The 215,545-nt window shown below is 71.7% G+C and carries 195 protein-coding genes, 3 tRNA genes, 5 pseudogenes and 1 riboswitch; of the genes and pseudogenes, 116 read left to right on the top strand and 87 right to left on the bottom strand.

Going from position 1 to position 215,545, the window contains the following annotated elements; genetic code table 11:
* Window positions 1-129 precede the first annotated feature (129 nt).
* A complete protein-coding gene (locus tag ACH4OA_RS28515; protein WP_397940257.1) occupies window positions 130-651 on the bottom strand; it encodes an NUDIX hydrolase in 522 nt (173 codons plus the stop codon).
* Window positions 648-2,141 carry a zinc-dependent metalloprotease gene (locus tag ACH4OA_RS28510; protein WP_397948554.1) on the bottom strand — a complete coding sequence of 498 codons (1,494 nt, stop codon included), beginning with the start codon at window positions 2,139-2,141 and terminating at the stop codon, window positions 648-650. Before ACH4OA_RS28510 ends, ACH4OA_RS28515 begins: the two co-directional genes overlap by 4 nt.
* A gap of 192 nt (window positions 2,142-2,333) precedes the next feature.
* Here ACH4OA_RS28510 and ACH4OA_RS28505 point away from each other — a divergent pair, with 192 nt between their 5' ends.
* The 4 genes from ACH4OA_RS28505 (at window position 2,334) to ACH4OA_RS28490 (ending at window position 5,494) form a co-directional block, all read left to right on the top strand.
* Window positions 2,334-3,461, top strand: coding sequence for an SDR family oxidoreductase (locus ACH4OA_RS28505; protein ID WP_397971868.1), 1,128 nt, complete (start codon window positions 2,334-2,336; stop codon window positions 3,459-3,461).
* Window positions 3,462-3,568: 107 nt separating this feature from the next.
* Window positions 3,569-4,030 carry a molybdenum cofactor biosynthesis protein MoaE gene (locus ACH4OA_RS28500; RefSeq protein ID WP_365875317.1) on the top strand — a complete coding sequence of 154 codons (462 nt, stop codon included), beginning with the start codon at window positions 3,569-3,571 and terminating at the stop codon, window positions 4,028-4,030.
* A gap of 142 nt (window positions 4,031-4,172) precedes the next feature.
* Window positions 4,173-4,346: a hypothetical protein gene (locus tag ACH4OA_RS28495; protein ID WP_365875319.1), complete on the top strand. Its 174-nt coding sequence runs from the start codon at window positions 4,173-4,175 to the stop codon at window positions 4,344-4,346.
* 50 nt (window positions 4,347-4,396) lie between these two features.
* On the top strand, window positions 4,397-5,494 hold the full coding sequence (locus ACH4OA_RS28490) for a PDZ domain-containing protein (protein ID WP_397971866.1): 1,098 nt from the start codon (window positions 4,397-4,399) through the stop codon (window positions 5,492-5,494).
* A 138-nt stretch (window positions 5,495-5,632) separates the two neighbouring features.
* Here ACH4OA_RS28490 and ACH4OA_RS28485 read toward each other — a convergent pair whose 3' ends face one another.
* The gene (locus tag ACH4OA_RS28485; protein ID WP_365875323.1) at window positions 5,633-6,175 is read right to left on the bottom strand and encodes a PPA1309 family protein; all 543 of its coding nucleotides are present in this window, start codon (window positions 6,173-6,175) and stop codon (window positions 5,633-5,635) included.
* A gap of 164 nt (window positions 6,176-6,339) precedes the next feature.
* Between ACH4OA_RS28485 and ACH4OA_RS28480 the strand changes: the two genes are divergently transcribed.
* The 4 genes from ACH4OA_RS28480 (at window position 6,340) to ACH4OA_RS28465 (ending at window position 12,767) form a co-directional block, all read left to right on the top strand.
* Entirely contained in the window at window positions 6,340-9,231 is a 2,892-nt protein-coding gene (locus tag ACH4OA_RS28480) for a UPF0182 family protein (protein ID WP_397971887.1), read from the top strand.
* 41 nt (window positions 9,232-9,272) lie between these two features.
* Window positions 9,273-9,346: transfer RNA gene (locus ACH4OA_RS28475), tRNA-Met, on the top strand.
* Window positions 9,347-9,559: 213 nt separating this feature from the next.
* Entirely contained in the window at window positions 9,560-11,371 is a 1,812-nt protein-coding gene (locus ACH4OA_RS28470) for a sel1 repeat family protein (RefSeq protein WP_397971864.1), read from the top strand.
* Between the two features lie 1,322 nt (window positions 11,372-12,693).
* Window positions 12,694-12,767: transfer RNA gene (locus ACH4OA_RS28465), tRNA-Met, on the top strand.
* A 141-nt stretch (window positions 12,768-12,908) separates the two neighbouring features.
* Here ACH4OA_RS28465 and ACH4OA_RS28460 read toward each other — a convergent pair.
* Window positions 12,909-13,325 carry a Fur family transcriptional regulator gene (locus ACH4OA_RS28460; RefSeq protein WP_365875327.1) on the bottom strand — a complete coding sequence of 139 codons (417 nt, stop codon included), beginning with the start codon at window positions 13,323-13,325 and terminating at the stop codon, window positions 12,909-12,911.
* Window positions 13,326-13,468: 143 nt separating this feature from the next.
* Here ACH4OA_RS28460 and ACH4OA_RS28455 point away from each other — a divergent pair, with 143 nt between their 5' ends.
* Window positions 13,469-14,923 (top strand): catalase, encoded by a 1,455-nt coding sequence (locus tag ACH4OA_RS28455; protein WP_397940249.1) that lies wholly within the window; start codon window positions 13,469-13,471, stop codon window positions 14,921-14,923.
* Between the two features lie 66 nt (window positions 14,924-14,989).
* Here ACH4OA_RS28455 and ACH4OA_RS28450 read toward each other — a convergent pair whose 3' ends face one another.
* Together ACH4OA_RS28450 and hisN are read right to left on the bottom strand one after the other, a co-directional pair.
* Window positions 14,990-15,385 (bottom strand): cyclic nucleotide-binding/CBS domain-containing protein, encoded by a 396-nt coding sequence (locus ACH4OA_RS28450; protein WP_397971862.1) that lies wholly within the window; start codon window positions 15,383-15,385, stop codon window positions 14,990-14,992.
* A 143-nt stretch (window positions 15,386-15,528) separates the two neighbouring features.
* Entirely contained in the window at window positions 15,529-16,329 is an 801-nt protein-coding gene (hisN, locus tag ACH4OA_RS28445; protein WP_397971860.1) for a histidinol-phosphatase, read from the bottom strand.
* Window positions 16,330-16,556: 227 nt separating this feature from the next.
* Here hisN and ACH4OA_RS28440 point away from each other — a divergent pair, with 227 nt between their 5' ends.
* Complete coding sequence (locus ACH4OA_RS28440) at window positions 16,557-17,186, top strand: TetR/AcrR family transcriptional regulator (protein ID WP_397948546.1); 630 nt, start codon at window positions 16,557-16,559, stop codon at window positions 17,184-17,186.
* On the opposite strand, the gene ACH4OA_RS28435 is transcribed toward ACH4OA_RS28440, so the two are convergent.
* The 4 genes from ACH4OA_RS28435 to ACH4OA_RS28420 all read right to left on the bottom strand — a co-directional run bounded on the left by ACH4OA_RS28435 (window position 17,183) and on the right by ACH4OA_RS28420 (window position 20,682).
* On the bottom strand, window positions 17,183-17,506 hold the full coding sequence (locus ACH4OA_RS28435) for a multidrug efflux SMR transporter (RefSeq protein WP_365875337.1): 324 nt from the start codon (window positions 17,504-17,506) through the stop codon (window positions 17,183-17,185). The genes ACH4OA_RS28440 and ACH4OA_RS28435 overlap by 4 nt on opposite strands.
* An 85-nt stretch (window positions 17,507-17,591) precedes the next feature.
* Window positions 17,592-18,602: a ribosome small subunit-dependent GTPase A gene (gene rsgA / locus ACH4OA_RS28430; RefSeq protein WP_397940241.1), complete on the bottom strand. Its 1,011-nt coding sequence runs from the start codon at window positions 18,600-18,602 to the stop codon at window positions 17,592-17,594.
* 12 nt (window positions 18,603-18,614) lie between these two features.
* Window positions 18,615-19,931, bottom strand: coding sequence for a 3-phosphoshikimate 1-carboxyvinyltransferase (gene aroA / locus ACH4OA_RS28425; RefSeq protein WP_365876393.1), 1,317 nt, complete (start codon window positions 19,929-19,931; stop codon window positions 18,615-18,617).
* 28 nt (window positions 19,932-19,959) lie between these two features.
* Entirely contained in the window at window positions 19,960-20,682 is a 723-nt protein-coding gene (locus tag ACH4OA_RS28420; protein WP_365876395.1) for a M50 family metallopeptidase, read from the bottom strand.
* Between the two features lie 49 nt (window positions 20,683-20,731).
* On the opposite strand from ACH4OA_RS28420, the gene ACH4OA_RS28415 reads away from it, so the two are divergent.
* The 8 genes from ACH4OA_RS28415 to def all read left to right on the top strand — a co-directional run bounded on the left by ACH4OA_RS28415 (window position 20,732) and on the right by def (window position 27,932).
* Complete coding sequence (locus ACH4OA_RS28415) at window positions 20,732-21,547, top strand: SOS response-associated peptidase (protein WP_397940238.1); 816 nt, start codon at window positions 20,732-20,734, stop codon at window positions 21,545-21,547.
* A gap of 1 nt (window position 21,548) precedes the next feature.
* On the top strand, window positions 21,549-22,178 hold the full coding sequence (locus tag ACH4OA_RS28410; protein WP_397971856.1) for an alpha/beta family hydrolase: 630 nt from the start codon (window positions 21,549-21,551) through the stop codon (window positions 22,176-22,178).
* 255 nt (window positions 22,179-22,433) lie between these two features.
* Window positions 22,434-23,129: a sigma-70 family RNA polymerase sigma factor gene (locus tag ACH4OA_RS28405; RefSeq protein ID WP_365876401.1), complete on the top strand. Its 696-nt coding sequence runs from the start codon at window positions 22,434-22,436 to the stop codon at window positions 23,127-23,129.
* Complete coding sequence (gene rsrA, locus ACH4OA_RS28400; RefSeq protein ID WP_397940234.1) at window positions 23,126-23,437, top strand: mycothiol system anti-sigma-R factor; 312 nt, start codon at window positions 23,126-23,128, stop codon at window positions 23,435-23,437. Before ACH4OA_RS28405 ends, rsrA begins: the two co-directional genes overlap by 4 nt.
* Window positions 23,438-23,548: 111 nt before the next feature.
* Complete coding sequence (locus ACH4OA_RS28395) at window positions 23,549-24,862, top strand: HD-GYP domain-containing protein (protein WP_397971854.1); 1,314 nt, start codon at window positions 23,549-23,551, stop codon at window positions 24,860-24,862.
* Window positions 24,859-26,139, top strand: a complete 1,281-nt coding sequence (locus ACH4OA_RS28390) for an HD-GYP domain-containing protein (RefSeq protein ID WP_397971851.1) — start codon at window positions 24,859-24,861, stop codon at window positions 26,137-26,139. The genes ACH4OA_RS28395 and ACH4OA_RS28390 overlap by 4 nt, the downstream gene beginning before the upstream one ends.
* Before the next feature lie 99 nt (window positions 26,140-26,238).
* Window positions 26,239-27,219, top strand: coding sequence for a tetratricopeptide repeat protein (locus ACH4OA_RS28385; protein WP_397940228.1), 981 nt, complete (start codon window positions 26,239-26,241; stop codon window positions 27,217-27,219).
* 62 nt (window positions 27,220-27,281) lie between these two features.
* Entirely contained in the window at window positions 27,282-27,932 is a 651-nt protein-coding gene (def, locus tag ACH4OA_RS28380; protein WP_397971849.1) for a peptide deformylase, read from the top strand.
* Window positions 27,933-28,023: 91 nt separating this feature from the next.
* Here the strand turns inward: def and ACH4OA_RS28375 are convergent, their stop codons facing one another.
* The 8 genes from ACH4OA_RS28375 to ACH4OA_RS28340 form a co-directional block, all read right to left on the bottom strand.
* Window positions 28,024-28,986: a helix-turn-helix domain-containing protein gene (locus ACH4OA_RS28375; protein WP_365942129.1), complete on the bottom strand. Its 963-nt coding sequence runs from the start codon at window positions 28,984-28,986 to the stop codon at window positions 28,024-28,026.
* Window positions 28,987-29,234: 248 nt separating this feature from the next.
* Complete coding sequence (locus ACH4OA_RS28370) at window positions 29,235-30,245, bottom strand: ribonucleotide-diphosphate reductase subunit beta (RefSeq protein WP_365873074.1); 1,011 nt, start codon at window positions 30,243-30,245, stop codon at window positions 29,235-29,237.
* Window positions 30,245-32,614 (bottom strand): ribonucleoside-diphosphate reductase subunit alpha, encoded by a 2,370-nt coding sequence (locus ACH4OA_RS28365; protein ID WP_397971845.1) that lies wholly within the window; start codon window positions 32,612-32,614, stop codon window positions 30,245-30,247. The genes ACH4OA_RS28370 and ACH4OA_RS28365 overlap by 1 nt, the downstream gene beginning before the upstream one ends.
* Window positions 32,615-32,760: 146 nt before the next feature.
* Window positions 32,761-32,875, bottom strand: a riboswitch (cobalamin riboswitch).
* Between the two features lie 256 nt (window positions 32,876-33,131).
* On the bottom strand, window positions 33,132-34,760 hold the full coding sequence (gene mctP / locus ACH4OA_RS28360; RefSeq protein ID WP_365883511.1) for a monocarboxylate uptake permease MctP: 1,629 nt from the start codon (window positions 34,758-34,760) through the stop codon (window positions 33,132-33,134).
* Window positions 34,757-35,020, bottom strand: a complete 264-nt coding sequence (locus tag ACH4OA_RS28355) for a DUF3311 domain-containing protein (protein WP_365883512.1) — start codon at window positions 35,018-35,020, stop codon at window positions 34,757-34,759. The genes mctP and ACH4OA_RS28355 overlap by 4 nt, the downstream gene beginning before the upstream one ends.
* Window positions 35,021-35,153: 133 nt before the next feature.
* A complete protein-coding gene (locus ACH4OA_RS28350) occupies window positions 35,154-35,915 on the bottom strand; it encodes a GntR family transcriptional regulator (protein WP_397940224.1) in 762 nt (253 codons plus the stop codon).
* A gap of 354 nt (window positions 35,916-36,269) precedes the next feature.
* Window positions 36,270-37,055, bottom strand: a complete 786-nt coding sequence (nagB, locus tag ACH4OA_RS28345) for a glucosamine-6-phosphate deaminase (RefSeq protein ID WP_397940223.1) — start codon at window positions 37,053-37,055, stop codon at window positions 36,270-36,272.
* 109 nt (window positions 37,056-37,164) lie between these two features.
* Entirely contained in the window at window positions 37,165-37,917 is a 753-nt protein-coding gene (locus ACH4OA_RS28340; protein WP_397971842.1) for an SDR family oxidoreductase, read from the bottom strand.
* Between the two features lie 93 nt (window positions 37,918-38,010).
* Here ACH4OA_RS28340 and ACH4OA_RS28335 point away from each other — a divergent pair, with 93 nt between their 5' ends.
* Together ACH4OA_RS28335 and ACH4OA_RS28330 are read left to right on the top strand one after the other, a co-directional pair.
* Window positions 38,011-38,640, top strand: coding sequence for a TetR/AcrR family transcriptional regulator (locus ACH4OA_RS28335; RefSeq protein WP_397940219.1), 630 nt, complete (start codon window positions 38,011-38,013; stop codon window positions 38,638-38,640).
* 337 nt (window positions 38,641-38,977) lie between these two features.
* A complete protein-coding gene (locus ACH4OA_RS28330) occupies window positions 38,978-40,453 on the top strand; it encodes a PAS domain-containing sensor histidine kinase (protein ID WP_365942108.1) in 1,476 nt (491 codons plus the stop codon).
* A gap of 255 nt (window positions 40,454-40,708) precedes the next feature.
* Here the strand turns inward: ACH4OA_RS28330 and ACH4OA_RS28325 are convergent, their stop codons facing one another.
* A complete protein-coding gene (locus ACH4OA_RS28325) occupies window positions 40,709-40,966 on the bottom strand; it encodes a WhiB family transcriptional regulator (RefSeq protein WP_003992873.1) in 258 nt (85 codons plus the stop codon).
* A gap of 321 nt (window positions 40,967-41,287) precedes the next feature.
* Window positions 41,288-42,256 (bottom strand): diacylglycerol kinase family protein, encoded by a 969-nt coding sequence (locus ACH4OA_RS28320; protein WP_365881077.1) that lies wholly within the window; start codon window positions 42,254-42,256, stop codon window positions 41,288-41,290.
* Between the two features lie 134 nt (window positions 42,257-42,390).
* Here ACH4OA_RS28320 and ACH4OA_RS28315 point away from each other — a divergent pair, with 134 nt between their 5' ends.
* Window positions 42,391-42,840, top strand: coding sequence for a hypothetical protein (locus ACH4OA_RS28315; RefSeq protein WP_365881075.1), 450 nt, complete (start codon window positions 42,391-42,393; stop codon window positions 42,838-42,840).
* Between the two features lie 44 nt (window positions 42,841-42,884).
* On the opposite strand, the gene ACH4OA_RS28310 is transcribed toward ACH4OA_RS28315, so the two are convergent.
* From ACH4OA_RS28310 to ACH4OA_RS28300, 3 genes are all read right to left on the bottom strand, one after another.
* Complete coding sequence (locus ACH4OA_RS28310) at window positions 42,885-43,994, bottom strand: RNA polymerase sigma factor SigF (protein ID WP_365881073.1); 1,110 nt, start codon at window positions 43,992-43,994, stop codon at window positions 42,885-42,887.
* A 17-nt stretch (window positions 43,995-44,011) separates the two neighbouring features.
* A complete protein-coding gene (locus ACH4OA_RS28305) occupies window positions 44,012-44,428 on the bottom strand; it encodes an anti-sigma regulatory factor (RefSeq protein WP_189820337.1) in 417 nt (138 codons plus the stop codon).
* 422 nt (window positions 44,429-44,850) lie between these two features.
* The gene (locus ACH4OA_RS28300) at window positions 44,851-45,111 is read right to left on the bottom strand and encodes a UBP-type zinc finger domain-containing protein (RefSeq protein ID WP_397940214.1); all 261 of its coding nucleotides are present in this window, start codon (window positions 45,109-45,111) and stop codon (window positions 44,851-44,853) included.
* A 62-nt stretch (window positions 45,112-45,173) separates the two neighbouring features.
* Between ACH4OA_RS28300 and ACH4OA_RS28295 the strand changes: the two genes are divergently transcribed.
* Entirely contained in the window at window positions 45,174-46,757 is a 1,584-nt protein-coding gene (locus ACH4OA_RS28295; RefSeq protein ID WP_397971839.1) for a Na+/H+ antiporter, read from the top strand.
* Here the strand turns inward: ACH4OA_RS28295 and ACH4OA_RS28290 are convergent.
* Window positions 46,754-47,725: a 1-aminocyclopropane-1-carboxylate deaminase/D-cysteine desulfhydrase gene (locus ACH4OA_RS28290; RefSeq protein WP_397971836.1), complete on the bottom strand. Its 972-nt coding sequence runs from the start codon at window positions 47,723-47,725 to the stop codon at window positions 46,754-46,756. The two genes, ACH4OA_RS28295 and ACH4OA_RS28290, sit on opposite strands and share 4 nt — an antisense overlap.
* Window positions 47,726-47,769: 44 nt before the next feature.
* Window positions 47,770-48,372 (bottom strand): N-acetylmuramoyl-L-alanine amidase, encoded by a 603-nt coding sequence (locus ACH4OA_RS28285; RefSeq protein WP_397971834.1) that lies wholly within the window; start codon window positions 48,370-48,372, stop codon window positions 47,770-47,772.
* A gap of 297 nt (window positions 48,373-48,669) precedes the next feature.
* Here ACH4OA_RS28285 and ACH4OA_RS28280 point away from each other — a divergent pair, with 297 nt between their 5' ends.
* The 4 genes from ACH4OA_RS28280 (at window position 48,670) to ACH4OA_RS28265 (ending at window position 52,152) form a co-directional block, all read left to right on the top strand.
* Window positions 48,670-50,076 (top strand): family 2B encapsulin nanocompartment shell protein, encoded by a 1,407-nt coding sequence (locus ACH4OA_RS28280; protein ID WP_397940209.1) that lies wholly within the window; start codon window positions 48,670-48,672, stop codon window positions 50,074-50,076.
* Window positions 50,077-50,188: 112 nt separating this feature from the next.
* On the top strand, window positions 50,189-51,328 hold the full coding sequence (locus ACH4OA_RS28275; RefSeq protein WP_397940207.1) for a family 2 encapsulin nanocompartment cargo protein polyprenyl transferase: 1,140 nt from the start codon (window positions 50,189-50,191) through the stop codon (window positions 51,326-51,328).
* A 188-nt stretch (window positions 51,329-51,516) separates the two neighbouring features.
* On the top strand, window positions 51,517-51,768 hold the full coding sequence (locus ACH4OA_RS28270) for a hypothetical protein (protein ID WP_397971831.1): 252 nt from the start codon (window positions 51,517-51,519) through the stop codon (window positions 51,766-51,768).
* A 51-nt stretch (window positions 51,769-51,819) separates the two neighbouring features.
* On the top strand, window positions 51,820-52,152 hold the full coding sequence (locus tag ACH4OA_RS28265; RefSeq protein ID WP_397940205.1) for a DUF952 domain-containing protein: 333 nt from the start codon (window positions 51,820-51,822) through the stop codon (window positions 52,150-52,152).
* A 57-nt stretch (window positions 52,153-52,209) separates the two neighbouring features.
* On the opposite strand, the gene ACH4OA_RS28260 is transcribed toward ACH4OA_RS28265, so the two are convergent.
* The 3 genes from ACH4OA_RS28260 to sodN all read right to left on the bottom strand — a co-directional run bounded on the left by ACH4OA_RS28260 (window position 52,210) and on the right by sodN (window position 53,620).
* On the bottom strand, window positions 52,210-52,626 hold the full coding sequence (locus tag ACH4OA_RS28260; protein WP_397940203.1) for a VOC family protein: 417 nt from the start codon (window positions 52,624-52,626) through the stop codon (window positions 52,210-52,212).
* A gap of 34 nt (window positions 52,627-52,660) precedes the next feature.
* Complete coding sequence (locus ACH4OA_RS28255; RefSeq protein ID WP_365879311.1) at window positions 52,661-53,014, bottom strand: helix-turn-helix transcriptional regulator; 354 nt, start codon at window positions 53,012-53,014, stop codon at window positions 52,661-52,663.
* Between the two features lie 210 nt (window positions 53,015-53,224).
* The gene (gene sodN, locus ACH4OA_RS28250) at window positions 53,225-53,620 is read right to left on the bottom strand and encodes a superoxide dismutase, Ni (RefSeq protein WP_365879286.1); all 396 of its coding nucleotides are present in this window, start codon (window positions 53,618-53,620) and stop codon (window positions 53,225-53,227) included.
* Window positions 53,621-53,765: 145 nt separating this feature from the next.
* Between sodN and sodX the strand changes: the two genes are divergently transcribed.
* Window positions 53,766-54,200, top strand: coding sequence for a nickel-type superoxide dismutase maturation protease (gene sodX / locus ACH4OA_RS28245; protein ID WP_365879288.1), 435 nt, complete (start codon window positions 53,766-53,768; stop codon window positions 54,198-54,200).
* Here sodX and ACH4OA_RS28240 read toward each other — a convergent pair.
* Window positions 54,104-54,733, bottom strand: coding sequence for a CGNR zinc finger domain-containing protein (locus ACH4OA_RS28240; protein WP_397948537.1), 630 nt, complete (start codon window positions 54,731-54,733; stop codon window positions 54,104-54,106). The two genes, sodX and ACH4OA_RS28240, sit on opposite strands and share 97 nt — an antisense overlap.
* A 101-nt stretch (window positions 54,734-54,834) precedes the next feature.
* Here ACH4OA_RS28240 and ACH4OA_RS28235 point away from each other — a divergent pair, with 101 nt between their 5' ends.
* The gene (locus ACH4OA_RS28235) at window positions 54,835-55,593 is read left to right on the top strand and encodes a class I SAM-dependent methyltransferase (protein ID WP_397940200.1); all 759 of its coding nucleotides are present in this window, start codon (window positions 54,835-54,837) and stop codon (window positions 55,591-55,593) included.
* A gap of 160 nt (window positions 55,594-55,753) precedes the next feature.
* Here ACH4OA_RS28235 and ACH4OA_RS28230 read toward each other — a convergent pair whose 3' ends face one another.
* From ACH4OA_RS28230 to ACH4OA_RS28220, 3 genes are read right to left on the bottom strand one after another with little or no spacing between them, the layout of a single operon-like run.
* On the bottom strand, window positions 55,754-56,560 hold the full coding sequence (locus ACH4OA_RS28230; protein ID WP_397971829.1) for an amino acid ABC transporter ATP-binding protein: 807 nt from the start codon (window positions 56,558-56,560) through the stop codon (window positions 55,754-55,756).
* Window positions 56,557-57,495 (bottom strand): amino acid ABC transporter permease, encoded by a 939-nt coding sequence (locus ACH4OA_RS28225; protein ID WP_397971827.1) that lies wholly within the window; start codon window positions 57,493-57,495, stop codon window positions 56,557-56,559. The genes ACH4OA_RS28230 and ACH4OA_RS28225 overlap by 4 nt, the downstream gene beginning before the upstream one ends.
* A 38-nt stretch (window positions 57,496-57,533) precedes the next feature.
* Entirely contained in the window at window positions 57,534-58,493 is a 960-nt protein-coding gene (locus ACH4OA_RS28220; RefSeq protein WP_397940194.1) for an ABC transporter substrate-binding protein, read from the bottom strand.
* Between the two features lie 546 nt (window positions 58,494-59,039).
* Between ACH4OA_RS28220 and ACH4OA_RS28215 the strand changes: the two genes are divergently transcribed.
* The 4 genes from ACH4OA_RS28215 (at window position 59,040) to ACH4OA_RS28200 (ending at window position 62,334) form a co-directional block, all read left to right on the top strand.
* Complete coding sequence (locus ACH4OA_RS28215) at window positions 59,040-60,263, top strand: NADP-dependent malic enzyme (RefSeq protein WP_365879298.1); 1,224 nt, start codon at window positions 59,040-59,042, stop codon at window positions 60,261-60,263.
* A gap of 219 nt (window positions 60,264-60,482) precedes the next feature.
* Window positions 60,483-61,448 carry a zinc-binding dehydrogenase gene (locus ACH4OA_RS28210; RefSeq protein WP_397940192.1) on the top strand — a complete coding sequence of 322 codons (966 nt, stop codon included), beginning with the start codon at window positions 60,483-60,485 and terminating at the stop codon, window positions 61,446-61,448.
* A gap of 113 nt (window positions 61,449-61,561) precedes the next feature.
* On the top strand, window positions 61,562-61,771 hold the full coding sequence (locus ACH4OA_RS28205; protein ID WP_365879302.1) for a sigma factor-like helix-turn-helix DNA-binding protein: 210 nt from the start codon (window positions 61,562-61,564) through the stop codon (window positions 61,769-61,771).
* Entirely contained in the window at window positions 61,771-62,334 is a 564-nt protein-coding gene (locus tag ACH4OA_RS28200; RefSeq protein ID WP_397971824.1) for a Clp protease N-terminal domain-containing protein, read from the top strand. The genes ACH4OA_RS28205 and ACH4OA_RS28200 overlap by 1 nt, the downstream gene beginning before the upstream one ends.
* 99 nt (window positions 62,335-62,433) lie before the next feature.
* Here the strand turns inward: ACH4OA_RS28200 and ACH4OA_RS28195 are convergent, their stop codons facing one another.
* Together ACH4OA_RS28195 and ACH4OA_RS28190 are read right to left on the bottom strand one after the other, a co-directional pair.
* On the bottom strand, window positions 62,434-63,507 hold the full coding sequence (locus tag ACH4OA_RS28195) for a PadR family transcriptional regulator (RefSeq protein WP_397971821.1): 1,074 nt from the start codon (window positions 63,505-63,507) through the stop codon (window positions 62,434-62,436).
* Between the two features lies 1 nt (window position 63,508).
* Window positions 63,509-64,411, bottom strand: coding sequence for a DUF4097 family beta strand repeat-containing protein (locus ACH4OA_RS28190; protein WP_397940186.1), 903 nt, complete (start codon window positions 64,409-64,411; stop codon window positions 63,509-63,511).
* Window positions 64,412-64,685: 274 nt separating this feature from the next.
* On the opposite strand from ACH4OA_RS28190, the gene ACH4OA_RS28185 reads away from it, so the two are divergent.
* Window positions 64,686-64,865 carry a DUF6104 family protein gene (locus ACH4OA_RS28185; RefSeq protein WP_010476542.1) on the top strand — a complete coding sequence of 60 codons (180 nt, stop codon included), beginning with the start codon at window positions 64,686-64,688 and terminating at the stop codon, window positions 64,863-64,865.
* Between the two features lie 297 nt (window positions 64,866-65,162).
* Here ACH4OA_RS28185 and ACH4OA_RS28180 read toward each other — a convergent pair.
* From ACH4OA_RS28180 to ACH4OA_RS28160, 5 genes and pseudogenes are all read right to left on the bottom strand, one after another.
* Window positions 65,163-65,510: pseudogene (locus ACH4OA_RS28180) on the bottom strand (CU044_2847 family protein); the annotation flags it as partial.
* A gap of 753 nt (window positions 65,511-66,263) precedes the next feature.
* The gene (locus tag ACH4OA_RS28175) at window positions 66,264-70,088 is read right to left on the bottom strand and encodes a multifunctional oxoglutarate decarboxylase/oxoglutarate dehydrogenase thiamine pyrophosphate-binding subunit/dihydrolipoyllysine-residue succinyltransferase subunit (RefSeq protein WP_397971818.1); all 3,825 of its coding nucleotides are present in this window, start codon (window positions 70,086-70,088) and stop codon (window positions 66,264-66,266) included.
* A gap of 301 nt (window positions 70,089-70,389) precedes the next feature.
* Window positions 70,390-71,514 (bottom strand): ATP-binding protein, encoded by a 1,125-nt coding sequence (locus ACH4OA_RS28170; protein ID WP_365878027.1) that lies wholly within the window; start codon window positions 71,512-71,514, stop codon window positions 70,390-70,392.
* The gene (locus ACH4OA_RS28165) at window positions 71,511-72,251 is read right to left on the bottom strand and encodes a response regulator transcription factor (RefSeq protein WP_171152889.1); all 741 of its coding nucleotides are present in this window, start codon (window positions 72,249-72,251) and stop codon (window positions 71,511-71,513) included. The genes ACH4OA_RS28170 and ACH4OA_RS28165 overlap by 4 nt, the downstream gene beginning before the upstream one ends.
* 112 nt (window positions 72,252-72,363) lie before the next feature.
* Complete coding sequence (locus ACH4OA_RS28160; protein WP_397948531.1) at window positions 72,364-73,041, bottom strand: spermidine synthase; 678 nt, start codon at window positions 73,039-73,041, stop codon at window positions 72,364-72,366.
* A 171-nt stretch (window positions 73,042-73,212) separates the two neighbouring features.
* Here ACH4OA_RS28160 and lon point away from each other — a divergent pair, with 171 nt between their 5' ends.
* The gene (gene lon / locus ACH4OA_RS28155; protein ID WP_397971814.1) at window positions 73,213-75,642 is read left to right on the top strand and encodes an endopeptidase La; all 2,430 of its coding nucleotides are present in this window, start codon (window positions 73,213-73,215) and stop codon (window positions 75,640-75,642) included.
* A gap of 116 nt (window positions 75,643-75,758) precedes the next feature.
* Here the strand turns inward: lon and ACH4OA_RS28150 are convergent, their stop codons facing one another.
* Window positions 75,759-76,625 carry a lysozyme gene (locus ACH4OA_RS28150; protein ID WP_397940178.1) on the bottom strand — a complete coding sequence of 289 codons (867 nt, stop codon included), beginning with the start codon at window positions 76,623-76,625 and terminating at the stop codon, window positions 75,759-75,761.
* A 238-nt stretch (window positions 76,626-76,863) separates the two neighbouring features.
* Here ACH4OA_RS28150 and ACH4OA_RS28145 point away from each other — a divergent pair, with 238 nt between their 5' ends.
* Complete coding sequence (locus ACH4OA_RS28145; protein ID WP_365878037.1) at window positions 76,864-77,355, top strand: MarR family transcriptional regulator; 492 nt, start codon at window positions 76,864-76,866, stop codon at window positions 77,353-77,355.
* A 73-nt stretch (window positions 77,356-77,428) separates the two neighbouring features.
* Here ACH4OA_RS28145 and ACH4OA_RS28140 read toward each other — a convergent pair whose 3' ends face one another.
* On the bottom strand, window positions 77,429-78,217 hold the full coding sequence (locus tag ACH4OA_RS28140) for a protein phosphatase 2C domain-containing protein (protein ID WP_397948528.1): 789 nt from the start codon (window positions 78,215-78,217) through the stop codon (window positions 77,429-77,431).
* A gap of 384 nt (window positions 78,218-78,601) precedes the next feature.
* On the opposite strand from ACH4OA_RS28140, the gene ACH4OA_RS28135 reads away from it, so the two are divergent.
* The 5 genes from ACH4OA_RS28135 to ACH4OA_RS28115 are packed head-to-tail and all read left to right on the top strand — an operon-like array spanning window position 78,602 to window position 84,227.
* Entirely contained in the window at window positions 78,602-81,400 is a 2,799-nt protein-coding gene (locus ACH4OA_RS28135; protein ID WP_397971811.1) for a nitrate- and nitrite sensing domain-containing protein, read from the top strand.
* Window positions 81,397-81,894, top strand: coding sequence for a roadblock/LC7 domain-containing protein (locus ACH4OA_RS28130; RefSeq protein WP_365878043.1), 498 nt, complete (start codon window positions 81,397-81,399; stop codon window positions 81,892-81,894). Before ACH4OA_RS28135 ends, ACH4OA_RS28130 begins: the two co-directional genes overlap by 4 nt.
* Window positions 81,891-82,316: a DUF742 domain-containing protein gene (locus tag ACH4OA_RS28125; RefSeq protein WP_365878045.1), complete on the top strand. Its 426-nt coding sequence runs from the start codon at window positions 81,891-81,893 to the stop codon at window positions 82,314-82,316. Before ACH4OA_RS28130 ends, ACH4OA_RS28125 begins: the two co-directional genes overlap by 4 nt.
* Window positions 82,297-82,950 carry an ATP/GTP-binding protein gene (locus ACH4OA_RS28120; RefSeq protein ID WP_365878047.1) on the top strand — a complete coding sequence of 218 codons (654 nt, stop codon included), beginning with the start codon at window positions 82,297-82,299 and terminating at the stop codon, window positions 82,948-82,950. The genes ACH4OA_RS28125 and ACH4OA_RS28120 overlap by 20 nt, the downstream gene beginning before the upstream one ends.
* Window positions 82,951-82,973: 23 nt before the next feature.
* Entirely contained in the window at window positions 82,974-84,227 is a 1,254-nt protein-coding gene (locus ACH4OA_RS28115; RefSeq protein ID WP_397940171.1) for a styrene monooxygenase/indole monooxygenase family protein, read from the top strand.
* Here the strand turns inward: ACH4OA_RS28115 and ACH4OA_RS28110 are convergent.
* The 4 genes from ACH4OA_RS28110 to ACH4OA_RS28095 form a co-directional block, all read right to left on the bottom strand.
* A complete protein-coding gene (locus tag ACH4OA_RS28110; protein WP_397971808.1) occupies window positions 84,200-85,270 on the bottom strand; it encodes a C40 family peptidase in 1,071 nt (356 codons plus the stop codon). The genes ACH4OA_RS28115 and ACH4OA_RS28110 overlap by 28 nt on opposite strands.
* A 131-nt stretch (window positions 85,271-85,401) precedes the next feature.
* A complete protein-coding gene (locus ACH4OA_RS28105) occupies window positions 85,402-85,704 on the bottom strand; it encodes a hypothetical protein (protein WP_397940168.1) in 303 nt (100 codons plus the stop codon).
* A gap of 4 nt (window positions 85,705-85,708) precedes the next feature.
* Window positions 85,709-86,365, bottom strand: a complete 657-nt coding sequence (locus ACH4OA_RS28100) for a TetR/AcrR family transcriptional regulator (protein WP_397940166.1) — start codon at window positions 86,363-86,365, stop codon at window positions 85,709-85,711.
* 83 nt (window positions 86,366-86,448) lie between these two features.
* Window positions 86,449-87,387: a diiron oxygenase gene (locus ACH4OA_RS28095; protein ID WP_397971806.1), complete on the bottom strand. Its 939-nt coding sequence runs from the start codon at window positions 87,385-87,387 to the stop codon at window positions 86,449-86,451.
* A gap of 171 nt (window positions 87,388-87,558) precedes the next feature.
* On the opposite strand from ACH4OA_RS28095, the gene ACH4OA_RS28090 reads away from it, so the two are divergent.
* Window positions 87,559-88,434 (top strand): hypothetical protein, encoded by an 876-nt coding sequence (locus ACH4OA_RS28090; RefSeq protein ID WP_397971883.1) that lies wholly within the window; start codon window positions 87,559-87,561, stop codon window positions 88,432-88,434.
* A 58-nt stretch (window positions 88,435-88,492) separates the two neighbouring features.
* On the opposite strand, the gene ACH4OA_RS28085 is transcribed toward ACH4OA_RS28090, so the two are convergent.
* The 5 genes from ACH4OA_RS28085 to ACH4OA_RS28065 all read right to left on the bottom strand — a co-directional run bounded on the left by ACH4OA_RS28085 (window position 88,493) and on the right by ACH4OA_RS28065 (window position 94,307).
* Window positions 88,493-89,950, bottom strand: a complete 1,458-nt coding sequence (locus ACH4OA_RS28085; RefSeq protein ID WP_397971881.1) for a peptidoglycan D,D-transpeptidase FtsI family protein — start codon at window positions 89,948-89,950, stop codon at window positions 88,493-88,495.
* 20 nt (window positions 89,951-89,970) lie between these two features.
* Entirely contained in the window at window positions 89,971-91,332 is a 1,362-nt protein-coding gene (locus ACH4OA_RS28080) for an FtsW/RodA/SpoVE family cell cycle protein (protein ID WP_365879530.1), read from the bottom strand.
* Window positions 91,333-91,581: 249 nt separating this feature from the next.
* Window positions 91,582-92,841: an ATP-binding protein gene (locus tag ACH4OA_RS28075; RefSeq protein ID WP_397940164.1), complete on the bottom strand. Its 1,260-nt coding sequence runs from the start codon at window positions 92,839-92,841 to the stop codon at window positions 91,582-91,584.
* The gene (locus tag ACH4OA_RS28070) at window positions 92,838-93,617 is read right to left on the bottom strand and encodes a hypothetical protein (RefSeq protein ID WP_397971803.1); all 780 of its coding nucleotides are present in this window, start codon (window positions 93,615-93,617) and stop codon (window positions 92,838-92,840) included. The genes ACH4OA_RS28075 and ACH4OA_RS28070 overlap by 4 nt, the downstream gene beginning before the upstream one ends.
* A gap of 183 nt (window positions 93,618-93,800) precedes the next feature.
* Window positions 93,801-94,307: a dual specificity protein phosphatase family protein gene (locus tag ACH4OA_RS28065; RefSeq protein WP_365879524.1), complete on the bottom strand. Its 507-nt coding sequence runs from the start codon at window positions 94,305-94,307 to the stop codon at window positions 93,801-93,803.
* A 97-nt stretch (window positions 94,308-94,404) separates the two neighbouring features.
* On the opposite strand from ACH4OA_RS28065, the gene ACH4OA_RS28060 reads away from it, so the two are divergent.
* Complete coding sequence (locus tag ACH4OA_RS28060; RefSeq protein ID WP_397940161.1) at window positions 94,405-95,202, top strand: nuclease-related domain-containing protein; 798 nt, start codon at window positions 94,405-94,407, stop codon at window positions 95,200-95,202.
* Window positions 95,203-95,385: 183 nt separating this feature from the next.
* On the opposite strand, the gene ligD is transcribed toward ACH4OA_RS28060, so the two are convergent.
* Window positions 95,386-96,273, bottom strand: coding sequence for a non-homologous end-joining DNA ligase (ligD, locus tag ACH4OA_RS28055; RefSeq protein ID WP_397971801.1), 888 nt, complete (start codon window positions 96,271-96,273; stop codon window positions 95,386-95,388).
* Between the two features lie 44 nt (window positions 96,274-96,317).
* Between ligD and ACH4OA_RS28050 the strand changes: the two genes are divergently transcribed.
* A complete protein-coding gene (locus ACH4OA_RS28050; protein ID WP_397940158.1) occupies window positions 96,318-97,361 on the top strand; it encodes a Ku protein in 1,044 nt (347 codons plus the stop codon).
* A gap of 146 nt (window positions 97,362-97,507) precedes the next feature.
* Here ACH4OA_RS28050 and ACH4OA_RS28045 read toward each other — a convergent pair whose 3' ends face one another.
* Complete coding sequence (locus ACH4OA_RS28045) at window positions 97,508-98,884, bottom strand: MFS transporter (protein WP_397940157.1); 1,377 nt, start codon at window positions 98,882-98,884, stop codon at window positions 97,508-97,510.
* 187 nt (window positions 98,885-99,071) lie between these two features.
* On the opposite strand from ACH4OA_RS28045, the gene ACH4OA_RS28040 reads away from it, so the two are divergent.
* From ACH4OA_RS28040 to ACH4OA_RS28030, 3 genes are all read left to right on the top strand, one after another.
* Window positions 99,072-99,431 (top strand): ArsR/SmtB family transcription factor, encoded by a 360-nt coding sequence (locus ACH4OA_RS28040; protein ID WP_397940359.1) that lies wholly within the window; start codon window positions 99,072-99,074, stop codon window positions 99,429-99,431.
* A 140-nt stretch (window positions 99,432-99,571) separates the two neighbouring features.
* Window positions 99,572-100,924: an MFS transporter gene (locus ACH4OA_RS28035; RefSeq protein WP_397971798.1), complete on the top strand. Its 1,353-nt coding sequence runs from the start codon at window positions 99,572-99,574 to the stop codon at window positions 100,922-100,924.
* A 197-nt stretch (window positions 100,925-101,121) separates the two neighbouring features.
* A complete protein-coding gene (locus tag ACH4OA_RS28030; RefSeq protein ID WP_397971795.1) occupies window positions 101,122-101,979 on the top strand; it encodes an MBL fold metallo-hydrolase in 858 nt (285 codons plus the stop codon).
* A gap of 309 nt (window positions 101,980-102,288) precedes the next feature.
* Here ACH4OA_RS28030 and ACH4OA_RS28025 read toward each other — a convergent pair whose 3' ends face one another.
* On the bottom strand, window positions 102,289-102,954 hold the full coding sequence (locus ACH4OA_RS28025; protein WP_397971793.1) for a hypothetical protein: 666 nt from the start codon (window positions 102,952-102,954) through the stop codon (window positions 102,289-102,291).
* Window positions 102,955-103,334: 380 nt separating this feature from the next.
* On the opposite strand from ACH4OA_RS28025, the gene ACH4OA_RS28020 reads away from it, so the two are divergent.
* The 3 genes from ACH4OA_RS28020 to ACH4OA_RS28010 are packed head-to-tail and all read left to right on the top strand — an operon-like array spanning window position 103,335 to window position 106,313.
* The gene (locus ACH4OA_RS28020) at window positions 103,335-103,982 is read left to right on the top strand and encodes a hypothetical protein (protein WP_397971790.1); all 648 of its coding nucleotides are present in this window, start codon (window positions 103,335-103,337) and stop codon (window positions 103,980-103,982) included.
* Window positions 103,983-103,994: 12 nt separating this feature from the next.
* Window positions 103,995-104,963 (top strand): McrB family protein, encoded by a 969-nt coding sequence (locus tag ACH4OA_RS28015; RefSeq protein ID WP_397971788.1) that lies wholly within the window; start codon window positions 103,995-103,997, stop codon window positions 104,961-104,963.
* A 21-nt stretch (window positions 104,964-104,984) separates the two neighbouring features.
* Window positions 104,985-106,313 carry an McrC family protein gene (locus tag ACH4OA_RS28010; RefSeq protein ID WP_397971785.1) on the top strand — a complete coding sequence of 443 codons (1,329 nt, stop codon included), beginning with the start codon at window positions 104,985-104,987 and terminating at the stop codon, window positions 106,311-106,313.
* A gap of 3 nt (window positions 106,314-106,316) precedes the next feature.
* On the opposite strand, the gene ACH4OA_RS28005 is transcribed toward ACH4OA_RS28010, so the two are convergent.
* Window positions 106,317-107,618 carry a DNA-methyltransferase gene (locus ACH4OA_RS28005; RefSeq protein ID WP_397971782.1) on the bottom strand — a complete coding sequence of 434 codons (1,302 nt, stop codon included), beginning with the start codon at window positions 107,616-107,618 and terminating at the stop codon, window positions 106,317-106,319.
* Between the two features lie 1,391 nt (window positions 107,619-109,009).
* Between ACH4OA_RS28005 and ACH4OA_RS28000 the strand changes: the two genes are divergently transcribed.
* From ACH4OA_RS28000 to ACH4OA_RS27935, 14 genes are all read left to right on the top strand, one after another.
* Window positions 109,010-109,858 (top strand): helix-turn-helix domain-containing protein, encoded by an 849-nt coding sequence (locus ACH4OA_RS28000; protein WP_397971780.1) that lies wholly within the window; start codon window positions 109,010-109,012, stop codon window positions 109,856-109,858.
* Between the two features lie 95 nt (window positions 109,859-109,953).
* Window positions 109,954-110,343 carry an ATP-binding protein gene (locus ACH4OA_RS27995; protein ID WP_397971777.1) on the top strand — a complete coding sequence of 130 codons (390 nt, stop codon included), beginning with the start codon at window positions 109,954-109,956 and terminating at the stop codon, window positions 110,341-110,343.
* A gap of 175 nt (window positions 110,344-110,518) precedes the next feature.
* Complete coding sequence (locus ACH4OA_RS27990) at window positions 110,519-111,370, top strand: sigma factor-like helix-turn-helix DNA-binding protein (protein WP_397971775.1); 852 nt, start codon at window positions 110,519-110,521, stop codon at window positions 111,368-111,370.
* Window positions 111,367-112,188, top strand: coding sequence for an integrase (locus tag ACH4OA_RS27985; RefSeq protein ID WP_397971773.1), 822 nt, complete (start codon window positions 111,367-111,369; stop codon window positions 112,186-112,188). Before ACH4OA_RS27990 ends, ACH4OA_RS27985 begins: the two co-directional genes overlap by 4 nt.
* Window positions 112,189-112,368: 180 nt before the next feature.
* Window positions 112,369-112,716, top strand: a complete 348-nt coding sequence (locus tag ACH4OA_RS27980; protein ID WP_397971770.1) for a hypothetical protein — start codon at window positions 112,369-112,371, stop codon at window positions 112,714-112,716.
* A gap of 5 nt (window positions 112,717-112,721) precedes the next feature.
* Window positions 112,722-114,077, top strand: coding sequence for an FtsK/SpoIIIE domain-containing protein (locus ACH4OA_RS27975; protein ID WP_397971768.1), 1,356 nt, complete (start codon window positions 112,722-112,724; stop codon window positions 114,075-114,077).
* Window positions 114,078-114,159: 82 nt separating this feature from the next.
* Complete coding sequence (locus ACH4OA_RS27970; protein WP_397971766.1) at window positions 114,160-114,852, top strand: DUF2637 domain-containing protein; 693 nt, start codon at window positions 114,160-114,162, stop codon at window positions 114,850-114,852.
* 13 nt (window positions 114,853-114,865) lie between these two features.
* A complete protein-coding gene (locus ACH4OA_RS27965; protein WP_030734401.1) occupies window positions 114,866-115,045 on the top strand; it encodes a mobile element transfer protein in 180 nt (59 codons plus the stop codon).
* Window positions 115,046-115,059: 14 nt separating this feature from the next.
* Window positions 115,060-115,215, top strand: a complete 156-nt coding sequence (locus ACH4OA_RS27960; RefSeq protein ID WP_365946786.1) for a hypothetical protein — start codon at window positions 115,060-115,062, stop codon at window positions 115,213-115,215.
* A 19-nt stretch (window positions 115,216-115,234) separates the two neighbouring features.
* Window positions 115,235-115,534: a SpdD-like protein gene (locus tag ACH4OA_RS27955; RefSeq protein WP_397971763.1), complete on the top strand. Its 300-nt coding sequence runs from the start codon at window positions 115,235-115,237 to the stop codon at window positions 115,532-115,534.
* 90 nt (window positions 115,535-115,624) lie between these two features.
* Window positions 115,625-116,998: a replication initiator gene (locus tag ACH4OA_RS27950; RefSeq protein ID WP_397971760.1), complete on the top strand. Its 1,374-nt coding sequence runs from the start codon at window positions 115,625-115,627 to the stop codon at window positions 116,996-116,998.
* Window positions 116,998-117,168 (top strand): AlpA family transcriptional regulator, encoded by a 171-nt coding sequence (locus tag ACH4OA_RS27945; protein WP_030939262.1) that lies wholly within the window; start codon window positions 116,998-117,000, stop codon window positions 117,166-117,168. Before ACH4OA_RS27950 ends, ACH4OA_RS27945 begins: the two co-directional genes overlap by 1 nt.
* Complete coding sequence (locus ACH4OA_RS27940; RefSeq protein WP_397971757.1) at window positions 117,165-118,538, top strand: tyrosine-type recombinase/integrase; 1,374 nt, start codon at window positions 117,165-117,167, stop codon at window positions 118,536-118,538. Before ACH4OA_RS27945 ends, ACH4OA_RS27940 begins: the two co-directional genes overlap by 4 nt.
* A 28-nt stretch (window positions 118,539-118,566) precedes the next feature.
* The gene (locus tag ACH4OA_RS27935; protein ID WP_397971754.1) at window positions 118,567-118,914 is read left to right on the top strand and encodes a hypothetical protein; all 348 of its coding nucleotides are present in this window, start codon (window positions 118,567-118,569) and stop codon (window positions 118,912-118,914) included.
* Between the two features lie 211 nt (window positions 118,915-119,125).
* On the opposite strand, the gene ACH4OA_RS27930 is transcribed toward ACH4OA_RS27935, so the two are convergent.
* Window positions 119,126-119,197, bottom strand: a tRNA-Arg gene (locus ACH4OA_RS27930).
* 116 nt (window positions 119,198-119,313) lie between these two features.
* On the opposite strand from ACH4OA_RS27930, the pseudogene ACH4OA_RS27925 reads away from it, so the two are divergent.
* The 25 genes and pseudogenes from ACH4OA_RS27925 to ACH4OA_RS27805 all read left to right on the top strand — a co-directional run.
* Window positions 119,314-119,838 (top strand): annotated as a pseudogene (locus ACH4OA_RS27925) (response regulator); the annotation flags it as partial.
* A 546-nt stretch (window positions 119,839-120,384) separates the two neighbouring features.
* Window positions 120,385-121,482, top strand: a complete 1,098-nt coding sequence (gene nrtL, locus ACH4OA_RS27920; protein WP_397971752.1) for an ArgS-related anticodon-binding protein NrtL — start codon at window positions 120,385-120,387, stop codon at window positions 121,480-121,482.
* Between the two features lie 53 nt (window positions 121,483-121,535).
* Window positions 121,536-122,927, top strand: coding sequence for a diaminopimelate decarboxylase (gene lysA / locus ACH4OA_RS27915; RefSeq protein ID WP_397971749.1), 1,392 nt, complete (start codon window positions 121,536-121,538; stop codon window positions 122,925-122,927).
* A gap of 155 nt (window positions 122,928-123,082) precedes the next feature.
* Complete coding sequence (locus tag ACH4OA_RS27910) at window positions 123,083-124,372, top strand: homoserine dehydrogenase (protein WP_397943621.1); 1,290 nt, start codon at window positions 123,083-123,085, stop codon at window positions 124,370-124,372.
* A 6-nt stretch (window positions 124,373-124,378) separates the two neighbouring features.
* Window positions 124,379-125,437 (top strand): threonine synthase, encoded by a 1,059-nt coding sequence (gene thrC, locus ACH4OA_RS27905; RefSeq protein ID WP_397943541.1) that lies wholly within the window; start codon window positions 124,379-124,381, stop codon window positions 125,435-125,437.
* Window positions 125,438-125,709: 272 nt separating this feature from the next.
* Window positions 125,710-126,627 (top strand): homoserine kinase, encoded by a 918-nt coding sequence (thrB, locus tag ACH4OA_RS27900; protein WP_365880335.1) that lies wholly within the window; start codon window positions 125,710-125,712, stop codon window positions 126,625-126,627.
* 421 nt (window positions 126,628-127,048) lie between these two features.
* A complete protein-coding gene (rho, locus tag ACH4OA_RS27895; RefSeq protein ID WP_397971747.1) occupies window positions 127,049-129,067 on the top strand; it encodes a transcription termination factor Rho in 2,019 nt (672 codons plus the stop codon).
* A gap of 345 nt (window positions 129,068-129,412) precedes the next feature.
* Window positions 129,413-130,543 carry an LCP family protein gene (locus ACH4OA_RS27890; protein ID WP_397943545.1) on the top strand — a complete coding sequence of 377 codons (1,131 nt, stop codon included), beginning with the start codon at window positions 129,413-129,415 and terminating at the stop codon, window positions 130,541-130,543.
* Between the two features lie 227 nt (window positions 130,544-130,770).
* Complete coding sequence (gene rpmE, locus ACH4OA_RS27885; protein WP_316748526.1) at window positions 130,771-130,995, top strand: 50S ribosomal protein L31; 225 nt, start codon at window positions 130,771-130,773, stop codon at window positions 130,993-130,995.
* Window positions 130,996-131,104: 109 nt separating this feature from the next.
* A complete protein-coding gene (gene prfA, locus ACH4OA_RS27880) occupies window positions 131,105-132,172 on the top strand; it encodes a peptide chain release factor 1 (protein ID WP_397943548.1) in 1,068 nt (355 codons plus the stop codon).
* A gap of 34 nt (window positions 132,173-132,206) precedes the next feature.
* Window positions 132,207-133,052: a peptide chain release factor N(5)-glutamine methyltransferase gene (gene prmC / locus ACH4OA_RS27875; protein WP_397943550.1), complete on the top strand. Its 846-nt coding sequence runs from the start codon at window positions 132,207-132,209 to the stop codon at window positions 133,050-133,052.
* 52 nt (window positions 133,053-133,104) lie between these two features.
* Window positions 133,105-133,752, top strand: a complete 648-nt coding sequence (locus tag ACH4OA_RS27870) for an L-threonylcarbamoyladenylate synthase (protein WP_365880325.1) — start codon at window positions 133,105-133,107, stop codon at window positions 133,750-133,752.
* Window positions 133,749-134,426: a protein-tyrosine-phosphatase gene (locus tag ACH4OA_RS27865; protein ID WP_397943552.1), complete on the top strand. Its 678-nt coding sequence runs from the start codon at window positions 133,749-133,751 to the stop codon at window positions 134,424-134,426. The genes ACH4OA_RS27870 and ACH4OA_RS27865 overlap by 4 nt, the downstream gene beginning before the upstream one ends.
* 89 nt (window positions 134,427-134,515) lie before the next feature.
* Window positions 134,516-135,754, top strand: a complete 1,239-nt coding sequence (gene glyA, locus ACH4OA_RS27860) for a serine hydroxymethyltransferase (RefSeq protein WP_397971743.1) — start codon at window positions 134,516-134,518, stop codon at window positions 135,752-135,754.
* Window positions 135,755-135,882: 128 nt separating this feature from the next.
* Window positions 135,883-137,280: an MraY family glycosyltransferase gene (locus ACH4OA_RS27855; RefSeq protein WP_397943556.1), complete on the top strand. Its 1,398-nt coding sequence runs from the start codon at window positions 135,883-135,885 to the stop codon at window positions 137,278-137,280.
* 301 nt (window positions 137,281-137,581) lie between these two features.
* On the top strand, window positions 137,582-138,022 hold the full coding sequence (locus ACH4OA_RS27850; protein WP_365872076.1) for a hypothetical protein: 441 nt from the start codon (window positions 137,582-137,584) through the stop codon (window positions 138,020-138,022).
* A gap of 210 nt (window positions 138,023-138,232) precedes the next feature.
* Window positions 138,233-139,069, top strand: a complete 837-nt coding sequence (gene atpB, locus ACH4OA_RS27845; RefSeq protein WP_397943558.1) for a F0F1 ATP synthase subunit A — start codon at window positions 138,233-138,235, stop codon at window positions 139,067-139,069.
* A 73-nt stretch (window positions 139,070-139,142) separates the two neighbouring features.
* Entirely contained in the window at window positions 139,143-139,391 is a 249-nt protein-coding gene (locus ACH4OA_RS27840) for an ATP synthase subunit C (RefSeq protein WP_018544514.1), read from the top strand.
* Window positions 139,392-139,428: 37 nt separating this feature from the next.
* Window positions 139,429-139,974 carry a F0F1 ATP synthase subunit B gene (locus tag ACH4OA_RS27835; protein ID WP_365872080.1) on the top strand — a complete coding sequence of 182 codons (546 nt, stop codon included), beginning with the start codon at window positions 139,429-139,431 and terminating at the stop codon, window positions 139,972-139,974.
* Window positions 139,971-140,786 (top strand): F0F1 ATP synthase subunit delta, encoded by an 816-nt coding sequence (locus tag ACH4OA_RS27830; protein ID WP_365872082.1) that lies wholly within the window; start codon window positions 139,971-139,973, stop codon window positions 140,784-140,786. The genes ACH4OA_RS27835 and ACH4OA_RS27830 overlap by 4 nt, the downstream gene beginning before the upstream one ends.
* 142 nt (window positions 140,787-140,928) lie before the next feature.
* Window positions 140,929-142,521 (top strand): F0F1 ATP synthase subunit alpha, encoded by a 1,593-nt coding sequence (gene atpA, locus ACH4OA_RS27825; RefSeq protein WP_365872084.1) that lies wholly within the window; start codon window positions 140,929-140,931, stop codon window positions 142,519-142,521.
* A 21-nt stretch (window positions 142,522-142,542) separates the two neighbouring features.
* Window positions 142,543-143,460, top strand: coding sequence for a F0F1 ATP synthase subunit gamma (locus ACH4OA_RS27820; RefSeq protein ID WP_397971740.1), 918 nt, complete (start codon window positions 142,543-142,545; stop codon window positions 143,458-143,460).
* Window positions 143,460-144,896, top strand: coding sequence for a F0F1 ATP synthase subunit beta (atpD, locus tag ACH4OA_RS27815; RefSeq protein ID WP_365872088.1), 1,437 nt, complete (start codon window positions 143,460-143,462; stop codon window positions 144,894-144,896). Before ACH4OA_RS27820 ends, atpD begins: the two co-directional genes overlap by 1 nt.
* Window positions 144,897-145,006: 110 nt before the next feature.
* Complete coding sequence (locus tag ACH4OA_RS27810; protein ID WP_365872090.1) at window positions 145,007-145,381, top strand: F0F1 ATP synthase subunit epsilon; 375 nt, start codon at window positions 145,007-145,009, stop codon at window positions 145,379-145,381.
* A gap of 154 nt (window positions 145,382-145,535) precedes the next feature.
* The gene (locus tag ACH4OA_RS27805) at window positions 145,536-145,982 is read left to right on the top strand and encodes a DUF2550 domain-containing protein (RefSeq protein WP_365872091.1); all 447 of its coding nucleotides are present in this window, start codon (window positions 145,536-145,538) and stop codon (window positions 145,980-145,982) included.
* A gap of 76 nt (window positions 145,983-146,058) precedes the next feature.
* Here the strand turns inward: ACH4OA_RS27805 and ACH4OA_RS27800 are convergent, their stop codons facing one another.
* The 3 genes from ACH4OA_RS27800 to ACH4OA_RS27790 form a co-directional block, all read right to left on the bottom strand.
* Window positions 146,059-147,879 (bottom strand): glycosyl hydrolase family 18 protein, encoded by a 1,821-nt coding sequence (locus tag ACH4OA_RS27800; RefSeq protein WP_397943564.1) that lies wholly within the window; start codon window positions 147,877-147,879, stop codon window positions 146,059-146,061.
* A gap of 127 nt (window positions 147,880-148,006) precedes the next feature.
* Window positions 148,007-148,645: a response regulator gene (locus ACH4OA_RS27795; RefSeq protein ID WP_397971738.1), complete on the bottom strand. Its 639-nt coding sequence runs from the start codon at window positions 148,643-148,645 to the stop codon at window positions 148,007-148,009.
* Entirely contained in the window at window positions 148,642-149,814 is a 1,173-nt protein-coding gene (locus ACH4OA_RS27790; RefSeq protein ID WP_397971735.1) for a sensor histidine kinase, read from the bottom strand. The genes ACH4OA_RS27795 and ACH4OA_RS27790 overlap by 4 nt, the downstream gene beginning before the upstream one ends.
* A gap of 152 nt (window positions 149,815-149,966) precedes the next feature.
* On the opposite strand from ACH4OA_RS27790, the gene ACH4OA_RS27785 reads away from it, so the two are divergent.
* Both ACH4OA_RS27785 and ACH4OA_RS27780 read left to right on the top strand, forming a co-directional pair.
* Entirely contained in the window at window positions 149,967-150,563 is a 597-nt protein-coding gene (locus tag ACH4OA_RS27785) for a hypothetical protein (protein WP_365872099.1), read from the top strand.
* A complete protein-coding gene (locus tag ACH4OA_RS27780) occupies window positions 150,560-151,063 on the top strand; it encodes a DinB family protein (protein ID WP_397971733.1) in 504 nt (167 codons plus the stop codon). Before ACH4OA_RS27785 ends, ACH4OA_RS27780 begins: the two co-directional genes overlap by 4 nt.
* Window positions 151,064-151,132: 69 nt before the next feature.
* Here the strand turns inward: ACH4OA_RS27780 and ACH4OA_RS27775 are convergent, their stop codons facing one another.
* The 3 genes from ACH4OA_RS27775 to ACH4OA_RS27765 are packed head-to-tail and all read right to left on the bottom strand — an operon-like array spanning window position 151,133 to window position 153,274.
* Window positions 151,133-151,705, bottom strand: a complete 573-nt coding sequence (locus ACH4OA_RS27775) for a cob(I)yrinic acid a,c-diamide adenosyltransferase (protein ID WP_365872103.1) — start codon at window positions 151,703-151,705, stop codon at window positions 151,133-151,135.
* 13 nt (window positions 151,706-151,718) lie between these two features.
* The gene (locus ACH4OA_RS27770; RefSeq protein WP_397948922.1) at window positions 151,719-152,468 is read right to left on the bottom strand and encodes an ABC transporter permease; all 750 of its coding nucleotides are present in this window, start codon (window positions 152,466-152,468) and stop codon (window positions 151,719-151,721) included.
* A 20-nt stretch (window positions 152,469-152,488) separates the two neighbouring features.
* Entirely contained in the window at window positions 152,489-153,274 is a 786-nt protein-coding gene (locus ACH4OA_RS27765; RefSeq protein ID WP_397943572.1) for an ABC transporter ATP-binding protein, read from the bottom strand.
* Between the two features lie 78 nt (window positions 153,275-153,352).
* On the opposite strand from ACH4OA_RS27765, the gene ACH4OA_RS27760 reads away from it, so the two are divergent.
* The 4 genes from ACH4OA_RS27760 (at window position 153,353) to ACH4OA_RS27745 (ending at window position 158,338) form a co-directional block, all read left to right on the top strand.
* A complete protein-coding gene (locus tag ACH4OA_RS27760; RefSeq protein WP_397943574.1) occupies window positions 153,353-153,994 on the top strand; it encodes a TetR/AcrR family transcriptional regulator in 642 nt (213 codons plus the stop codon).
* 124 nt (window positions 153,995-154,118) lie between these two features.
* Window positions 154,119-154,967, top strand: coding sequence for a 3-hydroxyacyl-CoA dehydrogenase family protein (locus ACH4OA_RS27755; protein WP_365872111.1), 849 nt, complete (start codon window positions 154,119-154,121; stop codon window positions 154,965-154,967).
* 158 nt (window positions 154,968-155,125) lie between these two features.
* A complete protein-coding gene (locus ACH4OA_RS27750; RefSeq protein WP_014675024.1) occupies window positions 155,126-155,449 on the top strand; it encodes an STAS domain-containing protein in 324 nt (107 codons plus the stop codon).
* A 267-nt stretch (window positions 155,450-155,716) separates the two neighbouring features.
* A complete protein-coding gene (locus tag ACH4OA_RS27745; RefSeq protein WP_397971730.1) occupies window positions 155,717-158,338 on the top strand; it encodes an ATP-binding protein in 2,622 nt (873 codons plus the stop codon).
* A gap of 67 nt (window positions 158,339-158,405) precedes the next feature.
* On the opposite strand, the gene nucS is transcribed toward ACH4OA_RS27745, so the two are convergent.
* Window positions 158,406-159,077, bottom strand: a complete 672-nt coding sequence (gene nucS, locus ACH4OA_RS27740) for an endonuclease NucS (protein WP_397943580.1) — start codon at window positions 159,075-159,077, stop codon at window positions 158,406-158,408.
* Window positions 159,078-159,352: 275 nt separating this feature from the next.
* Between nucS and ACH4OA_RS27735 the strand changes: the two genes are divergently transcribed.
* On the top strand, window positions 159,353-159,745 hold the full coding sequence (locus tag ACH4OA_RS27735) for an SCO5389 family protein (protein WP_020942287.1): 393 nt from the start codon (window positions 159,353-159,355) through the stop codon (window positions 159,743-159,745).
* Between the two features lie 109 nt (window positions 159,746-159,854).
* Here the strand turns inward: ACH4OA_RS27735 and ACH4OA_RS27730 are convergent, their stop codons facing one another.
* A complete protein-coding gene (locus ACH4OA_RS27730; RefSeq protein WP_397971729.1) occupies window positions 159,855-160,883 on the bottom strand; it encodes an LLM class flavin-dependent oxidoreductase in 1,029 nt (342 codons plus the stop codon).
* A gap of 222 nt (window positions 160,884-161,105) precedes the next feature.
* Between ACH4OA_RS27730 and ACH4OA_RS27725 the strand changes: the two genes are divergently transcribed.
* A complete protein-coding gene (locus ACH4OA_RS27725; RefSeq protein WP_365872120.1) occupies window positions 161,106-161,438 on the top strand; it encodes an ATP/GTP-binding protein in 333 nt (110 codons plus the stop codon).
* A gap of 9 nt (window positions 161,439-161,447) precedes the next feature.
* On the opposite strand, the gene ACH4OA_RS27720 is transcribed toward ACH4OA_RS27725, so the two are convergent.
* The 7 genes from ACH4OA_RS27720 to mce all read right to left on the bottom strand — a co-directional run bounded on the left by ACH4OA_RS27720 (window position 161,448) and on the right by mce (window position 171,447).
* Window positions 161,448-162,332 (bottom strand): ABC transporter permease, encoded by an 885-nt coding sequence (locus ACH4OA_RS27720; protein ID WP_365872122.1) that lies wholly within the window; start codon window positions 162,330-162,332, stop codon window positions 161,448-161,450.
* Complete coding sequence (locus ACH4OA_RS27715; protein ID WP_397971727.1) at window positions 162,329-163,735, bottom strand: ATP-binding cassette domain-containing protein; 1,407 nt, start codon at window positions 163,733-163,735, stop codon at window positions 162,329-162,331. Before ACH4OA_RS27715 ends, ACH4OA_RS27720 begins: the two co-directional genes overlap by 4 nt.
* Before the next feature lie 131 nt (window positions 163,736-163,866).
* Window positions 163,867-164,640, bottom strand: a complete 774-nt coding sequence (locus ACH4OA_RS27710) for an ABC transporter permease subunit (RefSeq protein WP_397971724.1) — start codon at window positions 164,638-164,640, stop codon at window positions 163,867-163,869.
* A 2-nt stretch (window positions 164,641-164,642) separates the two neighbouring features.
* Window positions 164,643-165,596, bottom strand: a complete 954-nt coding sequence (locus tag ACH4OA_RS27705) for an ATP-binding cassette domain-containing protein (RefSeq protein WP_397943589.1) — start codon at window positions 165,594-165,596, stop codon at window positions 164,643-164,645.
* Window positions 165,597-165,675: 79 nt separating this feature from the next.
* On the bottom strand, window positions 165,676-166,611 hold the full coding sequence (locus tag ACH4OA_RS27700; RefSeq protein WP_365872130.1) for a cellulose-binding protein: 936 nt from the start codon (window positions 166,609-166,611) through the stop codon (window positions 165,676-165,678).
* A gap of 188 nt (window positions 166,612-166,799) precedes the next feature.
* Window positions 166,800-170,801, bottom strand: coding sequence for a polarized growth protein Scy (gene scy, locus ACH4OA_RS27695; RefSeq protein WP_397971721.1), 4,002 nt, complete (start codon window positions 170,799-170,801; stop codon window positions 166,800-166,802).
* 205 nt (window positions 170,802-171,006) lie between these two features.
* Window positions 171,007-171,447, bottom strand: a complete 441-nt coding sequence (gene mce / locus ACH4OA_RS27690) for a methylmalonyl-CoA epimerase (protein WP_365872134.1) — start codon at window positions 171,445-171,447, stop codon at window positions 171,007-171,009.
* A gap of 150 nt (window positions 171,448-171,597) precedes the next feature.
* Here mce and ACH4OA_RS27685 point away from each other — a divergent pair, with 150 nt between their 5' ends.
* Window positions 171,598-172,797: an acetyl-CoA C-acetyltransferase gene (locus ACH4OA_RS27685; protein WP_397943596.1), complete on the top strand. Its 1,200-nt coding sequence runs from the start codon at window positions 171,598-171,600 to the stop codon at window positions 172,795-172,797.
* Window positions 172,798-172,861: 64 nt separating this feature from the next.
* Window positions 172,862-173,818, top strand: coding sequence for a methylmalonyl Co-A mutase-associated GTPase MeaB (gene meaB / locus ACH4OA_RS27680; protein WP_397971718.1), 957 nt, complete (start codon window positions 172,862-172,864; stop codon window positions 173,816-173,818).
* 1,144 nt (window positions 173,819-174,962) lie between these two features.
* On the opposite strand, the gene ACH4OA_RS27675 is transcribed toward meaB, so the two are convergent.
* From ACH4OA_RS27675 to ACH4OA_RS27660, 4 genes are all read right to left on the bottom strand, one after another.
* Window positions 174,963-175,439: a MarR family transcriptional regulator gene (locus ACH4OA_RS27675; RefSeq protein WP_365872140.1), complete on the bottom strand. Its 477-nt coding sequence runs from the start codon at window positions 175,437-175,439 to the stop codon at window positions 174,963-174,965.
* A 92-nt stretch (window positions 175,440-175,531) separates the two neighbouring features.
* The gene (locus ACH4OA_RS27670; RefSeq protein ID WP_397971715.1) at window positions 175,532-176,341 is read right to left on the bottom strand and encodes an AIM24 family protein; all 810 of its coding nucleotides are present in this window, start codon (window positions 176,339-176,341) and stop codon (window positions 175,532-175,534) included.
* A complete protein-coding gene (locus ACH4OA_RS27665) occupies window positions 176,338-176,988 on the bottom strand; it encodes an AIM24 family protein (RefSeq protein WP_397971713.1) in 651 nt (216 codons plus the stop codon). Before ACH4OA_RS27665 ends, ACH4OA_RS27670 begins: the two co-directional genes overlap by 4 nt.
* Before the next feature lies 1 nt (window position 176,989).
* The gene (locus ACH4OA_RS27660; protein ID WP_397971877.1) at window positions 176,990-177,622 is read right to left on the bottom strand and encodes an AIM24 family protein; all 633 of its coding nucleotides are present in this window, start codon (window positions 177,620-177,622) and stop codon (window positions 176,990-176,992) included.
* 260 nt (window positions 177,623-177,882) lie between these two features.
* Here ACH4OA_RS27660 and ACH4OA_RS27655 point away from each other — a divergent pair, with 260 nt between their 5' ends.
* From ACH4OA_RS27655 to ACH4OA_RS27620, 8 genes are all read left to right on the top strand, one after another.
* Complete coding sequence (locus ACH4OA_RS27655) at window positions 177,883-178,227, top strand: DUF3817 domain-containing protein (RefSeq protein WP_365872146.1); 345 nt, start codon at window positions 177,883-177,885, stop codon at window positions 178,225-178,227.
* Window positions 178,224-178,517 (top strand): MTH1187 family thiamine-binding protein, encoded by a 294-nt coding sequence (locus tag ACH4OA_RS27650; RefSeq protein WP_397943601.1) that lies wholly within the window; start codon window positions 178,224-178,226, stop codon window positions 178,515-178,517. Before ACH4OA_RS27655 ends, ACH4OA_RS27650 begins: the two co-directional genes overlap by 4 nt.
* A 143-nt stretch (window positions 178,518-178,660) precedes the next feature.
* Window positions 178,661-179,413: a hypothetical protein gene (locus tag ACH4OA_RS27645; protein WP_397948930.1), complete on the top strand. Its 753-nt coding sequence runs from the start codon at window positions 178,661-178,663 to the stop codon at window positions 179,411-179,413.
* Window positions 179,410-180,090 carry a DUF4166 domain-containing protein gene (locus ACH4OA_RS27640; RefSeq protein WP_365872152.1) on the top strand — a complete coding sequence of 227 codons (681 nt, stop codon included), beginning with the start codon at window positions 179,410-179,412 and terminating at the stop codon, window positions 180,088-180,090. The genes ACH4OA_RS27645 and ACH4OA_RS27640 overlap by 4 nt, the downstream gene beginning before the upstream one ends.
* Window positions 180,087-180,734, top strand: coding sequence for a TetR/AcrR family transcriptional regulator (locus tag ACH4OA_RS27635; RefSeq protein ID WP_365872154.1), 648 nt, complete (start codon window positions 180,087-180,089; stop codon window positions 180,732-180,734). The genes ACH4OA_RS27640 and ACH4OA_RS27635 overlap by 4 nt, the downstream gene beginning before the upstream one ends.
* Before the next feature lie 116 nt (window positions 180,735-180,850).
* Window positions 180,851-181,360, top strand: a complete 510-nt coding sequence (locus ACH4OA_RS27630) for a MarR family transcriptional regulator (RefSeq protein WP_365872156.1) — start codon at window positions 180,851-180,853, stop codon at window positions 181,358-181,360.
* A gap of 43 nt (window positions 181,361-181,403) precedes the next feature.
* Complete coding sequence (locus ACH4OA_RS27625; RefSeq protein WP_365872158.1) at window positions 181,404-181,742, top strand: DUF3817 domain-containing protein; 339 nt, start codon at window positions 181,404-181,406, stop codon at window positions 181,740-181,742.
* A 74-nt stretch (window positions 181,743-181,816) separates the two neighbouring features.
* Complete coding sequence (locus ACH4OA_RS27620; RefSeq protein ID WP_397943606.1) at window positions 181,817-183,517, top strand: methylmalonyl-CoA mutase; 1,701 nt, start codon at window positions 181,817-181,819, stop codon at window positions 183,515-183,517.
* An 89-nt stretch (window positions 183,518-183,606) separates the two neighbouring features.
* Here ACH4OA_RS27620 and ACH4OA_RS27615 read toward each other — a convergent pair whose 3' ends face one another.
* Window positions 183,607-184,233 carry a TetR/AcrR family transcriptional regulator gene (locus ACH4OA_RS27615; protein WP_397943608.1) on the bottom strand — a complete coding sequence of 209 codons (627 nt, stop codon included), beginning with the start codon at window positions 184,231-184,233 and terminating at the stop codon, window positions 183,607-183,609.
* A 210-nt stretch (window positions 184,234-184,443) separates the two neighbouring features.
* Here ACH4OA_RS27615 and ACH4OA_RS27610 point away from each other — a divergent pair, with 210 nt between their 5' ends.
* The 4 genes from ACH4OA_RS27610 to ACH4OA_RS27595 all read left to right on the top strand — a co-directional run bounded on the left by ACH4OA_RS27610 (window position 184,444) and on the right by ACH4OA_RS27595 (window position 188,936).
* A complete protein-coding gene (locus ACH4OA_RS27610; protein WP_397971710.1) occupies window positions 184,444-185,418 on the top strand; it encodes a tetratricopeptide repeat protein in 975 nt (324 codons plus the stop codon).
* Between the two features lie 624 nt (window positions 185,419-186,042).
* On the top strand, window positions 186,043-186,681 hold the full coding sequence (locus ACH4OA_RS27605) for a DUF6230 family protein (RefSeq protein WP_365878944.1): 639 nt from the start codon (window positions 186,043-186,045) through the stop codon (window positions 186,679-186,681).
* Between the two features lie 118 nt (window positions 186,682-186,799).
* Window positions 186,800-187,387, top strand: a complete 588-nt coding sequence (locus tag ACH4OA_RS27600; protein ID WP_365878942.1) for a DUF6114 domain-containing protein — start codon at window positions 186,800-186,802, stop codon at window positions 187,385-187,387.
* A 94-nt stretch (window positions 187,388-187,481) separates the two neighbouring features.
* Window positions 187,482-188,936, top strand: a complete 1,455-nt coding sequence (locus ACH4OA_RS27595; protein ID WP_397971708.1) for a hypothetical protein — start codon at window positions 187,482-187,484, stop codon at window positions 188,934-188,936.
* Window positions 188,937-189,030: 94 nt separating this feature from the next.
* On the opposite strand, the gene pyk is transcribed toward ACH4OA_RS27595, so the two are convergent.
* From pyk to pta, 3 genes are all read right to left on the bottom strand, one after another.
* Complete coding sequence (gene pyk, locus ACH4OA_RS27590) at window positions 189,031-190,452, bottom strand: pyruvate kinase (RefSeq protein WP_365878938.1); 1,422 nt, start codon at window positions 190,450-190,452, stop codon at window positions 189,031-189,033.
* An 84-nt stretch (window positions 190,453-190,536) separates the two neighbouring features.
* On the bottom strand, window positions 190,537-191,748 hold the full coding sequence (locus ACH4OA_RS27585; RefSeq protein ID WP_365878936.1) for an acetate kinase: 1,212 nt from the start codon (window positions 191,746-191,748) through the stop codon (window positions 190,537-190,539).
* The gene (gene pta / locus ACH4OA_RS27580; protein ID WP_397971705.1) at window positions 191,745-193,835 is read right to left on the bottom strand and encodes a phosphate acetyltransferase; all 2,091 of its coding nucleotides are present in this window, start codon (window positions 193,833-193,835) and stop codon (window positions 191,745-191,747) included. The genes ACH4OA_RS27585 and pta overlap by 4 nt, the downstream gene beginning before the upstream one ends.
* A gap of 193 nt (window positions 193,836-194,028) precedes the next feature.
* Between pta and ACH4OA_RS27575 the strand changes: the two genes are divergently transcribed.
* Window positions 194,029-195,054, top strand: a complete 1,026-nt coding sequence (locus ACH4OA_RS27575; RefSeq protein WP_397943619.1) for an ATP-dependent 6-phosphofructokinase — start codon at window positions 194,029-194,031, stop codon at window positions 195,052-195,054.
* Window positions 195,055-195,406: 352 nt separating this feature from the next.
* Here ACH4OA_RS27575 and ACH4OA_RS27570 read toward each other — a convergent pair.
* Window positions 195,407-196,462 (bottom strand): annotated as a pseudogene (locus ACH4OA_RS27570) (hypothetical protein); the annotation flags it as partial.
* Here ACH4OA_RS27570 and ACH4OA_RS27565 point away from each other — a divergent pair.
* A pseudogene (locus tag ACH4OA_RS27565) lies at window positions 196,449-198,377 on the top strand (polymorphic toxin-type HINT domain-containing protein); the annotation flags it as partial. The pseudogenes ACH4OA_RS27570 and ACH4OA_RS27565 overlap by 14 nt on opposite strands.
* Window positions 198,378-199,349: 972 nt before the next feature.
* Here ACH4OA_RS27565 and ACH4OA_RS27560 read toward each other — a convergent pair.
* Window positions 199,350-200,072: a helix-turn-helix domain-containing protein gene (locus tag ACH4OA_RS27560; protein ID WP_397971702.1), complete on the bottom strand. Its 723-nt coding sequence runs from the start codon at window positions 200,070-200,072 to the stop codon at window positions 199,350-199,352.
* A gap of 79 nt (window positions 200,073-200,151) precedes the next feature.
* Here ACH4OA_RS27560 and ACH4OA_RS27555 point away from each other — a divergent pair, with 79 nt between their 5' ends.
* Window positions 200,152-200,337: a hypothetical protein gene (locus tag ACH4OA_RS27555; RefSeq protein WP_397948939.1), complete on the top strand. Its 186-nt coding sequence runs from the start codon at window positions 200,152-200,154 to the stop codon at window positions 200,335-200,337.
* Here ACH4OA_RS27555 and ACH4OA_RS27550 read toward each other — a convergent pair.
* On the bottom strand, window positions 200,321-201,013 hold the full coding sequence (locus tag ACH4OA_RS27550) for a response regulator (RefSeq protein ID WP_397944526.1): 693 nt from the start codon (window positions 201,011-201,013) through the stop codon (window positions 200,321-200,323). The genes ACH4OA_RS27555 and ACH4OA_RS27550 overlap by 17 nt on opposite strands.
* Complete coding sequence (locus tag ACH4OA_RS27545; RefSeq protein ID WP_397944524.1) at window positions 201,010-202,638, bottom strand: ATP-binding protein; 1,629 nt, start codon at window positions 202,636-202,638, stop codon at window positions 201,010-201,012. The genes ACH4OA_RS27550 and ACH4OA_RS27545 overlap by 4 nt, the downstream gene beginning before the upstream one ends.
* 154 nt (window positions 202,639-202,792) lie before the next feature.
* Between ACH4OA_RS27545 and ACH4OA_RS27540 the strand changes: the two genes are divergently transcribed.
* Window positions 202,793-204,172 (top strand): cation:dicarboxylate symporter family transporter, encoded by a 1,380-nt coding sequence (locus ACH4OA_RS27540; protein WP_397971700.1) that lies wholly within the window; start codon window positions 202,793-202,795, stop codon window positions 204,170-204,172.
* A 269-nt stretch (window positions 204,173-204,441) separates the two neighbouring features.
* Here the strand turns inward: ACH4OA_RS27540 and ACH4OA_RS27535 are convergent, their stop codons facing one another.
* A complete protein-coding gene (locus ACH4OA_RS27535; RefSeq protein ID WP_397971697.1) occupies window positions 204,442-205,056 on the bottom strand; it encodes a TetR/AcrR family transcriptional regulator in 615 nt (204 codons plus the stop codon).
* 127 nt (window positions 205,057-205,183) lie between these two features.
* On the opposite strand from ACH4OA_RS27535, the gene ACH4OA_RS27530 reads away from it, so the two are divergent.
* On the top strand, window positions 205,184-206,866 hold the full coding sequence (locus ACH4OA_RS27530; RefSeq protein ID WP_397971695.1) for an MFS transporter: 1,683 nt from the start codon (window positions 205,184-205,186) through the stop codon (window positions 206,864-206,866).
* A 127-nt stretch (window positions 206,867-206,993) separates the two neighbouring features.
* Window positions 206,994-209,297, top strand: coding sequence for a HelD family protein (locus tag ACH4OA_RS27525; protein WP_397971692.1), 2,304 nt, complete (start codon window positions 206,994-206,996; stop codon window positions 209,295-209,297).
* On the opposite strand, the gene glgB is transcribed toward ACH4OA_RS27525, so the two are convergent.
* The 4 genes and pseudogenes from glgB to ACH4OA_RS27505 form a co-directional block, all read right to left on the bottom strand.
* Window positions 209,272-211,497 carry a 1,4-alpha-glucan branching enzyme gene (gene glgB / locus ACH4OA_RS27520; RefSeq protein WP_397971871.1) on the bottom strand — a complete coding sequence of 742 codons (2,226 nt, stop codon included), beginning with the start codon at window positions 211,495-211,497 and terminating at the stop codon, window positions 209,272-209,274. The two genes, ACH4OA_RS27525 and glgB, sit on opposite strands and share 26 nt — an antisense overlap.
* A gap of 170 nt (window positions 211,498-211,667) precedes the next feature.
* Complete coding sequence (locus ACH4OA_RS27515) at window positions 211,668-213,053, bottom strand: maltokinase (protein ID WP_397971689.1); 1,386 nt, start codon at window positions 213,051-213,053, stop codon at window positions 211,668-211,670.
* Between the two features lie 91 nt (window positions 213,054-213,144).
* A complete protein-coding gene (gene treS, locus ACH4OA_RS27510) occupies window positions 213,145-214,845 on the bottom strand; it encodes a maltose alpha-D-glucosyltransferase (protein WP_397944512.1) in 1,701 nt (566 codons plus the stop codon).
* Window positions 214,842-215,545 (bottom strand): annotated as a pseudogene (locus ACH4OA_RS27505) (alpha-1,4-glucan--maltose-1-phosphate maltosyltransferase); the annotation flags it as partial. The pseudogene ACH4OA_RS27505 and the gene treS, both read right to left, overlap by 4 nt.

Here is a 215,545-nt window from a genome sequence, read left to right as displayed (position 1 = left end):
TTGCCATGGCTCCGCCATGGCGCCCTCCTCCGCCTTGCGATGCACGGCACCAGACCCCGCTCCCTGATCCGGCCTGATCCAAACGAAAGACCCTACCCGTCCGGGCCGGCGTCGCGCCGCACGCGCCGTTCACAGCCTGGCGCGCGTGGCCTCCACCAGCCGTACGACGGACTCGTCGGCCACGCCGGCCACCTCCTCGTAGGCGAACCAGCGCAGGTCGAGGGATTCGTCGCTGATCTCGTGCACCGCGCCGGGCGGGGCCAGGACCGCGTACTGCACGTCGAAGTGCCAGGTGCAGGGCGCCGGGATCGGATGCCGGTCCAGCCGCACCGGGCCGCCGGGCAGCGGTGCCAGCCCGGCGACACCGGACTCCTCCGTCGCCTCGCGCAGGGCCGCCGCCTGGAGCGTGGGATCACCCGGCTCGCAGTGGCCGCCCATCTGGAGCCACATCCGCAGCTTCCGGTGCAGGGTGAGCAGCACCCGGCCGCCCGCGGGGTCGACGACCAGGGCACTGGCCGTGAGATGGCCCGCGCCGCACGCCTTCCACAGGCCGTCCGGATGCGCCGCGAGGTGGTCCAGGTACTCCTGGCGCAGCCCGCTCTGGCCCTCGTACCCCTTCAGCACGAGGACCGCGTCGTCGTACAGGCTCACTCGGCGTCGTCGCCCTTGCCCTCGTCGCCCTTGCCCTCGTCGCCCTTGCCCTCGCCGGCCCCGGTGTCCTTCGCGTCGGCGGCCCCGGTGTCCTTCTTGTGCAGGTCCGGCTTGCCGGCGGCCTCGCCGAGCATCTTGTCCAGCTCCGAGAAGTCGAGCTGCTCGCGGTGCACGAAGCCGTCCGGGTCGTCCAGGTCGGTCGCGGTCGGCAGCATGTCCGGGTGGGCCCACAGGCCGTCCCGGCCGTCCACCCCGCGCGCGTCCGTGAGCGAGGCCCACAGCCGGGAGGCGTCGCGCAGCCGGCGCGGGCGCAGCTCCAGACCGATCAGCGTGGCGAACGTCTGCTCCGCCGGGCCACCGGTCGCGCGGCGGCGGCGCAGCGTCTCGCGCAGCGCGTCGGCGGAGCCCAGGCGCGGCTTCGCGGCGGCGTGCACCACCGCGTCCACCCAGCCCTCCACGAGCGCCAGGGCGGTCTCCAGCCGGGCCAGGGCCGCCTTCTGCTGGGGCGTGTCCTCGGGCTGGAACATGCCCTGCTGGAGCGCGTCCTGCAACTGCTCGGGGTTCTGCGGATCGAACTGGCCGACCACGTCCTCCAGCTTGGCCGTGTCGACCTTGATGCCGCGCGCGTAGCCGTCGACCGCGCCGAACAGGTGCGAGCGCAGCCACGGCACGTGCGCGAACAGCCGCTGGTGGGCGGCCTCGCGCAGGGCCAGGTAGAGCCGCACCTCCTCCTGCGGCACGCTCAGGTCCTTGCCGAACGCCGCCACGTTCGCCGGGAGCAGGGCGGCCTTGCCGGCCGGGCCCAGCGGCAGGCCGACGTCGGTCGAGCCGACGACCTCGCCCGCGAGCACGCCCACGGCCTGCCCGATCTGCGTGCCGAACATGGCGCCGCCCATCGAGCGCATCATGCCGATCAGCGGGCCCGCCATGGCCTGCATCTCCTCCGGCAGGACGTCGCCCATGGCCGCGCCGACCCGCTCGGCGACCGGGTCGACCAGCTCCTGCCAGGCGGGCAGGGTCGCCTCCACCCACTCCGCGCGCGACCAGGCCACCGCCGAGGCGGAACCCGACGGCAGCGACGTCGCGTCGTCCAGCCACAGGTCGGCGAGGCGGACGGCCTCCTCCACCGCCCGGCGCTCGGCCGGACCGACGCTGGCGTCCTTGGTGCCGTCCGCGGTGCCCTGGGCGACCGTCTGGCGGGCGATCTGCTTGGCCATGTCCCAGTTCACCGGGCCGCCCTCGTACGAGAGCATCTGGCCGAGCTGCTGGAAGGCGGCGCCCAGGTCCGTGGGGTTCAGGGAGCCGAACATCGCGGCGAGCGGGTTGTCGGCGCCGGGGCCGCCAAAGCCGCCGGCTCCGGGCAGGTCGCCGAAACCGAACGGATTGGCCGGTCCCTGCCCACCACCGCTCTGCTGGTCCTTCTTCTTGCCCTCGTCGCCGTCTTCCGGCTCCTCCGGCGGAAGGCCGAAACCGAATGGGGTGTCACTCACGGGAATCCTCGGCTGGTAAGGCCACCGGTCTCACTCCGGCGGCGCGGCTGCCCGACAACACCACCCAGCGTAGACACCCGGACCCGATAGGGCCTCGGTGCTTCGCCTGCGGAAGGCCTGCGGCAGGATGGACGCACCTGGTACGTACGCGTCATATGCGCGCGTACTGAAGACAACCGCTGGAGACGCCCGGTGAGTTCCCCAGATCCACAGGTTCGCGCAGCGCGAAACCCCGCAACCTCTCCCGCCGCGCGCAAAGCCGCCGTGCGCGGGCCCGTCGTCGCGGTGACCGGCGCCGCCGGCGGGGTCGGCGCCCTGCTCACCGAGCGGCTCGCCGCCTGCGAGGAGATCAGACAGGTCGTCGCCATCGACGAGCGGCGCGGCGAGTGCGCCGAGGCGCGGTGGCACATCCTGGACGTGCGCGACCCGGCGATCGCGGACAAGCTGCGCGGCGCCGACGTCGTCGTCCACCTCGCGCTCGACCTCGATCTGGAGAGCGATCCGGCGGCGCGCACGGCGTACAACGTCCGGGGGACCCAGACCGTGCTGACCGCCGCCGCGGCGGCCGGCGTGCACCGGGTGGTGCTGTGCACCTCCGCCATGGTCTACGGCGCGCTGCCGGACAACGAGCTGCCCCTGTCGGAGGACGCCGAGCTGCGCGCCACCGCCGAGGCGACCGGTGTCGGCGACCTGCTGGAGATCGAACGGCTGGCCCGGCGCGCTCCGCGCGCGCATCCCGGGCTGAACGTGACCGTGGTACGGCCCGCCGTCCTGGTCGGCGGCACCGACACCGCCCTGACCCGGTATTTCGAGTCCCCCCGGCTGCTGGTCGTCGCCGGGTCGCGGCCCGCCTGGCAGTTCTGCCACGTCGAGGACCTGTGCAGCGCCCTGGAGTACGCCGTGCTGGAGAAGGCGGACGGGGAGCTGGCCGTCGGCTGTGACGGGTGGCTGGAGCAGGAGGAGGTCGAGGAGCTGAGCGGGATCCGCCGGATGGAGCTGCCGTCGGCGGTCGCCCTGGGCGCGGCGGCCCGGCTGCACCGGATCGGGCTCACCCCGTCCCCGGCCGGCGACCTGGCGTACACGATGTACCCCTGGGTGGTCAGCGGCAGCCGGCTGCACGAGGCCGGGTGGCGGCCGAAGTGGACCAACGAGGAGGTCCTGGCCCAGCTGCTGGAGGAGGTGGCCGGGCGGCGCACGGTGGCCGGGCGGCGGCTGGGCCGCAAGGACGCCACGGCGGCCGGCGCGGCCGGCGCGACGGTGGCCCTGCTGGGCGCGGCGGCCGTCGTGCGGCGGGCCCGCAAGGCCCGGCGGCGGGTGTGAGGCGCTGGCGGGCCGCGACGCGGCTGTAGGAGCCTCCAAAGCGGCACGCGCGCGTGCCTGGCGAACGTCGTATTCCGCGCCCACGGCCCGTGCGGCACGATGGTCCCATGGCACTCACGAACGACCACCCGGGCGAGCGGGCGGCTGACGATCCCATCAAGCTGATCGGCATCCGGGAGACCCCGCTCTCGGTGGACGAGGTGTTCCGGGCGGTCGGGGACGACGCGGCCGGCGGTGTCGCGCTGTTCGTCGGGACGGTGCGCGACCACGACGGGGGCGCCGACGTGGCCGCCCTCGGCTACTCCTGCCACCCCAGCGCCGAGGCCGAGATGCGGCGGATCGCCGAGAAGGTCGTCGCCGGCCACCCGGTGCGGGCGCTGGCCGCCGTCCACCGGGTGGGCGATCTGCGGGTCGGGGACCTCGCGGTGGTCGTCGCCGTGGCCTGCCCGCACCGCGCGGAGGCCTTCGACGCCTGCCGCCGGCTGATCGACGACCTCAAGCACGAGGTGCCCATCTGGAAGCACCAGACGTTCTCGGACGGCACCGAGGAGTGGGTCGGAGCCTGCTGAGCCCGGCCGTCCGGCCGGGTGCGCGTCAGGCTCACCGGCCTCTCCGGTTGCGTAACCGGCACCCTCGCGTGAGCGTTGTCCGAGCGGATGGTTAATCTGCTGATCAGTCCGTTGCGGACGCTCATGGCTATGGGAGGTCGGCATGGGGGTGCTCGTCTGGCTGTTGATCCCGCTGGTGGCCGCGGTCGGCGGCGGTCTGTGGGGCAGCTGGGCCAACCGGACGCGCAAGGTCCGCGGTGACGGTCCCGAGCTGGACGGATACGCCCGGTTCCGCGCGGCCATGGAGAAGTCCGGGCCGGGTGCGCGCGGCGCGTGACAGGGGTGCCCTGACCGTGCGCTGACAGTGGCGTCACGTACTGTCGGGGCATGCCACGCCGCACCGCGACGATGCTCGCCTCGACCCTGATGCTGATCGCGCTCCTGTGCGCGGGAGTGCTCATCCCCGTGCCGTACGCGGAGATGTCCCCCGGCCCGACCGTGAACACGCTCGGCGAGCACGACGGCGAGCCGGTGCTCCAGGTGTCCGGGCACAAGACCTATCCGGCCGACGGCCATCTGAACATGACCACCGTCCGGGTCACCAGCGCGGACTACCGGATGAACCTGGTCGAGGCCGTCTACGGCTGGCTGGCGCACGACAGCAGGATCGTGCCGCACGACACGCTCTACCCGGACGGCAAGACGGAGCAGCAGTCCACCCAGGAGAACGCCGAGGAGTTCAGCCAGTCCCAGGAGAGCGCCAAGGTCGCCGCCCTGAAGGAGCTGGGCATCCCGGTGAAGTCCTGGGTGATCGTCTCCACGGTCGTCAAGGACTCCCCGGCCGAGGGCCGGCTGCACGCCGGTGACGTGATCAAGGCCGTGGACGGCACGGCGGTCAAGCAGCCGTCCGACGTCGCCCGGCTGGTGACCAAGCACAAGCCCGGCCAGGACGTCGTCTTCACGGTCGTCCCCGCCAAGGAGCAGGCCGCCGCGCAGAAGGCCCACAAGACGGCGACCCGCACCCGGGACATCGCGATCACGACCGCGGCCTCGGACGACGGCGGGCCCAAGCGGGCCATCGTCGGCATCTCCGCCGGCACCGACCACACGTACCCGTTCACCATCGACATCAAGCTGGCCGACGTCGGCGGCCCCAGCGCCGGCCTGATGTTCGCCCTCGGCATCTACGACAAGCTCACCCCGGGCAGCCTCACCGGCGGCAGATTCGTCGCCGGCACCGGCACCATCGACGACAACGGCACGGTCGGCCCCATCGGCGGCGTCGAGATGAAGACCGTCGGCGCCCGCAGCCGGGGCGCCCGGTACTTCCTGACCCCCGCCGACAACTGCCGGGCAGCCGCCAAGGACACCCCGGACGGGCTCACCCTGGTCCGGGTCAAGACCATGGACGACGCGCTGCACGCGCTCGAGGACATCCGCGCCGGCGACACCGCCGGCCTGCCGAAGTGCACCGCCAAGGGCTGAGCGGACCGGCGTACGGCCGGGGGCGCTCCCTGGACGGCAGGGGCGCCCCCATCGGTCGTACCGGCACGCCCCGGCGGCGTACCGCGGCGGACGGGCGGTCGCCGCGGCGGTCCGCCGGGCGCGGCGCGGCGGGCCGGATCAGTCCGCGAACGTCGCCGCCAGCGCGTCCGACAGGCCCGGCACCAGATCGGGACCGGTCAGGACCTCCGTCGGGGAGTCCTTCTCGCGCAGCCGCAGCGCCGACTCGCGGCCGCCGTCGCGCAGCACGGCCACCGTCATCCGGACCTCCTGGCGCTCGGGGTGCCGGGCCACCCACTCGGCCAGCCTGGTCTCGTCCAGGCCGGAGGGCACCTGGGCCTCGGCGGACGGCGGCAGCATCAGCCGCTCGACGGTGAGCGCGCAGCCGGTGACGGCGTCGGGCCAGGCGATGGTGGCGAGGAACTCGTCCAGCGGCTTGCCGGAGGGGACCTCGTCCTGCTCGATCGGGGTGAGACCGACGGTCTCGGACTCGTCCCCGAGGCCCAGCTGAGCCGCGAGCGAAGGTTCCTGAGCCCGCAGCCGTGCGGTGTCTACGAGGGCGAAAAGGCGAGCGGGCTGGTCCCAGCCGAGGCCGGAGACGTACTCGTCGATCTCGAGTACGGCCCGGGTGAGCGGGCTCGCTGCCATGGGAGTGTTGGACATGGTCACAATCCTGCCTCGTTCCCGGCCGGAATCGGGAACCGAGTAAACCGTGAGTAAGTTGCATAAGTGTGGGCCCACGAACACGGGGGGCCACGGAGGGCCCGCGAACCCGGGGGCCTGACGGATCGACAGCGAACTTCGAGGGGCGCACCTTGGCTTTCCAGATGCCGGACCGCGGCGGAGGCCCGACGGGGCCACGGATCAGGGCGGGCCGACCGTCCCGGAGGGTCCGGGCCCTGCTCGTCACCCTGGGCGTCCTCGCCGTCCTCGGCATGCTCTTCACCATGTTCGCGGGCTTCTGGACGGACTGGCTCTGGTACCGGTCGGTGCACTACTCGTCCGTGTTCACCACCACCCTGTCGACCAAGATCGGCCTCTTCTTCGTCTTCGGTCTGCTGATGGCGGCCGCGGTCGGCCTCAACATCTGGCTCGCGCACCGGCTGCGGCCCCCGCTCAGCGCCATGTCCATGGAGCAGCAGAGCCTGGACCGCTACCGCATGGGCATCGCGCCGTACAAGAAGTGGCTGCTGCTCGCGGTCACCTCGCTGGTCGGGCTGATCGCGGGCGCCTCGGCCGCGGGCCAGTGGCGGACCTGGCTGATGTGGGTGAACGGCGTGCCCTTCCACCAGAAGGACCCGCAGTTCCACCTCGACGTCTCCTTCTTCGCCTTCGACCTGCCCTGGTACCGGTTCCTGCTCGGCTTCGGCTTCGCCACCGCCGTCCTGTGCCTGATCGCCGCCGCGCTCACCCACTACCTGTACGGCGGCCTGCGCGTCACCAGCCCCGGCGCGCGCGCCACCGCCGCCGCGACCGGGCACCTGTCGGTGCTGCTCGGCATCTTCGTGGCGCTGAAGGCGGTCGCCTACTGGCTCGACCGCTACGGCCTCGCGGTCAAGTCCAGCGACTTCAAGGCGACCGACAACTGGACCGGCATGCGCTATGTCGACGCCACCGCCTATCTGCCGGCCAAGACCATCCTGTTCTGCATCGCCGTCATCTGCGCGCTGCTGTTCTTCGCCACGCTGTGGCGGCGCACCTGGCAGCTGCCCGTCATCGGGTTCGGCCTGATGGTGCTCTCGGCGATCCTCATCGGCGGCCTGTACCCGGCCATCGTGCAGAAGTTCCAGGTCCAGCCGAACGAGCAGGCCAAGGAGGCGCCGTACGTCCAGAAGAACCTGAAGGCCACGCGTGAGGCGTACGGCATCGACGACACCAAGGTCTCCGGGTACGAGGGCACGTCCACGACGTCCGAGAAGAGCACGCTGCGCGGTGACGCGGACGACGCGGCGAGCATCCGGATCCTGGACCCGAACATCGTCTCGCCGACCTTCCAGCAGCGCCAGGAGATGAAGGACTACTACGCCTTCCCGACCAACCTGGACGTCGACCGGTACCCCGGCCAGGACGGCAAGGAACAGGACACGGTCATCGGGCTGCGCGAGCTGAACCTGGCCGGCATCCCCAAGAACAACTGGATCAACGACCACTTCCGCTACACGCACGGCTTCGGCGTGGTCGCCGCCAAGGGCACCGAGGCGGAGGACGGCGAGCCGGTCTTCACCGAGTACGACCTGCCGTCCAAGGGCGACCTCGGCACGTACGAACAGCGCGTCTACTACGGCGAGAAGACCACCACCTACTCCATCGTCGGCGGTCCCCAGAAGGAGATCGACTACTCCGACAACGGCGGTGAGAAGCCGACCAGTTACCGGGGCGGCAGCGGGGTCAACCTCGACAACCCGGTCAACCGGGCCGCGTACGCGCTGACGTTCAACGAGCCGCAGATCCTCTACTCGGGCGCGATCGGCAAGGGTTCGCGGATCCTGTACAACCGCACACCCAAGGAGCGGGTCGAGGCGGTCGCCCCCTGGCTGACCATCGACGGCGACACCTACCCGGCGGTCGTGAACCACCGCATCCAGTGGATCGTCGACGCCTACACGACCACCAACAGCTATCCGTACTCCTCCCGTACGACCCTCGGCGACACGACCGCCGACTCGCTGACCGCGACGAACAACTCGCGTGCGGTGGTGGCCCAGCAGAACCAGGTCAACTACATCCGCAACTCGGTGAAGGCGACGGTCGACGCGTACACCGGCGAGGTCAGGCTCTACCAGTGGGACACCCGGGACCCGGTGCTGAAGACCTGGATGAAGGCGTTCCCGGACACGGTGCGGCCGAGGAGCGCGATCTCCCCGGACCTGATGAAGCATCTGCGCTACCCGCAGGACCTGTTCAAGGTGCAGCGCGAACTGCTCACCCGCTACCACGTGACGGACGCCGACACCTTCCTCACCGGCAGCGAGGTCTGGCAGGTGCCGAACGACCCGACCAACAAGTCCGGGGACGCGGTGCCGCCGTACTACCTGAGCATGCGGATGCCGGACCAGGCGAAGCAGGCGTTCTCGCTGTCGACGACGTTCACGCCGAGCGGCCGGGACAACCTCAGCGCCTTCATGACCGTCGACGCGGAGGCCGGCACCGACGACTACGGCAAGATCAGGATCCTGAAACTGCCGACCGGCACGACCGTCGACGGACCCAAACAGGTCCAGAGCAAGTTCAACTCCGAACAGGACATCGCCGCCGCGATCAAACTCCTCAAGGGCGGCGACTCCGACATCGAGTACGGCAACCTGCTGACCGTGCCGCTGGACGGCGGACTGCTCTACGTGGAACCCGTCTACGTACGCGGCGGCAGCCTCAAATACCCGCTGTTGCGCAAAGTGCTGGTCACCTATGAGGGTGATACCGCATTCGAGAACACCCTCGGCGAGGCGCTCGACAAGGTCTTCCGGGCCAGGAGTTCGGACACCTCGCCGCCGGACACCGGCAGCGGCAACCCCTCCGGCAAGACCGACCCGGCGGTCCAACGGGCCCTCCAGGACGCCCAGAAGGCCTTCGACGCGGGACGGCAGGCCCTGAAGGACGGCCCGGACTGGGACGCGTACGCCAAGGCGCAGAAGGATCTCCAGGAGGCGCTGCGGCAGGCCGAGAAGGCCCAGGCCAAGGCCGGTAAAAGCGCTGGTGGGAGCGGTGGCAAGGGGAGCTGACCGAACCGCCCCCGCGCCGTGGTACGGTTGACCTGCAACGGCGCGGGGTGGAGCAGCTCGGTAGCTCGCTGGGCTCATAACCCAGAGGTCGCAGGTTCAAATCCTGTCCCCGCTACTGAAGTCGAAGGCCCGGATCCAATACGGATCCGGGCCTTCGTGGTGTGCGTGGTGTGGAACTCGCGTGCCGGAAGGGGGGTCGGCCGCGCCGTCGTGGGTAGACGGGTGGTGTGTGCTTGACTTGTCTCTCTGTGGGCATGTCGACAAAACGCTGAAGTGACCTCACGGGCTGCGGTATACCGGGTGTACCCAGGTTGCAGGTGGTGCGACGATGGACGTTATGGGGGACAAGGCAACTCTGTTCGAGTCAGGGCGATTTGTGCAGCCTGCCGGTACGGAGCCGGCCCGCGACGAGCTGGCGGACCTGGGGGAGGCCGCCGAGGAGACGCGCCTCGCGCTCGCCGCGCAGAACGGCGACGCGGAAGCGGCGAGCGTCCTCGGAGCCATGCTGCTGCGCCGCGGCGACCTCGACGGAGCCGAACCCCAGCTGCGGACCGCCACCGCGGCCGGTGACCGCGCCGCCGCCAACAACCTGGGAGTCCTGCTGCACCAGCGCGGGTACGCCGAGGAGGCGGCCGGCTGGTGGCGGATCGCCGCCGTGGCCGGCTCCGCCGCCGCCGCGCACGCGCTCGGCCGCTACCACCGCGAGCGCGGGGACGAGCCGGCCGCCGAGTACTGGCTGCGCCAGTCCGCCGAGCAGGGCCATGTCCTCGGCGCCTACGCGCTCGCCGACCTGCTGGAGCACCGCGGGGACGCCGGCGCCCGACACTGGCTGCGGGCCGCCGCCGAACGCGGGCACCGCGAGGCCGCCTACCGGCTCGCGCGCGCACTCGACCGCGCCGCGGACCACGGGGACGAGGCCGGCGCCGACGCCGGTGTCACGGAGGCCGAGCAGTGGTACCGCCAGGCCGCCGCGCGCGGTCACCGGCGGGCCGCGCTGCAACTCGGGGCGATCCTGGAGCGGCGCGGGGAGCTGAAGGAGGCCGGGCGCTGGTACCTGACCTCCGCCAAGGACGGCGAACCGCGGGCCGCCTGCGCGCTCGGCTTCCTGCTGCGCGACGCCGGCGACACCGAGAGCGCGGCCGTGTGGTGGCTGCGCGCCGCCCAGGAGGGCGACGGCAACGCGGCCAACGCGCTGGGCGCGCTGCACGCCGAGCGCGGCGAGACCCAGACCGCCGAGCGCTGGTACCGGGCCGCGCTGACCGCGGGCGACGACAACGGCGCCTACAACCTCGCGCTGCTCTGCGCCGAACAGGGCCGCACCGCGCAGGCCGAGCAGTGGTACCGCCAGGCCGCCTACGCCGGGCACCGGGAGGCCGCCAACGCGCTGGCCATCCTGCTGCTCCAGGGCGGCGACGCGACCGGGGCCGAGCCGTGGTTCTCCAAGGCCGCCGAGGCCGGCAGCGTGGACGCCGCGTTCAACCTCGGCATCCTCTACGCCGGACGCGGCGAGGAGGTGATGGCGCTGCGCTGGTACGAGCGGGCGGCCGCCGCCGGGCACGCCGAGGCCGCGCTCCAGGTCGGGATCGCCCGGCTGCGCGAGGGCGACGAGCGGGAGGCCGAACGGCATCTGCGCTGCGCCGCGGGCGGCGGCAGCGCGGAAGGCGCATACCGGCTGGCCACCCTGCTCGACGCGCGCCGCCCGCCGGAGCCGGCGCACGAGCTGGGCGAGATCGTGCACGAGAAGACCGAGTGCGAGGAGTGGTACGAGCGGGCCGCGAGCCAGGGGCACCGGCGGGCGCAGGTCCGGGTGGGGATGCTCGCCGCCGCCCGCGGTGACGTGGTCGAGGCGGCGCGCTGGTACCGCAAGGCGGCCGAGGCCGGGTCGCGCAACGGCGCCTTCAACCTGGGGCTGCTGCTCGCCCGCGAGGGCAGCGAACCGGAGGCGGCGGTGTGGTGGACCCGCGCCGCGGACGCCGGGCACGGCCGGGCGGCACTGCGGCTGGCCCTGGTCTACGCGCGTCGCGGCGAGCTGGCGGAGGGACAGCGGTGGGCCGACCGGGCGGTGGCCCTGGGCCCGGCGGAGGTAGCCGAACGAGCAGGCCGCCTCCGGGACGCACTACGCCAGGAACTGTCGGCGTAACCCGACGGCCCGGCGGCCCCGCCGCGCTGCCGCGGCCAGCGCCCCGCGCGGCCGTCCCGTCGCCGCGGCCCGGCCGGTGCCCGGCTCCGGTCGGAGGTCGTCGGCTCGCCGTCCCGGCCGGGTGGGTATGACCTCGGCGCCTTGGGGGCTCGCTCGCCTTGCCCGGGTCGTCCTCGCCCCCGGTCCGCCCACTGCCCCGGCGCCCCGCTGCCGCGCCGGTGCGGCCGGCGGCTCACCCCCGGCTGTGCCGTCGCCTCGGTCCGGCCGGTGCCCGGTTCCGGTCGGAGGTCGCCGGCTCGCCACCCCGGTCGGGTGGGTGTGGCCTCCGCGTCTTGGTGAGCCCGCTTGCCGTATCGGGGTCGTCCCCGCCCCGGGGCGTCCACCGTCCCGGCGCCCGGCCGCGCGTGGGTGCGATCGGCGACTCGCCCCGGCCGTCCCGTCGCCTCGGCCCGGCCGGTGCTCGGTTCCGGGGCTCGCCGTCCGAGGCGGGCGGGTGTGGTGTCTGCGTCCTGGCGGGTCCGCTCGCCTTGTGTGGGCCGTCCCCGCCTTGGGTCGTTCCCGTCCCGGGCCGTCCACCGCCCCGGCGCCCCGTCGCCGCGCCGGTGCGGCCGGCGACTCGTCCCGACCGCCCTGCCGTCTCGACCCGGCCGGTGCCCGGCTCCGGGCCGGGGGCGCCCGCTCGCCGTCCCGGTCGGGCGGGCGTGGCGCCCGCGTCCCGCCGCGCCGGTGCGGCCGGCGACCCGCCCCGGCCGTCCCGTCACCTCGGCCCGGCCGGTGCCCGGCTCCGAGGGGGCGCCTGCTCGTCGTCCCAGTCGGGTGGGTGTGGCCCGGACATCCTGTCGGGTCGGCTTACCTTGTCCGGGCTGTTCCCGCTCCCGGTCCGCCCACCGCCCCACCGCCCCGGTGTCCCGCCGCGCCGGTGCGGCCGGCGACTCGCCCTGGCCGTCCCGTCGCCTCCGCCCGGCCGGGTGGGCGTGGCGCCCGCGCCTCGCCGGGTAGGTGTGACCCCCGCGTCCTGGCGGGTCCGCTCGCCTTGTCCGGGCCGTCCCCGTGCCGGGCCGGTCCCCGTCCCCGTGCCGGGCCGGTCCCCGTCCCCGTGCCGGGCCGGTCCCCGTCCCCGTGCCGGGCCGGTCCCCGTCCCGGCGCCCCGCTCGGAGGCGTTTACCGCCCCCCGGGCCCCGCTCGGGAGCGTCTACCGGCCCCCCGGGCCCCGCTCGGAGGCGTGCACCGCCTCCCCCGGCGCCCCCATAGTGACCCCCGCCACTTCGGCTTTCAGGGATTTGCTTCGCCGGGCTCCACTCGCGTAGAGTCATATTCATCGACGCGGGGTGGAGCAGCTCGGTAGCTCGCTGGGCTCATAACCCAGAGGTCGCAGGTTCAAATCCTGTCCCCGCTACTGAAGGCCGAGGGCCGGAGTCCAGAAATGGGTTCCGGCCCTCGGTGTTTTCCTGCGCACACGGCCGGCCCGCGCGCACGGCACCCCCGGGCGTACGCGAAGAGCCCCGGTGGACACCGGGGCTCCAGCGAGACGGGGAGGCTAGGCGCTCGCGCAGTCCGGGCACAGGCCCCGGTACGTCATCTCCACCTCGGACACCGTGAAGCCGAAGCGTTCGGTGTCGGGGAGGTCGGCGAGGGGATTGCCGGACGGGTGGACGTCGCGGATCGCGCCGCAGCGGGCGCACACCAGATGGTGGTGCGGCCGGTGCGCGTTCGGGTCGTACCGCTTGGCGCGCTTGTCCGTCGTGACTTCCAGCACCTCGCCGAGCGTGACCAGCTCACCCAGCGTGTTGTAGACGGTCGCCCGGGAGATCTCGGGCAGCCTCGCGACGGCCCGCGCGTGCACCTCGTCGGCGGTCAGATGAACGTGTTCGCCGTTCAGGACCTCGGCCACCACGCGCCGCTGCGCGGTCATCCGCCATCCGCGTCCACGCAGCCGTTCCAGAAGGTCGCTCATAGCTACCAGCCTAACAGCAAACCGGACCAGGTCGGGAATAGGTGTGACTTTGGATCACTGCTTGACTTAGACAAAGTCCATTGTAGGATCGAACCTGGCTTTGGCCGCAGGACAGGACTAGTCAGTTGACGCAGGAGGCGCACGTGACGCAGGGACCGCTCACCACGGAGGCCGGGGCGCCGGTCGCCGACAACCAGAACAGCGAAACGGCGGGCGTCGGCGGACCGGTCCTCCTCCAGGACCAGCTGCTGCTGGAGAAGCTGGCCCACTTCAACCGGGAGCGCATCCCGGAGCGGGTGGTGCACGCCCGGGGCGCCGGCGCGTACGGCACGTTCACGGTGACCGCGGACGTCACGCCGTACACCCGTGCCGCGTTCCTCTCCGAGGCCGGCAAGGAGACCGAGGTCTTCCTGCGGTTCTCCACCGTGGCCGGCAACCTCGGCGCGGCGGATGCCGTCCGCGACCCGCGCGGGTTCGCGCTGAAGTTCTACACCGAGGAGGGCAACTACGACCTCGTCGGCAACAACACCCCGGTCTTCTTCATCCGGGACGCGATCAAGTTCCCGGACTTCATCCACACCCAGAAGCGCGACCCGTACACCGGCAGCCAGGAAGCCGACAACGTGTGGGACTTCTGGTCGCTGTCGCCGGAGTCGACCCACCAGGTGACCTGGCTCTTCGGCGACCGGGGCATCCCGGCGTCGTACCGGCACATGGACGGTTTCGGCTCGCACACCTACCAGTGGAGCAACGAGGCCGGCGAGGTCTTCTGGGTCAAGTACCACTTCAAGACCGACCAGGGGATCAAGACCCTCACCGCCGAGGACGCCGAGGTCCTGGCGGGCAAGGACCCCGACTCGCACCAGCGCGACCTGCGCGAGGCGATCGAGCGCGGCGAGTTCCCGAGTTGGACCGTGGGCGTGCAGATCATGCCGGCGGCGGACGCGGCGACCTACCGCTTCAACCCGTTCGACCTGACCAAGGTGTGGCCGCACGCCGACTACCCGGTCATCGAGATCGGCAAGCTGGAGCTGAACCGCAACCCGCGGAACGTCTTCGCCGAGGTCGAGCAGTCGATCTTCTCCCCGGCGCACTTCGTGCCCGGCATCGGCCCCTCGCCCGACAAGATGCTGCAGGGCCGGCTCTTCGCCTACGGCGACGCGCACCGCTACCGCGTCGGCATCAACGCCGACCACCTGCCGGTGAACCGGCCGCACGCCACCGAGGCGCGCACCCACTCCCGGGACGGCTACCTCTACGACGGCCGGCACGGCGGTGCGAAGAACTACGAGCCGAACAGCTTCGGCGGGCCGCAGCAGACCGGCCGTCCGCTGTGGCAGCCCTTCGACGGCTTCCTCGCGGGCACGGGCAGCCACCCGACGCCGGTGCACGCCGAGGACAACGACTTCGTGCAGGCGGGCAACCTCTACCGGCTGATGACCCCGGAGGAGCAGGAGCGCCTGGTCGCCAACCTGGCGGGCGCCCTCTCGAAGGTGTCGCGCGCGGACATCGTCGAGCGTGCGATCGGCAACTTCGCGAACGCCGACGCGGACTTCGGCAAGCGGCTGGAGATCGCGGTGCGGACGCTGCGCGGCTGAGCCGGCCGTCCTCGCGGCTGGGCGGGCCGGACCCACGGTGCTCCGGGTCCGGCCCGCTTCGCGTGTTCAGGGCACCGGGACGGGCGCGCGGGCCGCGGTCCAGCGGCGGACGATGTCGCGGACCGAGACGATCCCGGTCACCTCGCCGTGGTCGAGCACGATCAGGTGCCGGAAGCCGCCGCGCGCCATGGCGCCGGCCGCCTCCTCCAGCGTCCAGGTCGGCGCGGCGAAGACCACGTCGGTCGTGGTGTGGGCGTGGATGCGCTCCGCGTCCGGGTTCTGGCCCAGGCCGACGGAGTCGAGGATGTCGCGTTCGGTGAGGATGCCGATGCCGCCGGCGTCCGGGTCGAACACCACGGCGGCGCCGACCCGGCGGGCGGACATCAGGCTGGCAGCCTGGCGGAGGGTGTGCGCGGGGCCGAGGGTGAGGATCACCGTGGTCATGGCGTCACGGACGAGCATGAAGGGGCCACCTCCTAGGAATCCCGGAGAAGTCCGGGATTCACAAATTCACAAGTGGGGGTGCGCCCAGAGTGCCAGGCGGAGCACGGGCCAACAAGAGGGCGCGCGAAGCGGGTGGGGAGCGCGCCGGCCGCCCCGGTGGCTCAGTCGCGCGACCCGAGGTGTCCCAGCAGCTCGTCGTGGAGCAGGCCGTTGGAGGCCGCCGCGTTGCCGCCGTACGGGCCCGGACGCCCGTCGAGGCCGGTGAAGGTGCCGCCCGCCTCCGTGACGATGATCGCGTTGGCGGCCATGTCCCACAGGGACAGCTCCGGCTCGGCACAGAGGTCCACGGAGCCCTCCGCGACCATCATGTACGGCCAGAAGTCGCCGTACGCGCGCGTGCGCCACACCTTGCGGCCCAGGTCCAGGAAGCTGTCCAGCCGGCCCCGCTCCTCCCAGCCGGTGACCGAGGAGTAGGCGAAGGAGGCGTCCGCGAGCCTGCCGACGCGGGAGACGTGCAGGGGGGTGCCGGAGGCGAGGTCGCGGCCGGTGAAGGCGCCGTGGCCCTTCGCGGCCCACCAGCGGCGGCCGAGGGCGGGCGCGGAGACGACGCCGACGACCGGCTCGTAGCCGCCCTCCGACTCCTCGGTCAGGGCGATGAGGGTGGCCCAGACCGGGACGCCGCGGACGTAGTTCTTGGTGCCGTCGATCGGGTCGATCACCCAGCGGCGGGGCCCGGTGCCCTCGACGCCGAACTCCTCGCCGAGGACGGAGTCCCCGGGCCGGTCGCGCTGGAGCCGGCCGCGGATGAGTTCTTCCGCCGCCTTGTCCGCTTCGCTCACCGGGGTCATGTCCGGCTTGGTCTCCACTTTGAGGTCGAGGGCCTGGAAGCGGGCCGTGGTGGCGGCGTCGGCCGCGTCCGCGAGGACGTGGGCGAGGCGGAGGTCGTCGAGGTAGTCGGCCATACGGGGCACGCTACCGGCCGGGCCGGTACAGATCCACAGGGGGCGCGTCCGCGTGTGCGCCCCGCGCGGACGTACCGCAAACCGCGTGATCAGCCGCGGCACGGCGGCGGACGGGCCGGCGTTCCCCGTACTCCGCCGCACTTCCCCACGCTCCCCGCGAACCCTTGACAGTGCACACAAGCCCGTCAAATCTGGGCGCAGAGTCACTGTGGTCCAGGGAGGCGAGGATGCCCGCTGCCCGGGAACTGCTGTTGGACGCCGCCTGGGCGGCGCTGGCGCGCCGGCCGTGGTCCGCGGTGCGGATGGTCGACGTGGCCGCGTCGGCGGGAGTGTCCCGGCAGACCCTGTACAACGAGTTCGGCGGCAAGGACGGCCTGGCCCGGGCGCTGGTCCGGCGGGCGGCCGACGGCTACCTCGCGGGTGTCGAGCGGGCGCTGACCGGTCCCGCGGAGCCCTCCGACCGGCTGACCGCCACCGCCGAGTGGACGGCCGCCGCCGCCCGGGACGACGCGCTGGTCCGGGCCCTGCTCACCGGCTGCTGGCACGAGTGGCTGCCGGCCCCGCCGTTCACCGCCGCGCCCGTCGGCTCCCCGGTGCCGGCGCAGCGCCGCGCGGACTCCGCGCTGCCGGCGCCCCCCGACTTCGTACGCATCGTCCGGGACCGCGCGGCGACCGCGCTCACCGGACCCGGAGCCGCCCCGGCCGACACCGCCCGGCTGCTGCGCGCCTGCGAGCTGGTGGTCCGTCTCGCCCTGTCCTGCGTCGCGGCCCCGCCCGCGGAGGGCGGCATCGCGGACCTGGTACGGGCGGTGCTCCCGCGCGACCTGGTCCGGCCTGATCCGCACGCGAGACCCTAGTGCGTCGACCCCGACAACTGGAGCCCGATCACGCCCACGATGACCAGGCTGATGGAGACGATCTTCAGGGTGGAGACCAGGTCGCCGAGGAAGACCATGCCGTAGATCGCGGTGCCCGCCGCGCCGATCCCGGTCCACACGGCGTAGGCGGGACCGACGTCCAGCTTCCGCAGGGACAGGGTCAGCAGGCCGAAGCTGCCCAGCGCGAACGACGCGAACGCGATCGTCGGCCACAGCCGCGTGAAACCGTGCGACAGCTTCAGGCACACGGCGAAGCCGGTCTCCAGCACTCCGGCCACGATGACCAGCAGCCACGCCATGTGCGGTCCTCCCGTTGGATCCGGATCCCCGGCTCGGTGCGATTATGCACTTACCGAGCCGGCTGCCCGGCAAACACCGCCAGACTCAGTCGCCTTCCGTGCGCTCCCGCGTGGCCAGCAGCCGGCGCAGGGAGTACAGCCGCGCCGGGTCCGCGTGCCCGTCCGCCACCCACGCGTCCAGCGCGCAGTCCGGCTCGTCGTGACTGCACGCGCGCGGGCAGTCGGCCGTGCCCGGTTCGAGGTCCGGGAAGGCGTGGATCACCCGGGACGGGTCCACGTGGTGCAGGCCGAAGGAGCGTACGCCCGGGGTGTCGACGACCCAGCCGGCACCGTCCGGCAGCGGCAGCGCGAGCGCCGAGGTCGTGGTGTGCCGGCCGCGGCCCGTCACCGCGTTGACATGGCCCGTCGAACGCCGCCGGTCCGTCGGCACCAGCGCGTTGACCAGGGTCGTCTTGCCCACGCCGGAGTGCCCGACGAACGCGGTGACCCTGCCGTCCAGCTGCTCGCGCACCCGGGCCACCGCGCTGCCGTTCTCCAGCTCCTCCCGGCTGGTGACGACGTACGGGATGTCCAGGTCGCCGTACAGCTCCAGCAGCTTGTCCGGCGGGGCCAGGTCCGACTTGGTGAGCACCAGCAGCGGGGACAGTCCGCCGTCGTAGGCCGCGACCAGGCAGCGGTCGATCAGCCGGGGGCGGGGCTCCGGGTCGGCCAGGGCGGTCACCACGGCCAGCTGGTCGGCGTTGGCGACGACCACCCGCTCGTACGGATCGTCGTCGTCCGCCGTGCGGCGCAGCACCGAGGTGCGCTCCGCGATGCGGACGATCCGCGCCAGGGTGTCCTTCTGCCCGGACAGATCGCCGACCAGGGCCACCCGGTCGCCCACCACGGCCGCCTTGCGGCCCAGCTCCCGGGCCTTCATCGCCATGACCACCCGGTCGTCCACCAGGCAGGTCAGCCGGCCCCGGTCGACGGTGAGGACCATGCCCTCGGCGGCGTCCTCGTGCTTGGGCCGGATGTGTGTGCGCGGCCGGTTGCCCTTGCGGTTGGGGCGGCTGCGGATGTCGTCCTCGTCGGTGTGCTTGCCGTAGCGGCGCATGGCGTACGTTCCCTACTGCCCGAGCATCCCGGTCCACAGCTCGGGGAAGTCCGGCAGGGTCTTCGCCGTCGTCGCCACGTTCTCGATCCGCACGCCCTCCACGGCCAGGCCGATGATCGCGCCGGCGGTCGCCATGCGGTGGTCCTCGTAGGTGTGGAACACCCCGCCGTGCAGCGGGCGCGGGCGGATGTGCAGGCCGTCGGCCGTCTCCGTGACGTCACCGCCCAGCTCGTTGATCTCCTTGGTGAGCGCGGCCAGCCGGTCCGTCTCGTGCAGCCGCAGATGGGCCACGCCCCGCAGGGTGGACGGCGAGTCGGCGAGCGCGGCCACCGCGGCGATGCCCGGGGTCAGCTCGCCCACGTCGGCGAGGTCCACGTCGATGCCGTGGACCGATCCGGAACCGGTGAACACCAGTCCGGCGTCGGTGAGTTCGCAGGAGCCGCCCATCTCGGTGAAGATCTCCCGCAGCCGGTCGCCCGGCTGGGTGGTGCGGTCCGGCCAGTCCGGGACTAGTACCTTGCCGCCGGTGACCAGGGCCGCCGCCAGGAACGGCTGCGCGTTGGACAGGTCCGGCTCGATCGTCAGGTCCCGGCCGAGCAGCGCGCCCGGCGTCACCCGCCACACGTTCGGCTCGCCGCCCGCCTCCGGGGTGTCCACCTGGGCACCGACCGCGCGCAGCATGTCCACCGTCATCCGGATGTGCGGCAGCGAGGGCAGGGTGGCGCCGGTGTGCCGCACCTCGACGCCCTGGTTGAAGCGCGGGCCGGACAGCAGCAGCGCCGACACGAACTGCGAGGACGAGGAGGCGTCGACCGAGACCGGGCCGCCGTCCAGGGCGCCGCCGCCGTGCACGGTCAGCGGCAGCGCGCCCCGGCCGTCGTCGTCGATCCGGGCGCCCAGCGTGCGCAGCGCGTCGATCACCGCGCCGAGGGGACGCTCGTACGACCGCGGGTCCCCGTCGAACCGGATCGGACCGTCGGCCAGCGCGGCCACCGGCGGCAGGAACCGCATCACCGTGCCCGCGTTGCCGACGTCGACCGTGGCCGGGCCGCGCAGCCCGGTGGGCAGCACCCGCCAGGCCTCGCCGGTGCCGTCGGGCCCGACGCCCTCTTCGATCTCCACGCCCATGGCCCGCAGGGCGGCCGCCATCAGCAGGGTGTCCCGGGAGCGCAGCGGGCGGCGCAGCCAGCCTGGCTCGGAGGCCAGGGCGGCGAGGACCAGGGCGCGGTTGGTGACCGACTTGGACCCCGGCACGTGGACCGTCGCGTCGACGGCTCCGCTCGCGTGGGGGGCGGGCCAGAGGGCGGTGGAGGCGGTGTTCGGGGCCATGGGGCCACTTTATAAGGAGGGCCCGGGGTCAACCTTCCAGCAGCCAGCGTCCGCCGCCGATCAGCGAGCACAGGGACACCGCGTGGAACAGGAACAGCCACAGGCCCGCCGGTACGTGCGTCAGCCGCGACAACTGGTCCGCGTCCGAGTCCCCGGCCCCGCCCCGCGCCCGCTTGGCCTGGAGTTCGAAGCCCGGCCGGACCCCGCCGGCCAGCAGGAACCACACCACCGCGTACGCGAAGGCCGCCTGCACCCGCGGCTCCGCCAGCCAGGAGACCAGCAGGAACGCCCCGCCCGCGAGGACCACGGTCAGCACGCCGTAGGCGTTGCGGATCATCACCAGCATCGCCGCCAGCAGCGCCGTCGCCGCCCACAGCAGCAGGGTGATCCGGCCGGTGGCGAGCAGCGCGGCGCCGCCGAGGCCGAGCAGCGAGGGCGCGGTGTAGCCGGCCGCCGCCGTGAGGATCATGCCGAGCCCGTACGGCTTGCCCCGGCTGACCGTGAGCCCGCTGGTGTCCGAGTGCAGCCGGATGCCGGTGAGCCGCCGGCCGGTGAGCAGCGCGACCAGGCCGTGCCCGCCCTCGTGCGCGATGGTGACCGCGTTGCGCGCTATCCGCCACACCGGGTGCGGGACGACCACCGCCAGCGCGACGGCCAGGGTGCCCAGCACCACCCACAGGCCGGGGTCGGGCTGGGTTCCGGTGAGCCGGTCCCAGAGACCGGGCAGCGCGGGGGCGGCGAGGCTGTCCATGGTGCGAAGGGCTCCCTGTCCTGGTGCGGAATCTGGCAGTGTGGCACGTATGTGCGGACGGTATGCATCGAGTCGTGCGCCCGAGGATCTCGCGAGCATCTTCGAGGCCGAGAAGTGGGAACCCGAGGAGAGCCTCGGACCGGACTACAACGTGGCGCCGACCAAAGAGGTCTACGCCGTCCTGGACCGTCCCCTGAAAGACGCGGAATCCCCGCGTCCGGTTCGCCAGCTGCGCACCCTGAAGTGGGGCCTGGTGCCCTCCTGGGCCAAGACGCCCGAGGGCGGCGCCCGGATGATCAACGCCCGCGCGGAGACCGTGCACGAGAAGCCCGCCTACCGGCGCGCCTTCGCCACCCGCCGCTGCATCCTGCCCGCCGACGGCTACTACGAGTGGGTCACCGGTTCGCAGGAGCGCGAGCTGGAGGTCGAGGGCAGGAAGAAGCGGCCGCGCAAGCAGCCGTACTTCGTGCTGCCCGCCGACGGCTCGGTGTTCGCGATGGCCGGGCTGTACGAGTTCTGGCGCGACCGCACCCTGCCCGACGACCACCCCCGGGCCTGGTGGGTCACCTGCTCGGTGATCACCACCGAGGCCGAGCGGACCCCGCTGGCCGTCGCCCCCGCCGAGGGCCCGGGCTCCCTCGCCGACATCCACCCCCGGATGCCGCTCATGCTCACCCCCGACCGCTGGGACGCCTGGCTCGACCCCGCCCGCACCGACCCCGGCGAGCTGCGCGACCTGCTCGCGCCGCCGCCGGCCGGCCTGATGCGCGCCTACCCGGTCTCCACCGCCGTCAGCAACGTCCGCAACAACGGACCGGAACTGCTGAAGGAGCTGGAGGCACCGGAAGAGGGCACACTCTTCTGACGTGAGGACACAGATCGTCGACACGGCCGCCGGAGACGCCCGGATCACCTGGCACGAGGCGGGGCGGGCGCGGCTGGTGCTGGCCCTGGGCCACGGCGCCGGCGGCGGCGTCGAGGCGCGCGACCTGAAGGCGCTCGCCGCCATGCTGCCCGCGCACGGCGTGACCGTCGCCCTCGTCGAGCAGCCCTGGCGGGTCGCCGGCAAGAAGGTCGCGCCCGCTCCGAAGACACTGGACACCGGGTGGCGCGGTGTGTGGCCCGCGCTCGCCGGGCCCGGCCTGCCGGTGATCTCCGGCGGCCGCAGCGCGGGCGCCCGGGTCGCCTGCCGTACCGCCGCCGAGCTGGACGCGCACGCCGTGCTCGCGCTGAGCTTCCCGCTGCACCCGCCGGGCCGGCCGGAGAAGTCCCGCGCCGGGGAGCTGCTGGGCGCGGGCGTGTCCACGCTGGTCGTGCAGGGCGGGAACGACCCCTTCGGGAGACCGGCGGAGTTCCCGCCGGACGGCTTCCGGCTGCTCGAGGTGCCGTACGGCGATCACGGCTTCGCCGTGCCCCGGCGCGCCGAGCTGTCCCAGGAGGCGGCTCTGGAGATCATCACCGGGGGCGTACGGGAGTGGGTCGAGTCACTGGGGTGACCCGGGAATGCAGTGCGGCGGGGCGCTGTTGACGCCCTTAGAAGTGCCGACGGCCTCGGCATCGACGTCGTGGGAGAGGAAGTCCGCCGCATGGGTTCGACCATCTGCCCGAGCCGCCGCAGCATCAGTGACCTGGAGTGGTCGGTGCTGCACGCGGCCAAGACCGCTCCTATTCGAGCGGCGGCAGGCACGGGTCGTGTTCTATCCTCCGAAACGAGTGGGATCGGTTCCGGTCCTGCCCGAAATCTTGAGGAGGTGGGTCCGGTCACTGGGACCGACGCAGGGACCGACAACGGCCAGGCGGAGCCGCCCGAGGGCCAGGGCATCGGCGTGGGCGCGTCCGACGAGACGACCACGGAGCGCAGCGCGCGCTTCGAACGGGACGCGCTGGAATTCCTCGACCAGATGTACTCGGCCGCGCTGCGCATGACGCGCAACCCGGCCGACGCCGAGGACCTGGTGCAGGAGACGTACGCCAAGGCGTACGCGTCCTTCCACCAGTTCCGCGAGGGCACCAACCTCAAGGCGTGGCTGTACCGGATTCTCACCAACACGTTCATCAACTCGTACCGCAAGAAGCAGCGCGAACCCCAGCGCAGCGCGGCCGAGGAGATCGAGGACTGGCAGCTCGCGCGCGCCGAGTCGCACATGTCGACGGGTCTGCGCTCCGCCGAGTCGCAGGCGCTGGACCACCTGCCCGACTCGGACGTGAAGGCAGCGCTCCAGGCGATCCCCGAGGAATTCCGCATCGCCGTCTATCTCGCGGACGTCGAGGGCTTTGCCTACAAGGAGATCGCGGACATCATGGGGACACCCATCGGCACGGTGATGTCCCGGCTGCACCGGGGCCGCCGTCAGCTGCGCGGCATGCTGGAGGACTACGCACGCGAGCGCGGGCTGGTCCCGGCGGGTGCGGGAGAGTCGAACGAAGCGAAAGGCTCGGGCTCATGAGCTGCGGAGAGCCGCACGAGACGGACTGCAGTGAGGTCCTCGACCACCTGTACGAGTTCCTCGACAGCGAGGTGCCGGCCGTCGACCGCGACAAGTTCCAGCACCACTTCGAGGAATGCTCGCCGTGCCTGGAGAAGTACGGCCTGGAGCAGGCCGTGAAGAAGCTGGTGAAGCGGTGCTGCGGACACGATGACGTCCCCGCCGACCTGCGGGCCAAGGTCATGGGACGGATCGATCTGATCCGCTCCGGGCACGCCGTCCCGGACCACGACGTGACCGCGGCCCCGGCCGCTCCCCAGGAGTCCTGACACGCCGGGGCGTATCACCCGAACGTGCTAATGCTCAGGTCATAGGTCCCCCACCCGCCGCATCCCGGCCTAGGCTCCGAGCCTGGACGGGCACGGTCGGGAAGGGGCGGGATGGACAGGCTGCCGGCAAGGGCGCGCGGCTTTGTCGCCGCTGTCGCCCTGCTGAGCGTGCCGGCGGTGCTGGGCCCGCCGCGTCCGCCGGGCGGGCACCTCCCCTGGGCCGCGCTCGGTCTGCTCGCCGCGCTGTACGCGGCCTGCGAGCACGCCGTCCACCGCCGTCTCGGCGGCACCTTCTACCCCGTCCTGCTCGCCGGAGCGTTCCTGCTGCCCCCGGCGGCCGCCGCGCTCGTCCCGCTGCCCGCCGCCCTGCTCGCCCCGGTCCCGCACCGGCCGGCCCTGCCGCGCCGGGTCTGGCGGGCCGCGCGGCCCGCGCTCGCCGTGTGGGCCGCCGCCCGGGTGCACGGGGCGCTCGGCGGCCCGGAAGCCGTCGCCCGCGCCGACTTCCCCTACGCCCTGCTGCCCGCCGGCGCCGCCGTCCTCGCCTTCTGCCTGGTGCTCACCGCGCTCGACCGCGGTCTGCGCGCGGCGGCCGGACCGGTGCCGCCGCGGCGCTCCTGGCACCGCCTGCCGGCCCGCTCCCTCGCCCCGGTCGCCGTGCACGGACTGGCCGGCCTGATGATGGCCGTGCTCTGGCGCAGCCCCTACGGCCCGGTCTCCGCGCTGCTCGTGCTGCTGCCGATGTGCGTGTCCTGGTGGGTGTTCGCGCAGTACCACCGCGAACGCGCGGCCCACCAGGCCACCATCCGCGCCCTGGTCCAGGCCGTCGACATCAAGGACGGCTACACCCGCGGCCACAGCGAGCGCGTCGGACACGCCTCCGTGCTGATCGCCCGCGAACTCGGCCTGGACGACGCGCGCGTGGAGGTGCTGCGTTTCGCGGGCATCCTGCACGACGTCGGCAAGCTGGGCGTGCCCACCCGCCTGCTGCGCAAGGACGGGCCGCTCACCCCGGAGGAACGCCGGATCATCGAGCTGCATCCGGAGTACGGCCACGAGATGGTCCGCGGGATCTCCTTCCTCGGCGAGGCCCGCGCGGCCATCCTCCACCACCACGAACGGCTCGACGGCACCGGCTACCCGTACGGCCTGGCCGGCGACCGCATCCCCGAGTGCGCCCGGATCGTCGCCGTCGCGGACGCCTTCGACGCCATGACCTCCACCCGCTGCTACCGCCGGGCCCGCCCGGTCGAGGCCGCCGTCGCCGAGCTGGAGCGCTGCGCCGGGGCCCACTTCGACCCGCGCGTGGTCGGCGCGCTCGTCCGCGCCCTGGACCGGTCCGGCTGGCACCCGGCGGTCACCGCCGACGAACCGGCCCACGGCACCGCGCCCGCCGGGCACGGCCCGCACACGGGAGCGCGCCGGTGACCGTCCTGCGGCTGATCCACACCGCCGCCGCCCTGGTCGCGGCCGTTTCCCTCGCCGCCACCCTGGGGACCGGACTGGCCGACCGCGGCGACGCGCTCGCCTTCGGGGTGTTCACCGCCGTGGGCGAGCTGGCCCGGTGGAGCGACGCCGAGGGACGCCAGGCCGCGCCCCTCGGCGCCGCCGGCTCCCTGTCGTACGCCCTGCTGGGCGCCGTCGCCGGGCGGCCCAGCCAGCACGGCGCCGCCCAGGTGGTCACCGTCGCCCTCGTCGCCGCGCTGCTCGGCGCCGTCCCGCACATCTGGTCCGGCCGCGGCCCCACCGCCGACCACCTGGCCCGCCGCGTCCTCACCGTCGGCTTCGCCGCGGTCTGCTTCCAACCCCTGTACAACCAGGGCGTCTTCACCGGCTGGAGTGGTCCCGCCTACACCCTGCTGCTGTTCGTCCTGCTCGCCCTCACCTCCCTGTGCGGCACCGTCCTGGCCGCCGCGCTGGCCCACTGCCGCACCGGCTGGCCGTTCGGTCCGCTGCTGCGCGAGGAGGTGCGCGGGCTGCTCGGCATCGGCTCCGCCGTCGTCGCGACCGGCGCGGTGACGGCGCTCGCGGTCGCTGTCGCCGGGCTGTGGGCGCTGCCCGTGTTCTGCCTGCCGCTGCTGCTGGTCCAGCTCTCCGCGGGCCGGCACGCGGCCGTGCGCGCCACCTGCCGGCAGACCATCGCCTCCCTGGCCCGCGCCACCGAGATCGCCGGCTGCACCCCCGCCGGGCACGCCCGGCGGGTCGCCGCGCTCAGCCTCGCCGTCGGCCGGGACCTCGGGCTGACCGGACCGCAGCTGACCGTCCTGGAGTACGCGGCCCTGATGCACGACATCGGGCAGCTCAGCCTGGTCGACCCGGTCCCGGCCGGTGCCACCGCCGCCCTGCCCGCCGCCGAGCAGCGGCGCATCGCCCTGCTCGGCGGCGCCGTCGTCCGGCAGACCGGCGTCGACCCGGCCGTCGCCGTCGTCGTCGAGCGGCAGGCCGACCCCTGCCCGGAACAGCCGCTCGCCGCCCGCGTCGTCCGGGCCGTGAACGCCTACGAGGAGAAGAGCCGGGGCGCCGGCTGCGAGGGAGCCCTGCGCGCGCTGGAGGAGCTGCGGCTCGGCACCGCCGGGGACTACGCTCCGGAGGTCGTGGAAGCGCTCGCCCGGGTGCTGTCCCGGCCCCAGGCGGCCCGGGAGCGCCCACCGGTGCGAGGAACCGGGCTGTCTGACCCCGGGCCCGGCTGGGTAACCCATGGGTAATGAGCGCCTTTCCCGCCGTACGTGGTTGGATGCGAGGGAGAGGGTGTCCGGGGGCACAAGCCAGCCCACAGCGGGAAATGGAACTGGCAGGCGGGAATCGTGAGGATCTTCGGCAAGGGACGGCACCGGCCCTCCGCCTCCTGGCGGCAGGCCACCGACCGCGCGTTCACGCTCATCGGCGACGGCCGGTACGAGGACGCGGGCGAACTGCTGACCCGCGCCGCCGATCTGGAACCCTGGCTGTCGGAGTCCTGGTTCAACCTCGCCCTGCTGCACAAGTTCCGGCACGACTGGGAGCAGGCCCGCGCCGCCGGGCTGCGCGCGGTCGCCCTGCTCGACCGGGAGACCGGCGCACCGGACTGGTGGAACGTCGGCATCGCCGCGACCGCCCTCCAGGACTGGCCGCTGGCCCGCCGCGCCTGGCAGGCGTACGGACTGAAGGTGCCCGGCGGCGCGGCGGCCGCCGCCGAGCCGCTCGGCATGGAGCTGGGCAGCGCGGCCGTGCGGCTCTCCCCGGAAGGCGAGGCCGAGGTCGTCTGGGGCCGCCGGCTGGACCCGGCCCGGCTGGAGGTCCTGTCCATCCCGCTGCCCTCGTCCGGGCGGCGCTGGGGCGAGGTCGTGCTGCACGACGGCGTCCCGCACGGCGAGCGCACCACCTCCGCCGGGCACTCCTACCCGGTCTTCGACGAGATCGAGCTGTGGGCGCCGTCCCCCGTGCCCACCTGGGTGGTCCTGCTGGAGGCGGCCACCGAGGCGGACCGGGACGCGCTGGAACAGCTGGCCGCCGACGCCGGGTTCGCCGCGGAGGACTGGTCGTCCTCGGTGCGGCTGCTGTGCCGCACGTGCAGCGAGTCCCGGATGCCCTCCGACGAGGGCGACGGTGTGCACCTGGACCCGCACGACCACAGCGAGCCCGGACACCCCGGGCCGCTGGGGCACCGCACGGACGGGCAGCTGTGGGTGCCCGAGCGGGAGTGCGGGGTCGCCGCGCCGGCGTCGCTGGTGCGCGGTCTGCTGGACGGCTGGGTCGCCGACAGCCCGGACTCGCGGGACTGGCGGGATCTCGAAGAGGTGTGCTGAGCCCCACGTACCCTGTATCAGCAACATCTCCCCCTGTTCTTTGAGGAAGGCGTACGTCGGTCATGGCGCAGCAGGACACCGATCAGCAGCACGCGGGCGTGCTCCCCGTCGACGACGAGGGCTACGTCGTCGACACGGAGGACTGCGAGGAGCGCGAGGGGGCCTGGCGCGGGCGCGGCACCTCGCGGCCGATCACGGTCGTCGGCAACCCGGTGCTGCACAAGGAGTGCCGGGACGTCACCGAGTTCGGCGAGGAGCTCCAGCAGCTCGTCGCCGACATGTTCGCCAGCCAGCGCACCGCCGAGGGCGTGGGCCTGGCCGCCAACCAGATCGGTGTCGACCTGAAGGTCTTCGTCTACGACTGCCAGGACGACGAGGGCGTCCGGCACGTCGGCGTGGTGTGCAACCCCAAGCTGGTCGACCTGCCCGCCGACCGGCGCCGGCTCGACGACAGCAACGAGGGCTGCCTGTCCGTGCCCACGGCCTACGCGTCGCTCGCCCGCCCCGACTACGCCGAGGTGACCGGCCAGGACGAGCGGGGCAACCCGGTCAAGGTCCGGGGCACCGGCTACTTCGCGCGCTGCCTCCAGCACGAGACCGACCACCTCTACGGCTACCTGTACATCGACCGGCTCTCGAAGCGGGACCGCAAGGACGCGCTGCGGCAGATGGCCGAGAACGAACCGCGCTACCCCGTGGTCGCCAACGACTGACTGGCACCGCGCACTTGGGCGCCCGGCCGGGAACCTCCCCGGCCGGGCGCCTTCGCGTTTCGGCACCGGCCCCGGCCGGTCCGGCGCGCGCTCAGGCGGCCTGCGGGCCCCGGAACGCGCGCCGGTAGGCGTTCGGGGTGGTGCCCAGCGCCCGCAGGAACTGGTGACGCAGCGCCGCGGCCGTACCGAAGCCGGTGCGCCAGGCGATCGCGTCCATGGTCTCGTCCGTGCCCTCCAGCAGCCGCTGGGCGAGCAGCACCCGCTGGCGCAGGAGCCAGCGGTAGGGAGTGGTGCCCGTCTCCTGCCGGAAGCGCCGGGCGAAGGTGCGCGGCGCCATGTGGGCGCGGGCGGCGAGCTGTTCGACGGTGACCTCCTGGTCGAGATGGGCCTCCATCCAGGCCAGCACCTCGCCGACCGTGTCGCACGGCGCCTGCGGCAGGGGCCGCTCGATGAACTGCGCCTGCCCGCCGTCGCGGTGCGGCGGCACCACCATCCGGCGGGCGATCTTGTTGGCCACCTCCGGGCCCTGCTCCTTGCGCACGAGGTGCAGACAGGCGTCGATCCCGGCGGCGGTGCCGGCCGAGGTGATGACGGGGTCCTCGTCCACGTAGAGCACGTCCGGCTCGACCGTGAGCCGGGGGTAGCGCCGGGTGAGCTGCTCGGCGTGGTGCCAGTGCACCGCGCACCGCCGCTCGTCCAGCAGTCCCGCCGCGGCCAGCACGAACACCCCGGAGCAGACGCTGAGCACCCGGGTGCCCCGGTCCACCGCCCGCCGCAGCGCCGCCAGCAGCTCCTCCGGAAAGGCGCGCACCGCATAGGCCTCACCGGCCGGTACGGCGATCAGGTCGGCCTCCTCCAGCCGCTCCAGGCCGTGCGGCACGGACATGGTGAACCCGCCCTGGGCGCCCAGGGCGGGTCCCTCCGCCGAGACCACGGCGAAGTCGTACACCGGCAGCCCGTCGTCGCTGCGGTCGATGCCGAACACCTCGCACACGACACCCAGCTCGAAGGGGTGCACACCGTCGAGCAGGACGGCGGCCACGTTCCTCAGCATGCCCCCAGTGTGCCGCAGCGCTGGCAGGAATTCGAGGGTCTACGGCCGTACTGCCACTCCCGGTAAGGAGTGACCGGAGCGACAGTGGTGTCCATGAACGGAAACCAGATCGAAGGCCTCATCGGAATGAGCCTCACCCTCGGCATCCTGGTCCTGCTGATCCTCCCGTCCCTGTTCGGCGCGGTGCGCGACCGGCGCATCGACCGGCAGATCCGGGAGGCCCGACAGGCACGGGAGGGGAGGCGGGATCAGAAGTCCTCGTCCAGGTCGACGGTGCCCTCCACCGCGACCTGGTACGCCGACGGACGGCGCTCGAAGAAGTTCGTCAGTTCCTGAACGCCTTGCAGCTCCATGAAGGAGAACGGGTTCTCGGAGCCGTAGACCGGCGCGAAGCCGAGGCGGGTGAGGCGCTGGTCGGCGACGCACTCCAGGTACTGGCGCATGGACTCGGTGTTCATACCGGGCAGGCCGTCGCCGCACAGGTCGCGGGCGAACTGCAGCTCGGCGGTGACGGCCTCCCGCAGCATGTCGGTGACCTGCTGCTGGAGCCGGTCGTCGAAGAGGTCCGGCTCCTCCTTGCGGACGGTGTCGACCACGTCGAAGGCGAAGCTCATGTGCATCGTCTCGTCGCGGAAGACCCAGTTGGTGCCGGTGGCCAGGCCGTGCAGGAGACCGCGGCTGCGGAACCAGTAGACGTAGGCGAAGGCGCCGTAGAAGAAGAGCCCCTCGATGCAGGCGGCGAAGCAGATCAGGTTGAGCAGGAAACGGCGGCGCTCGGCCTTGGTCTCCAGCCGGTCGATCTTCTCCACCTCGTCGATCCACCGGAAGCAGAACTCGGCCTTCTCGCGGATGGAGGGGATGTTCTCGACCGCGGCGAAGGCGGCGGCGCGGTCCTCCGGATCGGGCAGGTAGGTGTCCAGGAGCGTCAGGTAGAACTGGACGTGGACGGCTTCCTCGAAGAGCTGCCGGGACAGGTAGAGGCGGGCTTCGGGGGAGTTGATGTGCTTGTAGAGCGTGAGCACGAGGTTGTTGGCGACGATGGAGTCGCCGGTCGCGAAGAAGGCGACGAGCCGGCCGATGAGGTGCTGCTCCTCGGCGGTGAGCCTGGCCAGGTCGGTGACGTCGGAGTGGAGGTCGACCTCCTCGACGGTCCAGGTGTTCTTGATGGCGTCCCGGTAGCGCTCGTAGAAGTCCGGGTAGCGCATCGGGCGCAGCGTCAGCTCGAAGCCGGGGTCGAGCAGGTGGGTGTTACGGGACATTACTGGCAGGCCTCGCAGGACTCGGGGTTTTCCAGGGAGCAGGCGACCGCATCGGTATCCGGGGCGGCCTGCGCGGGGACGGCGGGCTGCGCCTGGGCGGCGCGGGCGATGCGCGTCGCGGGACGCGAGCGCAGGTAGTACGTCGTCTTGAGCCCGGACTTCCAGGCGTACGCGTACATCGAGGAGAGCTTGCCGATGGTCGGCGTCTCCAGGAACAGGTTCAGCGACTGTGCCTGGTCCAGGAACGGGGTGCGGGCGGCGGCCATGTCGATCAGGCCGCGCTGCGGGATCTCCCAGGCCGTGCGGTACAGCGCCCGGACGTCCTCGGGGATCCAGCGGAAGTCCTGCACGGAGCCGTTGGCCTCGCGCAGCGCCTCGCGGGTGCGGGCGTCCCACACGCCCAGTTCCTTCAGGTCCCGCACCAGGTAGGAGTTGACCTGGAGGAACTCACCGGACAGGGTCTCGCGCTTGAACAGGTTGGAGACCTGCGGCTCGATGCACTCGTACACCCCCGCGATGGACGCGATGGTGGCGGTCGGCGCGATCGCCAGGAGCAGCGCGTTGCGCAGGCCGGTCCGCGCGATCCGGGCGCGCAGCGCCTCCCAGCGCTCGGGCCAGGCGAACTCGACCCCGTAGTGGTCGGGGTGCAGGACGCCCCGGGCCGTACGGGTCTTCTCCCAGGCGGGCAGCGGGCCGTTGCGCTCGGCGAGGCCGGCGGACGCCTCGTAGGCCGCGAGCATGATCCGCTCGGCGATCCGGGTGGAGAGCTGCCTGGCCTCCGCGGAGTCGAAGGGCAGCCGCAGCTGGAAGAAGACGTCCTGGAGACCCATCGCGCCGAGGCCCACCGGCCGCCACCTGGCGTTGGAGCGGCCCGCCTGCTCGGTCGGGTAGAAGTTGATGTCGACCACGCGGTCCAGGAAGGTCACGGCCGTGCGGACGGTGTCGTCCAGCCGCTCCCAGTCGATGTCCCCGTCGCGCACGAAGGCGCCCAGGTTCACCGACCCCAGGTTGCAGACGGCGGTCTCGCCGTCGTCGGTGACCTCCAGGATCTCCGTGCACAGGTTGGAGGAGTGGACGACGTGGCCGGGCTCGGCGGTCTGGTTGGCGGTGCGGTTGGCGGCGTCCTTGAAGGTCATCCAGCCGTTGCCGGTCTGCGCCAGGGTCCGCATCATCCGGCCGTACAGCTCCCGCGCCGGCAGCGTCTTCCTGGCCAGGCCGGCGGCCTCGGCCCGGCGGTAGGCGGCGTCGAACTCCTCGCCCCACAGATCCACCAGCTCGGGCACGTCCGCCGGGGAGAACAGCGACCAGGACGCGTCGGCGGCGACCCGGCGCATGAACTCGTCCGGCACCCAGTGGGCCAGATTGAGGTTGTGCGTACGGCGGGCGTCCTCACCGGTGTTGTCCCGCAGCTCCAGGAACTCCTCGAGGTCGGAGTGCCAGGTCTCCAGGTAGACCGCCGCCGCGCCCTTGCGCCGGCCGCCCTGGTTCACCGCGGCGACCGAGGCGTCCAGGGTCTTCAGGAACGGCACGATGCCGTTGGAGTGCCCGTTCGTGCCCCGGATCAGCGAACCGCGCGAGCGGACGCGGGAGTACGACAGGCCGATGCCGCCGGCGTGCTTCGACAGCCGGGCCACCTGGTGGTAGCGGTCGTAGATGGAGTCCAGCTCGTCCAGCGGGGAGTCCAGCAGATAGCAGGACGACATCTGGGGGTGGCGGGTGCCGGAGTTGAACAGGGTGGGGGAGGAGGGCAGGTAGTCCAGGCGGCTCATCAGCCGGTAGAGCGAGGCGACCTCGTCCATGGAGCGGACCGTGTCGTCCTCGGCCAGACCGCTCGCCACCCGCAGCATGAAGTGCTGGGGCGTCTCGATCACCTTGCGGGTGATCGGGTGGCGCAGCAGGTAGCGGCTGTGCAGGGTGCGCAGGCCGAAGTAGCCGAAGCGGTCGTCGGCGCCGTCCGCCACGGCGTCACCGGCCAGCGCGTCCAGCCGCCCGGCGTGCAGCCGGACGAAGTCCGCCGTGCGGTCGGCGATCAGGCCCTCGCGGTGCCCGACCGCGACGGACTCGGTGAAGGACGTCACCCCCTGCGAGGCGGCCTCGTCCCGGATCGCCAGCGTCAGCAGCCGGGCGGCCAGCCGGGAGTAGGCGGGGTCCTCGGCGATCAGGCCGGCGGCGGCCTCCGTCGCCAGCTCGCGCAGCTCCGCCTCGTCGGCCCGCGCGGACCGGCCGCGCAGCGCGGCGGCGGCGACCCGGCCGGGGTCGGCGTCGGGCAGATCGGCGGTCAGCTCGGTCAGGGTCCGCAGCAGAGCGGCACCGGGACCGTCGGTCTCCGGTGCGCTGACCGGAGCCGGGTCGGCTGGCGCGATGGTCACGTGGGGATCTCCCTCGCTCGGCACGGGGCCAGGCGGAGGGCAGGAGACGACCACGAGCACGCACGGCGCGCCGCGTCCCCCGGCCCACTCCACGAGGCCCGGACGTCGGAACACACCCGGGCCGGACGGCCGGGTGGGCTGACGGCAGGCGCTCGGACTCGACAGGCGCGCGGACGCGCCGGCACACCGTTGCGGGACAGTTCCGGATTCGCACCGGATTCCCCTGCGGCGACAGCGAGGACGAGCATACATCTAGTGCCGGGCTGTCCTCGCACCCCCAGATGTTGTGTCGCCGTGCCCGAGGATCCTCCGGACACGGGCGCCGGTGCCCCGCGCCCGCCCGGCCCGGGTGCCCGCCGGCGCCCGGCCCCGGGCCGCGCGGCCGGCCGCGGGCGCCCCGGTCCCGGCCGCTCCGCCGAGTCCGCCGCAGGGTACGGCGACGGGCCGCCGGAAGCCTCGCTTCCGGCGGCCCGTCGCGGGTGCTACCCGGTGCCGTCCGCGCCCTTCAGGGCCTGTCTCAGTGACTGGCCCCTGCCGTCGCGGGCGGCAGCTCCACCTGGACACCGGGGTCGCCGGAGTCCGCCGTGTAGTCCTCCGGCCTGGTCTCGTCGATGCCCTCGGGGGCCTTCACGGCCTTCAGGACGACCGTCAGGACCACGGTGACCAGGACGTTCAGCGCGAACGCCGTCATGCCGATGTAGCCGATCTCGCCGATGCCGGGGATCTCCTTGGCGTTGCCGCCGAAGTGCTTCTGCGTCGGCGAGGCGATGCCGTACGCGGCGACCGTGCCGTACACCATGCCGACCGCCCAGCCGGCCAGCAGCGCCCAGCGGTGGAACCAGCGGGTGAACAGGCCGCCGACCAGGGCCGGGAACGTCTGCAGGATCCAGATGCCGCCCAGGAGCTGGAAGTTGATGGCGACGGTCTTGTCCATGGTGAGGACGAAGATCAGGGCGCCGACCTTCACCAGCAGCGAGACCAGCTTGGAGACCTTGGTCTCCTGCGCCGGTGTCGCGTCCGGCTTGATGAAGTCCTTGTAGATGTTGCGGGTGAAGAGGTTGGCCGCCGCGATGGACATGATCGCCGCCGGGACCAGCGCGCCGATACCGATCGCCGCGAACGCCACGCCCGTGAACCAGTCCGGGAACATGTCCTCGAACAGCTGCGGGATGGCCAACTGCCCGTTGTCGACCTTCACTCCGGCCGCGATCGCCATGAAGCCCAGCAGGGCCAGCAGGCCGAGCATCAGGGAGTACAGCGGCAGGATCGTGGTGTTGCGGCGGATCACCTCACGGCTCTTGGACGACAGGGTCGCGGTGATCGAGTGCGGGTACATGAACAGCGCGAGCGCGGAGCCGAGGGCCAGCGTGGCATACGTCCACTGGCCCGCCTCGGCCGGCGCGAGCGCCCCGCGCGGTTTGTGGGTGACCGGGTTGACCTGGCTGAACGCGTGCCCGGCCTTGGCGAAGATGTCGTCGAACCCGCCCAGCTTGATGGGGATGTAGATGATCGCCACCGCGATGACGAGGTAGATCAGCCCGTCCTTGACGAACGCGATCAGCGCGGGCGCGCGCAGACCGGAGGAGTAGGTGTAGGCCGCCAGCACACCGAAGGCGATGAGCAGCGGCAGGTCCTTCACGAACCAGTTGGTGTCCTCGCCGCCGCCGACGCCCATCACGTCCAGCACCGCCTGGATGCCGACGAGCTGGAGCGCGATGTACGGCATCGTCGCCAGGATGCCGGTCACCGCCACCGCCAGCGACAGCCCCTTCGAGCCGAACCGGCCGCGCACGAAGTCGGAGGTGGTGACGTATCCGTGGCGGTGCGAGACCGACCACAGGCGGGGCAGGAAGGTGAAGATCAGCGGGTACACCAGGATCGTGTACGGCACCGCGAAGAAGCCCGACGCGCCCGCCGCGTAGATCGCCGCCGGTACGGCGACGAAGGTGTACGCCGTGTACAGGTCGCCGCCGAGCAGGAACCAGGTGATCCAGGTGCCGAAGGACCGTCCGCCCAGGCCCCATTCGTCCAGGGAGTGCTCGTTCTCGGCCCGGCGCCAGCGCGCGGCCAGGAAGCCCAGGACCGTGACGGCCAGGAAGAAGAAGATGAAGACGCCGAGCGCGACGCCGTTGACGCCGTCCTTCACCGTCCGGCACCGCCCCTCGTGGTCGCGCGGGCCTGCTGGTCACGCTGCCAGAGCTTGTACGCCAGCATGGTCAGCGCGGTGGAGATCAGCACCCAGAGCATCTGGTACCAGTAGAAGAACGGCACCCCGATGAACGTGGGGTCCACCTTGGCGTAGGAGCCGACCCACAGCATCGCCACGAAGGGCGCCACGAGACACACGGCGATGATCACCCTGACCGGTGTCACCACCGGTGGTCTCACTTCAGGTGTTTCGGACATCCACGGCTCCGTCCCCTCGCTGATCACCTGTGCAATGAGCAGGCAATCTAGGTGACGGAATCGGGACGGCGGAAGCCCTCGTCCGCATATCGGTATACCGATTCAGCGAACGCATCCGGACGTTATCGTGCCGTTACTCCACCGGCCGCTTCAGCCGGGCCACGAACTTGTACCGGTCCCCGCGGTACACCGACCGCACCCACTCCACCGGCTTGCCCTCGAGGTCCAGCGAGTGACGGGACAGCATCAGCATCGGCAGGCCCACGTCGGTGCCGAGCAGCCCGGCCTCGCGCGGTGTGGCCAGGGAGGTCTCGATGGTCTCCTCGGCCTCGGCGAGGTGGACGCCGTAGACCTCGGCGAGCGCGGTGTACAGCGAGGTGTACTTCACCAGCGAGCGCCTGAGGGCCGGGAAACGCTTGGCCGACAGATGGGTGGTCTCGATCGCCATCGGCTCGGCGTTGGCCATGCGCAGCCGCTCGATGCGCAGCACCCGGCCGCCCGCGGTGATGTCGAGCAGCTCGGCGAGCCGGTCGTCGGCGGTGACGTACCCGATGTCCAGCAGCTGCGAGGTCGGCTCCAGGCCCTGCGCCCGCATGTCCTCGGTGTAGGAGGTGAGCTGCAGCGCCTGGGAGACCTTGGGCTTGGCCACGAAGGTGCCCTTGCCCTGGATGCGTTCGAGCCGGCCCTCCACGACCAGCTCCTGCAGGGCCTGGCGGACCGTGGTGCGGGACGTGTCGAACTCGGCCGCCAGCGTGCGCTCCGGCGGGACCGGCGTGCCCGGCACCTGCGTCTCGGTCATGTCGAGCAGATGCTTCTTCAAGCGGTAGTACTTGGGCACGCGCGCGGTACGGGTGGTGCCGGTCTCGTTTTCCGCACTGCTGACGTCGGTGCTCATGCTCCGCCTTCCCGGCTCCCAATGCCGACAGCGGCCGACATCCCATCGGCCACGGCTCACATCGTGGCACGGGTTGCCGCGTCAGCACTCCACCCGCACGCTCGGTGATCCCCTCTATATACCGTCGCACCAGCTCTTGGTCTAGTCCATCGGGGCGGACGGGGCAGACGCGGACGGCGGGTGCGGGGGAGGGGAGGAGGAGTAGAGGGGGAAGGAGGGCTGGGGGCCCGGGATGGCCCGGGAGGGCAGCGAGGGCCGGGAGGGGAGCGTGGGCCGCGCTCCCCGGTTCCGCCCCCGCCGGCCTCGGCCCCGCGGCGGCTCCGGACTGATCCGGCATGATCCAAGCGAGGGTTCCTAGATCCCCTGCCACTCCGGCTTGTTGGCGTAGGTGTGCCGGAAGTAGTCGGCCAGCTTCAGCTTGGACGCCGCGGCCTCGTCGACGACCACCGTGGCGTGGGGGTGGAGCTGGAGCGCGGAGGCCGGGCAGACCGCGGCGACCGGGCCCTCGACGGTCGCGGCGACCGCGTCCGCCTTGCCCTCGCCGGTCGCCAGCAGCACCAGATGCCGGGCCTCCAGGATCGTGCCGATGCCCTGGGTGATGACGTGGTGCGGGACCTGCTCGATGTCGCCCTCGAAGAAGCGGGCGTTGTCGACGCGGGTCTGCTCGGTCAGCGTCTTGATCCGGGTGCGCGAGGCGAGCGAGGAGCAGGGCTCGTTGAACCCGATGTGCCCGTCGGTCCCGATGCCGAGCAGTTGCAGGTCGACCCCGCCGGCCTCGGCGAGCGCGCGGTCGTACGCCTCGCACGCCGCCTGGACGTCCTCGGCCGTGCCGTCCGGACCCATGAACGCGTCCATCCCGATGCCGAGCGGTTCCAGCACCTCACGGCGCAGCACCGAACGGTAGGACTCGGGATGGTCCGCGGGGAGCCCCACGTACTCGTCGAGCTGGGCGATCCGCGCGTGCGAGGGGTCCGCGGCGCCGGCGCGCACCTTCGCGGCCAGCGCCTCGTAGACGGGCAGCGGGGTGGAGCCGGTGGCCACGCCGAGCAGGGCGCCGGGCTTGCGTCGCAGCAGCTGGGCCATGGCCTCGGCGATCAGCTCGCCACCCGCCGCGGCGTCCGGAACGATGACAACTTCCACGCTGGGCCTGCCGTTCTTCAGTGGGCTCGTGCGTCTATGTGGTTTAGACCAATCTAACAGAATCGGCGATCGAGAGCCCGGGAAGAACAGGGGAAGGCGGGGGAAACTCTCAGGTGAGGGAACCTCCCGTCGCGTCCAGCCAGTGGCCGGTCACCCAGCGGCCGTCCGCCGAGGCCAGGAAGGCCACCGCGTCGGCCACGTCGGCCGGTGTCCCCACCCGCCCGAGCGCCGATATCGCGGCGGCCTGGGCCTGGCCGTCCTGCGTGCCGTGCAGGAACTCGGCGGTGTTGTCGGTGTCGATGATCCCGGGCGCCACCGAGTTCACCGTGATCCCGCGGGGGCCCAGCACCTTGGACAGGTCCCGGGAGAAGACGTCCAGGGCGGCTTTCGTCATCGCGTAGGCCACCTTGTCCGGCATCACCGCGGTGCGGGCGAGCCCCGAGGAGATGTTGATGATCCGGCCGCCGTCGCGCAGGCGTCCCAGCCCGTGCCGGACGAGGAAGAACGGCGCCTTCACGTTCACCGCGAAGACCCGGTCGTACTCCTCCTCGCCGATCTCCTCGACGGGCGCCGCGGTGCCGATGCCCGCGTTGTTCACCAGGATGTCCAGCCCGTCCGCGTGCCGGTCGAACTCCGCCCACAGCCGCTCGGCGTCCCCGGGCGTCCCCAGCTCCACCCCGATCGCGAACGCGGAACCCCCCGCCTCCTCGATCGCCGCCACCGTCTCCTTGGCCGCCTGCTCCCGGGTGCCGTAGTGCACCACCACCCGGGCCCCGTCGCGTCCCAGGCGCTCGGCGATACCTCGTCCGATGCCCCGGCTCGCCCCTGTGACCAGCGCGGTCTTCCCCGTAAGCGCACCCATGGCCGCCCCTCCAGAATTGTCTAGCGGTCGTTACAAAAAAACCGTACACCACCCCGCCGTCATTTTTCTAGGGCCCGCTATAAAATGGTCCCCATGGCGACGGGGCAGGACACTCAGACCAAGGCCGGCACCGGCCGCACGCGGGGCCGGCCGCGCTCCTTCGACCGCGCCACGGCGCTGGAGAAGGCACTGCTGGCGTTCTGGCAGAACGGATACGAGGCCACCTCGGTCTCCGACCTCACCCGCGTCATGGGCATCGGCGCACCCAGCCTGTACGCGGCCTTCGGCGACAAGCGGTCCCTCTTCGACGAGGTCGTCCGGCTCTACGGCAGCACGCACGGCGCGCTCACCGAGCGCGCCCTCGACGAGGAGCCCACCGCCCGCGCGGGCGTCTCGCGCATGCTCCGTGAGGCCGCCGCCGTGTACACCGACCCGGCCCACCCGCACGGCTGCATGATCGTCCACGCGGCCACCAACTGCACCAACCCCGAGGTCGAGGCGCTGCTGCGGGAGCTGCGCAACGCCAACATCGCCCGCATCGAGTCCCGGATCCGGGCGGACGTCGCGGCCGGGCTGCTGCCGGCGGACACCGACGCGAGCGCCCTCGCCCGGCACGCCGGCGCCATGATCCAGGGCATGTCCCAGCAGGCCCGGGACGGCGCACGCCGGGAGGAACTGGAAGCGCTCGCGGAAATTGCCCTGGCCGTCTGGCCCCACGACTGACCCGGGCGGGCTAGGCTTCTGTGGCATCGCGTGCCGTCGCCCCCTGGGCAGGGGGGCGCCTTCCACGCCCTGGACGCGCCATGGACACGCGATCTGGTCTAGTCCACAATCGACCAGCGACAAGCCTCCGTCTTCCCCGCACAGGAAGGCGGACCGAGGATCCGGTGCTCTCTGCCCTGACTGCCCCGGCTCCTCGACCTTCGGCCGACCGGGACCGCACACCCCACGGCCGTTGATGCTCCGGGCTGCGGTGCCGGGAGGGTTGAGGGTCCCTTCCAGGCGCCGCGGCCCGCGGGTGTTCTCCGGCCACCGCGAGGCCCCGGGTACGCTCGCAGACGTGCCCTCCATGAACGAACTCGTACGCCAGCACACCGCCCTCGACGACTCCGATCTCGAGTGGCTTCACCTGCTGGTCTCGGAGTGGCAGCTGCTCTCCGACCTCTCCTTCGCCGACCTGGTGCTGTGGGTCCCCACCCGGGACGGCACCCGGTACGTCTCGGTCGCCCAGATGCGCCCCAACACCGGCCCGACCTCGTACCAGGACGACATGGTCGGCCATCTGGTCCCGCGCGGCCGGCGGCCCATGCTGGACGCGGCGCTGGACGAGGGCCGGATCGTGCGCGAGGGCGACCCGGAGTGGCGCGAGGAGGTCCCCGTACGGGTCGAGTCCATCCCCGTACGGCGTGAGGGCCGCGTCCTCGGCGTGATCGCCCGGAACACCAACCTGCTCACCGTGCGCACCCCGAGCCGCCTGGAACTGACCTACCTCCAGAGCGCCTCCGACCTCGCGCAGATGATCGCGGCCGGCTCCTTCCCGTTCCCCGGCCAGCAGGTCGACATGGACGCCTCGCCGCGCGTGGGCGACGGCCTGATCCGGCTGGACGCGGACGGACTCGTCCAGTACGCCTCCCCGAACGCCCTGTCCGCCTACCACCGGCTCGGCCTCGCCGCCGACCTGGTCGGCCACCACCTCGGACAGACCACCGCCGAACTCGCCCCGACGCGCGGCCCGGTGGACGAGGCGCTGGCCAAGGTCGCGAGCGGCTGGGCGCCGCGCGAGTTCGAGATCGAGGCCCATGACGGCGCCATCCAGTTCCGGGCCATCCCGCTCAAGCCCAAGGGGACCCGCATCGGTTCGCTGGTGCTGCTCCGGGACGTCACCGAACTGCGGCGGCGCGAGCGCGAGTTGATCACCAAGGACGCCACCATCCGGGAGATCCACCACCGGGTGAAGAACAACCTCCAGACGGTGGCCGCCCTGCTGCGGCTCCAGGCCCGGCGCATCGACTCCGAACGCGGCCGGGAGGCCCTGGAGGAGGCGGTCCGCCGGGTCGGCTCGATCGCCATCGTGCACGAGACGCTGTCTCAGAACCTGGACGAGCGGGTGGAGTTCGACGACATCGCCGACCGGGTGCTCGCCATGGTGGCCGAGATCTCGCCGGGCAAGGTGACCGGCCGGCGCACCGGACGGTTCGGCATACTCGACGCCGAGGTCGCCACCCCGCTCTCCATGGTCCTCACCGAGGTCCTGCAGAACGCGCTGGAGCACGGCTACCGGCAGGGCGACACCGGCACGGTCGAGGTCTCCGCGGTGCGCGGGGGCACCACCAAGGAGGCCCGGCTGCTGGTCACCGTCCAGGACGACGGCGTCGGACTGCCCGAGGGCTTCGACCCGCACCGCTCGGGCAACCTCGGTCTGCAGATCGTACGCACGCTGGTGGAAGGCGAGTTGGGCGGTTCGTTCGACATGGTGCCGGCGTCCGGACGGGGCACCCGGGTGATCCTCGACATCCCGGTGCGGGCGCAGAAGTAAACGCCTTTTCCGGTGGGCGCCATTCGGCAGCCCCGCTTTCCGGCGTCCCCGCCTCCAGCAAAAAGCCCCGGACCGTGAGGTACGGGGCTGTCGCTCGTTGCTGCTTTGCTTGTATCGCGATGGGGGTCCCCCCGGCTCGAGCGAAGCCGAGAGTTGGGGGAGCATCGGGGGAACTGCGCGCTGCGGCTCGGGGGCGGGAGATGCGTACGTGCTGTGCGCGCCGCCAAGCTCAGGCTGTCAGCAGGGGTGGGTAGGTCAGGCGGAGGCCTGACGAGCCCGGTTGCGGGCGGCGCGGCGCTTCATGGCGCGGCGCTCGTCCTCGCTGAGACCACCCCAGACGCCGGAGTCCTGGCCGGACTCAAGCGCCCACTGCAGACACTGCTCGATCACCGGGCAGCGACGGCAGACGGCCTTGGCTTCCTCGATCTGCAGCAGCGCAGGACCGGTGTTGCCGATGGGGAAGAAGAGCTCGGGGTCTTCCTCGCGGCAAACGGCGTTGTGACGCCAGTCCATGGCTGCTACCTCTCCTTGGTATTACGTGCAAGTTGCTTGTGAATGTGAACGCTTTCACGAATCCCCCAACAAGTGAAGGGCCGACCGCCGAGTCTTCACCCGGCGTGGTCCTGTGTTTGAAGAGGGGTTCCGGTGATCAGTGGAGGCCGATGTTGCGGGCCGTCCCGATCGCCACGTAGAGACTCGCAAACCTCAGCGGCGGATACAACCCCTTCAGGAAAGTTTTTTTTGATTCCTCGGTGTCGACTAGGTCACAGCCGTACTTCCATGGGGTGGACCCTGGCCTAAACGTTCGAGTGAAAGGACTTTCGCCCGTTCCGCTCACACAATCACACGCAGTGCACGGCGTACGCCTGTGAACGTCACGCTGGTACGCAGCCCCAGGTGGTCACCGTCCATCTGAAGGGGCAGAGGCGCCTTCGAATGCAAGGTGAACTCATCCATGTCGTGCAGTGATACGGCGTGCTTGCCGTGTGGTCCGCGCTCGGGGGACGAAGTGAGCAACTGGGTGCCATACCGGGCAACCGCGGCCGTCGACAGGCGGCTGAGCCCCAGCACGTCGATGCCCGTGTCGAACGAGGCCTTAGGTGACGTGTACATAGGGCGATTGCCGAGATACGTCCACGGGGAGGTGTTCGAGACTATGGCGACGACGAGATCCTCGACCGGGTCCGCGCCGGGCCGTTCGAGTGTGATCGTGCCGTGCCGGCGGTTCGGCTCGCCCAGGAACTGCCGGACGACCTGACGGACGTAGAGCGCGTGCGTCGACTTCTTCCCGCGCTCGCGCTGCTGCTCGACCCGGCCCACCACCCCCGCGTCGAAGCCGAGCCCCGCGTTGAAGGTGAACCAGCGGGCCGGCACCGCCTCGTCCTCGGTGCCCGGCGGGCCCGAGGTCAGCCCGAGTCCGACGACCCGCTCGGTGCCGTCGCGCAGCGCGTCCAGCAGGGCGCCGGTGGCCTCCACGGGATCGTTGGGCAGGCCCAGGGCGCGGGCGAAGACGTTGGTGGACCCGCCGGGTACGACGGCCAGGCCGGGAAGGTGCTCGGGGGCCGGGCCGGCGTGCAGCAGGCCGTTGACGACCTCGTTGACCGTGCCGTCGCCGCCGAGCGCCACCACCAGGTCGATGTCGTCGCTCTCCGCCGCCTGCCGGCCGAGGTCGCGCGCGTGGCCGCGGTACTCGGTGGTGACCGCGTCCAGTTTCATCTCGCTCGCCAGGGCGTGGATCAGCACGTCACGTCTGCGTGCGCTTGTGGTGGTAGCCGCCGGATTGACCACGAGAAGTGCACGCATGCATGGCAGCGTACCTACTGGGGGGTATCGGGCCCAGACCGAGGTAGGGATCCGGTAAGAGGCGGGGGCGTGAGTCTGGACACTCGGGCGCGGGACGCGGCGGCGCGCTCCGGGGGCGGGGCTACCCTGCTGGGGTGAGCAGCGAGCAGAACCCCGCCCCGGACACCACCGCCGCCGACACCGCCGGACCGCGGCCGCGCCGGCTGACGTACGCGGCGATCCTGGCCGGGCTGGAGGGCGTCGCCCTGGCGGCCGGCGGCCTGTGGGTGCTCGTCCTCGGATTCACCGGCGACCCGGACGACCGGCAGCAGGCCGTGACCCTCGGGATCACGCTGGTCGTCCTCGCGCTGCTGCCGCTGCTCGCCGCGCGCGGACTGCTGCTGCGGCGCGGCTGGAGCCGGGGGCCCGCGGTGATCACCCAGCTGATGGCCCTTCCGGTGGCCTACAACCTGCTCCACGCCGACGGCGTGGCCATCCCGGTCGGCATCGTGCTCGCGGTGGTCGCCGTGGCGGCGCTGGTGTTCCTCGTCAACGGCGAGACGACCAGGGCCCTCGGCATCAAGAGCCCGGGCCGGACCGACTAGAGGCGACGGGCCCGGGTGCACCGGGCCGGTGGGCGGCTCGCGCCTCACTCCTCCACGAGGAGCTTCTCCCGCAGCTGGGCCAGGGTGCGGGCCAGCAGCCGGGAGACGTGCATCTGCGAGATGCCGACCTCCTGCGCGATCTGCGACTGGGTCATGTTCCCGAAGAAGCGCAGCAGCAGGATCCGCTTCTCGCGCGGCGGCAGATCCTCCAGCAGGGGCTTGAGGGACTCCCGGTACTCCACGCCCTCCAGCGCCTCGTCCTCGGCGCCCAGGGTGTCGGCGACCGCCGGCGACTCGTCGTCCGTGTCGGGGACGTCCAGGGACAGGGTGGAGTACGCGTTCGCGGACTCCAGGCCCTCCAGGACCTCCTCCTCGGAGATGGCCAGCTTCTCGGCCAGCTCGTGCACCGTCGGCGAGCGGCCGTGCAGCTGGGACAGCTCGGCCGTCGCGGTGGTCAGCGCCAGCCGCAGCTCCTGGAGCCGGCGCGGCACGCGGACCGCCCAGCCCTTGTCGCGGAAGTGCCGCTTGATCTCGCCGACGACGGTCGGGGTGGCGTATGTGGAGAACTCCACCCCGCGCTCGGGGTCGAACCGGTCGACGGACTTGATCAGACCGATCGTGGCGACCTGGGTGAGGTCGTCCAGCGGCTCGCCGCGGTTGCGGAACCGGCGCGCCAGGTGCTCGACGAGCGGCAGGTGCATGCGGACGAGCTGGTTGCGCAGTTCCGCGTACTCCGGGCTGCCGTCCGGCAGCGCGCGCAGCCGGACGAACATCGCCCGCGCCCCGCTGCGGTCGTGGGCGTCGTGGTGTACGGCCCGGACAATCTCCTTGTCCGGCGTGTCGTCCCCGGCGTCTCGCTCGTGCTCGCTCATCGTCCCGCCCGTAGCCCTTCCCCGAGCCCTGGCCCCCGCGCGGACGGAGCCGGCGCCGTCGCGTGTCCCGGGCGGGGCGCCCTCTCCGGCGCCCTCACCACCGGTCCGCGCGGAGCCGTCCTCCGGGTGCGGCCTCGCCTGCTCGGGGATGCCGTCGATGCCGTCCGCCATGCGCCGGGAACCGTCCCGGGGCCCCGCCCCGGAGGTCTCGGCATCGGCCGGCCAGGAGGCACCCCCGTCCCCGGCCGGCAGCTCCCGCGTGCCGCGCTCTTCGTCCCGCACCGGCCCGTCCCCGTTCCTCACGCCGGCCCGGGGCCGGCGCCACGCTGTTTGTAGAGACTGATCGACACCGTCTTGTCCTCGTCCACGGCGGACGAGACCTTGCCCGCGAGGGCCGACAGCACGGTCCAGGCGAAGGTGTCCCGCGAGGGGGCGTGGCCGTCCGTGGTCGGCGCCGACACCGTGACTTCCAGCGAGTCGTCGACGAGCCGGAAGACACAGCTGAGGACCGATCCGGGCACGGCCTGCTGGAGGAGGATCGCGCAGGCCTCGTCGACCGCGATGCGCAGGTCCTCGATCTCGTCCAGGGTGAAGTCCAAGCGGGCCGCCAGACCGGCCGTGGCCGTCCGCAGCACCGACAGGTAGGCACCCGCAGCCGGCAGCCGGACTTCCACGAAGTCCTGGTTCGCCACGGGCTCGCCTGCGATCTGGGACACCCTCACCTCCATGGTGGTACAAGCTATACAGGGCCGAGGGTCGCCCCCCGGGGTAACGCGTACGTGGTTCAAGCGGTGACGCTATCGCGCTCCGAACGTTCTCGTCCCCGGGCCCCAACCCCTTGGCGTCACTCACAGTAAAGCTGTGGATACGCTCCGTGTCTAGAGGGTCTGCGGGCCCAAATGGGAAGAGCGCGCGCCGGATTGACGTACCCAGACGTCAGACGCTCGAACCGCCGTGCGGCAGCCGCCGCATGCAGTGTCACACGAGAACGCGGTCAAAGGGGACGCCCCCGCGTGAACGGGCACGTCAGACGAGCGGGAGGATGGCGGACGGCGCGTGCGCACCCGACGGGCGCGGTGCGTGCCGGACGCGCGGTCCCGCGGCGGACGGGCCGGCGCGCGCCGGGCGGGGGCGCACGTCAGACGAGTACGTGGTCGACGAAGCACCACCGCCAGTCCTCGCCGGGCTCGAAGGTCCGCATCACCGGGTGACCGGTCCGTGCGTGGTGCTCGGTCGCGTGCCGCCCCGGCGAGGAGTCGCAGCAGCCGACATGGCCGCAGGTGAGGCAGAGCCGCAACTGCACCGGGTGGGTGCCGTCCCGCAGGCACTCCGGACAGGTGTCGTCGAGCGGCTCCGGGTCCGGGTGCGGCAGCGCGTCGGCGTGCGTGCACTGTTTCATGATTGCCAGATTACGACGGGTGTGCGGGTGACCGCGCGGACAAACGAGGGTGGGCGAGGAGCATGGACGTGATGCCCCTGCTGTTGCTGGTGGCGGGCAGTGCGGCGGTGGCCGGGGCGGCCCGGCGCACACCGGCGCCGGCGCCCCTGCTGCTGGTCGCCGTGGGACTCGCGGTCTCGTACATCCCCGGGGTGCCGTCGTACACCCTCGATCCGCACGTCGTCCTGCCGCTGCTGCTGCCTCCGCTGCTGTACACCTCGGCGAGCGACAGTTCCTACCTCGACCTGCGGGCGCAGTTCCGGCCGGTGGCGCTGCTGTCGGTGGGGTACGTGCTCTTCGCGACCCTCGTGGTCGGCCTGGCCGCCTATCTGATCGTCCCCGGGCTGCCGCTGCCCGCCGCGCTGGTGCTGGGCGCGGTGGTGGCACCGCCGGACGCGGTGGCCGCCACGGCGGTCGCGCGCCGGGTCGGCCTGCCCTCCCGGATCACGACCATCCTCCAGGGCGAGTCCCTGCTGAACGACGCCACGGCGATCACCGCCTACAAGGTGGCGCTCGGCGCCGCCGTCGGCGCGGGCGCCACCTGGGGCGGCGGTATCGGGGAGTTCGCGCTCGCCGCGATCGGCGGTGTCGGGATCGGTCTCGTGCTCATGGCGCCCCTGCACTGGCTGCGCACCCACCTGAGCGAGCCCCTGCTGCAGAACACGCTCTCGCTGCTGATCCCGTTCGTCGCCTACGGAGTCGCCGAACAGGCCCACGCCTCTGGTGTCCTCGCCGTCGTGGTCGTCGCCCTCTATCTGGGCCACCGCGCGTGGGAGGTCGATTTCGCCACCCGGCTCCAGGAGGAGGCGGTGTGGAAGATGGTCGCGTTCGTGCTGGAGTCCGCGGTGTTCGCGCTGATCGGCCTCCAGTTGCCGATCGTCCTGCGGCGGCTCGGCGAGTACGAGGGCGTCTCCGCCGCCTGGTATGCGGTCGCCGTCTTCCTGGTCGTCGTGGTGGCCCGGTTCGTCTGGGTCTATCCGGCCACCTTCCTGCCCCGGCTGCTGTCGGCGCGCATCCGCCGGCGCGAGGAGAACCCGACCTGGCGCGGCGCGATGGTCACCTCGTGGGCCGGTATGCGCGGTGTCGTGTCCCTGGCCATCGCGTTCGCCATCCCGTCGACCATGGCGGACGGTCCGCGCAACCTGATTCTCTTCCTGACCTTCACCACCGTCATCGGCACCCTCGTCCTCCAGGGCGTGACGCTGCCGCCGCTGATCCGGCTGCTGAAGTTCCCCGGCCGCGACCGGCAGGCCGAGACGCTGGCCGAGGCGAACGCCCAGGCGCAGGCGTCGCGGGCCGCCGACGCCCGGCTCGACGCGCTGCTGTCGGACGAGCGCAACGACCTGCCGCCGCCGCTCGTCGACCGGCTGCGCACGGTCCTGGAGCGCCGCCGCAACGCCGTCTGGGAGCGGCTCGGCCAGGTCAACCCGGTCACCGGCGAGTCCGTCGACGACACCTACCGCAGGCTGTCCCGCGAGATGATCAGCGCCGAACGCGAGGTCTTCGTCAGGCTCCGCGACCACCGCCACATCGACGACGAGATGCTGCGCGCCCTGCTCAGGCGCTTGGACCTGGAGGAGGCGGCGGCCTTCAGGGAGACCGCCTAGCGTTCCGGGGGTGCCGGGGCCGACGCCGGCGACCCCGGGCCGGCCACCGAGGGCCCGGAGCCCGGCGCGCCGGGCTCCGGGAACGGCCGCCCGGTGACGACGGCGGCGATCGTGGTCCCGCGCGCGAAGGCGCCCTCTTCGGCGAGGGCGAGCAGTCCGTACAGCAACTTGGCGACATAGAGACGCTCCACGGGCAGACCGTGCCGCTGCTCGAAGTCCTGTGCGAACGCGTCGAGGACGGGTGTCGTCCGGGCGTAACCGCCGAAGTGGAAGCGGTCGTCCAGGGACCAGATGCCGGTGCGGGCGCCGAAGGCACGTTCCTGCAAAGCCTGTACCTCGGCTTCCAGGAAGCCGCCCTTCAGGACCGGTATGCCCAGCGCGCGCCCGCCGGGCGCCAGCCCCGCGGCGAGTCCGGCGAGCGTGCCGCCGGTGCCGCAGGCGACCGCGGCGACCTCGGCGTGCCCGCGCAGTTCCGCGCCCAGGGCACGGCAGCCGCGCACCGCCTCCGCGTTGCTGCCGCCCTCGGGGACGGCGTACGCGTCCTCGGCGCCGGCCGCGCGCAGGATCGCGGCCAGGACCTCCGGCTCGGCCTTGCGGCGGTACGTCGATCTGTCGACGAAGTGCAGCCGCATGCCGTCGGCCGCGCACCGGGCCAGGGACGGGTTGAGCGGGCGGCCGGCCAGCTCCTGGCCGCGGACCACGCCCGTGGTCGGCAGGCCCAGCAGCCGGCCCGCGGCGGCGGTGGCCCGGAGGTGGTTGGAGTAGGCGCCGCCGAAGGTGACCAGGGGCCGGCCGCCGGCCGCCGCGAGGTTCGGCACCAGCTTGCGCCACTTGTTGCCGATCAGCTCCGGGTGGACGAGGTCGTCCCGCTTGAGCAGCAGCCGGAGCCCGCGGCGCTCGAACCGGGCGTCCCGCGTCTCCTGAAGGGGCGAGGGAAGGGCGGGGCCGAGCGGGTCCGGGCTGGTCACGGCTTCATTGTCGCCTGTGCTGCGCCGCCGCTGTCACCCGCGGCTCACCGCGGCCGGTCCTTCAGCCGGTCCCGCACCCGCTCCCGCAGCGACCGCATCGTCAGCCCCCGCGGGTCCACCTTCCCCGGCTGCCACTCCAGGTGGCCGATGACCGACCGTTCCGTCCAGCCGTGGCGGCGGCACAGCGCCGCCGCGGCCCGTACGACCGCCTCCACCTGCTCGTCCGGCCACGGATCCGCGCCGTCGCCGAGGTTCTCGCACTCGAAGCCGTAGAAGTGCCGGTTGCCGTCGGTGCTCGCCTCGTTGTCCGGCGGCAGCCCCTTCTCGGCGATCACCGCGCGCAGCACCTCGTCGTCGCCGAGCCCGGCGTGGTTCGCGCGGCCGTAGCCGACCAGGTGGACCGAGCCGTCCTTGGTGATCACGCCATGGCACAGCGGGCCCGGCAGATCGGGGTGGCCGGCGCGGCACAGCTCCACCGTGCGGGCGCTGCCCCGGGTCACCGTGTGGTGGATCATCACCCCGTGCACGGGGCCCCAGGGACCCTGGTGATCGCGGTTGTGGTCCTGCCAGTCACCGACCTCGACGACCGTGACGCCCTCCGCCCGGAGCGCGTCCAGGAAGTCGTCCGCCGACATGGGTGGGGCCATGCCCGACTCCTTCGTGCCGTGCCCGCCCGGCCTTCGGTCGTGGCCGGGCGTCCTGCCTGCTTCTACCGAAACCGGACGTCACGGAACACCTCGTTCGTACGGTGTGCGAGCCGATCCGGACAGCGGGCGCCCGCCGCGCGGCACTGGACGAGATCCCTCGTTGTGCCCAGTAATCCGATGATCCATTCCCGCTCTTTCGGGTAATGGCGCCACCACGCTCCGTGCTGGGACGCTCGGACGTGAGACCGGTGCGCCGTGCGCGTGGGCACCGGGCATTACATGGGAGGGCGTTTCTCTATGTCGGTAGGCGATGAGGTCCGCACGGAGCAGGGCAGGCCGCAGCAATCCCTCGGGACGGCCGCCGCGCGGAATCTGGCCACCACCACGAAGTCCGTGCCGCAGATGCAGGAGATCAGCTCCCGCTGGCTGCTGCGCACGCTTCCCTGGGTGGACGTCCAAGGCGGCACCTACCGGGTGAACAGGCGGCTGACGTACGCCGTCGGGGACGGACGCATCACCTTCGTGAAGACCGGCAACCAGGTGGAGGTCATCCCGAACGAACTGGGTGAACTGCCGGCCCTGCGGTCGTACGGGGACGAGGAGGTGCTGACGGAGCTGGCCCGGCGCTGCCGTCAGCGCCAGTTCGCCCCCGGCGAGGTGATCGCCGACTTCGGCAACCCGACGCAGGAGGTCTATCTCCTCGCCCACGGCCGGGTCGAGAAGATCGGCACGGGTCCCTACGGCGACGACGCCGTCCTCGGTGTCCTCGCGGACGGCGCCTACTTCGGCGACCAGGCGCTGCTCGACCCGGAGGCGATCTGGGAGCACACCGTCCGCGCGGACACCGCGACCACGGTGCTGGTGCTCAGCCGACAGGACTTCGAGCAGGTGGCGGAGCGCTCCGAGACACTGCGGGCGCATCTCGAAGGGCTCCGCGCGATCCCCCAGCAGCGGACCAACAAGTACGGCGAGAAGGAGGTCGAGCTGGCGGCCGGCCATTCCGGTGAGCCGGACATCCCGCACACCTTCGTGGACTACGAATCACGGCCCCGCGAGTACGAACTGAGCATCGCCCAGACCGTGCTGCGCATCCACTCGCGCGTGGCCGACCTCTACAACCAGCCGATGAACCAGACCGAGCAGCAGCTGCGGCTCACCGTCGAGGCGCTGAAGGAGCGCCAGGAGCATGAGCTGGTCAACAACCCGGAGTTCGGCCTGCTCAGCAACTGCGAGTACGACCAGCGGATCCAGCCGCACGAGGGCGCGCCGACCCCGGACGACCTGGACGAACTGCTCAGCCGCCGCCGGGGCACCAAGCTGCTCCTCGCCCACCCGCGCGCCATCTCCGCGATCGGCCGCGAGCTGAACAAGCGGGGGCTGGTCCCGGAGACCATCGACATCGCCGGGAACCGCATCCCCACCTGGCGCGGGGTGCCGATCTACCCGTGCAACAAGATCCCGATCACCGAGGCCCGTACGACCTCGATCATCGCCATGCGTACCGGCGAGTCCGAGCAGGGCGTCATCGGCCTGCGGCAGTCCGGCCTCCCGGACGAGATCGAACCGAGCCTGTCGGTCCGGTTCATGGGCATCAACGAACAGGCGATCATCAAGTACCTGGTGACGGCGTACTACTCGGCGGCCGTTCTCGTGCCCGACGCGCTCGGCGTACTGGAGAACGTCGAGATCGGCCGGTGGAGGTGACGTCCCCGCACACCGCGCCCGTGCCCCCGGCCGCCGAAAGGCGCGGGCCCCCGGGGCGCGGGTCCCGCCGGGGCGGCGACGCCGGCCCGTGCGGACCAGCCGAGGGGGAGACATGAACGAGTCCATGACGACGACCGACGAGCGTTCCCCCGGCGTGCCGCCCGACCCGGCGGGGGAGGACCGGGGGATGACCGGGAGCACCGCCGGCCCGCCCGACGGGCAGGAGGCGGCGGCGCAACTGGAACGCACCCGGGCTCTGGTCGACCCGGAGCTGCGCGCCGCCGTGGAGTCGCTGCCCGCCTCCATGCGCCGGATCGGGCTCTACCACTTCGGCTGGCAGCACGCCGACGGCACACCGGCGGCGGGCAACGCGGGCAAGGCGATCAGACCGGCACTCGTGCTGGCGGCCGCCGCGGCCCTGGGCGGCCCGGCGGCCCGGGCGGCGGCCGTCCGCGCGGCGGCGGCGGTCGAACTGGTCCACAACTTCACGCTGTTGCACGACGACGTGATGGACCGGGACACCACCCGCCGGCACCGGCCGACGGCCTGGACCGTGTTCGGGGACACCGACGCGATCCTGGGCGGGGACGCCCTCCAGGCGCTGGCCCTGCGGCTGCTCGCCGAGGACCCGCACCCCGCCTCCGCTCGCGCCGCGGCCCGGCTCACCACCTGCGTCATGGAGCTGTGCGAGGGCCAGCACGCCGACAGCGAGCTGGAGCAGCGCGCACCGGACGCGGTGACGCTGGACGAGGTGCTGGCCATGGCCGAGGCCAAGACGGGCGCGCTGCTGGGCTGTGCCTGCGCACTCGGCGCGCTGTACGCGGGAGCCGACGAGGCGGATGTCGCCGCGCTGGACGGCTTCGGCCGCCAGGCGGGGCTCGCCTTCCAGTTGATCGACGACGTCATCGGCATATGGGGAGACCCACGGCGCACCGGCAAACCGGTCGGCGCGGATCTCGCCGCCCGCAAGAAGTCCCTGCCGGTGGTGGCGGCGCTCACCTCCGGTGCGCCGGGCGCGGCCGACCTCGCCGTGATGTACGCGAGGCCGTATCCCAGGGAGGGGGGCGAGGACGGGGAGATCGCGCGTACGGCACTGGCGGTGGAGCGGGCCGGCGGCCGGGACTGGGCGCAGGCCGAAGCCGCCGACCGGATGGCCCGGGCCGTGCAGGAACTGACCCGCGCGATCCCCGACCCGGAGGCGGCGGGCGGTCTGCTGGCGCTCGCCGAGTTCGTCACCCGGCGCAGCAGCTGAGGCCGCCGGACCGGCGGCCGGAGAGAACCCGGAGCCCTCGGACGCGTGCCGGCCTCGCACGCTCCACCGGGGGTTCCGGTCAGGCGGGCCCCGCACTTCGCCACGGTGTGCGGGGCCGCCGTCCGCCGCCGGGACCGGTGCCGGCCCGACGGGAAGCGCCGCGGCCCCGGCCGCTCTACCCTGAGGGCATGGGCAGCGAGGAATCCGTCTGTCCCGTCTGCGGACAGCCCGTCGGGACGGTCGTCAAGCGGCACAAGACGCTGGGCGCCTGGGTACCGGTCTGGGGCCCCGGCCCCTGCCACAACCCCGGCTGCGCGGCCCGCGCCGACACGGACCCGGCCCGGCCCGCCGCGGGCGAGCGGCACACCGGACCCGGGCCCTCCGGTGCAGGCTCCTCCGGTCCAAGTCCCTCGGGTCCCGGCCCGTCCGCCGACGCGTAGAACGGCACGGTCCGGGCACCGGGGCCGCCCGGCACGCCGTAGCGTGGGCGCATGCCGAAACTGCCGTACATCCTGCACATCACCGAGCGTGCCCTGTGGGAGGCGGCACGGGAGCGGGGCGCCTATGAGTGGTCCACCCGGGGCCGCACCCTCCAGGAGGAGGGCTTCATCCACTTCTCCACCCGGGAGCAGCTCCCGCGGATCGCCGAGTTCCTCTACGGCGGCTACGACGGCCCGGACGAGCTGGTCGTCCTGGTGGTGGACCCGGCCCGGGTCGGGGCGCCGGTGCGGTACGAGGCGGCGGAGCCGGGCGGGGAGGAGTTCCCGCACGTGTACGGTCCCGTGCCGGCCGAGGCCGTGGTGGACGTGGAACCCTGGGGCTGAGCCGGCGGGGCCGGGAGCGGGCGGTTCCCGGCCAGACGGCTGTCCGCCCGGCGGCTGTCAGCCCGAGGGGCGTTCGAGGAAGCGGAGCTGGTTGCCCGCCGGGTCCCGGAAGGCGCAGTCCCGCACGCCGTACGGCTGGTCCGTCGGCTCCTGGAGGACGTCGGCGCCGGACTCCCGTACCCGCTCGTACAGCGCGTCGCAGTCGGGGGTGGTGAAGATGACCCCGCGCAGCAGGCCCTTGGCGAGGAGTTCGTTGAGCGCCTGCTTGTCGGCGGGGGAGGCGTCCGGGCTCGCGTCCGGCGGCTCCAGGACGATCTCCACGTCCGGCTGGAGCGGGGAGCCCACGGTCACCCAGCGCATCCCCTCGAACCCCACGTCGTTGCGGATCTCCATGCCGAGCACATCGCGGTAGAAGGCGATGGCCTTGTCATGGTCGTCCACCGCGAGGAAGCACTGAGCGAGTTTCACATCCATGGCCACACCCTAGAGCGGGCCGGCACACCGTGCCTCAGTACGGACGGCGGCGCGGCCGGGTCAGCCTGCGGGCCACACAGGACGGGATCACCGCGCTCTCCTGGTGGTCGCGGGCGCGATAGGCGCTCGGCGTCTCGCCGACCAGCTCGGTGAAGCGGGAGCTGAAGGAGCCGAGGGAGGTGCAGCCGACAGCGAGGCACACCTCGGTCACGGTGAGGTCGCCCCGGCGCAGCAGCGTCTTGGCGCGCTCGATCCGGCGGGTCATGAGATAGCTGTACGGCGTCTCGCCGAACGCCTTGCGGAAGCTGCGCTGGAAGTGGCCCGGGGACATCAGGGCATCCCGGGCCAGCTCGGTCATGTCGAGCGGCTCGGCGTACTCCCGGTCCATCCGGTCCCGCACCCGCCGCAGCCGTCTCAGATCCTCCAGAGCGGTCACCCACCCAGCTTGGCACAACCCCGGCCAAGCCCCGCGGCCCGCCGCCGAGTTCGGTGAGCACACGGCGCGGTCGAAAAAAACCGCGCCCGGTCCGCACCCCCGCCGAAGAAGACGGCGGGACGCGGACCGGGCGCGGCCGGGGAACCAGGGAGGACCCGGGGGTCAGGCCTGCTTGGTCTCCCAGAAGATCTTGGAGATCTGCTCGATGTAGTCCAGGGCCTTCTGGCCCGTCGCCGGGTCGGTCGACGCCTTGGCGGCCGAGAGGGCCTTCAGGGCGTCGTTGACCAGCTGGTGCAGCTCCGGGTACTTCTCGAAGTGCGGGGCCTTGAAGTAGTCGCTCCACAGGACGGAGACGTGGTGCTTCGCCAGCTCCGCGCGCTGCTCCTTGATGACGGTGGCGCGAGCCTGGAAGTGCGGGTCGGCGTTGCCGGCCATCTTCTCCTGGACGGCCTTCACCGACTCCGCCTCGATGCGGGCCTGGGCCGGGTCGTACACGCCGCAGGGCAGGTCGCAGTGGGCGCTGACCTTGACCTTGGGGGCAAACAGGCGGGAAAGCATGGAGCATTCCTTCCTCGTGATCGTCTTCTCAGGTGCGACATTACTCCCTGAGGAACGCGATTTCTCGGCTGCCCCCTAGGGCTTAGGACAAAAGTCCAGGGTGAGACTGAGACTGGTGGAGGAACGGACCGGGGAGGTGCCGGGGATGCCGGAACTGTCGCAGGACAGCGAACGGGGCAGGGCCGTGGCGCCCTTCGGACTGGCCGAGGTGACCGGCCCGTCCATGGTGCCCACGCTGCGTCACGGTGACCAGTTGCTGGTGCGGTACGGGGGCGAGGTCAGGGCCGGTGACGTGGTGGTCCTGCGCCACCCCTTCCAGCAGGACCTGCTGGTGGTCAAGCGGGCCGTGGAGCGGCGCGACGGCGGCTGGTGGGTGCTCGGGGACAACCCCTACGCGGGCGGCGACAGCACGGACTACGGGGTCGTGCCCGAGGAACTGATCCTGGGCAAGGCGTGGTTCCGCTTCCGGCCGGCCCGGGCGGATCAGCGCTCGCCGCTGGCGCTGCTGCGCTGGGCGTTCTCGGCGGCCCGCCCGCTGCTGCCCGGCCGGTCGGCCTCCAGACGCTTGCGGGCCCGGTAGGCGGCCACGTTGGCGCGGGTGGCGCAGCGGTCCGAGCAGTAGCGTCGGGAGCGGTTGGTGGAGGTGTCCAGGTAGGCGTTGCGGCACGGCGGCGCCTGGCACAGGCCGAGCCGGTCGACGCCGTACTCGGTGAGGTGGAAGGCGAGGCCCATCGCCGCGATCGCCGCGTAGCCGGCGGTGGCGTTGGAGGGGTGGTCGGCCAGGTGCATGTGCCACAGCGGCCGGCCGTCGTCGTCGCGGAAGTCGTGCCCGGAGATCTGCGGGCTGACCGGGAACTCCAGCAGCAGCGAGTTGAGCAGGTCCACGGCCAGGGTCTCGTCGCCCTGGTCGGCGGACTCGAAGACCGCGCGCAGCCGCGCCCGGACCGAGCGGAAGCGGGTGACGTCGGCGTCGGTGGCGCGGCGGGCGGCCGACGCGTTGACGCCGAAGAGGTCGCGGACGGCCTCCACCGTGGTCAGGGTGTCCTTGCCCCGGGCCGGTTCCTCGCTGTTGACGAGACGTACGGCGTAATCCGAGTAATAGGCCAGTTCCACTTGTAGTCCTTACGCGGGCGTCTTAGGGTCGTGTCTGCGGTCGGGTAACAGCCGGTCGTGCGTCCAGGGTATTACGTATGTGTGCGGAGACGAGGGCTCTCATGACCGTCAGTACCGGAACCGACTGGCTCGCCTGGCAGGAGAGCTGGGACCGGCAGCAGGAGTGGTACATGCCCGACCGCGAGGAGCGGTTCCGGATCATGCTGGACATGGTGGAGGCGTTCACCGGGCCCCGGCCGCGCGTCCTCGACCTCGCCTGCGGCACCGGCACCATCACCGCCCGGCTCCTCGCCCGCTTCCCGGACGCCACCAGCACCGGCGTCGACCTGGACCCCGCCCTGCTCACCATCGCCCGCGGCACCTTCGCGGACGACGACCGCGTCACCTTCGTCGAGGCCGACCTGACGGACCCCGGCTGGCCGGACCGGCTGCCGTACGACACCTACGACGCGGTTCTCACGGCCACGGCCCTCCACTGGCTGCGCAAGGACGCGCTCGGCACGCTGTACGGCCGGCTCGCCGGGCTCGTGCGCGACGGAGGCGTCTTCCTGAACGCCGACCACATGATCGACGACTCCACGCCCCGGATCAACGCGGCCGAGCAGGCCCAGCGGCGCGCCCGCAGGGAGCAGGCCAGGCGCGACGGCGCGCTGGACTGGGAGCAGTGGTGGGCGCTGGCGGCCCAGGACCCGGTCCTCGCCGCACCCACGGCACGCCGCTTCGAGATCTACGGCGCCCACGCCGACGGCGAGACGCCGTCCGCGTCCTGGCACGCCCAGGCGTTGCGGGCGCACGGCTTCGGCGAGGCCCGGCCGGTGTGGTGCTCGCCCTCCGACACCCTGCTGCTCGCGCTCAAGTAGGCCCGGACAGGCGGGAGGGGCGGTACGGGAATCCCGTTACCGCCCCTCCCCGTGTCGCCGGGCGACCGGCCCGCCGTAGCGCCTCGCGCCGCGGACAAGGCCCCTTACCGCGCCTCGAACTGCACCTCGGGCAGGCCTTTACCGCACTGCGGACAGGGCCTCACAGCACCTTCGACAGGAACGACTGCGTCCGCTCGTGCCGCGGGTTCGTCAGGACGTCCCGCGGCCGGCCGGACTCGACCACCACGCCGTCGTCCATGAAGACCAGGCTGTCGCCCACCTCCCGGGCGAAGCCCATCTCGTGGGTGACGACGACCATGGTCATGCCGGACTCGGCGAGGTCCCGCATGACGTCCAGGACGTCACCGACCAGCTCCGGGTCCAGGGCCGAGGTCGGCTCGTCGAACAGCATCAGCTTCGGGTCCATCGCCAGGGCCCGGGCGATGGCCACGCGCTGCTGCTGGCCGCCGGAGAGCTGCGACGGGTAGTGCCCGGCGCGCTCGGCCAGGCCGACCCGCTCCAGCAGTTGCATGGCGCGTTCCCTGGCCTCGTTCCGGTTGGCGCCCTTCACCTGCACCGGCGCCTCCATGACGTTCTCCACGGCCGTCATGTGCGGGAACAGGTTGAAGCGCTGGAAGACCATGCCGATGTCACGGCGCTTCATGGCGACCTCGCGGTCGCGCAGCTCGTACAGCTTGTCGCCCTGCTGGCGGTAGCCGACCAGCTCGCCGTCGACGTACAGCCGCCCGGCGTTGATCTTCTCCAGATGGTTGATGCAGCGCAGGAAGGTCGACTTGCCGGAACCGGAGGGCCCGATGAGGCAGAACACCTCGCCCGGCTTCACCTCCAGGTCGATGCCCTTCAGCACCTCGACATGGCCGAAGGACTTGTGCACCCCCTGTGCCCTGACCATCGGGACGGTGTCCTGGGGCGGGGTGTCCTGCGGCTTGCTCAGCTTCTCGGTCATGCGCCCACCGCTCCCTTCGGGCGGCCCAGCGACAGCATGTTGGCCTTCACTTTCTGCCACGGCGTGGGCGGCAGCTGGCGGCTGGAGCCGCGGGCGTAGTACCGCTCGACGTAGTACTGGCCCACGCTCAGTACCGAGGTCATCAGCAGGTACCAGGCGGCGGCGAGGAAGTACATCTCCACCGGGGCACCGGAGTTCTGGCCGATGTCCTGGGCGTAGCGGAACAGTTCGGGATACTGGACGGCCGCGACGAGCGAGGTCGTCTTCAGCATGTTGATCACTTCGTTGCCCGTCGGCGGCACGATCACGCGCATCGCCTGCGGGATGACCACCCGGCGCAGGGTCTTGCTGTGGCTCATGCCGAGCGCGTGGGCCGCCTCGGTCTGCCCCTCGTCCACCGCGAGCAGGCCGGCCCGGCAGATCTCGGCCATGTAGGCCGCCTCGTTCAGACCCAGGCCGAGCAACGCCGTCAGCAGCGGCGTCATGAAGTTCGACCAGTAGTCCTTGTAGATCGGCATCAGGTTGATGTACTCGAAGACCAGGCCCAGGTTGAACCAGAGGAACAGCTGGACCAGGACCGGGGTGCCGCGGAAGAACCAGATGTAGAACCAGGCGATGGAGGAGGTCACCGGGTTCTTCGACAGCCGCATCACCGCCAGGACGATGCCACCGACGATGCCGATCAGCATCGACAGGACCGTCAGCAGGAGGGTCTTGCCGACACCGGTCATGATCCGGTCGTCGAAGAAGTACTCGGGAACCGCGTGCCAGTTGATCTTGCCCTGGCCGAACGCGTAGACGATCGCGACGAGCAGCGCGATCGCGATCACGGCGGAAACGTACCGTCCGTAGTGCCGGACCGGGACGGCCTTGACGGCCTCGGCGCCGGCCGCCGGCGTGCCGCCCGGGCGCGCCGTCTTCTCTATGTCAGTCACGGGTAGTGCCTCTCAGTGGCCGCTGTCGTCGATCGCGGTCACTTGCCGCCGTTGATCACGGACTCCTTGACGGCGCCGTCCTGCGCGCCCCACTTGTCGAGGATCTTCTGGTACTCGCCGTTCTTGATCAGCGCGTTCATCGCGGCCTGGAGGGCGTCGCGCAGCTGGGTGTCCTTCTTGGCGACGGCGATGCCGTACGGAGCGGCGTCCACCTGGTCGCCGACGATCTGGAAGTCCTTGCCGCCGCCGGAGGTCTTCACGCCGTACGCGGCGACCGTGAAGTCGGCCGACAGGGCGTCCGCGCCGCCCGAGCGCAGCCGGGTCTGGGCCTGCTCGTTGTCGTCGAAGGGCTCGATGGTGATCTTCTTGCCGCCACGACACTCCTTGGACTTCGCCTTGGCCAGGTCCTCGGAGGTGGTGCCGCGCTGCACGGCCAGCTTCTTGCCGCACAGGTCCGCCCAGTCGTTGATCCCCTGGGTGTCGCCCTTGCGGGTGTAGATCGAGACACCGGCGGTCAGGTAGTCGACGAAGTCGACACCCTCGCCGACCTTCTTGCCCGTCTCCGGGTCGACGCCCTCCTGACGGTTCCTGGTGTCCGTCATCGCCGACATCGCGATGTCGTAGCGGTCCGAGCGCAGACCGGTGACCAGGGTGTCGAAGGTGCCGTTCTGGAACTCGAACGTCACCCCGAGCTGCTTGCCCAGGGCCACCGCCAGGTCGGGGTCCATGCCGACGATCTTGCCGGACGAGTCCTTGAACTCCATCGGCGCGTACGCCGCGTCCGTCCCGACCCTGAGCTTGCCCTTGCTCCGGATCTCCTGCGGGAGCTTGTCGGCGAGCGGGGCGCTGCTGGTGGACGCGCTGCCGGAGTCCTTGTTCTTGTCCTTCGTCTGGTCACCGCAGCCGGTGAGCAGCAGGGTGCCTGCGACCGCGATCGCACCGACCGCGGCCAGACGTGAGCGCGCGGCGGTGGTACGACGGGTGGAGCTTGCGGTCATCGTGGTTCCTCCGGCGGATGGGAAGAGTTGCCGATGGGTCGACGGAAACACACACCTTCGGGTGTCGCGACCTCGTGGGTTTACGGCATCTTGCCATTCGGACTAGGCCATTCAGAGGACCCGCTATGTCAAAATCGGATAACGGGTGACCCCCGAACCGCCTCAGGTCGGTACATCCTTGGTCCATACCCGCCGAACCTTCTACGGGAATCCGGCCCTCCGACCGGAGAATCTTCGGCGTGTCTCACCATGTGGGCAGTCGGGTCCGGGTGATTTCCCGCCATTCCGGCCCGTCGGCCGCGTGTCACTTTCGAGTCGCCTTCCGGTTCCCGGATGTGACCTTGGACCTATTGGACTCGTCGCGGGTGCCGCCGGTCCGGTAAGAAGGTTCTTTACACCCCTCATCCGGGGCTCAGGGCGCGTGTGCGGCGCGCCCGTCGCGTACGGCCTCGCACGTATCAGCAATCGGGCCGTACGCGGTGCCCGCCCACCCCTCACCAGGAGTGGTCGACCCTCAAACCATGCATACCTAAGGGGTAAGACAAAGTGGCAGCGGAGATCGTCAATCCTCGCAGCGACGCCGGTACGGACCAGGACGGCGGGGCCGAGCCCCTCGATTCCTTCGATCCGGCGTTCGCGCTGCACCGCGGCGGCAAGATGGCCGTGCGGGCCACCGTGCCGGTCCGCGACAAGGACGACCTTTCCCTCGCGTACACGCCCGGAGTCGCGCGCGTGTGCACCGCGATCGCGGAACAGCCAGAGTTGGTCAACGACTACACATGGAAGGCCGGCGTGGTCGCCGTCGTGACCGACGGTACGGCCGTGCTCGGACTCGGGGACATCGGTCCCCAGGCCTCCCTCCCCGTGATGGAGGGCAAGGCGATCCTGTTCAAGCAGTTCGGCGGCGTGGACGCGGTCCCGATCGCCCTCGACTGCACCGATGTGGACGACATCATCGAGACCGTCGTCCGGCTGGCTCCCTCGTTCGGTGGAGTCAACCTGGAGGACATCTCGGCGCCCCGGTGCTTCGAGATCGAGCGCCGGCTCCAGGAGCGCCTGGACATCCCGGTCTTCCACGACGACCAGCACGGTACGGCCGTCGTGACGCTCGCGGCGCTGCGCAACGCGGCGCGGCTGAGCGGGCGCGAGATCGGGCAGCTGCGGGCCGTCATCTCGGGCGCCGGCGCGGCCGGTGTCGCCATCGCCAGGATGCTGGTCGAGGCCGGCATCGGGGACGTGGCGGTGGCGGACCGCAAGGGTGTCGTGTCGGCCGACCGGGACGACCTGACCCCGGTCAAGCGCGAGCTGGCCGGGTTCACCAACAAGGCCGGCCTCACCGGCTCGCTGGAGGACGCCCTCGCGGGCGCGGACGTCTTCATCGGCGTCTCCGGCGGTACGGTCCCGGAGGCCGCCGTGGCCTCCATGGCCGAGGGCGCCTTCGTGTTCGCGATGGCCAACCCGAACCCCGAGGTGCACCCGGACGTCGCGCACAAGTACGCGGCGGTCGTCGCCACCGGGCGCTCGGACTTCCCGAACCAGATCAACAACGTGCTGGCCTTCCCCGGGATCTTCGCGGGCGCGCTCCAGGTGCGGGCCACGCGGATCACGGAGGGCATGAAGATCGCCGCCGCCGAGGCGCTGGCCTCGGTGGTCGGTGACGACCTCGCCGCCGACTACGTGATCCCGTCGCCGTTCGACGAGCGGGTCGCCCCGGCCGTCACCGCGGCGGTCGCGGCCGCCGCGCGCGCGGAGGGCGTCGCCCGCCGCTGACGCGACACCCCACGGCCCCGCCCGCCTGGGCGGGGCCGTTTTTTCGCCCCGCTCACCCGGTCGGCCGGGTGAGCGCGAGGTTTCCCCGGGCGGTCGCCGCCGGGCCGCGCCACGCGGTCGCCGCCGGGGCTGCGCCGCACGGACGCTGGTGCGCAAGAGGGCATGTGTCACAGAGCGCCGTGGTTCCGCCGGGGGCAGCGCGCCCCTATCGTCGGCTCCATGTTCGCTGTCTACGCCGCCAGAATCGACCGCGACCAGCCGCTCTCCGGCCTCGAGTCGGGAGAGCGTCCGGCTCCCGAGGCCCGTCCCGGCTGGAGCACCGTCACCGTGCGGGCCGCCTCCCTCAACCACCACGACCTCTGGTCTCTGCGGGGTGTCGGCCTCCCGGAGGACCGGCTGCCGATGATCCTCGGCTGCGATGCCGCCGGGATCGACGCCGACGGCAACGAGGTCGTCCTGCACTCCGTCATCGGCCAGACCGGCCACGGGGTCGGCCCCGACGAGCCGCGCTCCATCCTCACCGAGCGCTACCAGGGCACCTTCGCCGAACAGGTCGCCGTGCCGGCCTGGAACATCCTGCCCAAGCCGAAGCAACTCTCCTTCGCGGAGGCCGCCTGCCTGCCGACCGCCTGGCTGACGGCCTACCGGATGCTGTTCACCAACGCCGGGGTACGGCCCGGTGACTCCGTCCTCGTGCAGGGCGCGGGCGGCGGTGTCGCCACGGCCGCGATCGTCCTCGGCAAGGCGGCCGGGCTGCGGGTCTTCGCCACCAGCCGGGAGGAGGCGAAGCGGAAGCGGGCCTTGGAGCTGGGTGCCGTGGAGGCGGTGGAGCCGGGCGCCCGGCTGCCGCAGCGGGTGGACGCCGTCATCGAGACCGTGGGCGCGGCCACCTGGTCCCACTCGGTGAAGTCGCTGCGGCCCGGCGGCACGCTCGTCATCTCCGGGGCCACCAGCGGGGACCGGCCCTCGCACGCCGAGCTGACCCGGATCTTCTTCCTCGAACTGAAGGTGGTCGGCTCCACGATGGGCACCAAGGACGAGCTGGAGGATCTGCTCTCCTTCTGTGCCGCGACCGGTGTACGGCCCGTCATCGACGAGGAACTGCCGCTGGACCGGGCCCGCGAGGGCTTCGAACGGCTGGCGTCCGGGGAGCAGTTCGGGAAGATCGTGCTCACCAACTCCTGAGGTCGTGGAGGCCGTTGGTTCGGAAGGCGGGTCCGGATGCCGGGCCCGCCTTTTGCGCGGGGCGGACGTCAACCTTGGTTGACGGATGAGGAGTGTCAACCTAGATTGACGCTATGAGTGAGGCAACCGATCTCGCCGAGCGTGCCGGCGACCGTGATCCACGGATCGGACTGCGGGCCGTGGCCGCGCTGCGCAGGCTGCTGGAGCAGTTGGAGGCGGTCCAGGTGCGCAGCGCGCGCCTTCAGGGCTGGTCGTGGCAGGAGATCGCCGCGGAGCTGGGTGTCAGCAGGCAAGCCGTGCACAAGAAGTACGGGAGGCGTTGATGTTCGAGCGGTTCACCAAGGACGCGCGGGCGGTGGTCGCGGGGGCGGTCGAGCAGGCGCGCGAGGGAGGGGCGCGGACGGTGGATGCCGGGCATCTGCTGCTGGCGCTGCTCGACCGTGCGGGCGGCCCGGCCTCCTCCGCGCTGTCCGCCCTCGGGCTCGCGGAGTCACGGGAGCCGGTGCGGCGGGCCCTGGCCGAGGCACGGCGGCGGGCCGGACTGACCCGGGCTGACGCGGACGCGCTCGCCGGGCTCGGGATCGATGTGGGGGAGATCGTGGCGCGGGTGGAGGAGGTGCACGGGGCCGGAGCGCTGTCCGGGGACCGGGCGGTACCGACCGGCCGCCGGCCCGCCTTCGGCCGGGAGGCCAAGAAGGTGCTGGAGCGGGCGCTGCGGGTGGCCCACGGCCGGCGTGAGCGGTTCATCGGGGACCAGCACCTGCTGCTGGCGCTGACGGTGCTGCCGGGGGTGGCGGGTGAGGTGCTGGCCGATCACGGGGTGACGTTCGAGGCGGTGTCGAGGGTGTGCTTGCCCGACTGCCCGTCCCGGCCGGCCGGCGGGTGACCGAAGCGGGGCGCTCGCTCCGGGCCCCGTGCCGCCCACCCCGTTCGCCGGTCTCGGTGAGCGGGCGGGTGGGCGGGCGGCGCGGGGTCCCGGGGCGGGTCAGGTGGTCGGGGTGTGCAGGAGGGCCGCGATGCGGGCCGCCGTCGCGGAGAGGTGGTGGCGGGCCTCGCGGAGCTGGGCCGGGGTGACGCCGTGGTCGCGGGCCGTGTCGCGGATGTCGTCACGGAAGCGGTCCAGGAGGCGGTCCAGGTCGCGGGCCGGGTCACCGGTGGGGTCCTCGTGGGCCCAGGCCGGTTCGTACACGGCGGGGAAGTCATCCGTGGTGACGGTGATGTGCGGCTCCGGGGACGGTGAGGGTCCGGCCTCGTCCCCGGCGGTGCGGGTGGCGCCCCGGTCCTTGCCGAAGTCCCTCCCGAACCCCTTCCCGAAGTCCCTGCCGAACTCGCCGAACTCCTTCGCCAGTTCGGACAGGCCCTCACGGACTCCGGTCGGCCAGTCGCCCCGGGTGAAGTGGTCCTGGACCCGGTCCTGGACGCGGCGGGCGATGCGCTGCACCTCCTCCTGTGCCTGGGCCCGCGCCCGTGCCTGGGCCTCCTGTGCCTGGCGGCGGGCCCGCTCGGCCTCCTCGCGGGCCCGGCGGCTCTCGTCCTTCGCGCGCCGCGCCTGCTCCTTCCACTCCTGCTTGACCCGGCGCATCTCCTCCTTCGCGGCCTGCCACGCCTCCGTGTCGGCCGGCTCGCCGTACTCCCCGTAAGGGGAACCGCTGCCGGAGGCCCGGGTGTCCCGGCGGGCCTCGGACGCCGCGGCGCGCATCTCGCGGCGCAGGTCGCCGGCCGCGCCGCGCACATCGGCCCGTATCTCGGCGGCCAGCTCCGCGACCGACTCGCGGATCTCCAGCTCCAGGTCGGCCAGTTCACCGCTGCGGCCGGCCAGCTCGGCGCGGCCCGCGTCCGTGATGGCGTACACCTTGCGGCCGCCCTCCGTGGTGTGCCGGACCAGGCCCTCCGCCTCCAGCTTGGCCAGGCGCGGGTAGACCGTGCCCGCCGAGGGGGCGTAGAGACCCTGGAAGCGTTCTTCCAGGAGCCTGATCACCTCATAGCCGTGGCGAGGGGCCTCGTCCAGCAGCTTCAGCAGGTACAGGCGGAGACGGCCGTGGGCGAAGACGGGAGGCATGTCAGAGCACCTTCTTGTCGGTCGTGTCACCGGCCGGGGCGGAAGCGGTGTCGGGGGTCTGCGCCGGGCCGGGGTCCCGGGCGGCGGGGTCCTCGTCGTCCCGGTGCGGGCGGCGCAGCAGGGCGATCGAACCGGAGACCGTGGTGGCCCGCAGTCTGCCCGTGCCCGCGCCCAGGCGGCCGGTGACCTTGTGCATGCCCCACTGGCCGCGCACCCGCAGTCCCTCGAAGGCGTTCGAGATCGTGCCGCTCGCGGTGTTCGCCTCCACCTCGGCGTCCGCCGGGTGCGGCAGACGGATCGCGATCTCACCGGAGACGCTGGTGAGGCCGACGTCCGTGGGGCCGTCGGGGTCCAGGTCGACGATCATGGAGCCGCTGACGGTGTCGGCCCGCACGGAGGGGCCGGAGCCTTCCACCACGGTGAGGTCGCCCGAGACCGAGTGGAACTTCAGGTCCCCGGTGACCGCCTGCGCCTCCACGCTCCCCGAGACGGTGTCCGCGCGGACCGGGCCCGAGACGCCGACCAGAGTGGAGTCCCCGGTCACGCCCTTGATCACGGCGGGGCCGCGGATGCCCGAGACGACCGCCCCGGCGCCGACCACGCCGACCTCCACGCGGGTGTCCGCAGGGACGGCCAGGGAGACGACGGCGCTGCGGCGCCAGCCCTTGTGGTCGAGCCACTTGAGCAGGCCTCTCCAGGGAAGGTCCTCATAGGCCACGGTGAGGGTGTCGCCGCTCCGGGTGACCACCAGGGGCGGGCCTTCCAGCTCCGAGACCTCCAGGCGGGCGGCGGGCTCGTCGGTGCCGACGACGTTCACCGTGCCGTTCACGATGCGGACCCGCACGTCGCGCACGGGGGCGTCGAAGGTCAGCTTCTGGGGTTCGCTGACGGACCACTCGGACATGGGACCCCCTTGGACGGGCATGGGTACGGCGACACGTCATATCGCGTTCTCTATCCAACACGATATATCGCGGGATTCGGAAGTCAAGACACCCGTTCGAGGGGGGCGGGCGACGCTGGCGGCACCGGGCCGCGCCCCTCCGTGCCCCCTCCGTCTCCGCCTGCGCCTGGCCGCTGGAGGACTGCGCCCGCCCGCGGCTAGGTGCGTGCGGCCGGGGCGCTTAGGGTGGTGGGGAGAGTTGCCGGCTGGATGTTTGCGCAGGAGACGTGCCCTTATGTACTTCACCGACCGCGGTATCGAGGAGTTGGAGAAGCGGCGTGGCCAGGAAGAGGTCACCTTCGAGTGGCTCGCCGAGCAGCTGCGCACGTTCGTGGACCTGAACCCCGACTTCGAGGTGCCCGTGGAGCGGCTGGCCACCTGGCTCGCACGGCTCGACGACGAGGACGACGAGTAGCGGCGAGGACGACGCGTAGCCCGGGGCGTAGCGCGTCCGGCCGGCCGGACCAACCGGGCCGGACCAACCGGGCCGGGCCCCCGGGCCGGACCTCCCGGGCCGGCCGAACCAGCCGGGCGGTGGGACCGTCCCAGTGCGGGCGAGCAGCCGCTTGCGGTCCCAGGGGCGATCGTCGGCCGTATCGTTCCCCGGCCTTGTCTTCCCCTCCCCCTGCCCTTCCCCGCGCGTTACCGCCCCGCCCGGCGCCGCGGGATCCGCGCCGTCCGCCGTCGCGGCCGGTTCGGTCCAGGTCAGGGACACGGCGAGGGAGGAACGGCCGCCGCCTTCCGCGATGGCGCTCACGATCTTGCCGGACTGCGCCGTCAGTTCGATGCCGAAGCTGACGGAGACCTCGACGGGTGCCGGTGTGTCCAGACCGGCGCGCAGGGAGCGCACGACACCGCCGACCGTGCCGGCCAGTCCCTCCGCCATGTCGATGACCCGGCCACCGAGTCCGGTGTCCCAGCAGCCGTCCCCGTCCAGCGCCTCCTCGTCGGCTTCGCTGATGGAGGGGAAAGGCTCGTACCGCCGCGGTCCCCGGCCCCGGGCGCCGTATGAGCGCCTTCGAGGAGCTGGTGCGCCCCTCTCTCGCGCGCATCGGCGCACCTGGTGACGGGTGTGCAACGGAACGTGACGCGCACTGGGGTTCGGGGTTCTTCATCGCCCCGGGCTGGCTGTTGACCTGCGCCCATGCCGTGGGCAAGGGGGGAGCCGTGATGTGCCGCGGGGAGACCGCGTTCAGCGTGGCCTGGCAGGAGCGCACCGCCGCCGGCGCCTGGGAGCCGCGCACCGGCACCGGGACGGCCGCCGTGGTCGTGCCCCGGCCCGGCGGCACGGGCCCGGCCCCGGCCACGCCCCCTCCCGCGGCGCCGGACCGGGCCTCCGGCCCCGGCCACGGTCCCCCCGCGGCGTCGGACCGGGCTGGCGGTCCCGGCACCGCCGACCCCGGCACCAGGCCGGGCGTCCGGCCCCGACCCCGGCCCTCCGCGGCGCCGATCCGGGCCAGCGGCCCCCGCACCGCCGCCGGCGCCTGGGAGCCGCGCACCGGCACCGGGACGGCCGCCGTGGTCGTGCCCCGGCCCGGCGGCACGGGCCCGGCCTCGGCCACCCTCTCCGCGGCGCCGGGCCGGACCTCCGGCCTCGGCCACGCCCCCCCACGGCGCCGGTGCGGGCCGGCGACCCCGGCACGGCCGTCCGCGGCGCCGGTCCGGGCCGGCGCCCCCGACCCCGGCCCTCCGCGGTGCCGATCAGCGCCGGCGGCCCCGACCCTGGCCGTCCGCGGCCGCCGCACCCGGCCCGGACACACAGAAGGGCCCGGTGCCGAGCGGGAACTCGGTACCGGGCCCTCAGGTGGGACGGCTAGGCGTCGAAGACCTCACGCACCAGCTGCTCCTGCTCCGCCTGGTGGCGCTTGGCGGAGCCGACCGCCGGGGACGAGCCGTGCGGGCGCGAGATGCGCCGCAGCCGCTCGCCGGCCGGGATGTCGGCGCCGACCGCCAGGTCCAGGTGGTCGATCAGGTTGAGCGCGATGAACGGCCAGGCACCCTGGTTCGCCGGCTCCTCCTGCGCCCACAGGTACTTCTCGGCGTTCGGGTACTTGTTGACCTCCGCCTGCAGCTCGTCGCCCGGCAGCGGGTACAGCCGCTCGATGCGGATGATCGCCGTGTCCGTGACACCGCGCTTGACCCGCTCCGCCTCCAGGTCGTAGTAGACCTTGCCGGCGCAGAAGACGACCTTGCGGACCGCGGCCGGGTCCACCGTGCTGTCGCCGATGACCGGGCGGAACCCGCCGGTCGTGAACTCCTCCGCCTTCGACGCCGCCGCCTTCAGACGCAGCATCGACTTCGGGGTGAAGACGACCAGCGGCTTGTGGTGCGGGTTGTGCACCTGCCAGCGCAGGAGGTGGAAGTAGTTCGACGGCGAGGTCGGCATGGCCACCGTCATGTTGTTCTGCGCGCAGAGCTGGAGGAACCGCTCGGGGCGCGCGGAGGAGTGGTCCGGGCCCTGGCCCTCGTAGCCGTGCGGCAGGAGCAGCACGACACCGCTCGTCTGGCCCCACTTCTGCTCGGCCGAGGAGATGAACTCGTCGACGACCGTCTGGGCGCCGTTGACGAAGTCGCCGAACTGCGCCTCCCACATCACCAGCGCGTCCGGGCGGGCCAGCGAGTAGCCGTACTCGAAGCCCATCGCCGCGTACTCCGACAGCAGCGAGTTGTAGACGTTCAGCCGCGCCTGGTCCTCGGCGAGGTACTGCAGCGGGGTGTACTCCTCGCCGGTCTCCCGGTCGATCAGCACCGCGTGGCGCTGGCCGAACGTGCCGCGCTGGGAGTCCTGGCCGGCCAGCCGGACCGGGGTGCCCTCCAGCAGCAGGGAGCCGATGGCGAGGGTCTCGCCCATGCCCCAGTCGATCGTGCCGTCCTCGACCATCGCCGCGCGCCGCTGGAGCTGCGGCTGGAGGCGCGGGTGGACGGTGATGTTGTCCGGGACGTTGACCTGGGACTCGGCGATCCGCTTGACGACCTCGGCGGAGACCGCGGTCGGGACCGCGACCGGGAAGCCGTCCTGCGGCGCCTGGACGTCGCCGGCGGCCGGCTGCGAGGTGGCCTCGCGGACCTCCGTGAAGACCTTCTCCAGCTGGCCCTGGTAGTCCTGGAGGGCCTGCTCGGCCTCTTCCAGGGTGATGTCGCCGCGACCGATCAGCGACTCGGTGTACAGCTTGCGCACCGAGCGCTTCTTGTCGATCAGGTCGTACATCAGCGGCTGGGTGAAGGCCGGGTTGTCCGACTCGTTGTGACCGCGGCGGCGGTAGCAGATGAGGTCGATCACCACGTCCTTGTTGAACGCCTGGCGGAACTCGAAGGCGAGCCGCGCCACGCGGACGACGGCCTCGGGGTCGTCGCCGTTGACGTGGAAGATCGGGGCCTCGATCATGCGGGCCACGTCCGTGGCGTACATGGAGGAACGCGAGGACTCGGGGGCCGCGGTGAAGCCGACCTGGTTGTTGATGACGATGTGGACCGTGCCGCCGGTGCGGTAGCCGCGCAGCTGCGACATGTTCAGGGTCTCGGCCACCACGCCCTGGCCCGCGAAGGCCGCGTCGCCGTGGATCGCCACCGGCAGGACCGTGAAGTCCGTGCCGCCCTTGTTGATGATGTCCTGCTTGGCGCGGGCGACGCCCTCCAGGACCGGGTCGACGGCCTCCAGGTGGGAGGGGTTGGCGACCAGCGAGACCTTGATCTGCTCGCCGTCCAGGCCGGTGAAGGTGCCGTCGGCGCCCAGGTGGTACTTCACGTCGCCGGAGCCGTGCATCGACTTCGGGTCGAGGTTGCCCTCGAACTCGCGGAAGATCTGCGCGTACGACTTGCCGACGATGTTGGCCAGCACGTTCAGCCGGCCGCGGTGGGCCATGCCGATGACGACCTCGTCCAGCCGGGACTCGGCGGCGGAGTCGATCACCGCGTCGAGCAGCGGGATGACGGACTCGCCGCCCTCCAGGGAGAAGCGCTTCTGGCCGACGTACTTGGTCTGCAGGAAGGTCTCGAAGGCCTCCGCCGCGTTCAGCCGGCGCAGGATCCGCAGCTGCTCCTCGCGCTCCATCCTGGAGTGCGGGCGCTCCACGCGGTCCTGGATCCACTTGCGCTGCTTGGGGTCCTGGATGTGCATGAACTCGATGCCGGTGGTGCGGCAGTACGAGTCGCGGAGCACGCCGAGGATGTCGCGCAGCTTCATCATCGACTTGCCGGCGAAGCCGCCGACGGCGAACTCGCGCTCCAGGTCCCACAGGGTGAGGCCGTGCTCGACGATGTCCAGGTCGGGGTGCTTGCGCTGCTTGTACTCCAGCGGGTCGGTGTCGGCCATGACGTGGCCGCGGACCCGGTAGGAGTGGATCAGCTCGAAGACGCGGGCGGCCTTGGTGACGTCGTCGTCGTGGCTGGCGTCGATGTCCTTGAGCCAGCGGACCGGCTCGTAGGGGATGCGCAGCGCCTCGAAGATGTCGTCGTAGAAGCCGTTCTCGCCGAGCAGCAGGTTCGCGACGTTGCGCAGGAACTCGCCGGAGGCGGCGCCCTGGATCACCCGGTGGTCGTAGGTCGACGTGAGCGTCATGACCTTGGAGATGCCGAGCTTGTTCAGGGTGTCCTGGCTGGTGCCCTGGAACTCCGCCGGGTAGTCCATGGCGCCGACGCCCATGATCACGGACTGGCCGGGCATCAGCCGCGGCACGGAGTGCACGGTGCCGAGGCCGCCGGGGTTGGTCAGGGAGACCGTGACGCCGGAGAAGTCGTCCATCGTCAGCTTGCCCTCGCGGGCGCGGCGGACGATGTCCTCGTAGGCCTGCCAGAACTCGAAGAAGTTCAGCGTCTCGGCCTTCTTGATGGCGGCCACGACGAGCTGGCGGTCACCGTTGGGCTTGACCAGGTCGATGGCCAGGCCGAGGTTGACGTGCGCCGGCTTGATCAGGGTCGGCTTGCCGTCCTTGACGCCGAACGCCCAGTTCATCGCGGGCATGGCCTTGACGGCCTGCACCATCGCGTACCCGATGAGGTGCGTGAAGGAGATCTTCCCGCCGCGGGCGCGCTTGAGGTGGTTGTTGATGACGATGCGGTTGTCGAACAGCAGCTTCACCGGGACGGCGCGGACCGAGGTGGCGGTCGGCATCTCCAGCGAGGCGTCCATGTTCTTCGCCACGGCGGCGGCCGGGCCGCGCAGCGTGACCAGCTCGGGGCCCTCGGGCGCTTCCTTCGCGTCCTTCGCGGGAGCGGGCCGGGCGGCGGCCTTCGGCTGAGCGGGCGCCTGTGCGGGTTGCGCCGGCTTGGCCGGGGCGGCCTGCGCCGCGGGAGCGGGGGCCGCGGGGGCCGGTGCCTGCGCGGGGGCCGGGGCGGCGGCCTGGGCCGGGGCGGCCTGCGCGGCCGTGCGGGAGGTGGTCTCCGCGGCCCCCGTGGCCGCGGTGCCCGCCGGGGCCGGGGTGGCAGGAGCCCCCGGCTTGTAGTCGGCGAAGAAGTCCCACCAGGCTCGGTCCACCGAGTTCGGGTCCTGGAGGTACTGCTGATAGATCTCGTCGACGAGCCATTCGTTCGCACCGAACGCGGCGGCGGGGTTCTTCCCGGCTCGGTCGTCGGTGGTGGGGGTACCGCCCGGCCGGAGGCCGGGGGCGCTCGATGAGTTACTGGGGGACTGTGGCGACACGGCGGCAACCGCCCTCTTCCGCTTCACAAGGTGATGGACAGCGGGAATAAAGGCTACGCCTCCCTGGCGGGGAAGGTCAGGTCGAGCAAGGTCATCGTCGTGTAAGTCACATCGGAAATCTTGTTTCGGGGCTTGATATGGCGGGAAACAAGCGTGGTTCGGCAGGTGAGAGGGTGCGCCGGCACGGGCCCGGCGCACTGTCGTTCGACGTGTGCCCGGGCCTGCCCTGATCACACGTGTCCAGCTGCGCCGAGCGGCGGCGGCCCGTCGTGGATCTTGAGCTTCCGGTGCGGACTGTACGTCAACCCGGCAGGGAAGTCAGTCCCGGGAGAGTGACGATGATCCGGCAGCCCCGCTCGGATTCGGCCACACCGATCCGGCCGCCGTGCAGATCGACCGCCCACCGGGCGATGGCCAGCCCCAGGCCCGTGCCGCCGTCGCTGCCCGGGCCGTGCGGCCGGGTGACGGCACCCCGGTTGAACCGCTCGAACACCCGGTGCCACTCGGACCGGGGGATGCCCGGGCCCTCGTCGAGGACCTCCAGCACCAGCGACTCCGGCTGCGGCCCGCGCCGCGCCTTCACGGTCACCCGGCCGTGCGCGGGACTGTGCTTGACCGCGTTGTCTATCAGGTTCGCGACGACCTGGTGGATGCGCTCGGGGTCCGCGTGCGCGGTCAGCTCCGGCGGCGATACGTCGAGGTGCAGATGGACGTCCTTGCGGGTGTGGCTGCCCGAGCCGGAGGCGATGCCCGCGCGCGCCGAGGCGACCATGTTGGCCTCCTTCAGCACGCCCGACAGGTACGGCCACACCTCGAACCGCCGGGTCTTCAGCGGGACGACGCCGTTGTCCAGCCGGGACAGGTCGAGCAGGGTCTCCACCAGCCGGCCGAGCCGCTCGGTCTGCTTCAGGGCCGTCCGCATGGTCTCCGGATCGGCCTCGGTGACCCCGTCGACGATGTTCTCCAGCACCGCGCGCAACCCGGCGATCGGGGTGCGCAGCTCGTGCGAGACGTTCGCCACCAGCTCCTTGCGCTGGTTGTCCTGGGCCTCCAGCTCGTCGGCCATGACGTTGATCGTCTGGGCCAGGTCGCCGAGTTCGTCCCGGCGGTGCTCCTTCACCCGGCGCGTGTAGTCGCCGTGCGAGATGGAGCGGGCCACCGCGTTCATCTCGTCCAGCGGCATGGTGAGCGAGTGCGCCACGAACTGCGTGATGAGCAGCGTGGCGATCATCGAGAAGACCGTGATGAAGCGCAGCTCCGTCTTGGTGTGCACCGCGACGATGGACAGCCCGGTGGTGATCAGCACCGCGATGACGACCAGCACGCCCAGCTTGGTCTTGATCGAGAACGGGCGAACGCCGCCCCAGGATTCCTCGCCGAGGGTCCCGGGGCTCCTCCGTGCGGCCTGGCGCCCGCCGCCGCTCACGGGGTCGGTGTCTCCAGGGCGTAGCCCACACCGTGCACGGTGCGGATCCGCTCGGCGCCGATCTTCCGGCGCAGCGCCTTGATATGGCTGTCGACCGTGCGGGTGCCGGAGGCGTCCGCCCAGTCCCACACCTCGGCGAGCAGCTGCTCCCGGGAGAGCACCGCGCGCGGGGTGTTCGCCAGGCACACCAGCAGGTCGAACTCGGTGGGCGTCAGATGGACGTCCTCGGACTTCACCCGCACCCGGCGCTGGGCGTGGTCGATCTCCAGTTCGCCCAGGCGCAGGATGCCGGACCGGGGCGTGGTCGCGGCCAGCGCGGCCCGCTCCACCCGGCGCAGCAGCACGTGCACACGGGCCGCCAGCTCCCGCATGGAGAACGGCTTGGTCATGTAGTCGTCGGCGCCCACGCCCAGCCCGACCAGCATGTCCGTCTCGTCGTCCCGCGCGGTGAGCATCAGCACCGGCACCGGCCGCTGGGCCTGCACCCGCCGGCACACCTCGAGGCCGTCGAAGCCGGGCAGCATGATGTCGAGGATCAGCAGATCCGGCTGCCAGGCCTCGGCCGTGTCGACGGCGGCCGGACCGTCCCCCGCCGTTTGCACCAGGAATCCCTCGGCACGGAGCCGGGCCGCGATGGCGTCGACGATCGTGGGATCGTCCTCGACGACCAGCACCCGGCGCTGTGCGCCGGGGGTGGTCGTCGCCGCGCCGCTCTGGGAGGTGTGTGTCTGCTCCATCGCCCGCCCCTGTTGTTGCTTTCCGGAATCCGTGGGGTGATCCCATGTCTGCGTTTGACGCTTGAATGATCCGCGTCAGGGCAGCACATTACGGGGACTCACCGCGCTGTCGCTATCCAGGCCGGACGGCGAGGTGGACGGCGTCGGGAACGCCCCGGGCAACCGGCACCTCTTCGGTACGCACCTGCTGGAACCCGGCATTCCGCAAGGTTCCTTCAAATTCCGGAGAGGGCTCGGCCGACCACACCGCGAGCACCCCGCCGGGTCTCAACACCCGTGCGCAGGCGGCGAGTCCGGCCGGCGAGTACAGGCCGTCGTTGTCCTCCGTGACGGTCCAGCCGGGGCCGTTGTCGATGTCGAGGCACAGCGCGTCGAACGTGTCGGATGTCTCATTGACGTACGCCACGAGATCGGCTCGTACGATCCGGGTGCGCGGGTCGGCGAGCGCGGCGGCGGACAGCGCGGACAGCGGGCCCTCCCGGTGCCAGTCGATGACGGCGGGCTCGCGCTCCACCACGGTGATCCGGCCCCAGCCGGGATCGGCCGCGGCGTGTGCGAGCGAGAAGCCCACGCCCAGCCCGCCGATCAGCACCTCCGGCGCCGGCCGGCCGTCCAGCGCGGTGCGCGCGGCGTCCACCAGCAGGCGTTCCGAGCGGCCGTCGGAGGTGTCCATCAGGAAGCAGCCGTTGGCGATGATCTGCAGCAGCGCGCCGTGCCGGCGCAGCACCACCTCGCCGTACGGGCCGTCGCGCCGGTCCAGGACCACGGGAGTGTCGTACACGGCAGTCATGGCCCCCATCCTGCTCGAACAGGGCCGGACGTTCACGGGAATTGCGCGGGACGTCCACGGACGAGTGGCGGCCGGCAAGTGATCGCTCAGAGCGAACACCGCTTCGGGAACATTGGGAGCCGCCAGAACATTGAGTCGGCATAGCTCAAGTTGACTGCCTAAGGGGAGATCATGGCTGCTGAGTCACCGGCGTTCACGCTGACCCTGCCCGTGCTGCCGCTCGACGACGAGGTCGTACTGCCCGGCATGGTGGTGCCACTGGACCTGAGCGACGCCGAGGTGCGGGCCGCGGTGGAGGCCGCGCAGGCCGCCGCCCGTTCCGAACCCGGCAAGCCCAGGGTCCTGCTGGTGCCGCGGATCGACGGCACCTACGCCAAGACAGGTGTCCTCGGCACGGTGGAGCAGGTCGGACGGCTGGCCGACGGTGACCCCGGGGCCCTGGTCCGCGGCCGCAGCCGGGTCCGTATCGGCGCCGGCACCACCGGACCGGGCGCCGCGCTCTGGGTCGAGGGCGCGAGCGTCGGGGAGAGCGTGCCGGAGCCGCTGCCGGGCCACGTCGCCGAACTGGTCAAGGAGTACAAGGCGCTCGCCACCACCTGGCTGAAGAAGCGCGGCGCCTGGCAGGTCGTGGACCGCGTCCAGGCCATCGACGACGTGTCCGCGCTGGCCGACAACTCCGGCTACTCGCCGTTCCTGACCACCGACCAGAAGGTCGAACTGCTGGAGATCGCCGACCCGGTGGCCCGGCTCCGGCTGGCCACCCAGCAGCTGCGCGACCACCTCGCCGAGCAGGAGGTGGCCGAGACCATCGCCAAGGACGTCCAGGAGGGCGTCGACAAGCAGCAGCGCGAGTTCCTGCTGCGCCGTCAGCTCGAGGCCGTCCGCAAGGAGCTGCGCGAGCTGAACGGCGAGAACTCCAAGGATTCGGCCGAGGAGAGCGACGACTACCGCGCCCGCGTGGAGGCCGCCGACCTGCCGGAGAAGGTCCGCGAGGCCGCGCTGAAGGAGGTCGACAAGCTGGAGCGCGCCTCCGACCAGTCGCCCGAGGGCTCCTGGATCCGGACCTGGCTGGACACCGTCCTGGAGATGCCGTGGAACGAGCGGACCGAGGACGCGTACGACATCCAGGGCGCCAAGGCGGTGCTGGACGCCGAGCACGCGGGCCTGGAGGACGTCAAGGAGCGCATCACCGAGTACCTGGCCGTGCGCAAGCGGCGCGCGGACCGCGGCCTGGGCGTCATCGGCGGGCGGCGCGGCGGTGCCGTGCTCGCCCTGGTCGGCCCGCCCGGCGTCGGCAAGACCAGCCTCGGCGAGAGCGTCGCCCACGCGATGGGCCGCAAGTTCGTCCGGGTCGCCCTCGGCGGCGTCCGCGACGAGGCCGAGATCCGCGGCCACCGCCGTACGTACGTCGGCGCGCTGCCCGGCCGGATCGTGCGGGCCGTCAAGGAGGCCGGCTCGATGAACCCGGTGGTCCTGCTGGACGAGATCGACAAGGTGGGCTCCGACTTCCGGGGCGACCCGGCCGCCGCCCTGCTCGAAGTCCTCGACCCGGCGCAGAACCACACCTTCCGGGACCACTACCTGGAAGTCGAGCTGGACCTGTCCGACGTGGTCTTCCTCGCCACCGCCAACGTCCTGGAGGCCATCCCGGAGGCCCTCGCCGACCGGATGGAGATCGTCCGCCTGGACGGCTACACCGAGGACGAGAAGATCGTCATCGCCCGCGACCACCTGCTCCCGCGCCAGCTGGAGCGGGCCGGCCTGGACCGGGCCGAGGTCACGATCGACGACAGCGCGCTGCGCAAGCTGGCCGGCGAGTACACCCGCGAGGCGGGCGTGCGCACCCTGGAGCGGTCCCTCGCCCGGCTGCTGCGCAAGGTCGCCGCCCAGCACGAACTGGGCGAGCGGGAGCTGCCGTGCACGGTCACCGACGGCGAGCTGCGCGGGCTGATCGGCCGGCCGCACCACGTGCCCGAGTCCGCCCAGGACCCGGCCGAGCGCCGTACGGCCGTCCCCGGCGTGGCCACCGGGCTCGCGGTCACCGGCGCCGGCGGTGACGTGCTCTTCGTGGAGGCGTCCCTGGCCGACCCGGAGACCGGCGCGGCGGGCCTGACCCTCACCGGTCAGCTCGGGGACGTGATGAAGGAGTCCGCGCAGATCGCGCTGAGCTTCCTGCGCAGCCACGGCGCCGAGCTGGAGCTGCCGGTGGCGGGTCTGAAGGACCGGGGCGTGCACATCCACTTCCCGGCGGGCGCGGTGCCCAAGGACGGTCCGAGCGCGGGCGTCACGATGACCACGGCCCTCGCCTCGCTGCTCTCCGGCCGGCTGGTCCGCACCGATGTGGCCATGACCGGCGAGGTCTCGCTGACCGGGCGGGTGCTGCCGATCGGCGGCGTGAAGCAGAAGCTGCTCGCCGCCCACCGCGCCGGGGTGACCACCGTGATCATCCCCAAGCGCAACGAGCCCGACCTGGACGACGTCCCGGCCGAGGTGCTGGACACGCTGGAGGTGCATACCGTGGCCGATGTCCGCCAGGTCCTGGAGCTGGCTCTCGCGCCCGCCACGAGCGCCGCGGAGCCGGAGGTTCCCGTGGCGGCGTGACGGACGTCACGGGACGGCGGGGCCCGGGTTCCCTGAGGGAGACCCGGGCCCCCGTCGTGCGCCCGGAACGCCCCCGGCCGGCCGGCCGGGGGCATCGCGCGCGGCCGGGCGGTGCCTCAGCCGTTGGCGAGGGCCTGCACCCGGTCCAGGGCGCCGTTGAACTTGTCGTGGTCCCCGACCGTCGGCCCGGAGGAGGTGTACTGCCACATCGTGTAGTACGACCAGCCGGCCGGCAGCGTGCCCGGGTCGGCGGCGTAACGGGCGATCCACAGCGGGTTGTTCACCGCGAAGCCGCCGTAGTTGCCGGTGCACTGGGTCCACCAGCTCGTGGCCGTGTAGATCACGGGGTCCCGGCCGGTGCGGGCCTTGTAGGCGGCGAGGAAGTCGGCGATCCAGGCGACCATCTGGCTCGCGGTCTTGCCGTAACAGGCGGCGCCGTAGGGGTTCCACTCGATGTCGAGGGCGCCGGGCAGGGTCTTGCCGTCGCGGGACCAGCCGCCGCCGTGGTCCACGAAGTAGTTGGCCTGGGTGGCGCCGCTGGTGGTGTCCGGGGTGGCGAAGTGGTAGGAGCCGCGGATCATGCCCACGTTGTAGGCGCCGTTGTACTGCTGGGCGAAGTACGGGTTCGTGTAGTACGTGCCTTCCGTCGCCTTCGTGTAGGCCCAGCGGACCCCGCTGCCCCACAGGGTGGACCAGGCGACGTTGCCCTGGTAGCCGGAGACGTCCACGCCCTCGGTCTGGGTGGCGTCGCCCGTGCTGGGCGTGCCGTCCCGGCCGTCGTGGGCGAGGACGCCCATGCCCATGTAGGCGGAGCCGCGGGCGGGCGTGCTCGCGGCCTGCGCGGAGGCGAGCGGGAGCGTGAGGGACAGGCCCGCGGCCAGTGCCGTGACCACGACGGCGAGCCGGCGCGGGGAGCCGAGGGTGATGCGGCGGGAGAGGCGGGGGCGGGTGCGGCGGGCGGAACCGGGTCTGAGCACGGTCATGACGTGCCTCCGGGGAGGGGAGCGGGGAAGCGGGCGGGGTCGTGGGGGGCTGACCGCGTGCCACTGGCGTGGGCATGCCATTCGTCGCGTGATAAAGAAGCTACGCACGTAGATGACGGCGTGGAAGGGGGTCCGGACGACGCCGTTGGTCTACGCCTGCGAAATACTGGCGGAGCTGCGGTGATGGCGACGTGTGACAGAAACTTTCAGGACTGCGAAACCGATCAGGGGTGCTGACGTGCACGAGGACGCAAACGACGGCGCGCTGCGCGCCGCCGGCCAGGCGACGCCCAGTGGTGCAGACCAGGAATTCCTGTCGCTGGAGCGCGAGTTGACCGTACTGCTGCGGCGCGCCCGGGCCAGCCAGGCGGAGATGGCCCGGGAGGTCCACCCCGACCTGGAGTCCTCCGCGTACGGCCTGCTCATCCGGCTGGACGAACTGGGCGGCCAGCGGGCCACGGAACTCGCCGCCTACATCGGGGTCGGCAAGGCCACCATGTCCCGCCAGTTGCGCGCCCTGGAGGAGCTGGGCCTCGTCGCCCGCGAACCCGACCCGGCCGACGGCCGCGCCTGGCTCGTCACCCTCACCGAGGAGGGCAGCCGCCGCGTCGGCACCGTCCGCGAGGCCCGCCGCGCCCGCTACGTCCGCCAGCTCGCCCACTGGGACCGCCGCGAGGTCTCCGAACTGGCCCGGCTGCTGCACGAGCTGAACGGCGTCATGGCCAGATGACCGCCCCGCCGCCGGCTCCCCGCGCCCGTGCGGGCCCGGCCGGCCGCCCGGCCGCCGCACGCCCCGGGGCGCCTCACAGCTCCGCGTAGACCACCGTCGCGTCGTCGTGCGTCTTGCCCCGCCCCAGGAACGCCCGCCGCTCGCGGTCCGCCGCCTCCAGCTCCCGCACCCGCTCGACCAGCGACCGGGCGCCCTCCTTGGCGACCACCTCGAACAGGGCCGTCCAGTCGCCCGCGCCGAACGTCTCCGTCCAGCGGGCCGCGCCGTCCGTCAGCGCGGCCAGCGCCCGGACCGCGTGCCGGGGCAGCACCCCGGTGACCGCGCGCGCGTGGACCGCCGGATCGGCGGCGGCCGTGAAGAAGCCGCCCTCCTTGTTGCGCAGCCGCGTGTCGACCAGGGACTCCGTGGCCAGCGCGGCGGGCGGGAGCCGGGCGAGCCGGTCGTCCAGCACCGGGGTGACCCCGCCGTCGGGCCCGCACAGCAGCAGCGCGGCGTCGGACAGCACCAGGTACTCGACCTCCGCGGCGGACCAGCGGGCCAGGGCGACGGTTGCCTGAGGCGTCCGCGGGTGAGAAAGGTCACAGGTGTCCGCATGGGCGTCGGCGGTACGCCGGATCGCCCGCGCGAGAATCTCCGCCAGCGTCAGATCTCGGCAGGAAACGGTCAGTTCGGTCAGCGCACCGCCCAGCCGCGCCGTGAACCAGTGCACGGAATGCAGACAGCCCGTCCCGCCCCGGGGCGGGGTCACTCCGTCCAGGACGATCGCGCAACCTCCCTGTCCGCAGGCGGGTAGTCCGACACCGGCGAAGTCCTCGTTGGGGCGGCCCGGGGCGCCGGGTTCCGAAACAAGATCAGTGCGCATCCGGCCAGTCTGCACGAGCCCTTCACATGGCGCGCCAACGGCCGGCAAGGACCGGTGGAATTCCGCGACCTCGCAGGTCAGACGCCTGATTTGGGGGAGAATGGGGCAGTCCGGGAAGGCGTGGTGGCGAATACTGCCAAAGCCTGCCGCGCGCGTCCAACCGGCCCGCCGCGGGGGAGCCGGGCACACGCCAGAGGAACTTGCCCGCCAACTCCCCTCCGATGTTCACTCCTTCGGGTGGCGGGTCAGGTGATGCGCGACCACTGCCCACCGGCGCTGGGAGGGTCGGGAACCATACGAACCGGGTGTACGCACCACCTGGCACCGAGCTGACGGGGTGCCACCCGGACCCCTGGGTAGACGAGTTCAGGAATGCGAGCACCGGTGCAGAAAAAGCGGCCTCGGCGCACAGGCAGTCAGACGGCCCCCGCGGGGACCGTCCCCGAGACACCCATGGGCACCGGTCGCCCCCGCCATGTGCGCACCCGGCTGATCGTCGCCGTCGCCGTGGTGGCCGCCGCCGTGGCCGGGGCCGGCGCGCCCGCGCTGCTCGGCGCCTCCGGGGACGTCGGCGACTCCCAGGAACTGGTGACGCTCGCCGTCCGCACCCAGGACGCGCTGACGCTCGCCCACTCGCTGGCCGACGAACGCGACCAGGTCACCTCCTACGTCGCGGCCGGCCGCCCCAAGTCCAAGGCGCCCTCCGAGGACCGCAGCGCCCGCGTGGACCGGCAGGTCCAGGAGCTGCGCGCCGACACCGACACCCCGGCGGACCTGCGCACCGCCCTGGACCGCATCGGCGCCGTCCGCCGCGCCGCGCTCACCGGCAAGGACGACGCCCTCCAGACCCACCAGGCGTACACGGCGGCCATCACCGAGCTGCACCGGCTGGCCGAGCAACTGGCCGAGCGGACGCCGCCGCGGGCCGGTTCCGGCGCGCACGCCCTGGCCGAGCTGGACTCCGCCGTCCAGCAGTCCGCGGCCGCCCGCGGCCTGCTGCTGGCCGCGCTGAACGTCCCGGGCGGCACCCAGACGGTGACCGACCCCGTCACCGGCCTGCCCACCACGACCGCCACCGGCACCGACGAGGACCGCAAGCGGCGCGACGCGCTCACCGCCGCCGCCCAGCAGGCCCGGCTGCGCGCCGACGCGGCCCTCGCCGGCTTCCGGGACACCGCGCCCAAGGCGGCCGTCGACTCCTATGACTCCACCGTCACCGGCGCCGAGGTCAACTCGGCCGAGAAGTACCTGGCCGCGCTCACCGACGAGCCCACCCTCGCCGACAGCGAGCTGACGACCAGCGCCAAGAAGCTGGACGCGGCCCTGTCCGCCCGCGTCGACCTGATGCGCGGCGCCGAGTCCGCGCTCTACGACCACCGCACCAAGGACCTCGAGAAGCTGCGGGACGACGACGTCACCGCCCTGGAGGTCCGAGTCGCCGTCCTCGGCGTCCTGCTGCTGGTCGCGGTCGGTGTCGCCACCGCCATGGCCCGCACCCTGACCCGCCCGCTGTCCGTCCTGCGCCGCGGCTCGGCCCGCCTGGCCGGGGCCGAGGACCCCACGGCCCAGGAGCCGATCGCCTTCACGGGCCGCAACGACGAGTTCGCCCAGGTGGTCCGCTCGGTCAACGCCCTGCACGCGCACGCCGTCGCCCTGCACGAGCGGGTGGGCACCCTGGAGACCGACCGCAAGCACCTGGTGGGCCAGCGGCAGAAGATGGCCGACGCCCGCGAGGAGCTGCGCGCCGAACTCGCCGAGTCCGCCGCCCAGCTGGAGCGGCTGCGCACCAGCATCGGCTCCACCTTCGTCAACCTCGCCCTGCGCACCCTGACCCTGGTCGAGCGCCAGCTCGCGGTCATCGAGGGCCTGGAGGAGCGCGAGCAGGACCCCGAGCGGCTCGCCACCCTCTTCAAGCTGGACCACTTCGCCACGGTCATGCGCCGGCACAGCGAGAACCTGCTGGTCCTCGCCGGCACGGAGCACGTCCAGCAGCACCCCGGCCCGGTGCCGCTGGTCGACGTGGTCCGGGCCGCGGTCAGCGAGATCGAGCGCTACGAACGCGTCCGTATCGCGGCCCTGCCGCCGCACGCCCACGTGGCCGGCTTCGCCGCCGACGACCTCTCCCACCTGCTGGCCGAACTCATGGAGAACGCCACCGCGTTCTCCCCGCCCGAGCTGCCGGTGGAGGTCTCCGGCTGGCTGCTGGAGTCGGGCGAGGTCATGCTGTCGGTCCAGGACGAGGGCATCGGCATGGCGAAGGAGCGCCTGACCCGCCTCAACGCCCGCCTCGCCGCGTTCGACCCCGGGTCCGTCCACGACCACGAGGACGGCGACGGCGTCGGCCTCGGCCTGTACGTCGTGGCCCGCCTGGCCCACCGCCACGGCGTCCGCGTCCAGCTGCGCGAGCAGAAGCAGGGCGGCACCGCGGCGGTGGTGGTCCTGCCGGCGCAGCTCCTCACCGAGGCCCCGCCCGCCGCGCTCCCGCCGCAGGCCGCGGCCCTTGGCACCACGGGCACCCTCACCCTGCCCGGCGTCGACGCCGAGGCCAACTCCAACGTCCTGCACGCCCGCGCCAAGGACCCCCTGGTCACCCTGGCCGAACAGGCCGTACGCCAGGCGGAGTCCGCTGACGCGGCCCCGGCGGAGCGGCCCGCCCACGAGCAGGCGGCCCGGCCCGCCCGGGACACCGAGACCCGTCCGAAGGCCCCGGCGGAGACCTACGCCGAGACGACGATGGAACTGCTGCTCCCGGAGGCACCGCCGGAGCACCCGGCGGCCGCCGGCCAGGACACCCCCCGCGAGCCGGCCGCATCCGACGACGACAACCGCACGGAGGGCGGGCCGGGACACCCGGCCGCCGACGACGCGGCCGGGGCGCGGACACCCGCCGATGCACCGCCGGCCGCCGAACCCGCCGAGCCGGAGGAGCGGCTCACCAGCAAGGGTCTTCCCAAGCGCACACCCAAGATCACCGCCCCCACCGCCCCGCCCCGCCAGCGCGGCACCGGCGTCGACGCCGAGGCCCTGCGCCGCCGGCTCGGCGGCTTCCGCCGCGGTGCCGAGGCCGGCTACCGCGACGTGGAGGTGGAGATCGCCGAGAAGACGGCCGGCCACCGGCGGCCGGCCAGCTACGCACACGCCGAAGAAGCCACGGGGGGCACAGCCGAGGAGGCAAGCAGTTGACCGCGCCCACTACTTACGGACTGAGCAGTGAAGCCCGTAACCTGCACTGGCTGCTGACCAACCTGGTCGAGGAAGTACCCGGCATCCAGTCCGTCGCCGTGGTCTCCTCGGACGGACTGCTGCTGCTGTCGTCCGATCCGGCCCACGCGGAGCAGTCCCGCGCGGCCGGTCCGGCGAAGGGCCCGCGCGGCTCCTCCGCCGACCTCGCCACCATCGTCTCCGGCATCGGCAGCCTCACCGTGGGCGCCGCCAAGGTGCTGGACTACGGCGGGGTGAGGCACACGATGGTCGCGATGGACGAGGGCAGCCTGTTCGTGATGTCGATCAGCGACGGTTCGCTGCTCGGCGTGCACGGGTCCGCCGAGTGCGACATGAGCGTCGTGGCGTACCACATGGCCCTGTTCGTGGGCCGTGCCGGGCACGTCCTGACCCCGGAACTCCGCAGCGAGCTGCGGAAGTCCATGGAGACCGAGCCGGCCGGGGGCAGCCGATGAGCGGCACCCCGGACATGGCCGGCAAGCGCCACCTCCCGGTGCGCGGCGGGGACCGCAAACCCGCCCGCGTCCGCCCCTACTCGCTCACCGGCGGCCGTACCCGCTTCGGCCACGTCCTCCTGGTGGAGACGTTCGTGGCGGCGCTGGAGGCCCCCGAGGAGCGCAAGGAACTGACGAACGGCGGCCTCGCCACCCGGGTGATGCCGGAGATGCGGGCCATCGTCGAACTGTGCCGCCGTATGCGCACGGTGGCCGAGATCGCCGCGCTGCTGAAGATGCCGCTCGGCGTGGTCCGCGTACTCCTGAGCGATCTCGCGGACCAGGGAAAGATCCGTGTGTACGGCACCGGGACCGGTCACGGTACCGGCCGCCCGGACCGCGCGCTGCTGGAAAGGGTGCTGAGTGGACTCCGCCGTCTCTGACGCCGCCTCCGTCGGAGGCACGCCCCTCGTCGCCGGGTTCGCCGAGCCGGACGAGGACCTGAAGTCCTGGCAGACGGACCGGACCCGCGCTCCCATCGCGACCAAGATCGTGGTGGCCGGCGGCTTCGGCGTCGGCAAGACCACCCTGGTCACCTCCGTCTCGGAGATCACGCCCCTGCAGACCGAGGCGCTGATGACCGAGGCCAGCGAGGACACCGACGACCTGTCCGCGACCCCGGACAAGCTCACCACCACCGTGGCCATGGACTTCGGCCGCATCACGCTCGACGACGACCTGGTGCTCTATCTGTTCGGCACACCGGGCCAGCAGCGTTTCTGGTTCATGTGGGACGACCTGGTGCGCGGCGCGATCGGCGCCGTCGTCATGGCCGACACCCGCCGTCTGAAGGACTGTTTCCCGGCGCTGGACTACTTCGAGAGCTGCGGGCTGCCGTACGTCGTGGCGGTGAACCACTTCGACGGCAGCGAGCGGTTCGATCCGGCGGACGTGCGGGAGGCGCTGACGATACCCGTGCACGTCCCTGTCATGATCATGGACGCGCGGCGGCGGATCTCGGCCATCGAGACCCTCCTGGCGCTGGTCGGCCACGCGCTGACCGAAACCCCCGAGTAGTCCTGTTAGGAGCCCTCACCCGCATGCGGAAGATACTCGTCGTGGGAGCCGGCCAGTCCGGCCTCCAGCTCGCCCTCGGCCTCCAGTCGCACGGCTACGAGGTCACCCTGATGTCGAACCGGACCGCGGACGAGATCCGTACCGGCCGGGTGATGTCGACGCAGTGCATGTTCCACACCGCGCTCCAGCACGAGCGTGATCTCCAGCTGAACTTCTGGGAGTCCCAGGCCCCGAAGATCGAGGGACTCGGCGTCTCGGTCGCCGCACCGGGCTCGCACGACCCGGGTCCCACCCAGCGGGCGATCGACTGGGTGGGCCGGCTGGACGGGTACGCGCAGTCGGTCGACCAGCGGGTGAAGATGGCCGGCTGGATGGAGACCTTCGCGCAGCGCGGCGGCCAGCTCGTCATCCACGGCGCGGCCGTCGGCGACCTCGACTACTTCTCCCGCGCCTACGACCTGGTGCTGGTCGCGGCCGGCAAGGGCGAGCTGGTGTCCATGTTCGCCCGCGACCCCGAGCGCTCCCCGTACAGCGAGCCGCAGCGGGCGCTGGCGGTGGCCTACGTCCACGGTCTCGGCCCGCGCCCCGAGCACCCGGACTTCGACGCGGTCCGCTGCAATCTGGTCCCCGGTGTCGGCGAGCTGTTCGTCATGCCGACCCTGACCAACTCCGGCCGCGCCGACATCCTGTTCTGGGAGGGCATACCCGGCGGCCCGCTGGACGCCTTCCGCGGGGTCAAGGACCCGGCGGAGCACCTCTCCCTGACCCTGGAACTCATGGAGCGGTTCACGCCCTGGGAGTACGCGCGGGCCACGAAGGTGGAACTCACCGACGCCGGCGGCACGCTGGCCGGCCGCTACGCCCCGACCGTGCGCAACCCCGTGGGCCGGCTGCCCGGCGGCGGCCTGGTGCTGGGCGTGGCCGACGTGGTCGTCGCCAACGACCCGATCACCGGCCAGGGTTCCAACTCGGCGTCCAAGTGCGCGGCGGCGTATCTGGCGTCGATCCTGGAGCGGGGCGACCAGCCGTTCGACGAGGAGTGGATGCGGCAGACGTTCGACCGCTACTGGGCCACCGCGCAGCACGTCACCAAGTGGACGAACGCCATGCTGGCGCCGCCGCCGGAGCACGTGCTGAACCTGATCGGCGCGGCGGGACAGCTCCAGCCGGTGGCGGACCGCTTCGCCAACGGCTTCAACAACCCGGCTGACTTCGAGGACTTCTTCTTCGACCCGGACAAGGCGGCCGCCTACCTGGGCTCGCTCACCGGGGCCTGACCGCCGCCCCCGCCTGCGGGGCCGGGCCGTACGGCGCCGAGCACCGGGTAGGAGGCGAGTGGTGCGACCGTGACCTTCTCGCCCGGCCTCGGCGCCTGGACGACCTTGCCGTCCCCGACGTACAGGGCCACGTGCGTGGCCTCGGGGAAGTACACGACCAGGTCGCCGGGGCGCAGCCGGTTCAGCGGCACCTTCGGCAGCCGGCGCCACTGCTCCTGGCTGGTGCGCGGGATGGGCGTGCCGGCGTGGGACCACGCCTGTGAGGTGAGGCCCGAGCAGTCGTAGGCGTCGGGGCCCTGCGCGCCCCACCGGTACGGCTTGCCGAGCTGCGCCATGGCGTAGCCGACCGCGCGCCGCGCCCGCGGTCCGGCCGGCCGGTCGTCGGGCAGCGCGCCCGCGGTGGCCAGGCGCCGCTGGGCCGCGGCGACGCCCTGCTCCTCCAGCCGGGCCACGGCCGCGAGCTGCTCCGGGGTGAGGTGGGCCAGCAGACGTTCCACGCCGGCCAGCCGGTCCCGCACCTCGTCGCGCTGCCGCCGCTGCCGGCCGGCCAGGCCGAGCTGAGTGTCCAGGGCCTTGCGGGCCGCGCGGGCCAGCGCGTCCTTGCGCTTCTCCGCCTCGGTCAGCAGGACCACCGTACGGGCCCGTTCGCGGGCCAGTTCGCCGATGACGTGGCCCTCGTCCAGCGCGTGCTGCGGGTCGGGCGCGAACAGCAGGCGGACGTAGGGGCCGAGGCCGTCGCCGCTCTGGTACTGCTGGCGGGCCAGCCGGCCGGCGTCGGTCCGGTGGGCGCCTAGGGTGAGCCGGGCGCGGACCAGTTCGGCGTCCAGCCGGGCCACCTCGGCGCGCTGCCGCTCCAGCTTCTCCGTCGTGGCGTTGTAGGTCTCGGTGGCCTGCTCGGTCTGCCGGTACAGCCGCTGGAGGTCCGTCAGCAGCCGGGCGACGGACGGCTGCGGGTCCGGCGCGGCGGCGGCGGACACGGGTGCGAGGACGGCCTGGGCCGCCACCGCGGCCGTGCCGGCCAGACGCAGGAGCATTCCTGACACGTCATCACCTCCGGGCGGGCGGGGGCGGGCTCTCCGCCTTCCGTCGCACGGTGATAATCAGACGTGACGGTGATCATCCGATGTCCCGGCACACCCTGGGGGCCGAGCCTGGGCGGTCCGGCCCAACGCTGTCACCCGTCCGTGTCACCCGGCTTGCCCGACGGCGCCGGGCGGGGTCGGGACCAGGGCCACCGGAGCCCGCCGCCGGACCGGTCGTCCGGGTCGTAGCGGTACTTCCAGCCCTGGACCAGCCCCAGCCTCCTGCTGTGCCCGCGCGGCTCCCGCCGGTAGACGAGCACCGTGGGCGGGCCGCCGTCCGGGTCCGGGACGGGGATGCGGTACGTCTTCGGCGGGTGGCCGGTGGGGCCCAGCAGGACGGGCAGCACGCGCCCGTCCATGGGGCCGCCCTCGAAGGGGGTGTCCTGGCTCTTCACGGGTTCAGTCTCGGCCATCCCCGGCGAGCGCGCCGACGAGCGCGGCGGTCTGCGGATCGCGGCCCGCGGTGACCGTGAGGACGGCCACGAACTGCTCGACCAGCCAGTCGCGCAGCTCCCCGGCCGGCGGCTGCTTCTCCTCGTCCAGCCAGATCAGGGAGGCCGCCTCCACCGCGGTGATCCACATCCGGACGGTCATGCGCAGCCGGGGACCGGGCCCGGTGACGCCCAGGTGCCGGTAGATGTGCTCGGCGGCGGACCGGCGCACCCCGTCCACGAGGGCGGTGGTGCGCGAGGTCTCCACCACGCTGCCGCCCTGGAGCAGCGCGCTGAAGCCGGCGCCGTGCCCGTCGACGAAGGCCAGATAGCGGTCCAGGGCGCGGGACAGGCGGGGCAGCAGCGGGCCCTCGTGCGGCTCGTCGAAGCACTGGCGCAGCTCCTCGGCGGCCGACCCCAGCGCGGCCTCGTAGAGCTGCTGCTTGCCGCCGGGGAAGTACCGGTACACCAGCGGCCGCGACACCCCGGCCGTCTCCGCCACGTCGTCCAGCGACACGTCCTCGGGCGCGCGGTGCGCGAAGAGGGAGAGCGCGGCGTCGAGGAGCTGGCTGCGCCGCTCCTCGACGCTGAGCCGGCGGTACGCGGGAGTGGCCGACGGGGTCATGACGGCCAGCCTAATCGCCGCGGGCGCGCGGCGGCCCCGGTGCCCGCGCGGTTCCAGGCGCCCTGGCGGCGGGACCGCCGGACCTACGCCAGCAGGCCCGACGACCGCCACAGGCGGCGGCCCGCGCCCCGCAGGACGCCGATGTCGTCCAGGAAGTCGGTGAGCCGCTTGGCACCGGTCTGCATGATCTCCCGCCGGTGCGCGCTCGCCTTGACCTGCGCCATCGCCTCCCGCTTGTCCAGGCCCACGTTCGTGTAGACCTCGGGGTTCACGAAGGCGACCGAGAACACCCGGGCGAACTCGCCCGACGTGATCCGGGTGAACTCCTGCGACCACTTCGGCGCGGTCATCATCTGGCGGCGCAGCTCCTCACGGGCGTACCGGACGTGCCGCGCCTCCTCCACCACGTGGATCCGGGTGACGCCCCGGACCAGCGGCTGGATCCGCTCGTCCGGGAAGGTCAGCCGCTGCATCCAGTCCAGCACCTCCTCGCCGAGCAGCGTGGCGGTGAAGGAACCGGGCGTGGTGGAGATGGTCTTGAACAGACGGCCGAGGTTCTGGTGGGCGCGGCTCACCGGGTACCAGGGCGTGCCGCCGCGCGCGATCAGCCGCGCGAACATCTTGGAGTGCCGGCACTCGTCCTCGATCTCGGTGAGGGCGTAGCGCACGTGCGCGCTCGTCGCCGCCTTGTCGTAGATGTGCCGGACGAGCAGCTGCATCAGGATGAGCTCGAACCAGATGCCGAGCGAGGCCAGCGCCGCGGCCTCGTGCCGGGAGAGCAGGATGCGCTGCTCCTCGCTCATCCGCTGCCACATCGGGGTGCCGTACAGCGACACCAGCTCCGGCGGCCAGAACCACTTGCCCTCCTCGAAGGGCGCGTCCCAGTCCAGCTCCTTGTCCGGGTCGAAGGAGTGCTTGGCGGAAGAGACGAGCAGCCGTTCGGCCACTTCTTCCCGGTCCTTGAGCAGGCCGAGCGCGTCGCGCAGGCCGTCCAGCGCGTCCGCTTCCGTCAGGGTCGTCATGGCTCCCTCACCTCGTTACCCGGGGGTAGTAGTCCTGCCTCTTATGAGACTGCCTGTCAGCAAGACCGTCAATCCCTTGCGCACGACTTGTTGGCCCGGCGTGTGCGCCGGTTCCGCGGGGGGCGCGGTGCCGGGCGGGCCGCCCGGGTGCAGTAGCGTTTCGGCGTGTCCATGCCTCCTCCGCAGCAGCCGCCGTACCCGGGGCCCTACGGCCAGCAGCCTGCGCAGGCCGCGCCCGGCCCGTACGGACCGCCGTACCCCCGGCAGGCGCCCTACCCGCAGCAGCAGCCGTACCCGGCCCCGCAGCCGTACCCGGCCCCGCAGCCGTACCAGGGCGGGCAGCCGTATCCGGCCCCGCAGCCCTATCCGCCGCAGACGCCGTATCCCGCCTGGGGCGGGCCGCCGATGGGGCCGCCGCCGAAGAAGCGCCGGACCGGACTGGTGCTCGGCATCGTGGGCGGTGTCGTCACGGCCCTCGTCGCCGGCTTCGTGGTGCTCGGCGCGGCGCTCGACAGCGGTTTCCCGGCGGCGGAGCACGAACTCGCCCTGCCGCACAGCCTGCTCGGCACCGAGTACACCCTCGCCGAGGACCTCTCCGGCACCAAGGGCAAGGAGGTCGAGGACGAGGCCGACGGCGCCTGGGGCGTCAAGGACGTCCACGCCGTCGTCGGCCGCTACAGCCCGCCCGGCGACGGCTCCCGGGCCGTGCTGCTCGTGTCCGGCATGTACGGCCGGTTCAAGAACACCGGCTCGATCCGCCGCAACATGCTCAAGGGCGCCGCCGAGGCCGAGGGTGTGACGGTGGAGCGCCCCGCGCGCGACGTCACCCCGTCCGGCGCCGACACCCCCGTGAGCTGCCAGGTGCTCAGCCAGAAGACCGCCGCGGCCACCCTGACCTACGGCGTCTGCGCCTGGGCGGACGGCAACACGGCGGCCGTCGTCGGCGAGGTCGACGGCTCCGTGCGCGACCCCGCCGACGTGGACCTGGCGGACGCCGCCCGGACCACCGTGCGGATCCGCTCGGAGATGCTCCGGCCCGCCGGCTGACCCGGGGCCTTCCGTGCGGAGCGTGCCGGGTTCGGCCCGGAACGACAGGCCCCGGCGCTCACCGGCCGAGCACGGCCCGCATCACCTCCCGCGCGATCGGCGCCGCGTTCCCGGCGCCGCTGATCTCGCCCCGGTCCGCCGACGCGTCCTCCACCACCACCGCGACCGCCACCCGCGGTTCCGGCGCGTCCTCGGTCCGCGCCCAGGACACGAACCAGGCGTACGGCACCCCGGTGTTGCCGACGCCGTGCTGGGCCGTGCCGGTCTTGCCGCCGACCAGCGCGCCCGGGATGGCCGCGTTGGTGCCGGTGCCCTCCCGGACCACCCCGGCCATCAGCTCCGCCAGCCGGGCCGCGGTGGCCGGCCGCATCACCTGCCGGCCCGGCCGGGCCCCGCCCCCGGCGAACGGCTCGCCGCCGTGCCGCGTGGTCCGCTCCACCAGGTACGGCGGCCGCAGCAGACCGCCGTTGGCGACCGCCGCCGTGACCATCGCCATCTGCAACGGCGTGGCCCGCGTGTTGTACTGCCCGATCGAGGACAGCGCGAGCTGCGCCCGGTCCACCCGGGTGTCGAAGGTGCTGGGCGCCACGGAGAAGGGGATGCGCAGGCTCGTGTCGTTGAACCCGAACGCCTGCGCCGTGGTCGCCATGTCCCGCACGCCCACGTCCACGCCCAGCTTGGCGAAGACCGTGTTGCAGGACCACTCGAAGGCGTCCCGCACCGAGGCGTCCGCGCAGCCGTCGCCCTCGTTGGTCAGCCGCGTGGCGGTGCCGGGCAGCCGGTAGGGGTCCGGGGAGTCGGTCCGCTCGTCCAGGTCCGTGACCAGGCCCGCGTCCAGCGCCGCCGCCGCGGTGACCACCTTGAACGTCGAGCCCGGCGGATAGGTCTGCCGCACCGCCCGGTTGAGCATCGGCTTCTCCGGATCGCTGTTGAGCCGGGCCCACGCCGACGCCACCGCCTCGTTGTTTCCGGACAGCTCCGCCGGGTCGTACGACGGGCTGGTCACCAGCGCCAGGACGCGGCCCGTGGCCGGCTCCACCGCGGCCACCGCGCCCTTGCGCCCGGCCAGCCCCCGGTACGCGGCCTCCTGCGCCCGCCGGTCCAGCGTCGTGACGACGTCACCGCCGGGGTTCAGGGCGCGTGTCACGTCGTTCCACAGCGGCAGCGGCGCGAGCATCGGATCGCTCCCGGACAGCACCGCGTCCTCGGTGTGCTCCAGCAGCGTGGTGCCGTAGGTCTGCGAGGAGAAACCGGTGACCGGCGCGTACAGCGGGCCGTCGGCGTAGGAGCGTTCGTAGCGCAGCTGCTCGCCGGTGTCCACCGACCCGGTGACCGGCCGGCCGCCCACCAGGATGTTCCCGCGCGGCTGCTGGTAACGGGCGATGGCGGCACGGCGGTTGGCCGGGTTGCCGGTGTACTCGCCGGACTGCACGACCTGCACCCGGGTGGCGTTGGCGAGCAGGGCCGCCAGCAGCAGGGCGCAGAACACGCAGGCGTGCCGGATGTACCGCCCCATCGGCCGCCCGCCGTACCCGGTCACGGGGCCTCCCGGCCGTCGTACTGGCTGCGCGCGGAGTCGCTCACCCGGACCAGCAGCGCCACGATCGCCCAGTTGGTGACCACCGAGGAGCCGCCCTGGGCGAGGAACGGCATCGCCATGCCGGTCAGCGGGATCAGCCCGGTGACCCCGCCCGCGATCACGAACACCTGCAACGCCACGATCGAGGCCAGCCCGACCGCGAGGAGCCGGCCGAACGGCTCGCGCAGCGCGAGGCCCGCCCGGTAGCCGCGCTCCACCAGCAGCGCGTACAGCAGCACGATCGCCGCCAGACCCGCGAGCCCCAGCTCCTCCCCGGCCGTCGCCAGGATGAAGTCCGACTTCGCGGCGAAACCGATCAGGATGGAGTGGCCGAGCCCGAGCCCGGTGCCGAGGATCCCGCCGGCGGCGAAGGCGAACAGCGACTGGGAGAGCTGGTTGGGGCCCCGCCCGGCCTCGATGGTGGCGAACGGGTGCAGCCAGTCCTCGATCCGCCCGCCCACATGCGGTTCGAGACGTCCGACTGCTACGGCGCCGAGCACGGCCAGCAGCAGCCCGACCGCGATCCAGCCGGTGCGCCCGGTGGCGACGTAGAGCAGCACCACGAACAGGCCGAAGAACAGCAGCGAGGTGCCGAGGTCCCGCTCCAGCACCAGGACGCCCACGCTCACCAGCCAGATCGTCAGGATCGGCCCCAGCACCCGCCCGGTCGGGAACTGCAGCCGCCACAGCCGGCGGCCGGTGTAGGCCAGCGCGCTGCGGTTGGCGGCCAGATAGGCGGCGAAGAACACCGCGAGCAGCACCTTCGCGAACTCCCCGGGCTGGATGGAGAACCCGGCGAGCCGGATCCAGATCCGGGCGCCGTTGACCGCCGGGAACAGGATCGGCGCCGCCAGCAGGACCAGGGCGGCCACCACGCACACGTACGCGTACCGCTGGAGCACCCGGTGGTCGCGCAGCACCAGCACGACCGCGATGAACAACCCCACCCCGAGCGTGGACCACACCAGTTGGGTCGGGGCCGCCTGGTCGCCCGGCGTCTCCAGGTCCAGCCGGTAGATCAGCACCAGCCCGAGCCCGTTGAGCAGCACCCCGATCGGCAGCGGCAGCGGATCGGCGTACGGCGCCCGGATGCGCACCGCGACATGCGCGAACAGGGCGAGCACACCGAGCCCGGCGCCGTAGCCGACGGCGCCGGGCGGGACGGTGCCGGCCCGGGCCAGCCCCACCGCGCAGTAGCCGTACACGGACAGCAGGACGGCGAGCACGAGCAAGGAGAGTTCGACGCCCCGGCGCCGGGGGAGGCGTGCGGCACGCGGCGGAGCGGGGGCCGCCGCCACGGTGGTTCCGGCCTTCGTCATGCCCGGAACCTACCGAAATGGGGCGCCTCGTGCGGGGAGCGCGGGGCCTTATCGCCCTACGGCTTCGGCCGCGGGGGCACGACCAGCCACGACGGCCCGCCTACGTGGCGCGTGGCTTCGCGGATTTGTCCCGCCGGTCGGTGGGTGCGCGTGGCGCCTGGGTTCCCGGATGGGCCCCGGCCGTCGGCGGGTGCGTGTGGCGCGTGGGTTCGTGGATCGGTCGCGCTCGTCGGTGGGTGTGCGCGGGGTCTAGGGTTCCGGGCCGGGCGGGGTCGCCGGCAGCCGCAATGTGGCGATCGCGCCCCCGTCCGCCGCGTTGGCGAACTCCAGCGCGGCGCCCAGCACCTCCGCCTGTCCCGCCGCGATGGTCAGTCCGAGCCCGTGCCCCGTCGCCCCGCCCTCCGTGCGGAACCGCTGCGGCCCGTGCGCGACCAGGTACTCCGGATACCCGCCGCCGTGGTCCCGCACCGTCACCACCGGCCCGTCCACGGCCAGCACCACCGGAGGCGCCCCGTGCCGGTGCGCGTTGGCCACCAGATTCCCCAGCACCCGCTCCAGCCGCCGCCGGTCCGTCTCCACCCGGGCGTCCCGCAGGACCCGCACCTCGGTGTCGGTGCCCGAGGCCCGTACCACCCGCGCGGCCAGCGCTCCCAGCTCCTCGGTGCCGACCTCCAGCCGCTCCCGCCCGGTGTCCAGCCGGGAGATCTCCAGCAGGTCCTCGGTGAGCGTGCGCAGCGCCGCCACCCGGTCCCGCACCAGCTCCGTCGGCCGCCCCGGCGGCAGCAGCTCGGCCGCCGCGTGCAGCCCGGTGAGCGGGGTGCGCAGCTCGTGCGCCACGTCCGCGGTGAACCGCTGCTCGCTCAGCAGCTTGCCCTGCAAGGAGGAGGCCATCGTGTCCAGCGCGCCGGCCACCGCGGCGACCTCGTCCTGCGGGCGGGACGGGTCCCTCGTCCGCGGGTCGTTCACCCGGGCGTCCAGATCGCCGGCGCTGATCCTGCGCGCCACCCGCGCCGTGCCGTGCAGCCGCCGGGTCACCCGGGTCACCGCGAACACGCCGACCAGCACGGTGGCCCCGATCGCGAGCACCGACGACCACAGGATCGACTGGTCGAGACCGGCGATGGTGCGGGCCTGCTGCGAGTAGTCGACCTCCACGGCCAGCGCCCGGTGCCCGGTCACCGGGCCCGCCGCCCACATGGTCGGCCGCCCCCGGTAGGTGGCGACCATCGTGCCGCGCTGCCCGGCCACCGCCAGCGCGCGCAGCGGCGCGGGCAGCCCCGCGGGGTCCACCCCGGCGCCCTGCCGGAGCGTGTCCCCGGCCTCGTACGCCCCGGTGGCGTCCGCCAGCCGGGACAGCGCCAGGTCACGGGCCTGGCCGACCGTCTGGTTGGTCACCGAGACATGGACGAGGACGCCGAGCAGCGCGGCCAGCGCACAGCACATCACCGTGATGAACGCGGCGGCCTTGACGGCGAGGGCCCCGGCCCAGGAAGGCAGCGCGAACCTCATCGCGCACCCGGGAGACCGGCGGACGACGAGGCGGAGGACGGGGGTGGGGCGGAGGGCGAGGCGGAGGGCCGGGCCGACGGGGACGGTGTCCTGCCGTGCCGGCCGTCGCCGACGTGCAGGTACTCGTCGCGGGAGAACACCATCGCGCGCTGGCCCGGGTCCCACACCCAGGTGGTGCGGTACTCGTAACCGGAGATGTCGGCGGGGGAGCGCTCGATCAGCGCCCGTCCGGCCAGTTCCACCCCGGTGATCGCGTCGTTGTCGGCCAGCACCTGCACCAGCCGGTGCCGCTCGACGGTGTAGACCCGTACCGCCGTCTGGTTGGTCGGGTACAGCCGGAAGCCGAGCGTCAGATCCGCCCGGCCGTCCCCGGTGAGGTCCCGGTAGTACGGCTTCAGCAGCGGACACCGGGCCCGGTCGCCGCCCGGCCGGCACTCCTTCATCCGGTCCACGGTGGCGTGGTACGCGCCCTTGGACCCGTACTCGTCGGGGCGCGCCGCCAGCTCCGCCGCCACCACGTCCACCGGATCCGCCCTCCGGATGTCGTCACCGGGCACCGTGACGCCCTTGACCGTGCGCCGGGTCGCCACGTCGTACGGATAGGCCGGGCTGGACGCCGGCCTAAGGTCCGGCCACAGCCGGACCGGGCCGACGGCGGTCGCGGTGGGCCCGGCGCCGTGCAGCGCGCCGGTGTCCCCGCAGGCCGTCGCCGTCACCGACAGCAGGGCGACGACGGCCAGGAGGAGAGCGGTGCGCGCGGGACGACGGTCTGGCATCCCTACATTCTGACGGACGTCTGCATTCTGACGGACGTCTACTTTGTACTGCTTCGGCGTGCTGCTCCGCGATGGCTCTTCGCTCCGGTGGTTCTTCGCGTCGCCGGCTCGTCGCGTCGCCGGGCCGTCGCGCCGGCTCGTCGCGTCGCCGGGCCGTCGCGTCGCCGCGTCGCGAGCCGGGGCTCACTCGGCGAGTTCCTCCAGCAGCCGCACGGTCGCCAGCCCCGTCCGCAGATAGTCCACGAACAGCTCGTTGTGCAGCGCCCACGCCGAACGGCGGGCCCGGATCAGCTGGATCGCCTGGTCGGCCGTGTCACCCCGCTGCACCAGGGCGTGCGCGATGACCAGCCCCGACCGGTTGTACCCGTGGTAGCAGCGCACGAGCACCCGGCGGCCGGCGTCCAGCGCCTCGTTCACCGCCCGCGCCAGCCGGATCACGCCCGCCAGCTGCGTCCCGTCCAGCGGTCCGTCCGGGATCGGCCACACGTGGTGCTCCACGCCCGGGTCCGGCCCGTACCCGGGCAGCCGCAGCATGCTCTGCACCACGTCGAACTCGTCACCGACGACGGCGATCTCCAGCCGTCCCGAACGGCTGCGGAACTCGTGGCCGCCCATCCACAGACCGGGCACGACCTCGTCCCACGGGCTCTCCGGAACCGGTACGTCGGGCTGCATTCCGAGGGTACGCAACGGCGCCTCCCCAACTCCCCCGCTCGGGACCGCCTCCACGGTAACCGGTCTTGCCCCGGGAGCACCCCGCCTGTTCCCATGGTCGAGGGGTGATGGCATGAGCGGACTGCGCGTGGTGCCGGCCTTCCGGCACGGCGGTGAGCGGCTGTACGTCTGCCGTGAGGACGGGAGCAGCGTCGCCTGGTACGACCGTGAGGCGGGCCGGGTCAGCCTGCTCGGCGAGGACCGCAGGGACGAGGTGCTGGACGCCCTGCGGCCCTTCCTCACCGGCTCCGTGACGGTGGGGCCGCCCCCGGTCCCGACCCCGGCCGAACTCGCCCGGCTGACCCTGCACCCGGACGACGACCTCGCCCCCAACCGCCCCGGCGAGGCCCTGCTCGTCGCCCTCGACCGCGCCCCCGCCCACCGGCTGCGCCCCGACCCGCGCCGGCACGCCCTGACCGCCGAGCAGACCGTGGGCCAGGCCCTGGACGGCCTCGACGGCGCCGGCTGGCACACCCTGCACTCCGTCCCGCTCCCCGGCGGCGACCGCATCCACCACCTGGTGATCGGCCCCGGCGGCCTGTTCGCCGTCCACGCCCTGTACGCCCGCAGGACCAGGGTCCTGGTGGCCGACCCGATGGTCACCCTGGGCCGCCGCGCGGCCGAGCCGCTGCTGCGCCGGCTGCGCTCCGCCGCCGACCGCGCCTCCTACGCCCTGACCGCCGAGGTCCGCCCGCTGCTCGCCCTGGTCGCCCCGGCCGAGGTCACCGTGACGTCCCGCCCGCGCACGCTGCGCATCCTGCGCCATCCGCAACTGGCGGACTTGGCCCGACTGGGCGGCGTACTCAAACCGGCGGACGTGGAGGCCCTGCACGGAATGGCCCGGGACCGGAGGACTTGGGGGAGGGTGTAGGGGGCCGGGGCCGGGGTCCGGTGGCTGGGGCCCGGGGGCCGGCGGCGGGACCTGATGGCTGGGGCCCGGCGACTGGGGCCCAGGGCCCGGTGGCGGGGCCTGATGGCTGGGGCCCTGGGTCCGGGGGTGGTGGCGGGCCTGATGGCCGGGGCCCGCCCGGACCGCCCCCGCCCCGCCCCGCCCTCACGGCAACCTCGTGGCCGACCTCCGGTCCAGCAGCGGTGCCAGCAGATCGCCGTGGTCGGTCAGACGCGGCGCCATGTCGCCGGCCTGGAACTCGAGCTGCGCCGGGCTGCGGCAGTCGGCGACCTCCTCCCAGGTCACCGGCGCGGAGACCAGCGGGGTGCGGCGGGCGCGCACGGTGTACGGCGCGGCCGTGGTCTTGCGGGCCGCGTTCTGGCTCCAGTCGACGAAGACCTTCCCCGGCCTGAGGCTCTTCGTCATCCGGTGCACCACCAGCCGGGGCATCGCCCGCTCGGCCTCCACCGCCAGCGCCTTCGCGTACTCGGACGCCTGTTCCGACGTACCTCCCCGCACCGCCGCCAGCAGGTGCAGCCCCTTCGACCCGGCGGTCTTCGGGTACGCCTCGATCCCGTCCACCGCGAGCCGCTCACGCAGCCACAGCGCGACCTCGCAGCAGTGCACGATGTGCGCGGGCGGCCCCGGGTCCAGGTCGAAGACCAGCCGGTCCGCCTCCTGCGGTGTCCGCACCAGCCACTGGTGGGTGTGGAACTCGGTGACCAGGTTCGCCGCCCACACCAGGCTCGGCAGGTCCTGCACCACCACCATCCGGGCCGGGCTGTCCGCCGACGACCGGGGCACCTCGGCGGTCGTGACCCACTCGGGCGTACCCGGCGGCACGTTCTTGGTGAAGAACAGCTGTCCTTCCGGACCGTCCGGGTAGCGCAGGAAGGACACCGCCCAGCCGCGCAGATGCGGCAGCAGGGCCGTGGCGGCGGTCGCGTAGTAGTGCAGCAGCTCCGCTTTGGTGAAGCCGGTCTCCGGATACAGCACCTTCTCCAGGTTGCTGAGCGCGACCCGGCGCCCCTCCACCTCTGTGATAGGCGTCATAAGATGACAATTCCAGATGAACCGGAAAAAGCGGCGACGGAAGGGTGCGGCACGTGCGATCGATTTGGAACGGCGCCATCTCCTTCGGCCTGGTCAGCATCCCGATCAAGCTGGTGAACGCCACGGAGAGCCACGCGATCTCCTTCCGCCAGATCCACACCGAGGACAACGGCCGCATCCGCTACCGCAAGGTGTGCGAACTGGAGGACCGCGAGGTCAGCCAGGCCGAGATCGGCAAGGGGTACGAGGACGCCGACGGCACGATCATCCCGATCACCGACGAGGACCTCTCCCACCTGCCCATCCCGACCACTCGCACCATCGACATCGTGGCCTTCGTGCCGGCCGACCGCATCGACCCCCTCCAGATGAGCGCGGCGTACTACCTCGCGGCCGGCGGGGCCCCCGCCGCCAAGCCGTACACCCTGCTGCGCGAGGCCCTCAAGCGCAGCAACCGGGTCGCCATCGCCAAGTACGCGCTGCGCGGCCGGGAGCGCCTCGGCATGCTGCGCGTGGTCGGCGACGCCATCGCGATGCACGGCCTGTTGTGGCCGGACGAGGTCCGCGCCCCGGAGGGTGTCGCGCCGGACACGGACGTCACCATCCGGGACAAGGAGCTGGACCTCGCGGACGCGCTGATGGACACGCTCGGCGAGGTCGACCTGGAGGACCTGCACGACGAGTACCGGGAGGCGCTGGAGGAGGTCGTCGCCGCCAAGGCCTCCGGCGAGGTCCCGCCGGAGTCGCCGGAGCCCGCCGCCGGCGGCAAGGTGCTGGACCTGATGGCGGCGCTGGAGAACAGCGTGCGGGCGGCGCGGGAGTCCCGCGGGACCTCCGGCGAGGAGGCCGAGGTCACCCATCTGCGCCAGGGCCGGAGCGCACCGAAGGAGACGGGCGCCAAGAAGTCGGCGAAGACCGCGGCCAAGAAGACGGCACCGGCGCGGAAGTCGACGTCCAAGACGGCGGAGAGGCCGACGGCCGCGGGCGAGAAGCCCCCGGCGAAGAGCACGGCGAAGAGTACGGCGAAGAGCACGGCCACGAAGAAGACCGCCGCGAAGAAGACGGCATCGCGCAAGAAGTCGGCCTGACCCCGGCCGGCCCCGGCCTCCCCTGAACCGGGTGCCGCCCGGTCCTGCCTGCCGTCAGTGGGGTGCCGCCCGGTCCTGCCCTCCGTCGCCCGAGGGCCGCCCGGTCCCGCCCGCCGGCCGTCGGTCTCGCCCCGTCCCGCCCGCCGTCACCCGAGGGCCGCCCGGCCGCGCCGCCCCAGCACCAGCGCGCCCCCGCCCACCGCCAGCACGGCCAGCGCCGTGCCGAACACCGTCGCCCCCGCCGTCAGTCCCACCGCGTCGCTCACGTACCCGGCGCCGACGGGAAGGAGCCCGGCGGGCAGATAGCCGCCCACGTTCAGCGCCGCGTTGGCCTCGGCCAGCCGTCCGCCCGGCACCGAGGAGTTCAGCAGCGACAGCCCGCCCAGCTGCCCCATGCCCTGCCCCGCCCCGGCCAGCAGCGCGGCCCCGGCCAGCACCGGCACCGACCCGGTGCGCACGGCGACGACGAGCGCGAGCATGCCGAGGGCGGTGGCACCGGCCCCGGCGGCCAGGACCGTACGCCGGCGCAGTCGCCGTACCGCGAACTGCACCGCCGTAGCCCCGAGGAACATCACGAACGCCAGCGCCCCGGCGACGATCCGGCTGCCCGTGCCGAGCAGCCCGGACAGCAGCGAGGGCCCGAGCGACAGCACGAAGGACGTCGCGGTGATCCCCGGCGCGAACACGGCGATCCCCAGGGCGAGCGGCCACCCGGCCCCACGCGGCACACCGGGCACCCGCACCCACCCATGCGCACGACTACCCGCACCACCACCGCCGCCCGTACCGCCACCATCGGCACGACCGCCCGCACCGCCACCGCCGTGACCGGCACGGCCATCCGCACGCGTACCGCGGCCCTCACTGCCGCCGCCGCCACGGCCACCGACTCCGCCACCCGCACCGCCCCCGATTCCCCGCCGTACCGGCATCCGCACCACCGCCACGACCGCCGTCCCCAGCAAGGCCGCCTCCACCGCGAACACGGTGACCGTGGGCCCGGGCAACGTCTGGGACAGGACGCCCGCGAGCAGCGGCCCCAGCCCCGCGCCGAACACCATCGCTGAGGAGGCGACCAGCGCCGCGAGCCGGCGCCGGGCGGGCCCGGCCACGTCCGTCACCGCGGCCATGCCCGCCGAGACCACCGCCCCGACCGCGACCCCGGTGCACAGCCGGGCGACGACCAGCGCGGCCACACCACCGGCGGTCGCGAAGACCAGGCAGGCCACGAGGGCGAGCCCCAGCGCGGGCAGCAGCACGGGCTTGCGGCCGAGCCGGTCGGAGGCGGCCCCGGACACCAGGAGAGAACCGAGCAGCCCCGCGATGTAGCAGGCGAACACCACGGTCAGCGTGCCCTTGCTGAACCCCATCTCGCGCTGCCACAGCACATACAGCGGTGTGGCCGCGTTGGACAGCACGAACACCGCCGTCACCGGCCAGGCGGCGAGCCAGATCCAGCGCACGGGCACGTCGCGGGCGTGGGCCGAGGCCGGCGACCGCAGGCCGGCCGTGGTCTCCGTCATGACACAGTCCTCCCCTGAGCGGCAGTACGACTGGAGTCGTACTTGTACGAGCGGAGTCGAACTTAGCATGCAGTACGATCGGAGTCGTACAAGGAGCGGGAGCCGCCGGAGAAGCGGCAGCCCGGGGGAAGGAGTCGCAGTGACCGGAGAACCGACCGGGCGCGGGACCGAGGAGAGCCGGCCCGCCGTGGCCGTCACCGAGCCGCCGGAGCCGCCCGGCCTGCCCGACCCGCTGCCCGAACCGGCCGTCTCCGACCTGCGGCTGGAGACCGTGCTGGGCGCGCTCAGCGACCCGCTCAGACTGCGGATCGTGCGCAAACTGCTGCTGGAGTCGGAGGACTTCGACCACACCTGCGGCTGGTTCGGCCTGGACCGCCCCAAGTCCTCGCTGACCCATCACTTCCGGGCCCTGCGCGAGGCGGGCGTCACCCGGCAGCGCCAGTACGGCCTGGAGCGCCGCAGCCACGTCCGGGTCGCCGACCTGAACGCCCGTTTCCCGGGCCTGCTGGACCTGGTGGCCGCGTGGACACCGCCGGACGGCACCTGAACCGGCGTACCGGCTGGGGTGCTGAGCGTGGGGTACCGGGGGCGGCCCTCGCTCGGGATGCGGAGGGCGCACCTGTCCCCGACCATGGAAGTCGTCGCGGGGGAGGGGCAGTCGGGGGCCGACCTCCTGGGAGTGTGACGATGACCGGTGACAGACCGTCCGCGGCGGCCTGGCGCAACCTGACGCTGGCCACCGCCGGCTTCACCCTCACCTTCTGGGCCTGGAACCTCGTCGCCCCGCTCGCCGCCGACTTCGACGACCGCCTGCACATGGGCGCCTCGGCCCAGTCCCTGCTGGTCGCGGTCCCGGTGCTGGTCGGCTCGCTCGGCCGGGTCCCGGTCGGCGCGCTCACCGACCGCTACGGCGCCCGGCTGATGTTCCCGCTGACCAGCGCCCTGACGATCATCCCGGTACTGCTCCTCATCCCGGCGAAGTCGTCGTACGCCGCCCTGCTCGTGGTGGGCTTCTTCCTCGGTCTCGGCGGGACGACGTTCGCGATCGGCGTGCCCCTGGTCAACTCCTGGTTCCCGCCCGCCCACCGGGGTGCCGCCCTCGGCGTGTTCGGGATGGGCATGGGCGGGGTGGCCCTGTCCGGCTTCTTCACCCCGCGCCTGTACCACCGGGGCGGGAACCTGCCCTTCCTGGTCATCGCGATCGCCCTCGCCGCGTACGCCGTCCTGGCCGCGTTCCTGATCAACGACCGCCCCGGCCGCCCGGTCCCGACGACCCGCCTGGCCACCCGTCTGACCCAGGCCGCCCGCCTCCGCGTCACCTGGGAACTCTCGGCCCTCTACGCGATCGGCTTCGGCGGCATCGTGGCGTTCGGCGTCTACCTGCCCACGTACCTGAAGACCTGGTACGGCCTGAGCCCCACCGACGCCGGCACCCGGGCGGCCGGCTTCGCCCTGGTCACGGTGGTCTTCCGCCCGCTCGGCGGCTGGCTCGCCGACCGCGTCCACCCCGCGGTCGTCACGGCGTGGGCGCTGGGCCTGGTCGCCCTGCTGGCGACCGTCCAGTCCTTCGACCCGGTCCTCGCCCCGACGGCCACGGTCTGCCTCCTGCTGATGGCGGCGGGCCTCGGCACGGCCAGCGGCTCGGTCTTCGCCCTGGTCTCCCGGGTCACCCCGCAGCCCCAGGTCGGCAGCGTCACCGGCATCGTCGGCGCGACGGGCGGCCTCGGCGGCTTCGTCCCGCCCCTGGTGATGGGCGCCGTCTACAGCGCCAAGTCCTCCTACTCCATCGGCTTCATGCTCCTGTCCGACCTGGCCCTGGCGGGCTGCGTCTACGCCTACGGCCGGATGCGCACGGCGGGCACGGAAACGGCTCAGGGCCCGGCCCCGCACACGGCTCAGGGCCCGGCCCCGCACACGGCTCAGGGCCCGGCCCCGCACACGGCTCCGGGTCCTCAGGGTCCGGCCCCACACCGCGGCACGCAGGCTCCGGGGAACCCGGCCGGTTCGACCACCTCGGCCCCCGACCACGGCAGCCGCTGACGCGCCCGGAGAGGTCGGAGCGGCCGGAGTGGCCCGGCGGCCGAGGGGTACCCAGCCGGGCAGAGGCCGCAGAGGCCCCCGCACCTGCACCCGGTGGCGGGAGAGCCCGACGAACGGGCGGGACGGGGCGAACCGGCGAACCGCAGCGCAGGGGGACGAGTGCCGCCGGCCCCGGACCGGACGGAAGGACGGATGCCATGCCCTCCACGGACGCGCTCCCCGAGGACGACACCCTCGACCTGCACTTCATCGGCAACGCCACCGTGCTAATGAGGTACGGCCCGCTGACCCTCCTCACCGACCCGAACTTCCTGCACCGCGGCGAGTACGCCCACCTCGGATACGGCCTGGTCAGCCGCCGCCTGACGGAACCCGCCGTGGACCCCCGGGACCTGCCCCGCATCGACAGCATCGTGCTGTCCCACCTGCACGGCGACCACTGGGACCGCAGGGCCCGCCGGTCCCTGGACCACACGATCCCGGTCCTGAGCACCCCGCACGCGGCACGCCGGCTGAGGGTGTTCCACGGATTCCGGCGGACGGCGGGACTGCGGACCTGGCGGGCGTTCACCCTCCAGCGGGGCGCGGCCCAGGCGACGGTCACCGCGCTGCCCGGCCGGCACGCCGGACAGCCGGTGCTGCGCGGACTGCTGCCGCCGGTGATGGGCAGCATGATCGAGTTCGGCCCGGTGGGCGGCCCGGCACGGCTGCGGCTCTACATCTCCGGCGACACCCTGCTCTACGACGGCCTGGACGAGATCGCCCACCGCTTCCCGGCCGCCGACCTGGCCGTCCTCCACCTGGGCGGCACCCGCCTCCCGGGCGGCTTCCTGGTCACCATGGACGGCACCCAGGGCGCCGAACTGGCCCGCCGCCTCGCCCCCCGCGCCATCCTCCCCGTGCACTACGAGGACTACACGGTGATGCGCTCCCCCTTGTCCGACTTCCTCACAGAGGCCCACCGCCTGGACCTGACCGAAAAAATAGTCCACTGCCCCCACGGCAGCCGAGCCCAACTGTCGGCGGAACGGGGGGCGGCACCGGTGGTCCACTGACAGACGGCACCGGTCGGCCCATAGCGAGGCTCGCGGCACGGCGGGCGCACCGCCGCACGGCCCGTCATACGAGAGCCGAGTATCCGGGGTCCATACCCCTGCGGGGGGCGTACGTCGTCCTCGGCCACGTAAGGCACCAGCCGGGCCTGTACGCGCACTGTGCCGGGGAAATCAGGACCGTGTCATCCGGGTGAGTGCACCACTCGCCCTGTTGGGTCCGCGACATGTTGCGCGTGTAGGGGTAGGCATCCCTCCCCGCCTCTGAGCCCCCTGGTACCGCTTCCAGGGACCTCATGGTTGCCCGGCGTCTCAGCCCGTCGGATAGCCGATCTCCGCAATGAGCTCCGAGAGGTCCCCCAGGGCGATGTCCGGGTTCAACGCGCGGACCACTTCTTGGGTCAGGGGTCGGGAGGAGAAGAGGTGTCGAACGGCCTCAAGGTCGACCGGGACCTCGTAGTAATCCTCGGCCCATCGCTGAAACGCTTCCGGGGAGCGGTCCACCAAGAGCTGGAAGAGGTATCCGGCACCGTCCGGATCCTCCGTCGCCGCATCGGGAAAGTCGATCGCTCCTGCCTTCCAGCGGTCGTCGGCTGTCTCCCGCCACATACAGGCAGTGGCGAGGGGCATCCCGTCCTCGTCCGAGAACGCCGGCTCCTCGACATACGGCCGGAAGACCTCAGGAACCGCGTCGAGCACTCCAGGCCATGGCCCGTCCTCCGTATAGGGGCTCATGGGCGATTCGTGATCGAATCCCCGCACGTAGGCGCCGGCGGTTGAGAAAACAATCGAGTACTCGTCACCCGATCCGCTCCGCATCGAGGCCATCGACTCGGTTTCGGACCAGTGGTCGTCGAAGGAGTGGCGGCGGCTCTCCCCCTCAGGGCTCAGGACTGCCTCCAGGACGGCCATGCGACGGCAGTGCTCACGGAGGACTGCTATCTCAGGCAGGTGTCGAGCAACGTCATGAACGGTCACCCAGCCATCCAAGCGCACACCTCTGACACGTCAGGCCCTTGGCCGGAGGGGTCTGTCACACGGAAGCGAAGGTCACGGACAGTACGACTCACCTGGGGCAACACGTCAAGATCCCACCCACACTCGTCCACAGACCTGGGCACACGGCAGCCCCGGCCCGCACATAGACGAAGACCCCAACCACAGCGCATCCACTGGCACCGGGGTCTTCGGGCACCTCATGCACGCCCCCGGCAGGACCCAAACCTGCGCATACGGCTCCGGAGGCCGCTGGCGTTCGCTCAGTTCGCCCTGCTCACGAGCAAGTCGCGGTCTGAGGGGCCCTAGTTCTGTCCACAAATAGTCCACAGAGGCTCGCCCTCCAGCCTAGAGTGATCGTCGTGACTGAGGAGCAACTGACCGTGGCTCACCCTTACGTGCTGAGCACGGACGTCGTGCGGTGGGCCATCGACACACTGACCAGCAGGCGCATCCATCCGTTTTTTGGTCCGTACCTGTACCTCCATGGCTTGACGCCAGACGAGGACGCACCGGTGGCTGTCGCGCCTTCCTGGAAGGAGTTTGGCCGCTACCTCAGTATGCCTGGAGGGGCAGACAATAGGCCGTACTATCGGCCTTTCTTTCAGGAGATAAGCAAGCCTGAACGGTACTGGATGAATTCAAACCTTGCCGGTAGCTGGGCCCCGAAATCTCTGCGGGATGTTCCCCTCACGGTGGTTGACGTCAACGCTGAAGAGAACACTTACAGGCTCAAGACGTCGAGCGGTGTTCTGGTGCTGCACAATCTCCTCTTCGACCAGCCCGTTCCTTTGCTGGCAGTAAGCGCGTTTATGTTGCGCAACTACGGATTCATGTCCGACGGGGCTCCTCCGGCCGAAATGGACGTCTGTCGTCTATTTCTCAAGCACTTCAATTTTCGACAAAGTGGATCCGGGGAACTGATTGGTGATGCTGCCGCAATATTTAGCATCGAGGATATCCGGACGCCGACGGCTGAATTCGTGACTACTTACAGCTCGGAATTCTGAGAGGAGCTACCTGTGCCTGTAACCATGACTTCTGAGCCGATTCGTATGCTTAACGCAAATGAGCTTGGCATCGGTGCATCTGCGGCGGCGTCCGGGCATGCCTCAAACCGGCCGGACGAGCCAAACGTGGCAATGAGTCATCCGCTAGTTGGACAGGCGCTGTGGCTCTTGGAGCGGTTCGGCGGCGTGATCTATTCTGGGCCCCCCGGAACCGGTAAGACATGGGCGGCCAACAAGGTCGCTGCAGCGATCACGGATGACAATCAATCCCGCGTAAGGTACGTTCAATTCCATCCCTCATATCAGTATGAAGACTTCATGCAAGGCTTCATCCCTAAGGAGCATGGAGGGGGTTTCAGGCCGCACAACGGCCACTTCGTTGAAATGTGCGAGGAGGCGGCGAAGGATCCAGATAATAAATACGTGATCGTTATTGATGAGCTCAGTCGCGGTGACGCCGCTCGCATCTTCGGTGAAGCGCTCACTTATGTCGAAAAGACGAAACGCGGATTGCCCTTTAAGTTGGCCTCCGGCAAAGATATGTGCGTGCCAAAGAATCTTCTGATTCTAGCCACCATGAATCCCCTCGATCGTGGTGTGGACGAGGTTGACGCGGCGTTCGGCAGGAGGTTTGCGCAAGTCGCAATGGATCCAAGCACGGAGGCACTTGAGGAGTTCATCGATATTGCTGGGCTTCCTGATCCGCTTGCTCGCAACCTGGTGCGCTTTTTCGAGTTCGTCAACCGCAAGGCACAAACCACCCCAGCCGCAGCGGTTGGCCACGTCTACTTCAGGCACGTCGAGGATGAACAATCGCTGCGAGCCGTGTGGGATTACCAGCTACGGTTCCTTTTGGAGAAGGCTTACAAGCTGTACCCTCAGGAATTCGACGAAATCAAGGGACGCTGGGAAAGTATTTTCCGTGCGAGTGAGGCTGTACCTAACCAAGCAGCCGGCCCACTTCCTGCCACTGCCGTATGAGTGAAATCGGAACCTGAGTAGATGTCCCAGGTAACTTCTCCGCGCATCATCTCGTGCGTCGAGCAGGGAAAGATCGATATACCCCTCAGCGACCTGATGGACGAATCGGGAACCTTGCTGCTGAATCCTGAGGTTCGCAATAAAGACTACTTTGGTGTGACTTTTCGGCGTGGGACCCTGGGACTACAAGCGAGGGGGTATATCGGCCTTATCCCATTGAATGATCGTCTAGCAATTTTTGTTGAGCCTCGTGTGCCAATCTCGAACCTAACACGCATGGCGGAAATATCGGGGGTAGATCGCCTCCCTCTCTCGGTGATCCGCACTTACGCCACTGGAGATGAGAAGGAAGAGGCACTTTTCGACCTATACGCTGCGGCCTTGATACAGCACGTGAAGGTTGTGGTCGAAGAGGGTCTTCATCGCCAGTACCGCCAAGTTTACGAGGAGACCAGCTTCCCGACAGGTCGCCTACTGATCAACGAGACTTCGCGCCTACAAGCCCGGGGTGTCGAGCACAGGGTACGGATCAGTCGCTTTGAAAGAACGATCGACAATGCCCTGAATCGATGCCTGAAATATGCGCTCTGGAGGATCTCCCAGCAAAGCCAAGACCTCCTGGGTGTCAAAGCGCGTAAGGTTCAACGCCAGGTGAACCTTCTTTATCAAGCCTTCGATGGCGTGGTCCTAGATCACGACCTGGACTTTCTGCGTGATGGAGCAGTAGAGGGACGTCACGCGCTGCCGCCCCACCGGGCCTACTATCGCGACGCTCTGGATGTTGCGCGGGCTGCCCTGATGCAGCGCAAAGTCTTCCTCGAAAAGTCGTCGTCTGGCGTCAGGCTGCCGTCAGTCGCAATGGATATGAACGATCTGTTCGAGAGGTACGTGCGCAGAGCCTTGGAGATACACGCGGCAGAGGCTGGTTGGCAGGAGGTAGTACTGGACGGGAATGGCGATGGCCGGCGTCCTCTATACACGCAGCATCGGGATGTAGGAGCCAACTTCCCCCTCCTCGATGCCGGCCCTCCTCCCGCGACCCCGGATGTCGTGATTCTCGGCGCAAATGGTGAGGATGTGGCTTGCGTCCTCGACATGAAGAATAAGCCCGTTGATCGACACTCCGATAGAGATGGAGTCAACCAGGTATTGGCGTATGCGCTGCGCTACGCAACGGACCGGGTTGTGCTAGTCCACCCCGCAAGAAATGCACAAACCTCAGGGATGCTAAAGGTGGGAGATGTTGGGGAAGTAAGTTTGTTTCAATACCGGTACAATCTTGACGCCGAAGCTCCAATCACTGAGGAGCAAAAATTCGGGGAGTCGCTGGCTGAGGTAATTCGCTCCTGAGTCCTACTCAGACTCAAGTGTCAAAGCTGGATTTAGGTCCACGCCGACTACGTTCCGGCCCAACCGATAGGCCGCATTTAGCGTAGTGCCGGTGCCCATGAAGGGATCCAATACCGTGCCGCGAATCCAGCTGTTATGACCGCAGTCGGTCCAGCCGACAGTGCGTTTCGGAGCAAAGGTGAATTCTCGGAAGTAGCCGCCGAGGGCTGCTTTCGCTTCCGCGGCGAGCTCGCGGACTTGTCTTGCGTTACGCCCAGTACCTGTCTGGACGTGCAGCGCTTTCCCTGCATCCGAAATGCCCGTCGCCTGGATAGCAGCGATATGCGCCGGCGTCAGGTTCTTCTCCCTGGCAAGTTCCATAGCTCGCCGCGCTTGCGGACGACGGGGGTCGAGATCCGCTGTACGCTCCACACGTCGCTCGCGAGGTCGTCCGCACTCTGAGCAGACTGCAAGGGGACAGGCCAGGCTCACGGCGCGCTGAACGATCTCGCTGGGAAAGGGTGCTAGGTGCCGAGCCATGTTTCGTTCGAGGTCGATGTCCCAGATGTCCCCCGGGTTTTCGACATCCCAATCCAGCTTGTTAAGCGGACTCTCGTCGTCCCAGAGCCAGTCATTCTGTTCAATCGGGATGTCGCGAAAATCCCAAATGTCACCAGGATTCGCCGTGCTGCCCGCGCGACCGTACTTACGTGCGTACTCGAACAGGTCGTAGTAATACGAGCGCTGGGGAGTGAGATGAATAATGTACTCGTGTCGGCTGGCAAGCCTGTTCTGTACAGGGTCCGGCATGCCTCGCGTCTTAGCCCAAATGATTCGGTTTCTGACGAGCCAGCCGGCGTCAGTAGCCGCTGCTTCGATCCGACCAGGGATGCCGGCGAGCGACTGATTCTTCCAGGTGTCGCCGACGTTAAGGAACACCGAGCCAGTTGGGCGCAGAACGCGCCGCCATTCTGTGAGGCAGTCCATCATTGCCGCGACGTATTCAGACGGCTTAGCTTCTTGGCCAATCTGACCGGCTACCTTGTAGTCACGCTTCTGCCAGTACGGCGGAGAGGTAACGACAAGATCGACCGTGTTGTCCTCCAGGGAGATTTTCCTGGCGTCGCCTGAAATTACGGTTCGCTGAGGCTTTCCGGGGACCTCCGGCGGAGGCACCGACTCAGATTCAGTACTAGCTGCAGGAGTTTCCGCTGCAGAACTACTCATCTCAAAGAGTGCCTCGCTGCTAGGAGTGCGACTGGCTCGGGGGAGGACGACCTTGGCCGTGGCTTGCTCTTCCGGGCTGGAGGTGTCCTGCGAGGCCATGTGGGCACCCTTCCTTCGTTACGCCTAGCGCTGACGGGAGAGGATACCAAGCTGCGACACTCGTGTTGGGTTCGGTGCTGCAGCCAGGACGTCGGATGCGCGAAGAAGATGCCAGGAGGCTGCCCACGGAATCGGTGACGTAGCTCACTCGAAAGCTCGCAAGTGCGCGTCTACCAGCTAGTTGTTGGAGCGGTGCGTTACCTGTAGTCGCGTGGTGTCGTGCCAGTGGGGTTTGGTAACGATGGGCGGCGCCCTTGGCCTGAGGCAGGCTTGAGCTCATCCCCGTCAAGCCGATCAAGGACGCGGAACCCTTCGCATGAGGCCGAGGTCCTGAGCATTGGAACCGCTCTCGTGCCGGCTCGCTCGCCGCGCTGGCGGTTCAGGAGCGCTGTTGAACCTCACGGCCTGGTTGCCGGCCCCCTATCCGACCGCAACCGTGTCTATTTGGGGCGGGGCCCGTACTGGCTATAATCCGGATGGTTGCTAGCTCCATCGGAGCACCCTTCCATCCAGACAGCCGGTTCGACGTGGCTTGGAAGCTGCCTTCCGCATTCATCCTCGATGTCTGGAGCCCAGCCTGCACAGGCCGCAATCCTTCGAGCAGTGTCGCTAGGATCTATGCCTAAGTCGCAGTTGGGATCGCTGTGAGGCGAGGTGTCGATGCCCTCGCCGATTGAGTACCCGCCCCAGTAGACATCCGTACTGGCTGGCGTCGTGCTGCACGCAGCGGTGAGAACAAGCGTGATCAAGGTTGTCGCAATGCCGTACGAAGAGCGGCTCATCATCCCCCCGGTTGATCGGTGGCCGAGTCTACTGAGCCAAAGGGCAGTGCGGGCGGCTCTCGCAATCTGCAGGGCTGGCTGGCCCTGTGTGCTGCAGCAGAGCACAGCAACCACCGTAGCCTTAGCTCCCTTCCCGTACGCCGTCGACCCACACACCGTGGAGCGGGCGCGGCCCATGGCGTCCAGGTGGAGCGCGCCACTGTACGAACGACCTGGACGCCATGGACCACGTCTGCTCGGTTCTGCCTGGGTCGATGGCGTACGGGAAGGGAGCACACCGCGCTCACCACTATGGACCCGCAGCCGGGAACGGCGCCCCCTCCCTCCCGGTGCCGGCCGATCCCCCCGCCGGAGGCATGGTTTTGACCGTGCCCGCTCCTGTATGGCACTCGACTCGTGGTCTTGGCTCGCTGCTATGCGCGCGGCGCGGGCGCCGGCCGGGCTGGAGCGGGGCGGAGACAGGAGCGCAGGCCCGGCTGGGGCCGGGCCGCGCGCGGTGAGCGGAGCGAGCCGCCTTGAACCAGTAGAGAAAGTTTGAATCACGCTCGGCTGGTGCTCGTGTGTCCGGTCGTACCGGTGCCTGCTGGCTCGTGGTGTAGAACCCTGGACATGGGGAGTGAGCGGCGGGAGCGGATGAAGGCGCTGGGTGCGCGTCTTCGTGTGCTTCGTGGAGAGTCGGGTCTGACGGGTGCCGTGCTGGCGCAACGGGCCGGCGTAGGTCAGCCGACCGTGTCCAAGATCGAGACTGGGCGCATGGTGCCGAGCCGGGACGTGCTCGACCGGCTCCTGGGCGCCCTCGGCCTTGATGAGTCGGTCTCTCGCGAGGCGCGGGAGCTGCTGGCGAGCGTCGTTGCCGCCGAGGACGACGAGCCGACCGCTGTTGACGTCGCCGAGGGCACGACCGTTGACGAAGAGGTGCGGTCCGCTCAGTCGGTGCGCTCGTTCCAGTGCGTCGTTCTGCCGGCGATGTTGCAGAGCGCGGAGTACGCCCGGCACGTCTTCGAAAGCGTCCCTCGCTCGACGCCCGAGGCTGTCGGTCGGGCCGTTGCTGCCCGTGTTGATCGGCAGAGCGTGTTGTACGAGCCGGGGCGGGAGTCGGTGTTCGTGCTCACCGAAGCCGTGTTGCGGACCTGGCCGGGGAGTCCGGCGTTGATGCTGGCGCAGTTCGACCGGTTGCTGGCGGTGGAGAGTCTGAGCACGGTACGGCTCGGGGTCATCCCCTGGCGCCGGCCGGTGCCCGTGCTGCCGCGGCACGGCTTCACCTTGTGCGACCAGCGGGCGGTCGTGATCGAGACCTTCGACAACGAGCGGGTGGCCACTGACGCTGCTGAAGTGGCCGCCTACGAGGAGATCTTCGAGCGCTTCGAGCGGGCTGCCGTCTTCGGCGATGAGGTGCGCGAGCTGCTGTTGCGGGTGATGAAGGAGTTCCGCGACCTGGGAGACTCCCTCACTCCTTAGAGGAATAATTCCTTAGGATGCCTGGATCGCCGTGCATCTCTGGGAATACTCTGCCGTCGGGCTGTCTAGCCCCCTAGACGAACGGAGAGGTTCCCATGCTCACCAAGTGGTGCCGCATCTTCCCCGGCCTGCCGGAAGAGGTGCCCCATGCTCGTCACTTCGTCGCCTCCCTGCTGGCGGAACGCGGTCCGGTGGAGGACTCCGTCCTGGTCGTGAGCGAGCTGGCGACCAACGCCCTGCGGCACACGCGGAGCGGCTTGGCCGGTGGCTGGTTCCTGGTGGTCGTCGGCCTCGGCGACGATCTCGTGCGGATCGAAGTGGTCGACCAGGGCGGCGAACGCGTGCCTCACCTGTGCCACGCCACCAGTCGTGAAGAGGGAGGCCGCGGGCTGCGGCTGATCGCGGCCTTCGCGAAGAACTGGGGTTACACGATCATGCCTGACGGGCGTTCCGTCTGGGCCGAGCTGGTGCGGGCGAGCGCGTGAGCGCGTCGCATCCGGTGGGTTCAGACGAGCGATGCGCCGGCGGTGGGGTGTGAGCCCGAAAGGCGTGCCCCGGAGGAGATCGCGCTTCTATGCGATCGGCGTGCGTACCGGGCGGCGGCTGCCTCCCATTCCGTCTAGGGCCCTAGACTCCTGGTTACTGCTAGGAGGTGAGGTCATGTCGGACGAGCTGCAACGGATCATGACGATTAATGATCCGTACCTGCTCCTGCGCGAGGTGACGACCCGCTTGGCGGATGCGCAGCAAGAGGTGACAGAGCTGGCCCGCCTCCGTCGCCGAGTGGTGCAGGACCTGCACGCGCAAGGGCTGTCGTACGCGCAGATCGCGGAGAAAGCCGGCCTGAGCCGCGGGCGGATTCACCAGATCCGGCACACCGGTCCGGCGCCGGAAGGGGCCTTCCTCGGCCGGGGTGCCGTCACCGTGGCCACTCCGCTGCGGCGCGACGACGAACGTGGTCGCACCGTCGTCGCCGTGGACGACGTCAGTTCCGGCAAGCGGCTCGAAGACCTGGCCCGGTCGTACGGGCTTGATGTCGCCTCGGAGCACGTGCCGGTGACCGGCGAGATCGACCTGAACCGGGACGGCCTGGTCGTGGTCTGCGGCCCCCGCATGTCCCAGGCGATGTGGGACACCTATGCCCAGGACCCGGTTCTGCGCTGGGAGCGTGCGGAAGACGGCCCCTGGACGGTCGTGGACCGGCAGACCGGTACCGTGCACCGCTCGGGACAGGACGGTGATCCGGCCCGGCCATACGACGTCGGCTACCTCGGCCGGCTGCCGCGCCCGGACGGGAACGGCTCGCTGCTCGCGATCGCCGGTATCCACACGCAAGGCTCCCTCGGTGTCGTGCAGCTCCTCGCCAACGACCTGAACGTGGTGTGGGGCCAGGTCGGTGACCGTCGGTTCTCCACCCTGGTGGGTGTCGAGTACGACCCCCAGACCAGCGAACCGCGGTCCGTGGAACTGCTCTGCCCCTTGTACCGGCACGACGAGGAGACGGCGGCGTGAGGGTCGACCTCGCCACGCTCCCCGCCGACCCGGAACGAGAGAACGAGGACTTCGCCGCCGCCGCTCCCGGCGCGGCCGTGCTCCTCGACGGCGCCGGCGTCGGCGGTGCCGAGACCGGGTGCACACACGGTGTCGCCTGGTTCTCCGGGACGCTGGGCGGCCTGCTGCTCCAAGCCATCTCCGCGTCACCCGCCCGGCCGCTCGCCGAGTGCCTGGCCGACTCGATCGACCGCGTCCGCTCGCTGCACGGCGACAGCTGTGACCTGACGTACCGGGCCAGTCCCACCAGTACGGTCGTCGCCGCACGGATCAACGGGGAAAGGCTGGAGTACCTGGTCCTCGGCGATTCCTCCTTGCTCCTGGCGGAGAAGGACGGTGGTACGACCGTCGTCACCGACCGGCGCCTGGACGAGGTCGGCAAGCGACTGCGCGGGCCGGTCGACGCGCTGCCCACCGGCTCGCCCGAGCACTCCGCCGCGCTCGCCGACTACCGGGAGGCTTTGACCGGTCTGCGCAACCGGCCGGGAGGCTTCTGGATCGCCGGCCCCGACCCGCGGGCGGCCGAACACGCATTGATCGGCACGGTGGCACTTGACTCGCTGTCCACCGTGACGCTTCTGAGCGACGGTGCGACTCGGCTTGTCGATCGCTTCCAGCTCGCCGACTGGGCGCAGTACTTGGACGTGCTCGCTTGCTCCGGTCCGGGCGAACTGATCCGCCGTGTCCGAGAGGCCGAGAAGAGCGACCCCGACGGCCGGCGCTGGCCGCGAGGTAAGGCGCACGACGACGCGACCGTCCTTCACTGGGCCGTTCGGTAGCCCTTTCGCGCGGTTTCGCGGCCACGCCGTATACCCCCCTAGACAGTTAATGGGGTGTCGGCTACCTTCACTGTCAACCCCCCTAGACAGTTGGGGGATGGCCCCGCTGCTGTCTAGGGGGCTACTCAAGCTGCTCGGCGCCGATCTCAGGGCGCCCGAAGACTCTGTGAGGTACTGACAGTGCGTGTGATCCCCGTAGACACCTCCGCCGCGACGCTGCTCGTCACCAAGCTCCCCGAAGTAAAGGTCAGGGACCGTCAGACCGGCGAGGTCGCCGTGGACCCGGTGACCAACCAGCGGCTCATGACGCTGGAGCTGGTGTTCATCGCGGCCGGCGGCTCGGACATGATCAGGGTGACCATTCCCGAAGAGGGGATCGGAGACGGCCTGGTCATGGGCGCGCCGGTCATCCTGTCGGGCCTGGTCGCCCGGCCGTGGGAGAGCGAGTTCGGCGGGCGTAGCCGCCACGGCATCGCCTACCGGGCCGACGCGGTTATGGTTAACGCCCCCGTCGCAGCGCGGGGTTGATCGCCATGACTGACGTCGCCCGGGTGCTGCTGCCGGTCCTGCTCGTCATGGTCGCGCTGCTGGTGGTCCGCCGGCGGATGCCGGTGGTGTTCTGGTGGCTGGTCGGGTATCCGGTCGTCGCGTTGCGGGTGCTGCTGTCGTACAGGGCGACGATGGACGCGTGCGGCCTGACGGTCCCGGCCTCCGCCGTCCGGGTCGCCACGGCCCGGGTGATCGGCCGGCAGGCGGCACCCGTCCCGCCCCGGCGGTCCTTCCCCCGGCCCAACGCATCCGGTCTCGTCATGCGGCTGCGCATGGCGACCGGGCAGGCACCCGAAGACTTCACAGCCTCGGCCGACCGACTGCGCCATGCCTGGGGAGCCCACGCCGTCCACGTACGCCCCACGAAACCAGGCTGGCTCGAACTGCGGCTCGTCGGCTGGGACGTACTCGCCGACGTACGGCCCGCCCGGCGTCAGGCTTCGGCCGAACCGCTCTGCCTGCCGCTGGCGCTGCGAGAGGACGGCGACTGGCACGTACGCGACTTCCGCATGGTGCCGCACGAACTGATCCTCGGCGCCACGCAGTCCGGAAAGTCTGTCTACCTGCGCAACTTGCTGTGCGGCCTGGCTCGGCAGCGGGTCGTCCTCGTCGGGATCGACTGCAAATGGGGTGTCGAACTGGCGCCCTTCGCACCCCGTTTGTCAGCGCTGGCCGACGACCCGGATCGGGCGAATGACCTCCTCGACGCGCTGCTGGAAGAGATGGAGGACCGGTTTCGGCTGATCGGGCTCAGTGGTGCCGATCCGGACGCTGTCCTCACCTCGGACGTGTGGGGGCTGCCGGATGCCGTGCGGCCAGTCCCGGTAGTGCTGGTCGTTGACGAGGTGGCGGAACTCTTCCTCGCCGCGAACAGGGATGACGAGAAGCGGCGAGACGCGATGGTCACCAAGCTCATCCGCCTCGCCCAGCTCGGCCGCGCGGCCGGTATCTACCTCGAAGTCTGCGGGCAGCGCTTCGGCTCGGAACTCGGAAAGGGCGCCACCATGCTGAGGGCCCAACTGACCGGCCGCGTCTGCCACCGCGTCAACGACGAAGCGTCGGCGAACATGGCCCTGGCCGACATCTCTCCCGAAGCAGCACTGGCCGCCACGTCCATTCCTGCCGACCGGCCCGGCGTCGCGGTCGTCGGCGACTCGTCCGGCGGATGGTCCCGCGTCCGCTCTCCTCTTCTCTCGCTCGAAGATGCGGCGGCCGTCTGCCGCGACACCTCGGCTCTGGTCCCTGAACTGCCCCGTCTCGACCGCTTCCGGCCCGCCATCGCCGTCGCACCGTCCTCCTCGACCGCTGCTACGCCCACCGCGCGCCCGGTAACCGAGTAGCCCCTCCCTCTACGGCCGGCGTGACCGCCTCACGCCATGTCCTTACCCCTCCCATGCCTGAAACAGGAAGGAACCGGAGCCGATGCGTGCCCACCTGGTCCGTGTGGACGCCGTCGTCGTCCAGGCCGTCATCGCGGGCGCACTGTCCTTCTCACACCTGCATGACCTCGCCGCAGCGGCCGGACAGGGCGGATGGAAGGCGTGGGCCTACCCCGTCAGCGTCGACCTGCTGCTGGTCGCCGCCTGGCGCCGGATGCGCCAGTCGCAGCGAACGGGGCAGGCGGCGGGTAGTCCCCGGCTGTGGTTTCTGGTGGCCCTTGCCGCCTCCCTCGGCGCCAACGTCGCCACCGCCGGACTCCTCGACCTGGACCACGTTCCCGCCTCGCTCCGCGTGGTGGTCGCGGGCTGGCCCGCCATCGCCTTCTTCGGCGGCACTCTGCTGGCCCACGCACCGCACGGCCGGGAAGTGCCGGTGATCCCGGACTCGCCGTCTGCCGACCCGTACGAACACCCTGCTGGGACTGCCGTTGATGCTCCCGGGCCGGACGTGCTGCCAGTACCAGCCTCCGGTCCCGCCCCCGCCGAACCGGAAGCCGTCCCGGCTCCACCGCCGCCCGGTCTCGCCGTCGCGCTCCCGCCCGCCCTCATCCAGCGCGCCCGGGCCCTGGCCGACGAACACCGCTCGACCACCGGCCAGCCCGCCGACCCCGACGCCGTACGCGCACGGCTCGGCCTGCCCCCGTCCATGACCGCCTCCGTCGCCGCCCACCTGTGAGAGGAGCACCGCCATGAACCGCCGCTTCCGCAACGTCCGCCGTATCGGCCCCGTGAACGTCGCCTCCTACATCGACCGCGGCAGGCACCGCCACCTGGCCGCCTGCACCGCGCCCCGCTGCGACTTCTCGGCCGAGTACGACTCCCGCGCCGCCGCCGAACTCGCCGCCCGCACCCACCGCTGCTCGGCCTGACAGGAGATCACCGCATGCGCGTCCCGCTCTGGCTCGCCCTGCTCTGCGTCGCGGTCCTGGGCGTCAAGCTCATCCGCCCGCCCTGGTGGCTCGTCGCCGTGCTCCTCCTCGGCGGCTACCTGCTGACCGACAGCCTGCTGGCCCCTGTCATCGACTCGCTCGTCAAGTGACCCGTAAGGAGTACCGCCCGTGATCCGGCCGAAGATCCCCACCATGCCGCAGCCGACCGCCCCGGTCGCCATGTCCGCCACTGTCGTGGAGCCGACCGCAGCCAGCCCGGCCACGCCACCGACGCCCGCCCATCCGGTGCCGGCCCGCCCGACCATCCACTTGACGCCCGGCACGGCGCTCGCCCTCGTCGGTGGTGGGACCGCCGTGGTCCTGGTCGTGGGTGCCGTGCTCGTCTCCATGCTGCTCGCCGTCACCGTGACCGCGACATCGGTCGCCGTGTGCGCCGTCGTTCTCCGCTCTCTCCTCACCCGCCGCTGAACAACGACTCCCTTCGTCTGCCCTGTCTGTCTAGTCCCCTAGACAGACAGGGCAGGCTCCAACACCCGCACCACAAGGAGGAACCCGCACATGCGTCCACCGGCTCCCCTTGGAGCCATCCGCCACCTGGCCGCCCTCGCCCGGCACGGCGATCTCGGCTCCTACGCCCGGCAGATCCAGCGTCTCGGCGGCTGCGAGCGGCCCGTACGGATGGAGGGTCACCGGCTCGACGTCCACGCGGCCACCGGTGAGATCGCCCGGGAGATCACCGGCCGCGACCTTCCGGCCGGACAGCTCCTCATCCGCTGCAACAACCGTCGCGCTACCCGGTGTGCCACCTGCGCGGAGACGTACCGCAAAGACACCTTCCACCTCGTCACGGCCGGGCTGAGCGGCGGCAAGGGCATCGGTTCGGCGGTCGCCCGGCACCCCCGGGTCTTCGCCACCTTCACCGCTCCGTCCTTCGGCCCGGTCCACAACCGCCCAGCCGGCGGCCGGTGCCGCTGCGGACGCTCGCACACGGAAGACGACCCCGCTCTGGGCACGCCGCTCGACCCGGAACGCTACGACTACAGGGCGGCCGTCCTCTGGAACGCGCACGCCGGTGCCCTCTGGGGCCGGTTCACCACCTACCTGCGCCAGCAGATCGCAACCCGCGCGGGCCTCACCCGCTCCGCGACGCGTGACTGCGTCCGGGTGTCGTACGCCAAGGTCGCCGAGTACCAGCGGCGCGGCGCCGTCCACTTCCACGCCGTCATCCGCCTCGACGGCCCCGGAGGCGCGGAGGACGACCCGCCCGCCTGGGCTACGACCGAACTCCTCACCGACGCGATCCGCTCGGCAGCCCGCCTCGCCGAGACACCCGGCCCGGTCATCGACGGCCGCGCCTACGCCTTCCGCTTCGGCGACCAGTTCGACATCCGCCCCATTCGCTCAGCGGACTTCGCGGGCACCTCGGAGCTGTCCAGCCGGGCCGTCGCCGCCTACATCGGCAAGTACGCCACCAAGGGCGCCGAGACGGCCGGCACCCTCGACCGTCCCGTTCGCAACCCGATCACCGACCTGATCGGCTCCGGTGTCACCGACCACGCCCGCCGGATGATCCTCATCTGCTGGCACCTCGGCGCGCTCCCCGAACTCGAACCGCTGCGCCTGCGCAAGTGGGCTCACATGCTCGGCTTCCGCGGCCACTTCTCCACCAAGTCCCGCACGTACTCCGTCACCCTCGGCGCCCTCCGCCAGGAGCGCGTCGACCACAACGAAGCGCTTACCCGCGCCCGCGCGGCCGAAGCGGGCCACCCCTTGCCTGACCCGGACACCGTCCTGGTCATCACCCACTGGCGCTTCGCCGGAACCGGATGGACAAACGCGGAACACCTCATCGCTCACGGCCCCTCGCCTCGCTCAACCGGCGCTCAGACGGAGGGAGAACCGACATGCCCCAGCGTGATCCCGACGAGTTGATGACCGTCCGCCAAGTGCTCGATGAGCTGGGCGGTGTCTCGCGCCGGACCTTCTACCGATGGCGTGAGCTCGGTCAAGGGCCTGCGGCATTCAAGCTCCCGAACGGAGAACTCCGCGTGTGGCGCAGCGACTTCACAACGTGGTTGCGGCAGTTGGAGGCGGCGGCATGAAGTCTCTCGACGTGAAGGTGTGGGGCGTACGGAAGAGGAACACCAAGAAGTCGTCCTATGACGTCCGATGGACTGTTGCCGGGAACGTCTTCTCCGAACAGTTCCGAACCAAAGCGCTCGCGGACCATTACCGTTCCAAGTTGCTCCGCGCCACTCATGCCGGCGAAGAATTCGACACGGCGACGGGGCTGCCCGATTCGATGGTCGAGAAATCGGCCTCGATGACTTGGTACGCCTTCGCTCTGAAGTACCTGGCCATGAAGTGGCCTCACGCGGCGCCGAACACTCGCAATGGGATCAATGAGGCCCTGACCGCCGTGACGATGGCCCTTCTCGACAATCGCCCTGGGCAGCCGTCCGAGGAATTAATCAGGAAGGCACTCCGTAACTGGGCCTTCGTCCTTCCCGGACCGGACGAGCGTGAATTGCCGACCGAGATTGCGAACACCTTGCACTGGGTGGCCAAGGCATCGCGCCCGCTCTCGGACCTCGGTGACGTCGTGATCGGCAGGGCCGTCCTGGACTCGCTCAAGCTGAAGATTGACGGCACGGCGGCGGCCGCGGAGACCGTTCGGCGCAAGCGTCGGACACTCGTCAACGCGATGCACTACGCGGTAGATCTCGGCGAGTTCAAGGAGAACCCGATTACGGGCATCCGCTGGAAGAAACCGAAAGTTGCCGGAGAGGTCGACCCCCGGGTTGTCGCCAATCCCGAGCAGGCTCGTTCCCTGCTGACTGCGGTCTCGTACGTCGGCGGGTACGGCCGCGCGCGTGGTCGCCGACTTGTCGGCCTGTTCGCGTGCATGTACTACGGCGGCCTGCGCCCGGCTGAGGCCGTCGGCCTCACCAGTGCAGACCTAAAGCTGCCCGAGGTCGGCTGGGGGACGGCACTGCTGAACCGGACGCGCCCCAGTGTCGGCAAGCAGTGGACGGACTCCGGTGAGACCCACGACGACCGGGGCCTGAAGAACCGGCCGGCGGAGGAAGTCCGGCTCGTACCGATCCCGCCCCAGCTCGTCTCTATCCTCCGGCAGCACATCGATACGTTCGGGACTGCTGAGGACGGGCGGCTGTTCACCAACGAACGCGGTGGAGTGGTCGGCTCGTCCACGTACTACCGCGTCTGGCAGGAGGCTCGTGCGCTGGCGCTACCGCCGGCCGCAGTCTCCTCCCCGCTCGCCGCGCGTCCTTACGATCTCCGGCACTCGGCACTGTCGACCTGGCTCAACTCCGGGGTGGATCCGACTGAGGTCGCCGAGCGTGCGGGCAACAGCGTGGAGGTCCTGCTGAGCCGCTACGCCAAGTGCATCGATGGACGACAGGAGATCGCCAACCGCAAGATCGAGGAGTTGCTGCGGGAGTACGAGTGATCACCGCATCATGGGACCCCATACTCGAATGGTGACCATGTCCCAAGAAGGCGAAGCGCTCGACCCTGAATGGGTCGACGTGGGCAACAACGTGAATGGCATCCTGCACGGCTGCCGAGACGCCTCGCCCGTCGCCGAGCGCTTCGTACGGGCCGGCTGGAGGTCGAGGTCGTCCTCCTGGAATGGCTACGAGGTGGGAACCCGTTGGTGCGAAGTGGAGCTCGACCCCGTCGATGGGCCGGACGTCCTGCTCAACGGAGTCGTCGACCCGCGGCGGCTCGATGACCTCGCCGGCCTCCTCCGCCGTTTCGGGCTGACGTGCTCCCTGGAGCTCTATGACGGGGACGACATCCTGGTCCGCGAGGTCCGAGCCTGACTCGGCGAACCGCGCTCAAGGCTCCCGGACGCGTCCGGGAGCCTTCGCGTTTTCCGGGCTTGACCTGGGGAAACGTCCCAAGATCCTGTCCACGAATAGTCCACAGACCCCGACATACGCCCGCTCCGGCCCGCACACGCCTGCACATACGCGAAGACCCCGGCCTCAGCGTTTCCGCTGGTGACGGGGTCTTTGGGCACCTAACTACAGGTGCCCCCGGCAGGATTCGAACCTGCGCACACGGCTCCGGAGGCCGTTGCTCTATCCCCTGAGCTACGGGGGCGTGTCGGGCGCTTCGCTCTCGCTTGCGGCGACGGGTAGAACATTAGCAGGTCCGGAGGGGTGATCAGGAACCCCGTTCCCCGGGGAGGGTGAGCGGGTCCCCTGTACGGGGTGGAAGTGGGGAAAACCCGGACGCGGTGGCCGGTCCGCACCTACTCTCGAGTTGTGCCAGGCGCTCCGGGCCGGGTGCTTGTTGTGGACGACAACAAGGTCATCCGGCAGCTGATCAGGGTCAACCTAGAGCTGGAAGGGCTAGAGGTCGTGACCGCGGCCGATGGTGCCGAGTGTCTGGATGTGGTGCACCAGGTCCGGCCCGACGTCGTGACGCTCGACGTCGTCATGCCCCGGCTGGACGGGCTGCGTACCGCCGCCCGGCTCCGCGCAGATCCCCGTACGCACGACCTTCCCCTCGCCATCATCAGCGCGTGTACGCAGTACGAGGTCGAGACCGGCCTCGACGTCGGCGTGGACGCCTTCCTCGCCAAGCCCTTCGAGCCCGCCGAGCTGGTACGGCTGGTGAAGGAACTCCTCGAGCGCAAGGCCGGGCGGGACGAGGGCTGGCGGGACGAGGGCTCCGGGGGAGAAGCGATCGGGGGGCCGGAAGGAGGCGATGGGGGAGCGGAACCGGGTGGCGGTGCCGGGGAGGCCGTCGCCGGGGGCGGTAGCGGGGCAACCGGTGACGGCGGGGGCGGTGGCGACGCGGGTGACGGAGACGCCGGGAGCGGTGAAGGGGCCTTCCGTCATGGCGTCTCACCCAGTCCCGGAAACGTCCCCGGGGCGGACGGCTCCTCCGGTTCCTCCTGAGTCGCCGGCAGCGGCCCGAGCGCGCTGCCGGCTCCCGGGTTCCGGGTCCCCGCGTTTCTGTGTCCTCTCCCGGGTCCGCTCTGGCTGGAATGCGTGCCTCGACCCTGTGACATTCGGTCGTTCTGCAGGCGGTGCCTGAGCGGTCGGAGTCGGGGGTCCGCACGGGGACGGGGGCAGAGACGGGGGCCTGGTCGGTGCCGCCCCCGAGCCGCCCCCCGGCCTGCCCCTGCCTCACCCCTGACCTTTCCCGCCCCTGGCAGTCCCTGACCCGCCCCCTCCGCGCGCACCCCCCACCCCTGGCCGTCCCCGACCCGCCCCCTCCACCCGCACCCCCGTCCCCTACCACCTCGCCGACTCGCCCTCCTCCTCGCCTACGCTTGTCCCGTGACCCCCGCCCAGCTCTCCCGTACCGTGTTGTGCGCGGTGCGTCGTGCTGTCGATGACGGGGAGCTGAATGTGACCGTGCCCGAGCGGGTCGTGGTGGGGGAGCCGGGGCCCGGAGGGTGTGGGGACTTCGCCACCGCCGTCGCGCTGCGGCTGGCCCCGTCGGCCGGGCAGCCGGCGCGCAGGGTCGCCGAGGTGCTGCGGGCGCGGCTCGTCGGTACCGAGGGCATCCGGGACGTCGTCGTCACCGGGCCCGGGTTCCTCAACATCAGCCTGGACGCGCGGGTCGATCCCGTCGCCGCGCTGGTCCGGGAGATCCGCGAGAAGGGCGCCCGGTACGGACACGGCGACGCCCTCGCCGGTCAGGTCGTCACGCTGCTCGTGCCGTACGAGGTGCGGGCCGAGGCCGTCGCCGACGTCGTCGTACGCCTCATCCGTGCGCAGGGTGGGCGTGCCGTCGTCGAGCACGAGCACGAGCCCGCCGGCAGGCAGGGCGACGACCCTGCCACCGTCGGGCACGCTGGATCCATCAGTCCGCTGAGCGCCCGCCGCGCCGCCGACCATGACCCCCTCACCGGGCCGCCCTCCCACCCCACCCCCCTCCGCCCCCGACCCGCCCCCCAGGACCCCTCCCCCCTGGGGAGGGACGCCGCTCGCTGGGCGCTGCTCCATCCCGCTCCGCACGACCGGCCCCGGATCAGTGCGGAGCATCTCGTGCAGCGGGAGGGCAATCCGTTGTTCCGGGTGCGGTACGCGCATGCCCGCGTCCGGTCGCTCAGCCGCAACGCCTCCCGTCTCGGTTTCGCCGCCGAGCCCGGTCCCCTGGGGACCGAGGCCGGTGCCGGTCTGCTGACCCCGCTCGCCGACCACCCCCGTATCCTCGCCGCGGCCGCCACCCACCGTGCCCCGGACCGGCTTGCCCGGCATCTCGTGACCGTCGCCGATGCCGTGCTGCCGCTGCTGCCTTCCGTGCTTCCCGTCGGTGAGGAGAAACCCTCGGCCGCCCACCGTGCCCGGCTGGCCCTCGCCGAAGCAGCCGGGCAGGTGCTGGCCGGCGGCCTGTCCCTGCTCGGCATCGACGCACCCGAACATCTCTGAGGCGTCAGGCAGATGCGCGCCCGGAGAGAGACAGAGAGTCTGAGAGTCACGTCATGAGCCGTTCCGCCCATCCCGCCGGGCCCCGCCACGCCGATGTCCTGCCCGAGGGGCACTACTCCGCGCCGCCCGCCGACCTGAACGTCCTCGACCCGAAGGTGTGGGCCCAGACCGTCACGCGCGGCGACGACGGGGTGGCCGCCGTCGGCGGTATCCCCGTCACCCGGCTCGCCGAGGAGTTCGGCACGCCGGCCTACGTCCTGGACGAGACCGACTTCCGGGCCCGGGCGCGCGCCTGGCGCGCCGCGTTCGGTCCGGACGCCGACGTGTTCTACGCCGGGAAGGCGTTCCTGTCCCGGGCCGTGGTGCGCTGGCTGCACGAAGAAGGGCTCAATCTCGACGTCTGCTCGGGTGGAGAACTGGCCACCGCGCTGTCCGCCGGGATGCCCGCCGAGCGCATCGCCTTCCACGGCAACAACAAGTCCGGCGCGGAGATCCGCCGGGCCGTCGAGGCGGGCGTCGGACGGATCGTGCTCGACTCCTTCCAGGAGATCGCGCGGGTCGCGCACACCGCCCAGGAACTCGGCAAGCGGCAGCGGGTGCAGATCCGGATCACGGTGGGCGTCGAGGCGCACACGCACGAGTTCATCGCCACCGCGCACGAGGACCAGAAGTTCGGCATCCCGCTGGCCGGCGGGCAGGCCGCGGAGGCCGTACGGCGGGCCCTGCGGCTGGACGGGCTGGAACTGATCGGCATCCACTCGCACATCGGCTCGCAGATCTTCGACATGTCCGGGTTCGAGGTCGCCGCGCACCGGGTCGTGGGGCTGCTGAGGGACATCCGGGACGAGCACGGCGTGGAGCTGCCGGAGATCGACCTCGGCGGCGGGCTCGGCATCGCCTACACGAGCGCCGACGACCCGCGTGAGCCGCACGAGATCGCCAAGGCGCTCACCGAGATCGTCACGCGCGAGTGCGAGGCCGCCCGGCTGCGCACGCCGCGGATCTCCGTCGAGCCCGGCCGCGCCATCGTGGGGCCGACGGCGTTCACGCTGTACGAGGTGGGCACGGTCAAGCCGCTGGACGGGCTGCGGACGTACGTCTCCGTCGACGGCGGCATGTCGGACAACATCCGCACCGCGCTGTACGACGCCGAGTACACCGTGGCGCTCGTCTCCCGCGTCTCCACCGCCGAGCCGATGCTCGCCCGGGTCGTCGGCAAGCACTGCGAGAGCGGGGACATCGTGGTGAAGGACGCGTTCCTGCCGGCGGACCTGGCTCCGGGCGACCTGATCGCGGTGCCGGCCACCGGCGCGTACTGCCGCTCGATGGCCAGCAACTACAACCACGTGCTCCGGCCGCCCGTCGTCGCCGTACGGGACGGCGAGGCCCGGGTGATCGTCCGGCGGGAGACGGAGGAGGACCTCCTGCGTCTCGACGTCGGGTGACGCGCGTCCCAGCACCGCGGGGGCGGAAGATCTGCGGTCTTCGGCCCCCGTTGAAATGAAAATAATGTCTCACGATCCGGACGAAGGGTAGATACTCCCGTCCGGTGAGTGAGACTAATCGAACCGTAGACGGTATGAGGAAACGAGGTCGGATGATGCGTACGCGTCCGCTGAAAGTGGCGCTGCTGGGCTGTGGAGTGGTCGGCTCAGAGGTGGCGCGCATCATGACGACGCACGCCGACGACCTCGCCGCCCGGATCGGGGCCCCGGTCGAGCTGGCCGGCGTCGCCGTACGGCGTACCGGCAAGGTGCGCGAGGGCGTCGACCCCGCGCTGGTCACCACCGACGCCACCGCCCTCGTCCAGCGCGAGGACGTCGACGTGGTGGTCGAGGTCATCGGCGGTATCGAGCCGGCCCGGACGCTGATCACCACCGCCTTCGAGCACGGCGCCTCCGTCGTCTCGGCCAACAAGGCGCTGCTCGCCCAGGACGGCGCCGCCCTGCACGCCGCCGCCGAGAAACACGGCCGGGACCTGTACTACGAGGCCGCCGTCGCCGGTGCCATCCCGCTGATCCGCCCGCTGCGCGAGTCGCTCGCCGGCGACAAGGTCAACCGCGTCCTCGGCATCGTCAACGGCACCACCAACTTCATCTTCGACAAGATGGACTCCACGGGAGCCGGCTACCAGGAGGCCCTGGACGAGGCCACCGCCCTGGGCTACGCCGAGGCCGACCCGACCGCCGACGTGGAGGGCTTCGACGCGGCCGCCAAGGCCGCCATCCTCGCCGGCATCGCCTTCCACACCCGGGTCCGGCTGGACGACGTCTACCGCGAGGGCATGACCGAGGTCACCGCCGCCGACTTCCGCTCCGCCAAGGAGATGGGCTGCACCATCAAACTGCTCGCCATCTGCGAGCGGTCCAAGGACGGCAGGTCGGTCACCGCGCGCGTGCACCCCGCGATGATCCCGCTGAGCCATCCGCTGGCCTCCGTGCGCGGCGCCTACAACGCCGTCTTCGTCGAGTCCGACGCGGCCGGACAGCTCATGTTCTACGGCCCCGGCGCGGGCGGCTCGCCCACCGCCTCCGCCGTCCTCGGCGACCTCGTCGCCGTCTGCCGCAACCGGCTGAACGGCACCACCGGACCCGGCGAGTCGGCCTACGCCGACCTGACCGTCTCCTCAATGGGCGAGGTCGTCACCCGGTACCACATCAGCCTGGACGTGGCCGACAAGCCGGGCGTGCTCGCCCAGGTCGCCACCGTCTTCGCCGAGCACGGGGTGTCGATCGACACCGTTCGGCAGCAGGGCAAGGACGGCGAGGCCTCTCTCGTCGTCGTCACCCACCGGGCCTCCGACGCCTCCCTGTCCGGGACCGTCGAGGCACTGCGCAAGCTGGACACCGTGCGGGGTGTCGCCAGCATCATGCGGGTTGAAGGAGAGTAACCAGCAATGACCCACCAGTGGCGCGGAATCATCGAGGAGTACCGGGACAGGCTTCCGGTCTCCGACACCACGCCGGTCGTGACGCTCCGCGAGGGCGGCACGCCTCTCGTGCCCGCGCAGGTGCTCTCCGAGCGCACGGGCTGCGAGGTCCACCTGAAGGTGGAGGGCGCCAACCCGACCGGGTCCTTCAAGGACCGCGGCATGACCATGGCCATCAGCAAGGCCAAGGAGGAGGGGGCGAAGGCCGTCATCTGCGCGTCGACCGGCAACACGTCCGCGTCCGCCGCGGCCTACGCCGTACGCGCCGGCATGGTCTCCGCCGTGCTGGTGCCGCAGGGCAAGATCGCCCTGGGCAAGATGGGCCAGGCCCTCGTGCACGGCGCGAAGATCCTCCAGGTCGACGGCAACTTCGACGACTGCCTCACGCTCGCCCGGGCGCTCAGCGAGAACTACCCGGTGGCGCTGGTGAATTCGGTGAACCCGGTGCGCATCGAGGGCCAGAAGACGGCCGCCTTCGAGATCGTGGACATGCTCGGCGACGCGCCGGACATCCACGTCCTGCCGGTGGGCAACGCGGGCAACATCACCGCGTACTGGAAGGGCTACCGGGAGTACGCCGCGGACGGCATCGCCGCCCGGACCCCGCGCATGTGGGGCTTCCAGGCGTCCGGCAGCGCCCCGATCGTGCGCGGCGAGGTCGTCAAGGACCCGTCGACCATCGCCACCGCCATCCGGATCGGCAACCCCGCGTCCTGGAACTACGCGCTGGCCGCCCGGGACGAGTCCGGCGGTGTCATCGACGAGGTGACGGACCGTGAGATCCTGCGCGCCTACCGTCTGTTGGCCGCGCAGGAGGGCGTCTTCGTGGAGCCCGCCTCCGCCGCCTCCGTGGCCGGTCTGCTCAAGGCCGCCGAGCAGGGCAGGGTCGACCCCGGCCAGCGCATCGTGTGCACCGTCACCGGCAACGGCCTGAAGGACCCCGACTGGGCCGTCGCCGGCGCCCCGCAGCCGGTCACCGTCCCGGTCGACGCGGCCACCGCGGCCGAGCGCCTCGGCCTCGCCTGAGCGGCCCGGGACCCCGGTCCCGGTCAGGGTGCACAGGGGGCATACGACACGCATCGTGCGCCGCCTGTGCGCCCTATGTCGCCGCAGAACCTTCCTTCGATAGGCTGTAACCAACCCGCCGCCGCACCTTTCCCCGCGTCCGGCACGGTGCCGCGCCGCCTCCGCGGCCCGACGGGTCCTCGTACATCAGTCGTCGGCAGTCCACCGAACGGCCCTCGAACGCCATCGAGCGCCATTCAACCGTCACGCAGCTCAAGGAGAGTCTTCGAGCGATGGCCGGTCCAGCTTTCCGCGCCGCCGCCGTCCGGGTGCGCACCCCCGCCACCAGCGCCAACATCGGTCCGGGCTTCGACGCCCTGGGCCTCGCGCTGGGGCTCTACGACGACGTGGTCGTCCGGGTGGCCGACTCCGGGCTGCACATCGACATCGCGGGTGAGGGGAGCGAGACCCTGCCCCGGGACGAGAGCCATCTGCTCGTCCGCTCCCTGCGGACCGCCTTCGACCTGCTGGGCGGACAGCCCCGCGGCCTGGAGATCGTCTGCGCCAACCGGATCCCGCACGGCCGCGGCCTGGGCTCCTCCTCCGCCGCCATCTGCGCCGGCATCGTCGCCGCGCGCGCCGTGACCATAGGCGGCGAGGCCCGTCTCGACGACGCGGCGCTGCTGGAACTGGCCACGGAGATCGAGGGCCACCCGGACAACGCGGCCGCCTGTCTGCTCGGCGGCTTCACCGTGTCCTGGATGGAGGGCGGCATGGCCCGCGCCATCAGGATGGACCCGCACGATTCCATCGTTCCGGTGGTTTTCGTGCCCGGGAAACCGGTGCTGACCGAGACCGCGCGCGGTCTGCTCCCGCGCAGCGTGCCGCATGTCGACGCCGCCGCCAACGCGGGCCGCGCCGCCCTGCTGGTCGAGGCGATGACCAGGCGTCCCGAGCTGCTGCTCGCCGCCACCGAGGACCGTCTCCACCAGGAGTACCGCGCGCCGGCCATGCCCGAGAGCGCCGCACTGGTGGAGCGGCTGCGCGCCGACGGCATCCCGGCCGTGATCTCCGGCGCCGGACCCACCGTCATGGCCCTCGCCGACACCGGCAGCGCCGACAAGGTGGCCCACCTCGCGGGCGACGGCTGGGCCGCCAACCGGCTGGACCTGGATGTACGGGGAGCGAGCGTGCTGCCGCTTGCGACCTGACACACGGTTGCCGGATTTCGAGAGGGGGAATGTTTGTTGGATCCGGTAGTGTTAATCTCAAGTCTGCACCCGACCCCACCATGGCGAGGTGCCTCGTGTCCCCCTCCGGGACAGACATTCTTCCGGGAGCCTCCCGCGCCACTCCGTGTTCCCTGCGCCGTACCTGGGCAGTACGGCGTATGCGAGCACTGAGCGGGCCGCCGGTGGGGGTACCCCTTGTGGGGGAGCTCCGGAACCGGTGCTACCACGCCACGTGACACTCGGTGCCACGACTCGCGGAAGCGCCATCACCGCACATTTCTTCCGCCGCTTTGGCGGACCACCGCCCCGGCACGGTTCACCGAAGACAGAACCGTAGCCGGACAGCACAACCGGTCGCCGAGCCAGACAGGCCGACGTCCGCTCCAGGGAAGGACCCTTCGTGAGCGACACCACCGATCTGATGGGCGCACGTGTCGAGGAGACCGCTGCCGCGCCCGCCACGGACGCCTCCGCGCCTGCCACCGGTGCCGGCTCCCGGCGGCGCCGCGGTACCGGCCTCGAGGGCATGGTGCTGGCCGAGCTGCAGCAGGTCGCCTCGGGCCTCGGGATCAGGGGCACCGCGCGGATGCGCAAGAGCCAGCTGATCGAGGTCATCAAGGAGGCGCAGGCCGCCGGGGGAGCCCCCGCCGCCGCCAAGGCCGACACCGCCGCCGAGACCAAGCCGAAGCGCCGGGCCACCTCGCGGACCCGCACCGGCGAGGAGACCGCCGAGAAGAAGGCGGACAAGGCCGCTGCGGCCCCCGCCGAGAAGGCCGCGGCCCAGCAGCAGATCGAGATCCCCGGCCAGCCGGGCACCACCCGCGACGCCGAGCGCGGGGCGGACGACGCCCCGGGCGAGCGGCGCCGCCGCCGGGCCACGGCCGATGCCGGCAGCCCGGCCGGGAACGGCACCGACACCGTCGCCGCCGAGGCCAAGAGCGAGCCGAAGGCCGAGACGCCCGCGCAGCAGCCGCAGCAGGGCGAGGCCGCCAAGGGCGACGCCGGTGACGGCGACGGCCGTGGCCGCCGCGACCGCCGCGAGCGCGGCCGGGACCGTGACCGCGACCGGGACCGCGACCGCGACCGCCGTGGCAAGGGCGACGAGCAGCAGGGCGGCCAGCAGCGTCAGCCGCAGGGCCAGCAGGGCGGCCGTCAGGACAGCCGGCAGGACGACGACGACTTCGAGGGCGGCCGGCGTGGCCGTCGCGGCCGTTACCGCGACCGCCGGGGCCGCCGCGGCCGTGACGAGATCGCCCCCGAGCCGCAGCTCGCCGACGACGACGTCCTGATCCCGGTCGCGGGCATCCTGGACATCCTCGACAACTACGCCTTCATCCGGACCTCCGGCTACCTGCCCGGTCCGAACGACGTGTACGTCTCCCTCGCCCAGGTCCGCAAGAACGGCCTGCGCAAGGGCGACCACGTCACCGGCGCGGTCCGCCAGCCCAAGGAGGGCGAGCGCCGCGAGAAGTTCAACGCGCTGGTCCGGCTGGACTCCGTCAACGGCATGGCGCCCGAACACGGCCGCGGCCGTCCGGAGTTCAACAAGCTGACCCCGCTCTACCCGCAGGACCGGCTCCGCCTGGAGACCGACCCGGGCGTGCTCACCACCCGGATCATCGACATGGTCTCGCCGATCGGCAAGGGTCAGCGCGGTCTGATCGTGGCCCCGCCGAAGACCGGCAAGACCATGATCATGCAGGCGGTCGCCAACGCGATCACGCACAACAACCCCGAGTGCCACCTGATGGTCGTCCTCGTCGACGAGCGTCCGGAAGAGGTCACCGACATGCAGCGGTCGGTGAAGGGCGAGGTCATCTCCTCGACCTTCGACCGCCCGGCCGAGGACCACACCACCGTCGCCGAGCTGGCCATCGAGCGGGCCAAGCGACTGGTGGAGCTGGGTCACGACGTCGTCGTGCTGCTCGACTCGATCACGCGTCTGGGCCGTGCCTACAACCTGGCCGCGCCGGCCTCCGGCCGCATCCTGTCCGGTGGTGTCGACTCGACCGCGCTCTACCCGCCGAAGCGGTTCTTCGGTGCCGCGCGCAACATCGAGGACGGCGGCTCGCTGACCATCCTCGCCACGGCTCTCGTGGACACCGGGTCCCGCATGGACGAGGTGATCTTCGAGGAGTTCAAGGGCACCGGCAACATGGAACTGAAGCTGGACCGCAAGCTGGCGGACAAGCGGATCTTCCCGGCGGTGGACGTGGACGCGTCCGGTACCCGTAAGGAGGAGATCCTGCTCGGCAACGAGGAACTGGCCGTCGTCTGGAAGCTGCGCCGGGTGCTGCACGCGCTGGACCAGCAGCAGGCGATCGAGCTGCTCCTCGACAAGATGAAGCAGACGAAGTCGAACGGCGAGTTCCTGATGCAGATCCAGAAGACGACGCCGTCGCCGGGCAACGGCGACTGACCGAGCCCCCGACAGGCACACGCGGCCGCTCCCCGTCCACCAGCGACGGGGGGCGGCCGTCCGCCGTTCACCGGGGCTTGCGCAAGCGAGATCTTCACCACAGCGAACGTGCCGTGCGCCGGTGGGCGGACGCTCTGCCCGCAGGGGTGAAACCGCAGGTGAGCGCCGTATGCCCGGATACCGTCGCTACGGAGCGTGCACAGCGCGCCACGCGAGGGCCACTGTGCGTTGTGCAACCCTTTCCCGAGTTTCCCCGTCTGACCGGGCGGAGCGACGATGGAGCGGTGACGACCGCGCCCGACCCTGACCGCAGGGGGTACCCGACCACCGAGACCTAGGAGCGATGTGGCCGCCGAGAGCACGCCCGCCATAACCGAGCCGGGCCCGACCGGGCCCCGCCGCCGGGGCAAGGGGCGCCGCCGCAAGGCCCCCAGCGCGGGCCGCAAGGTCCTGCGCGCGACGGCCTGGACGGCCGCGGGCATCGTCGTGCTGGGCGGCACCGGTGTGGGGTACGTGTACTTCAAGCTCAACGGCAACCTGCACAGCGTCGACCTCAACCAGGCCCTCGGCGCCGGCCGGCCCACGAAGGCCGACAACGGCTCCGAGAACATCCTGGTCCTCGGCTCGGACACGCGCGCCGGCAACAACAAGAAGCTGGGCGGCGGCGCGGACGACGGCAGCGCCCGCTCCGACACCGCGATGATCGTCCACGTCTACGAGGGCCACCAGCGGGCCGGCGTGGTCTCCATCCCGCGCGACACCCTCGTCGACCGGCCCGAGTGCACCGACACCCGGGGCACCAGCCACCCGGCCGCCTCCGGCGTGATGTTCAACGAGGCGTACTCCACCGGCGGCGCGGCCTGCGCGGTGAAGACCGTGGAGTCCCTCACCGGCATCCGCATGGACCACTACCTGGAGGTCGACTTCGACGGCTTCCAGCAGCTGATCGACGATCTCGGCGGCGTCCGGCTCACCACCACCGAGGACATCCGCGACCCGCAGAGCCACCTCGACCTCACGGCCGGTACCCACACGCTGGACGGCCGGCAGGCCCTCGGCCTGGTCCGCACCCGGCACGGCGTGGGCGACGGCTCCGACCTGGGCCGCATCCAGCTCCAGCAGGCGTTCATCAAGGCGCTGATCGACCAGGTCAAGCACGTCGGCGTGTTCACCGACCCGAAGCGGCTCTACCACCTCGCCGACACCGCCACCAAGGCCGTCACCACCGACTCCGACCTCGGCTCGGTCAACTCGCTGATCGACTTCGCGGACGGCCTCAAGGGCATCGGCCCGTCCCATATGAAGATGGTCACGATGCCGGTGCAGTACGACCCGGCCAACCCCAACCGCGTCCTGCTGGACACGGCCAAGGCCCAGCTGGTCTGGAACGCGCTGCGCAGCGACAGGCCGATCCCGGAGGCGGCGACCCGGGGCACGGCCACCGGCGAGGCCAAGAACGTCGTCAGTGCCCCCTGAGGAAGCCCGGGCAACCGCCGGACCAGCGACAACGCGCCCGCATCCGCCCACGGCGGGCCCCCGGCACCCCGGCCGGCGCCCCCGCCGTCCGCCCGCAGGAATAGAACGGCCGCACCCCCGGTTTGGGAGGATGGCACCAGTCCTGGCAGACTGGTACGTCGGCTCCGGTTCACGCTCCCGCATCCCGCGGCGGCGACCCGGCGCCCTCCCGAAACCTAGGAGACACCTTGAAGCGCGACATCCACCCCGCGTACGTCGAGACGCAGGTCAGCTGCACCTGCGGCGCGTCGTTCACCACTCGCAGCACCATCGAGTCCGGCGCCATCCGGGCCGAGGTCTGCTCCGAGTGCCACCCGTTCTACACGGGCAAGCAGAAGATCCTCGACACCGGTGGCCGTGTGGCCCGCTTCGAGGCCCGCTTCGGCAAGGCTGCCGCCGGCTCCAAGAAGTAGCGAGCCCCATTTCGCCGGTCCACGGTCCCACCCTGTTCCCGGGGGTGTGCCCGGGACCGGCGTTTTTGGTCGCCCGCCCTTCCCGTCACCGCAGTATCAGGAGCCCAAGATGTTCGAGGCCGTCGAGGAACTCGTCGCCGAGCACGCCGACCTGGAGAAGAAGCTCGCCGACCCGTCGGTCCACTCCGACCAGGCACACGCGCGCAAGCTGAACAAGCGCTACGCCGAGCTGACCCCGATCGTCGCCACGTACCGCTCCTGGAAGCAGACCGGTGACGACGTCGCGACCGCGCGCGAGCTGGCCGTCGACGACCCCGACTTCGCCGCCGAGGTCAAGGAGCTGGACAAGCAGCGCGAGGAGCTGACCGAGAAGCTGCGCCTGCTGCTCGTGCCGCGCGACCCGAGCGACGACAAGGACGTCATCCTGGAGATCAAGGCGGGCGCGGGCGGCGACGAGTCGGCGCTGTTCGCCGGCGACCTGCTGCGGATGTACCTGCGCTACGCCGAGCGCGTCGGCTGGAAGACCGAGATCATCGACGCCACCGAATCCGAGCTGGGCGGCTACAAGGACGTCCAGGTCGCGGTGAAGGCCCGCGGGCAGATCGAGCCCGGCCAGGGCGTCTGGGCCCGGCTGAAGTACGAGGGCGGCGTGCACCGCGTGCAGCGCGTCCCGGCGACCGAGTCCCAGGGCCGCATCCACACCTCCGCTGCCGGTGTCCTCGTCACCCCCGAGGCCGAGGAGGTCGACGTCGAGATCAACCCGAACGACCTGCGCATCGACGTCTACCGGTCCTCCGGACCGGGCGGCCAGTCCGTGAACACCACCGACTCCGCCGTGCGCATCACCCACCTGCCGACCGGTGTCGTCGCCTCCTGCCAGAACGAGAAGAGCCAGCTCCAGAACAAGGAGCAGGCGATGCGTATCCTGCGCTCCAGGCTGCTCGCCATGGCACAGGAGGAGGCGGAGCGGGAGGCCGCCGACGCCCGCCGCAGCCAGGTGCGCACCGTCGACCGCTCCGAGAAGATCCGCACCTACAACTACCCGGAGAACCGCATCTCCGACCACCGCGTCGGCTTCAAGGCGTACAACCTGGACCAGGTCCTGGACGGCGAACTCGACGCGGTGATCCAGGCCTGCGTCGACGCCGACTCGGCGGCGAAACTGGCCGCCGCGTAAGACCGTACCGACGAGTACGACACGGAGGACTCGCGTGAACCTGCTGCTCGCCGAGGTGGCCCAGGCCACCCAGCGGCTGGCCGACGCCGGTGTGCCCTCGCCGCGCAACGACGCGGAGGAGCTGGCCGCGTTCGTGCACGGCGTGAAGCGCGGTGGACTGCACTCCGTGAAGGACGCCGACTTCGACGCCCGGTACTGGGAGGTCATCGCCCGGCGCGAGCAGCGCGAGCCGCTCCAGCACATCACCGGACGGGCCTACTTCCGCTATCTGGAGCTCCAGGTCGGCCCCGGGGTGTTCGTGCCCCGGCCGGAGACCGAGTCCGTGGTGGGCTGGGCGATAGACGCGGTGCGCGCCATGGACGTCGTGGAGCCCTGCATCGTCGACCTGTGCACCGGGACCGGCGCCATCGCGCTCGCCCTCGCCCAGGAGGTGCCGCGCTCGCGCGTGCACGCCGTGGAGCTGTCCGAGGACGCCCTGGTGTGGACCCGCAAGAACGTGGCCGGCTCCCGCGTCGACCTGCGCCAGGGCGACGCGCTCACCGCCTTCCCCGACCTCGACGGCCAGGTCGACCTGGTCATCTCCAACCCGCCGTACATCCCGCTCACCGAGTGGGAGTACGTCGCGCCCGAGGCCCGCGACTACGACCCGGAGATGGCGCTGTTCTCCGGCGAGGACGGCCTCGACCTGATCCGCGGCATCGAACGCACCGCGCACCGGCTGCTGCGTCCCGGCGGGGTCGTCGTGATCGAGCACGCCGACACCCAGGGCGGCCAGGTGCCGTGGATCTTCACCGAGGAGCGGGGCTGGGCCGACGCGGCCGACCACCCCGACCTCAACAACCGGCCCCGGTTCGCCACCGCCCGCAAGGCGCTGCCGTGACCGTCCCGACGACCTACCACCCGCAGTACGTGTACGAGGAGGCCCGCTAGTTATGGCACGGCGATACGACACCAACGACGCGACCGACCGCGCGACGGGTCTGCGCGAGGCCGCGTCCGCCGTCCGCCGGGGCGAGCTGGTGGTGCTGCCGACCGACACGGTGTACGGCATCGGCGCCGACGCGTTCTCCGGCCAGGCCGTCGCCGACCTGCTCGACGCCAAGGGCCGCGGCCGCAACATGCCCACGCCCGTCCTCATCGGCTCCCCGAACACCCTGCACGGCCTGGTCACGGACTTCTCCGAGCTGGCCTGGGAACTGGTCGACGCGTTCTGGCCGGGCGCCCTGACGCTCGTCGCCCGGCACCAGCCGTCCCTCCAGTGGGACCTCGGCGACACCCGCGGCACGGTCGCCGTGCGCATGCCGCTGCACCCGGTCGCCATCGAACTGCTCACCGAGGTCGGCCCGATGGCCGTCTCCTCGGCGAACCTCACCGGCCACCCCGCGCCGGAGGACTGCGACGCCGCGCAGCAGATGCTCGGCGACTCCGTCTCCGTCTACCTCGACGGCGGCCCCACCCCGGGCAACGTCCCGTCGTCCATCGTGGACGTCACCCGCGAGGTGCCGGTCCTGCTGCGCGCGGGCGCGCTCTCCGTGGAGGAGCTGCGCAAGGTCGTACCCGACCTCGAGGTGGCGAATTGACGGCCCCTGAGGCGGGGCGTGGCATAGCTGCCCGGGGCTGGAGCGCGGAGGAGACGACCACGTTCGGGTTTCCCCGCGACACCTTCCGCATCCTGCACGTCAGCACCGGCAACGTGTGCCGCTCGCCCATCACCGAGCGGCTGACGCGGCACTTCGTCGCGGAGCGGCTCGGTGTGCTCGGCGGCGGGCTGATCGTGGAGAGCGCGGGCACCTGGGGCCACGAGGGCGCGCCGATGGAGTCGCACGCGGAGACCGTGCTGGCCGATTTCGGCGCGGACGCCACCGGCTTCACCGGCCGCGAGCTGCTGGACGAGCACGTGATCCGGGCCGACCTGGTGCTCACCGCCACCCGCGACCACCGCGCCCAGGTCATCTCCATGGGCCACTCGGCGGGGCTGCGCACCTTCACCTTGAAGGAGTTCACCCGCCTGGTCCGGGCGATAGATCCGGCCACGCTGCCGCCGCTGGAGGACGGGGTGGTCATGCGGGCCCGGGCGCTGGTGCGCGCGGCGGCGGCGCTGCGCGGCTGGCTGCTCGCCCCGACCGCCGAGGCGGACGAGGTGTACGACCCGTACGGCGCGCCGCTGACCTTCTTCCGGTCCATCGGCGACGAGATACGGGACGCGCTGGACCCGGTGGTGACGGCGCTGACGGGCGTACCCGCGCACACCTGACCGGACACGCACGGCCGTGACGGCCGCGCGGGCGCCGCACCCCGGGCCTACATTGGGGTTACGTCACCGTCGACCGCCCGGAGTCCGCCATGCCGGTCAGCACCGCCCACGACACCGATGTCCTGCGGCGGCAGGACCCGGCGATGGCCGAAATCCTCTTGGCCGAGCTGGAGCGGCAGTCGACCACGCTCCAGCTGATCGCCGCCGAGAACTTCTGCTCGCCGGCGGTGCTCGCCGCCCTCGGCTCGGCGCTCGCCAACAAGTACGCCGAGGGCTATCCGGGCGCCCGGCACCACGGCGGCTGCGAACTCGCCGACGTCGCCGAGCGCACCGCCGTCGACCGGGCCAAGGCCCTGTTCGGCGCCGGACACGCCAACGTCCAGCCGCACTCGGGCTCCTCGGCCGTGCTGGCCGCCTACGCGGCCCTGCTGCGCCCCGGCGACACGGTCCTCGCCCTCGGCCTGGCCCACGGCGGCCACCTCACCCATGGCTCGCCGGCCAACTTCTCCGGCCGCTGGTTCGACTTCGTCGGCTACGGCGTGGACGCGGAGACCGGGCTGATCGACCACGACCAGGTGCGTCACCTGGCGCGAAACCATCGGCCCAAGGCCATCGTGTGCGGTTCCATCGCCTATCCCCGGCATCCCGACTACGCCTTCTTCCGGGCGGTCGCCGACGAGGTCGGGGCGTATCTGATCGCGGACGCGGGCCATCCGATCGGACTGGTCGCCGGGGGAGCGGCGCCGAACCCGGTGCCGTACGCCGACATCGTGTGCGCCACCACCCACAAGGTGCTGCGCGGCCCGCGCGGCGGGATGATCCTGTGCGGACCGGAACTGGCCGAGCGCGTCGACCGGGCCGTGTTCCCGTTCACCCAGGGCGGCGCCCAGATGCACACCATCGCCGCCAAGGCCGTCGCGTTCGGCGAGGCGGCGACACCCCTGTTCGCCGGCTACGCCCACCGGGTGGTCGCCAACGCGCGCGTGCTGGCCGGCCGGCTGGCCGCGGAGGGACTGGCCGTCGTCACCGGCGGCACCGACACCCATCTGATCACCGCGGACCCGGCCCCGCTCGGTGTGGACGGCCGCGGTGCGCGCGCCCGGCTCCTCGCGGCCGGCCTGGTGCTGGACTGCTGTGTGCTGCCGCACGGTGACGGCCGGGGCCTGCGCCTGGGGACGGCCGCGGTGACCACGCAGGGCATGGGCGAGCCGGAGATGGAGCGGATCGCATCCCTGCTCGCGGCCGTGCTGCGCGGGGAGACCGAGCCCGCCGGGGCGCGCGCGGAGGTGCGCGCGCTCACCGGCCGGTTCCCGCCGTATCCCGGCTGAGCGGGGGTAGCCGGACGGTGTGCACAGCCACACGTGCAACCATCATCCCTACCCGGCAGTCCTCATCCATATGCGTCCGTCGCTAGGGTGTGGGGCTGTGATGGCCAGCGAGACCTGTGGGGAAGCCCGTGCGTGAATACCTGCTGACGCTCTGCATCACGGCCGCGGTGACGTATCTGCTGACAGGGCCGGTACGGAAGTTCGCGATCGTGGCCGGGGCGATGCCGGAGATCCGGGCCCGGGACGTGCACCGGGAACCCACTCCGCGGCTCGGCGGTATCGCCATGTTCTTCGGCCTGTGCGCGGGCCTGCTGGTCGCGGACCACCTGACGAACCTGAACGAGGTCTTCGCGAAGTCCAACGAGCCGCGGGCGCTGCTCTCCGGTGCCGCGCTGATCTGGCTGATCGGCGTCCTGGACGACAAGTTCGAGATCGACGCGCTGATCAAGCTGGGCGGCCAGATGATCGCCGCGGGCGTGATGGTCATGCAGGGTCTGACGATCCTGTGGCTGCCCATCCCGGGCGTCGGCAACGTCGCGCTGACCCAGTGGCAGGGCACGCTGCTGACGGTGGCCCTGGTGGTCATCACCATCAACGCGGTGAACTTCGTGGACGGCCTGGACGGTCTCGCGGCCGGCATGGTGTGCATCGCCGCGGGCGCGTTCTTCCTGTACGCCTACCGGATCTGGTACTCGTACGGCATCGAGGCCGCCGCGCCCGGCACGCTGTTCGCGGCCATCCTGATGGGCATGTGCCTGGGCTTCCTGCCGCACAACATGCATCCGGCGCGCATCTTCATGGGCGACTCGGGCTCGATGCTGATCGGGCTGGTGCTGTCGGCGGGCGCGATCTCGATCACCGGCCAGGTGGACCCGGACGCCCTCGCCCTGTTCACGGGCTCGGAGAAGGCGGCGGTCCACCAGACGGTCCCGGTCTACATCCCGCTGCTGCTGCCGCTGACCATCATCGCCGTGCCGGCCGCCGACCTGGTGCTGGCGATCGTCCGGCGCACCTGGCGCGGCCAGTCCCCGTTCGCCGCCGACCGCGGCCATCTGCACCACCGCCTGCTGGAGATCGGCCACTCGCACAGCCGGGCGGTGCTGATCATGTACTTCTGGTCGGCGCTGATCGGTTTCGGGGCGCTGGCGTACTCCGTCAACTCGGCGTCCATGTGGATCGTGCTGGGCGTGGTCTTCCTGAGCGCGGTCGGTCTGGGCCTGCTGCTGCTCCCACGCTTCACCCCGCGCGTACCGCTGTGGGCCCAGCGCTTCGTCCCACCGCGCTACCGCAGGCGCGGGATCGGCGCCGGGACGGCCGGCCCGGCGGTTCCGGAACCCGACGAGACCGCGGGAGCAGCCGACACCGAGGGCGCCGGCGGCACCGGCGGCACCGAGGGCGCCGGGGACTCTTCGAGCGCCGGGGAGGGCGGGCCGAGCGAGGGCCGGACCGCCGTGCCGGCCGGGGTGCCGGGGGTCAACGGGGCCACTGCGATCGGCGCCCGATCGCGTTTCGTCGGCCGCCGCTGAGGCGGCCAAGGTAAGAATCTGACTAGAGCATTGCCAACTCGTGGGGGAGCAAAGACCCCCAATACCAGACAAGAGGGCGCGGTTTCTGCACAGACGTGCACTGTCACTCTCATGTGTGACAGCGAGCACACCCAGCAGGTAAAGACCTCATCAAATAGTTTGTGATACGGTTCACGAGAACCCGGGATAGAGCCGAAGGACCGACTGCGACGGTCCCTTGGCGTGAGGTCTCGACCACTCCGCCCGGGACTACGCTCGTCCATGACGACACCCTGCCCCCTGTGAAAGCGGAGTTGCCGCCATGCCGTCCAATGACGCCCGGATCCTGACCCAGGCCGCCGTGCCCACGGCTGCCGTCGGCGCTGTCACCGCCGTCGTCAGCGCTGTGGTCGCCGGTGGCAAGGGAGCGATCGGGGCCGTCGTGGGGACGCTGGTGGTGATCGTGTTCATGGGACTCGGTCTCTACGTGCTCCAGCGCACCGCCAAATCCTTTCCCCAGCTGTTCCAGATGATGGGCCTGATGCTCTACGCGGCCCAGCTTCTGCTGCTGGTCATCTTCGTCGCGCTGTTCAAGAACACGACGCTGTTCAACCCCCGCGCCTTCGCCATCGCGCTCGTGGTCACCACCCTCGCGTGGATCGCCGCGCAGACGCGTGCCCACCTGAAGGCGAAGATCCTCTACGTCGATCCCGAGGCCTCGTCGAAGGGCGGCAAGCCCGAGAAGACAGGGCACTCGTCGTGAGAGGTAGGGCCGGGATAAAGGCGCACGAGAGATGCTGCTATCGTCCGGTGCCAACTGCGGCATCGCGGGCGCGGGCATCTGAGCTGACGCCTGCTCATTCGCGAGGCGAGATGCCCCACAGCCGCCCCCACATCCGTAACACCAGTCCCGTGCCGACCCGCGGCAGCAGGCCGCGCCGACACAACGAGGTTGCCGTACCTATGCGCCACGATGAAGGAGCCCGCGGTGAGTGCTGACCCGACGCAGACGCTCGCTTTCGACACGAGCTGCCACCTGTTCGACGGGTGCGGCTTCCCGGCTCCGGGCCTGCACTCGTTCCTGTTCAAGCCGCTCTGGGGCGACGCGGACAGCAACTTGTACTTCAACAAGACGATGCTGCTGGCGCTCCTCGGTTCCATCATCATCGTGGGCTTCTTCTGGGCCGCCTTCGCCAAGCCGAAGCTGGTCCCGGGCAAGCTCCAGCTGGTGGCCGAGGCCGGTTACGACTTCGTCCGCCGCGGCGTCGTCTACGAGACCATCGGCAAGAAGGAAGGCGAGAAGTACGTCCCGCTCGTCGTCTCGCTCTTCTTCTTCGTCTGGATGATGAACCTCTGGTCGATCGTCCCGGTCGCCGCCTTCCCGGTGACGTCGATCATCTCGTACCCGGCCGTCCTGGCCGGCATCGTGTACATCACCTGGGTCTCGCTGACGTTCAAGCGGCACGGCTTCGTCGGCGCCTTCAAGAACTTCACCGGCTACGACAAGACGCTCGGCCCGGTGCTGCCGCTGTCGATGACGATCGAGTTCTTCTCGAACCTCCTCGTCCGGCCCTTCACCCACGCCGTGCGACTGTTCGCGAACATGTTCGCCGGTCACACGCTGCTGCTGCTCTTCACGATCGCCAGCTGGTACATGCTGAACGGCATCGGCATCGCCTACTCCGGTGTCTCGTTCGTCATGGTCATCGTGATGACCGCCTTCGAGCTCTTCATCCAGGCTGTCCAGGCGTACGTCTTCGTACTGCTGACCTGCAGCTACATTCAGGGCGCGCTCGCCGAGCACCACTGAGCCCCCCGTCTTACTCACCCAGACATCCGGTGGCCAACCCCCACCGGTCATTGAAAGAGAAGGAAGAACCGGCATGTCCGCTCTCGAAACCCTTGCCGCCGGCGTCCAGATCAAGGGCAACCTCGGCTCCATCGGTTACGGTCTCGCCGCCATCGGCCCGGGCGTCGGCGTCGGCATCATCTTCGGCAACGGTACGCAGGCCCTGGCCCGTCAGCCCGAGGCGGCCGGTCTGATCCGCGCCAACCAGATCCTGGGCTTCGCCTTCTGTGAGGCGCTCGCCCTGATCGGTCTGGTCATGCCGTTCGTCTACCCGGCCTCCTGACCCGACCGCCGCGCACCAATAGACGAAAGGCACTGATATGAGCCCCCTGGTTCAGCTGGCGGCTGAGGAGGCCGAGAACCCCCTCATCCCGCCGATCCCAGAGCTCGTCATCGGCCTGATCGCCTTCGTCATCGTCTTCGGCTTCCTCGCCAAGAAGCTCCTCCCGAACATCAACAAGGTTCTGGAAGAGCGCCGCGAAGCCATCGAGGGCGGTATCGAAAAGGCCGAGGCCGCGCAGACCGAGGCCCAGAGCGTCCTTGAGCAGTACAAGGCCCAGCTCGCCGAGGCCCGGCACGAGGCCGCGCGCCTGCGCCAGGAGGCGCAGGAGCAGGGTGCCGCGCTCATCGCCGAGATGCGGGCCGAGGGCCAGCGGCAGCGCGAGGAGATCGTCGCCGCCGGTCACGCCCAGATCGAGGCCGACCGCAAGGCCGCGGCGTCCGCGCTGCGCCAGGACGTCGGCCGGCTCGCCACCGACCTGGCCGGCAAGCTGGTCGGCGAGTCCCTCGAGGACCACGCCCGCCAGAGCCGTGTGATCGACCGCTTCCTCGACCAGCTTGAGGAGAAGGCCGAGGCCACGCGATGAACGGAGCGAGCCGCGAGGCCCTGGCAGCCGCACGGGAGCGTCTCGACGCGCTGACGGACTCCACGTCCGTGGCCGCCGCGCAGCTCGCCGACGAGCTGGCGGCCGTCACCGCGCTGCTCGACCGCGAGGCCGGACTGCGCCGGGCCCTCACCGACCCGGCGCAGCCCGCGGAGGCGAAGGCCCAGCTGGTCCTGCGTCTGATCGGCGGCCAGGTCGGCGGCGCGACCGTCGACCTGGTGTCCGGGCTGGCCCGGTCCCGCTGGTCGCAGCCGCGTGACCTGGTGGACGCGCTGGAGGAGCTGGCGGACATCGCCGACCTCACGGCCGCGGAGCAGACCGGCACCCTCGACGACGTCGAGGACGAGCTGTTCCGGTTCGGCCGGATCGTCTCCTCCAGCACCGGTCTGCGCGCCGCGCTCACCGACCGCGCCGCCGGCACCTCGGCCAAGTCCGAGCTGCTGCACCGGCTGCTGGGCGGGCGGGCCAAGCCGGCCACCGAGCGTCTGGTGACGCGTCTGGTGACCGCGCCGCGCGGACGTAGCCTGGAAGCGGGACTGGAGTCCCTGTCCCGGCTGGCCGCGGAGCGCCGCAACCGCATGGTCGCCGTCGTCACCTCGGCGGTGCCGCTGAGCGACGGGCAGAAGGAGCGCCTCGGCGCCGCCCTGACCAAGCTCTACGGCCGCCGGATGCACCTGAACCTCGACGTCGACCCTGAGGTCGTCGGCGGGATCCGGGTGCAGGTCGGTGACGAGGTCATCAACGGCTCGATCGCGGACCGGCTGGACGAGGCCGCCCGTCGCATGGCGAGCTAGAGCAGCACCTCGGATATTTCGAAAAAGCAGTACGTACTTACGGCCCTGGTTGGGCCGTGCAGAGGATTCACCTCCTGTTGGGGGGAGTCCCCATCCCCCCAAAGTGAAACTTCGGGCCCAACAAGGAGAGCAGGGAACCCAGATGGCGGAGCTCACGATCCGGCCGGAGGAGATCCGGGACGCGCTGGAGAACTTCGTCCAGTCGTACAAGCCGGACGCGGCCTCGCGCGAGGAGGTCGGTACGGTCACCGTCGCCGGCGACGGTATCGCCAAGATCGAGGGTCTGCCCTCGGCCATGGCGAACGAGCTGCTGAAGTTCGAAGACGGCTCCCTCGGTCTCGCGCTGAACCTGGAAGAGCGCGAGATCGGCGCGGTCGTGCTGGGCGAGTTCAGCGGCATCGAGGAGGGACAGCCGGTCACGCGGACCGGTGAGATCCTCTCCGTCGCGGTCGGCGAGGGCTACCTCGGCCGTGTCGTCGACCCGCTCGGCAACCCGATCGACGGCCTCGGCGAGATCGACACCGACAGCCGCCGCGCCCTCGAGCTGCAGGCCCCCACGGTCATGCAGCGCAAGTCGGTGCACGAGCCGATGGAGACGGGCTACAAGGCCGTCGACGCGATGACCCCGATCGGCCGTGGCCAGCGTCAGCTGATCATCGGTGACCGCCAGACCGGCAAGACCGCCCTGGCCGTCGACACGATCATCAACCAGCGCGACAACTGGCGCTCGGGCGACCCGAAGAAGCAGGTCCGCTGCATCTACGTCGCCATCGGCCAGAAGGGCTCCACCATCGCCGGCGTGCGCCGCGCGCTGGAGGAGAACGGCGCGCTGGAGTACACGACCATCGTCGCCGCCCCGGCGTCCGACCCGGCCGGCTTCAAGTACCTGGCGCCGTACACCGGTTCGGCCATCGGCCAGCACTGGATGTACCAGGGCAAGCACGTCCTGATCATCTTCGACGACCTGTCGAAGCAGGCCGACGCCTACCGCGCCGTGTCGCTGCTGCTGCGCCGCCCGCCGGGCCGTGAGGCCTACCCGGGTGACGTCTTCTACCTGCACTCCCGGCTGCTGGAGCGCTGCGCCAAGCTGTCCGACGAGGAGGGCGCGGGTTCCATGACCGGTCTGCCGATCGTGGAGACCAAGGCCAACGACGTCTCGGCGTTCATCCCGACCAACGTCATCTCCATCACCGACGGCCAGTGCTTCCTGGAGTCGGACCTGTTCAACGCCGGTCAGCGTCCCGCGCTGAACGTCGGTATCTCCGTCTCCCGAGTCGGTGGTTCCGCGCAGCACAAGGCGATGAAGCAGGTCTCCGGCCGCCTCCGTGTCGACCTCGCCCAGTTCCGTGAGCTGGAGGCGTTCGCCGCCTTCGGTTCCGACCTGGACGCGGCCTCGAAGGCCCAGCTGGAGCGCGGTCAGCGCATGGTCGAGCTGCTGAAGCAGGACCAGTACCAGCCGATGTCCACCGAGGACCAGGTCGTCTCCGTCTGGGCCGGCACCACCGGCAAGATGGACGAGGTGCCGGTCGCCGACATCCGCCGCTTCGAGAAGGAGCTGCTGGAGCACCTGCACCGCAAGGAGCAGGGCCTCATGACCTCCATCCGCGAGGGCGGCAAGATGTCCGACGACACCCTCACGGCCATCGCCGACGCGATCGCGGACTTCAAGAAGCAGTTCGAGACCTCGGACGGCAAGCTGCTCGGCGAGGACACTCCTGCCGCTGCCGCCAAGTGACGTAAGGAAGGGACCTGACTCATGGGAGCCCAGCTCCGGGTCTACAAGCGTCGCATCCGATCCGTCAGCGCGACCAAGAAGATCACCAAGGCGATGGAGATGATCGCCGCCTCGCGCGTCGTCAAGGCGCAGCGCAAGGTGGCGGCCTCCACGCCGTACGCGACCGAGCTGACGCGCGCGGTCACGGCGGTCGGTACGGGTTCGAACACCAAGCACCCGCTCACCACGGAGGCGGAGAACCCGGCCCGTGCCGCGGTCCTGCTCCTCACGAGCGACCGCGGTCTGGCCGGCGCCTTCAACTCCAACGCCATCAAGGCGGCGGAGCAGCTGACCGAGCGCCTGGAGCGCGAGGGCAAGCAGGTCGACACGTACATCGTCGGCCGGCGCGGTGTCGCGCACTACAACTTCCGTGAGCGCAAGGTCGCGGAGTCGTGGACCGGCTTCACCGACGAGCCGACGTACGCGGACGCCAAGAAGGTGGCGGCGCCGCTGATCGAGGCCATCCAGAAGGACACGGCCGAGGGCGGCGTGGACGAACTCCACTTCGTCTACACCGAGTTCGTCTCGATGATGACGCAGACGGCGCTCGGCGCCCGGCTGCTTCCGCTGCGCCTCGACGAGGTCGCGGAGGAGACCGCCCCGCAGGGCGAGATCCTCCCGCTGTACGACTTCGAGCCCTCGGCGGAGGACGTCCTCGACGCCCTGCTGCCGCGGTACGTGGAAAGCCGTATCTACAACGCGCTGCTCCAGTCGGCCGCTTCGAAGCACGCCGCCACGCGGCGCGCGATGAAGTCGGCCACCGACAACGCGGGCGAGCTGATCAACACGCTCTCCCGTCTTGCCAACGCGGCCCGCCAGGCCGAAATCACCCAGGAAATCAGCGAGATCGTCGGTGGCGCCAGCGCTCTGGCCGACGCGACCGCGGGGAGTGACCGATAATGACCACCACTGTTGAGACCGCGGCGGCTACGGGCCGCGTCGCCCGGGTCATCGGCCCGGTCGTCGACGTGGAGTTCCCCGTCGACGCGATGCCGGACATCTACCAGGCGCTGCACGTCGAGGTGGCCGACCCGGCCAACGCCGGCGAGAAGAAGACGCTGACCCTGGAGGTCGCCCAGCACCTGGGTGACGGCCTGGTCCGCACCATCTCCATGCAGCCGACCGACGGTCTGGTCCGCCAGGCCGCGGTCGTCGACACCGGCGCGCCGATCTCGGTGCCGGTCGGCGACTTCACCAAGGGCAAGGTGTTCAACACCCTCGGCGAGGTCCTGAACGTCGACGAGACCTACGACGGCGAGCGCTGGCCGATCCACCGCAAGGCCCCGAACTTCGACGAGCTCGAGTCGAAGACCGAGATGTTCGAGACGGGCGTCAAGGTCATCGACCTGCTCACCCCGTACGTCAAGGGCGGCAAGATCGGCCTGTTCGGCGGTGCCGGCGTCGGCAAGACGGTGCTCATCCAGGAGATGATCTACCGTGTCGCCAACAACCACGACGGTGTCTCCGTGTTCGCCGGTGTCGGTGAGCGCACCCGTGAGGGCAACGACCTCATCGAGGAGATGACCGACTCGGGCGTCATCGACAAGACCGCCCTGGTCTTCGGTCAGATGGACGAGCCCCCGGGCACCCGTCTGCGCGTCGCGCTGGCCGGCCTGACCATGGCCGAGTACTTCCGTGACGTCCAGAAGCAGGACGTGCTGTTCTTCATCGACAACATCTTCCGCTTCACGCAGGCCGGCTCCGAGGTCTCCACGCTGCTCGGCCGCATGCCGTCCGCGGTGGGCTACCAGCCGAACCTGGCCGACGAGATGGGTCTCCTCCAGGAGCGCATCACCTCGACCCGCGGTCACTCGATCACCTCGATGCAGGCGATCTACGTCCCCGCGGACGACCTGACCGACCCGGCCCCGGCCACCACCTTCGCCCACCTCGACGCGACGACGGTGCTCTCCCGTCCGATCTCGGAGAAGGGCATCTACCCGGCCGTGGACCCGCTGGACTCCACGTCCCGCATCCTGGACCCGCGCTACATCACGGCGGACCACTACAACGCGGCCATGCGCGTGAAGACGATCCTGCAGAAGTACAAGGACCTCCAGGACATCATCGCGATCCTCGGCATCGACGAGCTGGGCGAGGAGGACAAGCTGGTCGTCCACCGCGCCCGCCGGGTGGAGCGCTTCCTGTCCCAGAACACCCACGTCGCCAAGCAGTTCACCGGCGTGGACGGCTCGGACGTGCCGCTCGACGAGTCGATCGCCGCGTTCAACGCGATCTGCGACGGCGAGTACGACCACTTCCCCGAGCAGGCCTTCTTCATGTGCGGTGGTCTCGACGACCTCAAGAAGAACGCCAAGGAGCTGGGCGTCTCCTGAGCCCCGTGCTCGTCTGAGGGGGCGGGCGCGTCCCGCCCCCTCATCCACGCCCACTAGAATTGACCCCAACACCCGGCGCCCCTGCCGGGTGGTGACCCGAGGAGCCACCCTTGGCTGCTGAGCTGCACGTCGAGCTGGTCGCCGCGGACCGCCAGGTCTGGTCCGGCGAGGCCACCCTGGTCGTCGCGCGCACCACGTCCGGCGACATCGGCGTCATGCCCGGTCACCAGCCGCTGCTCGGTGTGCTGGAGTCGGGCCCGGTGACCATCCGTACGAGTGAAGGGGGAACGGTCGTCGCCGCGGTGCACGGCGGTTTCCTCTCGTTCGCGGACAACAAGCTGTCCCTGCTGGCCGAGATCGCCGAGCTGTCGGACGAGATCGACGTCCAGCGCACGGAGCGGGAGCTGGAGCGGGCGAAGGCGGAGGGCGACGCCGCCGCCGAGCGCCGCGCGGACGTCCGACTGCGTGCTGCGACGGCACGCTGAACCAGCCGCGCGGTACGTTGACGTCACTCAGCCGCGGCCGGCCCGGAGCAATCCGGTGCCGGTCGCGGCTGAGGCAGATGTGGGTGTTTTTTCCGTTTCATTACTCAGGCATACAAGCAGTTCGCCTACCTAGGAGACGAGGAGGTCGGTGTCGATGGTCCTCGCTCTGACTGTGTGCGGAATCGTGGTCGCGCTCGTGCTGGTGGGGCTGTTCCTGTTCGGCCTGCGGCGCCGGCTCATCCAGCGCTCCGGCGGTACCTTCGACTGTTCGCTGCGCTGGGACCTGCCGGAGAAACCCGACACCGGCGGCAAGGGCTGGTCGTACGGCGTCGCCCGCTACAACGGCGACCGCATCGAGTGGTACCGGGTCTTCTCCTACGCCGTCCGTCCTCGCCGCGTCCTGGAGCGGGCGCAGATCGAGGTGGCCGGGCGCCGGCTGCCCGAGGGCGAGGAGGAACTGGCGCTGCTGTCCGACTCGGTGGTGCTGGCCTGTGTGCACCGGGGCACGCACCTCGAACTCGCGATGAGCGAGGACGCGCTGACCGGTTTCCTCGCCTGGCTGGAGGCGGCCCCGCCCGGCCAGCGGGTGAACGTGGCGTAGCCGCGGTCACCGCTACACGGACGCGCTCCCCCGGACTCGGTGTCCGGGGGAGCGCGTCCGTGTGGTCCGGCTGTTCCTACAGGTTGTCGCTGATGGCGCTCACGAGCTCACCGTTGGCGGTGTCGCCGGTGAAGTCCCAGAAGAACGCGCCGCCGAGGCCCTGGCTGTTGGCCCAGGCCATCTTGGTCTTGATGGTGGCCGGGGTGTCGTAGGACCACCAGTTGCTGCCGCACTTGGCGTAGGCGGTGCCGGCGATGGTGCCGGTGACCGGGCAGGACGTCTTCAGGACCTTGTAGTCCTCGATGCCCGCCTCGTAGGTGCCGGGCGCGGCGCCGGTGGCGGTGCCGCCGGGAGCGTCCTGGGTGACGCCGGTCCAGCCGCGGCCGTAGAAGCCGATGCCGATGAGCAGCTTCTTGGCGGGAACGCCGATCGCCTTGAACTTCGCCATCGCGTCGGCGGTGGTGAAGCCCTCCTTCGGGATGCCGCTGTACGAGGTCAGCGGGGAGTGCGGGGCGGTCGGGCCCTTCGCGTCCCAGGCACCGAAGAAGTCGTACGTCATCACGTTGTACCAGTCGAGGTACTGCGCGGCGCCCGCGTAGTCGGCGGCGTCGATCTTGCCGCCGGTGGTGGCGTCGGCCGTGGTGGCGGCGGTGATGAGGTTGTTGGAACCGAACTTGGCGCGCAGCGCGGCCATCAGGTTCTTGTAGGCGGCCGGACCGCTGGTGTCACAGGTCAGACCGCAGGCGTTCGGGTACTCCCAGTCGATGTCGATGCCGTCGAAGACGTCGGCCCAGCGCGGGTCCTCGACCAGGTCGTAGCAGGACTGTGCGAAGGCCGCCGGGTTCTTGGCCGCGTCACCGAAGCCGCCGGACCAGGTCCAGCCGCCGAAGGACCACAGCACCTTGATGTGCGGGTACTTGGCCTTGAGCTGGCGCAGCTGGTTGAAGTTGCCGCGCAGCGGCTGGTCCCAGGTGTCGGCGACGCCGCTGACCGAGTTGTCGGCGGTGAACGCCTTGTCGTAGTCGGCGTAGGAGTCACCGATCGTGCACTTGCCGCCGGTGACGTTGCCGAACGCGTAGTTGATGTGGGTGATCTTGGCCGCGGAGCCGGACGTCACCAGGTTCTTGACGTTGTAGTTGCGGCCGTAGATGCCCCACTCGGTGAAGTAGCCCAGCTTCACCTTGTCACCGGTGGGCGGGGGAGTGGTGGTGCCGCCGGTGGTGTGCACCTTGACCGCGCCACTGACCGGACCGGTCTGGTCGGCGGTGTCGCGGGCCTGCACGGTGTACGAGTAGTCGGTGCCGGCGGTCAGCCCGCTGTCGGAATACGACGTGGTGGTGACCGTGGCGACCTTCTTGCCGTCGCGCAGGACGTCGTAGTTCTTGACGCCCTTGTCGTCGGTGGCCGCGCTCCAGGCCAGCTTCACCGAGGTGTCGGTGACGGAGGAGGCGGTCGGGGTGCCGGGGGCCGACGGGGCGGCGTCGCCCGGGACCGTCGCGCCGTCGCAGCTGTCGCCGTTCAGCTTGCAGTTCGACGGCGAGCCGGGTCCGGAGCCGTTGAAGCCGAAGGAGAACGAGGCGCCGGGGGCGATGGTGCCGTTGTAGGACTTGTTCTTCGCCGTCCAGTGGGTGCCGGAGTTGGTCACGTCCGCGTCCCAGGCGGAGGTGACGGAGGTCCCGGAGGGGAAGTCCCATTCGACGGCCCAGGAACTGATGCTGCTGGAGCCGGTGTTCTTGATGGTCCACTGGCCGCCGAAGCCGGTGCCCCAGTCACTGGTCTTGGTGAAGGTGGCGGTGGCGTTGCCCGCGGCCTGGGCGGGCTGCGCGAGACCTACCGCACCGGCCAGGGGGAGCAACAGGGTCGCGAACGCGGCCGCGGCTCTGTGTCTGAAGCGCATGCTGCGCCTCCCTCGTCATCGGGGGTGTCCGGAGCGTGACTGAGCCTTCACGCCCCATGGTGCTGCGAGAGTAGAAAGGTCTGGACCACAGGTCAATAGGTCTGGACCATTCTGGGAGCGGGCCCCGCTACAGCCCCATGTCACGCGCCAGCACCGCCGCTTGCACCCGGCTGCGCAGCCCCAGCTTGGCCAGCAACCGGCTGACGTGCGTCTTCACCGTGCCTTCCGCCATGTCCAGCCGGCCGCCGATCTGCGCGTTCGACAGCCCCTCGCCGAGACAGCCCAGCACCTCACGCTCCCGCCGGGTGAGGTCCGCCGGCAGCTCCGGGACGGCCGCCGCCCGGGCCGCCCCGGCGGCGAACTCGGCGATCAGCCGCCGGGTCACGGCCGGCGCCACGATCCCCTCCCCGCGGGCCACCGTCCGCACCGCGTCCAGCAGATCCCGGGCCTCGGCGCTCTTCAGCAGGAACCCGGCCGCCCCGGCCCGCAGCGCTCCGAAGACATACGCGTCGAGGTCGAACGTGGTCAGCACCAGCACGTCCGCGAGCCCGTCGGCCACGATCCGCCGGGTCGCGGACACCCCGTCCAGCACCGGCATCTGCACATCCATCAGCACCACGTCGGGCCGCAGCTCCCGGGCCAGCGCGACGGCCCGCTCCCCGTCCGCCGCCTCCCCGGCCACCTCGATGTCGGGCGCGCTGCCCAGGATCAGCACCAGCCCGGCGCGCACGGCGGACTGGTCCTCGGCGACCACGACACGGATCACTCGGCATCTCCTTCGGTGAGCGGAAGCGCGGCCCGTACGGTCCACCGGGCGCCCCGGGGACCGGCCTCGAACGTGCCGCCGAGCAGGGCCGCCCGCTCGCGCATCCCGGTGAGACCGGAGCCGGAGCCGGGCGCGCGCGGGGTGTCGCCCGGCCGGTACGGGCTGGTCACCCGGATGTCCAGGACGCCGTCCCGCTGCCACAGCCCGATGTGCACCCGGGGCCCGGCCGCGTGCTTGAGCGCGTTGGTCAGCGACTCCTGCACGATCCGGTAGGCGGCCAGCTCCACCGGCACCGGCACCTGTCCGTGGCCGGCGTCGAGGGTGACGTCCAGGCCGTTGGCCCGGGCGGCGTCGACCAGGGCGCCGAGGCCGTCCAGCGTGGGTGACGCGGCCGGTTCCCGGTCCCCGGAGCCGTCCCGCAGGAGACCGATCAGCCGGCGCATCTCGTCCAGTCCCGCCACGCTGTTCTCCCGGATGACGGCCAGCGCGTCCCGGCTGGTCCCCGGGTCGTCCAGGGAGAGCGCCGCCGTGGAGTGGATGGCGATGGCCGACAGATGGTTGGCGACCATGTCGTGCAGTTCCCGCGCCACCCGCGAGCGTTCGGCGGTCACCGCCTGGACGCGGTCCATCTCGGCCAGCAGCGCGGTCTGCCCGGCCCGCAGCCGGGCCGCCTCGGCGGCGTCCCGGTGACCGCGCACCAGGGAGCCGGTCGCGGCCGGGGCCAGCGCCACCACCGCGATACCCAGCCCGATCAGCAGCCCCTGCGGATCGCGCCAGAGCGCCGCGGGCACCACCCCGCCGACCACCGTCAGCATCCCGGTGATCCACGGGATGCGGCGGGCCGAGGCCGGGGTGCCGTACAGGACGGCCGCGTACATCAGATCGGTGTACAGCACGACCGTGACCACGCTGCCGGCGGTCACCGTGTCCCACACCAGCGCGGCGGTGCCGGCCAGCAGAGCGGTGCGCGGCCGGATGCGGCGCAGCGGCTCGCAGGCGGCGGTCAGCGCCAGCGGGAGCAGCGGCGCCCAGGCCGCGTGCCACAGCACCAGGCTGTCCGAGGCCGCGCGGGTCCGGATGCCGAGCGCCCACAGCAGCACCCCGCCGAGCAGTCCGCCGGCGGCGATCCACAGGTCGTCGCGGTGCGGACGGGCGAGCGTGCGGGCCATGCCCTCCATCCAACACGGCGGCGCGGCGCCCCGCCTGGTCCCGGAGAAGGGTGCGGGAGTGCGACTTTCGTTTACGGCGGTCTCCTCTGCGCCGACGACGCGGCCGGCCGGCCCGGCCGGGAGCCTTGAGGGGTGGACGAGGGGAGCAAGTCGTGGTCGTCGGACTGGTCATCGCCTGTGAGGTGGCGTTCTGGGTGCTGCTGGCGGCCGGACTGGCCTTCCGGTACGCGCTGCGGATGCCGCGCACCGGTCTGGTCCTGCTGCTGTGCGAACCGCTCCTGGAGGTCGTGCTGTTGGCCGTCACGGCGCTCGACCTGAAGAACGGCGCCGCACCCGACTGGCGGCACGGCCTGGCGGCGGTCTACCTCGGCTTCACGGCCGGCCTCGGCCCCGCCACCGTCCGCTGGGCGGACGCCCGGGCGGCCCACCGCCTCGCCGGCGGCCCGCCGCCGGTCCGGCCGCCGAAGTACGGCACCGCCCGCGCCGTGCACGAGTGGCGGACCGCGGGCCGCTGGATCCTGTCCGCGGCCGTGGCGCTGGCCCTGCTCCAGGGCGCCGTCTGGTACGTCGGCGACGACGGCGGCACCGGCCCCCTGCGGGCGTGGCAGCAGCGCATGCTGTGGGTGATCGGCGTCAACCTGCTCATCGCCCTGAGCTACACGCTGTTCCCCAAGCGGGAGCCCCCGGCCCGGGACGCCGGAAAACCGGTCGACCCGGAGGCGGACGCCGCGAGACGATCCCGGCGATGACACGCACCGACACGCCTCCCGCCTGGGACGAGCGCACCCAGCTGACCACCTTCCTCGCGTACGTCCGCGCCACCGCGCGCGCCAAGTGCGAGGACCTCTCCGACGACGACGCCCGCAAGGCGCTGCTGCCCGGCTCGCCGCTGATGACCCTGAGCGGGCTGATCAACCACCTGCGCTGGGTCGAGTACTACTGGTTCCGGGTGGTCTTCCTCGGCGAGGAGGACGAGGGCCCCTGGACCGACGAGGACCCCGACCGCGAGATGCGTATCGCCGTCGACTACCCGCTGTCCGTGCTGCTCGACGAGTACGCCGGGCAGAGCGCCCGGCACGACGAGCTGATCGCCGCGCACGGCCTGGACACCAAGGCGCGGCGCCAGCGGGACGACGGCGAGCCGCGCGACCTGCGCTGGATCCTGCTCCACCTCATCGAGGAGACGGCCCGGCACAACGGCCACCTCGACATCCTGCGCGAACTGATCGACGGCCGCACGGGCGACTGACCCCGGGGCCGGCGCCTGCCTGGCGACTCCCCCGGCGTCCAGGCGGCGAGGGGAACCGCCGGCCGGACGCTAGCGCTCGCCGCCCGGCACCCAGAGCACGTCGCCGGTCTCCGTGTTGGCCGTGCGGGCCAGGATGAACAGCAGGTCGGAGAGGCGGTTGAGGTAGGTGGCGGTGAGCGGGTTCATCGTCTCGCCGTGCGCCTCCAGCGCCGCCCAGGTGGAGCGCTCGGCCCGGCGTACGACCGTGCACGCCTGGTGCAGGAGGGCGGCGCCCGGGGTGCCGCCGGGCAGGATGAAGGAGCGCAGCTTCTCCAGCCGCTCGTTGAAGCGGTCGCAGTCCGCCTCCAGCCGGTCGATGTAGAACTGCTCCACCCTGAGCGGCGGGAACCGGGGGTTCTCCACGACCGGCGTCGACAGGTCCGCGCCCACGTCGAACAGGTCGTTCTGGACGCGGGTGAGGACCGCGACGACCTCCTCGGCCAGGCCGCCCAGCGCGATCGCGGTGCCGAGCACCGCGTTGGCCTCGTTGGCGTCCGCGTAGGCGGAGATCCTGAGGTCGGTCTTGGGCACCCGGCTCATGTCGCCGAGGCTGGTGGTGCCCTGGTCGCCGGTCCGGGTGTAGATACGCGTCAGATTGACCATGCGGCCAGCCTAGTTACGCCCCGGCCGTCCGGAACACCCGCGTGCCCCCCGCCAGGGCCGGCACCGCGAGGCCCACGGCGACCAGGACGCCGTAGAGCATGTGCGCCGTCACGTACCGTCCGGCGTACGCGTCCCGGACCGCGTCCACCAGATAGCGGAACGGCACGAGATGCGACAGCACGTCCAGCCAGGCGGGCGCCAGAGCCATCGGCAGCATCAGACCGGACAGCAGCATCGACGGCATCGACACCATGTTGATCAGCGGTCCGAACTCCTGCGGACCGCGCGCCCTGACCCCGAGCGCGTACGACACCGAGGCCAGCGAGAGGGTCAGCAGGGCGACGAACGCGAAGCCGATCAGGACGCCGGCCAGCGGCGCGCGCAGGCCCATCACCAGCGCGGCCAGCACCAGCAGCACCGCCTGGAAGACGACGACACTGGCGTCCCGCAGCACCCGGCCGAGCAGCAGGGCGAGCCGGCTGACCGGGGTCGCCCGCATCCGCTCCAGCACGCCCTGCTGCTTCTCGACGATGACGGTGAACCCGGCGAACAGGGCGCTGAACAGGCCGAGTTGGAGCAGCAGTCCGGGGACCAGCACCTGCCAGGAGCTGCCCCGTCCGCCCAGCGGCAGACCGGTGAGCAGCGGGCCGAAGAAGAACAGGTAGAGCAGCGGGGTGAGCACGCCGAAGAGCAGCGCGAAGCGGGAGCGCAGCGACTGGCGGAGGTAACGGCCGTAGACGAGGGCCGTGTCGTGGAGAAGCATCGGGGCGGGTCCTGTCGGTGTCAGACGGCGACCGGGGCGCCGTCGGCCGGAGCCGGGCGGCGGCCCGTGACGGCGAGGAAGGTGTCCTGGAGGGTGGCGCCGGGCGAGCCGCCGTAGCGCGACTTGAGCGCGGCCGGGGTGCCCTCGGCGGCGACCGTTCCCCCGTCGACGATCACCAGGCGGTCGGCGAGGGCGTCGGCCTCGTCCAGGTAGTGGGTGGTCAGGAAGACGGTCGTGCCGTGCTCGTCGCGCAGTCGCCGCACCAGGTCCCACAGGCCGGCGCGGCTGCCGGGGTCGAGACCGGTCGTCGGCTCGTCCAGGAACAGCACCTTCGGGCGGTGGACGAGCGCCATCGCGATGTCCAGCCGGCGCCGCCGGCCGCCCGAGAGCGCGCCGGTCGTGTGGTCCAGGAACCCGGTGAGGTCCAGCTCCGCGGCCAGTGCGGCGGCGCGGGCGACCGCCTCGGCCTTCGGCAGGCGGTGGAGCCGGCCCTGGGTCACCAGTTCCTCCCGCACGGTGATCTGCGGATCGGCGCCGCCGGACTGGGCGACGTAGCCGATCGCCCGGCGGACCCCGCCGGGGTCGCCCACGAGGTCGTGACCGGCGACGGTGCCCGCACCGCCGGTCGGCCTCAGCAGGGTGGTGAGCATGCGCAGGGTGGTGGTCTTGCCGGCTCCGTTGGGGCCGAGGAAGCCGAGGATCTCGCCCTCCTGGACGGCGAGATCGACGCCGCGCACGGCCTCGACGGTGCCGGTCTTCGTCCGGAAAGCGCGGGTCAGGCCCGCCGTGCTGATGACTGCTGCCATGCCCTCAGAAAAACAGAGCCGCTTAAATTTTGCAACGACCCCAAAATTTCAGGCCACCCAGGAAGTTAGGATGAGGCCATGGCGGAAGGGCTCAGGGAGCGGAAGAAGCGGCAGACCCGGCAGTACATCTCGGACATCGCCACGGGCCTGTTCCTGGAGCGCGGGTTCGAGGCGGTGACCGTCGCGGAGATCGCCGAGGCGGCGGACGTCTCGGTCAACACGGTCTACAACTACTTCCCCGCCAAGGAGGACCTCTTCTTCGACCGCTCGGCCGGTATGACGGACCGGCTGGCCCGGTGGGTGCGGGGGCGGGATGCCGGGGAGTCCGCCGCGCGGGCCGTCCTGCGCGAGCTGCGCGGCGAGGTCGAGGCCGTCTCGCCGCGGGTCGGCCTCGTGGACGGCTACGACCGCTTCCTGCGCGTGATCCACGAGGCGCCGGCGCTGCGCTCGCGGCTGTGGAGCCTCCGGCAGGAGACCCAGGACGCCCTGGAAGCGGCCCTGCGCGAGGAGACCGGCGCCGCCGCCGGTGACCCGCTGCCCGATCTCATGGCCGGTCAGATCTGCTGGGTCCACCAGGCGGTCTCCGCCGCCGTCGGACGCGGGATGCTCGCCGGGCGCAAACCGGCCGAAGTGTCACGAGAGGTACTCGTCCTGCTGGACGACATCGAGGACCTGTTGAGTGAAAAGGTGCTCAACTACGCCGTCCGAGGCGCCGAATGACCCCTGCCGGTGTGATGTCCGTCAAATGAGACGTGACGCGCGTTACTTACCGGTCACACAGCGGCGCCGGAGCGCTATGGTCCGCCGGAGAGGCAGACTTATCACCGCGTTCGAGGGAGTCGGAGTGGCACGGAAGCTCGCCGTCATCGGGGCCGGTCTCATGGGATCGGGCATCGCTCAGGTCGCCGCCCAGGCGGGCTGGGAGGTCGTCCTGCGCGACGTCACCGACGAGGCTCTGCGACGCGGCACCGACGGCATTAAGGCCTCGTACGACAAGTTCGTCGGCAAGGGCAGGCTGACGGCCGAGGACGCCGGGGCCGCCCTCGCGCGCATCACCCCGACCACCGACCTCGACGCCGCCGCCGAGGCGGACCTCGTGGTGGAGGCCGTCTTCGAGAAGCTGGAGGTCAAGCACGAGATCTTCCGCGCCCTCGACAAGCTGGTGCGCGAAGACGCCGTGCTCGCCTCCAACACCTCCGCCATCCCGATCACCAAGATCGCGGCGGCCACCGAGCGCCCCGAGCGGGTCGTCGGCGTGCACTTCTTCTCGCCGGTGCCGATGATGCAGCTCGTCGAGCTGGTCCGCGGCTACAAGACCAGCGACGAAACCCTCGCCACCGCGCGGGAGTTCGCCGAGTCCGTCGGCAAGACCTGCATCGTCGTCAACCGGGACGTGGCCGGCTTCGTCACCACCCGGCTGATCTCCGCCCTCGTGGTGGAGGCGACCAAGCTCTACGAGTCCGGCGTCGCCACCGCCGAGGACATCGACCTCGCCTGCAAGCTGGGCTTCGGCCACGCCATGGGCCCGCTCGCCACCGCCGACCTGACCGGCGTCGACATCCTGCTGCACGCCGCGAGCAACATCTACACCGAGTCCCAGGACGAGAAGTTCGCCCCGCCGGAGCTGATGCGCCGGATGGTGGACGCCGGTGACATCGGCCGCAAGAGCGGGCAGGGCTTCTACAGCTACTGAGTCGCCCGCCCCGGCACGAACGCCCCGGAAGCGTCACTCCCGGGGGTGAATTCGGTATCGGTTGGCTTACAAACAGCAACCACACCGGCACCGGCACAGTCAGAGGTTGCACAGCAACTGTCACCGAATACGCCAACCGCACTCAACGGGGAGCGCATATGCACATCAGGGGCGACCACGCCGAGCTGGTCGTCGGGGGGCGCCTCGACGTCCGCAGCGCGGCGGACGCCCGTACGGCCCTGCACTCGGCCGTCGACACCGGAGTCGGCGACCTGGTGCTCGACCTGTCCGAACTGGATTCCTGGGACGCCACCGGACTCGGCGTGATCATGGGCGCCCACCGGCGGGCCGGCCGCTGCGGGCGGCGCCTGGTGCTGCGGGGCGTACCCCCGCAGATGCAGCGCCTGCTGGTGGCCACCCGGCTGCACCGCATCCTCGCCATCGAGGGCGGCATCGGTGTGGAGTCGCTGCCCCGGGTATGAGACACCTGCGCGGGTGAACCGGACGCGGCCCGCGGCCCGGCGCACCCGTCGCGGCGGGGCCGGGCGCAATCCTCACAAGACCGTGACGTCTCGGACCGCACGGCACCCCGCACTGTCGAAGAGACCGTGCGACGGTTTAAGGTGCGGTCGCCCGCCACCTCGCAACCCTCGACCGAGCGGGCCCGGACCAGAAGCGACAGCGCGGTGTGCGACAAGGCCGGGAGGGCCGCAACACGGGCACACGACGCTTTTGGGGAGCTGCAACCCATGGACCCGATGAACCAGGGACCCGACGAGCACGGCCGGGCGCACGGCCGCCGTCCGCCCCGGGACTCCCTGACCTCCGACCTCGCCCCCGGCACGGCCGCGCCCGCCCGCATGGCCCAGCTCCTGTGCGGCGACCTCCAGCTCACCGTCAACCCGGTCGACGGCAGCGAGATCGAACCCCGCCCGCCGGCCGGCCGCCCCGGCAGGCCCGCCAAGCGCACCGCCGCCGACCGTGCCGAGGCCGAGCGCGCCGCCCGGCCGCCCGCGTCCGCCGGCCCCGCCCCGGCCGCCCCCGGCCTGCCGGCCCGCCAGGAGGAACGCGAACGCCTGGTCCGGCTCCTCGCCCGCGGCCGCTCCGTCCGTCTCACCGGACCGTCCGGCTCCGGCCGCACCGCCCTGCTCGACCTGGTCGCCGAGGACTGCCTCGACCTCGCCCCGGACGGCGTGGTCCGGCTGAACGGCTTCCACCGGACCGCCGGCGACCTCCTGCACGAGCTGTTCCACACCGTCTACGACGCCCCCGGCCTGCGTCCCGGCCCCGGCGAACTGGGCGAGCTGGTCCGCGAGATCGGCGCGGTCGTCGTCCTGGACGACCTGGAGTTCGGCGGCGCCGCCCTGGACGGCCTGCTCGACGCCACCCCCGAGTGCGCCTTCCTGTTCGCCGCCACCCCGGACGTGCCCGCGCCGTCCGCCGGGTCGGACGTGGAAGAGGTCTTCCTCGCCGGGCTCGACCGCGCCGCCGGCGTGGAGATCCTGGAGCGGACCGCCGGCCGGACGCTCACCGAGGAGGAGGCCAACTGGGCCGGCGACCTGTGGTTCGAGTCCGAGGGCCTGCCGCTGCGGTTCGTCCAGGCCGGCGCCCTGCTGCGGCAGCGCGACGAACTGCGGGCCGGCGCCGGCGCGGTGGACGAGTACGGCGTCTTCGAGGACGTACGCCGGCCCGCGGACCTGCCGGTGGACCTGGAGGAGGACGTCCCGCTGCCCTCCCTCGGCGAGGCCGCCGCCCCGGCCCCGCTGCTCGCCTCCCGGCTCACGCACGCCGCCCGCGCCGCGCTCCGCTTCGCGGTCGCCCTCGGCGGCGAGCTGCCCCACCCGGCGCATCTGCCCGCCCTGGTCGGCGACACCCACGCCGACGCCGCCCTCGGCGAGCTGGCCGCCTGCGGCCTCGTCTCCCCGGTCGGCTCCCGCCACCGGCTCGCGGCCGGCGTGCAGACCCAGCTGGAGGCCGCCGGGTACGCCGACGACGCCGCCGAGCACGCCCTCACCGCCGCCCGGCACTACGCCTGGTGGGCCGGGCACGCCTCCGTCACCCCGGAACGGGTCTGCGCCGAGGCCGACGCGGTCCTGGCCGCGCTCGCCGCCGTCGTCCCGCGCACGGCGCCGCCCGGCGAGGGCGAGGACAGCGGCGCGGTGCGGCTGGCCCGCACGGCCGCGCCCGCCTTCGCCGCCGGAGGACACTGGAGCGCCTGGGAACGGGCCCTGCGCTCCGGCGCGGAAGCCTCCCGGCTGGCCGGCGAGGTGCCCGAACAAGCCTATTTCCACCACGAGTTGGGCATCCTCGCGCTGTGCACCGGGCAGCTCGACCGGGCCCGTGCCGAACTGGAGGCGTCGAACGGGCTGCGCGGCGCCCTCGCCGACAAGCGGGGCACGGTGGCCGGCCGGCGCGCGCTGGCACTGCTCGCCGACCGCTCCGGCGAGGTGCCGGGACCGCCGGTGCCGGCGGCCGGGCGGCCGGTGCCGGCACGGCCCGCCGAGCCGGCACCGGTGCCGGACCCGGTGCCCCACGGCGCCCTGGACGACACCCTGGTCACCCCGCGGACCCCTGCCCGGCCCGCGGTCCGCGCCGGGGGCCTGCGCCGCCTGGCCCGGCGCAACCTGGTGGCGGCCGGCGCCGGCGCCCTGCTGGCCGCCGTGCTCGGCACGGTCGTCACGCTCGGCATGACGTCCTCCGACCACACCGGCCCCGACCCGGCCGAAAAGGCCGACGCCAACCCGTCCGCGAGCCAGAGCCCGGACACCGGGGACACGGGGACGGACCCGGCCGACGGCGACGCCACCGGCTCGGCCGGCGGGCGGCCCACCTCACCCGGGCCCGACGGCACCTACGGCACGGCGGACGACCCCGTCCCGCCGGCCGGCACGGCCCGCCCCTCGGAGAGCGCCGAGCCGTCCGGCGGGGGCAAGCCCTCCGGTTCGCCGTCGACCTCGCCCGCACCGGGCGGAACGGGCGGCCCGTCCACCGGCGGTACGACGGGAGGCACGGCCGGCGGCTCGACCGGCAGCGGCGGCGGAGGTTCCACCGGCTCGACGGGCGGCACCACCGGCGGGACCGAGACCGGCGGCACGTCGGGCGAGCCCTCGGGCGGCACCTCCACGGACACCGGCGGCTCCACCGGCACCGGCGGCACCGCGGGCACGGGCGGCGCCACCGGCACGGACGGCGACCCCTCCGGCGGGACCGCGGACGGCGGCACGGCGGACGGCGGCACCCCGGGCGACCCCGGGGGCGGCACGACCTCCGGCGACACCGACGGCACGACGACGGCCGGCACCACCGGCGAGACGTCGAGCAGCGCGTCGGCCTCCCAGCCGGCGCCGGGAGCGACGCACACCGTGATGTGAGCCGGGAACCCGGCGGCACCCGACGGCCCGAGGGCGGTCCGGTGCCGCCGGGCCGGGGCCGCCGGGATCAGAACAGGCGGAGCTTGTCGTCCTCGATGCCGCGCAGGGCGTTGTAGTCCAGGATCTGGCAGTCGATGCCCCGGTCGGTGGCCAGGACGCGGGCCTGGGGCTTGATCTCCTGCGCGGCGAACACACCGCGGACCGGCGCGAGATGCGGGTCGCGGTTCAACAGGTCGAGGTAGCGCGTGAGTTGCTCCACGCCGTCGATCTCGCCCCGGCGCTTGATCTCGACCGCGACCGTCCCGCCGTCCGCGTCCCGGCACAGGATGTCCACCGGGCCGATGGCCGTCATGTACTCGCGGCGGATGAGCGTGTAGCCCTCGCCCAGGGTCTCGATGCGGTCGGCGAGCAGCTCCTGAAGGTGCGCTTCCACGCCGTCCTTGATCAGACCGGGATCCACGCCGAGTTCGTGCGAGGAATCGTGGAGGATCTCCTCCATCGTGATGATCAGTTTCTCGCCCGCCTTGTTGACGACGGTCCACACGCCCGCGTCCTCGCCCGCACCCTCCTTCAGCGTGCAGGGCGGCGACATCCAGTTGAGCGGCTTGTAGGCCCGGTCGTCGGCGTGGATGGAGACGCTGCCGTCCGCCTTGACCAGGATCAGTCGCGGAGCCGAGGGCAGGTGGGCGGTGAGCCGGCCGGCGTAGTCGACCGAGCATCGGGCAATGACGAGACGCATGGTCGGCAACGCTACTCGACGCGCCCCGGTGGACGCGATCCGCCCATCCCGCTCTCTGGCGATCGCCCCAATTGTCCCTGGAAACTCTTGTTCATCCCTGGCCGATAGTGAGCATGAGCAGACCGTTCCATATACGCGTTCTGCTGGTGTGGTCACCGACCGTTGCCTACCGTAGGGACGGGAGGTTGCGGCCCCTGTACCGAGCGTGTTCGCCAGCGCGGCCTCCCTCATCTGTCCGGCAACCCCTGCGCTTCGGGGGTGCGAGAGGAGAACCCATGTCGCTCGACGTCTCACCGGCCCTACTCGAACAGGCCGAGCGAGGCGAGGTCGACGAAGCAGCATTCGTCGACTGCGTCCGGACCTCCCTGCCCTACGCATGGGAGATGATCAGCTCCCTGGTGGCCCAGCTGAAGGTGGACGGCGGATCCTTCGCCGACAACCAGACGCCCCCGCCGGACGAGCAGGCACGCGGTCAGCTGCTGCGTGCGCTCGCGAGTGACGCGATACGCGGCGCGCTGCAGCGGCACTTCGGTGTGCGGCTGGCCTTCCAGAACTGCCACCGCGTGGCGGTGTTCCCGCTGGACGCCTCGGTGGACGAGACGCTGGCCCGGTTCACCTCGGTGCGCAGCCAGCTGCTCAACCAGTCGCCGGAGTTCCGGGACTGCTGACGCCCGGCCGGGACCGGGCCGGGGAGCCGTCGGTCTGCCGCTCCCCCTGGGGGAGGTGCATAGGTCGTCGGGGCGGCAGACTCCCCGGCGGCTCCCGCGGCGCAGCGCGTCAGCGGAGCCGGGGCAGCACCTCGGCGCCGAGCCGCCGCAGGTTCTCCTCGGTGGCGGCGAGGTCGCCCGAGCCCTCCACCAGGAGGGCGAAGCGGGAGATGCCCGTGCGCTCCGAGGTGGCCGCGAGCCGGTCGGCGGCGAGCTGCGGGGTGCCCACCGGGTGCAGCCCGCAGAGCAGTTCGGTGTAGGCGTGCGGGTCGCGCATGGCGCGCGCCCGTCCGTCCACCGTCACATGCGCGGCGAGGCCCTGCCGCAGCCAGCCCGGCATCGACTTCAGCAGGGTCTCGGCCGCGTCGGTGCGCCGGTCGGCGAGCTGGCACACCCCGGCCGAGACGTGGGCGGCGCCCGCGATCTCCTCGGCCGGCCGGCCCGCGGCGCGCGCGCAGCGCCGCCACAGGGCGACCATCTCGGCCTTCTCCTCGTCCCCGACGTGTATGCCGAGCAGCATCGGCAGTCCGCGCTCGGCGGCCAGCCGGACGCTCGCCGGCGAGGTGCAGGCGAGTACGACCTCGGGGCCCGGACGGTCCGACAGGGCCTCCGCGGGGCGGGGTACGACCGGTACCTCGCGGAAGGAGTACCGCTCGCCGGCGGCGCCCACGGCCGGCTCGGCCAGCCAGCGCAGCAGCAGATCGAGTGACTCCGGGAACCCGCGTTCGTACGCCTCCAGGCCCGCGCCGAACACCTCCAGGTCCACCCAGGGACCGCCGCGCCCGACGCCCAGCGTGAACCGTCCGCCGCTGGTCAGGTGCAGCAGCGCGGCCTGCTCGCCGAGGGCGACCGGGTGCGCGGTCGGCAGGACGCTGACCGCGGTGCCGACCTGGATGCGGTGGGTGCGCCCGAGCAGCAGCGCGGCCAGGGTGACCGCGGACGGGCAGGTGCCGTAGGGCACGAAGTGGTGCTCGGCCAGCCATACCGCGTCCAGCCCGGCCTGCTCGGTGACCTCCGCCGAGCGGACCGCCCGGTGCAGGGCCTCCGCCGGGCCCTGGCCCGGGAACTGGGCGGCCAGCACAAAAGTTCCGACGTGCATCGCGTTTCCTGCTTCCTTGCCTCCGGCTCGGAGTTCCCCCACCGGGCATAACCGACCGACACGTGCGCAGGACACGCTGCCCTGAGGAGATTTGCGGATTGTCTGCAGAATGGGTCGCCCTGGAGGGGGACTTGTGGGGGTTGGTTCCGTACCCGTACCCCATGCGGCGGCGCGTAGGCTGGATGCAGGCCATGCTCCCCGTACAGCCCCGAGAGGTGTCCCGTGTCCCCGCGCCGCAACCGACCGAAGACAGCCGGATCGTCGGGCCGGAGCGCCGAGGACGACCATGCCGGCCGGTACGGCGGGTGGCAGTCCACGGAGAGCTGGCGGGGCGAGGACTGGAGCGTGCGGCATGTCGCCGGGGCCGGCGCGCAGGGCAAGACCTACCGCTGCCCGGGCTGCGAACAGCTGATCCCCTCCGGCGTCCCGCACGTGGTGGCCTGGCCGGAGTACACGGGCGTCGACGACCGCCGGCACTGGCACAAGGCGTGCTGGAACGCGAAGGACCGCCGCACCACACCGGTGCGGCGGTCCCGTAACGCGCCGAGGTTCTGAGCCGTACGGCTACACGTCCCGGCTGCGCAGCAGCGCGTACGCGCCCGCGTACACCACCGCCGTCAGACCCAGCATGATCCACAGCGGGTCCCAGCCGGACGGCCCGGACTCCGACAGCGAGTTGGAGTAGAAGACGCTCAGCTGGTTCGGGATCGAGTACTCGAACAGCCAGTCGCGCAGCTTCTGCAGCGACTCCGCCACCATGAACAGCGCGAGCACCAGCGGGGCGAGCAGCACGCCGATCATGATGGTGATGGCGCCCGCGGAGTGCCGGATGACCGAGCCGATGAGCAGCGAGAGCAGCCCGAGCAGCGCGATGTGCAGGCTGATGCCGACGGTGGCCTTGAGCCACTCCGCGCCGCTCGGCGTGCGGGCGCCGGCGCTCTCCAGCATGGACACCTGGACCATGGCCACGAAGCCGGACGTGACCAGGGTGAAGGCGAAGGCGACGGCGAAGAACACGATCGACTTGGCGGCGAGCACCCGGGCCCGGCTGGGGCAGGCGGTCATCGTCGTCCGGATCATGCCCGTGCCGTACTCGGAGGCCGTGGTCAGCACGCCCAGCGTGATGATGCAGATGCTGCCGAGGAGCAGTCCGAAGAAACCGAACGACAGCGGGTTCTCGCCGTCCAGGCTGGTGGACTCGGAGTTGGCCTCGACCAGCGCGCCGGCCAGCAGGCCGATGCCGACGACGAGCAGCACGAACACGCCGAGCGTCCACATCGTGGAGCGCACCGACCTGATCTTCGTCCACTCGGAGGCCAGCGCGTGCCCGAGGTGGGTGCGCACGACGGGGATGGGCGAGGTGTAGCCGGGGTACGGCCCGCCGGGCGCCGCCTGCCAGTGCGGCTGGGCTGCGGGGGCCTGCGGCATCGGGGGCTGCTGGGTGCTCATCGGGCGTCCTCGGGCTGGTTCGGGTCGGCGGGGGCAGGGGCGGGGGCGGCGGCCGGGCCGGCGGCGGGCGCCGGGGGAACGGCGGCGGGCGGCTGCCGGGGCGCGGGCGGGGCGGCCGGGGCCGCGGGGGCCGCCGGAGTCTCCTTGGCCAGGGACTGCGCCGGGGCGGCGGGCGCCTGCGCGGGCTGCGGGGTCTGGCCGGCCGGCTGGGCGTACGGGTTGGCCGCCCCCGGAGCCGTACCCGCCGTACCCGGAGCCGTACCCGCCGTACCCGGAGCCGTACCCGCCGTACCCGGCACCGGGCCCGGAGCGCCGTACCCGTTCGCCGGGGCGCCGCCGTACGGGCCCGCGCCCGGGGCCGTGAAGGGCAGGCCGCCCTGCTGGGGCGGCGGCGGGGCGTACCAGCCGGGCTGGCCCTGGCCGGGGACCGGCACCGGCGGCTGGGCGCCGGGCGGCAGCGGCTGCTGGAGGCCCGCCTTCTGGTCCACGGTCGAGCGGTAGTCCACGGCGCCCTGCGTCATCCGCATGTACGCCTCCTCCAGCGAGGCCTGGTGCGGGGACAGCTCCCACAGCCGGACGTCCGCCTCGTGCGCGAGGTCGCTGATGCGGGGCAGCGGCAGCCCGGTCACCCGCAGCGCGCCGTCCTGCTCGGGCAGCACGTGCCCGCCCGCCTCGGTGAGCGCGGAGGTCAGCTTCTCGCGCAGCTGCGGCTCGGTGTCGGGCGTGCGCACCCGGGCGAAGTCGGCCGAGTTGGCCGAGATGAAGTCCGTCACGCTCATGTCGGCGAGGAGCTGTCCGCGCCCGATGACGATGAGGTGGTCGGCGGTCAGCGCCATCTCGCTCATCAGGTGGGAGGAGACGAAGACCGTGCGGCCCTCGGCCGCCAGGGCCTTCATCAGATTGCGGACCCAGAGGATGCCCTCGGGGTCGAGGCCGTTGACCGGCTCGTCGAAGAGCAGCACCTTGGGGTCGCCGAGCAGCGCGGCGGCGATGCCGAGGCGCTGGCCCATGCCGAGCGAGAAGCCCTTGGACCGCTTCCTCGCCACGCCCTGCAGACCGACGACCCCGAGCACCTCGTCCACCCGCCGGGCCGGGATGCCGGAGAGCTGGGCGAGGCTCAGCAGATGGTTGCGGGCGCTGCGGCCGCCGTGCACGGCCTTGGCGTCGAGCAGCGCGCCGACCTGCCGGGGGGCGTTGGGCAGCTTGCGGTACGGATAGCCGCCGATGGTGACCGACCCCGACGTGGGATTGTCCAGGCCGAGGATCATCCGCATCGTCGTGGACTTGCCCGAGCCGTTCGGCCCGAGGAAGCCGGTCACGGCTCCCGGCCGTACCTGGAAGGAAAGGTTGTACACGGCGGTCTTGTCGCCGTAGCGCTTGGTCAGGCCGACAGCCTCGATCATGCTCCGCACCCATCGAAAGGTTCAGGACAGCGGGGCACACGCCCCCGTAAGGGTTAGGAGGATATCCAGGCGCTGACGGTTCCGCCCAAGAGAGGGTAAAGCCGGGTCGTCACCGGCCGTGACGGCCGCGGCTACTGGGCGTCCCGGCGCTTGAGGAGGACGTAGCCGCCCGCCAGCGCGGCGAGCACCCACAACGCCATGATGCCGAGCCCGGTCCACGGGCCGTACGGCGTGTCATCACCCATACGAGGGACCACCTGCATGATCCGGCTGCCGGCCTGGTCGGGCAGGAACCGGCCGATCTTCTTGGTGGCGTCCACGTTGCCGAGGACGTTGGAGATCAGGAAGAAGAACGGCATCAGGATGCCGAGGGACAGCAGCGGCGAGCGCAGCATCGTGGCGACGCCCAGGGAGAACACCGCGATCAGCGTCATGTACAGCCCGCCGCCGAGCACCGCGCGCAGCACACCCGGATCGCCGAGGGCGGCCCGGTGGGGACCCAGCGCGGCCTGGCCGAGGAAGAACGCGGCGAAGGAGGTCACCAGGCCGGCGACGAGCGCGAGCACCGCGGCCACCGCGACCTTGCCGAACAGGAAGGTGCCGCGCCGCGGCACGGCGGCCAGCGAGACCCGGATCGTGCCGGTGCTGTACTCGGTGGAGACGACCAGCACCCCGAACACGGTCATCGCGAGCTGGCCGAGGGTCATGCCCGCGAAACTGATCACCGTGGGGTCGAACGACAGCCGCTCCCGCAGGGGCATGTTCGCGTACTGGCTGTTGGCCAGCGCGGAGACCAGCGTGCCGAGGGCCACGGTGACCACCACGGCCAGCGACAGCGTCCACATCGTCGACGCCACCGACCGGATCTTGGTCCATTCGGACCGCAGGACCTGTACGGCCGCCATGGTCAGACCCCCTTCCAGCCGGTGCCCCAGTCCTGCCCGGCGGGAGCCGGCCCGGCCTGCGCGTGGTACTCGACCGTCTGCGCCGTCAACCGCATGAACGCCTCCTCCAGCGATGCCTGCCGCGGGCTCAGCTCGTGCAGCACGATCCCGTTCCGCGCGGCCAGCTCGCCGATCTGCTCGGCCTTGCCGCCCTCCACCTCCAGCGCCCCGTCACCCGCCGCCACGACCGTGATCCCGGCCTGGTGCAGCACGTCGAGCAGCCGCTCGCGCTGCGGGGAGCGGATGCGCAGGTACGACCGCGAGTTCGCCCGGATGAAATCGGCCATCGAGGTGTCCGCCAGCAGCCGCCCCTGCCCGATCACCACCAGGTGCTCGGCCGTCAGCGCCATCTCGCTCATCAGATGGCTGGAGACGAACACCGTCCGGCCCTGCGCCGCCAGCGACCGCATCAGGTTCCGGATCCAGTGGATGCCCTCCGGGTCCAGCCCGTTCCCCGGCTCGTCGAACATCAGGATCCGCGGGTCCCCGAGCAGCGCGGCGGCGATCCCCAGCCGCTGCCCCATGCCGTACGAGAACCCCTTGGCCTTCTTCCGCGCGACGGCGGTGAGCCCCACGGTCTGAAGCACCTCGCCCACCCGGCGCTCGGGGATGCCGTTGCTCTGCGCGAGCCACAGCAGATGGTGGTAGGCGCTCCGGCCGCCGTGCACCGCCTTCGCGTCCAGCAGGGCGCCGACGTACCGCAGCGGGTCGCGCAGCCGGTCGTAGGGCCTGCCGTCGATACGGACGGCGCCGGCGGTGGGGCGGTCCAGACCGAGGATCATCCGCATCGTCGTGGACTTCCCGGCGCCGTTGGGCCCGAGGAACCCCGTCACCACGCCCGGTCTGACGGTGCAGGTGAGGCGGTCCACCGCCACCTTCTCGCCGTACCGCTTGGTCAGCCCCGTCAGCTCGATCATGCGGCCACGCTAGGACGCGGCGAAGCCCCCTGCCACCGGAGCGGCAGGAGGCTTCGGCCATCCGGCGAACCCGCGGGTGCTACCGGGTCTGCTGCGCCGGGACGCCCCGGGAGACCGGCTCGTCGTCGCTCGACGTGCCCGCCGCGGCCACTGCGGCACCGGTCAGCGTGGCGAGCATCTCGCGGACGTTCGTCAGCTGCGCGTTGATGCTGTCGCGGCGGTTGGTGAGCGCCGCCAGCTCCCGCTCGGACTCCGAACGGATGCGGTCCGCCTTGGCGTTGGCGTCGGCCACGATGTCCTCGGCCTGCCGCTGGGCGGTCTCCACCGTCTGGCGGGCCCGGCGCTCGGCGTCGGTGCGCAGCTTCTCCGCCTCCAGGCGGAGCTGCTCGGCGCGGTGCTCGATCTCCGCGAGACGCTTCTCGGCCTTCTGCTGACGGGAGGCCAGGTCGCGCTCGGACTGCTCGCGCCGCTTGGCCAGGTTGGTCTCGAAGTCGGCGGCGGCCTGCGCGGCCTTGGCGCGGGTCTCCTCGAAGAGGGCGTCCGCCTCCTCGCGCTTGGACTGCGCGTCCTTCTGCGCCTCCGAGCGCAGCTGCGTCGCGTCGGCCTGGGCCTTCTCTACGATCCGGACGCCCTCGTCCTCGGCCTTGGCCTTGCGCTCGGCCGCGTACGACTCGGCGTCGTTGCGGACCTGCTGGGCCGCGGACTCGGCGAGGTCGCGGTGCTGCTCGGCCGCCCGCCGGGCCTCCTCGCGCAGCTCCTTGGCCTCTTCCTCGGCCAGCCGCAGGATCTTCTCGACCCGCGCGCCGAGACCGGCGTACGACGGCTCGGCGTCCGTGATCTGCGCCTGGGCGTTCTGCGTTTCGAGGTGCAGCTCCTCGATGCGCTTCTCCAGGGCGGTGATACGGGCCAGCGCGCTGTCACGGTCGGAGACCAGCTTGGAGATACGTTCGTCCACCTGAGCGCGGTCGTATCCACGCCGCACAAGCTCGAAGCCGTAGGGGGAAGTGTCGCTCATGGGGTTCCTGTCGAATGAGACCGGTGAGTGAGGTGATAGAGCAAATCCTAGGGGCCGAAGCGGTGTGTCATCGAGCGGATACGTGTTTGATCCGGAGAATGACACCTCTTTTGGGTGGCTGCCCCCCGGACGGCTTGCACAAAGAGACGGGCAAAGACTCCAGAAGACACCTCAACCCGCCTCTCCCGCTAGCCGTCTGACGACTTGCCACCCGTTCGTGGGGCTCCCACGGTGGCGCCCGCCTTGACCCCGCCGTCCTTGCCGGACGCCGGCGCCTCGAAGGACTCCAGCGCTTCCAGGACATCCTGCACCCGCGAGATCTCGGTGTTGATGTCCTGGCGCCGGCGCATCAGGATCTCCAGCTCCCGCTTGCCCTCCTCCACCGTACGACGGGCCTCGCGGATCGCCTCCGCCTTCAGCTCCTCGGCCTCCTCGACCGTGCGGCGGGCCTCGCGGGCGGCCTCCGCCTTGAGCTGCTCGGCCTCCTTGACCACGCTGGCCTTCTTCTGCTCGGCCTCCTTGAGCAGCCCCTCGGCCTTCTTCACCGCGGCGATCCGCACCTTGCCCGCCTCGGAGTCGGCCGCCGAGACCAGCTCCTTGGCCTTCGCCTCGGCCTTCGCCAACTGCTCCTCGGCGGCCTTGATGAGCGCGTCACAGCGGTCGCCGGTGGACTTCATCGTCTCGGCGGCCTCGCGGCGGGCCCGCTCGTGCAGCTCCTCGATCTCGGTGGTGACCCGGTCGCGCAGCTCCTCCGCGCGCTCCCGGATCGCGGTGGCGTCCCGGCGGGCGCCGACCAGCAGCTCGTCCGCGTCCGTACGCGACTTCTCCACCAGCGAGTTGCCCTCGATGGTCGCCTCGGCGACGATCCGCTCGGCCTCGCTGCGGGCCGCGCCCACCATGGTGTCGGCCTGCGACTCGGCGTCCGCCGTGGCCTTGCGCGCCTGCGCCCGTGCCTCGGCGAGCAGCTTGTCGGCCTCCGCCGTGGTCTTCGTCAGCAGCGTGTCGACCTGCTCGGCCGCCTCCGAACGCCGCTTGTTGGCCTCCTTGCGCGCCTCGTCCAAGGTCCGCTCGGCCTCTCCGCGCGCGGCGCCGACGACCCGGTCGGCCTCGGCCTCCGCGTCCGCCTTGAGCCGCTCGGCCTCCGCCCGCACCCGCTCGGCGTGCTGCTGGGCGCTGCCCACGGTCTCGGCGGCCTCGGCCCGCAGCCGCTCGGCCTCGCCGGTGGCCTCCCCGAGCAGTTGCTCGGCGCCCGCCACCGCCTCGGCACGCACCCGCTCCGCCTCCGCGAGCGCTTCGGTGCGCACCCGCTCGGCCTCGGCCGCGGTCTCCGTCCGGAGCCGCTCGGCCTCCGTGAGCGCTTCCGTGCGCACCCGGTCGGCCTCGGCGATCGTCTCGTTCTGCAGCCGTTCGGCCTCGCTGCGGGCCTCGGTGATGAGGGTGTCGGCCTGGGTCGCCGCGTCCGAGCGGATCCGGTTGGCGTCCTCGCGGGCGTCCGCCCGGGTACGGGCCGCCGCCTGGTCCGCCTCGGCGAGCGCGTCCGACGCCTCGGTGCGCACCCGCTGCGCGTACTCGCCCGCGTCCGCGCGCAGCCGCTCGGCCTCGGCGATGGCGTCCGCCATCGTCCGCTCGGCCAGCGCCTTCGCGGCCTCGGACTCCTCGTTGGCCTCGCGCCGGATCCGGGAGGCGTCCTCGCTCGCGCGCTCGCGCTCGGCGTAGGCGTCACCACGGACCCGGTCCGCCTGCTCCTCGGCCTCCCGCCGCGTCCGGTCCGCCGCGTGCTCGGCGGCCGAGCGCAGCCCGGCGATCTCCTCCTGCGCCTGCTCGTGCAGCCCGGCGACGGAGTCCCGGACCTGCTGGGCGTGCTGCTCGGCGGCGGCGACCATCTCGGTGGCGCGCCGGTCGGCCTCCGCCACCAGCCGGGTCGCCTCGGCCTGCGCCTCCTCCACCCGGGTGCGGGCGGCGGCCAGCAGTTCCTCGCTCTGCTCGCGGGCCCGCTGCCGCTCCTGGCCGGCCTCCTCGCGGGCGGCGCCGAGCAGTTCCTCGGCCTCGCGGCGGCGCCGGGCGGCCTCCTCCTGCGCGGCGGCCAGCGTCTCCGAGGCCTCGGCGCCCAGCCGCTCGGCGGCCGCCTGGGCCTCCGCGCGCATCCGGTCGGCGCTGTCCTGGGCCTCCGCCTTGAGCCGCTCGGCCTCGGCGGCGGCCTCCGAGCGCAGCCGTACGGCGAGAGCCTCGCCCTCGGCGCGGGAGGCGGACGCGTCGGACGCGGCCTCGTCGCGCAGCCGCTCGGCCTCGGCCTCGGCCTGCTGCTGGAGCACCCGGATCCGCTCGGCGGCCTCGGTGCGCAGCCGCTCGGCCTCCTCGGCGGTCTCCCGGCGGATCCGGGCGGCCTCCTCGCGGGCGTCGGCCAGCGCCTGCTCTGCCGCGGCCAGCCGGTCCTGCGCCTCCGTCTGGAGCCGTGCCGCCTCCTCGGCGGTCTCGGCACGACGGGCCTCGACGGCCTTCTCGGTCTCCTCGCGCAGCTCCCGCGCGGCCTTCTCGGCGTCCGCGCGGACCGTCTCGGCCCGCTCGGCGGCCTCGGCGCGCAGTCGCTCGGCCTCCTCGCGGGTGCGCTCCAGAGTCTCCTCGGCCTGCCGGCGCAGACCGGTGGCCCGCTCGATGGCCTCGGTGCGGACCTTCTCGCTGTCGGCGGTCGCGCTCTGCCGCAGCTCGTCGGCGTCGGCCTTGGCCTTGGCCAGCAGCTCTTCGGCGGACCTGGCCGCCTCCTCGATCTGCGCGACGGCCTCCCGGCGGGCCTCGGCACGGATCGACTCGCCCTCGGCGACCGCGTCGGCGCGCAGCTGCTCGGCCTCGCCGCGCAGCCGGCGGGCCTCCTCCTGCAGCTCGACCGTCTTGGCCCGGTACTCCTTGGTGTCGTCCTTCGCCGCGCCCTTGAGCTGCTCGGCGATGTCGTGCGCCTCGGCGCGCAGCCGGTCCGCCTCGGCCTCGGCCTCCGAGCGGATCCGCTCGGCCTCCTCGGCGGCGGCCCGGGTGGTCTTCTGGGCGTCCTCGGACGCCTTGTTGAGCACGTCCTCGGCGGTCTTGGCCGCCTTGGACAGCTGGGTGGCGGTCTCCTCGGCGGTGATCGAGCGGGCCTTCTCGGCGGCCTCGGCGACCAGCTTCTCGGCCTCGGCGCGAGCGTCCGCGACCAGCTGCTCGGCCTCGGACCGGCTGTGCTCGGCCTCCTTGGTGGCCTCCGCGACCAGCCGGGCGACCTGCTCCTTGGCGGTGCGCGTGCGCGCCTCGCCCGCGGCCTCGGCACCGGCGAGGGCCTTGGCGGCGGCCTCCTTCGCCTCGGCGACCACCTTGTCGGCCTCGGCCTGCGCCTTGCGCAGCGCCTCCTCGGCCGCCGCCATCCGCTCCCCGGCGGCCCGGCTCAGCTCGGCGGCCTGCCGGCGGGCGGAGTCGGACTCGGTGACGGTGGTGGAGCGCAGCCGCTCGGCGTGCTCGGTGGCCTCCTGGGCCTGCGTGGAGGCCGCGTTCAGCAGCCGCTCGGCGTCCGCGCGGGCGCGGCGCAGAATCTGGTCGGCCTCCGTGCGGGCGGCCTCGGCCTCGCTGCGCAGCCGCTCCCGGGCCTGCCGGGTCAGCCGCTCGGCCTCCGTGCGGGCCGCGGCCATCGCCTGCTCGGCCTCCGCGCGGGACTCGTCCAGCAGCCGGCGCGCCTGCTGCTCGGTACGGGCGCGCAACTGCTCGGCCCAGGCCACGTTCTCGTTGACGTGCGACTCGACGGTGGCGCGGCGCTCGGCCAGCTCCTGGTCGAGCTGCTGGCGCCGGGTCACCGCCTCCTGGTGCAGCTCGGCCTGGAGGCGCGCGGCCTGCTCGGCGTGCTCCTGGAGGATGCGCTGCGTCTGCGCGCGGGCCTGGCTCAGCTCCCGCTCGGCGTCCTGGCGCAGCTGCTCGGCCTGCATCTGGGCGTTGCGGAGCAACTGCTCGGCCTGGTAGCCGATGTCACCGCCGTCATAGGCGGGCCGGGTCATGAGGGTACGGCGCGCCTCGTGCAGCTTGGCGCGCAGCACCTCGACCTGGTAGCCGAGGTCCTCGGCGTGCTGGATCGCCTTTTCCCGCTCGGTCCTCAGCCGCTTCATCTCGGCCTCGAACCGAGAGAGGTGGTCGACGTTAGCCGCCGGCTCTCGCTCCTGGCTCTCGTAGCCCCGCACTGCGCGGTCCCATCCGTCCCCTGGTCAGCTTCTCCAACGAGCTCCGCCCATTCGCCGGACGGGGCCCCCGGGGAATGGTGTCAGATCAACGGCGGAGCACGGGCTGCTGCCCCGACGCTCGTCCCCCGAAACCCGGACCCCGGCATGCGGTCGTCCCGGTTCGGGGACGACCGCCCCCAACCCTACCGGCCCTTATGTACGGCGGTCAGTGCTCGGGCGACTCAACAGGCGCCGAAGTGACCAGTTCTGTGAGGACGCCGTGGCAGTCCTTGGGGTGCAGGAAGGTGATCCGCGAGTCCATGGAGCCGCGCCGCGGCTCGTCGTAGAGCACGCGCACGCCCTTGCCGCGGATCTCCTCGGCATCGGCGTCCACGTCCGCCGTGCCGAAGGCGATGTGGTGGACGCCTTCCCCGTTCTTCGCCAGCCACTTGGCGACCGTGGAGTCCTCCCGCACGGGTTCCAGCAGCTGGAGGTAGGAGGCGCCGCCGTCCGAGGTGCCGTTGATCCTGAGCATGGCCTCGCGCACGCCCTGCTCCTCGTTGACCTCGGTGTGGAACACCTCGAAGCCGTATGTCGCCCGGTAGAACTCGACGGTCGCGTCGAGGTCGTGGCAGGCGATCCCGATGTGGTCGATTCGCGTCAGCATGGATTCAGTGCAGCGCTCCCGGGGTGGTTACGCAACGTGCGCGCGATCACACCGACAGCCCGGTGACGGCGTGTCCAACCGCTCAGTACATTCGAAGTAAACCCTCGTTCACTCCTCGGCTGCGGCGCAGCTGGAAGGGGATCGCACCTCATGTCTTCTGGAAAGACCAGCTCGGTGATCGTCGCGGGCGCCCGGACGCCCATGGGGCGGCTGCTGGGCTCGCTGAAGTCCTTCTCCGGAGCCGACCTCGGCGGTTTCGCGATCAAGGCCGCCCTCGACCGTGCGGGGATCGGCGGCGACCAGGTGCAGTACGTGATCATGGGCCAGGTGCTGCAGGCCGGCGCCGGACAGATCCCGGCCCGCCAGGCCGCCGTCAAGGCCGGCATCCCGATGAGCGTCCCGGCGCTCACCGTCAACAAGGTGTGCCTGTCCGGCCTCGACGCCATCGCCCTGGCCGACCAGCTGATCCGCGCCGGCGAGTTCGACATCGTCGTGGCGGGCGGCCAGGAGTCCATGACCAACGCCCCGCACCTGCTGCCGAAGTCCCGCGAGGGCTTCAAGTACGGCGCGGTGGAGATGCTCGACGCGATGGCCTACGACGGCCTGACCGACCCGTGGGAGAACATCCCGATGGGTGAGTCCACCGAAAAGCACAACACCCGTCTCGGCATCGGCCGCGCCCCGCAGGACGAGATCGCCGCCCTGTCCCACCAGCGGGCCGCCGCCGCCCAGAAGAACGGCCTGTTCGAGGCCGAGATCACGCCGGTGGAGATCCCGCAGCGCAAGGGCGACCCGGTGCTGTTCAGCAAGGACGAGGGCATCCGCGGCGACACCACCGCGGAGTCCCTGGCCAGGCTGCGCCCGGCCTTCGCCAAGGACGGCACGATCACCGCCGGCTCCTCCTCGCAGATCTCCGACGGCGCCGCCGCCGTGGTCGTCATGAGCAAGGCCAAGGCCGAGGAACTGGGCCTGGACTGGCTCGCCGAGATCGGCGCGCACGGCAATGTGGCCGGACCGGACAACTCGCTCCAGTCGCAGCCGTCCAACGCCATCCGCCACGCCCTGAAGAAGGAGGGCCTGGACGTCGCCGACCTCGATCTCATCGAGATCAACGAGGCGTTCGCGGCGGTCGCCGTGCAGTCAATGAAGGACCTCGGCGTTTCCACGGAAAAGGTGAACGTCAACGGCGGCGCCATCGCGCTCGGCCACCCGATCGGCATGTCCGGCGCCCGGCTCGTGCTCCACTTGGCGCTGGAGCTGAAGCGGCGTGGCGGCGGTGTCGGCGCGGCGGCGCTGTGCGGCGGCGGCGGCCAGGGTGACGCGCTGATCGTGCGCGTCCCGAAGGCCTGAACCCCGCGGGGCCGTCGCGGGACGGCCCCTTCCCGGTTACGTCGGTGAAGTGAACGGAGCTGTGATGCAGGACGTCTCCTCTCTGGTGGCCCAGGCCAGGGAAGGCCGGCCGCGGGCCGTGGCCCGGCTGATCTCCCTGGTGGAGGGGGCGTCACCGCAGCTACGGGAGGTCATGGCGGCGCTGGCGCCGCTGACCGGCAACGCCTATGTGGTGGGTTTGACCGGCTCGCCCGGCGTCGGCAAGTCGACCTCCACCTCCGCGCTGGTCACCGCCTACCGCAAGCAGGGCCGGCGGGTCGGCGTCCTGGCCGTCGACCCCTCCTCGCCGTTCTCCGGCGGCGCCCTGCTCGGCGACCGGGTCCGGATGGCGGACCACGCCTCCGACCCCGGCGTCTACATCCGCTCGATGGCCACCCGCGGCCACCTGGGCGGCCTGGCCTGGGCGGCGCCGCAGGCCATCCGGGTGCTGGACGCGGCGGGCTGCGACGTGATCCTGGTCGAGACGGTCGGCGTCGGCCAGTCGGAGGTCGAGATCGCCTCCCAGGCCGACACCAGCGTGGTGCTGCTCGCCCCGGGCATGGGCGACGGCATCCAGGCGGCGAAGGCGGGCATCCTGGAGATCGGCGACGTGTACGTGGTCAACAAGGCCGACCGGGACGGCGCCGACGCCACGGCCCGCGAGCTGAACCACATGCTGGGCCTGGGCGAGTCCCGGGGGCCCGGCGACTGGCGGCCGCCCATCGTCAAGACGGTCGCGGCCCGCGCGGAAGGCATCGACGAGGTCGTGGAGGCCCTGGAGAAGCACCGGGCCTGGATGGAGGAGCGGGGCGTCCTCGCCGAGCGGCGGGCGGCGCGCGCGGCCCGCGAGGTGGAGACCATCGCCGTCACCGCGCTGCGCGAACGCATCGGCGACCTGCACGGCGACCGCCGCCTCGGCGCGCTCGCCGAGCGGATCGTCGCCGGCGAACTGGACCCGTACCGCGCAGCGGACGAACTGGTCACGGGCCTGACACAGGGCTGAGCCCCGCAGCCATCCGGCGCCCAGGAGAGCCGGGCGCACCTTCACCGGGCCCGTGAAGCCCGCCCGCCCATCCGCGCCCGCCTCCGGGCTACGACGGGAACGGCCGGCCAGGCCCCTGGGCCTGGGGCCCGCGGCCTGTGGCGCCGCACTGGCGGGCCGGCCCTCCCGGGCACGTTCCCGCCCCGGCGCCTCCCGGCCGACGCGAGGCCGGCGGAGCACACCCGCACCCAGACGGGGGCAGGGCCGACCCAGTGCCGAACGCAGGAAGCCCGGGCGGAGCGCCGGACAGCGGGGCTGCCGGTCGACCGACAGCCCCGCTGTCCCCTTCCACGCCGTGCCGCCCTGGCGGCCCCGGCGGGCGTACCGCCCTGAGCCCCCCGGGCCCCAGGCGTCCCCGGCGGGTGCCGGGGATGCCCCTCGACGGGGGCGGCATCCCGCGAGCGCCGGCAGGCGAGCCCGCAGCCGGCGGCCCGCCCCGGGACCGGAGCCGGGGCGGGTGTACGGCCCTGAGCCCTCCGGGGCCAGGCGCAGGTGGCGCCGGGACGCCTCCTCGGCGGGGGCATCCCGGACATGCCGGCAGGCGAGCCCGCGGCCGGGCTGTTGCACCCTGCGGACCGGGACCGCCGAGGCCGAGGTACAACCTCGAGTGCTCCGGGCCGAGGCCGGCACCCGGCGGGCGCCGGGCACGTTCCCTCGGCGGAGGCGTCCCGCGAGCGTCGGCGGGCGAGCCCGCGGCCGCCTGCCGCGCCCCGGGGCCGGTGTACGGCCCTGAGCCCCTCCAAGGCCAGGCGGCACCGGTGAGCGCCCGGGACGCCCCCTCGGCGGAGGCATCCCGCGAGCGCCGCCGCGCGAGCCCGCGGCCGGGCTGCTGCACCCTGCGGGCCGAGGCCGTCGCTGGCGGCGTACGACCCCGAGTGCTCCGTGCCCAGGCATCGCCGGCGGGCGCCGGTCATGTCCCCTCGGCGGAGGCAGCCTCGCAGTACCTACAGGTGAACCCGCGGCCGGCTGTCGCGCCCCAGGGGCGCCGGGACCCGCCTACGACTCCGGGCCCAGGCGGCACCGGTGGGTGCCGGGGACGCCCCCAGCGGAGGCATCCCGGGGGCGCCGGCGGGCGAGTCCGCGGCTCGCTGCCGCTTCCGATGGTTCAGGAACGTCCGCGTTGGCCTCTGAGGTGTTCGGCGACCGGCCTCAGGGCCTTGTCCAGTTCCATCAGCGCGTCCGGTGACAGCAGGTCGATGAAGTGCCGCCGCACGGATGCCACGTGGTGCGGCGCGACCTTCCGCATCGTCTCCATGCCGTGCTCCGTGAGCACGGCGTACAGCCCCCGCCGGTCCGTGTCGCAGTTCTCGCGCCGCACCAGGTTCGCGTTCTCCATGCGGGTGATCTGGTGCGAGAGCCGGCTCTTGGACTGCAGGGTCGCGGACGCCAGATCGCTCATGCGCATCCGTACGTCGTCCGACTCGGACAGGTTCACCAGGATCTCGTAGTCGTTCATTGTCAGGCCGAAGGGCTGCAGATCCTTTTCCAGCTGGTACGTCAACAGCCTGTTGACCTCCAGGTGGGTGCGCCAGGCGCACTGCTCCGCATCGGTCAGCCAGCGCGTGGCCGTCTCGGTCTCCATGAATGAAGTCTACCTAAGAAGTTGAATGACGAACTACTTCGGGTGGTGTGACTGTGCGCACGCGTTCGATGTCACACTCCGCAGACTACCGCTCACAGCCCGAAGCGACGCGGGAGGTCTCCCGGCTGTCCGGGAAGGCGCGGTGCGCCCGACGATTGCGGACCGTGTCCGACCGGTGCCGTTCCGCCACCTCCGGGCACGCCCGGTCCGGGCGGAACCGCCCCGGTCGCCACCTCGTCCATGAGGATCTCCGTCGACTGCAGCAGCACCGTCCCGGCGCCCGCGAACTCGAACTGGTGCTCCTCGCCGGATACCCCGCCGAAGCCCGTCATCGCACGTAGACCGCCCAGTACACCCGTCAGATAACCATGGTCGTAGTGATGGCACGGAGACGGGCAGTCGGCCCACCCGACGAGGGCCTGCGGGTCGACCCGGATCGGGGGTTCCATGAACACCACCGGACCGTTGGATGCGGCCACGAAGGTGCCGGTTCCGAGAAGGGTCAGAAATCCCGGCACGATCGACTGTTTGAGCGTGAGACTTGGCTGAAAAGCGAGCAGATTGCCCGCGCGAATGGTCAAGTTCCCGTCGTCCAGGTCGAAGGAGTTGACGTCGAAGGCCCGGTCGGCCAGCAGCATCTTCCCGGAACCCTCCGCCACCACCCAGTCGCTCGCGTGCAGTGGCGAATGGAACGACGTGCGGACGAGCCGGTCGAGCCGCCCGAGCCCGATGCCGTTGAACTCGATCGCCCCGTAGTAGGCGATCATCTTCCCCTTCTGCAGGAACCACTGCCCGCTCTTCAGCGCCACACAGAACGTGTACGGGTTCACGTTGTCGTCGGCGGGCAGCGTCATCGGGTCGTACCAGACCGGTCCGGCCCCCGGGGCCGCGTAAGTGCTCACAGCTTCTCCTCCGACGCCTGGACGTAGACCGTGCCGTCGCCGCTCAGCTCCAGCTGGAACGCCTCCCCGGAGCCGCGGCCCACCATCTCGCGCCAGCCGAGCGCGGTGGAGAGCCGGTTGCGGAGGTCGCCGTGGTGCGCGACGTACGCCTGCGGGTCGACGTGGACCGGGCGCTGCGGGGTGACGGGGATCTCGAAGACGCCGCCGTGCGCCATCACGGCCGCCGCGCCGTGGCCCTGGAGGGTCGTCGTGAACAGGCCCTGCCCGGTGACCTGCCCGCGCACCAGGCCCATGACCCCGCCCTGGGCGCCCAGGAACACCGTGCCCTGCCGCAGGGTGCCCTCGAAGGCGAGCAGCCGGTCGGCCTCGACGTACAGCGTGTCTCCGGAGAGGGTGATCACCTGGACGTGGTGGCCGCCGTGCCCGAAGAAGACCGTGCCGCTGCCCTCGACGGTCATCAGCGGGGTCGCCTCGCCGGCCACCCGGCGCCCGATCATGGACATCAGCCCGCCCTGGCCGCCCTGCACGTTGGGCGTGAAGGACACCTCCCCCCGGTAGGCCAGCATCGCGCCGCGCTGGCTGTACAGCCGCTGACCCGGCGCCACGGTCGCCTCCACCATCTTGGAGTTGATCTCCCGGAAGGCCATCTCACACGTCCCCCGCGATCGTGTTGCGCTCGCTCGGCTGCACGTACACCAGCCCGTCGCCCTCGAAGCGGATCTGGAAGGCCTCGCCGCCGCCCTCGCCGAGCAGCGTGCGGAACGTCACACCGGACTGGAAGGACTGCCGGACATCGCCCTGGTGCGCGACGTAGGCGCCCGGGTCGACGGTCAGCGGGTACTGCGGGGTGACCCGGAGCACGACCGCCGGGCCGTCGGAGACGATCGCCGCCTGCCCGTGGCCCTCCACGGTCGTCGTGAACAGGCCGTTGCCCTGCGAGGCGCCGCGCAGCCCCGTGAACGTCGTACCCGTCCGCAGGCCCGCGTCCGTCACCAGCAGGTTGCCCGCCTCCACGCAGAGCTTGTCCCCCTGGAGGCCGACCAGGGTGATCTCCGTCGCCCGGTCCGCGAACCAGCACGTCCCGTGCCCTTTCACCTCCATCACCGTCATCTGCTCGCCGGTGAGCCGCCGGGTCACCATCCCGCGCAGCCCCTCGCCGCCGCCGCTCAGTTTCTTGAAGGTCATCCGCCCGTCGTACGCGACCATCGAGCCGTTCTTCGCCTTCACGGCGTCCCCGGTCATGTCGACGGCGAGCACCTTGCTGCCCTGGAGTCGGAACATCGCCACCCTGGGAACGTAGCGGCGCCGCGGGTGGGCGGAACAGGGCCCAGGGGTGGAAACCCACCCTGAGCGGACCCCTAGGGGCGCCGTTTGCCACAATGGGGGAACGCTTGTGCGTGCGTTCACAAAATCGGCTGCACCGCCGGCCCCGCACCACCGCCGGGCACCACACCGCACGGGGTCCGGCAACGCACCAGCGGCAGTACCCCGGCAGCCCGTAACCGGCAGACCGTCGTCGACCCTCCCACCGAAGGTGACCCGTGGACATCAAGACCGCCACCGCCCTCCGCCGCCTCCGCCTGGTCTCGGCCCCGGAGGCCGTGTCCTTCCTGATCCTCCTGCTCTGCTCGGTGCTGAAGCGGACCACGGACTTCAACGCGGTCCCCGTGATGGGCGCGGTCCACGGCGTCCTCTTCGTCCTGTACGTGATCTTCTGGGCGGACGCCTGGAACCGCGCCAAGTGGCCGCTCGGCACGGCGGCCCTCTACTTCGTGCTCTCGGTGCTGCCCACCGGCGGCTTCTTCGCCGAGCGCAAGCTGCGCCGGGAGGCCGAGGACGCCGTCATCGCCGCCCGGGCCCGTCAGGAAGGAACCGTGAACGCATGATCGTCGCCTTCTCCGTGACGCCCCTCGGCGTCGGCGAGGACGTGGGGGAGTACGTCGCCGACGCCGTGCGCGTGGTTCGCGCGTCGGGCCTGCCCCACCGCACCGACGCCATGTTCACCTCCGTCGAGGGCGAGTGGGACGAGGTCATGGACGTCGTGAAGCGTGCCGTGGCCGCCGTGGAGCGGCGCGCCCCGCGGGTGTCGCTCGTACTCAAGGCGGACATCCGGCCCGGCGTCACCGACGGGCTCACCTCCAAGGTGGAGACCGTCGAGCGCCACCTCGCCCAGTAGGCCCCGCCCGAGCCGAAACCCCGGTCTCCTGGACCGGGGTTTTTCCGTCCCCGCTCTTTGAGCGACCGCTCAAAAGGTGTACGTTCGGCGCCAGACGAATTGAGCAGTCGCTCAAACGCGCTGCTCGGGCGGGGGAGACACACATGGGGCTCTACGTAGAGGCGCACATCCGCGCCGACCTCGACGAGCTGTGGGCGCGCACCCAGGACCCCGCCCGGCACCAGCGCTGGGACCTGCGCTTCACGGAGATCCATTACCTCCCGCGCGCCGACGGCGAGCCCCAGCGCTTCCGGTACGCCACCCGTGTGCTGCCGTTCCTCACGGTCTCCGGCACCGGTGTCACCGCCGGCGAGAAGGAGCGCGCGGACGGCACCCGCACCTCCGCCCTGCGCTTCGCCTCCCCGCACCCGCTCTCCCTGATCGCCGAGGGCAGCGGCTACTGGCGCTACGTCCCCGACACCCAGGGCGTCCGCTTCCTCACCGGCTACGACTACCGCCCGCGCTGGGGCCCTCTCGGCACCCTCGCCGACCGCCTGCTGCTGCGCCCGCTCATGGGCTGGGCGACCGCCTGGTCCTTCGACCGGCTGCGGCTCTGGCTGGAACGCGGCATCACCCCGGAGCGCGCCCGCTGCCACTGGCTCGCCGAACTCGCCGTCCGCGCGCTCGTCCTCGCCCTCTGCCTGACCGCGCTCGGCCACGGCTCGCTGTCCGGCCCGCCCGGCCCCTTCGCCGACGCCCTCGCCTACCTGAGCCCGCCGCTGCTCCTGGTCGCCGTCTTCCTCGCCCTGTTCAAGGCGCCGCTCGCCGGCACCCCGGCCGCCCGCCGCTGCCTGCGCGCCCCCGCCACCCGCACCCGGGCCCCGCGCCTGCCGAGCACCCTGGAGAAGCACGGATGACCTCGATCTTCCAGACCGCGATGGGCCCCGCCTTCCACCGTCTGCACCCGGAGCTGCGCCGCCGCTTCTCGGTGGGCCTGGCGAGCGGCGAGGCGTGCACCGGCCGGGGCGTGATGGACCGGATCTGGCACGGGCCGGCGTTCGTGAAGCCGTTCCTCGCCCTCGGCGCCACCCGCCACATCCTCGTCCCGCGGGCCGGCCGGAACGTTCCCTTCGTCATCGAGAACGTGCCGTACACCGACCGCTTCGGCCGTGAGACGGTGAGCTTCGTGCGCACCTTCCTCCTGCCCGGCCGCGCCCGCCGCTTCGACGCGCAGATGGTGCTCGGACCCCGGGGCGACCGCGTCCTCGACTACCTCGGCACCCACCAGCACCTCGCCAGCGACCTGCACCTGGGCGCCGAGCCCGACGGCTCCCTGCTCATCCGCTCCGGGACGCACCGGTTCCGGGAGGGCCCGGTGGACGTCCGCGTCCCCGAGCTGGTCGGCGCCACCGCCGAGGTGCGCGAGTCCTACGACGAGACGGCCGGCCGCTTCCGGGTCCGGGTGCGCGTGGTGAACCGCTACGTCGGGCCGCTCTTCGGCTACGAGGGCTCCTTCACCGTGTCGTACGCCGACGTCCGCACCCGCGGTGTGCGGCCGGGACTGCGCCCGGTGCGGGAGGAGGCGCGCGCGTGAGCCCCGAAACCGCGAAGGCGCGGGAGACGAAGACCAGGCTGCTGGAGGGCGCGCTGCGGACGCTGACCGAGCAGGGCATCGCCGGGACCTCGGCCCGGGCGGTGGCGGCGGCGGCCGGCGTCAACCAGGCGCTGGTCTTCTACCACTTCGGATCGGTGGACGACCTGCTCGCCGCGGCCTGCCGGTACGGGGCGGAGCAGGCGGTGGCCCGGTACCGGGACCGGCTCGCCGCGGTCGGCTCGCTCTCCGAGCTGCTCGCCGTCGGCCGGGAGATCCACGAGCGGGAGCGGGCCGGCGGCCAGGTGGCCCTGCTCGGCCAGCTGCTGGCCGGCGCCCCGACCCACCCGGGCCTGGGCCCGGCCACCGCCGCCGGGCTGGACCTGTGGATCACCGAGATCGAGCAGGTGCTCGGGCGGGTGCTGGCGGCGACCCCGTTCGCGGAGTTCACCGATCCGGCGGGGCTGGCGCGGGCCGTGGCGGCGGCCTTCGTGGGCATCGAGCTGTACGAGGGGGTGGACGAGGCCGGGGCGGACGCGGCGCTCAAGGCCCTGGAGGACCTGGGCGCGCTGGTCGCCGCGGTCGAGACCCTGGGCCCGGTCGCCCAGCGGGCCGTACGGCACCAGCTGCGCCGGAGCAGGAGGTAGGACGTGCGTACGGGCGTCCATTCGTCCGGGTTACGGCCTTCCGCGGCGAAGTGTCCGGTGACCGAGGGCCGAGACGGAGCTGACCGGCATATGACCGGCCGGTAGGGTCTGAAGACGTGCCGAAGCCACTCAGCCTTCCGTTCGACCCCATCGCCCGCGCCGACGAGCTCTGGAAGCAGCGCTGGGGAAGCGTGCCGTCCATGGCCGCGATCACCTCCATCATGCGCGCCCAGCAGATCCTCCTCGCGGAGGTCGACGCGGTGGTCAAGCCGTACGGACTGACCTTCGCCCGCTACGAGGCGCTGGTGCTGCTCACCTTCTCCAAGGCCGGTGAGCTGCCGATGTCCAAGATCGGGGAGCGGCTGATGGTGCACCCGACGTCGGTGACGAACACCGTGGACCGCCTGGTCAGGTCCGGGCTGGTGGCCAAGCGCCCGAACCCCAACGACGGCCGCGGCACGCTCGCCGTCATCACCGACAAGGGCCGCGAGGTGGTCGACGCGGCCACCCGCGATCTGATGGCCATGGACTTCGGGCTCGGGGCGTACGACGCGGAGGAGTGCCGGGAGATCTTCGCGATGTTCCGCCCGCTGCGGATCGCGGCACACGACTTCGAGGACGAGTGACCCGGGGCAAGATCTCCCGGAAAGGGTCGTTACGCTCGACTCCATGAAAAAGAGCGTGCTGACCCGCTACCGCGTCCTGGCCTACACCACCGGTGTGCTGCTGGTGGTCCTCTGCCTGGGCATGATCGCGAAGTACGGGCTGGACATGAGCGGTGCCGCCGACTTCACGCGGGTGGTCGCCATCGCCCACGGCTGGCTGTACGTCGTCTACCTGGTCTTCGCTTTCGACCTGGGCTCCAAGGCGAAGTGGCCGGTCGGCAAGCAGCTGTGGGTGCTGCTCGCGGGCACCATCCCGACCGCCGCGTTCTTCGTCGAGCGGCGCATCAGTCGGGAGCTTCAGGAGCGGACCGCCGGCCAGGCGCCGGCCGTCGCCAAGGCGTAGCGACACCGCCGTACGGATGCCGTGCGGCGGTCTGCCATCGACATTTACTAGGACGTCCAAGTAAATTCGGGGGTATGGACGCTCACGCCATCGAGGAGGGCCGCCGTCGCTGGCAGGCCCGCTACGACGCCGCGCGCAAGCGCGACGCGGACTTCACGACGCTCTCCGGTGACCCCGTGGAGCCGGTCTACGGGCCACGACCTGGTGACACGTACGAGGGATTCGAGCGGATCGGCTGGCCCGGGGAGTACCCCTTCACGCGCGGGCTCCATCCGACCGGCTACCGCGGGCGGACCTGGACGATCCGCCAGTTCGCCGGTTTCGGCAACGCCGAGCAGACCAACGAGCGGTACAAGATGATCCTCGCCGCCGGCGGCGGGGGTCTGTCCGTCGCCTTCGACATGCCGACGCTGATGGGGCGCGACTCCGACGACCCGCGCGCGCTCGGCGAGGTCGGGCACTGCGGGGTCGCCATCGACTCGGCCGCCGACATGGAGGTGCTGTTCAAGGACATCCCGCTGGGGGAGGTGACGACCTCCATGACCATCAGCGGGCCGGCCGTGCCCGTGTTCTGCATGTACCTGGTCGCCGCCGAGCGCCAGGGCGTCGATCCCGGGGTGCTCAACGGCACGCTCCAGACCGACATCTTCAAGGAGTACATCGCCCAGAAGGAATGGCTCTTCCAGCCCGAGCCCCACCTGCGGCTGATCGGCGACCTGATGGAGCACTGCGCGGCGGGCATCCCGGCGTACAAGCCGCTGTCGGTCTCCGGGTACCACATCCGGGAGGCCGGGGCCACGGCCGCGCAGGAGCTGGCCTACACGCTGGCCGACGGGTTCGGGTACGTCGAGCTGGGCCTCAGCCGCGGAATGGACGTGGACGTCTTCGCCCCCGGCCTGTCCTTCTTCTTCGACGCGCACGTGGACTTCTTCGAGGAGATCGCCAAGTTCCGGGCGGCCCGGCGCATCTGGGCCCGCTGGATGCGCGACGTCTACGGCGCGCGGAGCGAGAAGGCGCAGTGGCTGCGCTTCCACACCCAGACCGCCGGGGTGTCGCTGACCGCGCAGCAGCCCTACAACAACGTGGTGCGTACGGCCGTGGAGGCGCTGGCCGCCGTGCTCGGCGGGACCAACTCGCTGCACACCAACGCCCTGGACGAGACCCTCGCGCTGCCCAGCGAGCAGGCCGCGGAGATCGCGCTGCGCACCCAGCAGGTGCTGATGGAGGAGACCGGGGTCGCCAACGTGGCCGACCCGCTGGGCGGTTCCTGGTACGTCGAGCAGCTCACCGACCGGATCGAGGCCGACGCGGAGAAGATCTTCGAGCGGATCAGGGAGCGGGGGCTGCGGGCCCACCCGGACGGGCGTCACCCGATCGGGCCCATCACCTCCGGCATCCTGCGCGGGATAGAGGACGGCTGGTTCACCGGCGAGATCGCCGAGTCCGCCTTCCGCTACCAGCAGTCGCTGGAGAAGGGCGACAAGAGGGTGGTGGGCGTCAACGTCCACACCGGGTCGGTGACCGGCGACCTGGAGATCCTGCGGGTCAGCCACGAGGTCGAGCGCGAACAGGTCCGCGCCCTCGCCGGGCGCAAGGCCGCCCGTGACGAGGGGACCGTGCGCTCCGCCCTCGACGGGATGCTGGCCGCGGCCCGCTCCGGGGCCAACATGATCGAGCCGATGCTGGACGCCGTACGCGCCGAGGCCACCCTGGGCGAGATCTGCGGCGTCCTGCGGGACGAGTGGGGGGTGTACACCGAGCCGCCCGGCTTCTGACCCGTCCGGCACCGCGCCGTTCCAGGGGCAGGCCCCCGGGACGGCGCGGAGCCGGGGCCTGCGAGCCCGGCATGACCGGGAGAGAGGCCCTAGGGGTTCCCGGCCGCCCCCGCCAGGCCCAGCACCAGGACCCGGGTGAAGTCGCGGACCCACTCCTCGTCCGCCGGCTTGCCGCTGACCAGGGTGCGGTGGACCACCGCGCCCGCGACCATGTCGAAGATCAGGTCCACCGTGCGGGCGGCCTCCCGCGGATCGGGTTCCGCCGGGAGTTCGCCGCGCCGCTGCGCCCGGGACCGGCCCAGCAGGACCAGGCGCATCTGCCGGTCCACGATGGAGGCGCGGATGCGCTCGCGCAGCGCCTCGTCGCGGGTGGACTCGGCGACCACGGCCATCAGCCCGCTCCGGGCCTCCGGGCGGGCGAGGATGGCCGCGAACTGGAGCACGACGCCCTCGATGTCGGCGGCGAGGCTGCCGCGGTCGGGGAGTTCCAGCTCGTCGAAGAGTTCCGCGACGGCGTCCACGACGAGTTCGTACTTGCCGGCCCAGCGGCGGTAGAGCGTGGTCTTCGCAACCCCGGCCCGGGTGGCGACGTCTCCCAGGGTGAGCTTGGACCAGCCCAGTTCGACGAGAGCCTCCCGGGTCGCGGCCAGGATCGCGGTGTCCGCGGCGGCGCTGCGCGGACGTCCGGTACGGCTGGCGGGGGTGCGGCTCTGCATCCTCCGACCATAACCGGCGGGTCCTGTGACGCCGTGAGGGAGATCACCGGCGCGTGGTGTCGCGCGGCCCCCTCCTGGCATTACGCTACGACTCGTAGCGAAAGCGCGTGCGGGACGTGCACGGGCGACGACTGCCAGGCGTGGGGTGGGGACCCGGCGCCGTACATCGTTTTTTTCACTTCGGGCGCCGGATCAGGGGAGGATAGACGCATGCAGCCACGGAACATGTCCATGAGCGGTGTCGTCGACCTCGCCGCGGTGAAGGCGGCCCAGGAGGCCAAGGCCAAGGCCGAGCAGGCGCGCGCCGAAGCGGCCCGGCAGGGCGGCACCGGTGCCGTCTCCCCGGCCGATCTCGTCATCGACGTCGATGAGGCGGGATTCGAGCAGGACGTCCTGCAGCGTTCCGCCGAAGTCCCCGTCGTCATCGACTTCTGGGCCGAGTGGTGTCAGCCCTGCAAGCAGCTGAGCCCGGTCCTGGAGCGGCTGGCCGTCGAGTACAACGGGCGCTTCCTGCTCGCCAAGATCGACGTCGACGCCAACCAGATGCTGATGCAGCAGTTCGGGATCCAGGGCATCCCGGCCGTGTTCGCCGTCGTCGCGGGCCAGGCCCTGCCGCTGTTCCAGGGCGCGGCCGGCGAGGAGCAGATCCGGCAGACCCTGGACCAGCTCGTGACCGTCGCCGAGCAGCGCTTCGGACTGACCGGCCTGACCGTCGACCCGGACGCCGAGCCGGGCGGTGCGGTGCCCTCCGCCGCGCCGGTTGAAGGCCCCTACGAAGCGGCGCTGAACGCCGCCGCGCAGGCGATGGACGCGGGCGACCTGGCCGGTGCCGTCCGGGCCTACCGGAACGTGCTGGCCGACGACCCGGCCCACCCGGAGGCCAAGCTGGGCCTCGCGCAGGCCGAGCTGCTCCAGCGGGTGCAGGACATGGACCCGCAGCGGGTGCGCAAGGAGGCCGCCGAGCGGCCCGCGGACACCGACGCCCAGATCGCCGCCGCCGACTTGGATCTGGTGGGCGGTCATGTCGAGGACGCATTCGGCCGGCTGATCGAGTCCGTGCAGCGCACGGCGGGCGACGACCGGGACGCCGTACGGCGCCGGCTGCTGGAACTGTTCGAGGTCGTGGGCCCGGACGACCCGCGCGTGGTGGGTGCGCGCCGGGCGCTGGCGCGCGCCCTGTTCTGACCAGTCGCTAAACGCCACGGCCCGTGATGCCGGGGTGAAAGATCCGTCAACGAGGCGTCACGGCGACCGCGCTTTGCCAAATCTTGGTAATCGCGGGCCGTGTTACTCGGAGTAAATCGAAGCCGTTGATCTGTCTGGATTCGTCCGGGGATCAACGGCTTTGCTCTGCCCTGTGATGGCACCGAGCGTCGCACTCCGAGACCGGTCGGCCATCCTCCGGTTATCCCGCCGTTACTAGCCAGTAACGAACCCCCTTGTGTCCGGGCCGAGAATGCACCACGATCGGCGACGCTCGGTCCATTCCCGTACCCCGGCAGCCGGCCGGGTCGCGGGAGACTCTGGGTCCCCACCGGGCAGAGCCGGCGGCAGTGGCGCCGGCTCTAGGGCAGGGGGGTCTTCGCCGGCCCGGCGAAGCCTGTCCAGCAAGGTTGTGCGTGATGCGTGTCAGGCGCGACCAGTGGTTGTCGCTCGGGGGTGATCGCCGGTGATTCGGGCGCGTTCCGCGCCTCCGAGTACGGGCGCTCTCCTTCCCGAGGACGTAGCACTTCTCCCATCCCTGCCCGGCTGAGCCGCCGACCGGGGGCGAATCCGGGCCAGGAGATGTACGTCCGAGAAGGAGGAAATATGGAGTCCCAGGTGCGTGGCGGGACCAGATGGAAGCGGTTCGCTGTGGTCATGGTGCCCAGCGTGGCCGCCACGGCGTGTATAGGCGTCGCACTCGCGCAGGGCGCTCTCGCGGCCTCGTTCAGCGTGTCGGGTCAGTCGTTCAAGGTGTCCGCCGACGAGCTCGTCGGTACGGGCTTCTCGCAGTACGGTGCCATCGACAGCGGTTACACGCTGGACGGCAAGAAGACGGCGCACCCGGTGGCCGTCTCCGCGTTCAAGCACGCCGAGATCACCAACCTGTGCCAGTCCGTGGTCACGCCCGACGTGCCGATCTTCGGCAACGTCAGCCTGATCCTGCGGGCCGGCGGCCAGGGCCACCCCAAGGTCCAGGCCGAGAACATCTACATCGACGTCGAGGACCTCAACGCCGACGCGGTGTTCAGCAACATCGACATCGGTGTGGCCGCGCGCGACGCCTCCAAGGGCCCGGGCATGAAGGGCGGGGGCGAGCAGGCGAACCCGTGGGGCTTCTCGCAGCAGGCCGACAAGGCGACGCTGACCGGCGTGAAGCAGACCGCGTGGGCGACCACGGCGGGCACCTTCAAGCTGAGCGGCCTGAAGATGTCGCTGTCGACGGGTGTCAAGGAGTGCTACTAGGCACTCGCTGACGGGCGGGGGGGGCCGGTGGCGCCTCCGCCCGTCCACACTCCGGCCGCGTCCTCGTGCGCGGCACACCTCACCACCACAGCAACGCCGCACCAGGGAGCTGTTTTCCATGAGCGCCGAGACTCCTGCCGCCGTACCCGGCCAGTTCACCCGCCGGAGGCTGCAGTTCCGCGCCTGGCGGGGCTCGCGTCCGTTCTGGGCCGGTCTGTTCGTCACGCTCGGCGGCTTTCTCATCCTGTACTTCCCGTACGCACACCTGCAGCTGGGCCACCTCAGCATGACGATGGGGACGCCCGGCGGTTCGAGTTCCCTGATCATCGGTGGACTGCTCATCGTCCTCGGGATCATCCTCTGGTTCCAGCAGCACATCCGGGTCTTCGCGGGTGTCGCGGCGATCCTGCTGGCACTGGTGTCCATTCCGCTCTCCAACGTCGGCGGCTTCATCGTCGGCTTCCTGTGCTCGCTGACCGGCGGGGCGATGGCCGTGGCCTGGGCGCCGGGCGCGTCCCGGCAGCCGCAGCCGCCGGCCGGTGCCGCCCCGGGCGAAGGCGGTGCCCCCGGCGCCGCTCCGGTGCCGCACCAGGGCGGGGAGGCGGTGCACGGCCAGGCCCCCTCCGGGCCGTACCCGGCGTGGGAGAGCGACCTGTCAGGAACGAACCCGGCCAACGGGGCGAACGGGAGGCACAGTGCCGGCTGACGAGGTGACCCGCGGGACCGATGTGGACGTGTCCCGCGCGAGAACCGGGCCCCGCCACGCGGCCCCCAGAAAGCCGCTGTTCACCAGGTTCCACATGCCCGCCGGGAAGGCCATAGCCTCCGTGGCGATGCCCACGGCCGTGCTCATGGGCATGGGGTTCACGTCCAGCTTCGCGCTGGCCGACAACAACGGCGGCCCGGCCCCGTCCACTCCGTCCTCCTCGGCCAAGAGCCTGACGGCCGACGAGTACAAGGACTGCGTCAAGGCGCTGGACGACTCCAAGGACGGTTCCGAGGACGACGCCAAGGACGGGTCCAAGGACGACGCCAAGGACGGGTCCAAGGACGGGGACGACGGCTCCGCGGACGGCTCCAAGGACACGGAGGACGGTTCCGGGGACACCTCGGCCTCGCCGTCGCCCTCCGCCCCGGACGGTACGGACGCGCCCTCGCCCTCGGCGACCGCCGACGGCGGCACGGCCGGGAAATCGGGAGGCACCTCTTCGCCGGATTCAGGTTCCGACGACGAGAAGGCCCCCGAGCCCACCGCGACCTCCGGTACGGGCACCTCCGGGTCCGGTTCGTCCGGCTCGGGTTCCTCCGGCTCCGGTGCCGACACGACCGTGCCGGCGCAGCCGCGGCCCCAGGGCGGCGGCGGGGGCCTCGACACCCTCGGCGACACGCTCGGCGACATCCTGACCGGTGGTCACCAGGACTCCCGGGCGCCCGCCACGACTCCGGCTCCGACGCCGACCGCGTCCCAGTCGCCGTCCGCCCCGGACACCACGCCGGCGGACACCACGCATAAGGACACCGCGCCCAAGGACACGTCGGGCAAGGGCACGTCCGCCGAGGACACGCCGGCCGGCGACACCGGCACCGGCACCGCCGAGAAGACCGGCAAGGACACCGCGGAGGACACCTCCGGGGACACCGGCAAGGGCACCTCCGGGGACACCGCGAAAGGCACCCCCGAGGACACCGGCAAGAAGGACGAGGGCACGGCCGGGGACGGCACCGGGCCGGCCGAGTCGGCCACGCCGAGCCCGTCCGCGAGCGAGTCCGCCTCCGCCGAGGACTGCCCGGTGGCCACGGACGCCGAGGGCGGTGTCGACAACAAGGTGCTGGTGGCGGACGACCCCTGGTACCTGAACGCCAGTTCCCTGCTCCTCAAGGGCGCCGACTACCAGGGCATCGTCGAGGTGCGCAAGGCCGACGGCACCACCAAGAAGGTGCTGAAGTACGTCATCACCGGTGGCACCGACATCGGGGACCTGCACCAGACGGTGCAGGACAAGCAGGCGGCCAGGACCTACCACGTCCAGGCCGCCAAGGGCTCCACGTCGACCATCACCGGCGGCGACACGGTGATGTACACCGAGAGCATCTCGGGCAACCTGTTCGGGCTGATCCCGGTGACGTTCAGCCCCGACAGCCCGCCCCCGCTGAACATCCCGCTGATCTACTTCACCCACGTCAAGGTGGTCCAGGCGGCCCAGTTCGGCGGCAACCTGCACGTGCCCGGCATGCACATGTACACGACCGACTGAGCGGTCGCACACACCTGTCCGGGAGCCGCGGGAACACCGGGGGCGCCCCCTGCCGCAGGGGGCGCCCCCGGTGCCGTATCCGGTCCGGTCAGACCTACTGGCCGCCCAGGTGGTGGACGCGCAGCAGGTTGGTGGTGCCGGCGACGCCGGGAGGCGAGCCGGCGGTGATGATGACGGTGTCGCCCGCGTCGAAGCGGCCCAGCTTGGCGATCTCCTGGTCCACCAGCTCGACCATCTCGTCCGTGGTGTTCACGAACGGCACGACGTGCGACTCGACGCCCCAGCTCAGGGTGAGCTGGTTGCGGGTGGCCTCGTCCGTGGTGAAGGCGATGATCGGCTGGGTCGCGCGGTAGCGGGAGAGCCGGCGCGCGGTGTCGCCGGACTGGGTGAAGGCGATCAGGCCCCGGCCGCCGAGGAAGTCGGCGATCTCGGCTGCCGCGCGGGCCACCGAACCGCCCTGCGTGCGCGGCTTCTTGCCCGGCACCAGCGGCTGGAGGCCCTTGGAGAGCAGCTCCTGCTCGGCGGCGGTGACGATCTTCGACATGGTCTTGACCGTCTCGACCGGATAGGCGCCCACGCTGGACTCGGCGGACAGCATGACCGCGTCGGCGCCGTCCAGGATCGCGTTGGCCACGTCGGAGGCCTCGGCGCGGGTCGGGCGGGAGTTGGTGATCATCGACTCCATCATCTGGGTCGCGACGATCACCGGCTTGGCGTTGCGCCGGCACAGCTCGATCAGGCGCTTCTGCACCATGGGGACCTTCTCGAGCGGGTACTCGACGGCGAGGTCACCGCGGGCGACCATCACGCCGTCGAACGCGAGGACGACGTCCTCCATGTTCTCCACCGCCTGCGGCTTCTCCACCTTGGCGATGACGGGGACGCGGCGGCCCTCCTCGTCCATGACGCGGTGGACGTCCTGGACGTCCTTGGCGTCCCGCACGAAGGACAGCGCGACCAGGTCGCAGCCCATCCGCAGGGCGAAGCGCAGGTCCTCGATGTCCTTCTCGCTCAGCGCGGGCACGTTGACGGCCGCGCCGGGCAGGTTGATGCCCTTGTGGTCGGAGACGACACCGCCCTCGATGACGATCGTCCGCACCCGCGGGCCCTCGACGTCCACGACCTTCAGCTCGACGTTGCCGTCGTTGATCAGGACCTGGTCGCCGCGCGACACGTCGCCCGGCAGCCCCTTGTACGTCGTGCCGCAGATGTGCTTGTCGCCCGGCACGTCCTCGGTCGTGATGACGAACTCGTCACCGCGCTCCAGCTCGACCGGACCCTCGGCGAAGGTCTCCAGCCGGATCTTCGGGCCCTGGAGGTCGGCGAGGACGCCGATGGGGCGGCCGGTCTCCTTGGAGGCGGCGCGGACGCGGTCGTACCGCGCCTGGTGCTCGGCGTGGGAGCCATGGCTGAAGTTGAACCGGGCAACGTTCATGCCCGCCTCGATCATGGCGACGAGCATCTCGTGGGAGTCGACCGCGGGGCCGAGAGTACAGACGATTTTCGAACGGCGCATGGAGCGATCCTATCGGTTTGTTTCGCTACGGAATATTCCGTCTGGCGGAAGATACAAATGAGTGCCGCACCGCTCAGGTGCTATTCAGTTGTGCTTTCCGACCAGTGCGTAGGTCTGCGTCGCGATCTCCAGTTCTTCATCCGTCGGCACCACGGCGACCGCCACCCGGGCGGAGTCCGGCGAGATGAGCCGCGGCCCGTCCGCGCGTACGGCGTTGCGCTCCGGGTCCACCGCCAGGCCCAGGCCCGCCAGGCCCGCCACGGCCGCTTCCCGCACGGGTGCCGCGTTCTCCCCGACCCCCGCGGTGAAGGCCACCGCGTCCACGGTGCCGAGCACCGCGTAATAGGCGCCTATGTACTTCTTGAGCCGGTGAATGTAAATGTCGAAGGCGAGCGCCGCCTCTTCGTCGCCCTCGTCGATCCGGCGGCGGATCTCCCGCATGTCGTTGTCGCCGCACAACCCGAACAGACCGCTCCGCTTGTTCAGAAGAGTGTCGATCTCGTCCATGGACATATCGCCGACGCGCGCCAAATGGAAGATGACCGCCGGGTCAAGGTCACCGGACCGCGTACCCATCACCAGCCCCTCCAAAGGCGTCAGCCCCATGGAGGTGTCCACGCACCGGCCGCCGGCCACCGCCGAGGCGGAGGCGCCGTTGCCCAGGTGCAGCACGATCACGTTGACCTCGGACGGGTCCTTGCCCAGCAGCCGGGCCGTCTCCCGCGAGACGTAGGCGTGCGAGGTGCCGTGGAAGCCGTAGCGGCGGATGCGGTACCGGTCGGCGATCTTCGGGTCCAGGGCGTAGCGCGCCGCGGACTCCGGCATGGTCGTGTGGAACGCGGTGTCGAAGACGGCGACCTGGGGCAGGTCGGGGCGCAGGTTCCGCGCGGTCCGGATACCGGTGAGGTTGGCCGGGTTGTGCAGCGGGGCGACCGGGATCAGCCGCTCGATCTCGGTGAGCACCTCGTCGTCGATGACGGTGGGCTCGGTGAAGAACATCCCGCCGTGCACCACCCGGTGCCCGATCGCGGCCAGCTCGGGCGAGTCCAGGCCGAGGCCGTCCCGGGCCAGTTCGCCCGCGACCGCCTTCAGCGCGGCGTCGTGGTCGGCGATCGGGCCGGTGTGCTCGCGGGTGCCGCCGCCGGTCAGGCAGGTGTGCTTGAGCCGGGAGGTCTGCTCGCCGATGCGCTCGACCAGGCCCACCGCGAGACGGCCGGCGTCCCGCATGTCCAGCAGCTGGTACTTCAGCGACGAGGAACCGGAGTTGAGGACGAGGACACGGGTGGGGGAGGTCACTGCTGGGTTGCCTTCTCGTCGAGGTGCTGGGCCTGGATCGCCGTGATGGCGACGGTGGTGACGATGTCCTGGACGAGGGCGCCCCGGGACAGGTCGTTGACCGGCTTGCGCAGGCCCTGGAGGACCGGGCCGACGGCGATGGCGCCGGCCGAGCGCTGGACGGCCTTGTAGGTGTTGTTGCCGGTGTTGAGGTCGGGGAAGATCAGCACGCTGGCCTGCCCGGCGACCTCGGAGTCCGGCAGCTTGGTGGCCGCGACGGACGGCTCCACGGCCGCGTCGTACTGGATCGGGCCCTCGGTCTTCAGGTCCGGGCGGCGGGCGCGGACCAGCTCGGTGGCCTGGCGCACCTTGTCCACGTCGGCGCCCGAGCCGGAGGTGCCGGTGGAGTACGACAGCATCGCGATCCGCGGCTCCACGCCGAACTGGGCGGCCGTGGCCGCCGACTGGACGGCGATGTCGGCGAGCTGCTCGGCGTCCGGGTCCGGGTTGACCGCGCAGTCGCCGTAGACGAGCACCTTGTCGGCCAGGCACATGAAGAACACGGAGGAGACGATCGAGGCGTCCGGCCGGGTCTTGATGATCTCGAAGGCGGGCCGGATGGTGGCGGCCGTGGAGTGCACCGAGCCGGACACCATGCCGTCGGCCAGGCCCTCCTGGACCATCAGGGTGCCGAAGTAGTTGACGTCGGAGACGACGTCGTGGGCCAGCTCGACCGTGACGCCCTTGTGGGCGCGCAGCGCGGCGTACTTCTCGGCGAAGGAGTCCCGCAGCTCGGAGGTGGCCGGGTCGATCAGCACGCTGTCGCCGAGATCGATGCCGAGGTCGGCGGCCTTCTTGCGGATCAGGTCCACCGGGCCGAGCAGGGTCAGGTCGCACACGCCCCGGCGCAGCAGCACCTCGGCCGCGTGCAGCACCCGCTCCTCGGTGCCCTCCGGGAGCACGACGCGCCGCTTGTCGGAGCGGGCCCGCTCCAGCAGCTTGTGCTCGAACATCATCGGGGTGATCCGGTCGCTGCTGGGCGCGGAGACCCGGCGGGCCAGGCCGGCGGTGTCGGCGTACCGCTCGAACAGGCCGAGCGCGGTCTCCGCCTTGCGCGGGGTGGCCGCGTTCAGCTTGCCCTCCAGGGAGAACAGCTGCTCGGCGGTGGGGAAGCTGTTGCCGGACACGGACAGTACCGGGGTGCCCGGGGCGAGCCGGGCGGCCAGGGTCAGGATCTCGTCGCGCGGCACCTCGTTCAGCGTCAGCAGCACCCCGGCTATCGGCGGTGTGCCGGCGCTGTGCGCGGCCAGCGAGCCGACGACCAGGTCGGCGCGGTCGCCCGGGGTCACCACCAGACAGCCCGGGGTCAGGGCGGCGAGCAGGTTGGGCAGCATGGCGCCGCCGAAGACGAAGTCCAGCGCGTCCCGGGCGAGGCCGGAGTCGTCGCCGAGCAGCACCCTGGCGTTCAATGTCTGGGCGATCTGGGCGACCGTCGGCGCCGAGAGCGCGGGCTCGTCCGGCACCACGTAGCAGGGCACCGGCAGCCGGTCGGCCAGCCGCCCGGCGATCTCGTCGCGGTCCTCGCGGGCCACCCGGTTGGTGACCATGGCCAGCACGTCGCAGCCGAGCCCGGCGTAGGCGCGGTAGGCGTTGCGGGTCTCGGCGAGCACGGACTCGGCGGGCTGCTTGCGGCCGCCCACCACCGGGATCACCGAGGCGCCGAACTCGTTGGCGAGCCGCGCGTTCAGGGACAGCTCGTCCGGCAGCTGGGTGTCGGCGAAGTCGGTGCCGAGGACGAGGACCACGTCGTAGTCGCGGGCCACCCGGTGGAAGCGGTCGACGAGGGCGGCGACCAGTTCGTCGGTGCCCTGTTCGGCCTGGAGCGCGGACGCCTCGTGGTAGTCCATGCCGTAGACGGTCGTCGGCTCCTGCGCGAGGCGGTACCGGGCCCGCAGCAGCTCGAACAGGCGATCCGGGCCGTCGTGGACGAGCGGACGGAACACACCCACCCGGTCGACCTGCCGGGTGAGGAGTTCCATGACCCCCAACTCCACGACCTGGCGGCCGTCACCTCGGTCGATGCCGGTCACGTACACGCTGCGCGTCACGTGTCCACTCCGTTCCTCATGTCGCGTCTGTCGCCTCTACGGCATAAAAATCGCCCACCCAGGTGAGCCGAACCCTCTTGACAATACCCCCGCCGACGGATAAGGCGCCCGTCAAGACTTCACCTGCCCGGCGGACGTGAAAGAATCGGCACTGGCTCACCGGTAGACGACAGCGAGCAGGAGACACAGCACGATGCGTATCGGAGTTCTCACCGCAGGCGGCGACTGCCCCGGCCTGAACGCCGTGATCCGGTCGGTCGTGCACCGGGCGGTCGCACAGTACGGCGACGAGGTCATCGGTTTCGAGGACGGCTACCGCGGTCTGCTGGACCGCCACTACCGCGGCCTCGACCTGGACGCGGTCAGCGGCATCCTGGCCCGCGGCGGCACCATTCTCGGCTCCTCCCGGCTGGAGCGCGACCGGTTGCGCGAGGCCTGCGAGGGCGCCGCGGACATGGTCGAGGAGTTCGGCATCGACGCGCTCATCCCGATCGGCGGCGAGGGCACGCTCACCGCGGCCCGCATGCTCTCCGACGCGGGCCTGCCGGTCGTCGGCGTCCCCAAGACCATCGACAACGACATCTCCTCCACCGACCGCACCTTCGGCTTCGACACCGCCGTCGGTGTGGCCACCGAGGCGATGGACCGGCTGAAGACCACCGCCGAGTCCCACCAGCGCGTGATGGTCGTGGAGGTCATGGGCCGGCACGCCGGCTGGATCGCCCTGGAGTCCGGCATGGCCGCCGGCGCCCACGGCATCTGCCTGCCCGAGCGGCCCTTCGACCCGGCCGACCTGGTCAAGATGGTCGAGGAGCGGTTCGCCCGCGGCAAGAAGTTCGCGGTCGTCTGCGTCGCCGAGGGCGCCCACCCCGCCGAGGGCACCATGGACTACGGCAAGGGCGCGATCGACCAGTACGGCCACGAGCGCTTCCAGGGCATCGGCACCGCCCTCGCCTACGAGCTGGAGCGGCGCCTCGGCAAGGAGGCCAAGCCGGTCATCCTCGGCCACATCCAGCGCGGCGGCGTCCCCACCGCCTACGACCGCGTCCTCGCCACCCGCTTCGGCTGGCACGCGGTCGAGGCCGCGCACCGCGGCGAGTTCGGCCGGATGACCGCGCTGCGCGGCACCGACATCGTGATGGTGCCGCTCGCGGAGGCGGTCACCGAACTGAAGACGGTCCCGAAGGACCGCATGGACGAGGCCGAGTCGGTCTTCTAGGACCGTGTCCTACGTGGTGAGGCGCGGCGCTTTTGGGCGGCGCCTCGCCGCAGGCGTCGGCCCCACGTCGCTGCGTACTGTTCTCGCCGACGCGACTGGCCCTGGACCCGGTCCAGGTCACCTCGGCTACGTCTGCCGCATCGGCTGAGTGGCTGCGGGGCGCCCCTAGGGGCGCCCCGGCCCGCGGCGTCACAGTCTCGCCCGACGCGCCCCCCCCCGCAGCCTCCGCCGACCTGGCCGGTACCGCGTCCGGTCCGCTGGGTGCGCCGGGCCGACCCATTTGCGGCCACGACCAAGGGCCCCGTTTCCCGGGTCGGACCGGGAAACGGGGCCCTAGGTTGTGCGAGGGTGCTCATCCGATGGCGATGCGGGTTTTCCACCAGGGGGAGGGGCTGATGATTTCGGTTCCCGCGCCGGTCATGGCGTCGCGGCCGCCGGCGTAGAAGCGGACGCTGCCGTCGGAGCGGACGGTCCATACGTCGGGGATGCCGTCTCCGTTGGCGTCCGGGGTGCCCATGATGTGGGGTATGGCGTCGATGGTCCAGCCGCCGCCGGTCCAGTAGATGTCCTCGCCGCCGGCGGAATTGGCTGCTGCTGCCAGGGAATTGAGGTCCACACCGCCACCGGAGGCGGCGATGCCCTTGCGCAGCACCAGCCTGCCTGAGGTGTTGATGCGGTAGACGAGGTCGGCCACCTTGTCACCGGAGATGTCCATGGCCATGACGATGTCCCGGTCTTTCCAGGCCGATGGGGACAGTCGTACGACCTGGTCGACGGTGGCGCCGTGATAGCCGGTGAAGGCCCACAGTTCGTCGTCGGTGCCGTCGCTTCTGCGGACGGTGGCGAGGAAGTCGGTGCGTCCGTCGCCGGTGATGTCGCCCGTGGCCACGATCTGGTTGAAGGTGCCCGGATCCGGTGATCCGGAGGGCAGCAGGATTTCCCTGCGCCGGTCGGTGTTGACAGCTCCGTAGCCGTCACCGGGATAGACCCAGAGTTTGCCGCCGACGCGTACGACGAGGTCTTGTAGGCCGTCGCCGCCGTAGATGTCGCCGTTGTGGGTGATCAGGGCGCCCTTGAAGTGACCGCTCGAGGCAGCCACGTACGGGGGAAGGCCGTCGCCGTTGGGGTCCTTCTCGGAGTTGTCGCGGTAGGCGCCCGGCATGGAGTAGTCCAAGTCGCCCGTGTCCTTGGCCAGGTCCTTGTCGGCTTGCGAGGGATACAGCGCGAGATTGCCGGCGTCGGTGATGGTCATCAGGTCGGGCAGCCCGTCGCCGGTGAAGTCACCGGGTTTGTCAGCTTGGTCCCGCGGGGTGACGTAGAAGAGGTACTTCGTCGGCTCCGATGCGTTGCCTGCGCTGTCGACGGCTCGGACGTACAGCACGTTCGGCCCGGCCGTGCTGGGCGAGCTGGCGCACGCCTGGACATCGAAGGTCACACCGGCCGGCAACAGCACCGGCTGCAAGGCAGCCAACGGCACCACATGGGGCCCCCGCACCGACTACGCCGCCTCCTCGGGCCCGGTCGCGGACGCTCCCGACCAGGCCACCGACACCACCGCCCCCGACACCGCGCTGACCTCCACCCTCGCCGCCGCAGCACCGGACACCGCCACCGTCTCCACCGGCGCGACGGCCTACCGCCAGTCGTTCACCTTCGACTGGCTCGGCAACCGCGCCACCCTGACCGACCACGACACAGCCGACGCAACGAAGAACCTCACCTACACCTACGGCTACGGCAAGACGGGCACCGACGGCAGGACACAGCCCCACACAGCCACGTCGATCACTTCCACGCCCTCCGGCAAGGGCAGCACCTACACCTACGACGCGACCGGCAACACCGAAGCCCGGGACCTGTACAACACCGCCCAGGACCTGATCTGGTCGCCCGAGAACAAGCTGGAATCGATCACCGACACCAGCAAGAAGACGACATACGTCTACGACGCCGACGGCAACCGCCTCCTGGAGAACTCAGCCACAGGTTCGACCCTCTACCTGGGCGAGACGGAACTGACCACGGACGCGAGCGGAGCCATCACCCGCGCCACGCGCTCCTACGCCCAGGCCGGCGCACCCACCGTCGTGCGCACTACAGCCAATGGCGCTGGCACCGGCCACAAACTCAGCGTCCTGCTCGCCGACCATCTCGGCACCGCCAACACCTCGGTCGACGTGGCCTCCGGCCAAGCCGTCACCCGCCGCGCCTTCAAGCCCTACGGCGAAGTCCGCGGCACCAAGCCGGCTGCCTGGCCCGACAAGCGCAGCTACCTCGGCACCGGCATCGACGACGCGGCCACCGGACTGACCCACATCGGGGCCCGCGAATACGACCAGAACGCCGGCCGGTTCCTGTCCGCCGACCCGGTCATCGACATCACCGACCCGCTGCAGAGCAACGGCTACTCCTACGCCCGCAACAGTCCCGTCTCCACGTCCGACCCCGACGGCCTGCGCCCGGTGGGAGTGTGCGATATGGGTACGTGCCCGAACAATACGAAGGAGTGGTTCACTCACGATGACGAGGGTCGCTGGACCCAGCACACCGTCAGTTATACGGAGACGTCCCGCACCGACGGCTCAAGACTGTATTCGTACACGCATACCGACGGGCGCCGTAAAAGGAAGTCCTACGCCACCGTCGGTGACTACGGCACCTACCACGGCATCGCCCCGCTCGGCGGAAACCGTCGCAAGCAGCAGGCCAAGGACCTTTTCAATTTCTTCGTCTTCGATACGGATCAACTGGGCAAGGGCACTGACGACTTCAGCTGGGGTAACTGTGGCCCGCTGGCCCTGGACTTGCCCTGGGGCAAGCCTGCCAAGCTGCTGAAGTTTGGCAAGTACGCGGACGAAGTCGCCGACGTACGCAAGCTGCCCGGCTGCAAGTGCTTCCTGGCCGGCACCGATGTCCTCATGGCCAACGGCTCCACCAAGGACATCGAAGACATCAAGCTCGGCGACAAGGTCCTGGCCACCGATCCCAAGACCGGTGAAACGGCCCCCCGCAAGGTCACCCGCCTGATCCGGACCGACGGAGACAAGTATTTCGACGAGCTGTCCATCACCACCAAGGACGGCATCGAAAAGCTCACCGCCACCCACGAGCACCCCTTCTGGTCCCCCTCCCGACGCGACTCGGTCCCAGCAGGTGAACTCACCCCAGGCATGACCCTGCGCACCGAAACGGGCGACACGGTCATCGTCACCGGCAACCGCCCCTTCACCCGGCATGCGCGCACGTACAACCTGACGGTCGACGACCTCCACACGTACTATGTGCTGGCGGGCGAAACTCCGGTCCTCGTGCATAATTCGAGTGAGGTCTGCGGTACAAGCCTGACGCGAGGTGAAAAGGTTGCTGCCGCTACGGGCGTCGATGATCTTTCGCCAGCGTTGCGAAAGAGCCTCACCGGTTTCATGAAGAAGAGTCCAGGGGATGCCGAAATCCCGCAGATCGTTCGTCTCCCCGGAGGCGGTGCAGAGTTCTACTACAAGGTCCCCGGAAGGGTTCCCGGGTCGTACGCGATGTATCGGAAGCGAGTAGATCCTGAAGGGGTTACGGAGTTGGCTTACAAGACGACCTTCCTCCCTGATGGCAGCATTGCTCACATCAAGTTCAAGTGAGGATGAGGTCCATGGGATCGGATACTTGCCAGGCTCTGGCCGGTCTACTTCGCTGGGAATCATCGCTGGATAGCCTGATCGACGCCGCTAACCGATGCGATCGACACGAGGGGTGGTCTATTCGCTTGGATCGTGATGCGGTAAGAGAGGTTCTGCAACGATGCGCATCCGGAGAACTAGACATTCTCGAACTGCCGCGATGGGCCGGGGCGATTCACATGCTGGAGCGTGTCGAAATCGACGAAGTGGACGTTGAGGTTCTGACTCAGTTCCTCTTCGAGGTGTCGAGTCCTGAACTATTCGAGCCGATCACCGTTGGCGTATGTCAGCGATGGATCAGTCGAATGGAAGATGCATAGCGCTCTGCTTAAGCGAAAGCGCGGAGGCCTGGAAGGAGGAGATTCCGACCGGGCCTCCAGGGCGTTTGACGGCAATGATGACGGCAACGTCAGCGGACGACGGTTGCGGGGGGCGGGTCGTCGGTCGTGCCGGGGATGCAGCCGAGGGTGTCGATGGCCTGGCGCTGGAGGCGGAGTCGGACGTGGGCGTAGACGCCGGCGGTGACGCCGATGTGGGCGTGGCCGAGGACTTCCTTGATGGCGACGAGGTCGAGAGGGCTGCCGGTCGGGGCCTTCCTCTCCGGTCCGGCCTGGTTCCCATCAGGCCCTACCCGGTGTGCCGTCCGGTGGTCGTGTCCTCGGTGGCCGTCCAGAAGGCGGTGGTGATTCCGGCCAGGAACCGCCGGCCGGACTCGCTCGCGTTCCGGCTGCCGCCGCCCCAGCCGAGGGTGGCGGCCATGCGCCCCTGGTAGTCCTGGTGCAGCTCCCGCAGCGCCCGTTCCACCCGGTCCTGGTCCAGGGGCACGAGCCGGGTCACCGGCCGCACGTACGCCTGCCAGCGGGTCGTCACCGCGCTGCGCAGCAGTTCGGCGAGCTGTGCCGCGCGGCCGGTGGCGGTGGTGAAGTCGCGCGGGGTGAGGTCCAGGACGCGGGCGAGCGCCGCCGACTGCCGCTCGGTGCCCCGCCACTGCCCGCTCTCCTCCGCCCGCAGATAGGCGCGCAGGTCCATGCCGACGGCGTGGGCGATGTCCTCCGGGGCCGCGGAGCGGGCCACGCGGTGCTCGCGCAGCGTCCGCGGCCGGCCGATCAGTTCGCCCGGCGAACACCACAACACGGGCGCCAGCGCGGTGAGTTCGCGACTGCTGGGCGCGGCGGTGCCGCGCTCCCAGGCGATCACGTGACCGGCGGTGACGTACGGCAGCCCGTACGCGGCACGCATCCCGTAGGCGACGTGCTCGGGCCCCATGCCGAGCGCGGCACGGAGCCTGCGGGCGGCCGGGGCGTCGAACGGGGGAGCCGGCGGGCCGGGCTGGGCTGAGGGAGGGCGCACTCCGCACACCGTAGGGGCGCTCCGGGCCGCTGACCACGGTCGGTTCCGCCGAGATCACCGGTCGTAGGAACGTACGGGCATGCCGCGCCGGATCGCCCGGCACTCAGTGTCACCAGGGCGGGACCCGCCGGGGCCGGCCGCCGCCCACGCGGACGCCGGCCGCCTCGCCGAAGCCCGCGCCCGGCACCCCGCCGGGGCCGTCACCCGCATCCGGGCCGCCGCCCGCCGCGCCGAGGACGACGCCGCCCTCACCGTCCCCGCGTGACCCACCGGTACACCAGCTCGGGTCGTCCCACCTGTCCGTACAGCGGGCTCCGGGCGGCTCGGTCCGCCTCCACCAGGTGCTCCAGATAGCGCCGGGCGGTGATCCGGGAGATGCCCACCGTCTCGGCCACCCCGGCCGCCGTCAGCCCCTCCGGCGCCCCGCGCAGCGCGCCCGTGACCCGCTCCAGCGTCGGCCCGCTCAGCCCCTTCGGCAGCGCCGCCGGCGACGGCGCGCGGAGCACCGCCAGCGCCCGGTCCACCTCGTCCTGGCCGCTCGCCTCGCCCGCCGCCGCCCGGAACTCGGCGTACCGCACCAGCCGGTCCCGCAGCGTCGCGAACGTGAACGGTTTCAGCACGTACTGGACCACGCCCAGCGAGACGCCCTCCCGCACCACCGCCAGGTCCCGGGCCGAGGTCACCGCTATCACGTCGGCGTGGTGCCCGGCCGCCCGCAGCGACCGGACCAGCTGCAGCCCGTGCACGTCCGGCAGGTGCAGGTCCAGCAGCAGCAGGTCCACCGGCGTGCGCTCCAGGAGGCGCCGGGCCTCCGCGCCCGTGTGCGCCTTCCCGGCCGCGACGAATCCCGGCACCCGTCCGACGTAGAGCGCGTGCGCGTCGGCGGCCACCGGGTCGTCCTCCACGACGAGGACCCGGACGGGCGGGCGTGCGTCCGTCATCGGCCGCCGCCCAGGGACACCCGCAACGGCAGCCGCGCCTCGAACACCGCTCCGCCCTCGCCGTCCTCGCCGGACCCCGTCACCGTCAGGGTGCCCTCGTGACGGGTCACCGCCTGCCGGACCAGGGCCAGCCCGAGTCCCCGCCCGCCGGGCCCGGCCGGCTTGGTGGAGAACCCGCGCTGGAAGACCAGGCCGGCGCGGGCGGGGTCGACACCGGGTCCGGTGTCGGCCACCCGGAGCACCAGGGCGCCGTCCGCGGTGTACGCCGTCACCGTCACCCGCGCCCGGGCGCTGCCCTGCGCCGCGTCCACCGCGTTGTCGATCAGGTTGCCGAGGATGGTGACCAGGTCCCGGGCCGGCAGCTCGGCCGGGAGCAGCCCGTCGTCCAGCCGGCTGTCCGGCGACACCACCAGCTCCACGCCCCGCTCGTGCGCCTGGGCGGTCTTGCCCAGCAGCAGCGCGGCCAGCACCGGTTCGCCCACCGCCGCCACCACCTGGTCGGTGAGGGCCTGCGCCAGCTCCAGCTCGGCCGTGGCGAACTCCACCGCCTCCCCGGCCCGGTCCAGCTCGATCAGCGAGACCACCGTGTGGAGGCGGTTCGCTGCCTCGTGCGCCTGCGAGCGCAGCGCCTGGGTGAAGCCCCGCTCGGAGTCCAGCTCGCCCATCAGGGACTGGAGTTCGGTGACATCCCGGAGCGTGACGACCGTACCCCTGCGCTCGCCCCCCGACACCGGCGAGGTGTTCACCACGAGCACCCGGTCCGCCGTCAGGTGCACCTCGTCCACCCGGGGCTCGGCGGACAGCAGCGCGCCCGTCAGCGGGGCCGGCAGGCCCAGGTCCGCCACCGAGCGGCCGACCGCCTCCTCCCGCGGGCCCACGCCCAGCAGCTCCCGGCCGCCGTCGTTGATCAGCGCCACCCGGTACTGGCCGTCCAGCATCAGCAGCCCCTCCCGGACCGCGTGCAGCGCCGCCTGGTGGTAGTCGTGCATCCGGCTCAGCTCGGCGGCGTTCATGCCGTGGGTGTGGCGGCGCAGCCGGGCGTTGATCACATAGGTGCCGACCGCGCCCAGCAGCAGCGCCCCGCCGGCCACCCCGAGCAGGGCCGCGACCTGGTCCCGGACCCGGGCGCTGATCGTCTCCACCGTGATGCCGGCGCTCACCAGGGCGACGACCCGGCCGCCGTCCGTCACCGGGGTCACCGCGCGGACGGACGGGCCGAGCGTGCCGGTGTAGGTCTCGGTGAAGGTGCGGCCGTGCCGGGCCGGCTCGATGGTGCCGAGGAAGCGCCTGCCGATCTGGTCGCGGTCGGGGTGGGTCCAGCGGATGCCGGACGGGCTCATGATCGTCACGAAGCCGACGTTGGCGTCCCGGGTGACCCGCAGGGCGTACGGCTCCAGCCGGGCCGTGGGGTCCGGGCCGCGGACCGCCGCGCGGACCGAGGGCGCGTCGGCGACGGAGCGGGCCACCGCCGTGGCCTGCCGGGCGGCGGAGTCCTCGGCCTGCCGCCGGTCGCTGACGTAGGTGAACAGCGCGTACCCGGCCACGACCACCGCGATCAGCACGGCCTGCATGGCGAACAGCTGGCCCGCCAGGCTGCGGGGGCGCGGGAGGGTGGGCAGACGCATGCCAGCAGTGTGCCTCTCCGGCCGATCGTGAACTAAATGAACGGAAGGGTGACCGCTCTCACAAGCCGGGAGATAGTCACGGCGTTCCCCATCAACGCCCGGACGTGAGCCGCACGCCGGTTGTTCGCCGACGAAGACGTCAAGGAGGGCAGTCGTGGCCGCCAGCACCGCCGATACGGCACCTGCCGCACCCCGTGGGAAGCGGGACCGGACCCATTACCTGTACATCGCCGTCATCGCGGCGGTCGCGCTCGGTATCGCCGTGGGCCTGATCTGGCCCGACGCGGCGGTGGAGCTGAAACCGCTGGGCACCGGATTCGTGAACCTGATCAAGATGATGATCTCGCCGATCATCTTCTGCACGATCGTGCTCGGCATCGGTTCGGTGCGCAAGGCCGCCAAGGTGGGCGCGGTCGGCGGGATCGCGCTCGGCTACTTCCTGGTGATGTCGCTCGTCGCGCTCGCCATCGGTCTGGTGGTCGGCAACGTGCTGCACCCCGGGGACGGGCTGCACCTGACCGACGCGCTCAAGCAGAGCGGGCACGCCCAGGTGGAGAGCGACGCGCTGCCGCCGGTGGACTTCGTGCTGTCGATCATCCCGACCACGTTCGTGTCCGCGTTCACCCAGGGCCAGGTGCTCCAGACGCTGCTGGTGGCGCTGCTCGCCGGGTTCGCGCTCCAGGCGATGGGCACGGCCGGGCAGCCGGTGCTGCGCGGCATCGAGCACGTCCAGCGGCTCGTCTTCCGCATCCTGTCCATGGTGATGTGGGCGGCGCCGGTCGGCGCGTTCGGCGCGATCGCGGCCGTGGTCGGCTCCGCCGGCGTCGACGCGCTCAAGAGCCTGGCCGTGCTGATGCTCGGCTTCTACGTCACCTGTGTCCTGTTCGTCTTCGTGGTGCTCGGCACGGTCCTGCGGATCGTCGCCGGACTGAACGTGTTCTCCCTGTTCAAGTACCTCGCCCGCGAGTTCCTGCTGATCCTGTCCACCTCCTCGTCGGAGTCGGCGCTGCCGCGGCTGATCGCGAAGATGGAGCACCTGGGCGTCAGCCGGCCGGTGGTCGGGATCACCGTGCCGACCGGCTACTCGTTCAACCTCGACGGCACGATGATCTACATGACGATGGCGTCGCTGTACATCGCGGACGCGCTGGGCACGCCGATGTCGGTCGGCGAGCAGATCCCGCTGCTGCTGTTCCTGCTGCTGGCGTCCAAGGGCGCGGCCGGGGTCAGCGGCGCCGGGCTCGCCACCCTGGCCGGCGGGCTCCAGTCGCACAAGCCGGCGCTGGTCGACGGCGTCGGGCTGATCGTCGGCATCGACCGGTTCATGAGCGAGGCACGGGCGCTGACGAACTTCGCGGGCAACGCGGTGGCGACGGTGCTGATCGGCACGTGGACCAAGGAGATCGACACGGCGCGGGTACGGCGGGTGCTGGCCGGCGAGCTGCCGTTCGACGAGACGACGCTGCTGGACGAGGGCGCCTTGGCGCCGGGCGAGGGGCCCGGGGCCCGGGAGGACCGGCTGGTCAAGGCCTGAACGCCCGCCGCGCCCCCGGACGGGGCGCCGCCCCCCTCTGCTCCGGACGTCCGGCCCCGCCTGAACCGGGGCCGGGCGTCCGGGTCTGCTTGAACCGGGGCCGGGCGTCCGGGTCTGTCCAGACCGGGCCGGGCGCCCGGGTTCGCTTGCACCGGGACCGGTTGTCTGGGTCTGTCTGAACCGGGGTCGGGTGCCCGGGTCCGTCTAGACCGGGGCCGGGCGTCCGGGTCCGTCTCTGAAGCGGGGCCAGGTGTCCGGGTCCGCCTCTCTCACGCCACCTCGGCCACCAGTTCGGCGGCCCGCGCGGCCGGCACGCCCGCCGCGGTCAGTACGGCGACCGTGGCCGAGCGGCCCGCCTCCCGCGCCGCCAGCAGACCGTCGTTCACCGCCTCCATCAGGGCGAACAGCATCTGCTCGTGGACGTACGCCAAGGCCGGCGCGGGCAGCGGGGAGCTGAAGACGCCCGCGTCCAGGCCGCGCTGGAGCAGGGCCACCTTGGCCTCGCGCAACGGTGCGAGGCGTTCGCGGATGCCCTGGACGGTGACCGTCCGCTGGGCCAGCGCGATCAGCAGCCGGTAGCGGTCGGCGGTCTGCCAGACCGCCAGCACCGACCGGGCCACCGCCTCCGCCGGGTCCCGCACGCCCGCCCGGCCCTGCGCGTCCGCGTCCGCCAGCGCCTGCACCGCCTCGTCCACGAGCGTGCTGATCAGCGCCTCGCGGCTGGGGAAGTGGCCGTACACCGTCCGGCGCACGACCCCGGCCGCGCGCGCGATCTGGTCCATGGACGCGTCGGGATCGCGCAGCAGCTCCGCGAGGGCGACGTCGAGGATGCGGCGCCGGTTGGCGTCGGCGCGGCTGCTGTTACCCGTGGTCATGGCGGACATTCTGCCTCCCCGCCCCCGTCCCGAGTCGACTTGCACAGGGTTGTGCAACGACGTACATTGCACATAGTTGTGCATTTGCACGTCACTGTGCAAGTCCGTCGCGTACCCGAGGAGGGCGACCCCTGCCATGCGACTCGTCATGACCGAACCGGTCGAAAGGATGGAGCGGCCCTACGCCCGGCGGTGGTGGGCCCTGCTGGTGCTCTGCCTCAGCCTGCTGATCATCGTGATGGCGAACACCGCTCTCACCGTCGCCGCGCCCGACATGACGCGGGACCTCGGGCTCTCCAGCGCCGACCTGCAGTGGGTGATCGACGGCTACACCGTGCCCTACGCGGCGCTGATGCTGCTGCTCGGCGCGATAGGCGACAAGTACAGCCGGCGCGGGGCGCTCGTCCTCGGGCTCGTCGTCTTCGGCGCGGGCGCCGTCTTCGGCTACCTCGCGGACAGCGCGGCCACCGTCATCGCGGCCCGCGCCGTGATGGGCGTCGGCGCGGCCCTGATCATGCCGGCCACGCTGTCGCTGCTCGCCGCGACCTTCCCGCGCGGTGAGCGGGCCAAGGCCATCACCCTGTGGACCGCCACCGCCGGCCTCGCCATCGCGGCCGGCCCGGTGGTCGCCGGCGCCCTGCTGCGCGACCACGGCTGGTCCTCGACCTTCCTGATCAACGTGCCCATCGCGGCCGTCGCGCTGGTCGCCGCCCTGGTCCTGGTGCCGCCGTCCAAGGCGGGCCACCACGACCGCATCGACTACGTCGGCGGTGCGCTGTCGGTGATCTGGACCGGCGCGCTCGTCTACATGATCATCCAGGGCCCGCACTTCGGCTGGGGCGCCAAGGCCGTCGGCGCGGCCGTCGTCGCCGGGGCCGGACTGGTCGCCTTCGTGCTGTGGGAGCTGCGCCACCCGCGCCCGATCCTGGACGTGCGCCGCTTCACCGCCCGCCGGTTCGCGGGCTCCAACCTCGCCGTCGCGCTGTTCTTCCTCGCCGTCTTCGGTGCCTTCTACTACCTCACCCAGCACCTCCAGTTCGTCCTCGGCTACGACGCCCTGGAGACCGGTGTGCGCATGCTGCCGCTGGCCGGCGCGGTCTTCGTCGGCTCGGCCCTGACCGGCTGGCTCACCCCGCGGGTCGGCATGAAGTGGACCGTCAGCGCCGGCATGGTCGGCGGCACGGTCGCCCTCGCCCTGCTCACCCGGGTGGACGCGCACTCGGGCTACGGCGACTTCGTGGCGCCCCTGATCATCCTGGGCCTCGCCATCGGTCTGGCCCTCTCGCCCTGCACCGACGCCATCATGGGCGCGTTCCCGGAGTCCGAGCTGGGTGTCGGCGGCGCCGTCAACGACACCTCGCTGGAGCTGGGCGGTTCGCTCGGCATCGCGATCCTCGGCTCCCTGCTCGCCACCTCCTACGGCGACCACCTCGCCGACGCCACCGCGGGCAGCAGGCTGCCGGCGGGCGCCCTGGACACCGCGCAGGACTCGGTGGGCGCCGGGTACGCCGTCGCGCAGGGCATCGGCGAGAAGGCGCACCAGGCCGCCGCGCGGGCCCAGCAGGCGACCGACCCGCAGCAGGCCGCGCAGCTCAAGCAGCAGGCCGGCGACCTGGCCGCCGGGGCCCGGCAGATGGCCGACGCCGTCGGCTCCGCCTTCTCCGACGCGGTCGCCCACACCAGCCTGGTCGGCGCGGTGATCCTCGGCGTCGGCACGGTCCTGGTGGCGGTGCTGCTGCCGCGCCGGGAGGCCGCCGGGACGGCCACACCGGCCGGTGACGCCGGCGACGAGGACCTGGCGGACAGCGCGGCCCGCTGACGCCGGGGCCCGCGGCCCCACACGAAAAAATCCCCCGGGCAATTGCGCTCGGGGGATTTCGCTGCGTATATTCGATGATTCGCGACTTGCTATTCGGTGAGCCGCTTGAGTTCAGTGACCACAGTATATGCGGGCGGGAGTGGAATTGTCAAACGCGGATCTGTCGAACAGTGAATTTCCGGACGATGAATTGCGCGGTGAGCAGGAATTCGTCGACGGACTGTACGCGCGCGTGGACGTGCTGCGCGGCGAGGCCGAGAGCGGTGTCGCGGACGCGCTCGCCCAGGGCGACAAGCCCATGCAGGCCCGGCTGGAGCGGGACATCCTGGTCGCCGAGCGCTCCGGGCTGCTCGCCGCGCTGAACGCCGTGGACGGCTCGCTCTGCTTCGGCCGGATCGACCTCGCCGACGGCACGAAACACCACATCGGCCGCATCGGGCTGCGCGAGGACGACGCCGAGCGCACCCCCGTCCTGATCGACTGGCGGGCCGACGTCGCCCGCCCCTTCTACCTGGCCACCGGCCACACCCCGATGGGCCTGCGCCGCCGCCGGCACATCGCCTCCGAGGGCCGGACCGTCACCTCCCTGCACGACGAGATCCTGGACCTCGGCGACGCCACCCGCACCGGCCACGAGGACCACAACGGCGACGCCGTGCTGCTGGCCGCGCTGAACTCGGCGCGCACCGGCCGGATGAGCGACATCGTGCAGACCATCCAGGCCGAGCAGGACCGGATCATCCGGGCACCGCACCGCGGGGTGCTGGTCGTGGAGGGCGGCCCCGGCACCGGCAAGACGGCGGTGGCCCTGCACCGGGCGGCGTACCTGCTCTACGAGCACCGGGAGCTGCTGGCCCGCCGCGCGGTCCTCATCGTCGGCCCCAACCCCGCCTTCCTCGGCTACATCGGCGAGGTGCTGCCCTCCCTCGGCGAGACCGGCGTGCTGCTGGCCACCGTCGGCGAGCTGTTCCCCGGCGTGAAGGCCACCGCGGCCGACAGCCCCGCGGCCGCCGCCGTCAAGGGCCGGGCGGAGATGGCCGACGTGCTGGCCGCCGTCGTCCGCGACCGGCAGGCCCTGCCCGACCCGGTGATCGCCATCGAGCACGACCGCGAGGTGCTCATGCTGGACGACGGCCTGGTGCGCGTCGCCCGCGAGCGCACCCGCGCCGCCCGGCTGCCGCACAACGCGGCCCGCGAGCACTTCGAGGGGCACATCCTCAACACGCTCACCGAGCTGTACGCCGAGCGCGTGGGCACCGACCCGTACGACGGCAGCAGCCTGCTGGACGCGGCCGACCTCACCCAGATCCGCGACGAACTCGCCGAGAACCCCGAGGTCTGGGCCGCCGTCGACCGGCTGTGGCCCCGGATCACCCCGCGGCGGCTCGTCGCCGACTTCCTCGCCGAGCCCGACGGCTATCTGCCGCCCGAGGACGCCGACGCCGTCCGCCGCCCGGTGACCCGCGCCTGGACCGTCGCCGACGTGCCCCTGCTGGACGAGGCGGCCGAACTCCTCGGCGAGGACGACCGCCTGGCCCGCGCCCACGCCGAACGAGAGCGCGAGACCCAGGTGGCCTACGCGCAGGGCGTGCTCGACGTGTCGTACGCGTCCCGGACGTACGAGTTCGAGGACAAGGAGGACAGCGACCCCGAGTCGAGCGAGGTGCTGTCCGCGCACGACATCATCGACGCCGAGCGGTTCGCCGAGCGGCACGAGGAGGCGGACCACCGCAGCGCCGCCGAGCGGGCCGCCGCCGACCGCACCTGGGCGTTCGGGCACATCATCGTGGACGAGGCGCAGGAGCTGTCGCCGATGGCCTGGCGGCTGCTGATGCGGCGCAGCCCGACCCGCTCGATGACCCTGGTCGGCGACCCCGCGCAGACGGCGGAGGCGGCCGGCGTCGGCTCCTGGGCACGGATTCTCGCGCCGTACGTCGAGGACCGCTGGGAGCACACCCGCCTCGGCGTCAACTACCGCACCCCGGCCGAGATCATGGACCTCGCGGCGGCCGTGGTCCGCGCCGGCCATCCGGACTTCGAGCCGCCCAGCTCCGTCCGCTCCACCGGCGAACGCCCCTGGGTGCGGCGGGTGAGCGGCGACCTGCCCGGCGCGGTCGCCGAGGCGGTCGCCGAACTCACCCCGGCCGAGGGCAGGCTGGCCGTCATCGCCCCGCGCGACCTGCACCGTCCGCTGGCCGCCCGGCTGGACGGCGTCACGGCCGGCGCGGAGCCCGACCTGACGCGTACGGTCGTGCTGCTCGACCCGCGCCAGGCCAAGGGGCTCGAGTTCGACTCCGTCCTGGTGGTGGAGCCGGCCGCCTACGGCACGAGCGACCTGTACGTGGCCCTGACCCGCGCCACCCAGCGCCTCGGCATCCTGCACACCGGCACGCTCCCGGAGGGGCTCAGGCAGGCCGCAGCCACACCGTAGCCAGTGGGGGCAGGGTCAGTCGGAGGCTCGCGGGGCGGCCGTGGGCGCCCTGCGGCTCCGGCTTGACCGCGTCCGGGCCGGTCACCCCGCCGCCGCCGTACCCTCCGGCGTCGGTGTTCAGCACCTCCACCCAGGCCGGCACGTCGTCGGGCACCCCGATCCGGTAGTCGTGGCGGACCACCGGCGCCAGGTGGGAGACCGCGAGCAGCGGGGTGCCGTCGGCGGCGCGGCGCAGGAACGCGAAGACGTTGTCGTCCGCCGCGTCCCCGGCGATCCACTCGAAGCCCGCCGGGTCGGTGTCCCGCTGCCACAGCGCCGGCGTCGCCCGGTACACCGCGTTCAGGTCCCGCACCAGATCCCGCACGCCCCGGTGGTCCGCCTCCGCGCCGTACGCCGGGTCGAGCAGCCACCAGTCCGGGCCGCGCGCCTCGGACCACTCGGCGCCCTGCGCGAACTCCTGCCCCATGAACAGCAGCTGCTTGCCCGGGTGGGCCCACATGAAGGCCAGGTAGGCGCGCAGGCTGGCGCGCTGCTGCCACCAGTCGCCGGGCATCTTCGACACCAGCGAGCCCTTGCCGTGCACCACCTCGTCGTGCGAGATCGGCAGCACGTAGTTCTCGCTGTAGGCGTACACCATCGAGAACGTCATCTCGTGGTGGTGGTAGCCGCGGTGCACGGGGTCGTGGCTCATGTACCGCAGCGAGTCGTGCATCCAGCCCATGTTCCACTTCAGGCCGAAGCCGAGCCCGCCGAAGCCGCTCGGGCCCCACTGGTGGGTGGGGCGGGTGACGCCGTCCCAGGCGGTGGACTCCTCGGCGATGGTCACCACGCCGGGGCAGCGCCGGTAGACGGTGGCGTTCATCTCCTGGAGGAAGGCTACCGCGGCCAGGTTCTCCCGGCCGCCGTGCTCGTTCGGCGTCCACTGGCCCGGCTCGCGCGAGTAGTCCAGATAGAGCATCGAGGCGACCGCGTCCACCCGCAGTCCGTCGATGTGGAACTCCTCGCACCAGTACACGGCGTTCGCCACCAGGAAGTTGCGCACCTCGCGGCGGCCGAAGTCGAACTCCAGCGTGCCCCAGTCGGGATGGGCGGCCCGCTGCGGATCGGCCGGCTCGTACAGCGGCTGCCCGTCGAAGGCGGCCAGCGCCCACTCGTCGCGCGGGAAGTGCGCCGGCACCCAGTCCATCAGCACCCCGACGCCGGCCTGGTGCAGCCGGTCCACCAGGTACTTGAAGTCGTCCGGGGTGCCGAGCCGGGCCGTCGGGGCGTAGAACCCGGTGACCTGGTAGCCCCACGAGCCGCCGAACGGATGCTCGGCGACCGGCATCAGCTCGACGTGCGTGAAGCCCAGGTCCCGTACGTAGGCGGGGAGTTCCTCCGCCAGCTCGCGGTAGGTCGCGCCCGGCCGCCAGGAGGGCAGGTGCACCTCGTAGACGGAGAAGGGCGCCTCGTGCACCGGGGTGTCCGCGCGGTGGGCCAGCCACTCGGCGTCGCCCCACTCGTAGTGCGAGGCGTGCACGACCGAGGAGGTGGCGGGCGGCACCTCGGTACGGCGGGCCAGCGGGTCGGCGCGCAGGGTGCGCGAGCCGTCCGGGCGGGTGATCTCGAACTTGTACAGCTCGCCCTCGCCGAGCCCCGGCACGAACAGCTCCCAGACCCCGGTGCCGCCGAGCGAGCGCATCGGGAAACCGCTGCCGTCCCAGAAGTTGAAGCCGCCGGTGACCCGGACGCCCCGCGCGTTCGGCGCCCACACCGCGAACCGGGTGCCGGTGACGCCCTGCTGGGTGGTGACGTGCGCGCCCAGCGCCCGCCACAGCTCCTCGTGCCGGCCCTCGCCGATCAGGTGCAGGTCCAGCTCGCCGAGGGTGGGCAGGAAACGGTAGGCGTCCTCCGTCTCCAGCTCCGTGCCGTCGTACGTCACCAGCAGCCGGTAGACGGGGACCTCGGCGAGCGGCAGCAGCCCGGAGAAGAAGCCGTCGCCGTCGTCGTGCAGCCGGGCGCGCTCCTCGCCGCAGACCACGGTGACCGCCCGGGCGTACGGCCGGAAGGCGCGGAAGGCGACGCCGCCGGGGACCGGATGGGCGCCGAGGACGGCGTGCGGATCGTGGTGGGTGCCGTGCAGCAGCCGCTCACGGTCGCCCGCGTCCAGGGCGGGCGACACGGCTGCCTCCAGCGCGGGCGGCACCGGCTGCGCGGGCACCTGCGCGGCCCGCGCTCCCCGGTCCGTGGTCTCCCCGGCCACCTGCTCCCGGGCCGCCCCGGTGCCGGCCGGGCTGCGGCCGGCCCTCTTCGCGGCCCCGGGCGTGCCGGGCGTGTTCCTGGCGGCTGGCTTCTTGGACGTCACGAGCGCATCTCCCGGGCGAGTTCGGGTCAGGTCGGGTCGGACGCGGCGAGGCGGCGGATCGCCGACAGCGGTACGGGCAGCCAGTCCGGGCGGTGCCGGGCCTCGTAGACGACCTCGTAGACCGCCTTGTCGGTCTCGTAGGCCCGCAGCAGCACCGGGTCGGTGCGCGGATCGAGGCCGGAGGCGTCCGCGTAGCCGGAGCAGTAGGCCGCCCGGCAGGCGTGCGCCCAGTCCAGGGCGGGCCGGCCGGCCGAGTGGGCCGCGTAGTCGAAGGAGCGGAGCATGCCCGCGATGTCCCGCACCGGCGGCTGCGGCATCCGCCGCTCGGCCAGCGGCCGGGCCGGCTCGCCCTCGAAGTCGATCAGGGACCAGTCGCCGGACGGCGAGCGCAGGCACTGCCCCAGATGCAGATCGCCGTGCACCCGCTGGGCGGTCCAGGTGCGGCCCTCGGCGGCGAGCGAGGACAGCGCCGAGTAGGCCGAACGCAGCCCGTCCTCGTACGGCCTGAGCGCCGGCACCGCCTGCACGGCCGTCGCCAGCCGCTCGGTCATGCCGTCGACCAGCGACTGAAGCTGGCTGTGGCCGAGGGTGACCGTGGGCAGGGCGCGGGCGAGCGCGGTGTGCACCTCGGCGGTGGCCCGGCCCAGCGCGCGGGCCTCGGCGGTGAAGTCCTCGCCCTTGGCCAGCTCGCGCAGCGCCAGCTCCCAGCCGTCGCCGGCCCCGCTGACGTAGGGCTGGAGCACGGCCAGCACATAGGGCTCCCCGGCCGGCTCGGCGCGCAGCCAGCCGGCCGGCGCGGGCACCCGGGGGCAGCCCGCGCGGGCCAGGGCGAGCGGCAGCTCCAGATCGGGGTTGACACCGGGCAGCACCCGGCGCAGCAGCTTGAGGATGAACGTATCTCCATAGACGACCGAGGAGTTGGACTGCTCGCCGGTCATCAGCCGGGCCACGAGTCCCGGCCGGATTTCCTGCCCCGGGCCGCGCTCGAAGCGCAGCACACCGATCCGGGTCCGATCGCGCAGGGCCTCCAGCAGCAGTTCGGCTGGCCGGGGGTCGAACAGGGCGTCGTACACCGTCTGGCCCGCGAGCGGGCCCTCGTCGACATGACCGATCAGCGCGGGCGCCAGCCGGGGCGGCAGCGCCTCGCGCGCGCCTATGAGGAGCTGGTAGCAGTCGCCCGGGTGCGGCTCCCCGCCCGGGGCGTCCGGCTGGTGCACGCGCAGCAGCAGGTGGTACAGGCTCAGCCGCCCGCCCGTCGGCAGCAGTTCCGTGACGGCCACCGGGGTGAAGCCGGTGACCGGACGGCCCTTGCCCGCGAACCAGCGCTGCCGGGGCAGCCAGGCGCGCAGCAGGGGGTCGAGGGAGGCCAGGAGTGATCCGGTGGTGCCGGAGGTGGTGACCGTTCCCGCCATGGGCGTCACGTCCTTTGCCCGGAGGTCGTCGAGGGGTGTTCCTCTCACGTGCCCCCGGTGGGGCGGCGGAAACCGCCCCACCGGGCCTGGGCTACGCGCCCTCCCGGCGCAGCCGGAACCAGTAGAAGCCGTGCCCCGCGAGGGTGAGCAGGTACGGCAGTTCGCCGATGGCCGGGAACCGCACCCCGCCGAACAGCTCGACCGGATGCCGTCCGCCGAACCGGCTGAGGTCCAGCTCCGTGGGCTGGGCGAAGCGGGAGAAGTTGTGCACGCACAGCACGAGGTCGTCCTCGTACTCCCGCAGGAAGGCGAGGACCGCCGGGTTCGACGACGGCAGCTCGGTGTAGGAGCCGAGTCCGAAGGCGAGGTTCTGCTTGCGGATCTCGATCATGCGGCGGGTCCAGTGCAGCAGGCTGGACGGCGAGGACATGGAGGCCTCGACGTTGGTGACCTGGTAGCCGTGGACCGGGTCCATGATGGTCGGCAGGAACAGGCGTCCCGGGTCGCAGGACGAGAAGCCGGCGTTCCGGTCGGGTGTCCACTGCATGGGGGTGCGGACGGCGTCGCGGTCGCCCAGCCAGATGTTGTCGCCCATGCCGATCTCGTCGCCGTAGTACAGGATCGGCGAGCCGGGCAGGGACAGCAGCAGGGCCGTGAACAGCTCGATCTGGTTGCGGTCGTTGTCGAGCAGGGGTGCCAGGCGCCGGCGGATGCCGATGTTGGCGCGCATCCGCGGGTCCTTGGCGTACTCCGCCCACATGTAGTCGCGTTCCTCGTCGGTGACCATCTCCAGGGTCAGCTCGTCGTGGTTGCGCAGGAAGATGCCCCACTGGCAACTGGACGGGATCGCGGGGGTCTTGGCCAGGATCTCGGAGACCGGGTGCCGCGATTCGCGGCGTACGGCCATGAAGATGCGCGGCATCACGGGGAAGTGGAAGGCCATGTGGCACTCGTCGCCGCCCGCGCTGTAGTCGCCGAAGTAGTCGACCACGTCCTCGGGCCACTGGTTGGCCTCGGCCAGCAGCACCTTGTCGGGGTACTGGGCGTCGATCTCCCGGCGGACCCGCTTGAGGAAGTCGTGGGTGGCGGGCAGGTTCTCGCAGTTGGTGCCCTCCTCCTGGTACAGGTACGGCACCGCGTCCAGCCGGAACCCGTCGATGCCGAGGTCCAGCCAGAACTTCAGCGCGGAGATCATCTCCTCCTGCACGGCCGGGTTCTCGTAGTTGAGGTCCGGCTGGTGCGAGAAGAAGCGGTGCCAGTAGTACTGCTTGCGTACCGGGTCGTACGTCCAGTTGGAGGCCTCGGTGTCGACGAAGATGATCCGCGCGTCCTGGAACTGCTTGTCGTCGTCGGCCCAGACGTAGTAGTCGCCGTACGGCCCGTCCGGATTCCGCCTCGACTCCTGGAACCACGGGTGCTGGTCGCTGGTGTGGTTCATCACGAAGTCGATGATCACGCGCATGCCGCGCTGGTGGGCGGCGTCCACGAACTCCACGAAGTCGGCGAGGTCGCCGAACTCGGGCAGCACGGCGGTGTAGTCGGAGACGTCGTACCCGCCGTCTCTGAGCGGCGACTTGAAGAACGGCGGCAGCCAGAGGCAGTCCACGCCGAGCCATTGCAGGTAGTCCAGCTTGGCGGTCAGGCCCTTCAGGTCGCCGACGCCGTCGCCGTTGCTGTCCTGGAAGGAGCGGACCAGGACCTCGTAGAAGACGGCGCGTTTGAACCAGTCGGGGTCGCGGTCCTTGGCGGGGGTGTCCTCGAAGGTGTCCTGAACCGGCTCGTTGACGATCATGTTGTGGGTGACCCTCCGGTCTGCGGGGTGGACGGTCGCAGGACGGTGAAGACGTGCGCGGGCGTGTGACCCGGTTCGAGGCGCACGTAGTTGGTCCTGCCCCAGTGGTAGGTCTCGCCGGTCAGCTCGTCGCGGACCGGCACCGACTCGTGCCAGTCCAGGCCGAGTTGTGGCATGTCCAACGAGACCGTGGCCTCCTGGGTGCTGTGCGGGTCGAGGTTGGCGACCACCAGGACCGTGTTCGGTCCGCTCCGCTTCGAGTAGGCGATCACCGCGTCCTGGTCGGCGTGGTGGAAGTGCAGGTTCCGCAGCCGGTGCAGGGCCGGGTTCTGCCGTCGGATGGTGTTGAGGCGGGTGAGCAGGGGGGCGAGGGTGCGGCCCTCGCGTGCGGCGGCTTCCCAGTCGCGGGGTTTGAGCTGGTATTTCTCCGAGTCGAGGTATTCCTCGGAGCCGTCCCTGAGCGGGGTGTTCTCGCACAGTTCGTAGCCGCTGTAGATGCCCCAGGAGGGCGAGAGGGTGGCGGCCAGGACGGCGCGGACCTCGAAGGCGGGCCGGCCGCCGTGCTGGAGGTAGGCGTGCAGGATGTCGGGGGTGCTGGGGAAGAGGTTCGGCCGCATGTAGGCCGCCGCCTCGCCCGACAGCTCGCTCAGGTACTCGGTCAGCTCTTCCTTGCCGGTGCGCCAGGTGAAGTAGGTGTAGG

The organism is Streptomyces sp. NPDC017095 (assembly GCF_044332325.1).
Taxonomy (GTDB): domain Bacteria; phylum Actinomycetota; class Actinomycetes; order Streptomycetales; family Streptomycetaceae; genus Streptomyces.
The sequence above is the reverse complement of the archived record's forward strand: the minus strand, read 5'-3'. Positions and strand labels throughout refer to the sequence as shown.

What these genes read in the sequence shown, in the direction of transcription:
- ACH4OA_RS28500 (WP_365875317.1), top strand. Translation starts at nt 3,569, where the DNA reads ATGGCACTCACGAACGACCACCCGGGCGAGCGGGCGGCTGACGATCCC.
- ACH4OA_RS28495 (WP_365875319.1), top strand. Translation starts at nt 4,173, where the DNA reads ATGGGGGTGCTCGTCTGGCTGTTGATCCCGCTGGTGGCCGCGGTCGGC.
- ACH4OA_RS28490 (WP_397971866.1), top strand. Translation starts at nt 4,397, where the DNA reads ATGCCACGCCGCACCGCGACGATGCTCGCCTCGACCCTGATGCTGATC.
- ACH4OA_RS28485 (WP_365875323.1), bottom strand. Translation starts at nt 6,175, where the DNA reads ATGTCCAACACTCCCATGGCAGCGAGCCCGCTCACCCGGGCCGTACTC.
- ACH4OA_RS28480 (WP_397971887.1), top strand. Translation starts at nt 6,340, where the DNA reads ATGCCGGACCGCGGCGGAGGCCCGACGGGGCCACGGATCAGGGCGGGC.
- ACH4OA_RS28470 (WP_397971864.1), top strand. Translation starts at nt 9,560, where the DNA reads ATGGACGTTATGGGGGACAAGGCAACTCTGTTCGAGTCAGGGCGATTT.
- ACH4OA_RS28460 (WP_365875327.1), bottom strand. Translation starts at nt 13,325, where the DNA reads ATGAGCGACCTTCTGGAACGGCTGCGTGGACGCGGATGGCGGATGACC.
- ACH4OA_RS28450 (WP_397971862.1), bottom strand. Translation starts at nt 15,385, where the DNA reads ATGCTCGTCCGTGACGCCATGACCACGGTGATCCTCACCCTCGGCCCC.
- hisN (WP_397971860.1), bottom strand. Translation starts at nt 16,329, where the DNA reads ATGGCCGACTACCTCGACGACCTCCGCCTCGCCCACGTCCTCGCGGAC.
- ACH4OA_RS28440 (WP_397948546.1), top strand. Translation starts at nt 16,557, where the DNA reads ATGCCCGCTGCCCGGGAACTGCTGTTGGACGCCGCCTGGGCGGCGCTG.
- ACH4OA_RS28435 (WP_365875337.1), bottom strand. Translation starts at nt 17,506, where the DNA reads ATGGCGTGGCTGCTGGTCATCGTGGCCGGAGTGCTGGAGACCGGCTTC.
- rsgA (WP_397940241.1), bottom strand. Translation starts at nt 18,602, where the DNA reads ATGCGCCGCTACGGCAAGCACACCGACGAGGACGACATCCGCAGCCGC.
- aroA (WP_365876393.1), bottom strand. Translation starts at nt 19,931, where the DNA reads ATGGCCCCGAACACCGCCTCCACCGCCCTCTGGCCCGCCCCCCACGCG.
- ACH4OA_RS28420 (WP_365876395.1), bottom strand. Translation starts at nt 20,682, where the DNA reads ATGGACAGCCTCGCCGCCCCCGCGCTGCCCGGTCTCTGGGACCGGCTC.
- ACH4OA_RS28415 (WP_397940238.1), top strand. Translation starts at nt 20,732, where the DNA reads ATGTGCGGACGGTATGCATCGAGTCGTGCGCCCGAGGATCTCGCGAGC.
- rsrA (WP_397940234.1), top strand. Translation starts at nt 23,126, where the DNA reads ATGAGCTGCGGAGAGCCGCACGAGACGGACTGCAGTGAGGTCCTCGAC.
- ACH4OA_RS28395 (WP_397971854.1), top strand. Translation starts at nt 23,549, where the DNA reads ATGGACAGGCTGCCGGCAAGGGCGCGCGGCTTTGTCGCCGCTGTCGCC.
- def (WP_397971849.1), top strand. Translation starts at nt 27,282, where the DNA reads ATGGCGCAGCAGGACACCGATCAGCAGCACGCGGGCGTGCTCCCCGTC.
- ACH4OA_RS28375 (WP_365942129.1), bottom strand. Translation starts at nt 28,986, where the DNA reads ATGCTGAGGAACGTGGCCGCCGTCCTGCTCGACGGTGTGCACCCCTTC.
- ACH4OA_RS28370 (WP_365873074.1), bottom strand. Translation starts at nt 30,245, where the DNA reads ATGTCCCGTAACACCCACCTGCTCGACCCCGGCTTCGAGCTGACGCTG.
- ACH4OA_RS28355 (WP_365883512.1), bottom strand. Translation starts at nt 35,020, where the DNA reads ATGTCCGAAACACCTGAAGTGAGACCACCGGTGGTGACACCGGTCAGG.
- ACH4OA_RS28350 (WP_397940224.1), bottom strand. Translation starts at nt 35,915, where the DNA reads ATGAGCACCGACGTCAGCAGTGCGGAAAACGAGACCGGCACCACCCGT.
- ACH4OA_RS28340 (WP_397971842.1), bottom strand. Translation starts at nt 37,917, where the DNA reads ATGGGTGCGCTTACGGGGAAGACCGCGCTGGTCACAGGGGCGAGCCGG.
- ACH4OA_RS28335 (WP_397940219.1), top strand. Translation starts at nt 38,011, where the DNA reads ATGGCGACGGGGCAGGACACTCAGACCAAGGCCGGCACCGGCCGCACG.
- ACH4OA_RS28325 (WP_003992873.1), bottom strand. Translation starts at nt 40,966, where the DNA reads ATGGACTGGCGTCACAACGCCGTTTGCCGCGAGGAAGACCCCGAGCTC.
- ACH4OA_RS28320 (WP_365881077.1), bottom strand. Translation starts at nt 42,256, where the DNA reads ATGCGTGCACTTCTCGTGGTCAATCCGGCGGCTACCACCACAAGCGCA.
- ACH4OA_RS28300 (WP_397940214.1), bottom strand. Translation starts at nt 45,111, where the DNA reads ATGAAACAGTGCACGCACGCCGACGCGCTGCCGCACCCGGACCCGGAG.
- ACH4OA_RS28295 (WP_397971839.1), top strand. Translation starts at nt 45,174, where the DNA reads ATGGACGTGATGCCCCTGCTGTTGCTGGTGGCGGGCAGTGCGGCGGTG.
- ACH4OA_RS28285 (WP_397971834.1), bottom strand. Translation starts at nt 48,372, where the DNA reads ATGGCCCCACCCATGTCGGCGGACGACTTCCTGGACGCGCTCCGGGCG.
- ACH4OA_RS28280 (WP_397940209.1), top strand. Translation starts at nt 48,670, where the DNA reads ATGTCGGTAGGCGATGAGGTCCGCACGGAGCAGGGCAGGCCGCAGCAA.
- ACH4OA_RS28275 (WP_397940207.1), top strand. Translation starts at nt 50,189, where the DNA reads ATGAACGAGTCCATGACGACGACCGACGAGCGTTCCCCCGGCGTGCCG.
- ACH4OA_RS28270 (WP_397971831.1), top strand. Translation starts at nt 51,517, where the DNA reads ATGGGCAGCGAGGAATCCGTCTGTCCCGTCTGCGGACAGCCCGTCGGG.
- ACH4OA_RS28265 (WP_397940205.1), top strand. Translation starts at nt 51,820, where the DNA reads ATGCCGAAACTGCCGTACATCCTGCACATCACCGAGCGTGCCCTGTGG.
- ACH4OA_RS28260 (WP_397940203.1), bottom strand. Translation starts at nt 52,626, where the DNA reads ATGGATGTGAAACTCGCTCAGTGCTTCCTCGCGGTGGACGACCATGAC.
- ACH4OA_RS28255 (WP_365879311.1), bottom strand. Translation starts at nt 53,014, where the DNA reads ATGGACCGGGAGTACGCCGAGCCGCTCGACATGACCGAGCTGGCCCGG.
- sodN (WP_365879286.1), bottom strand. Translation starts at nt 53,620, where the DNA reads ATGCTTTCCCGCCTGTTTGCCCCCAAGGTCAAGGTCAGCGCCCACTGC.
- sodX (WP_365879288.1), top strand. Translation starts at nt 53,766, where the DNA reads ATGCCGGAACTGTCGCAGGACAGCGAACGGGGCAGGGCCGTGGCGCCC.
- ACH4OA_RS28235 (WP_397940200.1), top strand. Translation starts at nt 54,835, where the DNA reads ATGACCGTCAGTACCGGAACCGACTGGCTCGCCTGGCAGGAGAGCTGG.
- ACH4OA_RS28230 (WP_397971829.1), bottom strand. Translation starts at nt 56,560, where the DNA reads ATGACCGAGAAGCTGAGCAAGCCGCAGGACACCCCGCCCCAGGACACC.
- ACH4OA_RS28220 (WP_397940194.1), bottom strand. Translation starts at nt 58,493, where the DNA reads ATGACCGCAAGCTCCACCCGTCGTACCACCGCCGCGCGCTCACGTCTG.
- ACH4OA_RS28210 (WP_397940192.1), top strand. Translation starts at nt 60,483, where the DNA reads ATGTTCGCTGTCTACGCCGCCAGAATCGACCGCGACCAGCCGCTCTCC.
- ACH4OA_RS28205 (WP_365879302.1), top strand. Translation starts at nt 61,562, where the DNA reads ATGAGTGAGGCAACCGATCTCGCCGAGCGTGCCGGCGACCGTGATCCA.
- ACH4OA_RS28200 (WP_397971824.1), top strand. Translation starts at nt 61,771, where the DNA reads ATGTTCGAGCGGTTCACCAAGGACGCGCGGGCGGTGGTCGCGGGGGCG.
- ACH4OA_RS28195 (WP_397971821.1), bottom strand. Translation starts at nt 63,507, where the DNA reads ATGCCTCCCGTCTTCGCCCACGGCCGTCTCCGCCTGTACCTGCTGAAG.
- ACH4OA_RS28190 (WP_397940186.1), bottom strand. Translation starts at nt 64,411, where the DNA reads ATGTCCGAGTGGTCCGTCAGCGAACCCCAGAAGCTGACCTTCGACGCC.
- ACH4OA_RS28185 (WP_010476542.1), top strand. Translation starts at nt 64,686, where the DNA reads ATGTACTTCACCGACCGCGGTATCGAGGAGTTGGAGAAGCGGCGTGGC.
- ACH4OA_RS28165 (WP_171152889.1), bottom strand. Translation starts at nt 72,251, where the DNA reads ATGGAGCAGACACACACCTCCCAGAGCGGCGCGGCGACGACCACCCCC.
- ACH4OA_RS28160 (WP_397948531.1), bottom strand. Translation starts at nt 73,041, where the DNA reads ATGACTGCCGTGTACGACACTCCCGTGGTCCTGGACCGGCGCGACGGC.
- lon (WP_397971814.1), top strand. Translation starts at nt 73,213, where the DNA reads ATGGCTGCTGAGTCACCGGCGTTCACGCTGACCCTGCCCGTGCTGCCG.
- ACH4OA_RS28150 (WP_397940178.1), bottom strand. Translation starts at nt 76,625, where the DNA reads ATGACCGTGCTCAGACCCGGTTCCGCCCGCCGCACCCGCCCCCGCCTC.
- ACH4OA_RS28140 (WP_397948528.1), bottom strand. Translation starts at nt 78,217, where the DNA reads ATGCGCACTGATCTTGTTTCGGAACCCGGCGCCCCGGGCCGCCCCAAC.
- ACH4OA_RS28125 (WP_365878045.1), top strand. Translation starts at nt 81,891, where the DNA reads ATGAGCGGCACCCCGGACATGGCCGGCAAGCGCCACCTCCCGGTGCGC.
- ACH4OA_RS28115 (WP_397940171.1), top strand. Translation starts at nt 82,974, where the DNA reads ATGCGGAAGATACTCGTCGTGGGAGCCGGCCAGTCCGGCCTCCAGCTC.
- ACH4OA_RS28100 (WP_397940166.1), bottom strand. Translation starts at nt 86,365, where the DNA reads ATGACCCCGTCGGCCACTCCCGCGTACCGCCGGCTCAGCGTCGAGGAG.
- ACH4OA_RS28095 (WP_397971806.1), bottom strand. Translation starts at nt 87,387, where the DNA reads ATGACGACCCTGACGGAAGCGGACGCGCTGGACGGCCTGCGCGACGCG.
- ACH4OA_RS28090 (WP_397971883.1), top strand. Translation starts at nt 87,559, where the DNA reads ATGCCTCCTCCGCAGCAGCCGCCGTACCCGGGGCCCTACGGCCAGCAG.
- ACH4OA_RS28085 (WP_397971881.1), bottom strand. Translation starts at nt 89,950, where the DNA reads ATGGGGCGGTACATCCGGCACGCCTGCGTGTTCTGCGCCCTGCTGCTG.
- ACH4OA_RS28080 (WP_365879530.1), bottom strand. Translation starts at nt 91,332, where the DNA reads ATGACGAAGGCCGGAACCACCGTGGCGGCGGCCCCCGCTCCGCCGCGT.
- ACH4OA_RS28075 (WP_397940164.1), bottom strand. Translation starts at nt 92,841, where the DNA reads ATGAGGTTCGCGCTGCCTTCCTGGGCCGGGGCCCTCGCCGTCAAGGCC.
- ACH4OA_RS28070 (WP_397971803.1), bottom strand. Translation starts at nt 93,617, where the DNA reads ATGCCAGACCGTCGTCCCGCGCGCACCGCTCTCCTCCTGGCCGTCGTC.
- ACH4OA_RS28060 (WP_397940161.1), top strand. Translation starts at nt 94,405, where the DNA reads ATGAGCGGACTGCGCGTGGTGCCGGCCTTCCGGCACGGCGGTGAGCGG.
- ligD (WP_397971801.1), bottom strand. Translation starts at nt 96,273, where the DNA reads ATGACGCCTATCACAGAGGTGGAGGGGCGCCGGGTCGCGCTCAGCAAC.
- ACH4OA_RS28045 (WP_397940157.1), bottom strand. Translation starts at nt 98,884, where the DNA reads ATGACGGAGACCACGGCCGGCCTGCGGTCGCCGGCCTCGGCCCACGCC.
- ACH4OA_RS28035 (WP_397971798.1), top strand. Translation starts at nt 99,572, where the DNA reads ATGACCGGTGACAGACCGTCCGCGGCGGCCTGGCGCAACCTGACGCTG.
- ACH4OA_RS28030 (WP_397971795.1), top strand. Translation starts at nt 101,122, where the DNA reads ATGCCCTCCACGGACGCGCTCCCCGAGGACGACACCCTCGACCTGCAC.
- ACH4OA_RS28010 (WP_397971785.1), top strand. Translation starts at nt 104,985, where the DNA reads ATGTCCCAGGTAACTTCTCCGCGCATCATCTCGTGCGTCGAGCAGGGA.
- ACH4OA_RS28005 (WP_397971782.1), bottom strand. Translation starts at nt 107,618, where the DNA reads ATGGCCTCGCAGGACACCTCCAGCCCGGAAGAGCAAGCCACGGCCAAG.
- ACH4OA_RS28000 (WP_397971780.1), top strand. Translation starts at nt 109,010, where the DNA reads ATGGGGAGTGAGCGGCGGGAGCGGATGAAGGCGCTGGGTGCGCGTCTT.
- ACH4OA_RS27995 (WP_397971777.1), top strand. Translation starts at nt 109,954, where the DNA reads ATGCTCACCAAGTGGTGCCGCATCTTCCCCGGCCTGCCGGAAGAGGTG.
- ACH4OA_RS27990 (WP_397971775.1), top strand. Translation starts at nt 110,519, where the DNA reads ATGTCGGACGAGCTGCAACGGATCATGACGATTAATGATCCGTACCTG.
- ACH4OA_RS27975 (WP_397971768.1), top strand. Translation starts at nt 112,722, where the DNA reads ATGACTGACGTCGCCCGGGTGCTGCTGCCGGTCCTGCTCGTCATGGTC.
- ACH4OA_RS27970 (WP_397971766.1), top strand. Translation starts at nt 114,160, where the DNA reads ATGCGTGCCCACCTGGTCCGTGTGGACGCCGTCGTCGTCCAGGCCGTC.
- ACH4OA_RS27965 (WP_030734401.1), top strand. Translation starts at nt 114,866, where the DNA reads ATGAACCGCCGCTTCCGCAACGTCCGCCGTATCGGCCCCGTGAACGTC.
- ACH4OA_RS27960 (WP_365946786.1), top strand. Translation starts at nt 115,060, where the DNA reads ATGCGCGTCCCGCTCTGGCTCGCCCTGCTCTGCGTCGCGGTCCTGGGC.
- ACH4OA_RS27950 (WP_397971760.1), top strand. Translation starts at nt 115,625, where the DNA reads ATGCGTCCACCGGCTCCCCTTGGAGCCATCCGCCACCTGGCCGCCCTC.
- ACH4OA_RS27945 (WP_030939262.1), top strand. Translation starts at nt 116,998, where the DNA reads ATGACCGTCCGCCAAGTGCTCGATGAGCTGGGCGGTGTCTCGCGCCGG.
- ACH4OA_RS27940 (WP_397971757.1), top strand. Translation starts at nt 117,165, where the DNA reads ATGAAGTCTCTCGACGTGAAGGTGTGGGGCGTACGGAAGAGGAACACC.
- ACH4OA_RS27935 (WP_397971754.1), top strand. Translation starts at nt 118,567, where the DNA reads ATGGTGACCATGTCCCAAGAAGGCGAAGCGCTCGACCCTGAATGGGTC.
- lysA (WP_397971749.1), top strand. Translation starts at nt 121,536, where the DNA reads ATGAGCCGTTCCGCCCATCCCGCCGGGCCCCGCCACGCCGATGTCCTG.
- ACH4OA_RS27910 (WP_397943621.1), top strand. Translation starts at nt 123,083, where the DNA reads ATGCGTACGCGTCCGCTGAAAGTGGCGCTGCTGGGCTGTGGAGTGGTC.
- thrC (WP_397943541.1), top strand. Translation starts at nt 124,379, where the DNA reads ATGACCCACCAGTGGCGCGGAATCATCGAGGAGTACCGGGACAGGCTT.
- thrB (WP_365880335.1), top strand. Translation starts at nt 125,710, where the DNA reads ATGGCCGGTCCAGCTTTCCGCGCCGCCGCCGTCCGGGTGCGCACCCCC.
- prfA (WP_397943548.1), top strand. Translation starts at nt 131,105, where the DNA reads ATGTTCGAGGCCGTCGAGGAACTCGTCGCCGAGCACGCCGACCTGGAG.
- ACH4OA_RS27870 (WP_365880325.1), top strand. Translation starts at nt 133,105, where the DNA reads ATGGCACGGCGATACGACACCAACGACGCGACCGACCGCGCGACGGGT.
- glyA (WP_397971743.1), top strand. Translation starts at nt 134,516, where the DNA reads ATGCCGGTCAGCACCGCCCACGACACCGATGTCCTGCGGCGGCAGGAC.
- ACH4OA_RS27850 (WP_365872076.1), top strand. Translation starts at nt 137,582, where the DNA reads ATGCCGTCCAATGACGCCCGGATCCTGACCCAGGCCGCCGTGCCCACG.
- atpB (WP_397943558.1), top strand. Translation starts at nt 138,233, where the DNA reads ATGAAGGAGCCCGCGGTGAGTGCTGACCCGACGCAGACGCTCGCTTTC.
- ACH4OA_RS27840 (WP_018544514.1), top strand. Translation starts at nt 139,143, where the DNA reads ATGTCCGCTCTCGAAACCCTTGCCGCCGGCGTCCAGATCAAGGGCAAC.
- ACH4OA_RS27835 (WP_365872080.1), top strand. Translation starts at nt 139,429, where the DNA reads ATGAGCCCCCTGGTTCAGCTGGCGGCTGAGGAGGCCGAGAACCCCCTC.
- ACH4OA_RS27830 (WP_365872082.1), top strand. Translation starts at nt 139,971, where the DNA reads ATGAACGGAGCGAGCCGCGAGGCCCTGGCAGCCGCACGGGAGCGTCTC.
- atpA (WP_365872084.1), top strand. Translation starts at nt 140,929, where the DNA reads ATGGCGGAGCTCACGATCCGGCCGGAGGAGATCCGGGACGCGCTGGAG.
- ACH4OA_RS27820 (WP_397971740.1), top strand. Translation starts at nt 142,543, where the DNA reads ATGGGAGCCCAGCTCCGGGTCTACAAGCGTCGCATCCGATCCGTCAGC.
- atpD (WP_365872088.1), top strand. Translation starts at nt 143,460, where the DNA reads ATGACCACCACTGTTGAGACCGCGGCGGCTACGGGCCGCGTCGCCCGG.
- ACH4OA_RS27805 (WP_365872091.1), top strand. Translation starts at nt 145,536, where the DNA reads ATGGTCCTCGCTCTGACTGTGTGCGGAATCGTGGTCGCGCTCGTGCTG.
- ACH4OA_RS27800 (WP_397943564.1), bottom strand. Translation starts at nt 147,879, where the DNA reads ATGCGCTTCAGACACAGAGCCGCGGCCGCGTTCGCGACCCTGTTGCTC.
- ACH4OA_RS27790 (WP_397971735.1), bottom strand. Translation starts at nt 149,814, where the DNA reads ATGGCCCGCACGCTCGCCCGTCCGCACCGCGACGACCTGTGGATCGCC.
- ACH4OA_RS27780 (WP_397971733.1), top strand. Translation starts at nt 150,560, where the DNA reads ATGACACGCACCGACACGCCTCCCGCCTGGGACGAGCGCACCCAGCTG.
- ACH4OA_RS27775 (WP_365872103.1), bottom strand. Translation starts at nt 151,705, where the DNA reads ATGGTCAATCTGACGCGTATCTACACCCGGACCGGCGACCAGGGCACC.
- ACH4OA_RS27770 (WP_397948922.1), bottom strand. Translation starts at nt 152,468, where the DNA reads ATGCTTCTCCACGACACGGCCCTCGTCTACGGCCGTTACCTCCGCCAG.
- ACH4OA_RS27765 (WP_397943572.1), bottom strand. Translation starts at nt 153,274, where the DNA reads ATGGCAGCAGTCATCAGCACGGCGGGCCTGACCCGCGCTTTCCGGACG.
- ACH4OA_RS27760 (WP_397943574.1), top strand. Translation starts at nt 153,353, where the DNA reads ATGGCGGAAGGGCTCAGGGAGCGGAAGAAGCGGCAGACCCGGCAGTAC.
- ACH4OA_RS27750 (WP_014675024.1), top strand. Translation starts at nt 155,126, where the DNA reads ATGCACATCAGGGGCGACCACGCCGAGCTGGTCGTCGGGGGGCGCCTC.
- ACH4OA_RS27745 (WP_397971730.1), top strand. Translation starts at nt 155,717, where the DNA reads ATGGACCCGATGAACCAGGGACCCGACGAGCACGGCCGGGCGCACGGC.
- nucS (WP_397943580.1), bottom strand. Translation starts at nt 159,077, where the DNA reads ATGCGTCTCGTCATTGCCCGATGCTCGGTCGACTACGCCGGCCGGCTC.
- ACH4OA_RS27735 (WP_020942287.1), top strand. Translation starts at nt 159,353, where the DNA reads ATGTCGCTCGACGTCTCACCGGCCCTACTCGAACAGGCCGAGCGAGGC.
- ACH4OA_RS27730 (WP_397971729.1), bottom strand. Translation starts at nt 160,883, where the DNA reads ATGCACGTCGGAACTTTTGTGCTGGCCGCCCAGTTCCCGGGCCAGGGC.
- ACH4OA_RS27720 (WP_365872122.1), bottom strand. Translation starts at nt 162,332, where the DNA reads ATGAGCACCCAGCAGCCCCCGATGCCGCAGGCCCCCGCAGCCCAGCCG.
- ACH4OA_RS27715 (WP_397971727.1), bottom strand. Translation starts at nt 163,735, where the DNA reads ATGATCGAGGCTGTCGGCCTGACCAAGCGCTACGGCGACAAGACCGCC.
- ACH4OA_RS27710 (WP_397971724.1), bottom strand. Translation starts at nt 164,640, where the DNA reads ATGGCGGCCGTACAGGTCCTGCGGTCCGAATGGACCAAGATCCGGTCG.
- ACH4OA_RS27705 (WP_397943589.1), bottom strand. Translation starts at nt 165,596, where the DNA reads ATGATCGAGCTGACGGGGCTGACCAAGCGGTACGGCGAGAAGGTGGCG.
- ACH4OA_RS27700 (WP_365872130.1), bottom strand. Translation starts at nt 166,611, where the DNA reads ATGAGCGACACTTCCCCCTACGGCTTCGAGCTTGTGCGGCGTGGATAC.
- mce (WP_365872134.1), bottom strand. Translation starts at nt 171,447, where the DNA reads ATGCTGACGCGAATCGACCACATCGGGATCGCCTGCCACGACCTCGAC.
- ACH4OA_RS27685 (WP_397943596.1), top strand. Translation starts at nt 171,598, where the DNA reads ATGTCTTCTGGAAAGACCAGCTCGGTGATCGTCGCGGGCGCCCGGACG.
- meaB (WP_397971718.1), top strand. Translation starts at nt 172,862, where the DNA reads ATGCAGGACGTCTCCTCTCTGGTGGCCCAGGCCAGGGAAGGCCGGCCG.
- ACH4OA_RS27675 (WP_365872140.1), bottom strand. Translation starts at nt 175,439, where the DNA reads ATGGAGACCGAGACGGCCACGCGCTGGCTGACCGATGCGGAGCAGTGC.
- ACH4OA_RS27665 (WP_397971713.1), bottom strand. Translation starts at nt 176,988, where the DNA reads ATGGCCTTCCGGGAGATCAACTCCAAGATGGTGGAGGCGACCGTGGCG.
- ACH4OA_RS27660 (WP_397971877.1), bottom strand. Translation starts at nt 177,622, where the DNA reads ATGTTCCGACTCCAGGGCAGCAAGGTGCTCGCCGTCGACATGACCGGG.
- ACH4OA_RS27650 (WP_397943601.1), top strand. Translation starts at nt 178,224, where the DNA reads ATGATCGTCGCCTTCTCCGTGACGCCCCTCGGCGTCGGCGAGGACGTG.
- ACH4OA_RS27645 (WP_397948930.1), top strand. Translation starts at nt 178,661, where the DNA reads ATGGGGCTCTACGTAGAGGCGCACATCCGCGCCGACCTCGACGAGCTG.
- ACH4OA_RS27640 (WP_365872152.1), top strand. Translation starts at nt 179,410, where the DNA reads ATGACCTCGATCTTCCAGACCGCGATGGGCCCCGCCTTCCACCGTCTG.
- ACH4OA_RS27625 (WP_365872158.1), top strand. Translation starts at nt 181,404, where the DNA reads ATGAAAAAGAGCGTGCTGACCCGCTACCGCGTCCTGGCCTACACCACC.
- ACH4OA_RS27620 (WP_397943606.1), top strand. Translation starts at nt 181,817, where the DNA reads ATGGACGCTCACGCCATCGAGGAGGGCCGCCGTCGCTGGCAGGCCCGC.
- ACH4OA_RS27615 (WP_397943608.1), bottom strand. Translation starts at nt 184,233, where the DNA reads ATGCAGAGCCGCACCCCCGCCAGCCGTACCGGACGTCCGCGCAGCGCC.
- ACH4OA_RS27610 (WP_397971710.1), top strand. Translation starts at nt 184,444, where the DNA reads ATGCAGCCACGGAACATGTCCATGAGCGGTGTCGTCGACCTCGCCGCG.
- ACH4OA_RS27605 (WP_365878944.1), top strand. Translation starts at nt 186,043, where the DNA reads ATGGAGTCCCAGGTGCGTGGCGGGACCAGATGGAAGCGGTTCGCTGTG.
- ACH4OA_RS27600 (WP_365878942.1), top strand. Translation starts at nt 186,800, where the DNA reads ATGAGCGCCGAGACTCCTGCCGCCGTACCCGGCCAGTTCACCCGCCGG.
- ACH4OA_RS27595 (WP_397971708.1), top strand. Translation starts at nt 187,482, where the DNA reads ATGCCCGCCGGGAAGGCCATAGCCTCCGTGGCGATGCCCACGGCCGTG.
- pyk (WP_365878938.1), bottom strand. Translation starts at nt 190,452, where the DNA reads ATGCGCCGTTCGAAAATCGTCTGTACTCTCGGCCCCGCGGTCGACTCC.
- ACH4OA_RS27575 (WP_397943619.1), top strand. Translation starts at nt 194,029, where the DNA reads ATGCGTATCGGAGTTCTCACCGCAGGCGGCGACTGCCCCGGCCTGAAC.
- ACH4OA_RS27555 (WP_397948939.1), top strand. Translation starts at nt 200,152, where the DNA reads ATGCCGCGCCGGATCGCCCGGCACTCAGTGTCACCAGGGCGGGACCCG.
- ACH4OA_RS27550 (WP_397944526.1), bottom strand. Translation starts at nt 201,013, where the DNA reads ATGACGGACGCACGCCCGCCCGTCCGGGTCCTCGTCGTGGAGGACGAC.
- ACH4OA_RS27545 (WP_397944524.1), bottom strand. Translation starts at nt 202,638, where the DNA reads ATGCGTCTGCCCACCCTCCCGCGCCCCCGCAGCCTGGCGGGCCAGCTG.
- ACH4OA_RS27535 (WP_397971697.1), bottom strand. Translation starts at nt 205,056, where the DNA reads ATGTCCGCCATGACCACGGGTAACAGCAGCCGCGCCGACGCCAACCGG.
- ACH4OA_RS27530 (WP_397971695.1), top strand. Translation starts at nt 205,184, where the DNA reads ATGCGACTCGTCATGACCGAACCGGTCGAAAGGATGGAGCGGCCCTAC.
- ACH4OA_RS27525 (WP_397971692.1), top strand. Translation starts at nt 206,994, where the DNA reads ATGCGGGCGGGAGTGGAATTGTCAAACGCGGATCTGTCGAACAGTGAA.
- ACH4OA_RS27515 (WP_397971689.1), bottom strand. Translation starts at nt 213,053, where the DNA reads ATGGCGGGAACGGTCACCACCTCCGGCACCACCGGATCACTCCTGGCC.
- treS (WP_397944512.1), bottom strand. Translation starts at nt 214,845, where the DNA reads ATGATCGTCAACGAGCCGGTTCAGGACACCTTCGAGGACACCCCCGCC.